Genomic DNA, 226,486 nt, shown 5'->3' on the forward strand with positions numbered 1-226,486 from the left:
GAAGAAATCGGCCGTCTGCGTCAAAGCCGTCTGCTGGCCGATTATCTGGCGGAACGGGAAAAAGAGGTGGCCGATTTCAACCGCCGTCATCAGATTACGTCCGACAGCCGTCTGAACGGCCGCCATTTGACCAATCTCGGCACGTTCCGTGCCTATCTGCAACATTATTTGCAGCAGAATCCGTTTATCCGTCAGGATATGACGCTGATGGTGCGCCAGCTCGAAGCCGACGGGCGCGGTATTCCGCTGGAAGTTTACTGTTTTACCAATACGGTGGCATGGGGGGAATACGAAGCGATTCAGGCCGATATTTTCGACCATATTTTTGCCGTAGCGGGTGAATTTGCCTTGCAGATTTATCAGGCACCCAGCGGCAACGATGTGCGCAGTCTGGCAGATTCGGCGGTGTGGAAACAACCGCGCTCTGCCAATCCTGATGCTTGAAGCACGGGAACGCTGCAAGAAGATTCAGGCCGTCTGAAATGCCGTTGGGTATGGTTTTTCAGACGGCCTGAAATTTTTCCGGTATGCGGTATGTTTTCGGGCTTGCAGGCTGGAACCGTGTATCGGTCGGAGTCCCGGTAGGGGGAGCGATCTGATGGATGGGCTGTGTGTCGGATACGGAATATCCGACCTACGTTTATTTTCAGACGGCTTTGGTGGGTTAAGCGTTCACATAAGGTAGGTCGGATTCTTGAATCCGACATGAGCAGAAAGTCGGGGAATGCCAAATTGTCGGATACGGAGTATCCGACCTACGGTTATTTCTTGATGGGTTGAATGCACATAAAGTAGGTCGGATTCTTGAATCCGACATGAGCAGAAAGTCGGGGAATGCCAAATTGTCGGATACGGAGTATCCGGCCTACGGTTATTTCTTGATGGGTTGAATGCACATAAAGTAGGTCGGATTCTCGAATCCGACATGAGCAGAAAGCCGAGCGAAAGATTGTGTCGGATGCAGCGTATCCGAACCATATTCAGGCCGTCTGAAATGCGGATTCGCGCTATTTCAGACGGCCTGAATGTATGGACGGCAGCGGGTCAGGCACGGCGTTGGAAGACGGCGGCGAAAAAGCCGTCGGTATGGTGTTCGGCCGTATCCAATTGGAGAAACGGGCCGGTGTCGAGGCCGGTTTTGGCGGTTTCCGGCAGGGCGGCGCAGTCGAGCAGGAAGAAATCGGGGTTTTCCTGTAAAAAGCGTTCGGCCTGCTGCCCGTTTTCTTCGGGCAGAATGCTGCATGTGGCGTAAATCAGACGGCCTTGCGGTTTGACCAGTGCGGCGGCGGCGGCCAAGATGCTGTGCTGCTGTCCGACCAGTTTGGCTATGCTGTCGGCCGACTGGCGGTATTTCAAATCGGGATTGCGGCGCAGAGTGCCCAAACCGGAGCAGGGGGCATCGACCAATACGCGGTCGGCTTTGCCGCTCAGGCGGGCAAGGCGGGGGTCGTGTTCGCTGTCGATGCGTTCGGGGTGGATATTGGTCAGACCGGCGCGCACCATGCGCGGTTTGAGGTTGGCCAGACGTTTTTCGGCGACATCAAAGGCATAAAGACGGCCTTTGTTGGCCATTTGCGCGCCCAATGCCAGTGTTTTTCCGCCCGCGCCCGCGCAAAAATCGACCACGATTTCACCGCGTTTGGCGCCTGTCAGCAGGGCGAGCAGCTGGCTGCCTTCGTCCTGCACTTCGAGTGTGCCGTCGAGAAACAGCGGGTGGCGGTTGAGGGCGGGTTTTTCGTGCAGGCGGATACCCCACGGCGAATAGGGGGTGGCTTCGGCGGGCAGGCCTTGGGCGTGCAGCGCAGCCAGCACTTTGTCGCGCCTGGCTTTCAGGGTGTTGACGCGCAAGTCCAGCGGTGCGCCGTGGCTGACGCTGCGGCCGAAACGGCGTACCGCTGCTTCGTCCCAATGGCGCAATAAGCGGTCGGCCAGCCATTGCGGCAGTTCGGCGGCGGTGGCGAGGCCGTCTGAAAATTCGGTTTTGCGCGCTTTGAGCCGGGCAAGGAAGTTTTGTTCTTCTTCGTCGATGAAACCGCCCAGTTGGCTGATATTGACGCTGCGTCCCAAAACCAAGGCAGCCAGTGCGGCCTTGCGTGCCTGTGCGTGCGGACGGCGCAGGGCGGCGGCGATTTTCTGGTAGTGGCGCACGGCGGCGAAAACGGTTTCGGCGATTTCGTGGCGGTCTTGGCGGCCGAGCTTGTTCCGCTGGCGGAAATAGGCGGAAACCGCCGCATCGGCGGGTTGGCGGAAGGTTAAGACTTCGGCGAGCAGTTGAGTGCAGTGTTCGAGTTGGCTGGGTGTCATGATGGGTATGGAACGGTTGGCGGTTTAGCGGGCAATATCCTGCGCGGCGGCGGTGATGCCTTCGGAGAGCGATTGCAGCATGGCGGCGTAGCCGTCGCCCTGCTGGGCGGTTTGGCGGGCAAAATTGCGGCCGCTGCCGTCCGCCCAGCGGCTGTAACCCTGAACCAGCGTGTAGCCTTGGTAGCTGCCGTTGAAGGCTTCGATATAGATGTCCAGCGTTTGCGCGGCCGGTGCGTGGCGGGCGGGCAGGTAGCGGTAGCGCGTGCCGAGGCGGTTCAATTCGTTGGCAAAACGGGCGGACAGGGCGGTGTCCAGCGGTTCGGCCCATAAGTGGCGGCGGGCGAAATTCAGACGGCCTTCATCGATTTGATAGACCAAACCGGGCTGTTTGAGCGTTTCGGCCAAATGCACCCGCACCGCCACTTCGCTTTTGCCCGCACCGGCTGGCAGGCGGAAACGGCTGTCGGGCAGTTGGAAGTATTGGGTTTCGGGCGCGGCGGCGCAGGCGGCCAGCAGGCAGGCTGCGGCGGCGGTCAGTATCGGTTTCATCGGCTGCCTTTCGGAACGGGATCTTGCGCATTTTGATTGAAAATCAGCGCATTGGGTTTTTCTTTCAGCGTATTGAGCAGCGGTTGTGCATCACGCAGGGTTTTATCCAGATTGTCCAAGGTTTGACGGACATCTTGATAAACCGGCGACTGCGGCGAGATGCCCGCCAGTGCGGCACGCAGTTCGGCCAGCGTACGGTTCAGTTCGCCCGGTACGGCTTGGGTGCTGTCGCGGCCGAGCAGCTTGTCGGCCGATTGCAGGGTGCGGCGCAGTTGCGACAGGCTGCTGTTGAGTTCGCCGACGGTTTGCTCCAAGGGCAGTTTGTTGAGTTTGTCGAGCAGCGTGCCGATTTGGTTTTGGATTTGGTCCAAACCGCCGCTGCTGCTGGCAATGACCGTGTTGCCGCCGTATTCGGCAAACGGTTTGAGCTTGGCGGCGGCGGGGGCATCGGTCAGCTCGATCATTTTGCTGCCCAGCAGCAGGTTGTTGGCGGTCAGCGAAGCGTGCAGGCCGCGGTTTAAGGCCGTCTGAAAAGCGTTTTGCCAATCGGTTTTGCTCTGTCTGTCGCCGTTTTGCTCAATCCGGTCCGGCTCGATGCGGATACGCACCGGAATCCAGCCGTTTTGGAACAGTTTCAGGCTGTCGCCCGTACCGAAATACGGCACATCGGCCACGCTGCCCACCGGAACGCCTTTGTATTCGACGGGGGAACCGGCCGCGAGGCCGCGTACCGATTGTTTGAAAAACGCCACATAGTACAGTGCGCGTTCGCCGGGCAGATTGTCTATGCTCTGGCGGTCGTTATACAGCTCGAATCGGGTGTTGTTGGCAGCCGGCGTCATCGGCCGGTCTTTGGGCGTGCTGAATGCAATCGCGCCGGAGAGCAGGGCCGGTAGCGGCGGGCCGTCGATTTTGACCCCCGTACCGGTGGTGTTCAGATGGATGCCGCTGTCGAGCCAGAACTGGCTGTACGGGGTAATCAGCGAATCGTTGGGCCGGTTGATGAAAATGGTGTAGTTCACGCGGCGGCTTTTCGGATCGAAGCGCGCGCTTTCGATATGGCCGACCGGAAAGTTTTCAAAAATCACCGGACTGCCCGCTTCCAGCAGGCGGGTGTTGCTGCCGGAGAGGCGCAGGCGGATGCCGCTTTGGCCGATGGCGGTAATCGGCGGCAGGTCGGATACGGTAAAAACGGTTTGCATTTCGTCGGATGTGCCGGGGGTAAACGCGATATAGGCACCCGATACCAGCGTGTTCAGGCCGGAAATGCCGCTTTGGTCGATGCGCGGCTTGACGACCCAGAACTGGGTGTCGCTGCGCATCATATCGGCGGCATCGGCCGTCAGCTTGGCCGTCAGTGCCACGCCGGGTTTGTCTTCGCGCAGGCGGATTTGGGTAATGCGGCCGACATTGACGCTCAATACGCGGATAACGGTGTTATTGACCTCAATCCCTTCGGCACTGTCCATATACAGTGTGATTTCGGGGCCGCTGCTGCGGATATGTTGTACCAGCAGCCATGCGCCGATCAGCAGGGCAGTCAGCGGCACCAGCCAGACGGTGGAAATCAGGGTACGGGTTTGCCGAATTCGGGCAGATACCGGTTCGGAGGGCGGATTAGGGTTGCTCATGAGATGTAACCGTTTCGGATGATTTGTTCCACAACAGGCGCGGGTCGAAAAAATGGGCGGAAAGCATGGTCAGCAGGACGACGGCGCAGAAATACAGCGCGGCCGGCCCGGCCGTTACGCGCACCACCGGTGTGGCGAACGCACTCATCAAAATAATGATGACAAAAATATCGATCATCGACCAGCGGCCGACCGATTCGGTAAAACGGTACAGCCGCGACATCACATGAGCCTGTGCGGGCAGGCCGGCACGGGCGGAAAAAATCAATACCGTCATCATCAGGATTTTCAGCGTAGGTACGACAATGCTGGCACTGAAAATAACCGCCGCCACGAAAGGGTCGCTCTGCCACATCAGAATGATGCCGCTGATGATGGTGCTGGCATCATAGGCCAGCGGCGTGGAAGTAATCATAATCGGCAGCAGGTTGGCCGGAATATACAGTATCGCGGCGGCCAGCAGGAAGGCGGCCGACAGGTGCAGGCTGCCGGGGCGGCGGGCAAACAGGCGCGAACCGCATACCCGGCACAGGGTTTCCTGTCGCGGGCGGAAATACAGGCAGCGGCTGCAACAGACTGCGTCCTGCCCGTCGGCGGGCGGCGTGCTGCGGCGGTTCAGACGGCCAATCTGTTCGTAAACCCAATGTTCCGGTACGGCCAGTACGGTGCGGGCCAGCAGCAGCGCCATCAGCGGCATCAGCCAGAATGCGGGGCCGAAAGCGATATCGGCCAGTGCGCTCAGCTTGATGTAGGCCACCAGTGTGGAGACAAAAAACACGTCTACCATCATCCATTCGCGCATCCGCAGCATCGTGCGCGCGGCAGTCCGCAGGCCGGGCAGCGGGCGGCGGCGTATCAGGGCGCAGAAAACGTACAGGCACAGCAGCAGGAAAACCAGCGGTGCGCCGAATGTGAAGAGGAACATTACATCGGCCAGCAGGCCGAATTCCTGCGCCACCAAAGCTTTGATCATGCTGGGCAGAGAGAGGTCGGCGTACACGCCCGGCATGGACACGCTGATAAAGCGTGTGCTGTACAGATAAACCAACAGCAGCAGCGCGGCAGCGGCCAGGGCGGCGGGCAGGGTAAACGGATTGTGTTCGATGCGCAGCAACCCGTGGCCGCAGCGCGGGCAGTCGCAAGCCTGCCCCTGACCGAGTGCGGGAATACCGCACAACAGCCCGCACTCGGGGCAGTTCAGCCGGTGTGCGGGCAGGGCGGCACGTCCGTCGGTTGGACGGCCGGGCAGACGCATGTGGAACAGGGAGAAGGGAATCGGCCGCATCACTCGGTTTTTTCGGCGGGAAATCGGCAGATTATAAAGCAGCATGCCGTCTCAGGCCGTCTGAAAGCGGTATTTTTTCGGTTTTTAACCTGCATGGCGCGGGGCGGTCAGACACCGGTCAAAACGGCAGGGGCAAAACGGGCAACGGTATCGCGCAGGGCAATCAGTTTGCCGTGGAAAAAATGTGAGGCCTGCGGCAGAACCAACACCGGAATACCCTGCGGTTCGGCCCAGTCCAGAATGCTTTTGAGCGTAACCACCTCGTCGCATTCGCCGTGAATCACCAGCGTTTTGGCCGCTTCGGGCAGGGCGGGGGTGCGCCGTTCGCGGTAGTGGTTGGCCGCCGCGCCGATTAAGAGCAGCAAATCGGGCTGATGCTGTTCGGCTGCCAGCAGCGAGACATAACCGCCGAAAGAAAAACCGGCGATGACGGTTTTGGCCGCTTCGGGGTGGCGGCTGCGGGCATGGTTTAAGACGGCCAGACAGTCTTCGGCTTCGCCCTCGCCGTAGTCGTGCGTGCCATCACTGCCGCCGACACCGCGCAGATTGGGCAGGTAGCAGTGAAAACCCATTTGGGCCAGCACTTTGGCGGCCGTCTGAATGACTTTGTTGGTGTTCGTGCCGCCTTGCAGCGGGTTGGGGTGGTTGATGACCGCCACGCCCTGTACACGGCCTTGGGCGGGCAGGCAGAGCGTTTCCAGACGGCCTGAGGGGCCGTCGATATAGATGGGTTCGGGGGTATTCAGCATGGTTCAATCCAACAGCAGGCGTTCGACTGCCTGACGGTTTTGCAGCTCGTGCAGCAGAATATCGTTTAAATCGTTTTCATTTTGATAGCGGTACCAGCGCGCTTCGGGATAAATGACCATCAGCGGCCCGCTTTTACAGCGGCCGAGGCAGCCGGCTTTGCTGATGCGCAGTTTGCCGGGGCCGGCGAGACCGAGTTGGTTGCAGCGGCTTTTCAAAAAAGCCAGCGCGGCATCGGCTTCGCCGTTGTCGTTGCAGCTTTGGGCGCAGGCATCGTGGCGGGCGTTGGTGCAGATAAAGAGGTGTCGCTCGAAAAAACTCATGGTTGGTTTCCTCAAAGATTTTTTCCGTCGGGCGGGACGGCAAAGTGCAGGCTGCGGCCGTTGTGCGGGTTGGCCGATTTGAGCGCGCCAAGCAGGGTGTGGAAGTCGAGACCGTACTGTCCGCCCAGTTTGTCCGCGCGTTTTTTCAGATGGGCGAAACGGCATTCGGCCGGCGGGCGGCAGAATGCCATGACGGCGCTGTTGCCGTGGGTTTCGGCGGGCACTTCCCATACCCGCCCGTCGAAGACGGTGCGCAGGGCGGAGACAAAGTGCGGATAGCGCTTGTCGCCGGTCCACCAGTTGGTGACGAACATGCCGTCTTCCGACAATGCGCGGCGGCAGTCGGCAAAAAACTCGGGGCTGACCAAGTCGTCGATAATCTGTTCGCCGTCAAAACCGTCCACCAGCAGAATGTCCGTGCCGCCCAGCAGGGTTTTGACGTATTGCGCGCCGTCGGCGGCCACGATTTCGAAACGGCCGTCGTCTTCGGGCGGCAGCTCGAACAGGCTGCGCGCCACGGCAATCACCTGAGGGTTGATTTCGACGGCGGTTTGGCGGGTGTCGGGCAGGCGGGCATCGATCCAGCGGGCGAACGAGCCGCCGCCCAAACCGATTTGGGTGATGTGGCGGGGCGGCTCGGGAACGAACAGCAGCCAGGCCATCATGGCGCGGCTGTAAGAAAGTACCAGCTCTTCCGGATTGTCGAGGTTCATCGAGCTCTGAATGGTGCTGCTGCCCAAATGCAGCGAACGGATGCCGTTTTCTTCCGAAATGCCGACTTCGGGCATGGCACTGTGCCGGACACGGTTGCGGCGGTAGGGGTGGGTCATGGGACGGTCAGGGAAAAAAGGGCGGATATTGTAGCCGAAAAAAGCCCTGTGGGGACGGTGCAAAACGGAAAAAGCGTGCAAAAGCGGTAGGCGGTTCGGAAAAATGGCAGGCCGTCTGAAAGCGGGTGCAGCGGGTTTCTTTTTGGCTTCGCAGGAATCCGCTGCGCTCCCATGTAGGTCGGATACTGGTATCCGACAAAAGCAGTTTCATGCGTTTTAGCTTCGCAGAAACGGTGCGGTGCACCGTTTTCAGACGGCCGAAGAAAATGGCAGGCTGGAAACCTGCCATTGTCAAACACTTGTTGCGCCGGAAAACCGGCGGGTACAGGGTTTACGCGGCCTGAATATTGGCGGCCTGTTTGCCTTTGGGGCCGGTGGTAACGTCGAAAGACACTTTCTGACCCTCTTTCAGGGTTTTGAAGCCTTCCATATTGATGGCAGAGAAGTGTGCGAACAGATCTTCGCCGCCCTCGTCGGGTGTGATGAAACCAAAGCCTTTGGCGTCGTTAAACCATTTGACAGTACCGGTTGCCATGTGATGCTACTTCCTATAAAAAATTAATCAATCAAGCAAAACGGGCAGCACGATAACACGGAAATTCAGACGAATAATGTTAGAGTAGTTGCCAAACTCTGCTTAAGGCTGCTTTTTACCTTTGTTAAGTATTGTCGTCAAGCTTGCGGCGGAAAAAAACCTGTTTTTACCGTAAAACAGCTAAAATACAACAAAAATAAGATGGATTTGCACTAAAAGAGATTTGCGGGCATGCGGAAGGCAGGCCGTCTGAAACCGTATCCGTTCGGGTGCTGCGGAAAAAACTGCCTGCCCGTTTTAGCTCTGCAGAAACCCGCTTCGCCCGTTTCAGACGGCCTACTTGAAAAGCGGCGGTGGCGGCCCGAATTGTGTGGCCGCCCGATGGGGACGGTTTTAAAATTTTTGGTGTTTGATGATGGCGATACAGCAGCAGACCGGCGGTTCGGCAGTGGCCGACCGTCTCGCGCCGCCGAAACGGTACGGCGTTTTTTTGTTGAACGACGATTACACGACGATGGATTTTGTTGTGCAGATTCTGATGCAGGTGTTCGGCCTGCCGAGCGGGCGGGCGGCGGCGGTAATGCTGCTGGTGCACCACGAGGGGCGCGGCCTGTGCGGGGTGTACAGCCGCGATGTGGCTCTGACGAAAAAGCATCAGGTGGCTTCGCGGGCGGCCGATGCCGGGTTCCCGTTGAAATGTGCGGTGGAGGAAATGTCGTGATTTCGGCCGAGTTGGAAAAAATATTGCAGCGTGCCTATGTGGACGCGCGCCGCCGTGCGTTCGAGCTGATTACGCTCGAACATCTTCTGCTGACGCTGATGACGGAGTCGGCGGAGGTGGCCGAGGTGCTGGCCGCGTTGTCGGTGGATACCGGTGTGCTGCAAAAGCAGTTGGAAGACAGTATGCGCCAGAATACGCCTGTGCTGCCCGAAGACGTGCTGGCGCAGACGGAAACCCAGCCGACTTTGGGTTTCCAGCGGGTTTTGCAGCGGGCGATGGTGCATGTGCAGTCGGCCGGTCAGGGACAAGTGAAGCCGCTGGACGTGCTGGTGGCACTGATGAGCGAAAAAGACAGTCCGGCCGTGTATTTTCTCCAATTGCAGTCGGTGGGGCGTAGCGATGTGCTGCGTTATCTGGCGCACGGCGACAGCGCAGAACCTGCCGAAGGGGAAGCGGGCGGCAGAGGCCGTCTGAAAACGGCGGCCGATGTTTTGGCGAAATATACGCTGAATCTGAACGAAGAAGTCAAAGCAGGGCGCATCGACCCCTTAATCGGCCGTGCGCCCGAGATGGCGCGGCTGATGCAGGTGCTGTGCCGACGGCGCAAAAACAATCCGATTCTGGTGGGCGAGGCGGGTGTCGGCAAAACCGCGCTGGCCGAAGGTCTGGCGTATCAGATTGTGCAGGGCAAAGTGCCGGCGGTGCTGGCCGGGCAGACGGTTTACGCGCTGGATATGGGCGCGCTGGTGGCCGGTACGAAATACCGGGGCGATTTTGAAGAACGCATGAAGGCGGTGGTGCAGGCGCTGGAAAAGCAGGGTGATGCGGTGTTGTTTGTCGATGAAATCCATACGCTTATCGGGGCGGGCAGCACATCGTCGGGCAATATGGACGCGGCCAATTTGCTCAAACCCGCTTTGGCCAAAGGTACGCTGCGCTGCATCGGTGCAACGACTTACGATGAGTTCCGTACCATTTTTGCCAAAGATGCCGCACTCAGCCGCCGTTTCCAGAAAATCGACATCCATGAGCCGAGCGTGGAGGAGACAACGGCGATTCTGCGCGGGCTGAAAGCATCTTTTGAACATTTTCACGAAGTGCGCTACACCGACGAAGCCTTGCGTGCGGCGGCCGAGCTGTCGGCACGCCACATCAGCGACCGTTTCCTGCCCGATAAGGCGGTAGACGTGGTGGACGAAGCGGGTGCGGCGCAGCGGATGCTGCCCAAATCGCGCCGCAGCAAAACCATCGGCAAGGCGCAGATTGAAGCGGTGGTGGCGAAAATGGCGCGCATTCCCGAAAAAAGCGTGTCGCACGACGACAAGCAGCTGCTGCAATATCTGGCGCGCGATGTGAAAAATATGGTATTCGGACAGGACGCGGCGGTGGAGGCACTGGTGTCGGCAGTGAAAATGGCGCGGGCGGGGCTGGCTGCGGCAGATAAACCGGTGGGCAGTTTTCTGTTTTCCGGCCCCACGGGCGTGGGCAAAACCGAAGTGGCGCGCCAGCTGGCCTTTTCGCTCGGTATTCCGCTGCAACGCTTCGATATGTCGGAATATATGGATCGTCATGCCGTAGCGCGTTTAATCGGTGCGCCGCCGGGCTATGTCGGCTTCGAGCAGGGCGGGCTGCTGACCGAGGCAGTGAACAAACAGCCGCATTGTGTGCTGCTGCTGGACGAAATCGAAAAAGCGCATCCCGATATTTTCAATATCCTGCTGCAAGTGATGGACGCGGGGCGGCTGACCGACAACAACGGCAAAAGTGCCGATTTCCGCCATGTCATTCTGATTATGACCACCAACGCGGGCGCCGAAAGCCTGAGCCGGCCGAATGTGGGCTTTACCGGCAGCCGCGCGCGCGGCGACGAAACGGAAGCCATCCGCAAAACCTTTACCCCCGAGTTCCGCAACCGTTTGGATGCGGTGATTCCGTTTGCGCCGCTGGATGCGGCGGTAGTGGCCAAAGTGGTGGATAAGTTCCTGCTCCAATTGGAACAGCAATTGGCGCAAAAACAGGTGGAAGCCGAATTCGGTACGGCGCTGCGCGCCTATCTGGCCGAAAAAGGGTTTGATCCGCAAATGGGTGCGCGCCCGCTGCACCGCCTGATTCAGGACAAATTGCGCCGTGCGCTGGCCGACGAATTGCTGTTCGGCCGTTTGAGCGGCGGCGGTTATGTTTTTTTGGATTGGGATACGCAGGCGGAAGAAGTCGTGTTGCAGTTCGATAAAGCCGCGGAGGCCGTCTGAAAAACGGAAAACCGCAGATTCAGACGGCCTTGCAGCCGTTCGCGCTTGAAAGGAAAATCTCATGACGCACACCGCAATGAACTGGACGAAATTATTGTCCACCCGCCGTTTCCGCCCCAAAGACGGGCAGATTCAGCCCACCAGCACGCCGTCCAGCCAAGAGGGCATCGATGCGCTGCGCACCGATTTCCACATCGATTACGACCGTGTGGTTTTCTCAGGCGCGTTCCGCCGCTTGGGGCGCAAAACGCAGGTACACCCGTTTGCCGAGCACGACCACACCCACAACCGGCTGACCCACAGCGTCGAAGTGGCGAGTGTGGGGCGCAGCTTAGGCAACCGCGTGGGCGTGATGCTGCACAAAGGCGGCTTCCTGCCGCCGGGCAATACGGCGGGCGACATCGGCGCAGTGGTGCAGGTGGCCTGTCTGGCGCACGATTTGGGTAACCCGCCGTTCGGCCACACCGGCGAAGACGCGTTGCGCGACTGGTTTCGCAATCCCGCCCACGCCGTTTATCTCGAAAAACTGAGCGAGGCCGAGCGCAACGATGTGCAGACTTATGAAGGCAACGCCCACAGTCTGCGCATTTTGGCCGGATTGGAAATGTACCGCGGCAAAGGCGGTATGCGCCTGACGGCCGCCACCATCGGCACGCTGCTCAAATATCCGTGGACTACGCTCGACCCGCGCGGGCGCAAAAAATTCAATATCTATCAAACCGAATTACCGTTTATCCGCCGTGTGGCCGAAGAACTGGGGCTGCCCGAATATGCGCCCGATGCGTGGGCGCGCCACCCGCTGTCGTACCTGATGGAAGCGGCCGACGATATTTGTTATGCCCTGTTAGACTTGGAAGACGGCGTGGAATTGGGGCTGTTGGGCGATACCGAAGTGGAAAGCATACTCTCGCCGCTGACGTTCCGCGAAACGGCGGGTGCGTGGCAGCAGGCGCAAAGCAGCCTGCAACACTGCGCCATGCTGCGCGGTATGGCCATCGGCCGCGCCATCGACGATGTGGCGCAAACCTTTATGCTGCACCAGGCCGATTTGCTCGACGGTTCGTTCAAGGGCAAAGACCTGCTGGCATTGAGCAGCGCCGAAGTACAGGATACTTTGGAAAAAGCGAAAGATTTGGCGCGCACGCGCATCTTCCGCCATCAAAGCAAACTGATGACCGAAATTGCCGCCTTCCCGTGTCTGGCTTCGGTGCTGGATTTGCTGGTACCGGCAGCCTATGCCCTGATAACGGCAGGTCAGGTCAGCGCACGTCAGTCGCTGGCCTTGGACCTGCTGAAAAACGGCGACCCGATCCGTGGGGAGGACAGTCTGTATGAGGCGTATATGAAAATCCTCGATTTTGTCGGCGGCATGACCGACAATGCGGCGGCCAGAATGGCCAGAGAGTTGTCCGGTGTGGGCATGATTTAGTGCGGGAAAATTTGTTGTCTGAAATTTCAAAACCTTAAATTTCCAGACGGCCTGAAATGCGTCCGACGGCTGGACAGGAGGGAGAGTTTTCTGTATAGTCCGGTTTTCTTGATTCACGGCACTAACGAAGCGCAGTGACACACGCACCCGTAGCTCAGTTGGATAGAGTATCTGGCTACGAACCAGAGGGTCGGGCGTTCGAATCGCTCCGGGTGCGCCATCAAGACACCGCGCCCATCGTCTAGCGGTTAGGACATCGCCCTTTCACGGCGGTAACCGGGGTTCGATTCCCCGTGGGCGTGCCAGATTATGCAAACCCCTTAAACTAGAGTTTAAGGGGTTTGTTGCATTTGTATTTTGCTTTATGATGGGCTGCAACGTTTTGATTGTGCGCAAGCGGCGACGGTGCGTTGGTGGCTTGTGTGCCTGTTTGTGTTGCGGATTGTTCCGATACGGGTCTGTCCGATTCCGGTCTGTTCAGGTTTTGCAGGGCAAAGGCCGTCTGAACGGATGATTCTGCGGAGGCAAACCCGGTTCTGTACCGTTTTCAGACGGCCTTATGCCGATTTGTCCGCTTCGCCGTTAAACGGTTTGTTATCGATTGCTTTATCTGGGAGAAACATTATGCCTAAACCGTTTGCCCCGCCCAAGCTGCGTTCCGGCGGCCATATCCGCATACTCAGCCCGTCATCGTCTGTGGTGCATATCGGCGGTTTCGAGGCCAATCTGGCGGCCAAGCGGCGGCTGGAGAGTTTGGGTTTTCAGGTGTCGTTTTCTGAACACTATCTGGAAAACGATTTATTCGGCTCGGCCGGTATTGCATCGCGGGTGGCCGATATTCATCAGGCATTTGCCGATGCCTCTGTGGATGCGGTACTGGCGACCATCGGCGGTTTTAACAGCAACGAGTTGCTGCCGCATCTGGATTTTGATCTGATTCGGCGCAATCCGAAAATTTTTTGCGGTTACTCGGATACCACGGCGGTATTGAGCGCGATATTCGCCAAAACGGGGCTGATGACGTATTACGGTGCGAGTTATTCTGCTTTTAAGATGGAAGAGTTGCAGGCGTATCAAACGCAAAGCTGGCTGTCGGCCGTTACCCGCAGCCGTTATGTGCTGGAGCCCGGTGCGCAATGGTCGTCCGACAAATGGTTTCTGCCCGATGTCCGCCGCTGCCTGTTTGATACCGAATGGAAAGTGTACCGGCCCCAAGCGGGCAATAGTGCAGAGGGGCGAGCCATCGGCGGCAATCTGGCCACTTTCGCGTTATTGAACGGCACGCCTTATGCGGTGGATACGGCGGATTTGGGCGATTATGTGCTGTTTTTGGAAAGTTCGGAAAGTCATGATTATTTGGCGGTTTCCCGCCAGCTGGCTGCTGTTTTGCAGGTTTATCCGGAGCCGCAGGCTGTGGTGTTCGGCCGTTTTCCGACGGAATGCGGTATGACGGCCGAACGGTGGCGGTATATTTTGGCCAAACACGAAGTGTTGCAGCGCGTGCCTGTACTGTACGATTTGGATTTCGGCCACACCCAGCCGCTGTTTACTTTTGCTTTGGGCGCGCGGGTGCGGGTGGACGCGGAGCATCTGCGGATTGAGGTGGACGAAGTGGCGGATTGATTGCCGCCCGCAGGGAAAGCCGCATGCTGTCAGGCCGTCTGAAAACGCTGTTTGCTGTTTTCAGACGGCCTTGGTATTGGGGTGGAGTGGCGGTGGTATGCCAACCATGGAAAAACATTGAAAGCACTTGGTGCAGGTCGGATTCTCGAATCCGACACCGCTTGATGTAACGGAAGCGGCGGGACAGATAATCGTGTCCGCGATTTTTGGCAGACAAAATAAATTCAGACGGCCTGGGGCGGTTTGGGCGGTGGGGATAAAATCGGGTGAATAATCGGGACGGCATCGCCGATTTTTTCCGGCCGCATCGGGAGCGTATCCGCTGTGTGCCGATTGCAGTACAATTGCGTTTTGTGCAAATAAAAAAGGAAGCACCGTGTTTTTTGTCGACCGTTGTGCCGTAGTGCTCAAACCCACGCAGAAATTTCTCGACTGGCTCAAAGCGGATAATGATGATCTGCCCGAACTGGGCTTGGAGCAGTTGCGCAGCAACTGTACGGTTTATCTGGTACCCGAGGCGGAAACGCCCGAAGCGGTGGTGGCGTATTTCGACGAGCATTATCCGCGCGTTTTCGCGGCCGAGCTCTCGGCATGGGAGGAAGATGAAAGCCGCTGGCCGCAAGACAGGGGACTGGCCGCGTTTTGGCAGTTTTTCGATGTGGAAATCCACGATATGGTGCTGGATATGGAAGCGGGCGACATGCAGGTCAGCCCGGTTCTGGACAATATGATGTAAGGTTATGCAGCCGTTTCGCACCGAATTTCGTCCGAGCCGCCGCGCGGCGTGGCTGGTGGTATTTCTGCACACGCTGGCGGCGGGTATGTTGCCGTTTCTGCACGGTTATCAGCTGGGGACGGCGGCGGTACTGCTGCCGCTTTCGGCCGCGTATGCCTGGCGCGTGCGGTGTCTGCGGCACCGAAACGCCGTGGCGGCCTTGGTGGTGGATACGGCGGGGCGGGCGCAGCTGTATGGGCGCGACGGCCGCAAAACGGCGGCATGGCTGCGGCCGGGCAGTTTGGTGCACCGCCAATGTTGCCTGCTGCATTGGCAAACGGAAAACGGCCGTATCCGCCAGCAGGTTTGGCCGGATATGACCGATGCGGACAGCTACCGCCGTCTTTTGGTGTGGGCGCGTTTCGTACCGCCCGATCCGTCATCGGTGCGGCAGAAGCCATCTTTCATAACGGGCGTTTTCAGACGGCCTCGGGAATAGCATAACGATGAAACATTTAAACGACTGGCTGGCGCATTTGGAAACCGCGCACAGCAACGGCCTGATTGATATGGGTTTGGGGCGCGTCGGCGAAGTGAAAGCGCGCATGGGGCTGGAACCTGCCTGCCCCGTGATTGTGGTGGCGGGTACCAACGGCAAAGGTTCGGTCTGCGCGTTTCTGACACATATCTACCGGCAGGCAGGGTTTAAAGTCGGCACGCTGACCAGTCCGCATTTATTGAAATTCAACGAGCGGATTGTCGTGAACGGCGAAGCGGCAGACGATGAAACCATCGTCGCCGCTTTCGAGCGCATCGAAGCGGCGCGCGGTGAGATTTCGCTGACATATTTTGAATTTAATACTTTGGCGGCGGTGGATATCTTTATCCGCGAACATGTCGATGTGATGGTGTTGGAAGTGGGTTTGGGCGGCCGTTTGGATGCGGTCAATGTTTTCGATGCCGATGTGGCGGTGGTAACCGGTGTGGATTTGGACCATCAGGCGTTTCTCGGCGATACGGTCGAGGCGGCGGCACGGGAAAAAGCAGGTATATTCCGCAGCGGCAAGCCGGCCGTGTGCGGGCAGAATCCGCCGCCCGAATCGCTGCGCGGCCATGCGCAAACCATCGGTGCGCCGCTGCTGCTGGCCGGTGCCGACTTTTCTTTCGACAAATTGGACAACCAGCAATGGTCGTTCCATTTTATGCCGCGTCATACAGCAGGCGGCCTGTTTTCAGACGGCCTCATCCGCCGCCGTCACGCGCTGCCGATACCTGCGCTGCGCGGGGCGTACCAGCTGGGCAATGCGGCCTGCGCACTGGCGGCGGTCGAATGTTTGAATGCACGGCTGCCGGTGGACATCGGCGCGATTAAGCGCGGCCTGCTGCTGGCGGAAAACCCCGGCCGCTTCCAAGTGCTGCCCGGCCGCCCGCTGACGGTGCTCGATGTCGGCCACAATCCCCATGCCGCCCGCGCTTTGCGTCAGGGCTTGATGGCGCTGCCGTTTGCCGCCAAACGCACGGCGGTGTTCAGTATGTTGGCGGACAAAGATATGGCGGCGGTGTTGGAGGTTGTGAAAGACCAGTTCGACGAATGGTTTGTCGCTCCGCTGCATCTGCCGCGCGGCCGCGATGCCGCCGATTTGCAGGCGGGGTTGAATGCGGCCGGTATTGAAGCGGTACGCTGTTTCGGCAGCGTGGCCGATGCCTACCGCGCGGCTTTGGCGCAGGCGGCGGAAAATGATAGAATCGTCGTTTTCGGATCTTTCCACACGGTGGCTGAAGTGGCGGCCGGAGCGAACGGATAACAGATGGCAAACAAACGATTCTCCCACCCTGCTGAAACCATAGAGCAGCTGAAAAAGAAAAACCGGCGCAGGCTGGTTGCCGTATCGGTTTTGGTGGTGCTTGCGGGCATATTGTTGATTTACAACCTCAACAATCGTTCTGATGACGGCAGCGAGGCCGGGCGCATCAGTATTCAGACGGCCTCGGGCATGGAAGAAGGCGGCGAAGTTGCTGCGGCTTCGGAAAACGCCGATTCGGATACGGTTTCCGGCGTGGTTTTGGAGCCGGAGCCGGGGCGGATCAGCCAAACCGATCTGGCCAATCCGTTTGACCAAACGGCGAGTACGGCTGATGAAAGCGGACAGGCCGCTCCTGCTGAGGATCGTGTGGCTGATGGTGCAGAGGCAGGCAGTACGGCCGCCTCTGCCGCCGTTTCGGCACCGGCCGCACGGCAAACGGTGGATACGCCCGAACCGGTAGTAACCATCAGCGGGGCGGGGCGGTCTGCCGAGCAGGCCGCACAGGAGGCGCGCGAAAAAGCCGCTGCCGCCACCCGGAAACTGGCCGAAGAAAAACGCCGTGCCGCAGCCGAAGCAGCGGCGGCGCAGGCCGAAAAAGATAAAGCGGCCGCACAGGCACAGCGTGCCGCCGATGCCGAGAAAGCACGTCTGCGCCAAGCAGCGCAGGCCAAGCGCGAAGCGGAGGAACAGCGCAGCCGGCAGGAGGCCGAAGCGAAAAAAGCGGCAGAAGCCGAAAAACGGGCGCAGGAGAAGCGGGCGGCCGAGTTGAAGAAGCAGCAGGAAGCGGCACGCGCGGCGGAAGCGAAAAAGCGCGAGCAGGCTGCCAAAGCCGGTGCCGACAGACGCACCGAAGAAAAACGGGCGGCCGACAGAGCGCGCGCGGCACTGAACAATCAGGCGGCCAAAACCGCCAAAGCCGATCCGCAGGCTATTTTGAACGGTAAAGCAGGCGGCGGGGCAGTGATTCAGGCGGGTGCATTTACCGCCTTGGCACAGGCGGAACAGGTGCAGCAGAAACTGGCCGGGGCCGGTATCAGTGCCTATATCCGCGAAGCAGATACCAGCAAGGGCAAGGTTTACCGTGTGCGGACGGGGGCTTATCCCAGCCGTGCGGCAGCCGAAGCGGCCTTGGCCAAGGTGCGTGCGCAGGGTCTGGACGGTATGGTTATCGGGCGGTAGTGATGACGCTGTTCGATCTGCTGGCTTTGGGCGTGATTGTGTTGTCGGCTTGTGTTTCGGCCATACGCGGCGCGGTTTCCGAAGTCATCGCGCTTTCGGCTTGGCTGGCGGCGTTCTGGGTGGCCAAGATGGGGGCACAGCCGTTTGCCCAGATGGCTTTGACCTCGGTAGAGCCGCCGGCACTGGCTTGGTTGGCCGGATTTGTGCTGGTGTTTGTCGCCGTCCGTCTGGCATTGGGTATGCTGCGGCCGCTGCTGACGGCGGGATTGTCAGCGGTCGGCATGGGAGCGGTAAACCGTTTGTTCGGGTTGTTGATCGGCGCGGGCAAGGGGATTTTGCTGGTTACGCTGGCAGTGCTGGTATGTGCGTTTACCGATCTGCCGCGTACGCAGGATTGGCAAAATGCCGTCAGTGCGCCGTATTTTCAAAGCCTGGCCGGCTTGGCCGCGCCGTATTTGCCGGATTATCTGGCGGAGCAGATCCGCTATCCGGCGTTTTGATTTTTTGGAGAATGTAGCGATGTGTGGTGTGTTTGGCTTGGTGGCGCACGAACCGGTAAACCAGATGCTGTATGACGGCCTGCAAATGTTGCAGCACCGCGGGCAGGACGCGGCAGGGATTGCCACGCTGGAAGGTTCGACTTTCCATATGCACAAAGGCAAAGGCATGGTGCGCGAAGTATTCCGCACCCGCAATATGCGCGATTTGTCGGGACAGGCCGGTATCGGCCATGTGCGCTATCCGACGGCGGGCAATGCCGGCAGCAGCGCGGAAGCACAGCCGTTTTATGTCAGCTCGCCGTTCGGCATCGTGCTGGCGCACAACGGCAACCTGACCAACACCGACGAGCTGTATCAGAGTGTGTGCGACAAACACTTGCGCCATGTGAATACCGGATCCGATTCGGAAGTGCTGCTCAATGTGTTCGCCCACGAACTGCGCCGCGAAGTGGCTGCGGCGGGCAACCAGCTGGGCATCGACCATGTTTTCAACGCCGTAGCCAAGCTGCACAAGCAGGTGCGCGGGGCATACGGTGTCGTCGCACTGATTGCGGGCTACGGCCTGCTGGCATTCCGCGACCCGTTCGGTATCCGTCCGCTGGTGCTGGGCAAATACGGACATTCAGACGGCCGCACCGATTGGGGGGTGGCTTCCGAGTCGGTGGTATTCAACAGTTTGGCGTATGAAACGGTGCGCGATATTGCGCCGGGCGAGGCGGTATTTATTACGCTGGACGGCAAACTGTACAGCCGCCAATGCGCCGACAGTCCCAAACTGTCCCCCTGCCTGTTCGAGTATGTCTATTTTGCCCGCCCCGATTCGGTGATGGACGGCGTGTCGATTTACGAAGCGCGGGTGAAAATGGGTGTGACGCTGGCAGAGAAAGTGAAACAGGAATTGGACATTGATGAAATCGATGTTGTGATGCCGATTCCCGATACCAGCCGTCCCAGTGCCATGGAGCTGGCACACCATCTGGGCAAGCCCTACCGCGAAGGCTTTATCAAAAACCGCTATATCGGCCGCACGTTTATTATGCCCGGCCAGGCTACGCGCAAAAAATCGGTCCGCCAAAAGCTCAATCCGATGGATTCGGAATTTAAGGGTAAAAACATTCTGCTGGTGGATGACTCCATCGTACGCGGCACGACCAGCCGCGAAATTGTCGAAATGGCCAAAGCGGCCGGTGCGGCAAAAGTCTTCTTTGCCTCGGCCGCGCCCGAAGTGCGTTATCCGAACGTGTACGGCATCGATATGCCCACGCGCGAAGAGCTGATTGCCAACGGCCGCACGGCTGCCGAAGTGGCGGCGGAAATCAGTGCCGACGGCTGCGTGTTTCAGGATTTGGCCGCGCTGGAAAACGTGGTGCGCCAAATGAATCCCGCCATCGAGTCGTTCGACAGTTCCTGTTTCAACGGCTGCTACCAAACCGGCGGTATCGATGAAGCCTATTTGCAGCGGCTCTCGCAAAGCAAATCTTCCGGTGCGGCGGCATTTGTGCGTCCGAGCTTGATTGATCACAGCATACGGGTGGACGACGGCGCGGAAGACTGAGCGGCCAAGGCCGTCTGAAAAACGGTATGGCGCGGTTTCGGCTTGGTAAAACATGGTTTCGCGGAAACAATTTTTAGCTCTGCAAATCCCGACTTTGGCTGTTTTTGTTCCGCAAACCCAGCCTTTGGCGGTTTTTGCTTCTCAAACCCTGCTTTTGGCAGTTTTTGCTCCGCAGAAACGGTGCGGCGCACCGTTTTCAGACGGCCTGATATTTTGGTAGGTAACTGAATCATGAAAACAACGATAAACGACACACTCCACCCCGAAACCCTCGCCATACGCGGCGCACAGGAGCGCACCGGCTACAACGAACACAATCAGGCACTGTTTATCACCAGCAGCTTTATGTTCGACAGTGCCGAAGAGGGCGCGGCACTGTTTGCCGGGCAAAAGCAGGGCTACACGTACAGCCGCACCGCCAATCCCACCGTTACCGCTTTTGCCAAACGAGCCGCGCTGCTGGAAGGTGCCGAACAGGCCGTTGCAACGGCTACCGGCATGGCGGCGGTTCAGGCGGCCTTGCTGACTTTTTTAAGCGCGGGCGACCATTTGGTTTGCAGCCGCAGCCTGTTCGGCACAACCATGGGTTTTCTGACGAATCATGTGCAGCGTTTCGGTATCGACATCAGCTTTGTCTCGCAAACCGATGTGGCCGAATGGCGCGCGGCGGTGCGGCCGGACACCAAAATGTTTTTTCTGGAAACGCCGTCCAATCCGCTCAACGAAGTGGCCGATTTGCAGGCCTTGGCCGATTTGGCGCACGAATCCGGCGCGCTGCTGGCGGTGGACAACAGTTTTCTGACCCCCGCCTTGCAGCAGCCTTTGCGCTGGGGTGCGGATTTGTCGATACAGTCGGCCACCAAGGCGGTTGACGGGCAGGGGCGCGTACACGGCGGCGTGGTGGCGGGCAGTGCCGAATTGATGAAGCAGGTGCAGATGTATATGAACGCGGCGGGCATTCCGCTGTCGCCGTTTCATGCCTGGGTGCTGCTCAGCGGCATTGAAACCTTGGCCTTGCGTATGGAAAAACAATGTGCATCGGCCGATAAACTGGCCGACTGGCTGCGCCGCCGGCCGCAGGTCAAACAAGTGTTCCATGCCGGTTTTGCCGACCACCCGCAGGCGGATTTGGTGGAAAAACAGCAAAAAAGCGGCGGCATCGTGGTGGCGTTTGAAGTGGACGGCGGGCAGGAAGCGGCATGGCGGTTGATTGACCGCGTGCGCCTGTTTTCCAGAACCGCCAACCTGGGCGATGTGCGCTCCACCATCACCCACCCGTGGACCACCACCCACGGCCGCATGAGTGCGCAGGCCAAACAGGAGGCGGGTATACCCGAAGGCTTGGTGCGCATTTCGGTCGGCATGGAGCATACCGATGATCTGATTGCCGATTTGCAGCAGGCACTGGCACAGTAAAGGACAGGTATGACGGAAGCGGAATTTGCCTCATGGTCGCTCAAAGGCGGTCTGACGGTTTTGATTGTGTTTTTGGGTTTTATCGTTTACGACTTGGGCAAAAAGTCCGAAGCGGGAAAATTCGGTATGTTTATCCTGTTTCTGGTTTTGGGTTTGGGCGTATTCGGATTTATCTTCAAAGAAATCCTGATCGGGTTTCTGATCAGTAAATAGCCAGAAACGGTATAGTTCAAGGCCGTCTGAAAACGGGCTGCGGTGCAAACCATTTTGCGCCAAACCGCAGCAGAAGGCACCGAAAATCCCGCCCGAATGCTTTTCAGACGGCCTTTCCCATCGGAAAACATCATGCTGCGCTATATATTCCGACGCTTATTGCTGCTGGTGCCCACGCTGTTGGGGATTTTGGCACTGACGTTTGCCGTCATTCAATTTGTCCCCGGCGGGCCGGTCGAACAGCTGGCCGCCCAATTGTCGGGCGGCACGGTCGGCATGGAAGCGGCGGGTCCTTCGGGCAGCGGTTTGGCGCGGGGCGGGCAGCGGCTGAGCGCCGAAGATATGGCCGCGCTCAATGCGCTTTACGGTTTCGACAAACCGCCGCTGACCCGCTTTATCGAGATGGTCGGCCGTTTTTTGCGCTTCGATTTGGGTGAGAGCTTTTTTTATCATGAAACCGTATGGAATCTGGTCAAACAGAAACTGCCGGTTTCCATGAGCTTGGGTTTGTGGACGTTTTTCCTCACTTATCTGATCTGTATCCCGCTGGGCATCGCCAAGGCGGTGCGCGACGGCAGCCGTTTCGATACCGTCAGCGGTATGCTGATTGTTACGGCTTATACGGTTCCGCCGTTTGTGCTGGGTCTGGTGCTGCTGGTGCTGTTCGGCGGCGGCAGTTTTTGGGCTTGGTTTCCGCAGGGCGGTTTGGTGGGCGATAATTGGGACACATTGGACACGGGGGCAAAAATCCGGGATTACCTCTGGCATATGGCACTGCCGGTTACGGCCTCGGTGGCGGGCAATCTGGCCGTGATGACGGTGCTGACCAAAAACGTGTTTCTTGAAGAAATCCGCCGCCAGTATGTCTATACCGCCCGCGCCAAAGGCCTGCCGGAGCGGCGGATTTTGTGGCAGCACGTTTTCCGTAACGCTATGATTCCATTGATTACCGGTTTTCCGGCGGCGTTTATCGGCGCGTTTTTTACCGGCAGTCTGCTGATTGAAACCCTGTTCTCGCTCGACGGTTTGGGGTTGCTGTCTTATGAATCCGTGATGAAACGGGATTATCCGGTGGTAATGGGTACGCTGTATGTTTTTACCCTGATGGGTTTGGCGGCCAGACTGCTGTCGGATTTGTCTTATGCCTGGGTGGATCCGCGCATTCATTTCGACAAACCGCTTTGAAAGCAGGTTTGGCGGGAAAGGTCGTTAAAAAGCCCGAACTGTTGCGAAACGGTTCGGGCTGCGTCATTTCGGCCGGCTGCCGGTATGACCGGAAAACTGGCACGCCGTATTATCGATACTACGAACCAAATCTCTTGAGATTTCTCTGCCGCCTGCGTTCTGTAAGGCGGCATAGTTTTATTAAAAATCGCACTGTTTTGTTTTTGTTTTTGGCCGTTTAATCAGGCCATGTCTCGTAAATCCCGTAATTACGCTCAAGCCTTGGATGCTGTGGTGTTCCGCTGTCATGATTGTCGGCGGAACTTTGAGCGCGTGCCTGATCGGGTGGTGGACGAGCCAGAGCGGCCGCACCATCCGTATCGTTATTTCGCAGCCTGTCCGGACTGCGGGGAAGAGGTGGAGCAGGCGCAGTATCAGGTGAATCTGATTAAGGCTTGGTGCAATGCCAGCGGGCCGAAGACGGCCGAGGGGAAGGCGGCGGCGGCGAAGAATCTGGACGGACATCCGACGGCGGAAGAGGCGCGGCGGACGCGGTTTAATGCCATGAAGCATGGGCTGAATGCGCGGGTGGCGACTTATTTTCCGGCGAAGCCGGACGGTTATGCGGCTTGCCAGACCTGTGATATTGACCGCTTTTTCTGCGCATCCCAGCCCGCCTGCCAAAAGCAGACGCAGCTGTTTATGCAGCACCATGCGGCATTTGAGCAGCGTGATCCGAAGCATTTGATCCCGATTTATGCGGATATGCAGGCGGCGATCACGGCCATTATGCAGCAGATTTTGCAGACGATTTTGCGCGACGGGGTCAGCCTGCGCACGCCGGCGTGGGCGGTGGATAAAGATGGCGGGGTGGTGATCGCCGAATATGACGATTTGGCGACGGGGCAGCGGCGGACGATTTACGAAGTCAAGGCGCACCCGCTGTTGCGCTCTTTGCAGGACTTTTTATCGAAAAACGGGATGTCTTTGGCCGATATGGGCATGACGCCGCGCGTGATCGAGCAGGAAGAGGCGGCCTTGGGCAAATTGGCGCAGGACGGCGAAGCGCAGCAGTCGCTGATGGAATATTCGCAGCGGCAGGCGGCGGCTTTGGAGAATTTGGCGGATTTGGCCAGACGGGCGAATGCGAAAAAGCAGCAGGATCCGGTTTTACTGGAATACAAGCGACAGAATGGAGACGGTGATGAGCACGAATAATGTGGAGCATATACGGCGTTGGTTGGCGGAGGCGGGCGAACGCAAAGAGCGGGCGCGGCAAGACGGCGATTATGCCGCGTTTCAAACGGCGGAAACGGACGAGAAAAATTATCGTGAGATGTTGGAAAAGTGGGAGGAACAATCATGAAAGAATGTTTACTGCCCATGCTGTTTCTCAGCTCAAAGATTGCGTTTGCCATATTGGCCTATTTCGCCGTGGCAAACAATATACGCTATCAAGGCTGGTTTGTGTTTTTGGCCGTGTTCTACGCTTTGTTTGCTACTTTAAAGATTCGGGGTTAAACCGTGATGCCGTCTGAATATTGTTCAGGCTGCGGCGTGGCGCTGACTGTGGAAGAGCAACTGTATTTTTTGGATGTGTGCCGTCTGTGCGAATGCACGATGTGGCTTGGTGACTCTTGGAAAGAGTGGTTGGACGATGTCGACAGCGGCACAGCGGATCAAAATTAAGCACCGCGCCGAAGCGGAAATCATGCGCTATGCCAAGGCCGACCCGGAAACGGGAGTAAAGCCGCACGCGCTGTGGCACAAACACGTCCACAACGTCGACCTTGATCCGATGCAGTGCCTGAAAATGCAGGAAATGGACGACCATACGAATACGGTGGACTTTTCCTGCCGCCGTACCGGCAAAACGGCAGTGAAAGAGATGTACTGCCTGGAATATCTGGCCACCCATCCGTACCAGGAAGAGGGTATTGTCGCGCCGCGTTTGCAGCAGAGCCAAACCAATCTGATGTACCACTTGGACGCCATCCGCCGCTCGCCGATTCTGACGGGTTACATTGCCCATAAAAACGGCCGCCGCCAGATGGCCGATCTGCGCTACCAGTTTGACAACGGCAGTAAGGCCGTCTGCTACGGGATTATGAGCCAGATTGACGGCGACGGCTTGAGCATCGGCTCGCTGGAAGAAATCGACGATATGCCGGCCGACCGCCTGTTTTCGCGTTTTTTGCCGATGCTGGGTTCGGCGCGGCGGCTGGGGGTGGATGCGGGTGTAAAGTTTGATCCGCAAATCCGCATTACCGGCGTTTACAAGGGCGCGGATGTGCTGTCCGAACTGATCAACACCGGTGGCTACCATATTCTGCCGCCTGTTGATGTCTATCTCGGTGTGGAGCTGGGCATCCTAAACCAAGCCTTTATTGATGAAATGAAGGCGCAGCTGCCTGAAGCCGAATATTTACGCCAGTTTTTGTGCATGAACGTGGCGGCACAGAACTGGATTTGGGAAAAATATATCCGCCGCGCGATGGCAGTCGGTTTGCAGTCCGGGCTTCAGGCAGCCTGCCCGATGCCGGGCATGCGCTATAAAAAGCGCGGGTTGTTGAGTTTCGGTTATGACCATTCGGGCCACGGCGAATCGGCGCACGCCTCGAAATCGGCGCTGGTGGTGTGCGAACAGATCGGCAATTTTGCCACTTTTCCGTTTGTCAAAACTTGGCCGGCGGGAACGGATGATGCGGTGGTGCAGCGCGATTTGTTAGGCTTTTGGGATTATTTCCGCCCCGATTACGCCATGGGCGATGCCTACGGCTTGGGCATGCTGACCGGCCTGAACGACCAGCTTTATGCGCGCGGCTTAACCGATATTGACCGCCGCGCCATCGGTGACGGCCAGTCGACGGCATCGACTTGGCAGCAGTGGCCGTTTGCGCCGATCCGCTTCGAGGGCATGGTCAAACACAATATGGCCAGCCTGCTGCGGCAGGCGTTTCACAACAATCAGGCAGCGATCCCGTTTATTGATGACGGCTCGGATGCGCTCAAAACCAAAAACGATGCCAACACGAGCTGGGGGCCGAGCGTGCTGGATGTGGTGCAGGCCGAAAGCTCCGACTTCGCGGCCTTTATCCGCCAATTGGGCAATATCAAAGCCACACCGGCGCAAGGGGCATCGTATAACAGTTACAAAATGGCCAATCCGAAGCTGGGCGACGATATGTTTGATGCGGCCTGTGCCGCCGTGATGGCCTTGCTGACGGCCGGTGCGAATACCTTTGTGCCGAGCGTGATTCAGACCCGCGCGGTGCGGCAGGAAGATTTATTGGGGATACGCTGATGGAAGAGTTAAGCGAAGCGGAACAAGCCCGTGCGGCGGAAATGAAACGGCAATGGATTGAAGCCTTCGGCGATGACGAATTTATCCGAAAATGTTACCACGCCGGCTTGATTCGCGGCTGGCGTGATGTGAAGAGTGTCCGTCCGGCCGATGCCGAAACCTTAAAGATTGTGGCCGATACCGAAGCGCATATTGCCTACGGCCTGCCACGGAAAGGATCAACATGAAACTGTTTAGCCGCCTGTTCCGCCGCCAAACCGCTGCATTGCCCCGGCCGGAAAACGGCTCGGAAATCGGTATGCGCACCACGCCGGAGCGCGCGTCGCGGCTGGAATACGCCGTCGGCACGGTGGATTACGACTACCGCGCAGTGGTAGCCGATATCCGCCGCATGGACAAGGAAGACGGCCGGGTGAAACGCATCCACAACCGCATTGCCCGCGACGTAACCCGTGGCGGGCTGGTGCTGTTGCAGGCGGCGGAAAACCCCCGTATCCGCAGCGAGTGGGCCGCATTTGCCGCCCGCGTGCAATTGGACAATGCGCAAAAACTGAAATCCGATGCGCGCGGCCTGATTATGGAGGGCAATCTGCCGCTGCAATGGGTGTTGGACGAAGCGGGGCAGGTGGCCGGCGGCATACGCATGCCGTCTGAAACCATCCGCCCGAATGTACTGCCCAACGGCCGCTTTGCCGATGTTCAGACGGCCTATGCCCAGCACGATTTGCGCACGGGGCAGGATATTGCCGTGTTTTCGCTTTGGCAGCTGACCTTGGCGCGGATGGATGCCGATAATTACGACGATTTATCCAGTCTCGGCCGCCCGTTTCTCGACGCCAGCCGCGAGATTTGGCGCAAACTGCGCATGACCGATACCGACTTGGTGATCCGCCGCCACCACCGCAGCCCGATGCGGCTGGCGCATGTGCTGGAAAACGCCACTGCCGAAGACATGGCGCAATACCGCGAAAACGTCGAAGCCAATAAAGACCTGATCACCACCGATTTTTACCTCAACAAAAAAGGCGGTGTTGCCGCCATTCAGGGCGATGCCACCATGGGCGAAATCGGCGATGTGGTCTATCTGCTGGACAGCTTTTTCGCCGGCAGCCCGCTGCCCAAAGGCCTGATGGGCTACACCGACGGCATGGCGCGCGATATTTTGGAAGATTTGAAACGCGATTATTACGACGAAGTCGACCAATTGCAGGACGTGCTCGCTTGGGTCTACACCCAAGGTTTCAGGCTGCATTTGCTGCTTCAAGGCATCAATCCCACAGGCTTTCAGGTAGCTTTTGCCGAACGGCGCACCGAAACCTTAAGCCAAACCACCGACCGCGCCCTGAAACTGCAAGCCTTGGGTATGCCGCAGTCGATGATTTGGGAAGAAATGGGCTACAACGCCGCCGATGTCGAGCAGCGCCGCGAAGACGACGCCAAGCTCTACGACCCTTATCCGCAGCAGGCAGACGGCCATAAAATCAGCATCACCCCCGGCAATGCGCCCAAAGGCGAGAGCATGACGAGTGTGGGCAGCCGATGAATAAGGCCGACAAAATCCGCCGCGCCACCTTGGCGGCCATTGCCCAGCGCAATGTCTATGTGAACCGCAGCGCAGAAGAAGCGGCCGAACTGTACCGCCGCGCCGCCGAGCAGATCGCCGGCCAAATCCGCGGCGATGACGGCCGTCATGTCGAGTTGTCCGAGCTGCATCATCTGCTGGCCGTGATGCACGCCAATTTGCAGCGGCTGGCCAAGCAGCGCGACCACGAGCTCAATCAGGATTTGCATACGCTGGCGCTGCTGGCCGGGATGCCGTTTGGCGGTGTGCTGGATGCGGCGGTGCGGCAGCAGACGGCGCAGGCAGCGGCAGATTTTGTCCGAAATTTTGTCCACGCCGACGGCCTGCAGCTGTCCGACCGCTTATGGCGGCTTGACCGCCACGCCGCCGAAACCTTGGGCAACCACCTGAAAGCCGCGATTGTGCAGGGCAACGATGCCTATCATGCGGTGTTGGCCGGTATGGGCAGCGGCGACGGCGTGCCGCCGCATATCGCCAAAGCCTACGATGCCGCCCGTGCCGGTGCATTGCGCCAAAGCATCCGCGACATATTGACCGGCTCGCCCGATCCCGCCACCAAAGGCGGCGTGCTGTATCAGGCCGAGCGGCTGTTCCGCACCGAACTGATCCGCGCCCACGGCGAAGCCTATATGGGCATGGCATTTCAGACGGCCGGTGTGGTCGGCGTGCGCTTTATGCTTTCGCCGCGCCACCCGAAACCCGACATCTGCGACACCCACGCCAGCGCCGACCTGTACGGCTTGGGTGCAGGCGTTTATCCCGACCGCGCCAGCTGTCCGTGGCCGGCGCACCCGAACACGTTTAGCTATGTGGTGGCGGTGTTTGATGATGAGCGCCGCAGCCCCAATCCTAGCATCCCGCAGAAGCCCGCCGATATGCCGGATACGGTGTGGGCGATCCGAAACAAGGTATGGAGCACAGAATTTAAGCGGAAAGCCGAGGATTTGTATTACAATTTCAGCCAAAGCGGCATTGAGCTGTCGGATCATGCGGTAGGCAGGTTGCTGGATCCGAAACGGACACAACGCTACAATCGAATTGATGTGGAGCAGGTCAAACAGATTATTCTGCACACCCCACCCAATTTCACCCAGCCGGACGGCAGGGCGGTTATTTTTGATGCCGGTTTGCAGCTTGCCATCGTCATCTCGGAAAACGACAGCAGCATCGTTACGGTGGTTAGAAGAAAATACGCAGGAAAAACATGGAAAAGAAACAGCTGACCCACTTTTTGGACACAGTCCGCCGCCTGATTGACGGCGAAGATCCTAAGCAACTGATTGCAGCCATGCCGTCCGATATTTCGGCGGCAAATCACGATCAGGGCTTTTATGGGGACGATGATTGGTGTTTGGCTGTCCTGCTGTTGGATGACTGGCGTTTTGAATATTACGAACGTTTTGCCGAAGAATCTCCCAAATTGGCCGATATGGTGCATGATTGGGCCGAGCTGCTGGACGAAGCAGAAGACCATATGCCCCCGCATGAAAAAGCGCGTTTTTTAGATAAACTCAAAGCTGCTTGGGAAGATGCCGACCGGTTGCGTGCGGCTTCGGCTGTTTAGGTGCTGAAAAACAATAGGCCGTCTGAAATTCATTCAGGCGGCTTTTCTGTTTATAATAACTTCGCCTTTCCGACCACAGGGAGACTGCTACCATGTTGAAATATATCCGTATTCTGCCGCTGCTGTTCGCCATTACCGCCTGTTCAGACGAACCGTCTCCAGCGGAACCTGTTCCCCCGTCCAAGCCGCCGGTACAGACCCACCGTACTTTCACGGAATACCGTTTTGTCATTAATAAAATCGATCCTGTCGTGGCGTTGGCCGGATTGAATATCGGCAAACCCGGTCATGACAAAAGCAACGACGGCCTGCCGCGAACACGTTGGGAAGTAAAAGGTACTCCGGCAAAAGAATTGGAAGCCATCGGCAAGCATCCGAAGGATGTTGATGTGTTAAGCGGGCAATGTATCGAATATAACGCAGACGGCAACAGTATCGGCTGGCCGGAAAACGGCGGATGTGCCAACGTGTTTAAAGGATTATTGACCAACATTGTCGACAAGCCGGATGAGGCTTTCGCCGATATGGTCAAACACGCCCGCCTGCAACCGCATGTCAAAGTCGAAGTGGCACAGGCGGTTATCGAAGACCCGAATCTGTCCCTTACGCTTGATCATGACGGTTTTTTCTTTTTAAGAAAGAAAAAACGCTGATTTAAACAAATAATTGTTAAAAAGCAGCCTGAAACTTCACTGTTTCAGGCTGCTTTTTTTCTCAAAAATCCCCCTGTTTTGCACGCTCCGCCTGCCTTAATCTGCTGTCATTACCCATTGCGGATTGAGATATGTCCCGTTTATTCCGATTGTCTTCCGATCACACCGAAGCCCTGCGCGTTTGCTCGGCGGCCGCTACTTTGCCGGCCGACGGCAAAAAAACGTCGTGGGTGACGCTGACCCGCACCGGCTCGTTTACCGATCCGCGCTACGGCCGTTTTGAGATCACCGCGCCTATGCTGTCGAGCATGGTGAAAAATTTTGATGCCGGCGTGGTGGGGCAAGATGTGTTTTTGGATGTCAACCATAAGCCGGGCGACGGCTCGGCGGCGAAAATCCTGAAGTTGAGTGTGGAGGGCAACCGCCTGCGCGCGCTGGTGGAATGGACGGATTTTGGGCTGAAAGCCGTGAAAGAGCGCGGCTTTAGCTATTTGAGCGCCGAATATCACGAAAACTGGCAGGACAACGAAGTCGGCCGTTTTCACGGTGCCACCCTGTTGGGCGCGGGTTTGACGGTGCGTCCCGTCATCAAGCGGCTCGACCCCGTTACGCTGTCGTGCGAAGCCGACGGTCAAACCTATGTGTTGTCGGAATTGGCCGACGATTTGATTACGAAAGCGAAGCAGAAAATGAACAAATTGCAAGAATTGCTGAAAAAGCTCGCCGATGCGGGCTACTCGAAAACCGTGTGCGCCAGCATTAAAGAGCTGGGCGAAGCGGCCATCAACGAAAACACCGACGACGCGGCAGCCGAAGCGGTGATGACCAAGCTGGAAACCACCGCGAAAATGCTGGCGGCATGGGAAGAAGACGCGCCAAAGCCGGCGCAGACCAATCAGGCTGCTGCATCCGCCGGCAATCAGGCCGATGCAGGCAAGAAATCGCTGGCGGAGCCTGATCCGGGAAAGAAATTATCGATTGACGATGTGAACGATGCGGTGGCCAAAGCCTTGGCGGCACGGGAAGAAGACGCGAAAAAGCTGGCGCAAACCCGCGCCGACAACGAAAAGCTGCTCGCTGAAACCATCGGTCAGGCCGAAGGCTTGAGCGACGAGCTGAAAAAAGAATTGGCCGAAAGCGCGAAAGTGCTGCTGCCCGATCATGCCACCGAAGAGCAGGTTAAGGCGCTGGCGGCGCACCAAATCGACATGGGCAACCGCATGACGGCGGCCAATCAGCTGGCGGCAATGGGCTACAACGTGGCCGGCACGCCGCGCATTGTCGTGCCGGACGAAGGCGTGAAGCAGCTGTCGGGCATTTACGGCGAGCAGTTGAAGAAAACCGGTATTCCGCTGGCTTTGGCGGTGGAAACCTCGCCGTTTGTGGCCAAAGTGCTGTCGGAGTTTGACCGCCATTTCGCCCGCGAGTTGCACGCCGAAGCCAAGATGCTGTCGGGCACACAAACCGATATGCGCAATACCACGCTACCTTATGGCGTGCAGCGCGAAGTAATTAAAGAAGCGCTGCATGATTTGAATATCCTGAATCTGGTGCATACGCTGACCGATTTCACGGCACAGGCCACGACCCAAATCCCTTATGAAACCCGCGAATTGGGCGCGGTAATGAACGACGGCATGGTGTTTGAAGGCCAGCCGATTCCGTTTGCCGGTGTCAGCCAACACATGGACACCGCCTTTGTGAACCAAATGAAACTGGCCTTGGTGGTCAGCAACGAAGTGGTGCACTTTACCCGCACTTCGGCGATCAATTGGGACGCATTGGCCCGCAATATTCAAAGTAATTCACGCATTCTGCGCGAGCTGGTCGCCCGCCGCCTGATGAACGAAATCCAGCGCAGCAGCGATGCCTTCGGCGCGGTGGCGGTGGCCGACGAATCCGTCAGCGGCCAGTCTGCCGACGGCCAGTTCAAAACCGAGCATTTTCCGGTTGTCCGCCCCTATCAGGCAGTCAATCTGCAAGGCGACGCAGTCGGCCTGCCCGAGCATCCGATTGTGGTGAAAGTGGGTGGTCAGGAAGTGCCTGCGTTTGACGGCAGCGGCCAGCAAAGCAGCGGCACTTATTGGCGCGCCGCCAGCTACAACCAAGGTGTGTTCCAGTTGGTGGACGAAACCGGCCGCGCCAAACCCGGCCAAAGCGGCATCACCATCTCTTACAGCCGCGCTACCAATGTCGCGCTGTTTAATCTGGACGCTGCATCCGGCGTGGCACAGGAAGAGCACTTGAACGGCCTGTTGCGACTGGTCGGCAGCCGCAAGGCGATGATGGACGGCCAGCGCTACTACCGTCCCGACTATCTCTTGATGTCGCCGGTGCTCAACGACCAAATCACCAACGCCACCGACTTTGTCGCCGAGCGCAAACGCAACGGCACCGACACCGACGGCAACGGCGACTTGGGCGTGATCAAAGGCGTATCGGTTTACGGCAGCAACGCGCCGCTCACCGATTTGGGCGACGACCGTATCCTGTTCGGACAGCGCGGCCTGACCAGCTACACGGTGGTCAAACCTTTTGCCACCGGCGATCTGTTCGAGCTGACCGACGGCCACGGCCGCCCGTTGGGCAAAAAAGCCGCCTACGGCGAAGAGTACAACGCGATTTACACGCCCAAACCGCTGCGCCAAGCCTGCACCTCGATTGTGGTGTACAGCAAAAAAGGCCGCGATGCGGTTGGCGCTTAAGGCTTAAAGGCCGTCTGAAACAGGTTTTCAGACGGCCTGAAAGGACAAAACCATGCAGAAAATCCCTTATCACAATACACAAAACCACGCCGTCTTTATCGGCGGCGTGATGGTGCCGCCGGGCGAAACCCGTCTGGTGGACGGCTCCCTGCTGCCGCTCGTGCCGCATCAGCATCCCGAAACCGTTGCCGCCGATCCGCTGGCGGAGCTGCTCAAAGGCAAGGTGGACGAGATTACCGCCCAACTGGAGCACTTAAGCTTGGATGAGCTGGAGCGTTTGGGCGATATGGAGCAGACCGGCCAGCAGCGCAAAGGCGTGCTGGGCGCGGTGGCCGAGCGTTTGCTGGCCCTGTCGGCCGAGCAGCAGGAGCAGGGTTAAATGCCTGCCCGCGCCGCGTTCCTTGCCCGCTATAAAGCATCGCTGCTGGACAGCGTTCGGGCATTTGCCGATGCCGATTTGGAGCGGCACGCCGAAACGGCGCTGGCGGCTTTGAGCCAAATCAAGCCCAAGCTGTGCGTCACTTGGGTGCAGTTGGCGGCGGGGCGCAATCTCTATCCCTGTCCGGCCAACTGCCGCGCCGTTCAGGCGGCCTATTGGGGGCGCAGCCATAAAGCGCACAGCCAGCCGTGGCAGGATGATGCGGTCGGCCGGCTGCCCGAATGGTCGCTGACCTACAACGAAGCGGGCGAGCGCTTTTTGCGCGCCAATCCTGCGCCGTCTGTGCGCCAATTGGATATTTTGGGCAGCATCGCCGAAATCGAATACCGCGCCGATTGGAGGTGGGACGAAGTGCGGGGCATGGAAAACCTGCTGCTGTTGCGCGCACAGGCCGAAGCCATGCGCGAGCTGGCGGCGAAAAACGCCACCACCGCCTACAACATCCGCGAAGGCATCAGTGCCACCCCGAAAAACGGTACGCCCGCTTATCTGTATGAACAGCTGCTGGCGGAATTTGAACGCTTGGCGGCAAGATGAAGATTGAATACACAGTCGAAGCCGATCGGGTGCGGGAAGCTTTCCGCCGTGCGCCCGATGTGATGAGCCGCGAGTTGGACAAGGGCTTGGATCAGGCGGCCTTAAAAATGGTACGCACCGCGCAGGACACCTTGCGCGACAACGACAGCTTGGCCACTTCGCAGCTGGTGCAGTCGGTCAATTTCGAGCGCAGCGGCCTGTTGGAGCGCACCGTGTCGCCGAATACCGCCTATGCGCGGTATTTGGAAGAGGGCACCAAGCCCGGCTATTTTCCGAACAGTTATGCGCTGGCGGCTTGGCTGAAGATTCGCGGGGCGGTCAATCCGAAACGGCAGGCTTTCGCACTGGCCAAACACATTTACCGCCACGGCACCAAGGCGCATCCGTTTTGGCAGCCGTCTTTTGAGCGTGCCGAGCCGGAAATGCGGCGGATTATCGACCGCTTTGTACAGCGCGGGGTGGAGCGCGTATTCACATGAATATTTATGCCTACGAAATCGAAAAGCTCAAGCGCGGCATTGCCGCCGCGCTGCCGCAGCGCATGGTTTCAGGCAGCCTGATTGACCACGCCGAAATCCGCCGCGACGAATTGCTCAAAGGTGTGGTTACCGTGATGCTGGAGCGGATAAAAGGCGACGGCGACTGGTCGGCCACGCTGCAAATCCTGATTACCGGACAGGTGGAAATCGAGTTGCCGGCAAACAAAGACACCATGGGCGCATTGGTCGAAGCGGCGGAGCTGGCGCTGTATTCCGAGCTGCGCGCTTATCTGCGCAACACCGGCGGTCTGCCGAATATCGAAGTGCAGGATGTGGAGTTTTCGGCGCACAGCAAAGCGCCGTTCGGCTGGTTTTTACTGCGGGCGCAGTACGGGCCGATCAACGAAGCCTGCACCGATTGGGATTTCGGCAATCTGCCCGCGCCGCCGAATATGTATCCGCCGCATGTGCTGATTACACCGTTTGACGGGGCGGACATCAAAATCGATGCCGAGCCGCACGAAACGGATGCGGTACACCAAAAATGGCTGCGCGACGCGCAAACCGCCGAACAGCCGGACGCAAGCCTTACATTGGAGCTAAAACCATGAATCAAATCACAGTCAAGCCGCGCGACGGCATCAAGGTGCGCCTGGAAGACGGCACGGGCTACGTTGCCGAACACGGCCAAACCGTGTTTCAGACGGCCTATTATCTGCGGCGCATTGCCGACGGCGATCTGCTGCCAATCAACGACAGTAAAACCAAAGGGGCAAAATAATGGCCGACAACATTACCTACAACACCATCGCAGCCGACACACCGCTGGGCGGCGTGTTTTTGGAAATCGACCCGTCGCAGGCTTTGGGCAATCTGGTCAATGCCGAGCGCAAAGCTCTGGTGATCGGCCAGCGCCTGCCAACGGGCAACACGCCTGCCTTAACGCCGGTGCGCGTACTCAACGCCGCCGATGCGGAAGCCAAATTCGGCCGCGGCTCGATGCTGCACCAAATGTTTAGTACGGTGGAAACCGTTACCGACGAAATCGGGCTGGTGGACGTGTACGCCGTTGCCTTGGACGACAATCCGTCCGGCACGGCCGCCACCGCCACCGTTACTTTGGGCGGACAGGTTACCGTGCCGCGCACGCTCACGCTGTATATTGGCGGCCAAGCCGTTCAGGCGGCCGCATCATTGGGCGATACCGCCGAAATCTTGGCCGCGCGGCTGGCCACGGCAATCAATGCCGATACAACCCTGCCGGTTACCGCAGCGGCGTCTGCCGGCACGTTAACACTCACCGCCCGCCATAAAGGTGAGGCGCACAACGGACTGGAAATCGCCGCCACCTACTATGACAGCGACACCCTGCCGGCCGGCATCAGCTGCACCGTATCGGGCGGCGAAAACGGCATCGGCAAACTGGCCGGCGGCAGCGGCAGCCCGAGCGTGGCGGCGGCTTTGGCGGCGGTATCCGAAGACTGGTTTTATGTCGTGGCCAGCCCCTACAACGACGAAGCCAATATCAAGGCGCTGGAAAACGATTTTGACGGCCGCTGGGGCGGCATGGACATGCGCACCGCCCATGCCTTTTTGGCCATCGACGGCAGCCATGCCGAACTGACCACCGCCGGCAACAAACGCAACAGTGCCCACAGCAGCATCTGGGGCTTAAAAGGCTGCCCGACTTGGACGGCGCAGCGCGCCGCCGCACTGGCCGTTACCTGCCTGTTTTACGGCAACAACGATCCCGCCCTGCCGCTCAAAGCCGTTAAAGTACCGGCCGTACTCGCGCCGCGCCTGAAAGACCGCTTTTCGTATAACGAGCGCACGCTGCTGGTGCGCGACGGCATCTCCACGACAACCGTATCGCGCGACGGCAATATCTATCTGGAGCGCATCGTGACCACTTACCAAGAAAACGCCGCCGGCATTGCCGACAGCTCACTGGCATCGCTGGAAACCAAATGGACGGTGGATTACTACCGCTATGTCATCCGCACCCAAATCGCGCTCAAATTCCCGCGCCACAAACTGGTGGACGACGGCACTAATATCGGCCCCGGCCAAAAGTTTGTTTCGCCGCAAATCATCAGTGACCTGATTACCGCCGTCGAAGCCGATTTGGAAACCGCCGGCATCATCGAGCAGACCGAGCAGAGCCGCAAACGCCGTAAGGTGGTGCGCTCGCTCACCGACCCCAACCGCATCAACGCCGTGCTGCCGCCGAATCTGGTCAACCAGTTCCGCACCTTCGCCGCATCGGTTGAATACCGCCTGTAAGGAGACCCATCATGGCAAAAGTAACCGGAAAATGCTTTATCAGCCTGGCCGGCACCAAACTGCACACCGACAACGACGCCGAGCTGGACATCGGCGGCGAAGCCAAAAAGGCGCAAATGTCAGTACACGGCTTGGTCGGCCACGCCGTTGAGGAAATCAAACCCGCCAAAATTACCGGCTCGATTATCCACACCGCCGACATCGATTTGGTCGCCCTGCAGGCGTGGGAAGGCGCGGCGGTGTTCGAGACCGACAGCGGCCTGCGCTATATGGTGCGCGACGCCGCCGTCGAAGACACTTTGAGCTTAAGCAAAAGCAAGGTCAAAATTACCCTGGTCGGCCGCCCCGCCCAATTAATCTAACTGGTTTCCCGTTCCTCTTGTTACCGCTCTTCGGAGCGGTATTTTTTTGCAAAAAAAAGCAACAAAATTGTTGCAAATACAACAAAATTGTTGCACAATACAGCCGTCGAAACAGCAGGGCAAACCAATGAAGTACAGTGAATTTAAGAAATGGCTGCTGGCGCAAGGCGTTGAATTTACCCATCAGAAACGCGGCAGCCACCAACTGATCAGGCTGAACGGCAAAACCTCGGTGTTCCCCAACCACGGCAGCAAAGAAATCGGTACCGGGCTGGTCAACAAAATCAAGAAAGACTTAGGACTCAAATAAAGGGCAAGCCCGCAAGGGCTTGCCGATACAGGAAACAAAAGGACATCATAATGCTCGCTTACCCCTACACCCTCACCCCCGACGACAACGGCACCCTGCTGGTGACCTTCCCCGACATTCCCGAAGCGGCAGCCGTGGCCGAAGATGCCGACAGTGCCCCTTTGGAAGCCTTGGACGGCCTGATCTGCGCCTTGGAAGGCTATTTTGCCGACCGCCGCGCCGTGCCGCTGCCTTCCGCCGCCGCTGCCGACGGCACCGTGCTGCTGCCCGCACTCGAAACCGCCAAAGTGTTGCTGCTGAACGAAATGATCGCACAGGGCATCAAAAAAGCCGAGATGGCGCGGCGGCTGGATGTGCATATGCCGCAAATCGACCGCCTGCTGGATTTGCGCCACAATACCAAACTGGACTTTATCGAACAAGCCGCCGCCCGCTTGGGTAAACGGGTGAATATCAGCTTTTCGTAAACTTGTCGGCAAAGGCCGTCTGAGAACGGTTTCAGGCAGCCTGTTTTGTGCTAACTTCGCTTTTCCTGCCAACGTAAAGGAGATGTCTCAATGAAAAAATTATTGTGTACGCTTGCTGCCGCTGCCGTATTACTGGCACCGTTGAGTGCCCAAGCAAAAGGGCGGGAGCCGTGTTCGGGCAAGAAAGGGGGAATTTCCCACTGCTCTGGCAGCAAATTTGTCTGCAAAGACGGCTCAATCAGCAAATCTAAAAAAGTGTGCAGCGGTAAATCCAAGCTGTATAAATAATACGTCTGTCTAAATATAGGCCGTCTGAAACCGCGATGTTTCAGACGGCCTTTTTGTTTATAATGACTTCGCTTTTCCGAACAAGGGGATTGAAATGGCGAAGAAAACGGGGGACGGGGTTTTGCTGATTCTCGGCCTGTTGGTCGTGGTCATCACGTTTTTATGGGAAGCGTTCGGCTGGTGGCTGCTGCTGCCGGTAGCGGTGTTCGGATTGCTGATTGTATTGGGGGTATGGGGAGCGGAAAAGCCCGATACCGGCCGGCAAAGCCAACAGACGGAAGAAGAATACCGCGCCGATCTGCACCAATGGCTGAATGAAAAAATCCGCGAAGGATACGAAGAGGAAATCAACGCACACCAATTGCGCAAACCTTTAACAAAAAAGGAAGAGTTTTTGATGTGCTTGGCTTTTGAGTCAAAAATCAGGCTGCCGCTTAACCTGTTTTTCCAACAGAAAATCGATCAGGCCGACCAAGTTTTTCTAACCATGGTGCGGGAAGGTTATTTTCAGGCAGCCGAGCCTTATGCGGTCGTGGACAACAGTCTGACGGTTGAACAGATTAAGCAGATTTTCAGGGAGCATGATCTGCCGTTAAGCGGCCGCAAGGCCGAGTTACTGGACAGGCTGTTTGCACAGCTGCCCGAAATTGCCGCCGAGATTGTCAATGAAAACGGTTTCTATACGCCTACGGAGAAAGCGCGAACCTTGGGCATTTATTTGGACGAAAAAGAGCGGTCGCATTCGATGGAGTTTATTAAGCTGCTCAATCAGAGAAATTATTATGTGATGCAGCACGCCGTGAACTGTAATCCCGATGCTTACGGTCTGGAATTCAGGCCGGTGTCCACATTTTGCCGGCACAGCCAACAATTAGCCGGTATCTGCCCGAGAGACAATCTGCCCGATACTTGGCCGCCGGAAGAATGCGAACATCCTTACCATGCCTGCAATTGTCTGTTTGATATTGTTTACTCGAATGACGAACGGCTTAAGCAGCCGTCTTAAAGCAGCCTGAAACCTTTCAGGCTGCTTTTTTGTCTCAAAAATCCCCCTGTTTTATGCCCGCAAACAGCCCGAAAATCGGGCTGTTTTTTTATGGAGAACACCCAATGCGTACCCAAGTGATTACCTTAAAACACGGATTTTCTGTCGGCGGCAAGGCCTATCAAGACGTGGTGCTGCGCGCACCCAATCTGGGCGACCTGATGGCCGCCGAAGACGACGCGCCCGCCTACAACCCGATATCGTTCAAAGTTGCGCTGTGTTGCCGCTGCATTGAAAAGCTCGAAGGTGCGGACGTGCCGGTAACCATGGGCATGATGCGCGCATTGCAGCCGGCAGACTGGCAGATCCTGTCCAAAGCCATGGATGATTGGGATCAGGAGGGAAAAGGCGTTTAGAGCGGCGCGGCTTTTGGCAAAAAGTGCTGCTGCTCGCCATTAAAACCGGTTGGACGGAAGACGAAATCCTGCGCCTGCCGCCCGAACGTTTTGAACTGTATATCGAATGGCTGACCCCTGATGAGTGAACAGAATCTGTTGGTGCGTATTGTCGCCAATGCCCGCGGTTATGTGGCAGGCATGAATCAGGCCGGAACGGCTACACAGCGTTTCGGTGCGGCTGCCCGTGCCGAATTGGGGCGTCTGAAAGAGTTTGCCGGCAGCATACAGGGCCAGCTGGCAGGCTTGGGCTTGGCCGTCGGTTTGGGGCAGATCACCAAAGATGCCGCCGTGTTTGAGCGCGATATGCGCCAGATGCAGGTGGCTTTGGGTGCAGGCCGCGACGAGATGGAGGCATGGCGGCGCGAAGCCTACGATAACCAGAAACGCTACGGCGCGCTGGTGTCCGACCAAAAGGCATTGGCCGACAGTCTGGCCGCTTCGGGTTTGGATTTAAACGCCATCCGTGCCGCCGCCACGCCGGTGTCCAAAACGCTGGCGGTGGCCAAAACCAATGCCGACCAATTGGGCAAGGCTTTGGGTGTGGCGCGCGAGCAGTTCGGCATCGACATCAGCGACAGCCGCACGGCCGCGTTGCTGCTGGACAAAATGGTGGTGGCCGGCCGCATGGGCAATGCCGAATTGGAAAACCTACCCGATATTTTTGCCCGCGTCGGCGGGCGGGCAAAAGAAGCCAATTTTACGCTGGAGCAGACGCTGGCCTTAACCGAGGCGCTGTCCAAATCCGAGCCGCAGGCCGACCGGCTGGCTACCTTGGTGGATTCGACGCTGCGGGTATTTACCAATGCCAAATATATGCAAGATGCCACCGACGCAACGGGGGTGGAATTTTTTGATACCCAAGGGGCACGGCGCAACCCTTTGGATGTGTTGCGCGACATCAAGGTAGCGTATGACCGACTGCGCACCGATGCCGAGCGCAATAACTTTATTGATGCGGCGTTTGGTAAAACCGATATGGATACCCAGCGCGGTCTGAAAAAAGCCTTGGAAGACGGCACCTTGGAATCGGTCAATCGGATGCACAGTGCCATCCAAAATGCCGGCGGCACCATTGACCGCGATTTGCAAGAAGCCATGGACAACGCCGTCACTCAAGCTAACCGCCTAAAAGGCGCGCTGAAAGAAGCGGTCGAAGACGGCTTAATCCGACCTTTGTCCGAACAGTTTAGCAACGTTACCCGCTTTGTGATGGATGACAAGTCCGAAGGCGGCTTGGGCATGGATGGTAAAGACATGATGGCTGCCGGAGCAGGTATTGCGGCCACCGCCTATTTGGGCGGTGTATTGGCCAGACGCAGCAAAGGCAAAGGAGCTGGTGTCGGCGGCAGTCTCGCCGGTGATGCTTTGGGTTTAGGCAAAGGTGTGGCCGTCGGCAAAGCCTTGGAGCATGCCGGTATCCAGTCGGTTTATGTGGTCAATATGCCGGACAGTTTCGGCGGCGGCACACTGCCCGACGGTATCGGGCGGAGCGGGTCGCCCAAGCCGGGCAGCACACCCAAAAGCGGCGGTCGATTGGGCAGTCTGCGCACATTCGGCTCAAGGTTGGCGCAATGGGGCGCGGCCGGTTGGCAGAGCGCGGCGGCAGCCACCCCGAAAGTGCTGCCGTGGGCCAGAGCAGCCGGCTATGCCGGCGCGCCGTTGGGCGCGATGTACGGCGTAACCAAATGGGCGGAAAAACCGGACCACAGCACCGAAATCAAAACCATCAGCGCTTGGTCTGACAAACTTGACCGGGGCTTGCGCAAAATGTTCGGTTGGGCGGGCTACGAAACCCGTCAGGAAAAACACCTGCGCAGCCGCAGCGAGCAGTTGGCGGAAACCAGCCCGAAAGATGCACAGGCTTACCGTGCCCAATACGAGCGCATCAAAGCCCTGCTGGACGGCACGGCGCAGCAGAGCGAAACCGCAATCAAAGGTGCAGGCGAAGCGGCGGCCAAGGCCAATGAGGCGGTGGGTCAGGCCTTGGCCGCCAGCATCAGCCAAAGCCGCATCGAGGGCAATATCCACATCACCGTTTCCGCTCCGCCGGCTGTGCAGGTGCAGACGGCCGCCGTCGGCAACGGCAATACCACGCTCAATGTCGGCAAAACCAATACGGGAGCCAAATAATGCGTTTGCGCGAAGCCTCTTTCAAAGGCACTAAATTCCATGTTGAGGAAACGGGCGGCCAGTTCGGCCGCCGCACCGTGCTGCATGAATATCCGTTCCGCGATCTGCCCTACGGCGAGGATTTGGGACGCGCCGCCCGCCGTTTTGACGTAACGGCGTTTTTTTTGGACAAGGCCGCCTGCGATGCCTTTATTGCGCTCTGCGAAGAGCCGGGCGCAGGCACGCTGATCCATCCGTTTTACGGCAAAGCCTATGTGCAGCTGGAATCGCCGTCTGAAGTGCGCTGGCCGCGCCAACAGGGCGGCCGCTATGTTGTCTCGCTGCGCTTTGTCGAGGCGGGCGACAACGTGGAGCCGGATGCGCAGGACGATGCCGGCGGGCTGCTCGACCGGCTGATTGACGATGCGCTGGAACGGCTGGGGCTGGATTTTGCCGCCGCTTGGCCGTCTGAAATTCAAGGCTGGCTGGATTTGGCCGACAGCCGGCTGGAGCAGGTGTACGGCTTTATCGAGCAGTTTTTGACACCGGCCGAAGCGGCCAAGCTGCAGCTGTCGCGGCTGATGGGCGGCTCGTTTTTAAATAAGCCCATCGAATTGTTTTACCGCATTTCCGGCCTGTGGCGTTCGGCGGCGTTGGCGGCGGCGCCGTTTACCCTGCATAAGGACTTGGGCTTTGCCACCGCGTCGCACCCGCTGTTTCAGACGGCCGCCATCGAAGAATACCGCGCCACAATCGGGGCATTTTCAGACGGCCGTGTCCGCGCCTCGGCGGATACTGCGCTGCTGGATTCGCTGTGCACCCAAGGCAGCCGCACCGCTTCAGGACGTTTGTCACTCTCGGCCATTGCGGACAGCAAACGCGCCCGTCCTGCATGGACGGCCCGATCGGCCGGCGCGGAAGTGCAGGCCTTGCCGCCGTCGCTGGCCGATGCCGTGCGCCGCGTGGCGGTGCTGGAGCAGGTGCGCCTGTTGGCGGTGGAGACCCAAACCGGCCGCGATTATCTGATTGCCGAGCGCGACCGCGCCTTGGATTTGCTCGATGCGGAAATCCACACCGTTTCAGACAGCCTGTATCTGGCGTTGGAAACGGTACGCCGCCAAGCCGTGGCGGTGGTGGCCGAACGGCTGCCATCGCTGCGCGAAGTGCAGGTGCTCCACACCCGCACCGCGCTGCCGGCGTTGGTGTTGGCCTACGAAGTCAACGGCTCGATTCGCGGCTACGAAGATCTGATTGCCCGCAACCGCGTGCGCCATCCGTGTTTTGTGCCGGCGGGAAAAGTGGAGGTGCTGCATGACGGCCAATAACTGCACATTATGGGTCAACGGCCAGATCTACGGCGGCTGGACGGCCATCCGCATCAACCGCGGCATCGAGCAGCTTTCAGGCAGCTTTACCTTAACCGTTACCGAAAAATGGCCGGGGCAGGCCGAAGCACGGCCGATTAAAAAAGGCGATTCGGCGGTGGTCAAAATCGACGGCGAAGCCGTCTGCACCGGCTACATCAACCGTACCCGCAGCGGTTTTGACAGCGGACGAACGTGGTTTGAGGTGGAAGGCCGCGACAAAACGGCAGATCTGGTGGACTGCTCGGCGGTGTGGAAAAGCGGCCAGTGGAAAAACAGCAGCGTGGAGCAGATTGCCGCCGATTTGTGCCAGCCGTTCGGCATTGCCGTTGTCATCGGCAAGCCCGCCGAAAAGGCGGCGGCGGAGAAAAACGCCAGTTTTGCGCTGGAAGACGGCGAAACGGTGCAGGACGCGCTGGAGCGGCTGTTGCGCATGAAGGCGCTGATGATGTGGACGGACGGCAACGGCAATCTGGTCATCAGTCTGCCCGATACGACACCGGCCGAAACCGCGCTGGTGCAGGGCGAAAACCTGCTGCAGGCCGAAGCGGCGGCCGACGAAACCGAGCAATACAGCAGCTATGCCGTCAAAGGGCAGCAGCGCGGCAAACACAATGCCAAAGGCACGGCCGCCGATGCCGGCGTTACCCGTTACCGGCCGCTGGTGATTTTGGCCGAAGACGGCCAAGACCCTGCCGCGCGGGCGAAACACGAGCAAACCATGCGCGAGGGCAAAGCCGATACCGCCACCGCCACCGTGCAGAGCTGGCGGCAGGGCGGCGATCTGGGCGGCCTGTGGCTGCCCGGACTGCGCGTCAAGCTGACGGCACCCTATATCCATAAAGACGGCGACGAGATGGTGATCGCCGCCTTGGAATACAGTAAAGACGACAACGGCACGCTGACCCGGCTGGATTTGGTCAACCCCAAGGCGTTTGACCGCTTGGCCGAACGGCCGGACAAAGCGGGCGGCAAAACAAAAGGGGGCAGCAAATGAATCCGCTGCAAAAAATGCGTCTGATGGTGGCGCGCGGCGTGGTGCGGCTGATCCAAGATGCCGGCTTGCAGCTGGTGCAGGCCGACTTATTGGACGAAGAAACCCGCGACGGCGTCGAGCGCATCCAAAACTACGGCCACCGCGGTCATCCGCCGCAGGGCAGCGCCGTGGCCGCCGTGGCGGTGGCCGGCAGCCGCGACCATCTGGTGGTGGTCGCCTGCGAGCATCCCGATTATGTGCCGCCCTTGGAATCGGGCGAAACCGCCATGTATGCCATGTTCGGCCAGCTGTTTAAGATGGACAAAGACGGCAATGTTACGCTGACCTGCAAAAACTTTACCGTCAACGCCGACGGCAACATCGTGCAGACCGCCACCGGCAACGCCCAAACCACCGCCGGCGGCAATTTAGGCATGAACGCCGGCGGCGGCATGAGCATGGAAGGCGCGGGCGGGGCCACCTTAAAGGGAGGACTGAAAGCCGACGAAATCATTGCCGATAAAGTGGTCGGCGGCGGCGTGGATCTGGAAACCCACAAACACCCCGAAACCAACGGCAGTCAAACGGAGATACCGGTCAAATGAGCACAAAACTGTTGCTGGATTTAAGCCGCGGCGTCCCTTTTAATGTGTACGAAGACGAGCTGGCGGGCGCGATTGTGTTAAGCCTGTTTTGTGATGCGCGCGGCAGGGAGCCGGACGGCAGCATCGGGCGCGGCTGGTGGGGTGACGGCTTGGCCGAGCGCAAAGACGAGTGGGGCAGCCGCCTGTGGGAATTGGCGCGTGCCAAGCACACCGCCGAAACGCTCGCCCGCGCCGAAGATGCCGCCCGCGATGCGCTGAATTGGCTCTTGGACGACGGCATTGCAGAAGCCTTAAGCATCACCGCCTACGCCCCCGCGCCGTCTGTGCTGGGGCTGCTGATCAAGCTGGACGGCCGCCGTTATGAGTTGGAGATAAACCATGCCCTATGAAACCGAATCGCTGGCCGATTTAAACCGCCGCCTGCAGACCGAACTGCCGCTGAACCACAGCGGCACGCTGCTGCGGCGCAATCTGTACACCCCGTTTGCGCGGGCGTTGGCCGGCGCGGTACACGGCATCCACGGCCATATTGATTGGCGGGTTAAGCAGATGTTCCCGCAGACCTGCGACGACGACGTGCTCGAGTATCTGCACGCGCCGCTGTGGCTGGATACAGGCCGTCTGAAAGCGGTGGCGGCAAGCGGCAGCGTATTGTTTAAGGGTAACGTCGGCACGGTGGTGCCGCAGGGAACCGTACTCAACCGTGCCGACGGCCGCCGCTTTTTGGTCAGCACCGGCATCACGCTGCCGCCAAACGGACAGATGCGCGCCGAAATTGTGGCCGAAATACCGGGTACAGCCGGCAATACCGTTGCCGGCACAGTATTGACTGTGAGCAATCCCATTTCGGGGCTGGAGAGCAGTGCCGTGGCCGACACCATCGGCGGCGGCAGCGACCGCGAAACCGTGACTGCTTTGCGCGAGCGGGTAATTGAGAGCCGCATCAACGGCAAAGACATCGGCCGCACCAGCGATTGGGCGCGCTGGGCGCGCGAAGTGCCTGGTGTGACCCGCGTATGGCCTGCCCCCAAACTGGCGGGCGCGGGAACGGTAACCGTCTACATCATGCGCGACGGCGATGTGTCGCCTTATCCCACCGCCGAACGCCTGGCCGAAGTTAAAAAACACTTGGAATACAGCGGGCTGCCGTTTGGTGAAATCCATGTGGTGGCACCCGTGGCGCGGCGGGTTGATTTTGTTTTGAAGATCACGCCCGACACCCCCGAAGTGCGCCAAACGGTACAAAACGCCTTGGCCGAACTGCTGGCCGCCGATGCCACCCCTATTGCCTACGATGACTACGGCGATCTGCAACTGCCCCCTGCCGGACACACCATCCCGCGCTCACATCTGACGCAGGCCATCTCCAATGCTGTCGGCGAATACGACCATCAATTGCTTACCCCTGCCGCCGATTTGCAGTTTGCCGTCGGCGAGCTGGCCGAAATGGGGAGCATTCAGTGGATTACCTAAATCTGCTCGGCCAACTGCTGCCACCCGGCATTGCGATGTCGCCCGAACAAGACGATACCGCCGACCTGCTGACCAAAACCGCCCGCGAACTAGAGGCTGTGGCCGGGCTGGACGAAAGCCTGTTTGCCGAAATCGACCCGCGCAATGCCGTGTTGCTGCTGGATGAAACCGAAGCCAGCCTGGGGCTGCCCGACCGCTGTACAGTCGGCAGCCAATCGGTCGGCGAGCGGCAGGCCGCCGCCTACAACAAACTGGTGGACGCAGGCGGCGCGCGGCGCACCCGCTATCTGGGCATTTTGCGCCGGCTGGGACAACCACAAGCGGATATCGAGCGCTTCGCGCTGCACACCTGCCAGCACACTTGCGAAGATGCCGTTTTTGACCACACCGAATGGCTGTTTACCTGGGCCATTACCCTGAAAGAAAACACCTTATCCACCCCCGCCACCTGTCAGAGCCACTGTGAAGAACCGCTGACGCTGTGGGGCAACACCCAAACCGAATGCGTGCTGCATAAAGAAAAACCGGCATACAGCAACCTCTTGATTAAATACGCAGGATCATCATGAAACGAGCAGACCTAGACAAACGCGCCCAGCGCGACAAATTCGGCAGCGGCAAGCACGGCTTCCAGAGCGGAAATCCGTCGGGCGGCGTGCTGCCGACTATTCCCGGCGCCGAGTGGTTTGACCATGTGCAGGAAGAAATCGCCGGCGTGATTGAGGCGGGCGGCATCACGGTTAATCCGCAGCAGTACAACCAGCTGCTGACAGCGATGAGGAAACTGTTTTCCGATGCCACCCGCACCCTAACCGCCGGTGCCGGCCTAACCGGCGGCGGCGACTTGTCTGCCAATCGCACCATCGGTTTGGCCACACCATCCACCCTGTCCGGCAGCACGACTAATTGGGTGGGCAATGGCGCAACGGGACACACGCACGAAATCGCCAAAGCCACGCCAACGCTGGCCGGTGTGGCGAAGCTCGTCAATGTGCTGAACAGCACCGCCACCGATGCGGCTTTGACTGCGGCGCAAGGCAAAGTGTTGGCCGATCAAATCGCCGCCGCCAATGCCAACAGCGTGATGCTCACCGGCGACCAGACCATTGCCGGCACCAAAACCTTTTCAGGCAGCCTGAATACAAACGCCGAAATCCGTGCCGGCGGAATGGTATCCGCCAGCTACCGCAATGATTGGGTGGGTTTTTGGGCCAATCAACCCACGGAGGGTAAACACGGCTTTTTTGACGTCGCCGTCAACGGTGTAACGCGTGGCGGGATGCAGATTGCGACACATGGCAACGGCCGCTATCACGTCGACTTGTTGGTTACCCCCGCCGGTGCCACCAACGCCGACCGACGTGTATCCGGTATGACCGTGTACGACGGCAGCATCTACACCCACGCCTACGGCTGGCTGCACGAGGGTTTTATCCGCAACGGCGTGGGCGCGGGGCAAATCGCCGGCCATCAAATATCACTGGGCTGGAGCAGCGGGCTGCGGCTTAAGGCGCAGGTGGACAACGTTGATTTAGGCAACATCGTCTTTGACAGCCAGCTCAATGCCGGCTTGTCCGGTAAAGCCAATCTGTCCGATTTTGCCGCCTACCACGGCCAAAGCGGTTATCAGCGGCTGCCCAATGGCTTAATCATCCAATGGATGCGCATCACCAAGGCCGTCGGCACATTTTCCGGCACCTACAATTTCCCCATTGCCTTCCCGCGCGCCTGTTTCGGCGTCAGCATCAGCAATTCGTGGTACATCAGCGGCGCGGGCAACGGCTACCAACTGCGCGCCGGTGTACTCAACAACAGCAGCTTCGGCGTCGGCGAGGACAATTTTAACAACTACGGCAGCGGCAACAGCGGCCAAGCCTTTGTGATCGCTATCGGCAATTAGGACAGACCATGATCTACTACAGCCAAGCACAACACACCTTTTTCGACGACCAAATCCACGATAGCGTGCCCGATGATGCGCAAGCCATCACCGCCGAGCAACACCGGCAACTGCTGGACGCGCTCAACTACGGCCATGCCATTGCCGAGGACTTAACCGTCCACCCGCGCCCGTCGCCCGCCCACCAATGGCAGCCCGAAAGCCAAAGCTGGAAACTTGACCCCGCCCGCGCCGCCGTGTTGGCTGCCGAACAATTGGCACAGGCCAAAACCGCCAAGCTGGCCGCGCTTAATGCCGCCGCCCAAGCCTACATTGACCGCGCCGCCGGTATCGACCAACTGCCCGACTTTGAAGTGCGTACATGGACATTACAGGCGTTGGAGGCCAAAGCCTGGGCAGCCGACAACAGCGCGGCCACGCCGACACTGGACACCATTGCCGCCGCCCGCAGCATCCCGCCCGACATCCTCAAACAAAAGGCGTTGGCAAAAGCACTGGCTTACGAGCAGCTCACCGCCACCGTCGTCGGCTTGCGCCAAGCCATCGAAACGCGCATTAAACAGGCCGCCGATATGGCGGAACTGGAAGCCATTGAGTTTGCCTTTGGCACGGGCGGCGATGCGGAGGCGGAAACATGACAACCGTCTATCTGGCCTTGTACAAAGGCCGCAAAAGCGGCGGCGGTATCAAAGTTCAATTGGCACGATTGGCCGATTGGGCGGTACGCCAAGCCACCGGCGGCATCTACAGCCATTGTGAAATCGCCGTTGCCCAAGCCGACGGCCGCTTTGCCTGCTATTCCGCCAGCCTGCGCGACGGCGGCGTGCGTGCCAAAACCATGCCGCTGTCGGAGGACAAATGGGACTTAATCGAGCTGCGTCAAGCCGACTTGCTGCCGCGCATCAATTATTGGTTTTTACAAACCCGAGGCGCGCCCTACGACACCATCGGCGCATTGGGCGTGGTGCTGCCGCTTTCAGGCAGCCTGAAAAAATGGTTTTGCAGCGAATGGTGCGCCCAAGTGCTGGGTTTGCCGCAGCCTGAAACCTATTCGCCCAATACACTTGCTAAACATTTTCAGGCTGCCTGAAAGGAGAAAGATGATGCAACGCAGATTAAAAATGCGCCGCCAAATCGCTTTATTGCTGATTGCCATGCGGATTGCCTATGGCGGCTCGCTGTTGGTGATTTTTTGGGTCAACAGCCACACCGCCGGATCACTGTTGAATTATCTGCACGAGCAGGGCAACGGTGCCGTGCATATCCTGTACACCGCACTGACGATGTCTGCCGCCGCGCTGATAGTGGACGGTTTGCTGGATACCTTATGGCCGTATCTCTCGGCCAAACACACCGAGCAGCGCTGGCGTCATTGCAGATGGTTGTCGGTGTCGTGGCTTTACCGCTTGCGCCGATTGCTCACCCGTGCCTGCGGCATGGCCAACCGCCACCGCCATTGGTTTTATCTGCCGCCGGCGTTTGCGGCGCTATTTGTCGTGCCATCTGCCGTCTATTTGGGCGCACAAAATATCACGGCAGTGCAATGGCTTTGGCTGTGGCTGTTTGCCTGCGGCATCGGGGCGGCGTTGGTGGAGGGGGCAATCAACAATGAAAGAGTCCGTTATGCGCAATAAACACACAATTACAGCCGTATTGCTGTATCTGCTGCTGGCGCCGCCGGCGTTGGCGGCAGTTAAAGACTCTTTTCACGGCGCGCTCAACAGCATGATCGCCTGGGATTTGATGTACAACATGATCGGCGGCGCGGGCGGCGGCATGGTGCAGGTGGCCCGCAACTGGCACAGCGAGCGCAAATACAGCAACAACATCGCCGTCGAACTGTTTTTAAGCCTGTTTGTCTCGGCTTTTGCCGGCCTGTTGACCTATCTGTTTTTTGCGGGCACGGAATTTATCACCATCAACAGCATCATGATGCTGTTTTTAAGCTGCTGCGCCGGTGTGCTGGGCTATGAGGCCGTGAAAATGTACACCGACGATTTTGCTAAAAAAGTCAAAAAAGGAAGCCCCGATGATGCTTAAAGCCGTATCGGCGGCGGCATTGCTATCGGCCGCCGCTGCCGGCCTGCTGTCGTGGTATCTGACCGATACCGCATGGCAGGCCAAGTGGGACGAAGCCGAACAAGGCCGTCTGAAAAAAGAAATCCAAACCGTTACCCAAACCGTCTACATCGAGCGCGAGGCGGCCGCCAAAACCGCCCAAGCCGATGCCAAAGGCCAAAAGGAGTTAGCCCATGCCCAAGCCGAAATCAAACGTCTGCGCGCTGATCTTGCTGCCGGCACTCGCCGCCTGCGCCGGCAAACCGCCTGCAGCACCGCCACAGAACATCAATCTGGCACCGATTCCCGCGTGGATTCAGAGCGGCCAGCCGAGCCGGCAGCAGGTGGAGGCGGAGTTGAGCAACATATTCTCAACGTCGCCGACCACGCCTTAACCGCCATCGCCCAGCGCGATGCCTGCGTGGACATCTTAAAATCAGACCGTGCCGTATTATCGGGAGACCCCCATGAACAAACATCTGACCGTTGATGATGCAGGCTTTGACCTGATCGCCCGCTGGGAAGGCAAGCGCAATCATGCCTATTTGGACAGCGTCGGCATCCCGACCATCGGCATCGGCTTTATCCGCTACACCTTGGGCGACAAGGCCGGACAGCGTGTGCAGGCAGGCGATTATTTAAGCGACGACGAAATCCGTGCCGAGTTTGCCAATCAGGTGAAAATTTATGAGGACGGGGTCAAAAACGCCGTTACCGCACCGCTGACCCAATCACAGCTTAATGCCTGCGTCAGCCTGTGCTACAACATCGGCGTGGCGGCGTTTGCCCGCTCAAGCGTCTGCCGCCTGCTCAACCAGCAGCGCTACCGTGCCGCCTGCAATGCCTTTGCCGCCTGGAACAAGGCGGGCGGGCGCACACTGCCCGGTTTGGCCAACCGCCGTGCCGCCGAGCAGCGGGAGTTTTTCCGCGACGGATAAACCGCCACTTGAAAAGCCACAGGCCGTCTGAAAGATTTTCAGACGGCCTGTTTTATTGCCTTAATCGGTTCAGCCAATCCAATCCCGCATAAATGTCAGCAGGATTTCGCGCTTGCTTTTCGGCAGCGCATCAAACAGACGCAAAAATTCAAGCTGCTCTTCGGAGTAGCTTTTGTATTGCGGCAACGGTTCGGCCAGCTTGATGGTAACGGGTTGGTAGACAACCCCCATTTCTCCCGTTCCCTTTGCCAGCCATTCAAAGCTGACATCCAGCACTTGGGCAATCCTTGACAGGTTCTCCGTGGTCGGGTCGGTTTTACCCGTTTCCCACTGGGTTACGCTCGTTTGATGGACGCCGATTTCATCGGCGAGCCATTGTTGAGACCTTTTTGCCGTTTTTCGCGCCAACTTAATTCTATTTCCAATCATAGCCTTATTTTAATAGATTAACTATTAGTCAAAAAAATAAGTATCGCTATTTGACTATTTTTAATAGTGATACTAATATTGCGGCATCGATAACCGCCGAGCAAAAGAATGAACAAACTTACGGATGCACGCAAGCGTAAGGGACTGACCCAGAAAGAATTAGCCGAGTTGGTTGGCTGCACCCAAACCAATATCAGCCATATCGAGCTGGGGAGACAGGTCCCGTCGCGCGAACTGGGGAAAAAATTAGCCGAAGTCTTGGAAATGGATGTATTGGACATCCTGTATCCCCCCAAGAATTAAATCTATCTGCATCCGGAGATGCTGTACCGACAGTATCTAGCGGATGCGGAGACGGCACAAATGACAAAACCATGAGGTATCACAAATGAGCCAATCCACCGATGTTTTCGAGCTTGCCCGCGCGGCGGCCTATGGCTACGGCATCCCAAAGCTGGCGGCCAAAATGGGCATCCAACCCGGCACGCTCTACAACAAACTTAATAACGATGAGGGCTGCGCACACCATAAGCTGACTCTGCAGGATTTAATCCAAATCATCAGTGTAACGGGCGACACCCGCCCGCTGGCCGGTTTGGCCGCGCTGTTTGATCACGCGCTCTATCCCTTATCGCCGCTAAACCGGATGTCGGACGATGCGTTGCTCGATCTGGTCAACCGCATTCAGATCAACGGCGGCGCAGCCGCGGCCACTTTGTCGGACGCGCTGGCCGACGGCAGGGTGGATGCGGGCGAATACGCGGCATTTGCCCAAGATTGCCGTCAATGGCTGTCGGCGATCATTACCTTAAAGCTGCGCTGCAAAGACATGGTGGTGGTGATCCATGAGCAACCGTCTGCCTGACTGCCTGCTCAAACAGGGGATTGTGCGCGTCAGCGACAATTTGGACGGCGGCTGTCTGAAACCGCAACCGCGCCTGCTGGCACAACTGTTTGGCGATGTTTTCGCGGATTACCTGCACAATAAGCCGCCCGCCAACACGGAAAGCGAGAAAACCGATGAAAACGACTGTATTTCTGGGCGCGCACATGGTGCTGAGCACCGATAAACAGCTGTATGCCATGCGCTTTACCTTCGACCGGTATGGCAATTTGAGCCTGATATTTGACAAACGCGGGATTCCGCTGACCGGTAAGACGGCGGTATTCGGCACAGATGATCTGCACATCAGGCTGACCATCCACCGAATCAGCAGACGGCGCACCCTGAACATCACTTTTTCGCTTCATACCGACACCCCGGCTGTTTTAACCGTTGAAAGAATAAGGGAAAAATCAAAATGAACCATTATCTGACACCCGCCGAACAGAAAAAACTGCTCGATACCGTCAAGCAGTTTGCCGACGAAAAAGCGCAACGGGATTATCACGCCGTATCGGCTTTAATCAATAGTGGCATGCGGATCGGCGAATTTTTACTGATTACGGTTGGAGATGCCTTGGCTGCGTTGGACAGCGGCTATCTCTACATACCCGCCGAAAACCGCAAGGGTGGCAAGCGGGATCACAGCATTTATCTAACCCAATCACTGCGCCGCGATTTATTCGGCCTGATTACGCTGCGCGGCAGCGATGATCCGCAGCACTATTTAATCGGCGGGCGTACCGACCAAGAGCCGATGACGGTGCGCAATATGCAGCTGCGCGTCAAATCGTGGGCGAAGCAGGCGGGCTTGGCCCATCTGAAAGTAACGCCGCATTTTTTCAGACATACCCACGCCATGAACATCATGCGCGGCAGCACCGCCAAAGAGCCGCTGCGCATCATCAAAGCGGCGCTGGGGCACCGCAATATCAATACTACGGCGATTTACACCGAAGCCAGCCGCGAAGAAGTGGCCGCCGCTTTAAACGAAATCGATAAAGGTCATGAAGGACGGATGACTTTGTCCAAATTGCGGTCTGAATACCGGCAAAGAAACACTCAAATACAAGGGAGATAAATGATGTATGCCGCCGACATGTTACAGCGCTACTCCCATGATGGTTTGGTTTATCGGGCATTTGATCATGCCGTGATCGCCGCTGCCGGCATGGTGGTGGCGGTGCCTTTGGTGCAGACGGCCGGCGTGCTCAAACATCTGGTCGACCAATCGCCCGTGCCTTGGCAGGAATTATGGGCGGTGCTCGATGCCGAGCCTGAAACGCAAGCCATGTTTGACCGCGATTTGTCCATCCCGCCCATTATCCACCGTTTAGGCTTGGCCGATACCGTTTTGGATGTGGCCAAACTGCCCGAATACCGCGCCACTGTGTTTATCCACCCCGAAACCGGGCTGCGCTTGGGCATCAGCAGCGACTACATCCATAAAACCAACAAGGCCAACAGATGAGCAACACCAATCCGGCAATCGCGCAATGGCTCAACCGCCTTAAAAGCGACATCGACATCCATCAGGTGGCCGAGCAGCTGGGCTTGCAGCGCGACGGCAGCCGCGGCAATTACCGCGCTCCCAACCGCGAAGACAAGCATCACAGCTTAAGCCTGCACAAGCAGGGGCAATACGGCCAAGGCTGGAAAGACCACGCCACCGGCGACGGCGGCAGCACCATCGATCTGGTGCTGTATGCCGGCGCGGCCGACAGCTTTATCGATGCCGCCAAACTGCTGGGCGATTGGTTCGGCCTGCCGATGCCGGTTACGCCGCAGAGTAAGCCGCGCCAACTGACCAAAATCGAGTTTATCGCGCAAAAATGCCGCCAGCAGCCCGATGCGGCCAATGATTATCTGATTTCACGCGGCATCAGCCTGGCCGTGATTGAAGCGGCCGTCAAACGCCGCACCATCGGCTACAACGACTGGACATCGCCCAAGCTGCCCGCCGGCCAGCCCGGCTACGGCGGCCCCGCCGCCGCCTTTATGGTCTACAACGGCAACGGCGAATGCGTGGCGGTCGATTTCCGCTATTTCGATGCGGATTTAAACGGCGGCGTGAAAACCCAATGCCAAGGCGAAAAAGACGGCTTTTATTGGACCAGCGACCCGCGCCGCTTGGCCGCCGCACGCAGCGTCTACATTGTCGAATCGCCGATAAACGCGCTCTCCATCGAAACCGCGCTGGCGCATTATCCGGGCTTTGCCTGTCTGGCCATACGCGGCGTGGCCAATACCCGCACCATCGACTGGGCGTTTTTACGCGGCAAAAAAGTCATTATCGCGCTGGATCACACCGATAAATATCAAGAAGCCAGCGGCAAACGCCCCGGTATGGCCGCCGCCTACGAACTCTACGACGCGCTGACCGCCGCCGACATCTCCGCCCGCATGGTCGATATGCTCGACTGGGAAGAGGGCGAGGACATCAACGATGTGCTGCAGGCATACGGCAAAGACGAGCTGCTATGCCGTCTGAAAAAGCTGGATCAGTGGCTGATCTGCGGCATGCCCAGCGTTAACGGCAACAATATGGACAAAGGCAAAGGCCGCCGCCGCGTATTTTTGCCCAGCCAAGACTGGAACATCTATTGGCGCTACCGCGTGATGGACGATTTCATGCAGTATGTCGACGAATTTAAAGACATCTACGACGACGACACTGGCGAAACCGACCGCCGCGAAACCTTGGGCGATTTATGCAGTTTCCGGCTGGCATCGTTAAGCCGCCTGAGCATTCAGAGCCATTTGTCCACCATCAACGGCACCAAAGACAGCCAGCCTGAAACGGTGTACGGCATTTCCGCCCAAACCCCGCGCGGCGGCGTGAAACTGCAGCGCGAAGTGATCAACGGCGACAAGATTTATAACCTCGACTGGTGGAAATCCAAATTCGGCATGATTTGGAAGCCTGCCCAATTCACACGGATGTTGACGATTATGGAACGCAGCGCGGATCTGGCCGCCAAAGACGTGGTCAATTTTGTCGGCTTGGCGTGGCGCGACGGCAAACTGGCCGCATTGGAAGGGCAGGATTGCTTTTTTGTTGAACCGCAAAAGCAGTGTCTCTACTACAACATGAGTTTCCCGCGCGGCAGCAACCAAGACGCGCAGCGCGTGGTGCAGGCTTATCAGGCCACCTTTAAGCAAAACGCCGCCGCCATCGCGCTGGTTTGGGCGCTCGGCTGCCATCTCAAAGCCGTGCTGGGCTTTTACCCGCATTTCCAAATGCAGGCGGAAAAAGGCTCGGGCAAATCCAAACTGCTGGAATCGCTGCAAGGCACGCTGGCGTTTCAGGTTTTGTCCGGCCAAATGCTCAAAACCGACCACCGCCGCCGCGCATCGGTGTCCTACACCTCGCACCCCGTCGGCTGGGACGAATACAGCAAACTGCCCAAAGGCGTGCTGACCGATATCGACGGCCTGCTGCAATCGACCTATCGCTTTGAGTTTACCCGCGTCGGCGCAGCCTTAACCCCTTATCTGATGTGCTCGCCGGTATTGCTCGCCGGCGAAGAAGTGGATGTGGCCAGCCTGCAATCCAAAATCTGCCGCAGCACGCTGTCGGTAAAAAAGCAGGGCGACATCATCGACCGCGATCTGCCGCAGTTCCCCGTGTGGCAATGGCTGCAATATTTGAGCCACGTCGAGCCTGCCCGTATCCGCGACCTGCACGGTCAATACCTGACATGGTGCCAGAGCAAAAGCCGCAGCGGCGACGGCGACGCCACCGCCAAGCGCATGATGGAAAACTATGCCGCCATCGCCACCGCATGGGCATTTCTGGCCGACTTCGCCGGCTTCCCCGTCGAGCAGGGCGGTTTCCTTGATGATCTGATGGTCGAGATGAACCAGCACTTAAGCGACACAGACGGCACCCGCCTGCCGTGGGTATGGATTATGGAGATTTTCCTTTCCGAACTCGAAGCCAAACGTTTCGACCACCCTTATTGTTGGGACAGAATCAACGGCAAATGGGCACTGCTCACGCGCCCCAACTACATCATGGACCACATCAGCAGCAGCAATCATTTGCGCGACAAATTCAACGCGCTGCCGATTAAAACCGGCCGTATTTTCAAGCAGCAATTGATGGCCAGCGGCGTCGTAATGACCGGCCACGAAGACGTCGAACGCATGATCGGCGGCCGCCGCACCGCCCACTTAACCGCCATCTCGCTGGATGCGCTGGAAAAACTCGGCCTGTATGCCACTCCGTGGGTGCCGAGTGTAAGAGAAGACGTTTATTGAACAGACGGATAGGCCGTCTGAAAACCAACCATAGGAGACTGAAAAATGATTACAAATTATGATGACCTTGAACTTTTAGCGTGGATGACGTTGGGGTTTAACGAAGAAGCAGCGATTGAACTGATGAATGCTGCGACTGATCCCGAAGAAGAGTTTAAATATGATATTGATGCAGAGTTGGAGAAAAGATACGGCTGCTCCTTCCATCAATTTACCGAATTGATTGAAGCATTATTGCCCATGACCCCGATCGCGGAAAGCATGATAACCGGTGACAGATACCACGCCTTTATCGGCAAGGACGGTTGCGCCATTGTCAAAATCGATGCTTAACCGAAAAGGAGCCATCATGGACCGCGCCCAACGCCGCGCCGCCAAATATCAAAAAGCGCAGCCGGCCAAAACCTACCGCCTGCATAAAGCTGTATTGATACCGCCTAAAACCGTGCTGATGCAGGTGGCCTTTACCCAGATTGAACATCCGCATGACCGCATCCGCGAGCTGGCACAAGACGTGGAAATCATGCACCGGCTGAATGAAAAACGCGAAGTAGTACCTGTTTGATTTTTCTGGAAGGCAAAAAGATGAAAAAATTTGATTTAACCGCCGCGCTCAACGGCAAGGCTGTCCGTCTGCAAAACGGCAATAAGGCCTTTGTAAAATTCAATATACCGAACTCTGATTTTTTAGTCGGCTACTACGAAAACGATGATAACTTTCTCGTCTGCACCTGGATTAAAGGCGGCCTGAACTCTGCCGGCAAAGAAGACTTAAATATCGTTGGTATGTATCCTGAAACCGTTTTAATCGGCGAAATCAAAGTGCCGATGCCCGAGCAGGAACCGTTGGAAAACGGCACAATTTATTTTTTGCCGAATCTGGAAAGTTTCCGCTTTCCGAAAGAAAAATTATGGGGAGAGTTCACACAAGACGATCATGATTATTTAAAAGCCAATCTGATTCACACAAGCCGCCACGCAGCGGTAGTTCATGCACAGGCATTAATCGAAATAACGGGAGGAAAAATGTTTTATGGCTGATAAAAAATAATCGGTTACGTAAAATGCAATCCAAAAAAACCAAACCGCAACGCACAGGCTCTGGTTTATGAAAGGAATTTAAATGAATAAATCTTAAGAAAGACGGCTGACCAGTTGGTGCGTCAACACCGCCTGGCCCAGCTTCCGCAGAGATGGCCTGCATCAGCCCAAGGCCGTCACCCGATCAGGCGGCCTGATTCTAACCCGATTTTGAGGAATCAGCCAAATGCAGAAACCCAAAAGCATGCTGGAATTACGCTGCCCAAGATGTGCTAAACTTTTAGGAAGAGCAGCAAAAAACGCACGCATCGAAATCAAATGCCCGCGTTGCAGCTATCTGGCATCGTTTAACTAACCCGAACGCCCGTGAGCGTCTTTTTCAAAGAAAGGACGTCTCAATGGGCGTTTTAACGTATAAACCCTTGCCGTTAATTCCTTGGATGGGCGGCAAGCGCCGTTTGGCCAAACATATTTTGCCGCTGTTTCCCGAGCACCAATGCTATGTCGAGTTGTTCGCCGGCGGTGCCGCACTGTTTTTTTTGCGTGAGCAGCCCGCCAAAGCCGAAGTGCTTAACGACATTAACGGCGATCTGGTCAATCTCTACCGCGTGGTGCAACACCACTTCGACGAGTTCATCCGCCAGTTCGATTTCACGCTGACCAGCCGCGAATATTTCAGACAACTGCAGCAAACCCCGCCTGCCACACTCACCGATATTCAGCGTGCCGCGCGTTTTTTCTACCTGCAACACACCGCATTCGGGGCAAAACCAATAGACCAGCATTTCGGCACGGCCACCACCGGCAAAGCCTTCAACCCTGCCACCGTGCGCCAAAAGCTCGCAGCGGCGCAGCAGCGGCTCGGCGGCGTGTATATTGAAAACGAGCCGTGGCAGGCCTGTCTGAAACGCTACGACCGCCCGCATACCTTTTTCTACGCCGACCCGCCATACTGGCAGACCGCAGGCTACACGCACGATTTCGCCTGGGAAGAATACGAGCGGCTGGCCGAAGAGATGGGGCGCATTCAGGGCAAGATGATGCTGTCGATTAACGACCACCCCGACATTCTTGCGTTATTCAAGCCGTTCAACATTGTCCGCTTGGAGCTGGCTTATTCCGTCGGCAGGGATAAAACCCAGCGGCCAAGCGGCGAGCTGGTGATCTGTAATTACTGACAAGCAAGACCGTCTGAAAATGTTCCGTTTCAGACGGCCTTTTTCCAATCCCAAACTTCGCTTTTCCTGCCGTTTTGCTTTGGCCGCCCGCCCGCATTCTGCCGCCGGTTAGGGCAAAAAAGCCGCGAAAACGCACTTTTTGCCGAAAGGTTCGCGCAGTTTTGAAAAAAATCCGTGGATTTTTCCGTGGATTTTATCCAACCTTTTGATTTTAAATAAAACAGCTTCCACAATTTCGCCTTTTTATCCACGGATTTTTTTTCAAATCCACAAAATGCCGCTTTTTTCCACATCGGCCTTTTTCGCCGGCTGCCGCCTTTTATTTATATTTATTTAATATTTTCAAAAAGATAAAGATAAATAAAGCGGAGAAAAAGGGAAAGCGGCCATCCACGGAAATTCAGACTGCCTAAAAAATCATCCACGGAATCGCAGCCGCCATCCACGGGATTTGGTGGAAATAAAATCCAGCATATTCAAAAACTTGATGTTAAAATTCCGCCATCCACAATTTCACGGCCTTTTTTGCCCCTGCTTCCCGAAAATGGACAAAATTTTTGAAGATTTCCTGCTGTTCAAAGCCGCCAACGACGGCTGCAAACCGCGCACCATTGCCGCCTACCGCGATACCTTAAACCGCTTTTCCCAATGGCTCGCCGGCAAAAACCCGCTGACGGTATCGGCCGACGAATTGGCTGTATTCACCGGCCCCTATCTGCACAAAAAAGGCCTGAAAGCCGTTTCCCGCAAGCCACATATTTCCTGCCTGCGCGAGTTTTACGCCTACACAGGCCGTCTGAAATTGAGCGATGACGCACTTTCAGGCAGCCTGAACTATCCCAAAACCGGCAGCCCGCTGCCGCGCGTGATGACCTTGGACAGCGCCGAAAAACTGATGTGGCAGCCCGATCTGTCCAGTTTCGACGGTCTGCGCGATGCCGCGATTTTGTCCATCCTCCTCGGCTGCGGCCTGCGGATCAGCGGTTTGGCCGCCTTAAACCGCAGCAATCTCATCACCGCCATCGACCAAGGCGAACCGCGCCTGCTGCTGCGCACCACCGAAAAAGGCGACAAAACCCGCCAGCTGCCCGTTCCGCGCGAAACCGAAATGCTGCTGCGGGTTTACCTTGAGCATCCCGAACTGCAAACCATCGACACCCTGCTGCCCGACGGCGATCACGTCCTGTTTGTCAGCACCCGCAACCGCAACTGCCCCGAATACCTGTATCACGGTGAACGCCGCCGCCTAAGCACCCGGGCCATCGCCAAAATGATCCGCAAACGCGGCTTGGCCGCCGGCATTCCCACCGACCAACTCCACCCCCACGCCATGCGCCACCTGTTCGGCACCGAGCTGGAGGAGAGCGACATCAGCCACCGTGTAACCCAAGACCTGCTCGGCCATGCCGACCCCAAGTCCACCAAGATATACGTTCATCTGGCCACCCGAAAACTGTTCCGCGATCTCGACCGCGCCAACCCCTTGGCCAAAATCAAAACGCCCGCCAGCGATTTGCTCGACAGCCTGATCCGCAAATAAAAAGCCGCTTTCAGGTTCCCTTTGGTTCTTACAAAGCATAGAGTGCGAACCTTGCCCTTTACGTTTTACAAGGGTTTCAGATGGTCTGCAAATTAGCCTTAAGAACGGGCTAAAACAAACAGGTTCTTACAACGGCAACACTTCGCACTGCATCAAAAAGCGAAGTGTAACAACGGAAACACAAGCAAGACAGGAGCATGAACGATATGGAAAAGCGAAGTCAGACAGCGGAAAATGCACACGCAAACAGGGTGGGGGCTCGGCAACCTTCCCCCGCCGCCCCCGCTCCGGGGGGTGGGTACCCGGAAATCTACACATTTTCAGAACCGGCCTTAAGGCCGTCTGAAAATCGCGCGGCGACCGCACCCGAAAAAGACCCCCGCCTACAACAGCTGCGCGAAATCGGACTGAACCACATCTGGCAGAAAGTGGCTGCCGAAATCGGCTACGACAATTTTATAAAAATGTGGCAGATACTAGGGAGCTACGACGAGATAAAGCGGCCAGATGGCGGCATACTAGTCACGCTCAGAGCCTACAGATCGCAAGAGCGGTATCAGCGCGACAGATTTGGGATTTTAGTGAAACAAAAATACGGCGGCAGGCAGGCTGCGAGAAGAATCGAGAGCCAGTTGTGTGAAAAAGTCGGTACATCTCACATATCACGGGTGGAAAATAGGATTAAAATCTCAAAATGAAGACAGCAATTGTATATGCCCGCGTCAGCACCACACGCCAAGCCGATGACGGCGTGTCGATTGATGCTCAAATCGAAATTTGCCACAAAAAGGCTGCAGAGCTTGGCGCTATTGTCGTCCGAGTTTATCGAGACGATGGCGTGACAGGTACGTCTGCATTAAAGAGACACGCCTTTCAACGAGCAATTAACCACTGCACCGTAAATGAAATCGACTACTTTATTGCATGGTCAACGTCCAGATTTGCACGAAATAAAATCGATGCGGCAAGCTACAAGCAAATCCTGAAAGAGTCTGGCACGCAGCTTGTCTACGCCAGTATGAATATCGATAGCACCACGGACGAAGGATGGTTCACTGAGTCAATCATGGAAATTATTGACGAACATGTGTCACGGCAGATCAGCAGGGATACGCGTCGGGCGATGATCAAAAACGCCGAAGGAGGTTTTTATAACGGCGGCCGTCCGCCTTTTGGCTTCAAAGTTGCCCAAGATGGCAAGCGTCGTCGCCTAATGCCGGATCACGACGAAGTGCCGTTGATACTGGAAATTTTCAGGCGATTTGCAGGCGGCGAGAGCGCGCTCTCTATTGCAAAGAGTCTGAATAAGTCTGGGTTCAGCATGCGCGGAACCGAGTTTCAGTCCGCCAGCTTGTCACATATGATGAAGAATCCCGTTTATATCGGTCAGACAATTTACAATAAAAGAACGAATCGACAGCTTAACCCAAAAGAAGATTGGATTATCCGGGAAACACATGAGGCGATTGTGTCAAAAGAGCTTTTTGATGCGGTACAGGAGCGATTCAGCCCTCGAACAAAAGTAGCCGGTAGCCCAAGCAGTAATTTTTTGTTTTCCGGTTTGCTGCGGTGCGGTAAATGCGGAAAGGCCATGGTTATCGAGAACGCCACGGGGCGGTCGAAAACCTACAACTATTACAATTGCAGCGGTTTTAGAAAAGGGGTCGCCTGTGAAAGCCGCCGCCTGCCTGCGGAAAAGTTAGATAAATATCTCCTAGGTCTTATAGTTGATAAGCTCTTAACCCAAGAATTAGCGATAGAATTTATCGAAGAAGCATACAAACTGCATAATGAAAAAAACAATGAGCGAAAAGAGCGGGTGCGGGCAGTAGAATCTGAACTTAAAGACATTCGGAGTAGAAAAGAATCATTATTTAGAGTGCTTGAAAGTAACCCGAATATTGATGGCGGGGTGCTACTAGAGCGCATCAATAATTATGTCGACCGAGAAAATGCTTTAAAGGCAGAGCTAGTGAAAATTGAGGATGAGCCGTTGGTGGCCAAGCCGACTCAAGAGGAAATCCTAGGGGCGGTTGGTTTGCTTAAGGAAATCATTTTAAACACGAAAGATGTAAAAAAGCTCCGCATAATGTTGCAGAGCTTTGTACAAAGCATTGATTTTAATGCTGACAGCTTGGTTATAAACTACATACCAGAAAAGGTAGCCCCTAAAACGGTTCATAGTTTGGAAAATTGGCACGCCCACGGGGATTCGAACCCCGGTTGCCGCCGTGAAAGGGCAGTGTCCTAGGCCTCTAGACGATGGGCGCGTGCGTTTCGGCATTATAAAGGCCGGGTTGGCCATAGGTCAAGGAGGCCGTCTGAAAGCAGCCGTTTTCAGACGGCCGTGCGGCAGACAAAGATGGAATGGCAGCTGCCCGTGATGCGCTGCCGCAAAGTGGGGCGGGTCGGTTATAATGGCGGCTTTCTGTTTGAATGGGAATGACCATGTGGTTTAAGCAAATCTGTTTTTACCCGCTTGCGGCGGACAAGATGCCGGATACGCAGACTTTGGCTGACAAGTTGGCAGCGGCGGCGTTTGTGCCGGTTCAGGGGCTGGACTGGTTCAGTGAGGGGTTTGCCGCACCGCAGGGTTTTTCGCCTGAGCCGGTGTTTTCGGCCGATTTGACTGATTCGTTTGCATTGAAAAAAGAGGAGCGCGTATTGCCTGCGGCAGTCATCCGCGAGATGTTGGACGAGCGTGTGGCGCAGATTCAGGACAGCGAAGGCCGTACCGTCGGCAAAAAAGAAAAGCAGGAATTGAAAGAGCAGATTACCGACGATTTGCTGCCGCGTGCGTTTACCCGCAGCAGCCGTACGTTGGCGGTACTCGACCGTAAAAACGGGTTTTTGCTGGTGAATCAGGCATCGGCTGCCAAGGCGGAGAATCTGCTGCTGAAACTGCGTGAGGCTTTGGGCGGTTTGGAGGCACGTCTGCCGAAAACCGCGCAATCGCCCTCTGCCCTGATGACGCAGTGGCTGCAAAACGGTGCGGCGCAGGGCGGTTTTGAGCTGGGCAGCGATTGTGAAATCAAGGGCGCGGGCGATGTGGTGCCGACCGTGAAAATCACCAATGCGGATTTGGCCTCCGACGAAGTAGTGCAGCATATCAAAAACGGTAAAACCGTTACCCAGCTGGGTTTGGTGTGGCGCGAGCAGATTGCCTTTGTCCTGACACAGGATTTCGCGCTCAAACGCATTCAGTATCTGGATACGGTACAGGAAGAAGCCGAACAATACGGCGATGACGCACCGGCTTTGGCATTTGCATCGCAGTTGTTGATGGCGGAAAGTCTGGGTGCCATACTGCACGAGCTGGCGGCACATCTGGGCGGCTGGCAGGAGTAAGGCGTACGTTTTTTTACAAAGGACACATGATGAGCATCAAGTCAGACAAATGGATACGCCGTATGAGCGAGGAATTCGGCATGATTGAGCCGTTCGAGCCGCGTCAGGTGAAAGAGGCGGACGGGCGCAGGATTATTTCCTACGGTACATCAAGCTACGGCTACGATATCCGCTGTGCCAATGAATTTAAGATTTTCACCAACATCAACAGCACGATTGTCGATCCGAAAAATTTTGATCCGAACAATTTTGTAACGGTGGAGGACGACTGCTGCATTATCCCGCCCAATTCGTTTGCCTTGGCGCGCACGGTGGAATATTTCCGCATTCCGCGCAATGTTTTGACCGTGTGTCTGGGTAAATCGACTTATGCGCGCTGCGGTATCATTGTCAATGTTACGCCGTTCGAGCCGGAGTGGGAGGGCTATGTAACGTTGGAGTTTTCCAATACCACGCCGCTGCCGGCCAAAATTTATGCGGGCGAAGGGGTGGCGCAGGTCTTGTTTTTTGAGAGCGACGAAGTATGCGAAACCTCTTATAAGGATAGAAACGGCAAATATATGGGGCAGACCGGTGTTACGCTGCCGAAGGCCTGATTGAACGGTTTTGCAGGCAGTTGATATGTTGGAGGCCGTCTGAAATACGGGAAAACGGTATTTCAGACGGCCTTTATCATCTTGTGACGCCGGGTCGGCCGAATGGTTTAATCGACAAAAGCCTGCGGGTGTCGGCGGATAAAGCGCACCAAAAGCGTATCCAGCGTTTCGCCTTTTTCCAGCAGGTAAAATTCGTCGTCGTAATGACTGAGCGGATTGTTCCGATACGAAGCGCAAAAGCCTTCCAGCGAACCGTCTTGACGCTCGGCAATGCGGTGTTGTGTGTAGCAGGCATTGGCACGGCGCAGCAAGTCGGCATATTTCGGCGCGCCGATCAGCTCGCAGGCTTCGGGCAGATAGGCCGCCGCTTCTGCCTCGGTATTGTAATAATATTGGTTGAAACCGCCGTTATCCACTTCGCCCGCCAGAATAAACAGCGCGTAAACCGCACGCCGCTCGGGGCTGAGTGCAGCCAGATAGTCCGCTTCGCTGATGTCTTTCGGTGCCTGATGTGCCAGTGTATCGAAAACGGTGAGAACCAGACTTTTGTCTTCTGTTTTTGCCAGAATCTCTGTGCTTAACCGTTCATGAATGGTGCGGTGGCGGAAGTTCTCAAACATATTTTCCATTTCGCGCATCAGTGCGGCGGCTTCTTGTGTGAACTGCTGCTGTTCGGCTTCGTTCAACTGGGCAAACAATTGTTTGAATTCGGCATCGTTGCCGAACAAGGCATCAAAATCAGGTTGGCTCATAGCGGCGCTCCGGCTGTTTGTGCAAAACAGTTTGAAAGGAAAGCGGATATGCGGGCGGTGGTGCGGAATTTAAAGCGGTTTGGCAGGTTTTTTCACAGAATGGGGCAGGCAATTGTGTGGTTCGTGCTGTATTGGGACAACTCTTAGGGTATGAACAACCCAATTGATCGTATCGTTAGGCTATGTACCACCCAAAACTTTGTTTGGCAGATTTCATGTCTTTGACGAATCAAAATCCAAATTTTCTGAGAATCGCTTGAAACCATATTAGAAAAGTTTTTAAGATATTGGTCATTAAATTCTCATGATGGTTATCATCTACGGTAAGGATGATGCTACCTGGTTTCTGTATTTCCATAACCGTCAATTATTCTTTCTAAATCAGGCTGCCGATTGATTGCTACAAGGCTGCGTTTGATCCGAAATCCGGGCGGCCGGCAGCTTTTCTGATGCCGAATACGGCCGGTTTTCATGAGCAGAACGACAAATCGGAAGCGGTAGTCATGTCGTGCCAAGGGTAGGAAACAGCCAAAATGGCATTTTTTCTTTATCGGTATCGGGCAAGCCAAATGCCATATGGATCTGCTTTGCGGGCATGAATAGGACGAAGTCCGGCAACAGCCGCATGACACATATTTTATGTCATGCGGCTGTTGTCATGTGCCGATAGAAAAAATGTCGGCGCATCGTTATCCTGAGAACATCTTTCCTTCTATCGCTGACTGTTCCCTTACGGCAGAAAGCAGCGTTCTCCGGCGGAAAACCGTTTTATCGGGAGCGGTACAGGTTGGTGTTCAGAGGTATTTGCGCATCAGTTCGCAATCTACGCTGACTTCGCGGTTGAGCGGCAATTCGGCTGCCCCCAGCGATTCGTAGCCGTTGAGTTTGTAGAAACCGATGGAATTGGTGGAAGCGTAGAGTTTGATAAAGCTCAAATCGGCCTTGGCGGCCAATTCTTCGGCACGCCGGAGCAGGGCAGTGCCCAAGCCGTGATTGTGGACAAAGGGGTGGACGTAGAGTGCGTCGAGCTGGGCTTCTTTCAAATCCAGTTGGAAAAAGCCCTGAATATGGCCTTTGTATTCCACCACCCATAGTTCGCGGTGCGGATCGGCGATGGTGTCCAGGTAGCTTTCGGGTGAGAGCAGTGCGCGCCAGGCGGCCAGCACTGTTTCGTCATAGCTGCGGCGGCAGGTGTATTGTACGGCATACTCGTGCGCGTTGTAGATGTGTTCGCAATCGTCGGCAGTGGCGCGGCGCAGAATGGTCAGCAGGCTCATGGCGGTTCCTTTGCAATCGGCAAAAGCCGTTTCTGTATCGGATATTTCAGACGGCCTGTTGCGTGCAGGCCGTCTGAAAAACGCTTGCTGCCATTATAGGGGAAAAATCAGCAAATGCTGAACGGTTTGCGGTTGGGGCGGTACGGGCTTGGCAGCGGGTTATTTTGCCAAAGTGCCGTGCAGGACGCAGGCATGTTCAAAGGCCGTGCCGGCATCGTTGGCCAGAACGGTAAAATGCCCCATTTTCCGGCCTTTGCGGGCGGCCTGTTTGCCGTATTGGTGCAGATGGGCGGCCGGGTCGCGTTGCAGGGGCAGCCAATCGGGTTCCCCGCCGTCCGCGCCCCATACATCGCCGAGAATATTGGCCATGCAGCAGGGCGACAGCAGGCGCGTATCGGCGGGCGGCAGGCTGCACATGATGCGCACCTGCTGTTGGAATTGGTCGGCAGCACAGGCATCGATGGTGTGGTGGCCGCTGTTGTGCGGGCGCGGGGCGATTTCGTTTACCACCAATTCGTGTGTATCGCCCACGGCGAACAGTTCCACTGCCAACACGCCCACATAGTCCAATTCGTCGGCCAAACGGCGCGCCATCTGCCGTGCCTGCTGCTGAATGTCTTGCGGCAGACGGGCGGGGACGACGGAATAGGCGAGAATGCCGTTTTCGTGAATGTTTTCGGCGGGGTCGAACGTCTGTACATTTTCGCTGTCCAGACGGCAGACAATCACCGAAATCTCGCCGCGCAAATCCACCATTTTTTCCAACACGCAGTCCACACCGCCCAATTCGGCAAACGCGGCTTGGAGTTCGGCCAAGGTTTTCACGCGTATTTGGCCTTTGCCGTCGTAACCCAGTGTGGCGGTTTTCAAAATGCCGGGCAGAAACTCCGCACTTGCTTCGCTGATGTCTTCAACTTTGCAGACGGCCTGATACGGCGCGGTTTGCAGGCCGGCTTTTTGAATCCGCGCTTTTTCCTGAATGCGGTTTTGTGCCACCGCCACGCAATCGCCGCTCGGCGAGACGCGTGTATGTGTGGCCAAAAAGCGCATGGAATCGGCATTGACGTTTTCAAACTCGGTGGTCACGGCGGCGCATTGCGCCAATTCGTTCAGTGCGGCCGCATCGTCAAAAGGCGCGCACAAATGGCGGTCGGCAAATTCGGCGGCGGGGGCATCGGGGTCGGGGTCGAGTACGGTAATGCGGTAGCCCATGGTTTTGGCGGCTATGGCGAACATGCGGCCGAGCTGGCCGCCGCCGAGAATGCCGAGCATGGCAGGGGGAAGAATGGGTGTATTGAGTGTCATGGCTTGTGGTAAGTCAAAATTAAATCGCTAAATCTAAGGGTAAATCAGAAATATCTTTCAGGCGTTTTCCATCTACCATGGTATGAAATAAATCCAATGAATCTCCATAGCCTAGGTTTTGTAGTGCTTTTTCTAGTTCGTAGAGAGCAAAATGGTAAACGCAGTCAATTTCTCCGGTTCCCAGTGCAATGGAAGCAATTCGATTCGGCGTAGGCTCGCCAGTAACGACCACAACGTGCGGTAAACGACCTTTTCGATTACGAACAAGATTGAGTCCCTCAGAACGGGCATTCTGTGCACGGTCGCTTCGGATTGTCCATTTGCAGGAAATGCTTGCATGAAGCAATGGTAAATGATTTGATTTTCTTAAACTTGAAAGAGTCGAAATGAATTCATTTACAAGAAATTCGTTTTGATTGATTTTAGAATCCTCAATTAAATCTCTAGTTACGATAATGTCTGGTGTAATGGTGTAATCGCTGCCTAAAGCCGCTGCTAATTCGGGGTCATTTTCAGCGGCTCTAGCCAAGGCGACTAAATGAGCGTATTGCTGATAGTTGGCAATTTCTAAACGGTTACGGGAACCGATCTGTTTAACATTCCAGTCACCCGGGCGGATATGTTGAAGTTTGGAAAAAGCAATTTTGATAAATTGGCTGCAAATGGATTCAAAAGCATTGCCGGAAGTTTGTCCGGCCGCACGGTCTGTAATAATTTGTGCTTCTAGTTGTTCAGCAATTTTTTTGGCTATATTGCAGCTTCGTGCGTTGTTACCGTCTGCATTGCTGACTATTCCTTTGGAATTGGTTGTAAGAATACTATTGAGTAAATTTTGATGAAAAATTTTTCTTTCCAGCATAAAAATAGGATTCATTCATTGTTTTCCTTATTTAGTGCTTTAATAATTTGGCGACCAACAGCTTCTGCGACAGGAGGGGGGAAAGCATTACCGATTTGCCTATAAGCAGGTGTTTTTTTTCCAACAAAAATCCATTCATCAGGAAAACCTTGAATGCGTGCAGTCATTCTTGCTGTCAGGCGTGGCATACCGATAAAATCTTCTGGCGGAGCCTCGTCCCATAAGCCTGAACCATCAACACACAATTCTTTCCATGCGCGTTTAGAGCGTGTTGGTCCTAGGTCGGCACCGCCATGTTTTTTGGAACCACCTACTAATGTGGGTGCAACCTGATTGGCTTTTAAATGCCATTCATTGGCATTTTTCCAGCCTCTTTCTTGCATTAAATCAAGTAATAGTTCACCAACTGTTATGGGTGCAACAAGATTTGTTTCAGGCCAAGTGAAATAATTGGCATACTCAGGTAATAGAGCAACAAAAATGACACGAGGCCGAAGCTGAGATACGCCAAAATCAGCTGCATAAAGCAGTTTCCATTGCCCAATGTAACCCAATTGTGCGAATTGTTGAGTAATGTGGTTACGGTATTCCTCAAATTTTGGATCAAGTAAACCGCGTACATTTTCAAGCATAATTGCTTTAGGGTGGGTTTCTTTTGTTAGACGGATGGCCTCTGGAAATAAGTCGCGCTCATCATTTGCACCTAATTGTTTGCCTGCTTTCGAAAATGGAGGACATGGCACACCGCCAGCCAGTAAATCAATATCTCGGTATGGACTGCCATCGAATTGGCGGACATCGGCCTGAATAACATTCCAGTGTGGTCGGTTTGCCTTTAACGTGGCGCAAGCAGGAGATTCAATTTCTACTAAAGCTTTGTGTTCAAAGCCAGCTTTTTCCAGGCCTAAGGCTTGTCCGCCAGCTCCTGCGCAAATTTCTAATGATGTAAATTTCATAGAACAAATTTTACTTTTATTATTTAGATATTTCAGACGGCCTTTTTCAAAAAGGCCGTCTGAAAATCCTATTTATCCAACCCGTCCTGCACCATTTGCGCCGCGCGCAGGACGGCGCGGGCTTTGTTTTGTGTTTCCTGCCATTCGGCTTCGGGGTCGGAGTCGGCTACCACACCTGCGCCGCTTTGGACATACAGTGTGCCGTCTTTGATGACGGCGGTGCGGATGGCGATGGCCAAGTCCATATCGTTGTTGAATCCCCAAACGCCGACCGCGCCGCCGTAGATGCCGCGTTTGCAGGGTTCGACTTCTTCGATGATTTCCATGGCACGCACTTTGGGTGCGCCGGAGAGGGTGCCGGCGGGGAAAGTGGCGGCTAGAATATCCATGTTGGATATGCCGTTTTTCAGACGGCCTTCGACATGGGAAACGATGTGCATGACATGGGAATATTTTTCGATGACCATTTTGTCGGTGACTTTGACTTGGCCGGTTTGGCTGATGCGGCCGATGTCGTTCCGCCCCAAGTCGATGAGCATCACGTGTTCGGCGATTTCTTTGGCATCGGCGAGCAGGTCTTGTTCGTTGGCGGTATCTTCGGCCGGTGTTTTACCGCGCAGGCGGGTGCCGGCGATGGGGCGGACGATGACGTTGTCCTGTTCGCGGCGCACCAGAATTTCGGGAGAGGATCCGACGATGTGGAAGTCGCCGAAGTCGTAATAAAACAGATACGGCGAAGGGTTGAGCGTGCGCAGGGCGCGGTAGAGTGCGAGCGGGCTGTCGCGGTAGGGCAGGCTCATGCGCTGGCTCGCCACGACCTGCATACAGTCGCCGGCGAAGATGTAGTCTTTGATTTTTGCCACGCAGGATCGGAAGGCCTGTTCGCCGAATCCGCTGACGGCTTCGGTGCGGCTGCTGCCCAATGACAGCGGAATGGCGCAGTTTTGGCGCAGGCGGGTGCGTAAGTCTTCCAAACGCGCCCGTGCCGTTTCGTAGCTGTCGGGGTTTTCGGTGTCGGCATAGACAATCAGGTAAATTTTGCCGGACAGATTATCGACAACGGCCAATTCCTGCGAGAACATCAGCAGAATATCGGGGGTGTCCGGGCTGTTGTCTTTGGGCGGGTTTTTCAGGCGGTGGGCGAAATGCTCGAAGTGGCAGATGGTTTCGTAGCCGAAATAGCCGACCAGGCCGCCGGTAAAGCGCGGCAGGCCGGGAATGTCGGGGGTTTTGAAACGTTGGTGGAATGCTTCGATAAAAGGCAGCGGGTTGCCGTCGAACTGTTCGGCGATTTCGCCGTTCCGGTACACATCAACGTGGCGGCCGCATACTTTGAGATAGGTGGAGCAGGGCAGGCCGATAAAGGAGTAGCGTCCGAAACGCTCGCCGCCGACCACCGATTCGAGCAGGTAGCTGAACGGCCGGTTGGCCAGTTTGAGATAGAGCGAGAGCGGGGTATCCAAATCGGCCAGCAGTTCCTGTACCAGCGGAATGCGGTTGTAGCCGGCGGCGGCTTGGGACAAATATTCTTGTTTGCTGATCATGTCTCGGACGGTGTTCGATAGGGAAAAATGCCGATCAGTATAGCATTTTTCTGCCCGAAAGGCCGTCTGGAAAACCGGCAGGGCGGATTTCAGACGGCCTTTGGGACGGGGCTTATTCTTCGGGTGCTTCGCCGTCGGTATCGTCGATGATACCTTCGGTAATCTGCATGTTGGTACCGGCTGCCGCGCGGATTTTGGCATCGATTTCGGCGGCAACCTCGGGATTTTCTTTCAGCCAGATACGTACGTTGTCTTTGCCCTGTCCGATTTTGGCACCGTTGTAGCTGTACCATGCGCCGGATTTTTCGACGATGCCGTATTTCACGCCCCAGTCCACCAGTTCGCCTTCCCAGCTGATGCCTTCGCCGTAGAGAATGTCGAAATCGGCTTGACGGAAAGGGGGGGCGACTTTGTTTTTGATGACTTTGACTTTGGTTTCATTGCCGAGAATGTCGTCGCCTTTTTTGATTTGGCCGCCACGGCGGATATCGAGGCGCACGGAAGCATAGAATTTGAGTGCGTTGCCGCCGGTGGTGGTTTCGGGGTTGCCGAACATCACGCCGATTTTCATGCGGATTTGGTTGATAAACACCACCAGAGTGTTGGTTTTTTTGATGTGGCCGGTAAGTTTGCGCAGGGCCTGGCTCATCAGGCGGGCATGCAGGCCGACATGGCTGTCGCCCATTTCGCCTTCGATTTCGGCTTTGGGCACCAGCGCCGCCACAGAATCGACCACCACCATATCCAAGCCGCCGCTGCGCACCAGCGTGTCGCAGATTTCCAGAGCCTGCTCGCCGGTGTCCGGCTGTGAAAGGTAGAGTTCTTCGACTTTCACGCCGAGTTTGCGCGCATAAACGGGATCAAATGCGTGTTCGGCATCGATAAAGGCGCAGACGCCGCCGCTTTTCTGGCATTGGGCGATGGATTCCAGGCACAGGGTGGTTTTACCCGAAGATTCGGGGCCGAAGATTTCGACGATGCGGCCGCGCGGCAGACCGCCTACACCGAGTGCCAGATCCAGGCCGATGGAGCCGGTGGAGAATACTTCCAGATTTTCTTCCTGCTGGCTGCCGTCCATTTTCATGATGGAGCCTTTGCCGAAGTTTTTTTCAATCGCGGCCAAGGCCGCGGCCAAGGCTTTGTTTTTTTCTTCGGCCGTGCCGGGGAGGGTGAAGGTGTTTTTGTTTTTTTTGTCGTCAGCCATGATGCGTCTCGCCTGCTGTGTGAATGAATGGGTGGATTATCGCACAAGCTAAGAAAAAGTAAAGTTTAAAATAAGATTTTTCTAAGTTTAGTGCGCTTTTTTACGATTTTGTTGCAAGGAGGCCGTCTGAAAAGCGGTGTCATGCGTTTTCAGACGGCATTTTTTATGCGCGCAGGGTTTCTGCCCCGCCCAAGTAGGGACGCAGGGCGGCAGGAATGCGGATGCTGCCGTCTGCCTGCTGGTGGTTTTCCAATACGGCTACCAAAGTGCGGCCGACGGCCAGACCGGAGCCGTTGAGCGTGTGCAGCAGGCGGTTTCTGCCTTCGGCATCTTTGTAGCGCGCTTTCATGCGGCGGGCTTGGAAGTCTTCGCAGTTGGAGCAGCTGGAAATTTCGCGGTAGGCGTTTTGTGCGGGTATCCACACTTCCAAATCATAGGTTTTGGCCGCGCTGAATGACATGTCGCCGCTGCACAGCGCCATTACGCGGTAGGGCAGTTCGAGCAGTTGCAGGATTTTTTCGGCATGGCCGACCATTTCTTCCAGTGCGGCGTAGGAGGTTTCGGGGCGGACAATCTGCACCATTTCCACTTTGTCGAACTGGTGCTGGCGGATCAGGCCGCGTGTGTCCCTGCCGTGCGAGCCGGCTTCGGAGCGGAAGCAGGGCGAATGGGCGGTGAGTTTGACGGGCAGGGCATCTTCGGGCGTGATACTGTCGGCCACGGTGTTGGTGAGGGTGATTTCGGCGGTGGAAATCAGGTATTGGGTGGTTTTTTCTTCATCGCCGCCGCGGGTAACGTGGAACATATCGTCGGCGAATTTCGGCAGCTGGCCGGTGCCGGTGAGGGCGGTGCTGTTCACGATGTAGGGCGTGTAGCATTCGGTGTAGCCGTGCTGTTGGGTGTGGGTGTCGAGCATGAACTGTGCCAGTGCGCGGTGCAGGCGGGCGACGGGGCCGCGCATCAGGGAAAAGCGCGCGCCGGAGAGTTTGGCGGCGGTTTCAAAGTCCAAGCCCAGCGGTGCACCCAAATCGACATGGTCTTTGACGGGGAAGTCGAATGTGCGCGGCTCGCCGTGGCGGCGGATTTCGACATTGCTGTTTTCGTCGGCACCGGCCGGTACGCTTTCGTGCGGCAGATTGGGGATACCGGCCAGCCAGCCGTCCAGTTCGGCCTGAACGGCTTCCAAAGCGGCTGCCTGTTCTTCCAGAGCGGTTTTGATGCGGGCGACTTCGTCCATTGCGGCTTGGGCTTCGTCATGTCTGCCTTGGCTTTTGAGCGCGCCGATTTGTTTGGACAGCGTATTGCGGGCGGCCTGCATGTCTTCGGTCTGCATTTGGGCGGTTTTGCGGGCTTCTTCGAGGCGGGCGAAGCGTCCGCTGTCGAAAGTATAGCCGCGCGCGGCGAGTTTTTGCGCGACGGCGGCAGGGTCGTTGCGGAGCTGTTGGATGTCGAGCATAGCGGTTTCCCAAGTCAATCGATAGATGGCGGTATTCTAAACCATTTCGTCTTTATCCGAAACGGAAAAGGCCGTCTGAAAACGGCATTCTGCCTGTTTTCAGACGGCCTGGCGGGTGGGGTTTACATCAGGAAAACATAGGCCCAGAGGGCAACCAGAAGAATACTCAAAATATTGAGCAGCATACCCACGCGCATCATGTCGCGCTGTTTGACCAGCCCTGTACCGAACACAATGGCGTTGGGCGGGGTGGCAACCGGCAGCATAAAGGCACACGAAGCACCGATGCCGATAATCATCACCAGTACTTCTTTGGGCAGCCCCATTTGTGCGGCCACGCTGGCGAATACCGGTACCAGCAGCGCGGCGGAGGCGGTATTGCTGGTAAATTCGGTCAGGAAAATGATAAAGGCGGCCACGGCAAGCACGATCAGCAGCGGCGGCGTGGCAGCGAGTACCGCAGCCATTTCCTGACCCAGTGCGGCGGCGGCACCCGATTTGAGCAGAAGGTTGCTTAAAGCGATACCGCCGCCGAAGAGCATCAGTACGCCCCAGTCAGTATTGCGTGCCACTTCGCGCCAGCGCACTACGCCGAACACTACCACGGCTACGGCGGCGCACAGGGCGACAAAGGCATCGGGGCTGCCGATATTGAATTTTTCTTTCAATGTACTGCCCATAATCCACGCGGCGGCGGTGATGATGAAAATGATTAGGGTCAGTACGCGGTGCAGTGTCCAAGGAATATTTTCCGCCTGGATGGAAACACGCTGCGAGAAATTGGGACGCAGCAGCACATACAGCGAAAACACCATGAGCGGCAGCAGCAGGAGCATCATCGGCAGGCCGTATTTCATCCAGCCGGCAAAGTCCAGCTCCAAGGCTTTGGCGGCAATCGCATTGGGCGGCGAACCGACGATGGTGCCGAGACCGCCGATGCTGGCGCAGTAGGCGATGCCCAGCAGGACGAAGACGAAGGTGTTGCGGTCTTTTTCTTTATCCAAATGGCTCATCATACCCATGGCCAGCGGCAGCATCATGGCGGCGGTGGCGGTATTGCTGATCCACATCGATAAAAATGCGGTGGCGACAAACAGGAGCAGAACGGCCACCAGCGTATTGCCGCCGGAGAGCGAAATCAGCCAGACGGCGATTTTGCGGTCGAGGCTTTGGATATGCAGCGCGGTGGCCAGCGCGAAGCCGCCGAAGAATACATAAATAATCGGGTCGGCGAAGCTGGCCAGTGCCTGTTTGGTACCCATTTCCGGCACTTGGAACGCCACGGCCAGAATCGGTACCATCAGGGCGGTAATGGTAATGTGTACCGCTTCGGTAAACCACATAATCGCGACAAAGCCCAAAATGGCCAGGCCGACATTGACATTGTGTTCGTAAGGCAGAATGTAATAGAGCGCAAAGCCGACCAGGGCGGCAATGACGGCGATCAGCAGGCCGCGGAAGTCCGTTACCGGCGGCTGAGCGCTGAGCAGCTCGACATTGCCGGGCTGTTGCGGGGGGGGGGGGGGGTAATATTCATGGAAACAGGTTCTCCCAATGTCAGGTTTCTGTTAATGACAAGCATAAGAAAGCGCGGTTGTGTACCGTTACCTAACCGCTCTTAACGAAACATAGGGGAAATTTAATTTTTAGGCAAGCAGTTTGTGTGTGAAAAGCAGGGGGGGAGGCACACGGTACGGCGTGTTTCTTGCTATCATATGCGCCTGTTTTCAGAAGGCGGACAAAATGGATATTTTATTTATTGCCGACCCGATGGCCGGTTTCAAAACCTACAAAGATACGACGTTTGCCATGATGCGCGAAGCGGCGCGGCGCGGCTGGCGGCTGTTCCATACGCTTTCGGGCCAATTGTCGGTGGCGGGCGGCACGGTGTACGCGCAGGCGGCGCCGTTTGCCTTTCTCGGCGGACAGGCCGACGGCGGCGCATGGTTTCGCGCCGAAGCACCCGTGCCGCGCGCGTTGAATGGATTCGATGCGGTGGTGATGCGCACCGACCCGCCGTTCGATATGCAGTATCTGTATGCCACCCAGCTGTTGACGCTGGCGGAAGGTCAGGGCGCGAAGGTGTTCAACAGCGGGCAGGCGATGCGCGATTTCAACGAAAAACTGGCGATTTTGCAGTTTGCCGATTTCATTGCGCCGACCACGGTAACCACCCGTGCCTCTGATGTGCGCGCCTTTTTGGCCGAACACGGCGACATTATCGTCAAACCGCTGGACGGTATGGGCGGCATGGGCATTTTCCGCCTGCGCCGCGACGACCCGAATACCGGCAGCATTCTGGAAACCCTGATGCAGCTGGATACGCGCACCATTATGGCGCAGCGGTATCTGCCCGAAATCGTGCACGGTGACAAACGCGTGCTGGTGATCGGCGGGCAGGTGGTGCCGTATGCGCTGGCGCGGATTCCGCAGCAGGGCGAAACGCGCGGCAATCTGGCGGCGGGCGGGCGCGGCGTGGCGCAGGAGTTGTCGCCGCGCGACCGCGAAATCGCCGAATCGCTGGCACCCGGGCTGATGCGGCGCGGGATTCTGTTGGCGGGTTTGGACATTATCGGCGACTGCCTGACCGAAGTGAACGTAACCAGCCCCACCGGTTTTCAGGAAATTGCCGGACAGAAAGGCTTCGATACGGCAGCCTGCTTTATCGATGCGTTGGAAAAACAGTTATAGGCCGTCTGAAAACGGGCTGCCGATTGGAATATTGAATGTATGAATAAAAGAAGTTACGCGCAGAGAATGAAAGGCAAAACCGGCCTGCGCCGCATCATTCGCGCACTGCATTATTCGTGGGACGGGTTTCAGACGGCCTGTAAAGAACAGGGCTTCCGCCAACTGTTGTGGATACACGGCACGCTGTTACTGCTGCTGGTGCTGCTGCCGTTCGGCATACCGACCAAGATGGTGCTGCTGGCGGTATCGTTTGTTTCGCTGATTATCGAGTTGCTGAATACGGCGGTGGAGGCAGCAGTCGATCATACGTCCACCGCGCGCCATCCGCTGGCCAAACAGGCCAAAGACCTCGGGTCGGCCGCACAGATTTTGAGCCTGGTGATGCTGGTGGTGCTGTGGCTGATGGCTTTGTGGCGCGAATACGGCTGATGCGGGTTTGGGTTGGATCAAATTCCGCAGGTAAAAACCTTTGCAGCCGGAGCACAAGTGCTAAAATGGCACGGACAAACGAATTTTTTGACAACCCGACAGGAGGGGGAAAATGAAAAAAACAGGGCTTGCGCTGCTTTTGGCGGCAGTCTGCCAAGGCGTATTTGCCGCCGGTATCGAGGCAGACGATGTCTGGGCGCGTGCCACCGTTCAGGGCATGAGTATGGGCGGTGTGTTTATGAAGTTGGAAAACGACAGCGGGCGCGACGATGTTCTGCTGGGCGGCAGCACACCGCTGGCCGAGCGGGTGGAGGTGCACAACCATGTCAATGACAACGGTGTGATGCGTATGCGCCGCGTGGAAGGCGGCCTGCCGCTGAAAAACGGTGCCGGGGCGGTATTGAAGCCGGGCAGTTACCACATCATGCTGATGGGATTGAAACAGCCGCTGGATGCGGGGCAGAAGTTTCCGCTGACGCTGGAATTTCAAACTGCACAGCCTAAAACCGTAACCGTAACCGTGAAAGCCAATCATGAGGGTATGCCCGCCGGCCATCAGGGCGGCCATCAGGCAGGCAAGCATTGACCGGCATGGGAAACAGAACAACCGCCTTTGGGCGGTTTTTTTGCATGGAGGCCGTCTGAAAAGATTGTAGGCCGGATATTTGTATCCGACAGCTTGCGGGCAGGGAAGTATGAAAAATAGTCGGATACGGGTATCCGACCTACTCTTCTACTTGTATCCGACAGCGTTGAGGAAGTATGAAAATTGTCGGATGACCGGTATCCGGCCGATGGTTCAGATGCGAAAAACCGCCGGTTTGGCCGGCGGTTCGGGCAGCAGCGGGATTACAGCGTACGTGCCACTTCGACAATGTCGAAGCATTCGAGCTGGTCGCCTTCCATGATTTCGTTGTAGCCCTTAATCATCAGGCCGCACTCAAAGCCCATGCGCACTTCTTTGACATCGTCTTTGAAGCGTTTGAGCGAAGCGAGTTCGCCGGTATGGATGACGACATTGTTGCGGATCAGGCGGATATGGCTGTCGCGCTTGACGACACCGTCCGTTACCATACAGCCGGCAATATTGCCCACTTTGGAGACGCTGATGACCTGGCGGATTTCCACCGTGCCGGTAATCTGCTCTTTTTCTTCCGGTGCCAGCATGCCGCTCATGGCCGCTTTCACATCGTCGATGGCATCGTAGATGATATTGTAGTAGCGGATTTCCACATCTTCGGTTTCGGCCAGTTTGCGCGCGGAAGCATCGGCGCGCACATTGAAGCCGATGATGAACGCGCCCGAAGCAATCGCCAGATTGACATCGCTCTCGGTGATGCCGCCCACACCGCTGTGCAGCACATTGACTTTGATTTCGTCGGTGGACAGTTTTTGCAGGCTGCCTGCCAAGGCTTCGTACGAACCCTGTACGTCGGCTTTGATGATGACGGCCAGATTCTGTGCCTGTCCTTCGCCCATATTGCTGAACATATTCTCCAGCTTGGCGGCCTGCTGTTTGGCCAGACGCACATCGCGGAATTTGCCTTGGCGGAACAGGGCGATTTCGCGTGCTTTTTTCTCGTCGGCCAGTACCATCGCATCTTCGCCGGCGTTGGGTACGTCGGACAAGCCCAGGATTTCCACGGGGATGGACGGACCGGCTTCGTTAATCGGTTTGCCGTTTTCGTCCATCATGGCGCGTACTTTGCCGAACGCGGTACCGGCCAGCAGCATATCGCCTTTTTTCAGCGTGCCGCTCTGTACCAGCAGCGTGGCGACCGCACCGCGGCCTTTGTCCAGACGCGCTTCCACAATGATGCCTTTGGCAGGCGCATCGACGGGTGCGGTCAGCTCCAACACTTCCGCTTCCAGTAAGACGGCTTCGAGCAGTTTGTCGATGTTGGTACCCTGTTTGGCCGAAACGTCGATAAACTGGGTTTCGCCGCCCCAGTCGTCGGGAATCACTTCATGCTGGGTCAATTCTTGGCGGATACGCTCGGGGTTGGCCGAATCTTTGTCGATTTTGTTCACGGCCACGACAATCGGCACACCTGCCGCTTTGGCATGGGCAATCGCCTCGATGGTTTGCGGCATCACGCCGTCGTCGGCGGCTACCACCAGAATCACGATGTCGGTGGCTTTCGCACCGCGCGCGCGCATGGCGGTAAAGGCTTCGTGGCCCGGCGTATCGAGGAAGGTAACCACGCCTTTGGGGGTTTCCACATGGTAGGCACCGATATGCTGGGTAATGCCGCCTGCTTCGCCCTGTACCACTTTGGCGCGGCGGATATAGTCGAGCAGCGAGGTTTTACCGTGATCGACGTGGCCCATCACTGTTACCACCGGCGGACGGCTGAACTGTTCGGCATGGCTGATTTCGGCACCGTCCTCCAAGAAGGCTTCGGGATCGTCGGCCGCCGCCGGTTTGCCGATGTGGCCGAGTTCTTCCACCACAATCAGGGCGGTGTCTTGGTCGATGGACTGGTTGATGGTTACCATCATGCCCATTTTCATCAGGGCTTTGACGACTTCCACGCCTTTGACGGCCATTTTGTGTGCCAAATCGGCCACGGTGATGGTTTCGGGTACCAAGACTTCGTGCACCACCGGTTCGGTCGGTGCCTGGAAGGCGTGCTGGTTCGGTTCCAGTTTGAGTTTTTTGCCTTTTTTGCCGCCGCGCACACGGTCGTCGTCGCGGCCGCTGCGGGCATCTTTGCCGCCTTTGCCGCGTCCGCGTCCGCCGCGTGTGTCGGCATCGTCGCGGTTGTTGCGGCGGTCGTCTTTTTTGCGGCTGCCGCTGCTGGGGTTGGCACCGGTATTGGCGGCGGGGCGGGCGGCCGCTGCGGAAGAAAGCGGGGCTTTTTCGCTGGGTTTGGCCGAACGCGGTTCGGCTGTTTTGGCAGCGGCAGCGGCGCGGGCTTCTTCCTGTGCCTGCTTTTTGGCCGCTTCGCGGCGTGCCTGACGTTCCAGACGCTCCTGTTTTTCGCGCTGCAACTGTTCCTGCATGGCGCGCAGTTTGGCCGCGCGCTGTGCTTCTTCGTCGCGGGCGGCCTGTTCGGCGGCACTGACGACTTCTACCGGCTGCGGGGCAGGTGATTTTTTGTCGCGTCCTTTTTTGGCCGGTTTGGTTCCGGTTTCGAGCGCAGAGGCCGTCTGAATTTTGGTCTGTACCGCGTTTTGTCCGGTTTCGGCCGTTTGTCGGCGGGCGGCGGCTTCGGCGGCGGCCTTCGCTTCGGCTTCGGCACGTGCGGCGGCTTCCTGTTCGGCTGCTTTGGCTGCTTCGGCGGCGGCCCGGCGCGCGGCTTCTTCCGCCGCTTTGGCGGCCAGCTGCTCTTCTACCGGAGGCACGACGACGCGGCGGCTGCGGCGGGTTTCGACCGATACGCCGGCGACGGTGGATTTTTCGGCTTTTTTACGGGTCAGACTGATGGTGCCGCTGCCGCTTGCCTTACGCAGGTGGGCCAGCAGCATTTCTTTGTCGGCGGCCGTGATTTCGTCGCCGCCGCTGTTTTTCCTGACACCGGCATTGGCCAGCTGTTCCAGCAGGCGTTCGACGGAGAGCTGCCGTTCGGCGGCGTATTGTTCGACTGTACTGTTACTCATGTGTCCCCCTTAGTTTTCTTCCGCAAACCAGTGTGCGCGGGCGGCCAGTATCACTTGTTCGGCCTGTTTGGCCTCTACGCCGGTCAGTTCGATTAATTCGTCGACGGACAGTTCGGCCAGGTCGTCGCGCGTGATGATGCCTGCCTGTGCCAGATCGCGCAGCATATCCTGATCCACACCTTCGAGCGTACGCAGGTCTTCGGCTACGTTTTCCAGTTTTTCTTCTGATGTGATGGCCAAAGTGAGAATGGCATCGCGGGCACGGTTGCGCAGCAGTTCGACGGTGTCGTCGTCAAAACCGATTTCGGCCAATTCTTCCGCCGGTACATAGGCGATTTCTTCCAGTGAGGCAAAGCCTTCCTGCACCAGTACGCCGGCGGTTTCGTCGTCTACGTTCAGGTGTTCGGTAAACAGGCCGCGCAGGGCGGTATCTTCGGCCTCGTGGCGCTCCTGCGCTTCGGCAACGGTCATGATGTTGAGCTGCCAGCCGGTCAGGTCGGCGGCCAGCCGTACGTTTTGGCCGCCTTTGCCGATGGCCAGTGCCAGTTGGTCTTCGGCAACGATGACATCGACGGCGTGGTTGTCTTCGTCAATCACGATGCGGCTGACTTCGGCGGGCGACAGGGCGTTGATGACAAATTGGGCGGTTTCGGGCGACCACAGCACGACATCGATGCGTTCGCCGCCGATTTCGTTGGTTACGGCATTGACGCGGCTGCCGCGCACGCCGATACAGGTTCCCTGCGGATCGATGCGCGGGTCGTTGGCTTTGACGGCGATTTTGGCACGGTGGCCGGGATCGCGCGCCACTTCTTTGATTTCCAAAAGGCCGTCTGAAATCTCGGGCACTTCCTGCTCGAACAGTTTGGCCAGAAATTCGCGCGAGGTGCGGCTCAGAATGACTTGTTTGCGGCCGGAGTTGCCGATTTCGTCCACGCGCAGGAAGAGGGCGCGGACGCGGTCGCCGTTGCGGAAGTTTTCGCGCGCAATGGACTGGTCGCGCGGAATCAGGGCATCGAGTTTGCCCAGTTCGACAATGATACCGTGGCGTTCGACGCGTTTGACCGTACCCATCACGATGTCTTCGCGCCGTTCGAGGAATTCGTTGAGGATTTTTTCGCGTTCGGCATCGCGGATGCGTTGGAGAATGATTTGTTTGGCCGTTTGTGCGGCTTGGCGGCCGAAGCCTTCGTTTTCCAGCTGTTCTTCGTAATATTCGCCGATCTGAATGGCCGTGCCGGGAATTTCTTCCTGAATTTCTTCGATGGTTTTTTCGACGTCGGGGTAGGTGTAGTCTTCGTCGGCAACAATCAGCCAGCGGCGGAAGGTGCGGTATTCGCCGGTGTGGCGGTCGATTTCGACGCGCACGTCCATATGTTCGCGGTCGGCTTTTTTCTTGGCCGCAGTAGACAGGGCGAATTCCAATGCGTCAAACACGACATCGGCATCTACGTTTTTTTCGCTGGCCAAGGCTTCGGCCAGCTGCAGCATTTCGCGACTCATGGTCTGTTCTCCTTCATGGAAAAGGTATCTGGATTTAGAATTTAAATTCGGGTTTCAGGCGTGCTTTGTCGATGTTGGACAATTCGATTTCGACGGTTTTGCCGTCGAACGACAGGCGCACGGTGTCGTTTTCGCAGCCTTCGATGCGGCCGATAAAGTTTTTCTGCCCGTCTACCGGCAGGCGGGTTTTGATTTTGGCCTCGCTGCCGCCGAAACGGACGAAATCCGCTGCTTTTTTCAGCGGACGGTCCAGGCCGGGGCTGGAAATTTCGAGGTTTTTATAGTCGATGTCTTCCACCATAAACAGGCGGCTCAAATGGTTGCTGACGTTGGCGCAGTCTTCGACGGTGATGCCGCCCTCTTTGTCGATAAAGACGCGCAGCGTACCTTGGGCGGTCAGTTCGTGATCGACCAGTTCGTAGCCCAAACCCGGCAGGGTTTTTTCTAAAAGGTTTTGGATATCCAAGAATGACTCCGTGAAAAACAAAAAAATGGCCCGGTGGCCATTTCTCATGAAACTGAAAAATTGGCCGCATTATAGCGCGGGTGAGAAAAAAAGAAAAGTGTTGTTTTTCCGCAGTTTTATCCGGTACGGAAAATCGGGGTGCGGGTGTTTTCAGACGGCCTTTCCGGCCGGGCCCGGGGCCGTCTGAAAGCGGCGGTTGCGGATATAGTGCCGCAGTGCAACGGTATGCGGGTTTTCCGTCTTGCCCGTGGTGCGGCATCGGGGATAGAATCGGCGGCACGATTGGCGGTTTGCCGCGTTAAATAAAGAAAGATGCCTGATGACAGCTCCGATTTACAATTTTTCCGCCGGGCCGGCCGTGCTGCCCGAGAGTGTGCTGCGCACCGCGCAAAGCGAGATGTTCGATTATAACGGTACGGGTTTTTCGGTGATGACGATGAGCCACCGTTCGGACGTGTTTGCCAGTATTCTGTATCATGCCGAGCAGGATCTGCGTCAGCTGATGGGGATTCCCGACAATTATAAGGTATTGTTTTTGCAGGGCGGGGCGTCGGCGCAGTTTAATCAGGTGGTGATGAATTTTGCCGGCGGGTTCAGGCGGGTGGATTCGGTGGTAACAGGCAATTGGTCGAAAATCGCCCACAGTCAGATGGGAAAATTGTCCGACTGCACCATTCATCTGGCGGCCGACGGCGGGCGCGATTACGCTTATACCGACCTGCCTCCGGTGGAATCTTGGGACATCGGCCGCGATTCGGCTTTTGTGCATTTTGTGATTAACGAAACGGTGCACGGCCTGCAATACGGCGAAGTACCGAAGCTGGGGGCGGATATGCCGCCGCTGGTGTGCGATATGTCGTCTGAAATTCTGTCGCGGCGCATCAATGTGGCCGATTTCGGCGTGATTTATGCGGGTGCGCAGAAAAATATCGGCCCTTCGGGCGCAACGATTGTGATTATCCGCGAGGATTTGCTCGACCGCTGTTCCGACCGTATTCCCGATGTGTGGAACTACCGTTCGCATGTTCAGAAGCAGGGTATGTACAATACGCCGGCCACTTATCCGATTTATATTGCGGGGCTGGTGTTCCGTTGGTTGCAGTCGCAGGGCGGGGTGCGCCAGATGGAAACCGTCAATACGCTGAAAGCGAAAACGCTTTATGAGGCCATCGATTCGAGCGGCGGGTTTTACCGCAATCCCGTCCATCCGGACGCGCGCTCAAAAATGAATGTGATTTTTTCCACCGGTAACGCGGATTTGGACGAGCGGTTTGCCCAGGAATCGACCACGCGCGGCTTGCAGCTTTTGCGTGGTTATAAATCGCTGGGCGGTATGCGCGCCAGTATTTACAACGCGATGCCGCTTCAAGGTGTGGAAGCACTGATTGATTTTATGGCCGAGTTCCAGCGGCGTTACGGCTGAGCGGCAGTGTGAAAAAATCCTTATCCGCCGCCATCGGATAAGGATTTTTTGTTTTCAGACGGCCTATTTCCTATTTTAGGAATGGGCGGCGGCTGTTGCGCGGTTGGTGTCGATAAATTTCTGTTGTGCGGCGCGGGCGCGGCCGCTGTCCAGCGCGTCGGCCGCCAGCTGCACGCCGTGTGCCAAATCGACGGCCACATTGCCCGCATAAAGGGCGGCGGCGGCGTTGAGCAGCACGATGTCGCGAGCCGCGCCGGTTTCGCCGGCCAGAACGCGGTTCATCATATCCAGCGATGCCCGGCCGTTTTCGACTTTAATCGCGTTTAAATCGGGATAAACCGGCAGGCCGAAATCGGCGGGGGAAATATCGTATTCGCGTATCGTGCCGTTTTTCAGTTCGGCGATGCGGCTGTTGCCGGTCACGGTGATTTCGTCCAAGCCGTCGCTGCCGTGCACCACCAGCGCGTGATGCGAACCCAGTTGTTGGAGGACGCGGCACAAGATGCCGCACAAATCGATGTGGAATACGCCGAGAAGCTGGTTGGGCGCACCGGCGGGGTTGGTCAGCGGGCCGAGAATATTGAAAATGCTGCGGAAACCGAGCGAACGGCGCACGGGGGCGACGTGGCGCATGGCGCTGTGATGGTTGGGGGCAAACATAAAGCCGATGCCGCAATCGTCAATGCTGCGGGCAATCTGTTCGGGCGTGCGGTTTAAATCCGCGCCCATCGCTTCAATCACATCGGCCGCGCCGCTGGACGAAGAAACCGAACGCCCGCCGTGTTTGGCGACTTTGGCTCCGGCGGCCGCCGCGACAAACATCACGGTGGTGGAAATATTGAAGGTGCGCGCCCCGTCGCCGCCCGTGCCGACAATGTCCACCAGATTGGCGGTGTCGGCTGCCGGCACCGGTGCGGCAAATTCGCGCATCACGGCGGCGGCGGCGGCGATTTCCGATACGGTTTCCACTTTGATGCGCAGGCCGGTGAGAATGGCGGCAATCTGCTCGGGCGGGACTTCGCCGCGCATGATTTGGCGCATCAGGTCGGTCATTTCGTCGTGGAACAGTTCGTTGTTGTCGATCAGGCGGGCGATGGCCTGTTGCGGCGTAATCATGGGTTTCCTTAATTAAAATTAATCGGTTTTCAGACGGCCTCGGCAACGGCTGTTTATGCCGTCTGAAAAGCGGCAAATTCCTGCAAAAAGTTGTCCAGCATATCGTGGCCGTGTTCGGTGAGCAGGGCTTCGGGGTGGAACTGTACACCTTCGACAGGCAGGGTTTTGTGGCGCACGCCCATGATTTCGCCGTCTTCCGTCCATGCAGTGATGTCGAGGCAGTCGGGCAGGGTGGCGCGTTCGATGACGAGGCTGTGGTAGCGCGTGCAGGTAACGGGGTCGGGCAGGTGGCGGAACATGCCTGTGCCGTGGTGGAAAACGGGCGAAACTTTGCCGTGCATCAGGGTTTGTGCGCGGACAATCCGGCCGCCGAAGGCTTCGCCTATGGTTTGATGGCCGAGGCATACGCCTAAAATCGGCAGTTTACCCGCGAAATGGCGCATGGCGGACACGGAAATCCCCGCCTCTTTCGGCGAGCAGGGGCCGGGGCCGATAACCAGATATTGCGGTTTGAGTGCGGCAATTTCGTCTAAGGTAATGTCGTCGTTGCGCCGCACCTGTACTTCCTGACCGAGTTCGGCGAAATATTGGACGATGTTGTAGGTGAAGCTGTCGTAGTTGTCGATAAAAAGCAGCATGGTGTGAACGTATTCGGGTTGGCAGGGGCGGCCGTGATGCCGCGAAGGCAGAAAGCATATACGCGGGTGCGGCCGGTTCGGCATCATGGCATAAATCCTTTTTTTCTGCCAGTCTGCCGCAGCGGCCGTTTTCAGACGGCCTGCGGTTCGGGCGGGTGGGGGATGCGGACGGGCGGCATGGCGGTCGGGCAGATGTTGCCGAATTTGAAAGTTGTGGGTGTCGGGCGTAATAAAACCGCCGCATGGGCGGCGGTCCGGCAGGCTGTTTTCAGACGGCCTTGCGGGTCAGTCTTTCTTAAAGTGGCGGCGGCGTTCCTGCTCGCTCAGGTGGCGTTTGCGCAGGCGGATAGACTGCGGTGTGATTTCCACCAGTTCGTCGTCGTCGATAAACTCCACCGCACTTTCCAGTGTCAGTTTAATCGGCGTGGTCAGGCGCACGGCTTCGTCGGTGCCGCTGGCGCGCACGTTGGTCAGTTTTTTGCCTTTCAGGGGGTTGACGACCAAATCGTTGTCGCGGCTGTGGATGCCGATAATCATGCCTTCGTAGATTTTCTCGCCGGGCGAGACAAACATACGGCCGCGGTCTTCCAGATTCCACAGTGCATAGGCCACCGCTTCGCCCTGTTCCTGAGAAATCAGTACGCCGTTGTGGCGGCCGGGCATATCGGGTTTTACGGGCGCGTAGTCGTCGAACACGTGGCTCATCAGGCCGGTGCCGCGCGTCATGGTCATAAATTCGCCCTGGAAACCGATCAGGCCGCGCGCGGGGATATGGTATTCGAGGCGGGTGCGGCCGTTGCCGTCGCTTTCCATATTGGTCAGCTCGCCGCGGCGGCGGCCGAGTTCTTCCATCACCGCGCCCTGGTTGTCGTCGGGTACGTCGACGGTCAGGTTTTCATACGGTTCGCATTTTTGGCCGCCGATGTCGCGGTATACCACACGCGGTTTGCCGACCGCCAGTTCGAAGCCTTCGCGGCGCATATTTTCCAGCAGAATCGTCAGATGCAGCTCGCCGCGGCCGGAAACGCGGAAAATATCCGCGTCGTCGGTGTCTTCCACGCGCAGGGCGACGTTGGTCAGCAGTTCTTTGTTCAGGCGGTCGCGGATCTGGCGCGAGGTAACGAATTTGCCTTCCGTGCCGGCCAGCGGGCTGGTGTTGACCATAAAGTCCATCGTCAGCGTGGGTTCGTCCACGCTCAGCATGGGCAGGCCGACGGGGTTTTCTTTGTCGGCGATGGTCACGCCGATGCCGATGTCTTCAATGCCGGAAATAATCACGATGTCGCCCGCTTCGGCTTCCTCCTGTGGTACGCGATCCAAGCCTTTGAAGCCCAAAAGCTGGTTGATGCGGCCTTGGGCAACCTGTTTGTCGTGGTTCATCACGGCAACGGTTTGGCCGGGTTTGATGCGGCCGTTAAGAATACGGCCGATGCCTAAGCGGCCGGTGTAGTTGTCGTAGTCCAATTGTGAAATTTGCAGTTGCAGGGGTGCATCGGCATTGCCGCTGGGGGCGGGCGTGTGTTTCAGAATGGTTTCAAACAGCACGCGCATATCGGTTTCTTCGCCGTCCTCTTCCAGGCGGGCAAAGCCGCTCAAACCCGAAGCGTATACAATCGGGAAATCCAGCTGCTCGTCGGTGGCGCCCAGCGCGTCGAACAGTTCGAAAGTTTGGTCGATGACCCAGCTCGGACGGGCGGAAGGTTTGTCGATTTTGTTAATCACTACAATGGGTTTCAAACCCAGTGCCAACGCTTTTTTGGTGACGAAGCGGGTTTGCGGCATCGGGCCTTCCTGTGCATCCACCAGCAGCACCACGCAATCGACCATGCCCAATACGCGTTCGACTTCGCCTCCGAAGTCGGCATGTCCGGGGGTGTCGACGATGTTGATGTGGAAGCCTTCGTATTCGATGGCGGTGTTTTTGGCCAGAATGGTAATGCCGCGCTCTTTTTCCAAATCGTTGCTGTCCATCACGCGCTCGTCAACCTGCTGGTTTTCGCGGAATGTACCGCTCTGGCGAAGGAGTTGGTCTACCAGAGTGGTTTTGCCGTGGTCGACGTGGGCGATGATGGCGATGTTGCGGATTGCTTTCATGAGAAAAATCTTGTGTTTGTAGTCAGTCAAAACGGGCAATTATAACATGGTGTGCGGAAAAATCCTGCGTCTTCGGCGGTAGGAAGACACGGGTTTGCAGAACAGTTTAAGTATTTGATCGGTTTTGCAAAAGATAATGGCTTGTATTTGGTTTCCGGTTGCGGCAGGCCGTCTGAAAACAGGCGGGTTAAAGGTTAAAGTGTGTAAATTAATTTTGCCGCTGCAAGCGTTTATCAGTTCTTTTTTGATTTGTTTTTGTTTTGCGACAAGGAGATAGCTTTCGGTTTGGATGGTCGGGCGGTGTTTTACTTGTGAGAACTATTTGTATTTTAAATAGAAAATTTGAAATAACCGTTTTTTTTTGAAAGAATGGCGCCGTTGCCGGTGAGCGGGTATGCCGAAGCCGGAGATTGTTCAGAAAGGAAATGAAATGCAAGGCGATAAAGCGGTGATTGATTATATGAATGAGTTGCTGGCGGGCGAACTGGCTGCACGCGACCAGTATTTTATCCATTCGCGTATGTATGCCGAATGGGGCTACAACAAGCTGTTTGCGCGTATCGGTCACGAAATGGAAGATGAAACCGGTCATGCCGAAGTGTTTATCCGCCGTATCCTGATGCTGGGCGGTACGCCGAATATGGTGCCGGCCAAAATGAATATCGGCACCGATGTGGTGTCCATGCTCAAAGCCGATTTGAATACGGAATTGGAAGTGCAGGCCGCGCTGAAAAAAGGTATCAGGCTGTGTGAAGAGAAACAGGATTACGTTACCCGCGATCTGATGGTGGCGCAGCTGAAAGATACCGAAGAGGATCACGCGCACTGGCTGGAACAGCAATTACGCCTGATTGATTTGGTGGGCATTCAAAATTATCTGCAAAGCCAGCTGTAAGCAGGCCGTCTGAAAAGGAGTATATGATGCAGGGCGACCGTTCGGTAATCCGCAGCCTGAATAAAAATCTGGGGCTGCTGCTGATTACCATCAACCAATATTTTCTTCATGCGCGCATTCTGAAAAACTGGGGTTTTGAAGAATTGGGCGAACATTTCTACAAGCAGTCGATTGTCGAGATGAAGTCGGCCGATGCGCTGATCGAGCGGATTCTGCTGCTGGAAGGTCTGCCGAATCTTCAAGAGCTGGGCAAGCTGCTCATCGGCGAGCGTGTGGAAGAGATTGTTCGGTGCGATTTGAGCAAAGAGCAGGAAAAACATGCCGCGCTGGTTGAAGCGATTCAGGTGTGCGAAGCGCAGCAGGATTATGTTTCGCGTCAATTGCTGGAAAAACAGAAAGATATTAACGAAGAGCATATCGACTGGCTGGAAACCCAGCAGGAGATGGTGGCCAATCTGGGTTTGATGAATTATCTGCAAACGGCGGCCCAGGAAGACTGATGCCGTCTGAAAGGCGGAACAACGGGCGGTCTGCATCGGCAGGCCGCTTTTTTGTGCTTGTGGGCGGAATATTTATTCAGCATAATTTGTCCGTAAATTTTTGGCGGAGTGGAGAAATGCGGCGGTATCTGGCGGCGTGGCCGGCGGGGGTGTTGTTGTCGTTCGGTTTGGCGGACATACCGCCGCTTTGGCTGTGGACGGCCGCCGCCGTGTTGCTGTTGCCTGCCGCTTTGCGCTTCCGCCGCCTGAGGCCGCTGCCCGTTTTGCTGGCCGGAGCGGCGTTTGCGGTGTGGCAGGTTCAGACGGCCTTGGACGGGCAATGGCCGACGGAGCGGCAAGGGCGGGAAGTGTTGCTGGTGCGGGTGGCGGACTTGCCGCAAACCGACGGGCGGCGGACGGTGTTTGCCGCCGACGCGTGGACGGAGGACAAGCGGTATTACCGTCTGCGCTTGTCGGATTATGAGGGGCGCGACTGGCCGGCGGGCAGCTATTGGCGGGTATCGGCGCGTTTGCGCCCGCCGGTGGGCGAAGTGAATTTGCGCGGTTTCAACCGCGAGGCATGGGCTTTGGCCAACGGTTTGGCCGGTATCGGCAGCGTGGGCGCGGCGCGGACGGCGGTTGATGCGGAAAAACGGCCGTTTTCAGACGGCCTGGCGGCCGTGCGGACGGCGGTCAGTCTGCGCTGGCAGCGTTGGTACGGGCAGGGCGCGGACAACGGGGTGGCGCTGATGCGGGCGTTGAGTGTGGGCGAGCAGGGGGCGTTGTCCGATGAAATGTGGCAGGTACTGCGCCCGCTGGGGCTGAATCATTTGGTGAGTATTTCGGGGCTGCATGTCTCGATGGTGGCTCTGCTGGCTGCCGTATTCGGGCGGGTGCTGCTGAAATATGCGCCGCATACGCCCAAACGGCCGCGTCTGTGGCTGCTGACCGTCGGTTTGGCGGCAGCATGGGCGTATGCGGCGTTGGCCGGTTTTGCCGTACCGACGGTACGTGCGGCGGCCATGCTGACGGTGGTGGCGCTGGCATGGGTGCGGGGCGGCACGGCATCGGTGTGGACGGCTTGGTGGACGGCGTTGGCGGGGGTGCTGACGCTGTGGCCGACGGCAGTTCTGGCGGCGGGGACATGGTTGTCTTTCGGTTTGGTGGGTGCTTTGCTGTGGGGCGGTAGTTGGCGCACGGGCGAGCAGGGCGGAAGGTTGTGGCGGGCACAATGGGCGGCGGGCGTGATGTCGGCAGTGATGCTGGGTTACGGATTTGCAGTGTTGCCGTTATGGAGTCCGGCGGTCAATCTGCCCGCGATACCGTGGTTTTCATGGGTGTTGGTGCCTTTGGCACTGGCCGCTTCGGCAATACCGTGGCCGCCGCTGCAACAGGCGGCGGTTTGGTTGGGCGAATACACTTGGCGCGCGCTGGCATGGTTGGCCGAGTATGCGCCCGAGTGGTCGGTAGCCGCCGCACCTTGGCCGCTGGCGGCTGCCGCATTTTGTGCCGTGGCGGTATGGCTGGTACCGGCGGGCTTGGGGTTGCGCCCGTGGGCGGCGGCGGTTTTGCTGCTGTTTGTGCTGTACCGGCCGGAGCGGCCGCCGTCAGGCCGTCTGAATGTAACGGTGCTGGACAGCGGGCAGGGTTTGGCAGTATGGCTGCAAACGGCCAATCGGGATTTGTTGTTTGATACGGGAACGGCCGCCGCTGCCGGCGGTCAGGTCATACTGGCATTGCGTGCGGCCGGTGTGCGGCGTTTGGACGCGCTGGTGTTCTCGCACCGGGATAACGATCACGACGGCGGCGGGCAGATGGTGCGGCAGGCATTTGTGCCCGATAGAGTGTGGGCGGGGCAGCCGGAGTTTTACAGCGGGGCACGGCACTGTTCGCCCGCATCGTGGCAGTGGGACGGTGTCCATTTCGAGTGGCTGACACCGGAGGAGCCGGCCGACAGCGATAACGGGAAGAGCTGTGTGCTGCGGGCGGTGGCCGGCGGGGAGGCGGTGCTGCTGACCGGTGATTTGGACAGTCGGGGCGAGCAGCGGCTGATAGCGCAATACGGTTCCGCGCTGTTCAGCCAGCTGCTGATTTTGGGACACCACGGCAGCAACACGTCGTCTTCGGGGCGTTTTTTGAACAGTGTGTCGCCCGAATATGCCGTTGCGTCCAGCGGTTATGCCAATGCCTACGGTCACCCGTCGCCTGCCGTGCAGAACCGTGTGCGCGCCCACGGCGGCCGTCTGCTGCGTACCGACTTGTCCGGTGCATGGCGGTTCGAACTGGGGGCGGGAAGGCGGTTGCCCGTCAAAGTGCGGCCGTGGCGGCCGTATTGGCAGAAAAAGCCGTTTGATTGGGTATGAAAACAACACTGTATGATTACAGCAGCAGGAAAAGCTGTAATAAATTGTATAAAGCTGAGACAGGAAAATACTTTGCCACTATACTTGTCCGCCTGCCTTTTTCCGGCAGGCGGCGGTACTTTTCCCGCGGCCGCTTGTGCCGTACCGGTTTTCATACGGCCTGTTTCCCATTTTTCGAATACTGTGATCTATGAACCCGCTCCAATCCAAAGCCAAAACGCTGCGCGTGCTGAGTGCCTCGGTGATGCTGATGCTGGCACCGTGGGCCGCGCAGGCTGCGCAGTTGCAGGATATTCTGCGCTATTCGCTGGTAAATGACCCGCGCCTGATGGAGGCCAAAGCCAACGAAGACATTGCCAAAAGCGCCACGGCCGCCAGCAAAGCAGGGCATTATCCTGTACTCAGCCTGGTCGGCAATCAGGTAATGTACCAACAGAACGACCGGTCGAGCGACGACATGACGGGCGGTTTGGGTTTGCGCGGTACGTTGAACCTGTACTCTTGGGGCGGCGTGGAGGCTGCCGTCAACCGCGACCGCCAAAACGAAATTTTTTACCGCCACAAAACGGCGGAAACCCGGGAAGAGCTGGGCAGCACCATCGGCAAACTGTATCTCGAAGCCCTGCGCGCACTCGATGCCGTCCGTCTGAACGAAAAAAGCCTGGCGCGGCACAACAAGCTGTTGCAGGACTTGTCCGTGATTGTGAAATACGATGCCGGCCGCCGTTCCGAGATGGTGGAGGCTCAGGCGCGCCGCCTGCAAGTTCAGACCACGATTGCCCAGCAGCAGCGTACGCTTGCTATGGCGTTGAGCCGTCTGGCTTCCTATACCCCCGCACCGGTGGCGGCAAACGATTTGACCGATCCCTTCCGTTCGGAAACCGCCGCCGGCCTGATCAGCCGCTACCGCATCGAAGATTACGGCCAAACGCCGTCTTATCTGGCACAAAAGGCCGAGCGCGAGCGTACGGTATATGAGCGGGACGCGGCCAAAGCCGCCCGCAAACCCGCCATCAATCTGGAAAGCTATTTGAGCAATAAGAAAAAACAGGTTTATCTGAACCTGTCTTGGAACTTCTTCGACATGGCGGCGGCCTACAATGTCGATAAAAGCGTCTATACGGTTGCTGCCGCAGAGGCGCGCATGGATCAGATTCTGCGCGATGTCAGCGAGCGGGCGCGCACGGCGCAGGTCGATATGATTGAAAGCGAGCGGCGTGCCGCGATTACGGCCGAGCATATCGCCGCCCAGCAGGAAGTCGTCAAGGCGTTTGAATTACAGTTTAAAATCGCGCGCCGCAGTCTGGTGGATGTTCTGGATGCGTACAGCCAGCTGGTCAATATCGAACAGGCTTATTCTTCGGCGCAAAACGATTTCCGCGATGCGGCATTGGCTTATCTGACCGCCCAGTCGAAAGTTTCCGAATGGGCGGGACTGACGTTGGGTACCGATAACGGCGCGGGCCGTACGCTGTCGGTCAAACGGACGGACGGCACACAGGCGACCGCCGGAGGCGGCACGTCCGAAGTGCCGTCGGCCGCACCGCTTCCCGACCGTTTTACCGAACGGGCGGGCTTGAAGATGCCGTCTGAAAACGACGGATTTGTCTATCCTTACGGCGGTATTCCCGTTGCGGACAGCTATGCCGAACGTTTGGCCGCAGAGGCGGGCGGGCAGGCCGGCAACAGCCGTGGGCAGCCGTCCGAAACCGAAGCCGTTCAGACGGCCTCTCCCGCGACGTTTGCCGAACGGGCGGGCTTGAAGATGCCGTCTGAAAACGGCGGATTTGTCTATCCTTACGGCGGCATTCCTGTTGCCGACAGTTACGCCGGGCGTTTGGCTGCCGAAGCGGCCGCCGCCATTGAAGAAGAATCCCTTACCCCACCCTGAACCATCATGAAATCCATTATCGACCATATTGCCCTGACCACCAGCCTGTTGGGCGCGCCCGTTTCTGCGGCGGCTCTGTCGGCCGATGTGGTGCGCGACGGCAAGTTAAACGCCAATTTCCAGTCGCTGAAAGAAGTGCTGCGCAGCCACGGCTTCGACAATACGCTTTCCAAGCGCGCACTGCGCGACATTCCTTCTCTGGCTCTGCCTGCGGTACTGATTCTGCACAACGAAGATGCCGCCGTACTCACTTCTGTCGACGGTGTGGGCGACGAGCGCATCTACCGCATCCGTCAGACAGACGGCCTCGAACGCAGCCTGAGCCAGGCCGAATTGTCGGCGGTGTATCTGGGTTTCTGCTGGTTTATCAAACAGAAACAGATTTCCGACAGACGCTCCGAGCTGCCCGAATACCACTTGCCGAAATCATGGTTCTGGCAGGTAATCTGGCGTTTCAAAGGCTATTATTACCAAGTCATTCTGGCGACGTTTCTGATTAACTTTCTCGCCTTGGTCAGCTCGCTGTATGTCATGAACGTTTACGACCGCGTGATTCCGAACCAGGCCTATGAAACGCTGTGGGTATTGAGCATCGGCGTGGTGTTGGCGGTAACGTTTGAATTTGTCGCCAAAATGATACGCGGCTATCTGACCGATGTGGCAGGCAAAAAAGCCGACCTGATTATCAGCTCGGCACTGTTCCGCCGCGTGATGGCGCTGCGGCTGGCAGAACGCCCGGCATCGGCAGGCTCGTATGCCAACAATCTGCGCGATTTTGAAGCGGTGCGCGAGTTTATGACCAGTGCTAGCCTCTTGGCTTTGGTGGACTTCCCTTTTCTGATTCTGTTTGTCGGTGTGATTGCGGTTGTGGGCGGGAAATTGGCACTGGTGCCGGTGCTGATTATTCCGACCGTGCTGCTGGTCAGCTTTATCGCGCAGCGGCCGCTGGCAAAATATATCAATGAATCGATGAAAGAAAGCTCGCAGCGGCAGGGGCTGCTGGTGGAGTCGCTGGAAGGCATCGAAACGCTGAAAACCAATAATGCGACCAATTGGGCACAGCAGCGTTGGGACGGTTATACCGCCAAGACCGCCGCATCGTCGATTAAAGTGAAAAACACCAGCAATTTTGTGGTGAATTTCGCTGTGGCGATGCAGCAGCTCAATACCGTTTTTCTGGTGCTGCTGGGAACCTACCTGATTCATGCCGAAAATCCGGCCGACCGCATTACCATGGGCGCATTGATTGCCGCCGTGATTCTGTCGGGGCGCGCGCTCTCGCCCCTGTCGCAAATGGCCGGGCTGGCCACGCGCTTCCAGCAGGCCAAACTGGCGTTGAGCGGTGTCAATCAGATTGTCGATCGGCCGGTAGAGCGCCACCCCGACCGCAATTACATCACGCTGACTCCGGCGCAGGGGCAGATACGTTTCGAGCAGGTGTCGTTTGCTTACGGTCAGGAAGGTGCAGAAGCACTGAGCCAGATAAATCTTCTGGTTCAGCCCGGCGAAAAAATCGGTATTCTGGGCAGCATCGGCAGCGGTAAGAGCACCATGCTCAAACTGGCGGGCGGGCTGTTCGAGCCGGGGTCGGGCAACGTGATGTTCGACGGCGTGGATATGCGCCAGATTGATCCGAATTTCCTGCGCAGCGAAGTGCTGCTGCTCAACCAGTCGCCGCGCCTGTTTTTGGGTACGCTGCGCGAAAATATGGATTTGGCGCGTACCGACGGCTATTCCAGCGATCAGGAACTGATTGACGCGCTGCGCCGTTTCGGTCTGGACCGCGTTATCCGCAGCCATCCGCGCGGTTTGGATATGCCTTTGGGCGAAGACGGTATGGGCTTGTCGGGCGGCCAGAAACAGATTGTCGCTTTGGCGCGCATGACCTTGCGCCAGCCGCGCGTGGTGCTGTTGGACGAGCCGACTACCGGCTTGGATCAGGCCACCGAAATCACCGCGTTGCAGGGTATTGCCCAGTGGGCGCAGGACAAAACGCTGCTGGTCGTTACCCACCGTCCGCAGGTACTGCAAATTGTCCGGCGCATTGTCGTGGTCGAAAACGGGCGGATTGTGATGGACGGCCCGCGCGATTTGGTGTTGAAAAAGCTGATGGAAAACGAGCAGGCACAGAAAGAAGCCCGCCGCAAAGCGCAAGCCGGACAGTTGGCCGCGCAGGCGGCAAAAGAGGCACAGGCGGCACAGCCGGACGGGCAGGATACCCGGCCGCAGCAGGCCTGACAGTTCAGCAGCAAGGCCGTCTGAAAACACGGGTTTTCGGCTTTTTCAGACGGCCTTTCAGACTTAACGGATAATCATCATGAGTCATCAAACAGAAAACAAAGAAACGCTGAAATCAGGCGATCTGGCGTTGGTCAACGATTTGAACGCCGCTTTGCAGAAGGAAAAACACACCGGCAAATTTTGGGTCATCGGTCTGCTGGCGGTGTTTTTGACCGTATTTGTCATTTGGGCATACAACAGCCCGCTGGAAGAAGTAACGCGCGGGCAGGGCAGTATTATCCCGAGCAGCCGTGAACAGGTGATTCAGAGCCTGGATCAGGGCGTGGTCAAAGACATGAAAGTGCGCGAGGGCGATGTGGTGGAACGCGGCCAGATTCTGCTGAATCTGGACGATACGCGCAGCTCGGCCGTATTGCGCGAGAGCGAAGCCAAAGTGGCGAATCTGGAAGCCATGGCCGCCCGGCTGCGTGCCGAAGCCTACGGCAGCCCGCTGACGTTTCCGAAAGGCCTGAGCAGGGAGCTGGTGCAGCGCGAACAGGCGGCCTATATCGCGCGCCGCCGTGCCGTTGTGGACGCAGTACAGGGTTTGGCGCAGAGCAAAGCCGCTCTGGATCAGGAAATCGGCATTACTGCGCCTATGGTGCGGCAGGGCGTGGTATCCGAAGTCGAACTGCTGCGTATGCAGCGCGAATCGAATGATCTGGCTTCGCAGATTGCGCAGCGGCAAAACGACTACATAGCCAAATCCAGCGAAGAATTGGTGCGCATCGAATCCGAATTGGCACAGGCACGCGAAAATATGGCGATGCGCGCCGATCCTGTGGAGCGTTCGCAAATCCGTGCGCCGATGAAGGGCATTGTGAAAGACATCCGCATCAATACCGTGGGCGGCGTAGTCAATGCGGGCGAAAACATCATGACGATTGTGCCGCTGGACGACAAACTTTTGGTCGAAGCCTATATCAGCCCGCGCGATGTGGCGTTTATCCACCCGGGATTGGATGCGGTGGTGAAAATCAGTGCGTACGATTATGCGATTTACGGCGGCCTGAACGGCAAGGTTACTCTCATCAGCCCCGACACCATCAGCAACAAAGAGCGTACCGAGCAGCTCAAACTCAATCCGAACGAAGTCTATTACCGCGTTCTGGTACAGACCGACGGCAACAGCCTGACCGACCGCGACGGCAAAGTACTGCCGATTATTCCCGGTATGGTGGCGAGTGTGGACATCAAAACCGGTGAAAAAACCGTATTCCAATACTTGACCAAACCGCTGACCCGCATGAAACAGGCATTGCGCGAGCGTTAAGCCGGACGGCGGCCGCAGGGGGGAACCCGGCGGCCGTTTTGATATGGCCGGCTGTGCAGTGCGTGCGGCTCCGCTTTTCAGACGGCCTGATTTGCCTGTTGCGGGCGAAAGGTTTAAAGTAGCGGTTTTTTGGGAGGCGAGATGAGCCATTCCGTGATTACCGTTATCGGCAAAGACCGCATCGGCATCGTGTACGATGTTTCAAAAATCATGGCGGAAAACAGGCTGAACATTCTCAACATCAGCCAGCAGCTGATGGGCGACTATTTCACCATGATTATCCTGGCCGATACGGCCGCCTGCCCGAAATCCCGCCGGGAAATGCTGGATCTGTTTGCCGCAGAGGGCGCGAGGCTGGCCTTGGATATCCGTATGCAGAACGAAGATCTGTTCAACGCGATGCACCGCATCTGAAAGGCCGTCTGAAACATGAATATCCAATCCGGCGAAATCCTCGAAACCGTGCGTATGGTGGCCGACCAGAACTTCGACGTGCGCACGCTCACCATCGGCATCGACCTGCACGACTGTATCCACCCCGACATCAACGTCCTCAACCGCAATATCTACGAAAAAATCACCCGGACCGGCCGGAATTTGGTAAAAACCGCCGAAGATTTGTCGGACAAATACGGTGTGCCGATTGTCAATCAGCGCATTTCGGTTACACCGGTTGCCCAAATCGCTGCGGCCACCGGAGCGGATTCGTATGTTTCGGTGGCGAAAACGCTCGACCGTGCCGCCAAGGCCATCGGCGTTTCCTTTATCGGCGGCTTTTCCACCCTGTCGCAAAAAGGTATGACGCCCTCCGGCCGTGTGCTGATCCGCTCCATACCCGAAGCCATGGCGGAAACCGACATCGTGTGCAGTTCGGTCAATATCGGCAGCACCCGCGCGGGCATCAATATGGACGCGGTCAAAATGATGGGAGAAACCATCAAGAAAACCGCCGAAATCACGCCGGAAGGTTTCGGCTGTGCCAAAATCGTGGTGTTCTGCAATGCGGTGAACGACAATCCGTTTATGGCCGGTGCGTTTCACGGTGCGGGCGAGGGCGGCGTGATGCTCAATGTCGGCGTGTCCGGCCCCGGCGTGGTACAGGCGGCATTGGCCGGTTGTGCGGACAAAGACTTGACCGAAATGGCCGAAGTCGTCAAAAAGACCGCGTTCAAAATTACCCGCGTGGGCGAATTAATCGGCCGGGAGGCGGCCAAACGGCTGGATATTCCGTTCGGCATACTCGATTTGTCGCTGGCACCGACACCGGCGGTGGGCGACTCGGTGGCGCGTATTCTCGAAGCGATGGGATTGAGCGTCTGCGGCACCCACGGCACCACCGCCGCGCTGGCACTGCTCAACGATGCGGTGAAGAAAGGCGGCATGATGGCTTCCGGTTCGGTGGGCGGTTTGAGCGGTGCGTTTATTCCCGTGTCGGAAGACGAGGGCATGATTGCCGCCGTCGAAGCGGGCGTGCTGACCTTGGACAAACTCGAAGCGATGACGGCCGTCTGTTCGGTCGGTCTGGATATGATTGCTGTGCCGGGCGATACGCCCGCGGCCACTCTCAGCGGCATTATTGCCGATGAAGCGGCCATCGGTATGATTAACGGCAAAACCACCGCCGTGCGCATTATTCCGGTAACGGGCAAAGGCGTGGGCGATACGGTGGAATTCGGCGGCCTGCTGGGCCGCGCGCCGGTGATGCCGGTCAAGGCCGGTTCCTGCGAAGTATTCGTCAATCGCGGCGGCCGCATTCCCGCCCCCGTGCAATCGCTGAAAAACTGAACCATCCCGTTTTCAGACGGCCTGAGTGTACGGAGGCCGTCTGAAAAACCGATTTGGACACTTTTATGAGCAGAATTGAAACCACTTTCGGCCGTCTGAACGGCCAAAAAGCCCTGATTACCTATATCACTGCGGGCGATCCCGATATAGGGACCACGCTGGAACTGATGCACAGCCTGGCGGCCGGCGGTGCCGACATCATCGAATTGGGCATACCGTTTTCCGATCCGATGGCCGACGGCCCTGTTATTCAACGGGCGGCCGAGCGCGCCTTGGCCAACGGTGTGTCGCTGCGCGGTGTGCTGGACGTGGTGGCACAGTTCCGCCGCCGCAACCATGATACGCCCGTGGTGCTGATGGGCTATCTCAATCCGGTACACAAAATGGGTTATGCCGAATTTGCCCGCGCGGCCGCAGCGGCGGGGGTGGACGGTGTGCTGACGGTGGACAATCCGGTGGAAACGGCCGAGCCGCTTTACCGCGAGCTGAAAGCCAACGGTTTGGATACTATTTTTCTGGTGGCGCCGACCACAGACGAAGCGCGTATGGCGGCCATCTCACAATTGGCCAGCGGCTTTGTGTATTACGTTTCGCTCAAAGGCGTAACCGGATCGGCGCAACTGGATACCGATGCCGTGGCGGAAAAACTGGCCGTGCTGCGCCGCCATATTTCCATTCCTATCGGTGTGGGTTTCGGCATTGCCGATGCAGCCGGAGCCGCCCGCGTGGCCGCCGTGGCCGATGCCGTGATTGTGGGCAGCCGTATCGTCAAAGAGATTGAGGCCAACCCGGGACGCGAAGCCGAAGCGGCCGGTGCTCTGGCGGCGCAGTTGAAAGCTGCGGTTTAGAATATTTACTTGATTATTCAAGGCGCGTTGTGCAAAAACATTGACTGTTTCCGGGCCGCTGGCTATATTGCCTGCAATTTGCGCCGCCTTTTGCGCGGCCGGCAGCGAGGCCGCCTGAAACCGTTAAGGAGCGAGAATCATGAGTTGGCTGGATAAAATCCTTCCCCCGAAAATCAAACGTGCGGACAAAAATGCTTCCGTTGTTCCCGAAGGTCTGTGGCACAAATGCCCGTCCTGTGCCGCAACGGTGTACAGCACCGAACTGCTGAAAAACGACAAAGTCTGCACCAAGTGCGGCCACCACAATGCCATGACCGCCCGCGAGCGGATTAACCTGCTGCTGGACGAGGGCGGCCGCGAAGAAATCGGTGCCGCCGTCAAACCCGTCGATATGCTGAAATTCAAAGACAGCAAAAAATATCCCGACCGTCTGAGTGCCGCACGGAAAACCACCGGTGAAGACGATGCGCTGGTGGTGATGAAGGGCACGATAAACGGCCTGCCTGCCGTTGTGGCGGCTTTTGAATTCCAATTTATCGGCGGATCGATGGGTTCGGTGGTGGGAGAGCGTTTCGTGCAGGGCGTGCGCCGTGCCGCCGCCGACGGCTGCTCGTTTATCTGCGTGGCCGCCTCGGGCGGCGCGCGGATGCAGGAGGGGCTGAACTCGCTGATGCAGATGACGAAAACCAGTGCTTCGCTGCATCTGCTGAGCGAAAAAGGGCTGCCGTTTATTTCTGTGCTGACCGATCCGACCATGGGCGGCGTATCGGCCAGCTTTGCGTTTTTGGGCGATATCGTGGTGGCCGAACCCAATGCGCTGATCGGGTTTGCCGGCCCGCGCGTGATTGAGCAGACCGTGCGCGAAACCCTGCCCGAAGGTTTCCAGCGTGCCGAGTTTCTGCTGAAAAAAGGTGCCGTTGATCAGATTATCGACCGCCGCGAAATGAAGCAGCGTCTGGCCGGGCTGATTACCCTGCTGCGCCGCGAACCGGCTTTGACACCGCTTTAAGGGACTGTTTGCCGGCAGAGGCCGTCTGAAAACGGGAGACCGTTGTTCAGACGGCCTTTTGTCTGCCGACCGTGCCGGCTTCATCGCAGCGGCATCGGAGGCCCCGTCGGTACAGAATCGGGGAAACCGGCCGATATTGGCGGCGTGTGCAGAGGTTTACGGAAGCCCGCTGTATCCGTTTTCAGACGGCCTTGGTCCGGCAGTACGGGAAAAGCGGGGCGGCTTGGTGTATCATAGCGGGTTTGATGATGAGACGGGAGCAGTACGATGGCGGCGCAGACGGCGTTGGGCGATAAGAAAATGGCGGTTTTGCTGGCAACGATTGTGGCGGTGATGCCGTTGTCGATTGATGCCTATCTGCCTGCGATTCCCGCTTTGGCTGTGGATTTGGCGGCCGATGTGCACCGGATTGAGAAAAGCCTGAGTACGTTTATGTTCGGCGTGGCGTTGGGACAGTTGTGCGGCGGTTCGATTTCCGATGTGAAAGGACGGAAAACCGTTGCTCTGGCCGGTTTGGCGGTTTATGTGGCCGCTTCGCTGGCTTTGGCGTTGTTGCAGACGGTGGAGCAGCTGCTGGTGCTGCGCCTGGTGCAGGCGGTGGGCGGCGGCATGGCGGCGGTGATGGCCGGTGCGGTGGTACGCGATTTCTATCGGGGAAGGCAGGCCGCGCAGATGTTTGCTTTAATCGGCATTATTATGATGGCCGCACCGCTGGCCGCGCCGATGCTCGGTTCGCTGTTGCAGACGCTGGGCGGCTGGCGGCTGATTTTTGCGTTTCTGGTGGCTTATGCGGCGGCGGTGTTCTGGCTGGTCTGGCGTTTTCTGCCTGCCAGCGGCGGGACGGGCGGCCGTTTGGACCGCCGCTTTATCGGCGGTGTGCTGGCGCGCTATTACCGTGTTGTGCGCACTAAGCCGGCATTGGGTTTTCTGTTTTTTCAGGCGTTCAGTTTCGGTTCGATGTTTGTGTTTCTGACCGAATCGCCGTTTGTCTATATGACGCTGTACGGCCTGTCGCCGCACGCTTATGCCTGGGTGTTCGGCTGCAATATTCTGACGATGGCGGCGTTTAACCGCATCACGGCGTGGCGGCTCAAACGCGGCAGCAATGCCGAGGATATTTTGAAATGGGGGATTGCCGTGCAGTTGGCGGCCAATTTGGCCATGGCGGCGGCTGTGGTGGCGGGAAACGGTATGCCGCCTTTGGTGCTGCTGGTGGTGTGCGCCATGGTTTCGGTGGGGACGCAGGGGCTGATTGTTGCCAATACCCAAGCCTGTTTTATGGGTTATTTCCGCGCCATAGGCGGCAGTGCCAATGCCCTGCTGACGGCGTTTACTTCGCTCACCGGCGCGCTGACCGGCTGGCTGGCCACGGTGCTGCACAACGGGACGGCGTATGTGATGCCGCTGATGATGCTGGCTTCCACCCTGACGGGCTTGCTGCTGCTGTGGGCATTTTCCCGCCGCGTGTGGATGAAGGCCGTCTGAAAACGGCGCCCGGCCGGTTCAGACGGCCTGATTGGGCTCGGTACCGACAGATATAGGTATAGGACGGAAAAAAGCGGCGCAATGGATGCCGGATATGGGAAACCGCAGTCTGCGACAGGCTGCGGTTCGGCGTTTCAGGGACGGCTGTTTCCGCGTTCGGCTTTACGGTACAGCCACGGTGCCTGCGGGCTGCGGTTCTGCCACAGGCCGCTGCGGTTTCGGCGGGCTTCGTTTTGGGCGGCCGAGTAGGCGGCGAAATCGCGGCGGCTTTGTCCGCGTTTGGCGATGGAGGCATAGTGCCAGGCGTTGCCTTCGCGTATGGCGGCCAGATTGATGTCTTTGCCGTCCAGTCGGACGCGGGCGATGTCGCGCCGGTATTGGTCTTGGCCGAAAGTTTCGATTTCGACTGCACGGCGCAGCAGACGGCCGCGCAGGGCATCGCGTGCGGCCGTACCGTGCGCCTGTTGCAGTTCGGGCGCGTCGATATAGGCCAGACGGATACGGCGGCTGCGGCCGTTTTCGTCGCGTACGCGCAACGTATCGCCGTCGTGTACCGATTCGACGGTGGCAGAGTAGACCCCGGGGCGGCTTTCGCCGCCGAGCAGCCGGCCGACGGTTTCGATCCAGACGGCCGTTTCGCGGCTTTGGGCAGGCAGGACGGCCAAAACGGCAGCCGCAGCCGTGCCCAGCAGAAAGATTTTGATGTTCATGGTCGCGGGTATCGGAGCAGGCCGCAGCAGCGGCGCGGATTCAGGATTCCAAACGGTCGAGGCGGGCATTCAGGCGGGCGATGTCGTCGCGCAGACGGTCCACTTCGGCCGCCCAGCGGTCAAATTCGGCACGGGTAATCACGGGAGATTCGGGTTCGCGGGCGAAATCGGCACCCTGTTCCAGCAGGCTGAGGCCGATTTTTTTCAGGGCTTGTGCGGCTTGTCCGGCATGTTGGCCGATATGTTCTGCGGCCGTGCCGCCGAAGAGGCGGTTCAAATCGTCTCGGGCATGGTAGCGCAGGCTGCCCATGTGTTGCAGCAGGGCAAAGCCCAGCGCGGTGTCGCCGCGTATGGAGAAGTCGCCTACGCCGGGCGTTTGGCCGGCAAGCATTTTCTGCCACATGCCGTTGTGGAAAGTCAGTTCGGTATCGGCTTCTCTGTCGGACGGTTGGAGGTAACCGTCTGCATCAAAGCGGCCGTGTATGCGGAAACCGGCGGCCAGAATACGCACGCCGATGCCGTTGTAACCGGCCAGCGCGGCGCGTGTTTCGGGGTTCTGTCGGATAATGTGGTTAATCAGGGTGAGGGCCAACATAGCGGTTTTCATATTAAGGCCGTCTGAAAACGAGCGAAGCGGGTTTCTGCGAAGCAAAAAAACCATAAAACGGGTTTTGCGGAGCAAAAACCGCAGGGCGGGTTTGCGGAGCTAAAACCGGTCAAGCGGGTTTCAGACGGAATCGGGTTAATCGGTGTGCAGCAAGGCGGCAAATTCACGGTATCGGGTGCCGATTCGCCTGCCGCGGCCGCCCGGATAAAATTCGGGTTCAGGCAGGCCGAGTTTGGCAGCTTCGGCACGGTAAAACGTGCGTTTGTCGCGCAGCGGTGTTTCGACCAGATTGCGTACGCGGCGGCCGCAAGGTTCGGACAGGGCGGCTGTAATGGCACGAACGGCGCGGTCTTGGTGCAGCATACAGGCCGCTTCGTCGCCGTTGATGGCGGTTTGGCGGCGCAAAAGGGCGGTCAGCGGGTGGCGGGCGGCGGAATAGAGGCCGCCCAGGCGCAAAATGTCGATGTGCGGCACGGCGGCGTTCAGCAGCGCGTTTTCGGCGGCAGCGGTTTGCTGTGCCGATTCACTTTCGGGCATCAGGGGGCTGTCTTCGTCGCAGTCGCGTGCCGCCGAACCGTAGACGCCGATGCTGCTGCCGTAAACCAGATGGTGTACGCCTGCGGCATCGGCCGCATCGGCCACGCGCCGCATCAAACCCGCATAGTCGGTAACCGACGAGGGCGGCAGCAGGCACACCCAGGTGGTGCAGTCGTGCCAGCCGGCCAGCACGGCATCAAGGGCGGCGGCATCGTTCAAATCGGCGGCCGTCAGGCAGACGGGCAGGTTGATGTCGTCCGAAGTCAGGCGGCGTTTGACGGCTTTGATGTTGCAGCCGCTTTCGTAGAGTTTTTCGCCGAGTGCCCGGCCGAGATAGCCAAATCCGAGTATGGCGGTGCGTTCGGGAAGGGACATGGGTTCTGTTCCTCGGTGGCGGCAGGCCGTCTGAATCAGAGAACGGCCTGCGGATAGGAGCCGATGACTTTGACAAAGACATTGCGTGCGGCAAATTGTGCCAGCACATCGCGAATGGCGGTTTCGTCCCGATGGCCTTCGATGTCGATAAAAAACACGTATTCCCACAGCCCTGTCCGGCTGGGGCGGCTCTCGAATTTGCTCATCTGGATACCGGCTTGGCCGAAGGGCATAATCAGATCGCCCGCCGCGCCGGCACGGTTGGGCGTGGAGAAAACCAGCGAGGTTTTGTCGCAGCCGGTGGGCGTGGTGCTTTGGTGGCCGAGTACCAGAAAACGGGTGGTATTGTTCGGTTCGTCTTCGATATTGCGGGCGACGGGGTTCAGGCCGTAGATTTCGGCGGCGGTAATGCCCGCCACGGCCAGCGCGCTGTTGTCGGCAGCAGCCAGCCGTGCCGCTTCGCCGTTGCTGGATACGGGGATGCGTTCGACCGAGTCGGGCAGGTGTTTGTTGAGCCAGTCGCGGCATTGTGCCAATGCCTGTGCGTGGGCATAAACGGTGCGCACACCGTCCAAGCCCGCACTTTGGCGCAGCAGTTGGTGGTGGATGCGCAGGACGACTTCGCCGCAGGCTTGCAGCGGCGAGGAAACCAGCAGATCCAGTGTGCGGCCGACCGAGCCTTCGGTGGAGTTTTCTACCGGCACCACGGCATAATCGGCCTGCCGTGATTCCACCAGTCTCAGACAGTCGTCCACCGTGGCGCAGGCAACCGTATCGGCGGCGTGGCCGAAGTGTTTGACGGCGGCCTGCTGGGTGAAGGTGCCGGCCGGGCCGAGATAGGCGATGGTCAGCGGGCGTTCGACGGCCAGACATTCGCTCATGATTTCGCGGAACAGGCGTGCGGCCTGTTCGTCGGACAGGGGGCCCCGGTTGAGCGATTTAATCCGGCGCAAAACCTGTGCTTCGCGTTCGGGACGGTACACCACGCCCGTACCTTTCAATTCGCCGATGGCGCGGGCATGGCCGGCACGGCGGTTGAACAGTTCGAGAATGCGCGCGTCGATTTCGTCGATGGCATTGCGGTGCGGCAGTAAGGGATCGTCGGCAGACATGGTGTTTCCTGTGTGGCGCGTTGCGCTTATCGGTAACAGGCCGTCTGAAAACGGGTGCGGGGCGTTTTCAGACGGCCTGTCGGGTTACAGTTTGCCTGCCACTTTTTTGTTGCGCAGCAGACACAGCATATCGGCAGCCACATGGGCGGCGGCGATGGCGGTGATTTCGGCGTTGTCGTAGGCGGGGGAAACTTCCACCACATCCATGCCGACGATGTTCAAATCGCCCAGCGCGCGGATAATGCCCAATGCGGTATGCGAGTTGAGGCCGCCGGGGACGGGGGTACCGGTGCCGGGGGCAAAGGCGGGGTCGAGGCAGTCGATGTCGAAGGTGATGTACACGGGGCGGTCGCCGATGATATCGTAAATGCGTTTGACGGTGGCTTCGACACCGTTTTCGTTCACCCACGGGGCAAACAGCATATTCATGCCCATAAAGTCGCTGTTCCAAGTGCGGATGCCGACTTGGGCGGAGGTTTTCGGGTCAATCAGGCCGTCTTTAATGGCCTTGTAGAACATGGTGCCGTGATTGAGCGATTCGGGCGCGTCGTCCGGCCAAGTATCGCAGTGGGCATCGAAATGCAGCAGGCTTAACGGCCGGCCGTATTTTTCGGCATGTGCCTGCAACAGCGGGTAGGTAATGAAGTGGTCGCCGCCGAATGTGAGCATTTTCGCAGCGGAGTTTTGGATAATGTCCAATGCGTGCTGCTTGACGGTTTCGCGTATCGTCCACGGCTGGTGTGCGTCAAACCAGCAGTCGCCGTAATCGATAACGGCCAAATCGTCGAACGGGTCGAAACCCCACGGGAACAGATTCAGCTCGGCCAACTGCACGCTGGCGGCGCGGATGGCGGCAGGACCCAAACGTGCGCCGGGGCGGAAAGTGGTAGCCAAATCGAGCGGCACGCCCGACACGGCCACATCCACACCGGCCAAATCGCGTGTGTAGCGGCGGCGCATAAAGGATAATGCACCCGCATAGGTGTTTTCGATGGTGGAGCCTTGGAGGGATTCGCGGCGGAATGCGCCGTCGCCGTAGATTTTTTCATTCATGTGGAGGGTTCCTGTCGGTTTTAGGCCGTCTGAAAAGGGCTGGCCGCCTGCCGTATCGGGCGGCTTTATGCGCTCAGCCCGCTGCTGTATCCCATTCGTAATGGAGCCAGTCGTTGTTCTGTTCCGCCCCCAATCGGGCATAAAATTTCTGTCCGTCCGTGTTCCACGGCGCAACCGTCCATTTGATTTGCATACAGTTGCGGCGGACGGCTTCCGCTTTCAGCGCGGCCATCAGTTTCTCACCGGTTTTCTGTCCCCGGCAGCGGCTGTCCACATACAGTTCTTTTAAAAATACGACCGGCCGGTTTTGCGCGGTAAAGGGCAGGAAATAGTACACGGCGATGCCGACAATTTCCGTTTGCCGCACGGCAACCAGACAGTAAAAATCGGGCGGGTTTTTATCGAAACCGCATTGTTCGACAATCTCGGGCGTTATGGCAAAGCTGTCGATATACCGCTCGAATACTGCCAATTCGCGCATCAGCTGCCAGATTCCCCGGCTGTCTTCCCGCTGTGCGGGGCGGATGTGTATTTCGTTGTGTTCCATCAAAACGTATTTTTCAGGATTTGTGTTTGCGTTTGGCGCGCAGTTCGGCGATTTTGGTGCGGAAAAATCTGACCCGCAGGCGTTTTTTCCACCACAGCCAGATCAAAACAGCCGCACCGATGCCGATGAGGGCAAAGAGGCCGTATTGGAATTGGTGTACCCGGTGCATCAGCCATTCGCGGTTTTCCGCACCGTAGTTGCCCAGATACACCCACACCGGTACCGAAATCAGAGCGGCCAGCCCGTCCATCAGCAGAAACTGTAAAAACGATACTTTGCGGCTGATGCCTGCCGTGATGTAGATCGGTGTGCGCAGGCCGGGCAGAAAGCGTGCGACGAACAGGACGCGGTTGCCGTATTTGTCGAATTTTTCCTGCACTTGGGCATAACGTTTCGGAGTCATCACGCGGGCAATCAGGCGCACATTCAAAATTTTGTGTCCGAAAATGCGGCCTGCGGTAAACATCAGGCCGTCGCCCACCAAAACGCCCAACATGCCGACCACCACCATCATATGCACATCGGCATAGCCCAAGCCCGAAATGATGCCGCCGGCCACCAGTGTAATGTCTTCGGGTATCGGTATGCCGAAACCGCAGGCCAGCAAAACGGAAAACACCGCAGCATATCCGTATTGGGTAAAGAAGGCTTCCAAAAAGGCTAACATAAGAGAGGTGTCCTATCAGCGGGCGGGAAAACGGGCACGGCGGCTATTCTAACAGCAAGCCGCCTACTGTGCATGGCGTATGGCTTGGGCAATGCGTTCGGCACCGCTTTGCGCCCAGTCGGCCTGACGGGCTTCCACCATCACGCGCACGACCGGCTCGGTACCCGATGCGCGCAGCACCACACGGCCTTTGCCTCCGGCGAGTTCCTGTTCGACTTCTGCCAGTGCGGCTGCCGAAGCACTCTGCCAGTCGCTGCCTTTTTGCAGGCGGACATTAATCATGGTTTGCGGGAAAGGCTGCCAATCGACGGCGGCAGACAAATCCTGTTGCAGGATATTGAGCGAGGCCAGCACTTGAAGCGCGGAAATAATGCCGTCGCCGGTGTTGTGTTTGTCCATGCACAAAATATGGCCGGAGGCTTCGCCGCCCACCTGCCAGCCGCGTGCGGCCAACTGTTCCAGCACATAGCGGTCGCCCACTTTGGCACGGGCAAAGGCAATACCTTTTTCTTCTAGGGCCAGCTCCATCGCCAGATTGGTCATCACGGTGCCGACCACGCCGCCGAAATCCAGCCCCTGTTTGGTGCGGGCTTTGGCAATGACATAAATCAGGCTGTCGCCGTCATAGGCTTTGCCGTGTTTGTCCACCATCATCAGGCGGTCGCCGTCGCCGTCCAGCGCAATACCGTAATCGGCTTCGTTCTGTAAAACGGCCGCTTGAAGGGTTTTGGTGTGGGTGGCACCGCATTTTTCGTTGATATTGAAGCCGTTGGGCGTGTTGCCGATGGAAACGACTTCCGCCCCCAGTTCGTGAAAGACTTTCGGTGCCACCGCATAGCCTGCACCGTTGGCGGTATCGACCACCAGCTTCAAGCCGCGCAGATTCATATGGCTGGGGAAAGTGGATTTGCAGAATTCGATGTAGCGGTCGTCCGCACCGCTGATGCGGCGGGCGCGCCCAAGATGCGGCGAGGGTTCGGTCTGCATGGCTTCGTCGAGTTTGGCTTCGATTTCCAGCTCGACCGCATCGGAAAGTTTGACTCCGCCTTCGGCAAAAAATTTGATACCGTTGTCGGAAAAGGCATTATGCGATGCGGAAATCATCACGCCGGCCGACAGGCGCAGCGCGCGGGTCAGATAAGCCACACCGGGCGTGGGCAGCGGGCCGGTTTGCACCACATGAACGCCCGCCGAGGTAAAACCGGCCACCAGCGCGGCTTCGAGCATATAGCCCGAAATGCGGGTGTCTTTGCCGATGAGGACGGTGGGGGTGTGGCCGCTGTCGTGCTGTACCAGTACGCGGCCGGCGGCATAGCCGAGTTTCAGGACGAAATCGGGGGTAATCGGAAATTGCCCCACTTCGCCGCGTATCCCGTCGGTGCCGAAATATTTTCTGCTCATTTATGCTGCTCCTGAATCATTGTCCTGTGCCAGCGTACCGCCCAAAGCCTGCCAAACGGCCAATGCGTCGGCCGTGGCTTTGACATCGTGTACCCTGATGATTTTTGCCCCGTGCGCCACGGCGGCCAAAGCGGCCGCCACGCTGCCGTGTACCCGTTGTGCGGCATCGGATTCGCCGATCAGTTCGCCGATCATGCGTTTGCGCGATACGCCGACCAGTAGGGGCAGGCCGCAACTGTGCTGCACGTCGTTCAGACGGCGCATCAGTTCGATATTGTGTGCCAGCGTTTTGCCGAAACCGAAGCCGGGGTCGAGAACGATACGGTTGCGTGCGATGCCTGCGGTCAGGCAGGCCTGCACCCGACGGTTCAGATAGGCGGCCACTTCGCCGACGGTGTTGCGGTAATGCGGCTCTGCCTGCATGGTCGGCGGCTGCCCCTGCATGTGCATCAGACAGATGCCGGTGTCGGGGTGGGCGGCCAGTGTTTCGGGTGCACCTTCATCTTCCAAAGCCTGTACATCGTTGATGATGTCCGCGTAACCCGCTTCAAGCGCGCGCTGCATGATGGTGCGGCGGCGGGTATCGAGGCTGACGGGCAGGTTCCATGAAACCAGTTCGCGCAAAACGGGCGCGACCCGCCGCCATTCTTCTTCGGGCGGGACGGCGGCCGCGCCCGGACGGGTGGATTCGCCGCCGATGTCCAATATATCGGCACTGGCTGCCGCCAGCGATTCGGCATGGTGTAAGGCCGTCTGAATATTGCCGCTGTAATGTCCGCCGTCGGAGAATGAGTCGGGCGTGAGGTTGACGATGCCCATGATTTTCGGCGCACTCAAATCAATTGAGAATCTGCCCGCCTGCCAGATCGGTTTCATGCGGAATATTCCGTGCGGATAAAGTAAAGCGGCATTATAGCAAAAAGCGCCGCAAGGGAAGGCTGCGGCGCGGTTGGGGCGGCGGTTTTTACTGCGGTTTGCACAGTGTGTGGCGAAAATGAGTACGCAAGGCAAAAGGGAGAGGCCGTCTGAAAACCGCCGCCGTTTCCGGCAACCCGTTTTCAGACGGCCCCGGTTGTGTGCCGTCAGAACGGAATGTCTTCGTCGATGTCTTCGACGGGTTTCACCGGTGCGGCAGGGGCTTGGCGGCGCGGTGCGGCCGGCGGTTCGCTGTTGTAGTTTTGCGGCGGTGCGGCCGGACGGCTGTTCTGCTGTGGGGCGTAAGCGGACTGGTCATCATCATAAGGGGCGCTGCTGCCGCTGTTCTGGCGGCCGCCCAGCATCTGCATTTCGTTGCCGATGATGTCGTAGGCGGTACGTTCGATGCCGTCTTTACCGGTGTATTTGCGGCTCTGGATACGGCCTTCGATATAGACTTGGCTGCCTTTTTTCAGATATTGTCCGGCGACTTCGGCCAGACGGCGGTAGAGCGTGATATTGTGCCATTCGGTGCGTTCCTGACGCTGGCCGGTCTGGCGGTCGTTCCAGCTTTCACTGGTGGCGATGGAAAAATTGCAGACCGGATCGCCGTTGGGCATATAGCGTACTTCGGGATCGCGGCCGAGATTGCCTATCAGCATGACTTTGTTCAATGACATATTTATTTAAGCTCCGGAGATGATGTTTTCTGCTGCCTGCCGGTCGAAACCCTGTTGCAGGGCCTGGATATAGACGGTGTCGCCGTTGCGGCTGAAACTGACTTGTTCGACACCGGGCAGGCGGGTCAGGGCAGAGTGTAATTCGTCTTGGCGGTGCTGCCAAGTTTTTCCCGTGCTGAATGCCAGATTGCGCACGGGACGGGGCGCGGCGGCGCGGGCGGCGGAAAGCAGCCAGATCAGGGTCAGCAGGGCGGCGGCGAGAAAGGCCGTCTGAAAGCCGTAGTGTTGCAGCAGGCGGCCGCCGATCAGGCCGCCGCAGAACAGGCCGGCCGATTGCAGGGTGTTGTACACGCCCATGGCCGTGCCTTTGAGGGTGGGCGGGGCGGTTTTGGAAACCATAGAGGGCAGGCTGGCTTCGAGAATGTTGAAACCGGTGAAATAAACGGCCAGCGCGGCGGCAATCAGCCACAGGCTGCCGCTGCCGAAAGCGAGTATCAGCATGGCGGCGAGTGTGAGTGCGATGCCCGTCAGGAAGACGGGTTTGAGCTTGTTGCGGGTTTCGCCGACGATGATGGCCGGTATCATCAATATCAGTCCGATCAGGGTGGCGGGCAGGTAAAACTGCCAGTGGCTGCTTTTGGCCATGCCCAGCTGTTCCAGCGCGAAAGGCAGCGTGGTAAACAGCAGCATCATGCCGCTGTGCAGGGCGAAAATGCCGAAATTCAGCTCCATCAGGCGGCGGTTGCGGAAGACTTCGCCCAAGCGTGCGGGCTGCGCCTGCGCATCTTCATGCTGTCTGGCCGGTGCGTTCGGGGTGTAAAACAGTACGACGAAAATACTGATCAGGGTCAGCAGGCCGGTAAGGGCGAACAGGCCGCCGACGCCGATTTTCGCGCTCAGAAGCGGCGAAAGTACCAGGCTGGCGGAAAACGTCAGGCCGATGCTCAGGCCGATCATGGACATGGCGCGGGTGCGCACTTCGCTGCGCGTCAGATCGGCGAGCAGGGCGGTAACGGCCGCGCTGACCGCCCCCGCTCCTTGGAGCGCGCGGGCGGCAACCAGCATTTCCAGCGAATCGGCGGCGGCGGCCAGAAAGCTGCCTGCGGCAAAAACGATGAGGCCGGCGACAATGGTTTTTTTGCGGCCGAAGCGGTCGGAAGCAAAGCCCAGCGGCAGTTGCAGCAGGGCTTGGGTCAAACCGTAAACCCCCATCGCCAGCCCCGCCAGCGCGTGATTGCTGCCGGTACCGGGCAGCGAAGCGGCATAGACCGCCAGAACGGGCAGCACCAGAAACATACCCAGCATACGCAGCGCGTACACACCGGACAGGGAGACGGCGGCGCGCCGTTCGGCAGGAAGGAGGGGGGAGGCTGTTTTGGCCATGAGAAATCCGCCTTGAATCAAACCCGCAGATTATACCGCTTTCGGCGGGCGGGTGCAGGATATGCACCAACGGTTTTCGCTTGTACCGCACCGTTGCGGTTTCGGCGGATTTTGGTACAATACCCCGCATGGATGCCGTGCAAGCCGCCGATTTTTTTCGGGCGGCTTGCCTTTTTCTTTATTTGTATTGGGCCGCAGGAAAACCGCCTGCGGCGGAGAAAGTAAATATGCAGAAAATTCCTTTGACTTTGCGCGGTGCCGAGTTGCTGAAAGAAGAGTTGCAGCATTTGAAAAGTGTGGCACGGCCGGCTGTGATTGAGGCGATTGCCGAAGCGCGTTCGCACGGCGATTTGTCGGAAAACGCGGAGTATGAGGCGGCCAAGGAGCGTCAGGGCTTTATCGAGGGGCGCATTGCGGAGGTGGAAAACAAGCTGTCGATGGCGCACATCATCGATCCGGCCGAAATCCATGCCGACGGCAAAGTGGTGTTCGGTGCGACGGTTACGCTGGAAGATTTGGAAAACGGCGAAACCGTACGCTATCAGATTGTGGGTGAAGACGAGGCAGATATTAAAGAAGGCAAAATTTCGGTCGGTTCGCCCATCGCGCGTGCCCTCATCGGCAAGGAAGAGGGCGATGTGGCCGAAGTGCAGGCACCGGGCGGTGTGCGCGAATACGATATTGTGTCGGTGGAGTATATTTAATCTGCCCGATTGATGCGGACGCATCTGGCCGTCTGAAAACCGGGCACAGCCGTTTTCAGGCGGCCTGTGGCGGTAGCGATGCGGCGGTGTTGCCGTTTGTGCTTTTCATGATACCATCGGCCTGTTTTGTCATAAAAAACAGCAGAATCGGGGAGCAGCAATGAATCGAGTGATAGCCGTTTTGTGCGGTGTGTGGCTGGGTATGCAGATTATGGCGGGCTATATTGCCGCTCCGCTGCTGTTTTCCCGTCTGCCGCGCTTGGAGGCAGGTGCTTTGGCCGGTACCATGTTCGGCATCAATCATTATCTGGGTTTGGCAGTATGGGGACTGGCGTATTGGGCGGCACGGCACGGTATGCGGCACGGATTTTCTACCGGCCGTTCGGCAGCACCGAAAATGATTCTGCTGCTGTTGGTACTGCTGGCGGCCAACCAGTTTCTGATGACACCGGTTATCGAAAGCCTCAAAGCGGGCGGCAGCCACTGGCTGTCGGATTGGGTCGGCGGGTCGTTTGGCAAGTGGCACGGCATATCCAGTGTGCTTTATTTGCTGTGCTGCCTGCTGGGTTTGGGGCTGCTGTTGCGCTATCTGCGTTTTGATGCCCGTTGAGGCCGTTTGCTTCTCTTCAATGAACAGCCGTCCGTTGGGGCGGCTGTTCGGATATTTGCCGGCATTGCGGGATAGTGTTGCCAATCCGCCGCAGTGCCGTTTCCCTGCCGTCTGTGCTGTTTTCAGACGGCCCCGTTGATGATTTTACAGGCCGGTTTTGATGAAATCCTTACTTGATTTTGTTCCGCTGATTGTTTTTTTCTATCTCTACAAGACCGTTGATCCGGCCGATACCGCCCACCCGCTGCTCAAACTGACGGGTGCGGCCGGTGCGGGCAACAATCATGTGCTGGCCGCCACGGCCGGGCTGGTTTTGGCTACGGTGGCGGTGTACGGCTATTTTTTAGTCAGCCAGAAATTCCGCCTGCAACGGCAGCAGTGGTTTGTCTTGGCGATGACGCTGGTGTTCGGCGGCATCACGCTGGCGTTGAGCGACGATTACTATATACGCCTGAAAGCCGTGCTGATTAATGCGGCGTTCGGCATCGGGATTTTGGCTTCGCCCCTGTTTTTAGGCCGCCAACCGGCGGTGCGGAAACTGTTTGAACCCGTTTTGGTGCTTTCGCCGCAGGGCTGGCGGCGGCTCAATTGGGCATTTGCCGCCATGTTTTTCCTGCTTGCCGCCTTACACGCGTTTTTCGCCTTTGTCTTTGCGGGCGGCCGCTATTGGGGCGAATTTACCGCTTTCGGCGATATGGCGGTCATGTTGGCGTGTCTGGCCGTCATGTTTTTTGTTCTGCGGCGGCATTTTCGCGCAGGGTGAGCTGAGTAGGTCGGATACTTCGTATCCGACATGATGCTGGTTGGCAGATTCTGACGGCGGCGCGGTTTTAATGGAAATTTCCTGTCGGTGTCGGATTCGAAAATCCGACCTACAACCTGAGGCCGGGTATTCTGTATCTACATGACACCGGCAGCGGAACCATCAATGTTTATGCCGTCTGAAAACCGATTCAGACGGCATTTTTTACAGCGGTTTTACGAACGGTAATCGGCGTTGATCGACACATAATCGTGTGTCAGGTCGCAGGTATAGATTTCGGCCGTTTCACTGCCGCGCGCCAGATGGATGCGTACGGTGATTTCCGCTTCGCGCATCACGCTTTGGCCGTCGGCTTCGCGGTAGTCTGCGGCGCGGCCGCCGTGTTCGGCCACTAAAACGTCTCCCAGCCACAGGCGTACATGGTCGACGTTCAGATCGGCGATGCCAGCATAGCCGACGGCGGCGAGAATGCGTCCCAGATTGGGGTCGGAAGCGGAAAAGGCGGTTTTGACCAGCGGCGAGTGGGCGACGGCGTAGGCCACTTGGCGCGCTTCGTCGCGGCTTTGCGCGCCTTCGACGCGTACGGTGATGAATTTGCCCGCCCCTTCGCCGTCGCGCACGATGGCCTGCGCCAGCTCCAAAGCCAGCGGGGCGAGCAGGTTTTTGAGTTCGGCGTAGCGCGGGTCGGCAATATTGTCGATTTCGCTCTGGCCGCTCTGGCCGGTGGCGATGATGGCAAAACTGTCGTTGGTGCTGGTGTCGCCGTCCACCGTGATGCAGTTGAACGACAGATCGGCGATTTCCTGCGTCAGCAGTTGCAGTACGGGCTGGGCGATTTTGGCATCGGTGGCGATGAAACCGAGCATGGTGGCCATATTTGGGCAGATCATGCCCGCCCCTTTGGCGATGCCGGCGGCACGGACGGTATGGTGCTCGCCGATGCCTGCTTCGCCGCCGGCGGCTTTGGGGACGGTGTCGGTGGTCATAATCGCGCGGGCGGCATCGGTCCAATGGACGGGGCGGACATGGGGCAGCGCATCGATGATTTTTTGATGCGGCAGCGGTTCGAGAATCACGCCGGTGGAAAACGGCAGTACCTGGCCGGTTTCGCAGCCGATTTGGGCAGCGGCTGCTTCGCAGACGGCCAGCGCGCGTTCGCGGCCTTCGCTGCCCGTGCCGGCGTTGGCGTTGCCGGTGTTGATGACCAGTGCGCGTATTTCGCTGCCGCTGTACAGATGCTGTTTGCACAGGTGGACGGGCGCGGCACAGAAGCGGTTTTGCGTGAAGACCGCGCCGACGGTGCAGCCGGGTGCCAGCACCATCAGTGTCAGGTCGTCGCGGCCGCTGTTTTTGATGCCGGCTTGGCCGGTAAAGATTTGAATGCCGTTGATGCTGGGGATTTCGTCGGCGGTTTTGATACGGTAATTGACCGGCATGGTTTGTCCTTTCTGGTGTGGGTCGGCTTTTCGGCTGCGGCGGATTCGGCTGCCCGAACCGGGCCGCAAAAAAGGTTAAGGTCTGTTTTCAGACGGCATCGGTGCCGCATCGGCAGGTTGTGCGGCTTGTTTGGCTGCTTTTTCTTCGGCGGCGGTTTCGGCTTCTATCCGCTGTTTGAAGCGTTGGCCGACGGCGTGGTAGAAGGGTTTGGGCGAGAACCGCCGCGATACCTGCGCGGCAATCAGCGATCCGATCAGCAGCCAGAACAACAGGCTCTGACTGCCGGTCATTTCCATCACCACCACGCTGGACGTCAGCGGCGACTGGGTGGCCGCAGAGAGAAAAGCCGTCATGCACAGCAATACCACCACATTCGCCCCCACACCCAAACCGCTCAAATCGGCAATATGCTGGCCGATCATGGCACCGATGGTGAGGCTGGGAGTAAATACGCCGCCCGGAATGCCCGCCCAATACGACAGTACGGTTGCCGCCCATTTGGCGGCCGCGATGGCGGGCGGTGCGTCATAAGTGCCGCGCAGGGCGGCAGAGGCTTCGTAATAGCCGGTACCCAGCGTTTGATTGCCGGTCAAAGTGGCCAGTGCGGCCAGCAGCAGACCGATGACGCCGGCAAGCAAAACCGGGTGGCGGCGCAGCAGGCCGCGGTGTTTTTCGGGCAGCAGCCATGCGGGCCCTTTGAGCAGCAGCCGCGCGAACAGGCCGCCCGCTATGCCGCACACCACAGCACCGCCTGCCACCCAAGGCAGCATATTTTTCAGCTCCACGCCGTAAAAACTGCGGAAATGCGGGTTGTTGCCCTCAATGGCGACCTGCACAAAACCGGCGGCCAGAATACCGATAAAAATCTGCCGCTCCCAGCGCAGCAGTACCGCGCGCCCCAATTCCTCGATGGCGAATACCACGCCGGCCAGCGGGGCGTTGAATGCGGCAGCCAAGCCGCCTGCCGCACCGGCTGCCAGCAAATCGTTCTCGCGCAGGCTTTGAAAAGCCAGCCCGCGTTTGCGGCACCAGCGTCCCCATGCCGACATGACGGCCGCGCCCACCTGAACGGACGGCCCTTCGCGGCCGATGGAGGCACCCGCCAGCATACCGAGGAAAGTCAGCGGGATTTTCAGCAGGGTTTCGCGGAAAGCCACCAGCCGTTTTTTCTGATGGCTGTGCGGCAGGGCGATGGAGGCGATGACTTGGGGAATGCCGCTGCCGACGGCATGGGGGGCGAACTTCTGTGTCAGCCAGACAATCAGCATCAGCCCCGGAGGCAGTGCCGTCCAGACAAACCACGGGTATTTCTGTGCCAGCATCAGATTGGTGGTCAGCGCGTAGTCGGCGAGTTTGGCGAAAAAGAGCGCAGTCAGTGCTACCAGCGCGGCACCGGCCAAAAGATAGGCCAGCGAAACGGTTTGGCGCGATAATCGCCGGGTTTTCAGCAGTCGGCGGGCAAAACGGCTGCTCCAAGTTTGCGGTTTCATGGCGGTTGGCGGGCAAAGGACACAATGGCGCGATTATGAATGCTTTTGCGGACAGGGAAAAGGGCGGCGGCGGAAAAAAGCGGCACGCGGACGCAGGGTGCCGGGTTCGGGCGGCGCGGTTACGGACACAGGCGATACTACATATGCCGTTCAGCGGTCGCTGCGGATACGCAGATAAGTGGCGAAACGCGGCAGGCCTTTGGCGGTGAAACCCCTGTACCGGTAGGTAATCGTGCTGCCGACGGGGGGCGGGTTGCTGCGGTCGGCATCTTTGAAACCGCTGCCGATTTTAAATTCGCCCGTTTCGTTGCGGCAGGTCAGCGAGCCGAGTTTGCCCTGATATTTGCCTTTGCCTTCATGATGGCGTACGACCACGCATTCGGCATCCTGTTGCGGTTTGAGTTTGAGGTAGTGGCTGCTGCGGCCGCTGCCGTAGGGCGCGTCGGGGTGGCGCAGAATGACGCCTTCGCCGCCTTTGGCGACAATTTGGCGCATCCATGTTTCGGCGTGCTGCTTGTCGCGCACGGTGTACTGTTCGATAATCCGAAGATTCGGTGCGGGGTGTGTTTTCAGACGGCCTGCCAATACGGCCAGACGCTGTTTGAGGCCGCCCGATGCCTGGGGTACATCGAACACATACATTTTCACGCCCGGCCAGTCGCCTTTGGCCGCGCGCACGGCGGCGGAAGTTGCTTCAAAACGGCCGCGTCCGCCGTATAGTTCGCCGTCCAGCGGATAGGGCGGGAAATTGTGGGTGAAACCTGCGGGCGGGGTGAACGCATAGCCCTGACGGCTGATGAGGCGGCTGCCGTCCCAATAGGCGCGCACGCCGTCCAGCTTTTCGCTCATCAGCCAGCCGCCGATATCCTGCCCGTTATACTCCTGCGCCAGCATCATCGGCGAAGCCGCCGCCACGGCAGACAGCAGATACCCGCACCACAACCAATCATATTTCATGCGCCGCTCCTTTATGATTTTGTCATAAATCATGCCGCGTATCGGAAAGGAATGCAAATGGCTTTACAAATCGAAATCATGCCGGTCACGCCGTTCCGGCAAAACTGTACCCTGATTTGGGACGATGAAAGCGGCGAAGCGGTTTTCACCGATGTCGGCGGCGATGCCGCATTTCTGGCCGATGAGGCGAAAAAGCGCGGTTTGACGGTCAAGGCCGCCTGGCTGACCCACGGTCATCTCGACCATGTGGGCGGCGTGGTGGATATGCGCGGGCTGCTGCCGGACATGGAAGTGGCCGGACCGCACCGCGACGACGAATTTTTGCTCGAATACCTGCCGACGGCCACCGCGCAATACGGTTTCCCCGTCTCACCGGCCTTTCTGCCCGACCGCTGGCTGGAAGAGGGCGAAACGCTGACTGTGGGCGCATACCGTTTCGGGGTGCTGCATATCCCCGGCCACACGCCCGGCCATGTGGTGTTTTACTGCGCACAGGCAGAACTTTTGGTCGCGGGCGATGTGCTGTTTTACGAAAGCATCGGCCGGACCGATTTCCCGCGCGGCAACCATGCGGATCTGCTGGCCAATATCCGCAGCAAGCTGTGGCCGCTGCCGGACACAACGCAGGTCATACCCGGACACGGCCGTCTGACGAGCATCGGCCACGAGAAAAAACACAACCCGTTTTTGTAAGTCAGTGCTAAATTGTGTCAAAAATACTGCTGACGGCTTGCCAGATGTGCGGCAGTAGCAAATACTTCCTGCTCGGCCGTTTTCAGACGGCCTTTTTCTTACGAATAAAAATGTGAATCCAACCTTCAGGAGCAAAAAATTATGTCTATCGATTTGGGCAATCTGCTGCAAAGCCAATTGGGCAATGTATTGGGCAACTTCTTGACCAAACAGGGCGAATCTGCCGAAAACGGCGCGGTGGCCGCCAATCTGGTGCTGCCTTCCGTGGTGGGCAGTCTGCTGAAAAACCTCAACAGCCGGCCTGAAAACGCGCGCAATCTGTTTGATCTGATCAACGGTCAGGCGGGGCAGAGCCTGAGCGGCGCCGTGGCACAAGCTTCCGAAGGTACCAACTGGCAGAGCCTGATCAGTCTGGGCAAAACCCTGCTGCCGAATCTGTTCGGCGGCAATGCGGCAGACGTGGCGGACGAAATCGCCAACCAAAGCGGCATCTCCAAAGCGGCTTCCGGCTCGCTGCTGGCTTTGGCTCTGCCTTTGGTATTGTCTGTGTTGCGCGGCGAGAACCTGAACATGGGCCAGTTGCTGCGTGTGTTGGGCGGCCAGCAGGAATGGTTGGGCGGCGCGCTGAATACCGGCCTGCTGTCTGCCTTGGGCATCGGCAGCGTGAGCGGCCTGAGCAGCAATGTAGCCGCTTTGGCCGCGAATCTGGGCGGTACGGCTGCTGCCGGTTCCGCTGCCGCAGCCGGTGCGGCAGCCAAAAAATCCGGTCTGGGCAAATGGCTGGCACTGGGTCTGGCCGCTCTGCTGGCACTGTTCGCCTTCAAGAGCTGCTCGGGCGATAAAGCGGCTGCGCCGCAACAGCCTGCTGCCGCTTCTGCTCCGGCCGAGGCTTCTGCCGTTGATGCACCGGCTGCCGCGTCGGAAGTTCAGGCTTCGAATGAACCCGTACCGGAGCCTTCCGCCGCGTCTGAAAGCAGCCAAGCGGTTGCCGGTGCTGCCGATACTGCCCGTGTCGTGTATGAAAACGGCGTGGTAACGTTCTACTTTGCTACGGCAAAAGCCGATGTGGCTGCCGATGCCGATGTCGTGGCCGCCGAGGTGGTTCAGGCCGGTAAAGACGGTAAAAAACTGGTCGTCAGCGGCTTTGCCGACAGCACCGGCAATGCTGCCGCCAACGAAGAATTGTCGAAAAACCGCGCCATGGCCGTTAAAGCTTTCTTGGAAGCACAAGGCGTGAATGCCGACAACATCGAACTGCGCAAACCGGAAAATACCACCGGTGCCGTGGGTAACGATGTGGAAGGCCGCCGCGTGGAAGTGCGTGTGGAATAAGCCTGACGAACCGGCTTGAAATAAAAGGCCGTCTGAAAACGGGAAAATGCCGTTTTCAGACGGCCTTTTGTTTTTACCGCTCTGTTACAATAGCGCGTTTGCCGCCTGTGCGGTGTGATGACGGAAATGAAGTAATGAGCTTGGAACGAAATACGGCTGCGGCAGGCGGACGGCGCGGCGGGGTATTCGGTGCGTATCGGGATCCGCGTGCCGTGGTGATGTTTTTTCTCGGATTCTCGGCCGGGCTGCCGATTCTGCTGATTTTTTCCAGTCTGTCGCTGTGGCTGCGAGAAGCGGGTGTGGAGCGCAGTACGGTAACGATGTTCAGCTGGGCGGCGTTGGCGTATTCGTTTAAATTTGTCTGGTCGCCGCTGATTGATGCGCTGCCGCTGCCGCTGCTGACCCGCCTGCTGGGCAAGCGGCGCGGCTGGCTGCTGCTGGCGCAGGTGTCGGTGTCTGCGGCCGTCTGCCTGATGGCCATCGTGGATCCGGCTGCAAACGGTGCGCTGGTCTATATGGCGGCGGCAGCGGTTCTGCTGGGCTTTTCTTCGGCCACTCAGGATGTGGTGATTGATGCCTACCGCATCGAAACCGCTGCGGGTAATGATGCGATGCAGTCGGTTACGGCGGCAACGTACAATGCGGGTTATCGTGTGGGCATGGTGGCGGCAGGGGCAGGCGCGCTCTTTCTGGCGGCAGGATTCGGTTCGCGTGAAGGCATGTATCTTTATAGTGCATGGCGGCAGACGTATTTTGTGATGGCGGCGTGTATGGGGGTCGGTATTTTGACGACGCTGCTGATGCGCGAGCCGCAGGTTTCGCTGATTCATACGCAGAAGCGGCCGTTGGCGGACAATCTGCGTCTCATTTTGCTGTTTGCTGTTGCGGTGTCAGCGTTTGTGGCGGTATTTTCTTTTGCCGGCAGCCGCCTGACCGGGGCGGATTCGCCACTGGCGGCTTTCGGCTTGGAAGCGCTGCGGTTGGGCATGGCGGCGATGGCGGCGGCGGCGGCCGGCTGGGCGGCAGTCAAAAGCGGTTGGGTTCCCGGCCGGCTGGCGTTGGAAACGTGGGTAAATCCGGTTACCGAGTTTTTTGCGCGCTACGGCAAGTCGTCGCTGCTGCTGTTGGCTTTAATCGGCCTCTACCGTATTTCGGATATTGTGGCCGGCGTGATTTCCAATGTGTTTTATCAGGATTTGGGTTTCAGCAAAGAAGAGATTGCGGCCGCCGTGAAAACTTTCGGTGTCGTGATGGCGGTTTTCGGCGGCTTTTTGGGCGGCTTGCTGTCGCAGAAATTCGCGCTGATGAAAATGATGCTGCTGGGCGCGCTGCTGGCGGCGGCGACCAATCTGTTGTTTATCCTGCTGGCTTACCGCGGGCATGATGTGCTGTTTATGTATTTGGCGGTGGGGTTCGACAATTTGGCGGCAGGCTTGGCCGGTGCGGTGTTTGTGGCGTTTCTTTCGGCATTGACCAGCGTCCGTTTTACGGCGGTACAGTATGCCCTGTTCAGCTCGCTGATGACGCTGCTGCCCAAAGTTTTGGGCGGTTATTCGGGCGGAATGGTCGATACGGTAGGTTATCCGGGCTTTTTTATGTTTACCGCGCTGATCGGTTTGCCGGTGTTGTTGCTGGTGTATTGGGTGGATAAGAAGATTTACCGTGCCGGACAATAAGCAGCCGATGGCTGAAAACAGCCGCCCGAGCTCATGCTTGGGCGGTTTTTGTCTGGATACGGTAACCGATGATTGATTGGCGGGTTAAAAAATGGCATGAATGATTTGCCGGTTTGCTGCCGTTGCTCGGAATGGCGGCGGACATCATGCCGATCAGAAAGAATCCAATCGGCAGACTGGGAATAGGCTGCTTTTTGATGAAGTCCATCATATCCCTATTGATTCTGCTGTCGATGATGGCAAACGGTATATCAAGGGGATATTCAAATTCAAGTTTGAATCAAGTCTGGCGGTTCACGCAAAAGACACATAGATACCGAGATGTCGGACAGTGGAAGTTGTGCACGGACAGTGCGGTCGGCAGCAGAAATTGGCTGAAAGGGTGTGAACTGAAACGGTGTGCACGGCGTATGGCTTTTCCTGTAAAAATCCCCTTGCCGCAGCAAGGGGAACATAATCGAAATCGATTATTTACGCAGACCCAAACGGCCGATCAGCTCGCGGTAGGTATCGGGCTTGGTGCGGCGCAGGTAAGTGAGCAGGCGGCGGCGTGCGCTGACCATTTTCAGCAGGCCGCGGCGGCTGTGGTGGTCTTTGGGGTTGGCTTTGAAGTGGGGGGTCAGGTCGTTGATGCGGAAAGTCAGCAGGGCAACCTGTACTTCGGAAGAGCCGGTATCGCCTTCTTTGCGTTGGAAATCTTTAACGATTTGTGCTTTTTGTTCTACGGTCAGAGCCATGAGAAACGTCCTTCAATGAAAAATGCCTTGCGGCTGACAAGTTTGCCGAGTCGGAAACCAACCTGTGCAAACTCCCGATTGTCTGTCAACAGACAAGCTCGGCATTATAACCGAATCTGTGCCGGTTGGGCAGTTTTTTGTCAGGCGGCCGTGTTCATCAGGCGCAGGCTTTTCAGACGGCCTATTCCGGCCTGATATTGAACCAGGCCGATAAAGCGGCCGTCTTCTCCGTAAATGCGCAGCGGGGTATTGTCCGGCGTATTGTGGTCGCGGTGCTGCGGACGCTGGCCGTGTTGCAGCATGGCAACGGCGGCGGGGTTGAGGGTGAGGGCGGGCAGGTGCTGAACCAGAGCGTCGCAGGGCAGCAGCAGGCCGTCGCGTGCGGTTTCGCTGAGATTTGCCAAGGTTTCGAGGGTGTGGCTTTGTGCGATGGTAAAACCTGCGGTGGCGGTACGGCGCAGGGCGGTCAGGTGGGCGAAAGTGCCGGTGTGTTTGGCGATGTCTTCGCTGAGGGTGCGGATATAGGTACCTTTGCTGCAACGCACGTCAATCACGGCTTGCGGTGGTGAAAAGAATGGAATCCCAATCGAATAGATTTCGATGTCGCGCGCTTTGCGTTCGATGGTGATGCCTTTGCGTGCGTATTCGTATAAGGGTTTGCCCTCGTGTTTCAGGGCGGAAAACATGGGCGGGATTTGGCGGATTTTTCCGGTCAGGGCGCGGCAGGCCGTCTGAAAAGCGTGCAGACTGATGTTGCCGCCGGCTTCGGCAATGATGTCGCCTTCGGCATCGCCTGTGGTGGTGGCTTGGCCGAGTTGGAGGGTGGCGGTGTAGGCTTTGTCGGCATCAAGCAGGTATTGGGCGAATTTGGCCGCTTCGCCGAAGCATACCGGCAGCAGGCCGGTGGCCAGCGGGTCGAGTACACCGGTGTGTCCCGCTTTTTCGGCACGGTAGAGGCGGCGGGCTTTTTGCAGGGCGGTATTGCTGGATATTCCTTGCGGTTTGTCGAGCAGCAGGACGCCGTTGACGGCGCGTTTGGAAGTCGGATTCATATTCAGACGGCCGTTTTCAGTCTTCTACCGGTTTTTCGGCCGCCGCTTGCTCAATCAGGCTGGAAAGGCTCAGGCCGCGTTCGAGCGATTCGTCGTATTTGAAGTGCAGTTCGGGGATTTTGAACAGCTTGATGCGTTTGGCCAGTCCGCTGCGCAGGTGGCCGCGGGCGTGGGCAAGGGCTTCTTCGGTGATGGCGCGTTTGTCTCCGTCCAGTACGGTGTAATAGACGGTGGCGTGGCTGTAATCGCGGGTAACTTCCACTTCGTTGATGGTGATGAAGCCCGCGCGCGGGTCTTTCAGGCCGGTACGCACCAAATCGGCCAGTTCGCGCATAATCTGTTCTTTGACACGGTCTTGGCGGGCGTAGCCGCGTTGGGGTTTTCTCATGGTGATTTTTCCGTTTCGGTTGCGGGTCGGGTTTTTTCTGGCGGCATTATACGGCAATTCCGCTTTTCGCCTATAATGCGCGGGTTATGAGACGGGGGGTGTGATGAAATTTGTATTTTTTGTGCTGTACCTGGTGCAGTTGCTGCCGTTTGCCTGGATTCAGAAATTGGGCAATGCCATAGGCCTGCTGGCTTATTACGCAGTGGCACCGCGCCGGCGGGTGGGGCGGATTAATCTGGCCAAATGTTTCCCGGAAAAAAGCGCGGCCGAACGCGAGGCGCTGCTCAAAAGCCACTTTATGCACATGGGAAAATTGTTGGCCGAATACGGGCTGTATTGGTACGGTTCGGCGGCGCGGCTCAAATCGCTGGTGGATTACCGCGACAAGCATTATTTGGACGATGCGCTGGCGGCGGGCGGAAAAGTGATTCTGCTGTATCCGCATTTCACGGCGTTCGAACTGGCGGTTTATGCGCTCAACCAAGATGTGCCGCTGATCAGTATGTACACGCACCAGCAGAATCCGGTTATCGACCGCCGGGTGCTGCAAGGGCGGCACCGCTACAATAATGTTTTTCTGATCGGCCGTACCGAAGGGCTGCGCGCCATTATCAAGGAAATGAAAAAGAGTCCGGCACCGTTTCTGTATCTGCCGGATCAGGACTTTGGCGCGAAAGATTCCCTGTTTGTGGATTTTTTCGGTATTCCCACTGCCACCATTGCCGGTTTGAGCCGCATCGCTGCGCTGACCGGTGCCAAAGTGATACCCGCGATTCCCACCCGTATGGCGGACGGCAGGGTCGAGCTGCGCTTTTATCCCGCATGGACGGATTTCCCCACCGGAAATGCCGCCGCCGATACGCAGCGGATGAACGATTTTATCGAGGCGCGCGTGCGCGAAATGCCGGCACAGTATTATTGGCTGCACAAGCGTTTCAAAACGCGGCCGCAGGGGGAGGCGGATTTTTACCGTAAACCCTGAACCGCAGAGGCATTTGTGATTGACGGTATCAAAGGCGGTAAGATAATCAGGCCGTCTGAAAACAGGCCGGGCAGGTAGGCTGCGCGGCGGTGTTTTCAGACGGCCTGACTGTCTGTGTTTAAGCGGGGCAGCCGACGGTTTCGCGGCGGACGGTCAGCAGCAGGTCGCGGAAAACGTTCGGGTCTTTGATAAACGTCATTTCGCCCGCCTGCGGGAAATGGAAGTCGAGCAGACGCGATACCCAGAAGCGGATGCAGCCGGCGCGGCGGGCGGTGGGCAGGTAGGCGCGCTCGGCCGCTTCCAGGGGACGCACGCTTTCGTAGCCGCGTATCAGGGCGGCGGCCAGTTGCGGGTTGATGGTGTTTTCGGCGGTGCGCGCCCAGTCGTTGAGGGCGATGGCCAAGTCGTAAATGAAGCTGCCGTTGCAGGCGTAGTAAAAATCGATAAAGCCCGCGACGTTTTCACCATCGAGCAGGACATTGTCTTTGAAGAGATCGGCATGAATGATGCCGCGCGGCAGCGCGCTGTCGGGGCGGGCGGCCAGATAGGCGGTTTCATCGCGCAGCAGGGCGGCATCGTCCGCCTCCAATACGGGATACAGCCGTTCGGCCGACTGCTGCCACCAATCGCTGTGGCGCGGATTGTCCATGCTCATCGGGAAGGATTGTCCGGCCAGATGCATGGTGGCCAGCATCGCGCCGGTGTGGAAACATTGGGTTTCAGTCGGCCAGCCGGTGTCCGCACCTTTCAGGCAGCTGACCAGACAGGCGGGTTTTCCTGCCAAAACCGAATCGAAACGGCCGTCCCGGCGTGCCACGGGGGCGGGGCAGGCCACGCCGTTTTGGCTCAGATGCTGTTTGAGTGTGAGGAAAAACGGCAGCTCTTCCTGACGCAGTACTTCAAACACAGTCAGGACAAAGCGGCCCTGTCCGGTGGTGAGAAAATAATTGCTGTTGGTTACGCCTTGGGCGATGCCGGTAAGCGAGACGAATGCGCCCAAATCGTAATCGGTCAGAAATTCGCGTATTTCGGCATCGGAAACGGCAGTGTAAACAGACATGGGAAACCTGTCAGGAAAGGGAAAATCAAACCCGACATTATAGCGGCAGGCAGGGAAAAGTTCAGCGCAATTTTCGGTGCGGCAGGCGCGGCCGGAAAAAACGGGTAAAGCGGCGGGCATCAGAAAGGCCGTCTGAAAAGGCCTGGGGGCGGTTTTCAGACGGCCTTGCCGGTATCGGGGAATTATTTGGCCAATTCCGCGCGCAGTTTTTTGGTTACGTCCATCATCACTTCCAACTGCTCGATAGTCTCTTTCCAGCCGCGGGTTTTCAGGCCGCAATCGGGGTTGACCCACAAACGCTCTACCGGTACGACTTCCATCGCTTTGCGCAGCAGGTGTTCGATTTCGGCGGCGGTCGGCACGCGCGGGCTGTGGATGTCGTATACGCCCGGGCCGATGTCGTTCGGGTATTTGAAATCGCCGAATGCGGTCAAGAGTTCCATATCCGAACGCGAAGTTTCGATGGTAATCACGTCGGCATCCATAGACGCGATGGCGGGCAGGATGTCGTTAAACTCCGAGTAGCACATATGGGTGTGGATTTGGGTGCTGTCTTCGGCGCCGGTGGACGACAGGCGGAAGGCTTCGCACGCCCAGGCCAGGTATTCGTCCCACTGCGCTTTTTTCAGCGGCATGGCTTCGCGGATCGCCGGTTCGTCGATTTGAATGACTTTGATGCCGGCTTTTTCCAAATCGAGAACTTCGTCGTTCAGAGCCAGTGCGATTTGTTTGGCCACCACGCTCAGCGGTACATCGTCGCGCACGAAAGACCATTTGAACATGGTTACCGGGCCGGTGAGCATACCTTTCATCGGGCGTTTGGTCAGCGTTTGCGCATAAGCGGACCAGTAAACCGTCATCGGGTTCGGGCGGGAAACGTCGCCGAAAATCACGGGCGGTTTCACGCAGCGGCTGCCGTAGCTCTGTACCCAGCCGAATTGGGTGAAGCAGTAGCCGGCCAGTTGTTCGCCGAAGTATTCCACCATGTCGTTGCGCTCGGCTTCGCCGTGTACCGGTACGTCGAGTTCCAGTTTTTCCTGTACTTCCACGCAGTAGGCGATTTCCTTTTTCATCGCGGCATCGTAATCGGCTTCGCTCAATTCACCTTTTTTGAAGGCGGCGCGCGCTTGGCGGATTTCGGCGGTTTGCGGGAAAGAACCGATGGTGGTGGTGGGCAGGGCAGGCAGGTTCATCCAGGCCTGTTGGGCTTTGATGCGCTCGGCAAACGGCGATTTGCGCTGATCGGCGCCTTGGGGCAGTTCGGCCACGCGTTTTTGTACGGCTTCGTTGTGGATTTTTTTGTTGGTGGCGCGGTCGGCAGCGGCGGCGTCAGATGCGGCCAGCGCGTCTTTCACGCTGTATTTTCCGTGCGCCAGCGCCTGTTTCACCACGCCCAGTTCCACCAGTTTTTGGGCGGCAAACGCCATCCACGATTTGATTTCGCTGTCGAGTTTTTCTTCGACGGCCAAGTCTTGCGGGCTGTGCAGCAGCGAGCAGGAAGGCGCAACCCACAGGTTGTTGCCCAGTTTGTCGGCCACGGGTTTCAGGGTATCGATGACTTTGTTCAAATTGGCGCGCCAGACGTTGCGGCCGTCGATGATGCCGACCGACAGGACTTTGTTTTCCGGCCAGGCATCGGCAAACACGGCCAATTGTTCGGGCGCACGCACGGCATCGATGTGTACACCGTGAACCGGCAGGTTTTTCAGCAGGGTCAGGTGTTCGGCAACTGAGGCGAAATAGGTGCCGATGATGATGCGTACGCCGGTATTGGCCAGCTCTTTATATGCATTCGGGAACGCATCGAGATAGGCTTGCGGTGCATCGACGGCCAACACCGGCTCGTCCAACTGAATCCAGTCCACGCCCTCGGCGGCCAGCTCGCGCAGCAGTTGGGCATAGGCGGGCAGCAGTTTGGGCAGCAGGGTTGCGACGCGGCAGCCGAAGTTTTCTTTCTTTTTGCCCAGCCACAGCAGGGTCAGCGGGCCGACCAGTGTCGGTTTGATGTCGTGGCCTTGTGCTTTGGCTTCTTTGATTTGGGCAATCAGACGGCCTGCGTTGACCGAAAATTCGGTGTCGGCGTGCCATTCGGGCACGATGTAGTGGTAGTTGGTGTCGAACCACTTGGTCATTTCCATCGCAAACTGGGTGGCGTTGCCGCGCGCCAGTTGGAAGTATTCGGGCAGTGTCAGCTTGGCAGCATCAAAACCGAAACGCTTCGGAATCGCGCCCAATGTGCACAGCAGATCCAGAACGTGGTCGTAAAAAGAAAAATCGCCCACGGGTACCAAATCGGCACCTGCGGCTTTTTGGGCTGCCCAGTTCAGACGGCGGATTTCGGCGGCTGTGTTTTGCAGCTCGTCTTCTGTTTTATCGCCTTTCCAAAAGGCTTCAACGGCAAATTTCAGTTCGCGCTTCGCGCCGATGCGCGGGTAGCCTGAAAGGTGAAAAGTGTTCATGGTGTTCTCCTGTGGAAAAACAATCGGGGAAAAGGTTTATTTTGGCATCTTGCCTGTGTTTTGGGTTGTAGGCAAACGAGTAATTTGCATGGCGGTATGAATGAAATTAATGCTGCTGCGGTGCAGGCCGTTACCAATCCGCGCTGATGCGGCGGGCTTCTGCCAGCCGCTCTGCCGTGCCCACATCCAGCCACAGGGCGGGCAGTTCGGCACCGCAGACGCGGTTTGCCGTCATGGCCCGGCGCAGCAGGGGGGCGAGTTTGGCCGGTGTGCCGGCGGGAATGTCTGCGAACAGGGCGGGGCGGTAGATGCCGATGCCGCTGAACGTAAGTGCGCGGCCGCCGTCGGCCGTATCGGAGCGTATGAGGCCGTCTGAATGCAGGGAAAAATCGCCGTTCGGATTGTGCGGCGGATTGGCGGTCAGCCATAGAAATGCGTCTTGATCGGGGCGGAGCCGGCCGGCGGCGGTGATGGCAGCGGAAAAGTCAAAGTCGGTCAGGACATCGCCGTTGACGACCAGAAACGGTGCGTCGCCCAGCAGGGGCAGGGCGGTGGCGATGCCGCCGGCGGTTTCCAGGCCGGTTTCGCCTTCGGGTGAGTAGCGGATGGTCAGGCCGTAGGCCGCACCGTTGCCCAAGGTTTGTTCGATCTGTGTGCCGAGCCAGGCGTGGTTGATGACGACTTCGCGGATACCGGCGGCATGCAGGCGGCGCAGGTGCCAGCCGATTAAGGGTTCGCGGCCGACCGGCAGCAGGGGTTTGGGGCAGGTGTCGGTGAGCGGGCGCATCCGTTCGCCGCGTCCTGCGGCCAAAATCATGGCTTTCATTATAGGGTACTCCTAGGGTGGGGCGGCGGAATCCGGGGGGTATGGTGCGCCGGCCGGTTGTGACGGTGCCGGTTTGCAGGACGGATTGTAGCGGAAAAAGGTGGTTGGCGGTTAGGCTGAGGCCGTCTGAAAAGCGGGTGTGCGGTACGGCGTTTTCAGACGGCCTGTTTTCGGGCATAATCGGTCTTAACATTTCTTAATTTATTTTGATTGTGCGGGAGAAAATGATGTCTGCCAAACCGTCTTTAACCGGCGGCGCGCTGTTGATTGCCGGAACCGTTATCGGTGCGGGTATGTTTGCGAATCCTACGGCCACATCGGGTGTGTGGTTTGCCGGTTCGATGCTGGTGCTGCTTTATACCTGGTTTTCCATGCTTTCGTCGGGGCTGATGATTTTGGAGGTGAATACCCATTACCCGCACGGCGCGAGTTTCGATACGATGGTGAAGGATCTGCTCGGTGCGGGTTGGAATCTGATTAACGGCGCGGCGGTGGCATTCGTGCTGTATCTGTTGGTGTACGCCTATATTTTTGTCGGCGGCAATCTGACCGCGCAGGCGGGCGGCAGCATGTTCGGCGGTCAGTGGCCGCTGTATGCGGGGCAGTTGCTGTTTACGGCGGTGTTTGCCGGCTGTGTGTGGCTGTCGGCCAAGTGGGTGGACCGTGTCACGGCCGTCTTAATCGGCGGCATGGTGCTGACGTTTTTGTGGGCGACGGGCGGGCTGCTCGGTTCGGTCAAGCTGCCGGTGCTGTTCGATAGCGGTGCGGCGGCGGGAACGCAGTATTGGATTTATGCCGCTGCCGCACTGCCGGTCTGTTTGGCATCGTTCGGTTTCCACGGCAATGTATCGAGTTTGTTGAAGTATTTTCAGGGCGATGCGCCCAAAGTGGCGAAGGCTTTGTGGATCGGGACGCTGATCGCGCTGGCGATTTATGTGCTGTGGCAGCTGGCGGTACACGGCAACCTGCCGCGCAATGCGTTTGCACCCGTCATCGCGGCCGACGGCGATGTGGGTGTGCTGATTGACAATCTGGCGCAGTATGCCGAAGTGGGCAGCATGGGTAAAATCCTGAGCTTTTTTGCCTATATGGCGATTGCTTCTTCTTTTCTCGGCGTTTCGCTCGGTTTGTTCGATTTTCTGGCCGACAAATTCAAATTCGGCGACGATGCCGCAGGCCGCCGCCGTGCCGCAGCCCTCACGTTTCTGCCGCCTTTGGTGCTTTGTCTGATTTTTCCTACCGGTTTCGTTACCGCCATCGGCTATGTCGGTCTGGCCGCCGCCGTGTGGACGGCATTGGTGCCCGCCCTGATGCTGCACCGCGCCCGTGCGCGTTTCGGTGCAGGCAGCCGCTACCGCGTTTACGGCGGTACTTGGCTGGCAGTGTGGGTATTTGCGTTCGGTGTCATCAATATTGCCGCGCAATTATTGAGCCGCTGGGATATGGTTCCTGTGTTTAAAGGTTAATCGGGTATGGCGCGCGCAAGGTTTATTACGCTGGACGGCATGGACGGTGCCGGGAAATCCACCAATCTGGCGGTCATAAAAGATTGGTTTGAAGCCAACCGTCTGCCTGTTCTGTTTACCCGTGAACCGGGCGGTACGGCTTTGGGCGAGGCCTTGCGCGGGCTGCTGCTTGATCCAGCCACCCACTGCGGCCTGCGCAGCGAAACCCTGCTGATGTTCGCCGCCCGCCAGGAGCATTTGGTGCAAGTGATTCTGCCGGCGCTGCAAAAAGGCATTCATGTAGTGTCCGACCGCTTTACCGATGCCACATTTGCCTATCAGGGCGGCGGACGCGGCGTGCCGGCAGCGGACATCGAAATTTTGGAAAACTGGGTGCAGGGCGGTTTGCGCCCCGATCTGACCCTGCTGCTTGATGTACCGACTGAAATTTCCATACAGCGTGTCGCGGCAGTCCGTGAAAAAGACCGTTTCGAGCAGGAGGAAGCCGCATTTTTCGGCCGGGTGCGCCAAGCCTATCTCGACCGCGCCGCCACCGCGCCCGATCGGTATGCCGTAATCCGCAGCGACCTGCCGCCGGAAGATGTCGGCCGACAGGTGGAGCAGGCTTTGGTACAGGCTTTTTCAGGCTGGCAGGCCGTGAAGGACAGTCTGTGAAAACAGTCGGAAGGCCGTCTGAAAACCGTGCCGCGATATGGGCAGAGGCGAACCGTAAACGGTTTTCTCTGCCTTTTGCTTTTCAGGGTTTTGACAGGCTTTTCAGCTATCACCACCACCGCCGTTACCAAAGGCTTAAACCCTGATACAGCAATGAAAGATAGCGGCGTAGAATGGTTGGGGCAAGTGCCAGTGCATTGGGAAATAAGCCGTCTGAAATATGAAGCTACCGTTAATGACGAATAAACAATGCCGAAGAAAATTTGATTGTTTCCACAGGATTTGCCGTATTAAGACCAAAATCAGCATTGTCTCCAAAATTTTTAGGTTACTGGATACAGTCTGAAAAAATGATTGATGCGATTGTGGCTCATTCGGTTGGCGTGAGCTATCCAGCAATCAATGCGGCTGATTTGGTTAGATTGCAGATTGTCAAAATCCCCCTTACCGAACAAACCGCCATCGCCGACTATTTGGACAAACAAACCGCCCAAATAGACCGTTTATGCTACACGGTAAACCAAACCATCAGCCGTCTGAAAGAATACCGCAATGCCCTGATTACCCAAGCGGTTACAGGAAAAATTAAAGTAAACTAGGCTTTCAGGCTGCCTGAAACCAACAGGAGAAAAAATGAACGATTTAATTATTTACCACACCGATGACGGCAAAAGCAAAGTATCGCTGCTGGTGCAGGACAATGAAGCGTGGCTGACCCAAAACCAGCTCGCCGAACTTTTTGCCACCTCTGTGCCAAATATCAATATACATATCAAAAATATATTACAGGATAATGAGTTAGATGAAAATTCAGTTATTAAGGATTATTTAATAACTGCCGAAGACGGTAAGCAATACGAGGTCAAACATTACGCCTTACCGATGATTTTGGCGGTGGGGTTTCGTGTGCGTAGTCCGCGTGGCGTGCAGTTTCGCAAGTGGGCAAATTCCACCTTGCAAAGTTATTTGGAAAAAGGTTTTTTAATTGACAGCGAACGATTAAAGAATCCACAAGGACGGCTAGATTATTTTGATGAATTACTCGCCCAAATCCGTGAAATTCGTGCCAGTGAAATGCGGTTTTATCAAAAAGTGCGAGAATTATTCAGCTTATCCAGCGATTACGACACAAGCGACAAAGCCACGCAGATGTTTTTTGCCGAAACACAAAATAAACTACTTTACGCGGTAACAAACCAAACGGCAGCAGAATTGATTATCAGCCGTGCCGATGCAGATAAACCGAATATGGGCTTAACCAGTTGGAAAGGCAGTGTGGTGCGTAAAGGCGATGTGATTATCGCCAAAAATTATCTGCACAGCGATGAGCTGGATTCGTTAAACCGTTTGGTAACGATTTTTCTTGAAAGTGCCGAGTTAAGGGTAAAAAACAATCAAGATTTAACTCTTGCTTTTTGGCAGAAAAATGTAGATGCCTTATTGGAATTTAATAACTTTCCGGTGTTGGGTAATCGTGGCGGACGCACGCATAAACAAGCAGAGCAAATTGTCCATCAACAATATGAACAATTCCATACTAAACGGCAAAAACTGAAACAGCAACAAGCCGATGCCGAAGATTTACGCGAATTGGAAGCATTGGAAAAAAGCCTGACCAAACGGAGAACGCCATAAATGCACACCGAACAAAACTTTGAAAACGAAATTGAACACAGCTTATTAACCGAAGGTGGTTACAGCAAAGGCGACCCTAAAAGTTACGATAAACAAACCGCACTTTTTCCTGATGATGTGGCGACATTTATTCAGACCACGCAACCGAAAATTTGGGATAGATTGCAAATGCTGTTTAAAGATCAAGCCCCAAATGAGTTAATCAAAGCGTTAAATCAAGAATTGCTGATAATAAAAGTAGCGATAGTCGGATATTGATATCCGACATGGTAAAACGGTTTAATCATGCAAAAAGCACTATGGAGGTGTTAATTTAAAATCCGACATCCGTGCCAAACCTGTACCATTCAGACGGCATCCACCTCCACCCTCGCACCAATGTCTTTTAATTCAGAGAATTTCTCAACCAATCTGGGCATATCGTCAAGGCTCATCGCAAAGCCCCACAAATAGGTGATGACGGCATAAATATGCCCCGCCTGCACGCTTTTGTTGGTCAAAATCACCAAAGACGCACCAAACAGCACCGCCAATGCCACACCGATGATCAGATAGCTTACCGCCTCGCGGTTGGAGATGGCAATGCGGATTTTGGCAAGCAGATTGTAGTGCTTGACCAGCTCATTGCGTGTCGCCGTGTGTCGCTCAATGACGGCAATTTCATGCTCCAAACGGTTGTTTAATTTAAAATACAGCCTGTCGTTTTGGCGGGTATAACTGGGCATGACCGCCAAAAAGATGAGTAAAATCGCCAACGCAATCACCCCCGACCAAAACTCGATGGCAAGCAACATCACCACCGACCCCACCACCGAAAAGACAGCGGTAATCAATGTCGGCAGCTGCTCTTCAAAAAAGTCCACAAACTGCCGTGCCAGTGCCGCATGGGCAGCTGCCGACGAGGTGTTGCCTTGTTGTTTTTTGTTGGCGACCGCTTTGACCGCCAAATCGGCATAAATCCGCACAAACGCCCGTGTATCCACCGCCCGCCGTGCCGAGCCGACCAGCCAAATGACAAGCACCATCGCCGCATAGGCAAGTGCCTGCCACAGCCTGCCTGCCATCACTGCATTGACCGCAAAACTGCCCACGAGCGGATAAAGCAAAAACAGCAGATTCTCTGCCGCCACCAAAGAAAAGGTCGCCTCAAGTTTTGACTTATGGGTGATGGCGATGTGCGTTAAAGTTTGTACTGCATTTGCCATGGTTTATTTTCCATCGGTTGGGTTTTGATTTGGATTTTGGGTATCAGGCTGTGTGCCGTGCTGTGCCAAAGTGTCTGCCAAAATACGGCTTAGGGCATCAAATTCACTCAACAAAACAGCAATCCTATCCCTGCCGAATGTGTCAATGCTTCGCTCTTCCAATGCCAAAAGCGGCACAACAATCCGCTCGGCAAATGCCGCCCCCTTGTCGGTAAACGACATGATTTTTTCACGCTTATCGCTGCCTGTGCTGGCAAGCAAAATGCCGTCTGCCTCAAACCGCTTGCACAGCGTATGCACCGTCTGCTTGGCAAGCTGGCATTTGTCGCTGATGTGCTTTTGTGTGCAGTCGCCGTCCACCCACAGCGTATACAAAATCGCCAGCTCATTGCCACCAATGCCGCAGCGTTTGGCAAATTCATCATAACTTGCCAGCATTTGCGTGCAAATATCACCAATCTTATCAAGCGGATTTTGGCGTAAGTTTGTCATAAAAATAGTCCTAAAATTGACGAATTACGGTATTTTAGTCAATTTTAGGACGAATTGCAAGTAAATGTTTTAACATCATGGCTGGGTTTTTATTAAGCAGCCTGAAAATTATCTGCAAGGTTTTTCAGGCTGCCTTTGGTTTATTTTGTTTCAAAATACGCCAATCTATCACGGTAAAATGAGCCTAAATAATAGATTTTTCCCACTGGCAGTACGGTAGAAACACCACTAAATACTTGATTGTATTTGCCTTGATACAGCGGTTTGACTGCCAAATTATCAGGGTTGATTTCGGTGATGTGAAAATCTTTTAGACAGTCAGCAGTCATTGTTTTGCCGCAATTTTTTGTCTGTGATCCTGCGGTGATTAACACATTACCGTTCCAATGCAAATTATCAAACACACCATAATCCAGTGTCGTGGTGGCGACAATTTGGGTGGGGTTGCTGTTGGTTAATTTACTGAGATTTTTCATATGGGCGACATAGATAAATTGCCCGTCTTTGGATAATTCAATGCCGTTATTGCCATTAAATTCAGAGCCTTGCAATTTTTCAAATTGGCGAGTTTTGGGTGTCCAACGGTAAACCGCCCCTGTGATTTTGCCTGCAAACATCTCATCAAGGCTGTTTTGCGGGTGCATCATCACGGTAACAAAAATTGAGCCGTCCGCCCCTGATACCACCGCATTACCTGCAACATCATTCGGCATACGCACATTGCCCAGCCAAGTTAAAGTTGGCGTGGCGGTATTGGCATTAACCTCAAAAATCTCAATGGTTTCACGCGTAATTTTGCCATCTTTACCGTTGTGATTGACCACATAAAGTAACGATTTACCGCCGCCGATTTCACGAATACTGATACCGTGTGCCTGCATTTCATCAGGCAATGGCTGTGGTTGGCTGTCAGGATATTGGCTTGATGGGGAAGCTGCTTTGGGGGCAAACCAACGCTGGGCGATTTTGCTTTGGCTGTCAATCAAATGTAAACCACTTTTTTCTGCCATACCACTGGCGATAAGCCATTTGCTGTTTGGGATTTGCACCAAGTCCTCGCCTGCTTGCACCCCTGTGATGTATCGCAGATTTTCTACCGATTTGGCACTGTCAATCGTAGCCGATTGCATCGTGTGCGTTAAATCAAGCTGACTGACAGGCGTACAAGCCACGCCAATCAAGCCAAGCATTGCTACGAGCAAACTGCGTTTGAATAATGTGTTCATAAAATTTCCTTAATGGGTAAAAGTTGGGAAAATTTTACCCTTGCGAAAACTGAAACTGAATGGCGAAAAGTGGAAAGATATTTTCAATTTTTGAAAGCATACGGTCAGATTAGCAAAAATTTGGCGAAATCTGATTGCTTGTCAAGCAAAAAATACCTAAGTTTTTGTTTTTATGATAAATGATTTAACAAGTTGATTAACTCATAGCCCATTGCTTTTGCTAAATTCACAGGTACAGCATTACCAATTTGCTTGTATTGTTGCGTTATTGATCCACAGAATTCCCAATGGTCAGGGAAAGTTTGGATACGAGCATATTCACGCACGGTTAAGGGGCGGGTTTCATCTGGGTGGCATCGTTCGGTCTGAGTTTGTGCAGGTGAGCAGGTTAAAGTTAAACATGGTTCATTCCACGATAATCGCCTTGCCATGCCTGTTTTACCCCCGCCCAAAAAATAACTGCCTTTCATGTATGCCCTTGCCACATCGTCAGGTAAATCACGCCAACACCCCCCTTGCGGCACAAGGTCTAACACTGCTTTTTTATGCTCGGGATAGGATTGTCCTACCGAATCTGGTACATCACAGTCGTACAATTCGCCCGCTTTTAAGGCATCGGACATCAACATCGGACGATGATAAGGTGTGGGCCAATGCCATTTTGCCTTGTCTACCAAATCATGGCGAATGCCCACAATAAAAATGCGTTCTCGTTTTTGTGGCACACGAAAATTCATTGCGTTTAAAATTTTGGGCTCAATCAGCATATAATCAAGTTCTTTTAAAGTCTCTTTGATTTTTGTTAAAGTGCGTCCCTTGTCATGATTGACCAGTCCACGCACATTTTCGCCCAAAATTACTTTGGGGCGAACTTCATCAATTGCACGAGCAAATTGAAAAAACATTGTACCTCGAATATCATCAAACCCCTTTCCAAGTCCTGCATAGGAAAATGCCTGACACGGAAAACCGCCTGACAAAAAATCTACCTGTCCACGATAAGGGGTAAAATCCACTTCTGAAACATCACCTCCCAAGACATTCCAATTGGGGCGATTGGCTCTTAAAGTAGCACAGGCATATTTATCCCATTCGTTTAATAAAACAGCATCAAATCCTGCCAGTTCTAACCCTAACGCTAAACCGCCTGCTCCTGCAAAAAGCTCAATACTTTTATAAGCTGAATTGGCTTGCAGTGATCTAGAATTATTTTCTAAATCATCAAAATCAAATACTAAATTTTTCATTGAGCCGCCAACTTAAAATTACCAAAGCCTTGATAAGTCTTAAACGACATTACATAAAGTGCAGTTAAAATATGTTCTATTTTTTCTTTTTTAATATCATCAATAACTGTGTTTTGAATGATTTTTTCTTGTTCATTTCCCAAAACATCGCAAATAACTTTGGGTAAAACTTTGCATAATTGAGCAAAGGCATTTTTATTACCTGTTACTATTTCATAAAATTTATCAATAGATACTCGACGGATTTGATTATGGCTTAATTTTTGTTTATCGACAGTGCAACTCCAAACAATATTTGGACTTTTTCTAGCAATCACTTCTACCAATAAACAAGTAGCATTAGACTCATTTAATAGTTTGTTTTGCATTTTCAAATAAGTTTTTGCTGATGATGAGCTATTCATTGTGTTGTGCTTGTTTTTCATTTCCACATAGATTTTTTGTTCATCGTTTTCAATATCAAAGCCTGTTTTTGGTACAATCCAACCATTATTTTTGCCAATAAAGTTAAAAATATTTTGATGAAAATAACCAATGTGATTGGTATTGGACTTGTCCATTTGCCGTCTAACTTCATCTTCTATAATTTGTTCTAGCGTAACATTATCATAATTGCCGTGATACACCGCACTGTCAAAAGTTAGTTTGACAGGATCAAGCAAATTGGCATTTAATGTTTTAAAATCAATGTTAAAACGATATTTTAAAATAGTATTTTTGGTATGTTGATACAAATCATCATCACCAATAAAATCAAGATTATAACTCATAGAATATCTCCTAAAATTTACCCACATTATCGCATTTTCTGAACCAAAAATCCATTTTGACCAATCCATGTTCATACAACAGAAAATAAACAATTTGCTTATTCTGTATTTTCAATTTATTGTACAAAAATCAACTGTTAGAAAATTAAAAACAAGCGGTCAGATTAGTAAAAGTTTTGCGAAATCTGACCGCTTGTTAAGCCAAAAGGTAGCCTGAAAATCATTTTAACAAAGCCAAAAAACACCGCCTGCATTTAAAATCCAAGCGGTGTTTTATTTGATTTTATCAATTACAAATCAAACGCTTCTATCACTTTAACATGCAGACGCACCTCAATATTGCCACGCACGGCATTGGAATATGGGCAGACTTCGTGTGCCTTGGCAATGAGTTTTTTCGCCTCTTCTACACTCAATCCTTCCACCGTAATGGTAATATCCAAATCCAAGCCAAATGCACCGTTTGGCTTTTGTCCAATACCGACCGCAACGGTCGTGCTGGATTTCTTGGGTACAATGCCCAAAGTTGGAGCAACATGGTTCATCGCACTGTCAAAACAGGCAGCATAACCCATGGCGAAGAGTTGCTCTGGGTTTGTGCCGACTTTGCCGTCCGTATTTTGAAAACCGACCAAATCAAAACCGATTGAACCATCATCTACTTGGGTGCGGCCGTCTCGTCCACCTGTGGCAGTGGCTGAAGTGTGGTAGAAAATTTTCATAGCATTTTCCTTATTTTGGATAAAATTTAGGTTAAAAATCAAAACTTACATTCTTTTGGACAAATAAAGTGGCTCGCCCAGCTTTTCAAGCAAATTCAGCTCTTGTTCCAGCCAAGACAAATGCTCTTCTTCATCTGCCAAAATCTCTTCAATCAAAATGCGTGTGGTTGCATCATTTTCATCGCTGGCAATTTTTGCCCACGCATTCAGCCCCACTCTGGCATTTTTTTGCAGTTCATAGTCGTTTTGCAGGGCTTCACGCAAATTTTTACCGATGTTGGGCTGCTTGACCGTAAAACTGATTTGACCGCCCAAATCCAAAAGACGGTTTTGCAACTTGACAATCGTCTCTGGCTCATCGGCAATCTTACTTTCCATTTCGCTGGCAAGAAGACTTGCTCCGTCGGCTTCAATCACGGCGACATGACTGCGGTGCTGAATGCTTGCCGACCAATAAATCGCCAACATTTCGTTTAATAACTCGTGGATTTTGTACATGGAATTGCTCCTGTTTGTGGGTGAATGCGACTATTATAGTGTAAAATTAGATTGTGTGCAATATATTTTTGAAAAATATTTTTGGCAAAAAATCACCACTTATTTTAATAAGCGTCGGTTGTGTTATCACACAGCCAATCTGCTGGCAATTTTTTGCAGCAGCTCCACTTCATCAGCCGTTAAATTCAGGCAGTCTGAAACTTGATTGGGAACATCAACCGCTTGATGCTCCAACGCCCGCCCCTGATTGGTCAGAGAAATTTTGACACTGCGTTCATCATCTTTGCTTCGCACCCGCTCAATCAAGCCTTTGCTTTGCAAGCGTTTTAATAGCGGTGTCAGCGTGCCGCTGTCCAAGTGCAGTTTTTCGCCAATCTCACCCACGCTCATCTCGCCAAATTCCCACAACACCAGCATGACCAAATATTGCGGATAAGTCAAATCAAGCTTATCCAAAAAAGGCGTATAACGGCGGGTGATTTGTTTGGAAATGGCATACAGCGGAAAACACAGTTGATTGCACAGTTTGAGTTGTTCGTACATGGGTTTGGTTTCTTAAAATGAAAAATATAATGATATTTTATCATAAAATTAAATTGTGCAAAATAAGAATAAGCCGTCTGAAAATCATTTTAACAAAGCCAATAAAAAACACCGCTTGCCTTTTGACTGACAAACGGTGTTTGGTTTTTCTTAATTTTTCAGCCCATACTGGTAGCTAACGCCCAAATGCTCTCTTAAAGTCTCGCCCTCGTAATCAGTGTGAAAAATCCCCCGCTGTTGCAGGATTGGCACAACTTTTTCTACAAAATCTTTGACACCCTGCTGGCTGTCGGGGGCGAGTGAAAAGCCGTCCACTGCCCCTGCTTTAAACCAGCGTTCCATAAAATCCGCCACATCTTCTGCCGTGCCGACCACCACAGGGTGATAGTTAATTACGCCGTTGGCAACCACATCTTTGGGGCTTAATCCTTGTTTGATAAGCTCCACCGCACGCGGCGAACGAGGGTCGTGTGGGTGCGGCGTGGCTTGTGCTTGCAGTGGTTTTGGCAGTGGCTTATCAATATCCACATTCAGCAAATTAACCCCAATCATCGCCGATAAATAGTGGATTTGTCCGTAAAATTCCTCATCGCTCATAAAACCAAGCAACTCGTGGCGACGAGCAAGGGCTTGTTCGTAACTGTCGCCAATAGTGAACATAAAGCCACCAAACATATTGATTTCATTGGGATTTCTGCCGTGCTGTATCGCACTTTGTTTTAAGCGGTGGCGGTAGGCTCGGGCTTCTGCAATCGTAAACGGATTGGCATAAACACCACTGGCAAATCTGCCCGCCAATTCAATCCCTTCAGGGCTTGGACCTGCCTGAAAAATCGGTGGTTGCCCTTGTGGCGTAGCAGGAATTGGCAACGCCCCTTTCACTTGATAATACTTGCCGACAAAATTCGCTGGCTGAATTTGGCTCATATCGGCAAACACGCCTGTGGTTTTGTCAGTGATATAAGCATTTTCACCAAAACTGCCCCACAGCGTTTGTACTGCTTCCACCATTTCGTGAGCCATTTCGTAGCGTGTCGTGGTATCAGGCAACGGCTGGTTGCCAAAATTATAGGCAGTTTGTGGCGTGCCTGTGGTTACCGCATTCCAACCGACACGCCCACCGCTTAATATGTCCAGCGTTTTTAATTGGCGAGCCAAATTGTAAGGCAGGTTGTAAGTGGTGGAGAAAGTTGCCACCAAGCCGATTTTTTGAGTATGCGTGGCAACCGCAGAAAAGATGGTCATCGGTTCCATCACGAACATCGGTGATTTTCTGGAAAAATCGCCCTGAACCCCAGCCCCGCTCATTGAGGGCGTATCGGCAATAAATAGCGTGTGGATTTTGCCTTTTTCAGCAATTTGGGCAAGACGGATATACTGGTCAATATCGGTATACGCCCGTTCATTGCTATCAGCAAGCCGCCAAGCGTAGGATTCGTTACCATAACCCGTTACAAACATCATCGCCAATTTCATCTGCTTGTTTGTGTTGTCTAAATAATCGTTCATTTGCGTTGTCCTTCATTTGGAAATTTAATGCCAATATAACAACGCAATAATGAAATTTAAATAGCGATTTTTGGAATGTTATTTTTCAAATTAGGAAAATAAATCAGTCGAATTTTCAGCATTGCAAAAGCCGCCCGAAAACACTTTTCAGACGGCATTTTTGGATAACTTCACCACAATCCTCCCCATCTGCTGATTATTTGTCCTATTTTTCCAAATCTAACCATCTCATCAAAGAAAAAACTACCAATTTCAGGCTGCAACCAACCGATTACCAAACCATCAAACACAAATTAAAACAAATTTATTCCGAAATATAGATTAAAATAGCAAAAGCAGTAACTTATCTTTCATATTTGGAAAAAATTATGGACTTAAACAACCTCCGCCTATTTGTCGCGATTGTGCAAACAGGCAGTTTGTCGGCAACCAGCGAAAAATTAGGCGTGCCGATTGCGACCATCAGCCGCCGTTTGAGCGAATTGGAACAGGCGTTGCATACGCAACTGCTTGACCGTTCCAAAAAAGGGGCGAAGCCAACAATGGCAGATCGAGTAGGTCGGATTTTTAAATCCGACAAACAATATCCAATCATGTAAAAGCAGTATGGGTCTTCATTTGCAGTCTGAATTGGTAAAACATTTACATGGAAAAAGTCGGATACGAGTATCCGACCTACTGTTTGGTAAGCGGTATGGATAAAAAAGGAGAGCCGTGCGGAAAGGTCGGATGGGGCAGATTGTTTTATCAGCTATCAAGGGAAGCAGGATTCACTTTCCAACCGATATTCGCTGTGAAATCCATATGAAAGCCGCCATTTTCAGACGGCATGGCTGCGGCGTAGCAGGGGGGGGCGGGAGGTTGGTCGTCAAGCTGCGTTGCGGCAGTTAAATTCAGACGGCATCGGTGCATCAATGGTTTATAATGCGGCCTGATTGATTTTTCGGGCAAACTGTCCGATAAGGGCAAAACATGAAATTTATCGACGAAGCAAAAATCGAAGTGGCAGCAGGCAAGGGCGGCAACGGTGCCGTGAGTTTCCGCCGCGAGAAATTCGTACCGCGCGGCGGGCCGGACGGCGGCGACGGCGGGCGCGGCGGCAGTGTGTTCGCGTTGGCCGACGAAAACGTCAATACGCTGGTGGAATACCGTTTTGTCAAACGGTATCAGGCGAAAAACGGTGAGAAAGGGCACGGTTCCGACCGTTACGGCGCAGGGGCGGAAGATGTGGTGCTGCATATGCCGGTGGGAACGGTGATCCGCGATGTGGATACCGATGAGACCGTTGCCGATTTGACCCATCACGGCCAGCGGGTTTGTCTGGCTAAGGGCGGCAAAGGCGGGCTGGGCAATATCCATTTCAAATCTTCGGTCAACCGCGCACCCAAACAGGCGACACCGGGCGAGGCGGGCGAGGTGCGCACGTTGCAGCTGGAATTGAAAGTGCTGGCCGACGTGGGGCTGCTCGGTATGCCCAATGCGGGCAAATCGACCTTAATCCGTGCGGTATCCGCCGCGCGGCCGAAAGTGGCCGATTATCCGTTTACCACGCTGCATCCGAATTTGGGCGTGGTGCGCATGGATGAAAATACCAGTTTTGTCATGGCCGATATTCCCGGCCTGATTGAAGGTGCGGCCGAAGGTGCGGGTTTGGGGCACCGTTTCCTGAAACATCTGTCGCGCACGGGCCTGCTTTTGCACGTGGTCGATTTGGCACCGTTTGACGAAACGGCCAATCCGGCCACCGAGGCCTTGGCGATTATCGATGAGCTGCGCAAATATGATGAAGAACTGTATGACAAGCCGCGCTGGCTGGTGCTGAACAAGATCGATATGCTGGACGAAGCCGTGGCCGAAGCGCGTACGGCGGACTTTCTGGCGCAAATCGGTTGGGATTATCCCGCGCCGGACGACCGTTTCGGTTTCGATATGCACACCCCGCGCCTGTTTACCGTCAGCGCACTGACACATCAGGGCACGCAGGAGCTGGTGCGCCAGATCAGCCTGTATCTGGGCGAGAAAAAACGTTTGGAGGCCGAACGGGCGGCAGATGCTGCGGGAGCGGAGGCCGGTTTTGAGTCGGTGCAGCCGAAAACCGATACGGCGGTTTTCAAAGCAGAATAGGATTCGGCTGAATCCGCCGAAGGCTGTCTGAAACTGAAAGCGCAGCGGATGATTCCGGCCATGGGCGGTGCAAACAGGGCAGAGTGCCGGCAAACCGTGCCGCCGGTTCAGAGGCCGTCTGAAATAGTGGCTTTCAGACGGCCTCTGTTGCGGGGTGAAAAAACGGAACGGGTTGCCCGTTCCGTTTCATTTGCTGATGTCCGGCAGATTACAGTTTGTCGGCCGATTCAGACAAATAAGCAGCCACGCCTTGCGCGTCGGCTTTCATGCCTTTGTCGCCTTTGTTCCAGCCGGCCGGGCACACTTCGCCGTGCTCTTCGGTAAATTGCAGCGCGTCCACCATGCGCAGCATTTCGTCCACATTGCGGCCCAGTGGCAGGTTGTTTACCACTTGGTGCTGTACGATGCCGTTTTTGTCGATCAGGAACGAGCCGCGGAACGCCACGCCGCCTTCGCTTTCCACATCGTAGGCTTTGGCCAGCTCGTGTGCCACGTCGGCCACCATGGTGAATTTCACCGGGCCGATACCGCCTTCGTTGACCGGCGTGTTGCGCCATGCGGCGTGGGTGAACTGGCTGTCGATGGAAACGGAGAATACTTCGACATTGCGTTTTTTAAACTCTTCCACGCGTTTGTCGTGGGCAATGATTTCAGACGGGCACACAAAAGTGAAGTCCAGCGGATAGAAGAAAACCACGGCATATTTGCCTTTGGCCGCTTCGGCGAAGCTGAAATTATCGACAACTTCGCCGCTGCCCAGAACGGCAGAGAATTTTTTGTCGGCATCATGGAAAAACGGGGCGGGTTTGCTGACTAAAACAGCCATCGGAAAACTCCTTATTGATGAATGTGGGAAAGGCTCCGGCACGGCCGGAAACCGCTCTATTGTATGCCGAATCGGCGGCAAAGGTAAACCGTTTGCCGCACCGTATGCTACAATCCCCCAACCAAATCCGAAACCGGCAGGAACCCGGCAATGAATGTTACCGTATGCCCGCTCTCGTCCGAATATGAAGCAGAATGGCTGCCTTTATGGCAGGCTTATCTCGATTTTTACCATGCCGCATTGAGCAGGGAAACCGCCGCCGCCACATGGCGGCGCATCATGCAGTCGGCCGATATAAAGGGTTTTGGCGCCTTCGATGCCTATAACCGGCTGGTGGGGTTTGCGCATATCGTTATCCACCCGAATACTTGGAACATCGGCAAATGCTGCTATCTTGAAGACTTATTCGTTGCCGAGGACTGTCGCAGGCAAGGCGTGGCACGCAGCCTGATCGAAGCCGTTTACCGCTTTGCCGAAACAGAAAAGCTCAACCGCGTATATTGGGTAGCCGATAAAAACAACACGGCCGCGCAGGCACTCTATAACCAAATGGCAAACCAAACCGCTATGGTGCAGTATCGGAAAGACTTTCCTTAACGGATAAGGTTAAACCTCAGGCCGTCTGAAACTTTTCAGACGGCCTGCGTAAAAAGTATTTCCAAACCCAAGAAAGCCGAACATGAAAAAAATCATGCCCGCCCTGCTTGCCGCCGCACTGGCAGCCTGCACGTCTTTACTGTTTGAAACCGAGCCTGTAACCGGCGGCGGCCGCGATGCGCACGGCTGTATTCCTTCTGCCGGTTACCGCTGGTCGGTGCTGAAACAGCAGTGTATACAGCCGTTCGACCGGCCCGACATTGAGGCAGCCGACCCCGATAACGACACGCTGGCAGTATATGCCGTTTTGTCGGACGACAAATCCCGCGCCGAAATTTTCGCGGCGGGCATCGCGGAAAATACGGTTTTGGAAAGCGTGAAAGGCGGCTACGTTTCACGCGACGGTACAATCCGACTATTGCGCGGGCAGGGCGGCTGGCGGTTGGTCAAATAAGGTGTGCCTTTAACTGTATTCTGCCCCGATCAGGCCGTCTGAACATGGCCGTGATGCCGGTTCCCGATTGATATTCCAGAAAAAACGATTTAAAGAAAAACCATGCTGACTGTTTACAATACGCTTACCCGTCAAAAAGAAAAATTTGTTCCGATCGATGCCGAAAACGTGCGTATGTATGTTTGCGGTATGACGGTATATGACTACTGCCATCTCGGCCATGCCCGCGTGATGGTGGTGTTCGATATGGTTGCCCGCTGGCTGCGGGCGCAGGGCTATCCGCTCACGTATGTGCGCAATATCACGGATATTGACGACAAAATCATCGCCCGCGCCGCTGAAAACGGCGAAACCATCGGCGAATTGACCGCGCGCTTTATCCGCGCGATGCACGAAGATGCCGATGCGCTGGGTGTGTTGCGTCCCGATGCCGAGCCGAAAGCCACCGAACACGTCAGTCAGATGATTGCCATGATTGAGCAGCTGATTGCCAACGGCAAAGCCTATCCGGCGGACAACGGCGATGTTTATTACGCGGTGCGCGAGTTTGCCGCCTACGGCCAGTTGTCCGGCAAATCCTTGGACGATCTGCGTGCGGGCGAGCGGGTGGAAGTAGACAGCTTTAAACGCGACCCGCTGGATTTTGTGCTGTGGAAGGCGGCCAAACCCAATGAAGCCGATTTTTGGGACAGTCCGTGGGGCAAGGGCCGGCCGGGTTGGCATATTGAGTGTTCCGCCATGGGGGAAGAGTTGTTCGGCAAGGTGTTCGATATTCACGGCGGCGGGGCGGATTTGCAGTTTCCGCACCATGAAAACGAAATCGCGCAGAGCGTGGGCGCGCACGGCGGTGTCTGCGGTCACAGTCATGCGGGGAAAACCGTAGCCAGCCATGTCCAATATTGGCTGCATAACGGCTTTATCCGTGTGGACGGCGAAAAAATGTCCAAATCGCTCGGCAACTTCTTTACCATCCGCGATGTGCTGCAACAATACGATCCCGAAGTGGTGCGTTTCTTTATCCTGCGCGCGCATTACCGCAGCCCGCTGAACTATTCCGATGCCCATCTTGATGATGCCAAAGGTGCGCTGACCCGTCTGTACACCGCATTGAACAATACGCCGCCTGCCGAAATTGCGGTTTGCGGGGAGACGAATGACTATACCCGCCGTTTTTACGCCGCAATGAACGATGATTTCGGTACGGTGGAAGCGGTGGCGGTGCTGTTTGATTTGGCGGGTGAAGTGAATAAAACCCGCGATGCGCAGTTGGCCGGCTGTTTGAAGGCTTTGGGTGGCATGATGGGGCTGCTGCAACGCGAACCGTCGGTATTTTTGCAGGGCGGCGGTATTTCAGACGGCCTCTCCGGCGAAGCGGTCGAAGCCTTAATCGAACAGCGCAGGCAGGCACGTGCGGAGAAAAATTGGGCAGAGTCCGACCGTATCCGCGATTTGCTCGCCGAATCCGGTATCATGGTGGAGGATAAAAACGGCACGACGACTTGGCGGCGTGTCTGAGGGCGGGGTTTTTATGGTCAGCCGGATTTTTCAATCCGGCTGATTTTTTACCTGATTCCTATTTGTTTGCCCGTTTTGCTTTCCGGCCGTTTTCAGACGGCCGGGGGTACAGGGTATGGCGGGGCGGATTTCTGCCCGATGTCTGCTTATCCGTTTCCGAGTCCCGGCGGTTTGGGCGGAATCTGTCATACAGGCCGTCTGAAAACCGCAGGTAGGGGCAGGGCAGAGACATGAATCCGATACTCGAAGCGAGGTATGCCCTGTTTTCGATCCAATAAAAAAGACCGCATCAGGCGGTCTTTTTTGTCGTCGGCAATCAGCGTTTGAACATATTGCCGTATTTTTGATTAAACTTGTCCACGCGGCCGGCGGTATCGACAATTTTTTGTTTGCCGGTGTAGAAAGGATGGCACTCGGAGCATACCTCGATATTGAAGTCGGTTTTGCTCATGGCGGATTTGGTGGCAAATTTGTTACCGCAGGAGCAGGTAACGTTTACTTCGTGGTAGTCGGGGTGAATACCTTGTTTCATAACGGTTTCCTTTTCAATTGGCGGGCATAGGGGTTGTGCCTATGCTTCATGGATCCTGTCGGGCAGGCTAAGTTTTGAATTATCGCAAACTATCGCTGTTCTGGCAAGTGGAAGGTGTGCCGACGCCGGGAGGAGGCTGGCCGGTCGGGGTGGGTACGTAATGTTTGATTGTGTAAAGACTCAGGGTAGGCCGTCTGAATCCACTTTATAGATTGTTAATTTGTTATTTTAAGCTCGTTAATTTATTTTTTAATATAAATCAAAGTTATGATGGTTTGATTTTTGATGAATGGAGGGTGTTTATTTAATAAATTATCAAAAAAACTGTGCGGAAAACGGCGGTTTTGTGCTTGCAAAGGTGTTAATTTATGTTATGCTGATTTCGCGAACGGTGTATGCCGTTCAAGTAGAAAATAGTCTGCTGCTTCCTGCGGGCGGCCGCTGTGAAGTTTGTTTTCAGAATGAATTGAAGGAGACGGAAATGACGACGGAGAAGCATGTTCAGGAGGCATATTGGCGCGCCAATATCCGCCTGATTGTCATCTGTTTGGTTCTTTGGGCATTGTGCTCGCACGGCTTTGCCATCTGGCTGCGCCCGCTGCTTTCGGGTATTACGTTCAGCGGTGTCGATTTGGGCTTTTGGTTCGGCCAGCAGGGTTCGATTTTGTCGTTTATCGCACTGATTTTCTTTTATGCGTGGCGCATGAATAAAATCGAAGAGCAGTTCGGCGTTGCAGAGGAGTGATTGCCATGAGCCAATTTTGGATTAACGTTTTATTTGTCGGTGCTTCGTTTGCACTGTATTTCGGTATCGCGATTTGGGCGCGCGCCGGTTCGACCAAAGAATTTTATGTTGCCGGCGGCGGTGTGCATCCGGTGTTGAACGGTATGGCCACTGCGGCCGACTGGATGAGCGCGGCATCGTTTATTTCGATGGCCGGTATGCTGGCGATGAGCGGGTACAGTGCATCGGTGTATCTGATGGGCTGGACGGGCGGTTTTGTACTGCTGGCGCTTTTGGTGGCTCCGTATTTGCGTAAATTCGGCAAATTCACGGTGCCTGACTTTATCGGTGACCGTTTTTACAGCAAACACGCGCGGCTGGTGGCGGTGGTGTGTCTGATTATGGCTTCCACTACTTATGTTATCGGACAGATGACGGGTGCGGGTGTGGCATTCTCCCGTTTCTTGGAAGTGAGTAACGACACCGGTTTGATTATTGCTGCGGTAGTGGTATTGTTCTATGCCGTGTTGGGCGGTATGAAAGGTATTACCTACACACAAGTTGCGCAATTCATCGTGATGATCATCGCTTATACCATTCCGGCGGTATTCATTTCGCTGCAGATGACGGGCAATCCGCTGCCGCAATTGGGTATGTTCGGTACGGATGCGGTTTCCGGCCAGCCGTTGTTGGAACGTTTGGACGGTCTGATTACCGATTTGGGCTTTAATGCCTATACGGCCGATGTGTCCAATAAGCTCAATATGTTCCTGTTTACTCTGTCGCTGATGATCGGTACGGCCGGCCTGCCGCACGTGATTATCCGCTTCTTTACTGTACCGAAAGTATCTGATGCCCGCGTATCTGCCGGTTGGACGCTGCTGTTTATCGCCATTCTCTATACCACCGCGCCTGCGGTCGGCTCGATGGCGCGTACCAATCTGGTCAATACACTGTATCCGAACGGCACGAAAGAAGCACCGCTGGCGTATGAGGCGCGTCCTGAATGGATGAAGAGCTGGGAAACCACCGGCCTGCTGAAATTCGAGGATAAAAACGGTGACGGCCTGATTCAATACTACAACGATAAGGGCAGCAAATTTGAAGCTACGGCAGCCGAGCGCGGCTGGCAGGGCAATGAGCTGACCGTAAACAACGACATTTTGGTGTTGGCCAACCCCGAAATCGCTAATTTGCCCAACTGGGTCATCGGCCTGATTGCCGCAGGCGGTCTGGCAGCGGCACTTTCAACCGCAGCCGGTTTGCTGCTGGCCATTTCCTCAGCCGTATCGCATGATTTGATTAAGAAAATCCTGAAACCCGATATCAGCGACAAAGGCGAATTGACTGCGGCACGTGTCTCTATGGCAACTGCGATTGTGATCGCGACTTGGTTGGGCATGAATCCGCCTGGTTTTGCAGCACAGGTTGTGGCATTGGCATTCGGTATCGCGGCTTCTTCGATTTTCCCTGCGCTGATGCTGGGTACGTTCTCAAAACGCATCAACAGTGCCGGTGCGACCGCAGGTATGCTGGCGGGTCTGCTTTCAACCGTTATCTACATTTTCCTGTATCTGGGCTGGTTCTTTATTCCCGGCACCAATACTTTTGAAAATGTGGAAGCCAACTGGTTCTTGGGTATTTCTCCGCCCGCATTCGGTGCTGTGGGTGCGCTGATTAACTTTGTTGTGGCCTTTGCCGTATCGATGATGGGCAAAGAGCCGCCGCAGGAAATTCAGGAGCTGGTGGAAAGCGTACGTTATCCGAAAGGTGCCGGTAAAGCTTTGGATCACTGATACTGTTAAGATTTCTTGACAATCAGCCGCCTGTAAACTAGGATTTGCAGGCGGTTTTTTGTGTCTGCCACATTTGCCAACGGTAGCGGCTATTATCATTATTCTTATTCTGTGGTACGCGGCTGCGACTGTTTGTGCCTGTTGATGTGTATGTGCGGGCTGTCCGCCTACTGCCGAAGCCTTGCTGTATGGCTTGATTCCGTTGCAGGGCAAAATTAAGCGGACTTATACGATTGCGCGGAATTGATGCCGCATGAAAGCGAGCCGGTCGGATTGTGTCTGCCAAGCCAAATTTTCATGAGCCTGAAAACATGAATACGTCAAATTATCGTATGGAACATCAAAATTTTATTTTGTGTTCGCCGCTTTTATTAAATCAATATTTGGAGGATAGTGAATTTTGGCGGGCATTTATCGCTCATTTAATGCAGATTGTGCCAAATATGAGAGAAGCACCGTCAATAAAAGCATATCAGCATAGCCAACATATTGATTGGGCTTGGAATAGTGATTACGAAATAATACAGGAAAATGAAGAATTAGGTAGAATCCGCAAACAGCTTCCTTTATCGTGGCAAGCAGAAGAATTGGAGAAAATAGCGGATGTTTACCGACAAGACAAAAATGCCCATTTGGATTTTTTGGGAGCGGTGTTTCCTCATTTTTCAAAATGTATCGCGCAAAAGGCAACACCTGAATGTGTGTTTTTGTTGAGTGAAGATTTTCCGAAATTCAGCAGCCTGCTGATTAGTTTGCGGCAGGATTATTTTGCTAGTTTAGGCGAAGTTTTTGTTTTGGATATATTAAATCAGTTATCGCAACAGCTTGATGTATCGTTGCGTCTGCGTAAGCAGCGGCAATATGGTCATTTGATTTATAAAAAATGCGGATATGGTCATTTTGCCGATGTAGAGCCGGCAACCTCATGGCAAGACAGTATTCAACAGTTTGGTGCTTATATGGTAGCTGATTGTCTCAATAATGAATGGCATATAGATAAACGTTTTGCCGATTGGACAGTGTTTTAAACAGAAAGAGCCGGCCAAGTTTGCGGTCAAGGTCGTTTTACCGGCACTGCCTTTGGCGGAAGTCAAGGAGGGGATTATGGGCGTAGACATCGTTGGATTCCTTTGATTTTAACGGATAGTCAATAAAGGAGCTCGAACCGGGCTGACGCAAGCGATGATGACCGTGGCTCAAAAGATACCGTGAGGTTTTGTTAGGTTTCTTTGAGCCTGTAATAAAGCCGTCTGAAAATTTTTGAATGAAGTAAAGATACGGCCGGTGTCGGCGGCTTGGCAGCAGGAGGCCGGCAGGGTCGGTTTCATCCGTCGGCGTTAAGCGGCATGAGGATTGAGGACCGGACAGGAGAAGCAATGTTTTGGGAATTGGTGGCGACAGTATCGGCTGCACTGGGGTTTGCCGGTGTGGCTTTGAGCGTGAAATGGTTTTGGAAACGCGCGCCGCGCTGGTTGGTACCGGTGTCTGCGGCGCTGGGGGTAATGGTCTTTCAGGTTTATCAGGAATATACTTGGTACAGCCATACCGCATCGCGCCTGCCGGCGGGAGCGGAGGTAGTGGCCGAGTCGAAGGAAACCCGTTTTTACCGCCCATGGTCGTATATCAAACCGCAAGTCAGCCGTTTTATTGCGGCAGATACGGGTAATATCGTGCCCAATCATACTTATCCGCATTGGAAAAAAGTCACGCTGTATTTTTTTGAGCGCGGCCAACCCGCACACAGCCTGCCCGTATTGGTGGATTGTGCGGACGGCGTGCAGGCCGATGCGGCCGGAAGTGCGCCGGTATGGGGGAAAACGGCTTATACCGGCAAGTTGGTTGGGGTGGTGTGCACGGCAGGATAAGATTCGGTTGAAAACAGATGCAGTATTTATGGCCGTCTGAAACCACGGTTTCAGACGGCCTTTTTACCGCATAGGCGGGTGCTTCGGCTGCAAAGCGGGTGCCGCCACAGATGGAAATGTCTATTCGGTATTGTCCGATACGCTTCGGAATGTCGGAATCACTGCCTGTTCTGCCGGATCGGGGCAGCCGGGAAGTTTGAGTTTTGCCGGCCTCCGTCAAGAGGTTTCCGCTTTTCAGCAACCCGCCCGCTTTCGTTTCCCGGTTTGATACAGATGGCGTTTGGCTCCGAAAAACTATTTTATCTGTTTTGATTCTGCTGAAACCTTCTGCACCGGTTTCCGGGTAATCCGATGTGCATTTTCGGTATGAAATGGTTAAAAAATTAATAAAACAGATAAAGTGCGACTTATTATGCCAATATTGTATGATATTTGCGTATTAAATTGCTTTGGTGTGAAAATGTGGAGAATGGAGTAAAAAACCAATTTTCTGTCTATATTTCTCATAAATTTTAAATTTAATTTTAAAAAAACAAAAAATATTAAAATAATATTATGATTTAAGCATAAAAAATAATATTTTTTTCGGTAGAAGATGCTAAGAAAACGGTTTTTCAGGCAAGCGGGCGCGTGATTTTTGCCGGCAACTGCCCTATGATTAAACCGCTTTCGGTTGCGGCTGTCATATCGGCGGTACGTAACCTGTGTTTAACGAGAATAACGATATTCTGCAAGGAGTCTGTTATGAAACTGCATACCGCCCCTTCATTTGCCCTGGCCTCTATGGCCGTTGCCCTGCTGGCCGCCTGTTCGCCGTCTGAAAAAGCGGCTGCGCCTGCTGCGGCCGATACTGCCGCTTCAACGGCTGCATCTGCTCCGGCTCTGGAAGCGAAAAAAATCGCCATTACCGCTATTGTGGAACATCCTGCTTTGGACGCTGCCCGCCAAGGGGTGTTGGACGAATTGAAAGAGCAGGGTTATGAGGAAGGCAAGAATCTGACAGTGGATTTCCAAAGTGCGCAGGGCAGCACGGCCAATGCGGCACAGATTGCCAAAAAATTTGTCGGCGACAATCCTGATCTGATTGTGGCCATTTCCACGCCCAGCGCGCAATCTGCGCTGGCCAGCACCAAAACCATTCCAATCGTTTTCGCTGCCGTAACCGACCCGGTGGCCGCTAAACTCGTGCCGTCGTGGGAGCAGGCAGGTGCCAATATCAGCGGCGTTTCCGACCTGCTGCCGCTGACACCGCAAATCGATTTGATGAAGAAAATCGTGCCGAATGTGAAAAACATCGGCTATGTGTACAGCCCGGGTGAGGTCAATTCGACCGTGGTGCTGGACGAGCTGAAAGAAAAACTGACGGCCGACGGCATCAATGTGGTGGCGGCCCCTGCCCAGCGTTCGTCCGATGTGCTGACGGCCGCGCGCAGCCTGAACGGCAAAGTCGATGTGGTTTACACTTCTCTGGACAACAACGTCGTATCGCAATACGAATCCATGTATAAAGCCGCAGTGGAAATGAAACGTCCGCTGGTGGCGGCCGATACCGGTTCGGTGGAGCGCGGTGCGGTGGCCGCATTGGGTGTCAATTATTACGATATGGGCAGAAAAGCCGGCCAGATGGCGGCAGGGGTGTTGAAAGACGGTAAAAGCATCGCCGATCTGCCGCCTGCCCGCATGGATACGCTGGATCTGTTCCTGAGTAAGAAGAATGCCGCCGCAGTCGGTGTAACGCTGCCGGAAGAACTGCTGAAAGAAGCGAAAGAAGTACAGGAATAACCCGCTGTACGCATCAACCGATGCCGTCTGAATCATGTTCGCCAGACCATGTACAGACGGCATCTGAATTATAAAAGTATGGAACACAAGAGAGGCTGATATGAGTTTGATTGCCTTTTTCGGCGGTATCGAAGCCGGTCTGATTTATGCGCTGGTGGCCTTGGGTGTGCTGATTTCGTTCCGCATTTTGGATTTTCCCGATCTGACGGCCGACGGCAGCTTTCCTTTGGGTGCGGTGGTGTTTGCCGTGTGTCTGGGCGCGGGGCTGAATCCGTGGCTGGCCTGTCTGGCCGGTGCGGCGGCCGGTGCGCTGGCCGGTATGGTAACGGCGTGGCTCAATGTGTCGCTGAAAATTCTGCCGCTGCTGGCGAGCATTTTGGTCATGGTGGCACTGTATTCGGTCAATCTGCGGATTACCGGCGGTACGCCCAATATTCCCTTAATCGGCACAGAGAGTGTGTTCAGCCCGTTTGTGGCAGCGGATTACAGTAATCAGTTTTGGGTACAGCCCTTGGTGATTTTCTTCTTTGTGTTGGGTGCCAAACTGCTGCTGGACTGGTTTTTCAATACACAGACCGGGCTGGCCATCCGCGCCACCGGAGCAAACGCCCGCATGGCCAAATCTCAGGGTGTGGCCACGTCGAAAATGATTGTATTGGGTATGGCGGTTTCCAATGCACTGATTGCGTTGGGCGGCGCGCTGTTCGCCCAAACCACCGGCAATGCCGATTTGGCCAGCGGTATCGGCACTATTGTCATCGGTTTGGCTGCGGTCATCATCGGCGAGAACCTGTTAATCAGCAAACGCATTATTGTAGTAACGCTGGCCGTGATTCTGGGTGCGGTGGTATACCGCCTGCTGATTGCGTTTGCACTGGGTAACGATTTTCTGCGCAGCTTGGGCGTACAGCCGACAGATTTAAACCTGATTACCGCTGTTTTGGTGGTGCTGGCATTGCGCCTGAATGTGATTAAACGTTCTTTGAAAAGGAAACAGACATCATGATGCGCGCAGACAATTTGAAAGTAACCTTCAACCGCGGCACGCCGATTGAAAATCCCGCCATGCGCGGTATGAGCCTGCATATCGCCAAAGGCGAATTTGTTACAGTCATCGGCAGCAACGGCGCGGGCAAATCGACTTTCCTCAATGCTGTCAGCGGCGATTTAATGGTGGACAGCGGCAGTATCCATATCGACGGTCAGGACGTTACCCGCCTGCCTGCGCACAAGCGCGCGCATCTGGTGGCACGGGTGTTTCAGGATCCGCTGGCCGGTACCTGCGAGGCTTTGAGCATCGAAGAAAATATGGCTCTGGCCTATTCGCGCGGCCGCAGGCGCGGCTTGGGTTTTGCGCTCAACAAGGAAAACCGCGAACTGTTCCGCGAAAAACTGGCCGTTTTGAAGCTGGGTTTGGAAAACCGCCTGAGCGACCGCATCGGCCTGCTTTCCGGCGGCCAGCGTCAGGCCGTGAGCCTGCTGATGGCCAGCCTGCAACCGAGCAAAATCCTGCTGCTGGACGAGCATACCGCCGCGCTCGACCCGAAAACGGCGGCATTTGTGATGGAGCTGACCGATCAGATTGTGGCCGAAAACGGGCTGACCGCCATGATGGTAACCCATTCGATGCGTCAGGCCCTGGATCACGGCAGCCGTACCGTGATGCTGCATCAGGGCAAAGTGGTGCTGGACGTATCGGGCGAAAAACGCGCCGGTATGGACGTACCCGATCTGCTGGATCTGTTCGAGCAGACGCGCGGCGAAAAAGTAGCCGACGACGCTTTGCTGCTAGGGTGAGTTTTTTCCCGGGCCGTCTGAAAACGAGCGTAGCGAGTTTCTGCGAAGCTAAAACGAGCGTAGCGAGTTTCTGCGAAGCTAAAACGAGCGTAGTGAGTTTCTGCGAAGCTAAAACGAGCGTAGTGAGTTTCTGCGAAGCTAAAACGGGCGCAGCGGGTTTCTGCGAAGCAAAAACGGGCGCAGCGGGTTTCTGCGAAGCTGAAACTTTCTGCGGAACAGAAACGGATAAGCGGGTTTCAGACGGCCTGGGGACATCAAAACCCGAAACCGAAAGCAGCATCATGCCGAAGTTGCCATGTCCTTTTCTATGGTTTGAAAAAAACGGCGGTCTCCGCCGATACGGCTTCAGGTACCGGAATTCAAGAAAAAAAGCATCTTCAACAGCAAGATGCTTTTTTGTTTTCATCTGATTTTGCAATCAGCACGCTTATCGGCATCCGGCATTTTAACGACAGGAAAAGTGCGGTTTCAGCCAAGCAACCGCTCAAAAACCGCACTTAATGGTGTTTTAGCTGCGTAGAAACCGTTTAGCTTCGCAGAAACTCGCTGCGCCCGTTTTCAGACGGCATGGTTGCAATCTGGTATGATGCGCGCCATGCAGACGACAACCCAATCTCCCGTCCGGCTGGTGTTGGCACCCATGCAGGGGCTGACCGATGCGCCGATGCGCGACCTGCTGACCCGAATCGGCGGTTTCGACGAGTGTGTGAGTGAATTTGTGCGCATCACCCATACCGTCCATTCGCGTGCCACTTGGCTGCGTTATGCACCCGAAATCGCCAACGGCAACCGCACGCAGGCCGGAGTGCTGTGCACCGTGCAGCTTTTGGGCAGCGATGCCGACAATATGGCACGCAATGCGCTGGAAGCGGTGCGTTTCGGCGTGGACAAAATCGATTTGAATTTCGGCTGCCCCGCGCCGACAGTCAATAAGCATCAGGGCGGGGCGGTGCTGCTCAAAGAGCCGGAACGGGTGTTCCATATTGTCAGAACCTTGCGCCAAGCCCTGCCGGCGCATATCCCGCTGACAGGTAAAATGCGTTTGGGCTTTGAAGACAAATCGTTGGCCTTGGAAAATGCGGCGGCGATTGCGGAAGGTGGCGCATGCGGCCTGACAGTACATGCGCGCACCAAAGTGGAAGGATACGATCCGCCCGCACATTGGGCGTGGGTGCGTAAAATCGCTGGGGCGGTTTCCATTCCGGTAACGGCCAACGGCGATGTTTTCTGTTTGGCAGATTATCTCGCTATCCGCCGCGAGAGCGGCTGCAACAGCGTGATGATCGGACGCGGGGCGGTGATGCGTCCCGATTTGGCGCGCCAAATCAAGCGTTATGAAGCGGGGCAGACGGCCGAAGCCGCCCCGTTTGCCGAAGTGGCGCAATGGATTGTGCACTTTTTCGATTTGTGCGTGGCGAAAGAGGCGGGAAACCAATATCCGCAGGCGAGGCTCAAACAGTGGCTCGGAATGCTGCGCAAAGCCTATCCCGAGGCCGACGCACTGTTTGCACGCGTGCGTACGCTGAAAACGGCAGACGACATCCGCCGCGCATTGGCCGTGTAGGTCGGATTCCCGAATCCGACAAATGAAGAAACGGTGATACAGTACAGCCTTGAACGGGGCAGTCTTAAGGAACTGAATTTATGATATTTCTTGAAGATTTAATTCATAAAGCATCAGAATTTTATTATTTAAGACAGCAAATAGATATGTTACTTGTATCTTGTACCACCAGAATCCGAGAATTGTTTGCCTTAATAAGGCACTCAAATATCGAAAATGCAGATAAGATTTTCATAGAATTATTTGAAATCCAACGTACTTTGTCTACCATCAAATTCAAATATTTATTTGAATTTGATGATTTTTTAAATGATTTTATATATTTTTTTGATAGACAAGATGATTGCAATAGATTGTTTCTGTATGAACATTTTTCCCAACATGATGATTTACCAAAATAAATTTTCAAGTTGAAAGAACATCATCATTCGCTGTATTGATTGTTGTATCAATTTCGGTTTGTCGGATTCGAGAATCCGACAAACTACGGCGATATAACGGCAGGCCGTCTGAAAACAGAGCTGAATATGTTTTCAGACGGCCTGTTTGATGGGATACAGATTAGCGGCGTGCCAAAACGGCGGTGGCCAAATATTTCTGTGTGCCGTCGGCAATGGCCTGCGCGCATTCGCGGCGGAAGGCCGTACCCGCCAGTTTCTGCTCTTCGACCGGATTGGAGATAAAGGCGGTTTCGACCAGAATCGACGGAATGTCCGGCGCGCGCAAGACGGCGAAATTGGCTTCGTCGATACGGCCTTTGTGCAGGCGGTTGTATTTGCCCAGTTCCGTCAGGACGTGCTGTCCCAGCGCTTTGCTGTCGTGGTTGGTAACGGTTTGAGTCATATCGAGAATGGCGCTGTCCACGCTGCGGTTGCCCATGCTTTTGACACCGCCGATCCGGTCGGCCGCGTTTTGTGTTTGTTCCAGAAAACGGGCCGCCGCACTGGTGGCACCGCGCGTATTGAGTACGTAAACGCCCGAACCGCGCGCATCGGGATTGGTAAACGCATCGGCGTGAATGGAAATGAACAGGTCGCCGCGCAACTGGCGGGCTTTGGCCACGCGCACACCCAGCGGGATAAAAACGTCTTCGTTGCGCGTCATATGCACCGTATAGCCGCGTGCTTCCATCAGCTTTTTGGTCTCGCGGGCGATGGACAGAACCACATCTTTTTCGCGCAAACCGTTTTTGCTCATGGCACCCGGATCTTCACCGCCGTGTCCGGGATCGAGAATAACGACAGGCCGTCTGCGTGCGCCGCTGCGGGCGGGCGGGGCTTCGGGCAGCGGCGTTTGGACGGGCGGGGTGGCCGCGCCGGTGCCGTCGGTGTTGATGCGGCCTTTGGAATAGTCTGCCAGCAGTGCCATCAGCGGGTCGTCCGTTTCCGCCGCATGGGCGGGATACAGGTCGATGACCAGGCGGTGGCGGAAGTTGGCGATCGGATTGAGCGCGAAAAGCTGCGGATTGACGGCGGTTTTCAAATCGACGACCACGCGCACAGTGTCGGGGGTGTTCTGGCCGACACGGATATTGCCGATGTATGGATCGCTGCTTTGGACTTTGCTGCCGATGCTTTGCAGGACGGTGTCCAACCGGGCGTTTTTCATGTCGATGACCAGCCGGCGCGGGTTGTCCAGCGAGAAATAATTGTATTGCAGTGCTTCGCTGGCTTCGAGCGTGATGCGGGTGTAGGCACTGGCCGGCCAGATGCGGACGGCGACAAAGCGCGGTGCGGCGCGGGCCGTGGCGGGGGCAAGGGTAAACAGCAATCCGGCTGCGGCACCGCAGCTTAGAAACCGGCGGCGGGTAAGTTTTGAATCCATGCGTGCAAACTTTGTTGTCCCGCCGCGCTGTGGGCGCAAACGGCGGCACGGCGGCCGTCGCGGTCGCGGGAAAGGGTGAGTGTCAGGTCGGCGGGCGCGGCGAAGCCGCGCCCTTTGTCGGGCCATTCGATGAGATTGAGCGATGCGGCGGCGGTGTCGTCCAGTCCGGCATCTTCCCATTCTTCGGGGGACGAAAAACGGTACAGGTCGAAATGGTTGAGGCACAGGCCGTCTGAATCATAGGTTTCGACAATGGCGTAGGTGGGGCTTTTTACCGTGCCGCGGTAACCCAGTCCGCGCAGCAGGCCGCGCACGAATGTGGTTTTCCCCGCGCCCAGGTCGCCTTGCAGGTAAATTGTCAGCGGGGCAGTCAGAACGCGGGCCCACGACGCGCCCAGTGCCAGCGTGGCGGCTTCGTCGGGCAGAAAAACGGGCGTGCAGTCACTCATGGCCGAATGTATCGGATAAATCGGCAATTATGCTTGAATCGGCTGCTTTTGCAAACCATGGAACTGCGTAAATTCGTTTAAATTCCAAGCCGTCTGCTGCTGCCTTGCGGCAGGGAAAACGTGTAGAATGGGGCTTTTTCAGGCGCAGAATGCCGCAGGGGACAGATGATGGATGCAGTAAAGCAGCGGCCGATCGGCGTGTTTGATTCGGGGGTGGGCGGCCTGACCAACGTGCGCGCGCTGATGGAGCGGCTGCCGATGGAAAATATTGTTTATTTCGGCGATACCGCCCGTGTGCCGTACGGGGTGAAATCGCGCGCCACGATCGAAGCGTTTACTGCGCAGATTGTCGATTTCCTGCTGCAAAACGAAGTGAAGGCACTGGTGGTGGCCTGCAATACGATTGCGGCGGTGGCCGGGCAGCGGGTGCGTCAGATGGCGGGCAATATGCCGGTGCTGGACGTGATTTCGGCCGGCAGCCGCGCCGCGCTGGCGGCCACCCGCAACAACAGCATCGGTGTGATTGCCACCAATACCACGGTAAACAGCAATGCCTATGCGCGGGCGATTCATGAGGCCAATCCGCAGGCGCGCGTTTATTCGCAGGCCTGCCCGCTGTTTGTGCCGCTGGTGGAAGAAGGCTGGCTGGACCACGAGGTTACGCGCCTGACCGCGCGCGAGTATTTGAAGCCGGTGTTGGCCGAAGGGGTCGATACGCTGGTGTTGGGCTGCACCCACTATCCGCTGCTCAAACCGCTGATTCAGCGCGAAGCACCGCATCTGCATCTGGTCGATTCCGCGCTGACCACCGCCGAAGCCGTGGCGCAGGCATTGCAGGCACAGGATTTGCTCAATGATACGCCCGGCGTATGCGGGGCGGATTACCGTTTTTACGTCAGCGATATTCCGCTGCGTTTCCAAACCATAGGCGAGCGTTTTTTGGGGCGGACGCTGAACCAGATTGAAATGGTATCTTTGGGCTGACCGGCGGCAGGCCGTCTGAACAGCGGTTTTCGGACGGCATTTTCAGACGGCCTGCAATCAATCGATAAAGGAGAATCATGAACCGCCGCGCGCGTTTCAAACGCCATCACACGCCGTTTTGGCAGGCCGACAAGCCGTATCTGCACGACAGCCCGATTTCAGACGGCCGTTTCCGCGCCTTGGGCTATGTGATGGCCTTGCTGGCCGGTGCGATTAACGCGGGCGGTTTTTTTGCTTTGGCACGCTATGTGTCGCACGTTACCGGCGAAATTTCCTATGCCGCCGATATGGCGTATGTGGGCGAATGGTATGCAGTGGCCGTATCCCTGTTGGGCGTGGTGTTTTTCGTGCTGGGTGCGGCACACGCCAACTGGACGGTTCTGTGGGCCAAACGGCAGCGTTTCCGCAGCGGCTACGGCCTTTCGCTGTGGCTGGAAGCCGTTTATCTCTTGCTGTTCGGCCTGTTGGGCATGGCACTGATTGATCACAGTCTGCTGCTGCCGCCCGCGCTTCTGCTGCTCAGTTTTATCATGGGGATGCACAACACCGTGATGACGGTATTGTCCGGCGGTGCCATCCGCTCCACCCACATGACGGGTACGGCCACCGACTTGGGCATCGAATTGTCCAAAGTGCTGTATTACCGGCGCAGCAGCAATCCCAAACTGCCCGATGTGGCGGTAAACCGCCCGAAAATGAAACTGTTTACCGGCCTGATTGCCGCCTTCTTTTTGGGCGGGCTGCTCGGCGCATGGGGGTATCACCGTGTCGGCTACCATTTTACCCTGCCGGTGGCGGCCGTCCTGTTCTGGTTCGGTTTCGGTTCCATCGGCTACGACATCAAAATCCGCCTGCGTATCTATTTGGCTGACAGAAAGCGTAAGCAGAAGTAATTTCGGGTTAAGGATTTTGCGCCTTCGGGCAAAATGGCCGAATATGCACCATGGCAGCCGCGATTCCGATACGGGCTGACACAATAGACAGTGTTTCGACACGGGCGGCCTGATGCCGTTTACACATACCGATAAGAAAGGATTCAACCATGAAATTTCTGAAACCGATGACCCTGAGCGCCGCAGCCTGCGCCATGCTGCTGACCGGCTGCGTGACCAACGCCGACGGCAGCAAGTCTGCCAGCAAAACCGCCATGTACGGCTTGGGCAGCGCGGCTGCCTGCGGTGTGGTGGGTGCGCTGACCAACGGCAGCAAAGGCGCGCGCAATGCGGCTTTGGCATGCGGTGCCGTCGGTGCGGGCGTGGGCGGCTACATGGATTATCAGGAAGCCAAACTGCGCGACAGCCTGAAAGGCACGCCGGTGGAAGTGAGCCGCGAAGGTAACCAAATCAAACTGACCATGCCCAGCGGCGTAACATTCGCCACCAACAGTGCCACGCTCAACAATACGGCCGTTACCTCGCTGAACTCGGCTGCCGAAACGCTGGTACAGTATCCTGAAACCACCATCACCATCGCCGGCCACACCGACAATACCGGCAGCCTGTCCATCAACCAGCCGCTGTCCGAGCGTCGCGCCCAAGCCGTTGCCGCCTATCTGACTCAGCGTGGTGTTGCCGCTTCGCGCCTGAGCACTGTGGGCTATGCCGACAGCCGTCCGGTTGCCGCCAACGATACCGAAGCCGGCCGTGCGCAAAACCGCCGCGTCGAAATCCTGATCAATCCGACGGCCGATGCGGGCAAATAACACCGTCGGAACACACCAAACCAACGGGCAGCTTTCGGGCTGCCCGTTTTGATTGCCGCCGCACGCTGGGCAATCTGGCCCGCCGTTTCCGCTGTGCAGGCCGCAGGCGGGCTTGCGGCCATGCCGGTTGGCCGCTTTCCCTGTGGTGCAGTGTTACGCGCGCTATTATCGGATTTCGTCAGCAAAGTCAAGTTTTTGTTTCCTGATGCGGGGTTTGCAGCGGGAACAGGCTGTCACATTGTTAAATATAGAAATAATAATTGTAAATAAATGTAAGGCCGGGGGGGGGGGTTACAACCTTGGCCGGCCGGCGGCGTGTTTTAAGAAACCTGATAAATAATAAGTAGATTCCGATAAATTAGAGTAATAAAACTAAAATAAATCATGGGTTTGTGTGGCATTTTGTCTACTTAATGCCGTCTGAAATACGGGTTTATAATCCCGCACTGAGAAGTATTCTTTATTCCATATGCATATATTGTGCTGAATTTTCAGGCAGTTTTGTGCAGTTTCCGGCACACGGTCCACTATCCGAGGAAATATCGATGAATCATATTTATAAAGTTGTTTTTAATAAAACAACCAACACGTTCACAGCAGTTGCAGAATTTGCGAAATCGCAGGGCAAAGACAACACTGTGAGTCAGGGTGCGGGCGGCGCGGCGGTCGAAACCGTGAAATCGGCCAGAATCACGCCAATCTCCTATGCGGTATTTGCGGCATTGGGCTTCGGCCTGGCTGCGCAGGCGCACGCTACTGCCGCAAACTCTTTTTATGACACGGCGGATTATTCTTCCATCGCCATCGGTGAAACCTCAGTATCGATGCAGGGCGCGTCGGCTTACAGCGAGCAAGTGAATGCCGACAAACCCAATATGGCGGCAGGCTCGCACCACTCTATCGCCATCGGCGGCCTCGCCTCCACCCGCTACACCTGGTACGGCACGGCATTGGGCTTTAATGCTTCGGTTGCCAGCCCGGCCAGAACCCAAGCGCTCGGCTCAGACGGTGCGGCAATGAACAGCGGCAGCAGCAAAGGCAATGTGGCATTGGGCGCTTACTCGATTGCCGGCGAGACCAACACAGGGCAGGAAGCCCAATCATTCACTGTGGGCGGTAAAACCTATACCTTCGCCGGTGCCCCGACGGCAAACACCAGCGTACTGGCAGTGGGTTCGGGCAGAACCGTGCAGGAAGCCACCGGTCAGCGCACATTAGTGCCCGGCGGCGGCAACTTGGGCAATGCCCAACGCTGGACAGATGTTACCAAAGCCTCCGACGACTACAAATACCGCCAAATTCAATACGTCGCCGCAGGCCGTGTGGCGGCAGATTCCACCGATGCGATTAACGGCTCCCAGCTCTATCAAGTGCTCGAAGTGGCCAAAAACAGCAGCGGCGCAGCCGTGCCGAATAATTATTTCCACGTCAACGAATGGCGGACCGACCAGCCTGCGGGCGACCCCGCTACCAACTACGGCCCGATTGATGCCAAAGGCGGTGCCACCGGCCAATATGCGCTGGCGGCAGGTAAGGACAACAAAGCCTCAGGTATGCATTCGGTGGCCGTCGGTTACAAAAATACGGCAGGCGGCTTAAACTCGGTGTTAGTCGGTGTGGAAAACGAAACACCGGTTCTGGGGCAGCTCGATACCAGCCAAAGCACCACGGTTGTCGGCTCTCAAAATAAGGCGATGACGAAAGACGGCACGGCCACCATTATCGGTTATCAAAATAAAATCGAAGCCGCCGACGCGAAAACCAGCATTAAAGACTCTATTGCCATCGGTTCCCGAAATACCATATCCGGCGAGAGTTCCGTGGCATTGGGCGAAACCAATAAGGTAAATACCAATTATGCCGCCGCGCTCGGCCGCTACAATGAAATTGATGCCAAGTCCGAATCCGCGCTGGCAGTCGGCCGCCGCAATATCATTACCAACGGCGAACACGCTTATGCGCTGGGTAACAACAATACGGTTTCCGCACCTACTGCTTTGGCGGTCGGCCGGGGAAATCAGGTATCGGCCAGCCAGTCGGCCGCGCTCGGTTTCCGCAATAACGTCCGCACCGACAATACCTTTGTCTTGGGCAGCGATACCGCCCCGACCCAAGCCAACAGCGTTGTGCTGGGTGCCGGCTCAACCGACCGTGCCGCCACCACCGAATCCCAAGCCACGCTCAACGGCTTAACCTACGGAACGTTTGCCGGACAGGGCAGCGCGGCCAAAGGTGTGGTTTCCGTGGGCAAAGCAGGCGGCGAACGCCAACTCATCAATGTGGCCGCAGGTAAAATCTCCGCCACTTCCACCGATGCCATCAACGGCAGCCAGCTCTACGCCACCAATCAGGTACTGGGCAATGCGGCCAACGCCGTAGTACAAAACTTCGGCGGCAATGCAAGGCTGAATCCCAACAAACAGGGCGATATTACCTTTACCAATATCGGCGGTACGGGCAAAAATACCGTTCATGAAGCCGTTGCAGCAGCCAGAACCGAAGTCCAATCCGGCAAAAACACGAATGTTGCCGCCCCGGCAAGCGGTGCAAACGGCCAAAAAATCTACAAAGTCGACGCATGGGATACGACCGTTCGGGCGGGCGACGGTATTTCGGTTTCTCCGGACAATAATCAGACGGCCTATACCCGTGATTACACTATTGCCCTGTCGCAGCAGGTCAAAGACGACATCAACAAGGGTAAGGCGGCCAAAGACGCTGTCGATACGAAGGGCATTACTTTCAACGGCGACAGTGGCACTGATGTCACGCGCAAGCTGGGTGAGGCTTTGGCGGTGAAGGGCAATGCCAAAAACGCCCGGGATCTGACGGACGGCAATATCGGTGTGGTGTCTTCGGCTGCGGATAATGCGCTTTATGTCAAATTGAATAAAAACCTCAACCTGACCAATCAAGGCTCGGTTACTCTTGGCGGTACCAAGCTCAATTCAGACGGCCTCAATATTACCGGCGGCCCGTCCGTAACCAAAAACGGTATCAACGCAGGCAATAAAACCATCTCCGGCGTGGCAGACGGCGTGAACAATGACGATGCGGTCAATGTGAAACAGCTTAAAGCGGCGAAAACTGAAGTTGTGGCTGGTGAAAATGTAACCGTTGAACCAAGCCAAGGTAGCGACGGCAATCCGAAATACACCGTCTCAGCCAAAGACACCTCGGCAAAAGTTACCGTGGCGGACAACAGCAAGCTGACCGTTGCCAACAAAGGCACGGCAAAAGAAGGCACGGCTGATGTCACCAACTTTGAGCTGGATTTAAGCCAATCTGCCAAAGACAGCCTCGCCAAAGCCGATACGGCGGTGCAATCATTCACCACTTCGGTCAATGGTCAAACGGCTCAAACCGTGCGTGATAACGGCAATGTCAATTTTGTCAACGGCAATGCCACCACCGCCCGTAATGTAAACGGCGGCGATATTGCCTTTGATGTCAAAACAGACAACACCACCATCAAAGTAGACGGGGGTGTGGTCAAAGCCAATACTGTCGCATTAAACGTTGCAGGCGGCAAAGTTACTGCACCGACCACCACAGGGGCGTTGGTAACCGCCGACGATGTGGCCAATGCGATTAACAAATCTGGTTGGAACTTAAAAGCCGGCTTTGAAGCCACTGGCGAGCAGATTAACCCAAGTGATAGCGTTACCTTTAAAGCAGGCAAAAACCTAAAAGTTGAACGCGATGGTTCACAAATCACTTACGCCACCAAGGATGATGTGAGCTTTGACAGCGTAACCCTTGGTCATGACAGTAATGTGAAACTCACCGATGATGGCGAAGGCAACCTGATGGTGGGTGGCGATAAGGGCCCTCCTATCAAAATCACCAACCTGGCAGCTGGTGAAAACGATGAAGATGCGGTGAATGTTTCACAGCTGAAAACCGCCAAAACTGTGGTGCAAGAAGGCAAAAACACCAAAGTTACCAAAACCCAAGGTGCGGACAAACAAGATGTCTACACCGTAGACGCTTGGGATACCAAAGTAGCAGCAGCGGACGGTGCAGCGGTAACGGTTGCGTCCAAAGATGACGACAACGCCAAAACCCGCAACTACACCATTGATTTGAGCCAAGCAATCAAAGAGCAAATCGCCAAAGAAGAGAGCGTAGTTGGTGAGGGCAATATCACGGTTGCTGAAAACGGCACGAACCAAACAGGCGGTAAAGAGTACAAAGTTACCTTAAACAAAAATGTGAATCTGGGCGACGACGGCTCATTGATTGTTGGTCCTGTGACCATCAATAAAGACGGCATCAATGCGGGTAATAAGTCGATTACCAATGTTGAAGCGGGCAAAAACCCGACCGATGCGGTGAATGTGGATCAATTAACCAAAGCCGCCGCCGCCGCCAAAACCGAGGTGAAAGCAGGCACCAATGTAACCGTGGATACCGACACTACCACAGGTGCCAACGGTCAAACGATTTACACCGTCAATGCGTGGGACACCACCGCCACAGGCTCTGAGGCCATCACTGTTACCCCGACCGACGAGGCAAGCGATACTTCGGCGAGAACCCGTGCCTATGCGATTGATTTGTCCGGTAAAACCAAAGAAGACATTCAGAAAGGCGTAGATGCGAAAAACGCCGTCGATACCCAAGGTATTACTTTTGCCGGCGATACCGGCAACAGTGTAACCCGCAAATTGGGCGAAACCGTCAATGTCAAAGGCAACGCAGCTGGTGCCGACAATCTGACCGACGGCAATATCGGCGTAGTCGCTGACGGTACGGATACGTTGACGGTTAAGCTCAATAAAGATGTGAACCTGACCCAAGACGGCTCGCTCACCATTGGCGGCACCCGGCTGAACGGCAAGAACTTGACCGTGGGCGGTGCCAACCCTGTGGTGATTAACGGAGATAACGGCACGGTAAACGGTTTGACCAACAAAACCTTTAACCCGAATGCCATTGTCTCAGGTCAGGCAGCCACCGAAGACCAGCTGAAAAATGTTTACGATCACGCCGACAAAGGCTGGAATATTCAAGCCAACAACGATACGGCAAGCCGTGTTGCCCCGGGCGGCACAGTGCAGTTTATCAACGGTAAAAATATCGCCATTACCCGTAACGGCAATGATATTACCGTGGCAACCGCAGACGATGTTGCGTTCAACCAAGTGACTGCCAATGAAGTCAAAATCGGGCCGGTTACCATCCATTCAGACGGCATCAACGCAGGCAGCAAACAGATTAAAAATGTTGCCGACGGTACTGATCCGAACGATGCCGTCAATGTATCGCAGCTGACCAAGGCGGCAGCGGCTGCGACAACCGAGCTTGAAGACGGCAAAAACACCAAAGTCGGCAGCCGTCGGGGCGATAACGGTCAAACCATCTACAAAGTGGATGCGTGGGATACCACTGCCAGTGCAGGCTCTGAGGCGGTAACCGTTACCCCGACCGGACAGGCGAGCAATGCCGATGAGAAAACCCGTGCCTATGCGATTGATTTATCTGATAAATCAAAACAAAGCCTGGCCAAAGCGGATACAGCCGTTCAACGCTTTACCACATCGGTAAACGGCGAAACAGTACAGACTATCGACCAAACCAACAACGAAGTGAAGTTTGTCGATGGCAATGCCACCACCGCCCAAAACCAAAACGGTGCTATCGCCTTTGATGTGGAAACCGACGGTACCACCGTAAAAGTGGACGGCGGCAAACTGGCCGTGAATACGGGCAATATCACTACCGAGGGCAACAAAGCCAAGTCCGACAGCCCTGAAACCAGCATTGCCACCGTCGGCGATGTGGTGAATGCTGTCAATAATGCAGGCTTTACCCTGAAAACTTCTGCCAACGGCGGCAGCAAAGAATCCGGTGCAGACGAAGTCATCAAGGCCGGCGGTATCGTAGATATGGCGGCAGGCAAAAATCTGACTGTGAAACAGGAAGAAAACGGCAAAGTAACCTACGGCCTGAACCGCGATCTCGACCTGACCGAGAACGGCAGCGTGAAACTGGGCAACACCGCACTGACGGCGGACGGCCTGATCATCAACAACGGCCCGATGCTGACACACGACGGCGAGGGCAACTTCAAAGTAGGCAAAGTGGAAGGCGGCCAGGCGTCGCCGGTGAAGATCACGAACCTTGCCGAAGGTACGGAGGACAGCGATGCGGTGAACCTGTCGCAGCTGAAAGCCGCCCAAGCGGCCGCCACCACCAAAGTGGCCGAAGGCGACGGCATTATGGTTGAAGAAACCAAGAACAATGACGGCTCGACCACTTACACCGTTACGGCCGTAACAGACGAAGTGACCACCACCATCAATAAAAACGGTGAGATTGCAGCCATTACCGGCGGCATTACCGTCACCGGCGGCAAAGGCGAAGCGGACAACCCGGACAGCCTGATTACCGCAGGCGATGTGGCCAAAGCGATCAACAACAGCGGTTGGAACTTGGCAGCCGAAGGTACAGACGGCGAAGAGCTGGTCAAACCGGGCGACACCGTCACCTTCAAGGCCAAAGACAACCTCAATGTTACCCGTGAGAACGGCAGCATTACCTACGGTCTGAACAAAGACGTTGATCTGACAGGAGACGGTTCGGTGCTGATCGGATCAACCGCGCTGACCAAAGACGGCCTGATCATCAACAACGGCCCGATGATCACGCACAACGGCAGCCACCTGAAACTGGGCAGCGTAGACGGCAACAACACCGTATCGCCGATCCAGATTCAGGGCGTGGAGAGCGGCCTGAAGCAAGCCGACGGCAGCCCGGTTACCCTTGCAGAAGCCCAAGGCGAAGTACTGAACAACGCAGTGAACGTGGGCGATTTGAAGAACGCTTCACAAACCCTGGTAGACAAAGGCTTCAACATCACGGCCGACCACAGCGCGCTGTCGGGTAATGCCAAAGAAGACACCGTCAAGCTGGGCGAAAAAGTGAACTTCACCAGCACCGACAAAAACATCGTCACCACCGTAGCGGACAACGAAATCCGCTATGCGCTGAACACCGACCTGACCCTTGGCGGCAAAGACGGAGTTAACGGCAAAGACGGCGTCGACGGCAAGATCGGCATCAACGGCAAAGACGGCTCAGCGGTTGTGATCAACGGCAAAGACGGCTCGATCGGCCTGAACGGCAAAGACGGCGCGAACGGTCTGACCCTGAAAGGAGCGGACGGAGCACAGGGCGTAGACGGTAAAGGCGGTGCAGACGGCCTGCCGGGCAAAGACGGCGAAACCCGTCTGGTTTACGAGATCAAAGACCCGACTACAGGCGAACCCGTTACCAAACAGGTAGCGAACCTGGACGACGGCTTGATCTTCACCGGCAACAACGGCACCCTGAACCGTCACAAACTGAACACACTGGTAACCGTTGAAGGCGAAGGCGTAAGCAAAGAAGATGCCGAGCGCTTCCGGTCGGCTGCAGGCAACATCAGCGTAGAAGCGGACGGCGGCAGCAAACTGACCGTCAAACTGAACCGCGATCTCGACCTGACAGAGAAAGGCAGCGTGAAGCTGGGCAACACCGCACTGACATCGGACGGCCTGATCATCAACAACGGCCCGATGCTGACGCACGACGGCAACGGCAACTTCAAAGTAGGCAAAGTGGAAGGAGGCCAAGCGTCGCCGGTGAAGATCACGAACCTTGCCGAAGGTACGGAGGACAGCGATGCGGTGAACCTGTCGCAGCTGAAAGCCGCCCAAGCGGCCGCCACCACCAAAGTGGCCGAAGGCGACGGCATTATGGTTGAAGAAACCAAGAACAATGACGGCTCGACCACTTACACCGTTACGGCCGTAACAGACGAAGTGACCACCACCATCAATAAAAACGGTGAGATTGCAGCCATTACCGGCGGCATTACCGTCACCGGCGGCAAAGGCGAAGCGGACAACCCGGACAGCCTGATTACCGCAGGCGATGTGGCCAAAGCGATCAACAACAGCGGTTGGAACTTGGCAGCCGAAGGTACAGACGGCGAAGAGCTGGTCAAACCGGGCGACACCGTCACCTTCAAGGCCAAAGACAACCTCAATGTTACCCGTGAGAACGGCAGCATTACCTACGGTCTGAACAAAGACGTTGATCTGACAGGAGACGGTTCGGTGCTGATCGGATCAACCGCGCTGACCAAAGACGGCCTGATCATCAACAACGGCCCGATGATCACGCACAACGGCAGCCACCTGAAACTGGGCAGCGTAGACGGCAACAACACCGTATCGCCGATCCAGATTCAGGGCGTGGAGAGCGGCCTGAAGCAAGCCGACGGCAGCCCGGTTACCCTTGCAGAAGCCCAAGGCGAAGTACTGAACAACGCAGTGAACGTGGGCGATTTGAAGAACGCTTCACAAACCCTGGTAGACAAAGGCTTCAACATCACGGCCGACCACAGCGCGCTGTCGGGTAATGCCAAAGAAGACACCGTCAAGCTGGGCGAAAAAGTGAACTTCACCAGCACCGACAAAAACATCGTCACCACCGTAGCGGACAACGAAATCCGCTATGCGCTGAACACCGACCTGACCCTTGGCGGCAAAGACGGAGTTAACGGCAAAGACGGCGTCGACGGCAAGATCGGCATCAACGGCAAAGACGGCTCAGCGGTTGTGATCAACGGCAAAGACGGCTCGATCGGCCTGAACGGCAAAGACGGCGCGAACGGTCTGACCCTGAAAGGAGCGGACGGAGCACAGGGCGTAGACGGTAAAGGCGGTGCAGACGGCCTGCCGGGCAAAGACGGCGAAACCCGTCTGGTTTACGAGATCAAAGACCCGACTACAGGCGAACCCGTTACCAAACAGGTAGCGAACCTGGACGACGGCTTGATCTTCACCGGCAACAACGGCACCCTGAACCGTCACAAACTGAACACACTGGTAACCGTTGAAGGCGAAGGCGTAAGCAAAGAAGATGCCGAGCGCTTCCGGTCGGCTGCAGGCAACATCAGCGTAGAAGCGGACGGCGGCAGCAAACTGACCGTCAAACTGAACCGCGATCTCGACCTGACAGAGAAAGGCAGCGTGAAGCTGGGCAACACCGCACTGACATCGGACGGCCTGATCATCAACAACGGCCCGATGCTGACGCACGACGGCAACGGCAACTTCAAAGTAGGCAAAGTGGAAGGAGGCCAAGCGTCGCCGGTGAAGATCACGAACCTTGCCGAAGGTACGGAGGACAGCGATGCGGTGAACCTGTCGCAGCTGAAAGCCGCCCAAGCGGCCGCCACCACCAAAGTGGCCGAAGGCGACGGCATTATGGTTGAAGAAACCAAGAACAATGACGGCTCGACCACTTACACCGTTACGGCCGTAACAGACGAAGTGACCACCACCATCAATAAAAACGGTGAGATTGCAGCCATTACCGGCGGCATTACCGTCACCGGCGGCAAAGGCGAAGCGGACAACCCGGACAGCCTGATTACCGCAGGCGATGTGGCCAAAGCGATCAACAACAGCGGTTGGAACTTGGCAGCCGAAGGTACAGACGGCGAAGAGCTGGTCAAACCGGGCGACACCGTCACCTTCAAGGCCAAAGACAACCTCAATGTTACCCGTGAGAACGGCAGCATTACCTACGGTCTGAACAAAGACGTTGATCTGACAGGAGACGGTTCGGTGCTGATCGGATCAACCGCGCTGACCAAAGACGGCCTGATCATCAACAACGGCCCGATGATCACGCACAACGGCAGCCACCTGAAACTGGGCAGCGTAGACGGCAACAACACCGTATCGCCGATCCAGATTCAGGGCGTGGAGAGCGGCCTGAAGCAAGCCGACGGCAGCCCGGTTACCCTTGCAGAAGCCCAAGGCGAAGTACTGAACAACGCAGTGAACGTGGGCGATTTGAAGAACGCTTCACAAACCCTGGTAGACAAAGGCTTCAACATCACGGCCGACCACAGCGCGCTGTCGGGTAATGCCAAAGAAGACACCGTCAAGCTGGGCGAAAAAGTGAACTTCACCAGCACCGACAAAAACATCGTCACCACCGTAGCGGACAACGAAATCCGCTATGCGCTGAACACCGACCTGACCCTTGGCGGCAAAGACGGAGTTAACGGCAAAGACGGCGTCGACGGCAAGATCGGCATCAACGGCAAAGACGGCTCAGCGGTTGTGATCAACGGCAAAGACGGCTCGATCGGCCTGAACGGCAAAGACGGCGCGAACGGTCTGACCCTGAAAGGAGCGGACGGAGCACAGGGCGTAGACGGTAAAGGCGGTGCAGACGGCCTGCCGGGCAAAGACGGCGAAACCCGTCTGGTTTACGAGATCAAAGACCCGACTACAGGCGAACCCGTTACCAAACAGGTAGCGAACCTGGACGACGGCTTGATCTTCACCGGCAACAACGGCACCCTGAACCGTCACAAACTGAACACACTGGTAACCGTTGAAGGCGAAGGCGTAAGCAAAGAAGATGCCGAGCGCTTCCGGTCGGCTGCAGGCAACATCAGCGTAGAAGCGGACGGCGGCAGCAAACTGACCGTCAAACTGAACCGCGATCTCGACCTGACAGAGAAAGGCAGCGTGAAGCTGGGCAACACCGCACTGACATCGGACGGCCTGATCATCAACAACGGCCCGATGCTGACGCACGACGGCAACGGCAACTTCAAAGTAGGCAAAGTGGAAGGAGGCCAAGCGTCGCCGGTGAAGATCACGAACCTTGCCGAAGGTACGGAGGACAGCGATGCGGTGAACCTGTCGCAGCTGAAAGCCGCCCAAGCGGCCGCCACCACCAAAGTGGCCGAAGGCGACGGCATTATGGTTGAAGAAACCAAGAACAATGACGGCTCGACCACTTACACCGTTACGGCCGTAACAGACGAAGTGACCACCACCATCAATAAAAACGGTGAGATTGCAGCCATTACCGGCGGCATTACCGTCACCGGCGGCAAAGGCGAAGCGGACAACCCGGACAGCCTGATTACCGCAGGCGATGTGGCGAAAGCCATCAACAACTCAGGTTGGAACTTGGCAGTGGACGGCACAGACGGTAAAGAGCTGATTAACCCGGCCGATACCGTCACCTTCAAAGCCAAGAACAACATTACTGTTGAGCGTGACGGTGCCAACATCACTTACGGCCTGAACAAAGATGTTGATCTGACCAAAGACGGCAGCCTGACCATCGGCGACACCAAACTGGACGGCAACAGCCTGAAAGTGGGTGGCAACAACCCGGTTACCATTGACGGCGATAAAGGCACCATCGGCGGTTTGACCAACAAAACTTGGGATCCGAATAAGATCACATCAGGTCAGGCGGCAACCGAAGATCAGCTGAAACAGGCTGTCTCCGATGCGGTCGACAGTATCGGCTTCACCCTGAAAACCTCTGCGGCCGACGGCGGCAAGAAAACATTGGGTGACGACGAGGTCATTAAATCGGGTCAGGCGGTCGAACTGGTGGCCGGTAACAACATGATTGTGAAACAGGAAGCCGGCGGCAAAGTTACCTTTGCCACCACTGCCGACCTGAAAGCCGATACCGTTACCGTCGGCGAAAAAGGCGAGCCGGGTAAAGACGGCAAAGACGGTACCATCGGTGTCAACGGTAAAGACGGCTCTGCGGTTGTGATCAACGGCAAAGACGGCTCGATCGGCCTGAACGGTAAAGACGGTGCAAACGGTCTGACCCTGAAAGGTGCTGACGGTGCGCAGGGTGTTAACGGTCAAGACGGCGCAGACGGCCTGCCGGGTCAAAATGGCGAAACCCGTCTGGTTTATGAAACCAAAGACAAAGACGGCAACACCAAAACCAACCAGGTTGCCAACTTGGACGACGGCTTAATCTTCACCGGCAACAACGGCGAACTGAACCGTCACAAGCTGAACACACTGGTTACCGTTAAAGGCGAAGGCGTTGATAAAGACCAATCGGCCGCCTTCCAATCAGCCGCAGGCAACATCAATGTCAAAGCTGACGGTAACGGTACCTTGGAAGTTCAGCTTGCCAAAGATGTGAAAGTGGGCAGCGTAACGGCGAATACCGTTACTGCGAATACCGTTACTGCGGGTAACACCACCGTCAATACAGACGGCATCACCATCGGCGGCAGCAACGGTGCAGCCCCTGTGAGCCTGACGGGCAGCGGTCTGAACAACGGCGGCAACCGCATCACCAATGTGGCGCCGGGTGTGGCGGATACCGATGCGGTGAATGTCGGTCAGTTGAAGCGGTTGGGCGGCGATATGGCGGCCATCGGTAAGAAAGCCTATGCCGGTGTGGCCGGTGCGATTGCCCAAAGCTCGATTCCGCAGGTTACCCGTCCGGGTGTAACCGGTTTCGGTATCGGTGGCGGCCACTACGGCGGCCAATCGGCTGTTGCCATCGGTATGTCGTCCATGAGTGACGGCGGCAACTGGATTATCAAAGGCAATGTGTCCACCAACACCAACGGTACGGTGGGTATCGGAGCCGGTGCACTGTATCAGTGGTAATCCGGACGGCATGAAGCAAAACAGGGCATATTTGCCCTGTTTTTTTTTATCGGTATGGCCGGTTGATTGACCGGTTGGCGGTGTATGGCCGGTTATGCTGTTCTTTCGGAGAGGGGGTGTTCAGGCCGAGATAGGGCGGGTATGCAGACAGATTGGGTATGACACAGTCCCGAAAGCGGTTTTTCAGACGGCCTGAGTACGGTGCGGATAATGGGGAGTGGCGGAGAAGGCGGCGGTTTCAGTTGGCGGATTTGTCCGGCCGTGGTCCGGGCGGAAGGGTAATGTTCGGCAGGTTCCAGCCCCGGTATACCGCCAGCATACGCACGGTAAAAATCAGCAGCAGGGTGGCGACGTCGCGCAGCCATAGCGAGATGCCCGCATGGCGCATGAGCAGGTAGGCAATGCCGCCGCTTAATGCCGCTGTAATGTAGATTTCCTTGTGCAGCAGCAGCGGCAGCTGGCGGCAGAAGACATCGCGCATCATGCCGCCGGCAACGGCGGTGATGATGCCCATCAGCAGCACAACGGGCAGGGGCATATTCTGTGCCAGTGCCGCTTCGATGCCGATAACGGTAAACGCCGCCAGCCCGAGCGCGTCAAACCAGCGCATCGCGCGGTCGAGCTTTTCAAACCAATGGTAGAAAATCTGAACCGTAATCGATGTGGCGCAAATCAGATACAGATAATTCAAATCGTGCAGCCAGAAAATCGGGTGGCGGTCGAGCAGCAGATCGCGCAGGGTGCCGCCGCCGACGGCGCCGACGCACGAAACCAGAAGTGCGCCGAAAATATCCAGATTCAGGCGTTTGGCCAATACGGTGGCGGCGGCCGAGCAGGCAAAAATCCCCACCATGTCGAGCGTGTAAATAATCAGGTTTTCCGGGGGCAGGGCAATGGTCTGCATGAGGCGGCGGACGGGTAAAAAAAACGGTGATTATAATGGAAAAAACGGCCCGCAGAACGGGCATGCCGGTGCGCAGAGGCCGTCTGAAACAGCCGGTATGCCGTTTTTCAGACGGCCTTTTGCCAAAGCGGGCAAACCGCCGTATCATGCGCCCTTTGGCCGAGGAACGGATTTGTCATGAAAATTGCCACTTGGAACGTCAATTCGCTGAATGTGCGCCTGCCGCAGGTACTCGACTGGCTGCACACGCACCAACCCGATGTGCTGGCTTTGCAGGAATTGAAACTCGATCAGGACAAATTCCCCGCCGCCGCCGTCGAAATGGCGGGTTACCGCGCGGTGTGGAGCGGGCAGAAAACGTATAACGGCGTGGCTTTGTTGGCCAAACAGGAAATCGCCGATGTGCATACAGGCCTGCCCGCGCTGCCCGACGATGAACAGCGGCGTGTATTGGCCGCCACGATTGATGGCGTACGCGTGATTAATGTTTACTGCGTGAACGGCGAAGCCTTGGACAGCCCGAAATTCCAATACAAACAGCAATGGTTTGCCGCCCTGAACGAATTTGTGCGCGGACAGTTGGCGCAGTATCCCGAGTTGGTGCTGCTGGGCGATTTCAATATCGCGCCGGCCGATGCGGACTGTTACGACCCGCAAAAATGGCATGAAAAAATCCATTGTTCTTCGACAGAGCGCGCGTGGTTTGCCGCGCTGCTGGATTTGGGCTTGACCGACAGCCTGCGCCGGATTTATCCCGAAGGCGCGTTTTACACCTGGTGGGACTATCGCGGCGCAATGTTCCGGCGCAAACAGGGGCTGCGCATCGACCACATCTTAATCAGCCAAGCCCTGTGCGGTCGTCTGAATGATGTACAGGTGGATACCGTGGCGCGCGCCCAGGAGCGTCCCAGCGATCATGCGCCCGTGTGGGCGGCATTCGGCTGAGGACAAAGCCGCTTGCCGCAGGGGGGAATAAACGCTAAAATGCGCGGCTAATCCGTTTTCGGGTCTGTAGCTCAGGGGTTAGAGCAGGGGACTCATAATCCCTTGGTCGTGGGTTCGAAACCCACCGGACCCACCATATAAAAAACCGCTTGAAACGCTGATTTCAGGCGGTTTTTATTTTTGCCCATCTGCAATTGCCCGTTTTTTTGTTCTACATTGGTTCGTTTTTTCGTTTGGATTTTGTGCAAAAAATTCCTTCGTCGGCTGCACCAGTTTTCCTTTTCTGTGTCTCACTAATGCGTTGTCATGTTGCTGTTTTTGTGGCCAAGTAAATTTTTTGCCGCACTCAATCCGGCTTCCTCATCTTTATCCGTTCCGCCTTGGCCCGTATATCCCTGAATGGAAATCCGCTTTTATCTACATTTGCTCTTTTTCCTGCCCGGTTAATTCTGTATCTCAATTGGTTGTAGTTGATAGGTTGCCCATTTTTACGAACGAACAAAAATCATGATTCGCCCCGTTCCGCTCCTCAATCATTTTTCTGATCACATCAGCAAAAATTCCGACAACGGCAATTCCCAATTTCTGCCCACTTTTCCCCTTGGCCGTGGGTTCGAAACCCACCGGACCCACCAGATGAAAGCCGCTTGGACTGTGTGCCAGGCGGCTTTTTTGCGGCGGTGCCATTCCTTATGCGGCGGGGACGGCTTGAAGGGTCAATACGGTATGACTCTGTTCGACGTGCAGCAGCAGGTCGATATTCGGGTGTTTGCCGGGATTGGCCCGTGCGTCGGCCAGATGCTCGGCAAACCAGATCAGGCCTTGTTCGGCCGCACGGCGGTCGAGGGTGCCGCCAAACTGTTGCAGCAGGGCATAGTAGAGTTTGAGCGAACCCAGTTTGCCCGGTGCGGCGGGGATATGGTGGTGCAGGCTGCCGTCGGCGTTGAGAATATTCAGGCCGGACAGGTGGCCGATGTCGGGCATTTGGGCGAGATAATCTTGAAAGTTCATGGTTTTTCCTGTGTTTTTAGGCCGTCTGAAAATAAGTATGGCGACGGACGGCGGTCAGCGGGTGTGGAAGGTGCGGATTTGTGCCAGCAGTTGTGCCAGGGCGCGGCCGCGGTGGCTGAGGCGGTTTTTCTGCTCGGGTGCCAGCTCGGCGGCAGTGCAGCCTTGGTCGGGCAGGAAAAAGTGCGGGTCGTAACCGAAGCCGCCCGTACCGGCCGCTTCGGCCTGCCAGCGGCCGTGCCAGATGCCTTCGGCAATCAGCGGCTGCGGGTCGTGTTCGTGGCGCACCAGAACCAGTACGCAGACGTAATAGGCGGATAAATCGGTTTTTCCGGCCAGTTCGCTGGCGGCTTTGGCGTTGTTGGCGGCATCGGATTTCGGTTCGCCGCCAAAGCGGGCGGACAATACGCCCGGTGCGCCGTTTAAGGCGGGAAAGCAGATGCCGGAATCGTCGGCCAGTGCGGGCAGCCCGCTGATTTTGGCCGCGTGGCGCGCTTTGGCTAAGGCGTTTTCGACAAAGGTCGGATGCGGTTCGGGGCATTCGCCGACATCGAAATCGGACTGCGGGCTGATGCGGATATTCTGCTGCCCTAGCAGACGGGAAAATTCTTGAAGTTTGCCGGCATTGTTGCTGGCTAAAACGATATGGTCAAACATGGTTTATGTTTCCTGAGCGTTTCGGTTTCGGGTGTCGGTCAGAAATGCCTGCAAAATTCCGGGCAGTTCGGCTTGGTTTTTTGCATGGCGGCGGAAAATAATATTGAGGACATCTATCGCGTGTCCGTCGGCATCAAAAACGCTGACCCGGTATGCAAAGTCAAACGGGTCATCGGACTGATAGCTGATTTTTACGGCTTTTTTCCTGCCGCTGTCGATAAAGCTGACGGTGTCGTCTGTTTCCAGTTGTGTGCCGTCGTGTCCGATGCTGTTCAGCCATACCTGCCAATCGGGGCGGCCGCGCTCACGGTATGCCGCAGTGCCAGTGACTGCATCGGTTTCCCTGTTGTGTGACGTTTGCGGGTGTTTATTCGTGATCGAAGACGCTTTTTCGCTGTGCCAAGGCTTTGTGGCGCAGGTGTTCGCGCAAAAACAGTGCCAGCGAGGCGATTTGGCCGAAAACGGCGGCGAACGCGAATAAAAAGGCGGCAATGCCGAACTGGCGGCTGTGAACCGACAGCAGGTAGCTGCCCAGCGCAATCAGGGTGATAAACAGCAGGGTGAACAGAATGGTGAGCAGCAGGAAGGTGCGGCGTTTGGTCATGGCGCGGTTGTCCGTTGGTCAGGGGCGCAGTAAGTCGAAGTATTTCTGCATGGTTAAGATTTGTGTGATCCATTCCCAGCGGGGTTGGAAAAACGGCTGCATCCAAGCGTTGGCCTGGTCGGCGATTTTTTCTGCCGCTGCGGGACGGGCACGGTAGAAAGCCAGTTTTTCGGTCAGATCGGCGTAATCGTCCTGAACGTGGATGTAGTGGACATCGGGTTTCAGACGGCCTTCCATCAGCCAGGTTTCAAAACGCGGTTCGGTCATCACGGCAACGGAGCGGGAGGCCATAATCCATTTGAGATTGGTGGCGACATCGTTGCCTTCGATGCTGAGAATGTAGCGGTATTGCAGTTGTTCGGAAATGGTCAGGTAGTTTTTGTGATAGGGGCGGTGGCGGGAGTTTTCGTGTACGCAGCCGACATCGAACGACGGGGTGGCGTGGTGCTGTTCCAGAAAGCGTAAGCGGTGCGGTTGGTGTGCGCTGCCGCGCCAAACCAGCAGGTCTTTTTTGCTGTGGAAGGTGCGGCGGTCTTTGACGGTGTAAAAATGGCGCACGCTGTCGAGTTTCAGTAAGACGGCATTGACGGCGCGGCCGGAAATCGGACGGCTTTTGACGAATAAGGGGTGGTTGGGGATATGGGTAATGTCACCGAACAGGTAGCCGAAGCGTTGGTCGGGCGGAAAGCTTTTCAGCAGTTTTTTTAAGTCGTAGTAATAGGCGGAGCTTTTGCCTTTGCGGCAGAAGGAAGCGGCGGTGTCGCTGTGCTGCGGGGGGGGGGTAAAGGATGTGGTGAGGCGGTTGTAATAGTGAATCCGCTCTCGGATGTGGTTTTGCAGACCGGCGGGCAGTTTGGCCAGCTCTGATGCGGCATCGGCCGCCGGGCGGGTCAGGAAACGGTGCGGCAGCCATGCGGCGGGAATGCTGGCGGCATAAAAATGCAGTTTGTGCAGCCGCTGGTGCAGAATGTCGGTATAGCTCGGCATATTTATGATTTTTATGACGTTTCAGGCTGGCGCGATGCGGAAAGCAGGTCAGGCAGGAGGCCGTCTGAAAACGGGCACAGCGGGTTTCTGTGAAACAGAAACGCAGGGACAGGTTTTCAGACGGCCTCCTGCTGTCTTGGTCAGCGCAATTCGTTGTGCAGGCGCGAGATCCAGCCGGACAGTTCGCGGCCTCGGTAGGCACTGCCGTCCTTGTTCAGAATACTGATTCGTGCGCCGCTGCCGTTGTTCAGCGGCTCAACGTAGGCAATCAGCTCGGGCCGTTTTTCCGGTGCGGCGGTGGTTTTTCCGCTGCCGAACACGCGGGCAATCAGGCCGGGTTTGGCAGTGCGTACGGCTTCACTTTCGTCGGGGGCAGGCTGCACCAAAAAGGCGTTGCGTTCGGCATTTTGGCCGACAACGGTCAGACCGATACGGTCGAGTGCCAGTGCGGTACGCCGCCAGTTGCGCTGATAGTCGCCGCTGAGAATCAGTGTGCTGCCGTCAATGCGTGCCAGATCGGATGGCGTGCTGCGCTGTTCTTTGGCCTGAACCTGATCGGCAACGGCTTTTTCATCCATGCCCAGATACTGCATAAAGCGGCTCAGGAATGCGGCTTCCAGATTGGGATCGTTGGGGCGGGGCTGCCACATGGTCGTGTCTTCGCTTTTGCCGGTATAGACTTCCTGCATACCTTTGTGGGCAAAGAAGATGTCGGTGCTGCCGCTGCGGCCGCGTTCTACGCGGATCAGGAATTTGTCGCGTTCGCTGGTGGAGTACACGCCGCCCAGCCCGACTTTCTCAAACAGGCTGCGCAGGCCGTCTGCAGGCAACTTGGCACGGTTTTCCGCCCATTCGGTTTCCATTTGGCCGATGGCGGGTTCTTCGTTTTGGATGATAAAACCGTTTTCCTGCCAGAAGGCTTTGAGCAGCGGCCAGATTTCGGCGGGCGTTTTGCCGGAAACGGTCAGCCAGCGCTGGCTGCCTTCGCGTTCCAGCCGCACGCCGTCGATTTTTTGCAGGACGGTTTGCGTTTCGGCGCGGCGCACGGTGCCGGTACGGTTGATGTCGCTGGCGCGGACGGCACCGCTGCCTGCGGGCAGTTGGTAGAGATTGCCTTGTGCGGGATTGGTCAAGTCGGGCGGAATCGAGAGATCGACCACTTGGCGGTTGTGGGTTTGATAATCGAGTTTGGGCTGTTCGGATTTGGCGGCACAGGCGGACAGTGCGAGTGCGGCGGCGGCCCAGACGGCCGGGTGGATACGGTTCATAACAATGTTTCCCTGTGGATTAAATCAATCGGGCCGCCTGCATGGCGGCACGGACTTTGTCTCGGCCGGCTTCGCTCAGCTCCATCATCGGCAGGCGTACATGCGGCGTGCAGCGGTTGAGCAGGCTGCACGCCCATTTCGGGGCGGCGGGGCTGGGTTCGCAGAACATGGTGCCGTAAACCGGAACCAGTTGTCTGTTCAGTTCGCGCGCCAGCATGATGTCGCCGGAAAGGGCGGCACGGCACATATCGGCAAACAGTTTGGGGGCGACGTTGCCCGCTACGGTAATGACGCCGTGGCCGCCGCAGAGCATAAAGGCCAGACCGGTGGGATCGTCGCCGGAATAGACGGCAAAGCCCTCGGGGGCTTGGTTGATGAGGTCGATTTCGCGCGCGATGTCGCCGCTGGCTTCTTTGACGCCGACGATGTTCGGCATTTCGGCCAGACGCAGAACGGTTTCGTTGTCCATATCGACCACAGTGCGGCCGGGTACGTTGTAAAGAATCATCGGAATGGCGGCGGATTCGGCGACGGCTTTGAAATGGCGGTAGATGCCTTCCTGCGAGGGCTTGTTGTAATAGGGGACGACAGACAGGGTGTAGTCGGCTCCCAGTTTTTCGGCGGCTTTGGAAAATTCGACGGCTTCGTGCGTGCTGTTGGCACCGGTACCGGCGATGACGGGAATGCGGCCGTTTACATGTTCGACCGTTTCGCGGATGACGCTGATGTGTTCTTCCGGCGAGAGGGTGGCCGATTCGCCGGTGGTGCCGACGGCGACAATGCCGTCGGTGCCGTTGTCGATATGCCAGTCGAGCAGTTGGCGCAGGCCGGTATAATCGACGCTGCCGTCTTCGTGCATGGGGGTAATCAGGGCGACCAAGCTGCCTTTTAACATGATGAAACCTTTGTGCTGACAAGATAAACAGGAAGAAAAAGATTGGGAATTGTAGCCTAAGTTTCAGGTGCCGGGAAATAGGCCGTCTGAAAAATTGGCTTTACATTTTTTCGGCGGCGGGGCTTATTCCAGCAGTGCTTCGGGAATGGTGCAGACGGGAATCGGGCGGATTTTGTGCTGCATGGCGCGGTTGAGGCGGGTGTAGATTTCCAGTACTTCGCGCCGGCGGCCGGTGAATGCTTCGGGCGGCTGTCTGCCGTACACGCCCATCGCCCATTCCAGCTCGGGGTAAGTGGCGCCCATCTGCTGTTCGTCGCTGCGTTCGGTGTCCCACAGGCCGTCGGTCGGCACGGCCTGCCTGATCGCTTCCGATACGTTCAAAGCCTCGGCCAGCCGGTAAACCTGGCTTTTGAGCAGGTCGCCGATGGGGCTGATGTCCACGCCGCCGTCGCCGTATTTGGTGAAGAAGCCGACGCCGAAATCTTCGACTTTGTTGCCGGTTCCGGCCACCAAAAGATTGTTCAGTTGGCCGTAGTAATAGAGTGTGAGCATACGCAGGCGCGAACGGCTGTTGGCCAGAGCCAGATTTTTGGCCGGATAATCGGTTTCGCTGACTTCGGCCGTCTGCTCGAACTGTTCGAATGTGGGTGTCAGATCCACGCGCAGGGTGCGGACGTTGGCAAAATCGGCGGAAAGTGCCGCCATATGTTCCTGCGCACGGTTTACCTGATCGCTTTTCTGGCGGATCGGCATTTCCAGCAGCAGGGTATCCATGCCGGTGCGCGCAGCCAGTGCGGAGACGACGGCGGAATCGACACCGCCGGATACGCCGACAACAAATCCCTTCATGCCGGCGCTGAGTGCATAGTCTTTCAGCCAGTTTACAATATGCCCGATAACGGCTTGGTGCTGCATGGAGGTGTCCTTTTGATTTGAGGTGGGAAACGGGAAAGCGCAGTATAACCCGAAAAACATACTGCTGCGCGCCATCCGGTATCATTGCCCGCAGTATCGGGGCGGACTAAAATTGAAGTGCAGAATTGTTCGGAGAGCCGCCATGTTGGCCATTTTTCAGATTACCGCACCGGTCTTTGCCATTCTGCTGCTGGGTTTTGCGGCAGTGCGCGCGGGCTGGTTTGCCTTTGACGAATTGCGCGGCGCGGCCAAGCTGGTGATGAGGGTGGGGCTGCCTGCCCTGATTTTTCAGGCCGTTGCCACCAAGCCGTTGGCCGAAGCGTTCGATACTGCTTATCTGGCGGGTTACGGCGGCGGCACGGCGGCCGCCTTTGTTTTCGGCTGGGCTGCGGGGCGTTTTGCACGCCGTCAGGACGGTGCGGCAGCCGCATTGAGCGGTTTCGGTATGTCGATGTCCAATACGGGCTTTATCGGTTACCCTTTGCTGGCGACAGCCATCGGCACCCCGGCCGGTCAGTATATGGCGATGAATGCCCTGCTGGAAAATCTGATTGCACTGCCGCTGTTTTATATTGTGGCCGACGCATCCGGCGGCAGCGGCAAAAGCCGTTGGCAGACTTTGCGTGATGTGGCGGGCAATCTGCTGCGCAATCCGATGATTGCCGCGATTCCGGTCAGTTTGGTTTTTGCCGCAGGCTGGCTGCCGGTGCCGGCAGTGGCCGACAAGGTTACCGCCATGCTGGCATCGGCCTCCGCGCCGGTGGCTTTGTTCGTGATCGGCGGCAGTCTGGCCGGTTTGAAACTGCGCGGCAGTCTGCCCGATATTGCGCTGATCAGCATCGGCAAACTGGTTGTGTTCCCGCTGACGGTATCCGCCGGTTTGTGGCTGGCCGGTGCGGCGCGCGATGTCATCTGGATCGGTGCGCTGCTGGCCGGTGTGCCGATGGCGAGCATTTTTCCGCTGGTGTGCGCGCAGTACGGTTATGAAAAACGCGGTTCGGCCGCCATGCTGCTGACGGTCGTGCTGTCGTTTTTCAGCATTTCCCTGCTGATGTGGTGGGGCGGTTTTGCCCGTTAAGACGGCCTCAATTAAATTCGGCTAAATTTCAGCCGTTTATTTTCGGCAGCGGCAAAAAAACGGAATGCGGTTTGACAGTGGCGGCGGGTTTGCGTATAGTCCGCATTCTTGAACGGAGTAGTGGCTGAGAGGCTGAAGGCACACCCCTGCTAAGGGTGCATCTGGGCTAAAACCTGGATCGAGGGTTCGAATCCCTCCTACTCCGCCAGACAGACGAAGCAGCGCAGCCGGTGAGGTTGCGCTGCTTTGTTTCGGCCGGATGTCCCGTTTGTCTGGCGGGCAAGAAGCGGGGCAGGCGGTTTTCTGGTTGCCGTATGCCGGTAAAAAAAGCCTGTAATCATGATTAAGGCCGTCTGAATACGCATGTTGCGGTATTCAGACGGCCTTTTATCCGTAGGCGGCCGATTTAGTTGGCCGGTACGATTTTGGCTTTTTGGTACAGATCTTCGACCGAGGCGGCGATTTTTTGCAGTTGCAGCGTTTGGGCGATGTTGTTTTTGGCTTCGTCAAACGAGGGGATTTTGACCGCGCGTTTGTCGTTGACGTAAAACAGGGCGTAAACATTGCCGTTGGAGAGCGGTGTGCGGGTAAACTGGCCTTTGTTCAGGTTGCGCACGGCCTGATAGACTTCGGGGTTGGCCTGTTCCAAGTCTTTCAGCGGGATATAGTCCGCACCGATGCCGCCGTTTTCTTTGGCTGCCGGGTCGGCAGAGTATTGGCGTGCTACGGCGGCAAAGGATTTTTTGGCGTTCAGGTCGCGCAGGGCTTTGTCGGTATCGGCTTTATTTTCGGTAACGATTTCGCCCAACTGGATTTCGCTGGTGCCCTGATAGAAGTTTTTCAAGTCGTTGTAGCTTTTCTGTACATCGGCTTCGCGCAGCGGGTTTTGGCGCAAAACGTGGATTTCGTAGGCCTGGCCGAGCAGGCCGGTTTCAAAGTCGGCCCATTGTGCTTTGAAATCGGCCTGTTTGTCTGCGCCTTCCGCTTTGGCCGCACTGCGTGCCTGTTCGCTGGCTTTTTTGTACTCGGCGGATTGGTCGAGTTTCAGACGGCGTGCTTCTTGGGCGACGATGGTGCGGGTAACGGTGCGCTGCAGCAGTTCGTTGCGCAGGGCAGGGCTGTCGGCGGCCTGGCGGGTCTGTTGCAGGACGCGCACCTGACGGTCGATTTCGCTGCTGTCGATTTTGGTACCGTTTACCGTTACCAGCGTTTGAGCCATCAGGCTGCCGGAGAGGGCGGTCATCATCAGTGCGGCAAGATAGGTTTTTTTCATGTTTCTTTCCTCAGGTTGAAAAATTTGGGAAGGGTTCAGCGGGCAGCATATTCCCCGGGCGTCAGCGCGCGGATGCTTAATGCGTGAATGACACCTTGGGCGAAAAAGTCTTGCAGCGGCTCCTGTATCATGCGCTGGCGGGCGAGGCGGCTGTGGCCGTTAAAGGCTTCGCTCACCACTAAAATGCGGTAATGGCCGCCGCCGGTGTTGCCCGCGTGTCCGGCGTGCAGATGGCTGTCGTCGCTGAATTCGTAGTGTTGCAGATTCAGGGCGGACAGGCGTTCGGCAATGTGCTGCTGCATATCGGTCCGGATCATGGGAAAACGGCGCGGTAGGGTTTGATCAGGATTTCTTCGTACACGCCTGCTTGGACATACGGATCCTGTTCGGCCCAGGCTTGGGCTTCGTCCAGCGAGGCGAAGGCGGCGATAATCAGGCTGCCGGAAACTTTGTCGGCATCTTCCGGCAGTGGTGTGGGGCCGGCAGTCAGCAGGCGGTTTTCCGCTTTGAGGGCTTCGAGCCGCGCCAGATGTGCCGCCCGTGCCTGTGCGCGGGCTTCGGCGGTGTCGTCGCCGTCGGTGGCAAGCAGCATATAGTATTGCATGGTCATGATGTTTCCCGGTTGTGCGGCTCTTGCCGCAGAAAGGTGCAATCATACCGCTACCGCCGTGCTTTTGCACGTCTGCTGCCGTGTCAGGCCGTCTGAAAAGCGGCCGGTTTACACGCTTTTTCACATGTAAGCCGTTTTCAGTGTGCTTTTGGCGGAACGGGCAAACCGCTATAATGCCCGTTTTGCCGACAGGATATTGCCGATGGATTCGGATAAACCGCTGCGGACGCGCTGGGCTTTGATGCTGGCGTATGACGGCAGCCGCTTTTTCGGCTGGCAGAAACAGGCGGCGGGCGTGGTTACGGTTCAGACGGCCTTGGAGGCGGCTTTGAGCCGGATTGCGGGCGGGCGGATCGACACCGTTGCCGCCGGACGCACCGATACCGGCGTACACGCCACGGCGCAGACCGTGCATTTCGACACCGTCGCCGAGCGCAGCCCGCAGGCGTGGATACGCGGAGTGAACAGTTTGCTGCCCGAAGGCGTGGCGGTCTGGCACGCGCAAACCGTTGCGCCGCATTTTCATGCCCGTTTCGACGCATTCGGCCGCCGCTACCGCTATATCCTGCAATCGTCGCCCGTGCGCGCGCCGCATCTGGTGCACCGTGCGGGCTGGACGCACACGCCGCTGGATTTCGATGCCATGCGGCAGGCTGCCGCGCTGCTGGTGGGCACGCATGACTTTTCCAGTTTCCGCGCCGCCCAATGTCAGGCCAAATCGCCGGTCAAAACCTTATACAGCGTCCGTTTGAGCGGCACGCCGCAACTGATGGCGCTGGATTTGCACGGCAACGCGTTTCTGCACCATATGGTACGCAATATCGTCGGCGCGCTGGTGTATGTGGGCAACGGCCGTTTGAGCGTGGACGGATTTGCCGCGCTGCTGGCCGAAAAAAGCCGCCTCAAAGCCCCGCCGACCTTTATGCCCGACGGCCTGTACCTGACCGGTGCCGACTATCCCGAAGTATTCGGCCTGCCCGCGCCCGGGCTGCCCGACTGGCTGAAAGGATTGGCGGGCACGGCGGATTGAGGCCGTCTGAAAAACCGATAACGGTTGTGGTGCAGTGCTGAGAGACGATGTGCCGATAATGTAGGAAATGTCGGATTTAAAAATCCGATCTATGCGCCGGGTGTTTTTCTGCAAAGGGTAGGTCGGATACTTGTATCCGACATCATGCTGAAAGTCGATAACGGCTGCGATGCAGTGCTGCGATATGGTGTGCCGGTGATGCGGGAAGTGTCGGATTTAAAAATCCGACCTACACGCCGGATGTTTTTCCGTAAACGGTAGGTCGGATACTCGTATCCGACATCATGCTGAAATCGATAATGTAACGGCTGCGATGCAGTGCTGCGATATGGTGTGCCGGTGATGCGGGAAGTGTCGGATTTAAAAATCCGACCTACACGCCGGGTGTTTTTCTGTAAACGGCAGGTCGGATACCGGTATCCGATATGATGCGCACGGTGCAATGTGGGGCTTACCGGATTGTAAAACCCACCCCAATATCGCGCCACCGTCATCTCCGCCGGTTGGTTTCTTTCATTCTTTTATTACGGAATCCCATGATACCCCGTATCAAAATCTGCGGGTTTACCCGCCCCGAAGATGCCGCCGCCGCCGCCCGTTTGGGCATCGATGCGGTCGGGCTGGTGTTTTATGCTCAAAGCAAACGCTGCGTCACGCCCGAGCAGGCGGCACAAATCGTTCGCGTGCTGCCGCCGTTTGTCAGCGTGGTGGCACTGTTTGTCAATGAAACTGCCGAACGCATCGAAGAGGTTCTGGCGCAGGTGCCGGTGGACCTGATTCAGTTTCACGGCGACGAGCCGCCCGAATTCTGCCGCCGTTTCGGGCGGCCGTATATCAAAGCCGTGCGTGTGAAACAGGCGGCCGATATTCCTGCCGCGTTGGACTGTTATGCCGATGCGCGTGCCGTTTTATTTGATGCCCATATCGAAGGTGAGTACGGCGGGACGGGACACTGTTTCGATTGGCAGATGCTGCCGCCGGATTTAAACGGCCATTGGATACTTTCAGGCGGCCTCACACCCGAAAATGCCGCAGAAGCCGTCAGAATCAGCGGTGCTGCCGCGCTGGACGTTTCCAGCGGGGTGGAAAGCGCGCCGGGCATCAAATGTCCGCAGAAAATGGCGGCTTTCGCTGCTGCTGCCCGACAGGCGGATATTTGACGCTTGAAACCCGAGGCCGGTCAGTTGAAATGTAGGTCGGATGATCCGAATCCGACATGATGATGAGCCGTATCGGTCAAATTTGCCGCATGATAGCGGTTTGATGCAGGCAGGCCGTCTGAATCAACGTATGGCAACGCTTGATGTTACAATCCGTTTTGACATTGAAATGGCTCCGCTGCGTTCAGACGGCCGTCTGCTATTGGAAAGGATGAAAAATATGCACAATTATCAAGCCCCGGACGAGAAGGGCTTTTTCGGCGAGCACGGCGGCGTGTATGTGGCCGAAACCCTGATTCCCGCCCTGCAAGAATTGGCGGCCGCTTATCGGGAAGCCAAAAACGATCCTGAGTTTTGGGCAGCGTTCCGCCGCGATTTGAAGCATTATGTCGGCCGCCCCAGCCCCGTTTACCATGCCGCGCGTTTATCGGCGCAGTTGGGCGGTGCGCAAATCTGGCTCAAACGCGAAGATTTGAACCACACGGGCGCACACAAGGTAAACAATACCATCGGTCAGGCACTGTTGGCCAAACGCATGGGCAAAAAGCGTGTGATTGCGGAAACGGGCGCAGGGCAGCACGGCGTGGCTTCGGCCACCGTGGCGGCACGTTTCGGCATGGAATGCCATGTTTACATGGGTGCGGACGATATTCAGCGTCAAGCCCCCAACGTGTTCCGCATGAAACTGTTGGGTGCGAAGGTGGTCAGCGTGGACAGCGGCAGCCGCACGCTCAAAGATGCCATGAACGAGGCCATGCGCGAATGGGTGGCGCGGGTGGACGACACCTTCTACATCATCGGCACAGCGGCCGGCCCCGCGCCGTATCCCGAAATGGTGCGCGATTTCCAATGCGTGATCGGCAACGAAGCGAAAGAACAGATGCTTGAAGCCGTCGGCAGACAGCCTGATGTGGCGGTGGCCTGTGTCGGCGGAGGTTCCAACGCTATCGGCCTGTTCTATCCCTATATCGGCGAAGAAAACGTGCGGCTGGTGGGCGTGGAAGCAGGCGGTAAGGGGGTGGATACGCCCGAACATGCCGCCCCGATTACCTCAAACGCGCCCATCGGCGTGCTGCACGGCTTCCGCAGCTACCTGATGCAGGATGAAAACGGCCAAGTGCTCGGCACACATTCCGTATCGGCCGGTTTGGACTATCCCGGCATCGGCCCCGAACACAGTCATCTGGCCGACACCGGCCGTGTCGAATACCATGCCGCCAACGATGATGCCGCATTGCAGGCTTTTGATTTATTGTGCCGGTACGAAGGCATCATTCCCGCGCTGGAAAGCTCGCATGCGCTGGCATGGGCGGTAGAAAATGCGCCGAAAATGGACAAAGACCAAGTGATTTTGGTCAATCTGTCCGGCAGGGGGGACAAAGACATCAATACCGTGGCCAAGCTCAAAGGTATCGAGCTTTGAGCGCTTGGCAGAAATAAAGCACAGCATTTTGCTGTGCTTTTTGTTTGTCTTTTAACCGGGAAGGCCGTCTGTACGCGGCCGCAGCAGCCAGGGCAGGTAGCGTATGGCGAACAGCAGCAGGGCGGCGGCAAAGAGCAGGCCGGAGGCGGCCAGGGCGGGACGGTAGAGTGCCGGTGCGGCGGTAAGGGTAATGGCGGCCGTGAGGCGCAGCAGGGCGGCGGCGGCCATCAGGATAAAGGCGGCCGGCATGGGGCGGGGCGCGGGGTAGAGGCTGCGGCCGGTATGTCCCAGTGCGGTGCGCGTCATCATGCTGAGGGTGAGCAGGCCGATGCCGCCGACAGCAATCAGGTGGATACCGGCACTTTTCCATACGGGGAGCCAGTAAGCGGCACCCAATACGGCCAAACCGAGTGCGGTCAGGGCATAGCCCAAATGCAGTGTCCATAACAGCGGTTCGCGCCAAATGCGTGCGTGATGCCAGCGGACGGTCTGAACCAGGCCGATGATGCCGCAGGCCGTCAGGCAGACAGCGGCGGTCAGCGGCAGGGATTGCGCGGCCAGCAAAGCGGCAGCCGTCATGGGCAGCCACAACGGTGCACCCATCAGCCAGGCGGGCGATGCGGTCTGCGGCGTATTCAGACGGCGTGCGGTAAAAAACGGAATCACGCGGCTGCCGATGAGGCCGATAAAGCCTGCCGCCAGTATCAAACCGGCCAGCAGATAATCGCCCAACCGTGCGCCATCTGCCTGCAGATAAGCCGCATTAAAAAGCGCGTGTCCCAGTCCGAAGCAGAAGAGGGCGGCTACGGCGATATAGTTGCGCCGGTTTCGGCTCTGCCAGACCGAGTATCCCATCAGGGCGGCGGCGAGCCAGTAAAACGCCGTACCGGCGAGCGCGCCGGGGAGGGTCAGCGGCATCAGGCGCGCGCCCAGCCACAATGCCAGCAAAACCATGAGCGGCCTGCCGTGCCAGCGCGGCTGTCCCGTCCAGGTCGCGACAGCCGTCAGCAGAAAGGCGACAATCACCGCGCCGGTATAACCCCAAATCATTTCGTGCGCGTGCCACAGCGGATTGGCCGGTTGCGGCAGCCATTGATGGTAAACCGCAATCCACAGTAAAACCGAAAACGCGCCGAAAACGGCGGCAGCCGGATACAGCGGGCGGAACGCCATGCCCCAAAGCGGGTGTTGTGCGGATACGGGCGGATATGTTCGGGCGGATTCGGCCGCTGCGGGCGGTTTAATCTGAATCAGTGCCATATTCAGACGGCCTCCATAAAAGGTTCGGCGGCGGGAAAGAGTTCGCGCTCTTCAAATCGGACATGTCCGCGCAATAAGGCGGCAAAACGGGTCTGCCATGCGGCATCAGCATGATCGGGCGGGATCCGCATACTGCGCAGAGCTGCATGGTCGGCTTCGAAACGCTGCTGCAAGCCGGTGTGGCGCAAATGCGGCCAAACCGCCGAAAGCTGCCGTTCTTCTTCGGCAAAATGCGGCAGCAGGGTAGCGAAATGGCCGGCAATGGCCGCGCGGTGGTCGGTTTCCGGTGCACGCAGTATGCGCAGGCACAGTGCCAGCGAATGATGGTGTTCCTGTGAAAGCGGAACCAGCAGAGGATGGCGTTTCATGATTCTTGTCCGAACGGCGGAAATAAAATAATATTCAGATATTATGAAACTTTAATCAGGCGGTGGCAAGTTGTACATTACCCAGCATACCGATTTTGCGTTGCGCGTTTTGATTTACACGGCGGCACACGAAGGAAAACTCGTCAATATTGCCGAAATTGCCGATGCGTACCGGATTTCAAAAAGCCATTTGATGAAAGTGGTAACGGCACTGGTCAAAGGCGGTTTTCTTCACAGCATACGCGGCAAGGGCGGCGGCCTGCAACTGGCCGCACCGGCCGAGCAGATACGCATCGGTGCCGTTATCCGCCATCTGGAGCCGGTGCAGCTGGTCGAGTGTATGGGGGCGGGCAGTCAATGCGTGATCAGCGGCAGTTGCCGGCTGGCCGTGGTGTTGGACGGTGCGGCCAAAGCATTTTTCAACCATCTGGACAGCTTTACGCTGGCCGATATGCTGAACCGGCAGACGGTCGGCATACTGATCACACCGTACCGTCAGAATCAGGCCGTCTGAATATTCTGATTAAAGGGGGGGCGGCTTGAAAACCGGTAGCTGCGTGATAAGCCGGATGACGGAATCCGGTTTTTTGATTGGGATTGACCGGGACGGCATGGGACTGCTCTGCCGACGGTTGCGCTATCACTGTCCGTTAGACGGCAGACCGGTAATGCGCCAGCAGCTGCCCGATGACGGCGGTTTCGTCAAATTCGGCCAGTGCGCTTGCGCGCAGGGTGTGGGGCGGGTAGGCGGAACGGTTGCGGCACAGGGCGATCATGGCACGGGCCAGGGCGGCGGGGTCGTCATTGGGGACGAGCAGGCCGCGTTCGGGTGTGATAACGGAGCAGGGGCCGTCGTTGGCGGTGGCCGCCAGCGGCAGGCCCTGCGAGAGGGCTTCGATAAGCACGATGCCGAAGGTTTCGGCGCGGCTGGCCAGAACGAAGGCATCGCAGCGGCGCATCAAATCCTGTACGCCCTGACGGCTCAGTGCGCTGTGAAAGGTAACGGCGTTTTCGATATTCAGACGGCCTGCCTGTGCGGCCAAGGCCGCCGCTTCGCTGCCGCCGCCGCCGATGTGCAGCGTGATGCCGGGCATTTGGGCGGCGGCCAGAGCAAAAGCGTCCAGCACAATATCGAAGCCTTTGTGGCGGTGCAGATGGCCGACGGCGCAGAAGGCGAACGGTCGATCGGGCGTTTTGTCGGGCAGCGGAGCAGCGGCAAAAAGATTGTCCAGCATATTGGGCAGATACTGCCAATCGGTACCGGGGAAGTAATTTTCCAGTAAGCGGCAGAACGGGCGGCTGACTGCCAGCCGTACCGCTGCGGCTTCGGCGGCCTGCCGCATGGCTTTTTGCTGCCATGGACGGATCAGGCCGCGCGCATAGGTGCTGCTGTGTTCGGTGACGACAAAGGGAATGTGGTGGCGGCGGGCGATGCGTCCGGCTAGAATGCCGCCGTAGTTCAGGCAGTGGGCGTGCAGCACATTGGGGCGGCCGTGTTCGGCGGCGTAGGCCTCGAACAGGGCTTCGCCTGCGGCCAGCCAGCGGCAGCGGTCGAGATAGGGCAGGCGCGGGAAAAACAGCATGGAATGGTGGATATGGGTGGCCACGCCGTGTTCGCGGCAGGTTTGGCGGCCGTAAGGCCCGCGCCACAATGAGGAGAATTCGCCGCGTAAAGAGCGGAACACCGGCGCGGCTACGCCCACCTGCACACCGGCACGTGCGAGTGCCTGTGCCTGCTGGCGGAAGAATGTGCCGTTGAGGTCGTCGGCGGAAACGGGATACCACGAGGGCAGAAGCAAAACGTGCATGGTGTTCTAAAAAAGATACTGTATTTTTTGTAAAGCGCAATTTGGTTGATTTTTGTCAGATACAAATAACCCCTGCATACTGACAAGCAGTAGCGTTGATAGAGTATATATTTAACCAACTCAGTTAACTAACTTAGGCGGCAGGTGTAAATCTGCCGCCTGTTATTTTATGTTTGTGCCGTTCGGGGTCGGACGGTGTATTGCTCTTGATGCAGACGCAGGCAAATTTCAAAATCTTGCACATCATCAGGACATAAATCTGTTTCGGATGTTTTCCTTCTTTGATTTTCTGCTCAAACCGAGGTCGCCATAGGTCGGTGTGGAGGCAGGCAATTCGGGCGGGCATGTACAGGGCTTTGCGTATAAACCTGTCGCCCGTCTGAATGATGCCCGACTGTATCGGTGGGCGGCAGGACGGGGCGTATCAATGGCGGGCGGTTTATCGGTTTGTGCGTCCGCAGGCGGCGGTTACGGTTTTCCGTCGGGCGGTTCTGTTGCGGTTTTCAGACGGCCTGCCGTCAGGGCGGCGGCCAAATCGCGGCGGAAAGATACCGCCAATGCAACGGACAATACCGTCCACAATAGAGCAAAGGCCGCAGGGTATGCCGCGCCGTATGCCGCATAGGCCGAACCCAGCAGCAGGGCGGCGGCCACGGCGGCATAAGCGGCGGCGCGCGGCAGCGGCAGCCAGATGCGGCGGGCGTATTCGGTTTTCAGCACGAAAAACAGCGCGAATGCCAGTGACACCGCCAAGGCGGCACCGGCCGCACCGAAAGCGGGTATCAGCAGCCGCCCCAAGGCCAGATGGGCGCAGAGCGATGCTAAGGTTATCCACAAGGCGGCGCGGCTTTTTTTCCGTACCTGAATGCCGATGCCGCCGACTTCGGTCAGCGTATAGATCAGGGGCGGCAGCATCACCAGCGGCAGCAGAAACGGCACGGCGGCGTAGTCGGTCGGCAGGAACAGGCGGGTTAACGGGGCGGCCAGCGCGCTCAGACACCACACGGCGGCAGCCGCACCGGTCAGCAGGCGGAAAATACGGGCGACCGGTGCTAAGTCGCGCTGTTCGTGCACCCAGCGGAACAATGTCGGTGCCCATATGGTAGAAAAAATACTCTGCACCAAAACCGCAGCGGCGGCAAATCCCGCCGCCAGAGCGTACACGCCCAAAATATCGGGTGCGGCATACTGTTTCAGCAGCCATTTGTCGGCCGAGCCCAAGCCCCAGTAGGCGAGCGCGGCCAAGGCCAGCGGCAGGCCGTAGTGCAGCAGGCTGCCGAGCAGGGTGCGGCTGAACGGTGCGCGCAGGGCGGCGGCCAGTTGGATGCGGGTCTGCCATGCCAGCAGCAGCACGGCGGCACTTTGCGAGAGGGCAAAAGCGGCGGCCAATGTGCCGGTGTCGGCGGGCGCGCCTGCGGCAACGGCGGCGGGTGCCGACAGCAGCAGGCAGAGCTTCGGCCAGACCTGGGCGGCAGAAAAAGCCAGTGCGCGTTCGTGCAGGCGCAGAATCAGCGACAGGTAGCGGGTAAACAGCCAGGCGGCGGCATACAGGGCAATCCAGAGTTCCCATGCGGGGTTGCGGCTGCCGAAGAGCAGTTGTGCGGCGGAAAACGGCAGAGCGGCCCACAGCAGCAGGATAAAGGTCAAAGCGGCCAAGGGCGGCAGCAATACGTTTTTCAGCAGCAGGTTTCGGTCGGGTGCAGCGTGAAATTCGCGGATATAGGCCTGATCCGCGCCCATGCCCGCCACAATCAGTAGCAGCGAAACCGCAGTTTGCAGCAGCGCGGTGCGGCCGATGTCCTGCGCGGGAAAATACCATGACAGCAGCGGCAGGGTCAGCAGGCCGAGCGCGGCACTGCCGACGGGGCCTAAGGCATAGGCGGCAACTGTGCGGCGGTTCATAGGCGGACTCGGTGCCGTTCGGCAACAGGAGGTGTGCGGTGCGGGCGGTACATCATCGGGCATCGTTTTCAGACGGCCAAACCGTTTCACCGCCCGCACGGACGGCAGCGTGCAGAGCTTCGGCCACCCGGTTTATTTGCACTTCGGTCAGATACGGGTGCATGGGCAGGCTCAACACTTCCGCTGCGGCACGGTCGCCGACGGGCAGCGTGCGGTGGTCGCCGACGGCAGGTTGTCTGTTCAAAGGAATCGGATAATGCACGGCAGTGGGAATGCCCGCCGCTTTCAAGGCCGTCTGAACGGCATCGCGGCGGGGCACGCGCACGGTGTATTGTGCGTAGGCACTGCGGTTGTGCGCTGCGATAAAGGGCGGGGCAATGCCGGTATCCGCGAGCGCGGCGGCATACAGCGCGGCCACGTTTTGCCGCCGCTGCATTTCGTCTTCCAAAATCGCCAGCTTGGGCAGCAGAACGGCCGCCTGAAGCGTATCCAGACGGCTGTTTACACCCACGCGGATATGGTGGTAGCGGCGGTCTTGACCGTGGCGGGCGATTTGGCGCACGGCTTCTGCCAGCGCATCGTTATCGGTAAACACCGCGCCGCCGTCGCCGTAGCCGCCCAGCGGTTTGCTGGGGAAGAAACTGGTGCAGGCCAGCGTGGTCAGACTGCATGACGGGCGGTTTTTGTAGCGTGCGCCGAAACTCTGGGCCGCATCTTCAATCACGGGCAGGCCGTGGCGGGACGCGATGCGGTTGATGGTGTCGAAATCGGCGCATTGGCCGTAGAGCGATACGGGAATCAGGGCTTTGGTGCGCGGTGTGATGGCGGCTTCGAGGGCGGCGGGGTCTATGGTGTAGGTGGCGGCGTCAATATCGACAAAAACGGGTTTGGCACCGAGCAGGGCAACCGTTTCGGCGGTGGCGATATAGGTGAAACCGGGCGTGATGACTTCATCGCCCGCGCCCACACCCAAAGCCATCAGCGCGATTTGCAGCGCGTCGGTGCCGTTGGCTACACCGATACAGTGTCTGACACCGCAGAACGCGGCCAGTTTTTCCTCTAACTCTGCCACTTCGGGGCCGAGAATATACTGGCCGTGTGCCAGCACTTTTTGGATATTGGCGTCGATTTCGGTTTTGATACGCGCTTGTTGGGCGGCGAGGTCGATAAATTGCATCGGGAGCTTTCAAAAAGTCGGTTCGGTCGGAAGGAGGAATCCGACAAAGTACTTGAATAGGCAGTATCGGTATTTCGCCCGGTGTCGGATACAAGTATCCGACCTACATCAGTATTCATCATTTCGGCCGAACATTTGCCATGCGGTTTAACGCAGATCGGATTTTTCAATCCGACGCTTTGGTTAATCGGCCGCCAGGGTATCTCATATCCTGTTTGGTGTCGGCCGGACGCGGATCCGGACGGCAGTCATTTTGGCCGATTCAGACGGCCTTGTGCAGCAGGCCGTCTGAAAGGATATAGGTATCGCCGCTGTGCGGGCAGCGGGTTTCTCCCGAGCCGGTCAGCGGCAGATCCAGCCGTTCGCCGTATTCGCTGATCCAGCCGGTTTGGCGGGCGGGTACGCCCGTCATCAGGGCGTAGTCGGGCACGTCTTTGGTGATGACTGCGCCCGCGCCGATAAAGGCGAAACGGCCGATGGTGGTGCCGCAGACGATGGTGCAGTTTGCGCCCAGGGTTGCGCCGTGTTTGACCAGTGTGTCGCGGTATTCGCTTTTGCGCTCAATCAGCGCGCGCGGGTTGTGGACATTGGTAAACACCATGCTGGGGCCGCAGAACACGCCGTCTTCCAAGATTACATTGTCGTACACGGACACATTGTTTTGGATTTTGCAGCGGTTGCCGATGATGACGCGGTTGCCGACAAAAACGTTCTGGCCGAGAGAACAGTTTTCGCCGATGCGCGCGCCCGCGCAGATATGGACGAAATGCCAGATGCGGCTGCCGGCACCGATTTGCGCGCCTTCGTCCACAATGGCGCTGGGGTGTACACTGTATGTCATGGTTTATCCTTGAATGGTGTCGGCGGGCTTCCTGATGCAGGTCGGATTCTGGAATCCGACTATTGGCTGGCCGGTGTCGGATACGGGTATCCGACCTACGTGCTTTCAGACGGCCTTTACGGGGCGTTTTTCTTGTAGGTCGGATTCTTGAATCCGACGAGGTGGTTTACCAAAAGTGATGCTCAATGCCGGACATTCCGATGTTACCGATTCCGCCTGTTACGGGTGGCCGGTGTCGGATACCAGTATCCGACCTACGGTGTTTTCAGACGGCCTTTGCGGGGCGTTTTTCTCGTGTAGGTCGGATTCTGGAATCCGGCGAGACAGTTTGTCAAAAGCGTAAAGCAGCTTATGCGGGCAGGTGTTTGGGGCTGAAACTGTTTTCGTCGGCCATGTCCCAAATCTGGCCGTAGAACGAGCCGCTTTCGCTGCCGTCGAGCAGCGCGCCTTTTTTCAGCAGGTGGTGCTGCTGCGAGAACAGGCGGATGCTGCCGTCGGCCTGGCGGCGCACCAGATGGTAGGCTTTCAGTTCGTCGGGATGTTCCAGTCCCACCGCGCCGACAATATCGGCCACCGCTTTGAGCGTGTTGGCGTGGAAGTTTTTCACCCGCAGGTATTTGTCGGCCACGACCAGCGCGGTTTGGCGTTCGGGGTCTTGTGTCGCCACGCCGGTGGGGCAGCGGTTGGTGTGGCAGGAGCGCGACTGGATGCAGCCGACGGCAAACATAAAGCCGCGTGCGCTGTTGCACCAGTCGGCACCGATGGCAAGCATACGTGCCACATCGAAGCCGCTGATGATTTTGCCGCTGGCACCCACTTTGATTTTTTCGCGTATGCCCGCGCCCACCAGGGTGTTGTGCACCAGAAGCAGGCCGTCTGTCAGCGGCATGCCCAGATGGTCCATAAATTCGGGCGGTGCCGCGCCCGTGCCGCCTTCGGCACCGTCCACGACAATAAAGTCGGGGTAATTGCCGGTGGCGAGCATGGCTTTGACAATCGCCATAAATTCCCACGGCTGGCCGATACACAGTTTGAAGCCGACCGGTTTGCCGCCGGACAGTTCGCGCAGCTGCTGCCAGAACGCCACCAGTTCCAGCGGGGTGGAGAAGGCGGAATGGCCGGCGGGCGAGATGCAGTCCACGTTTTGCGGAATATCGCGTGTGGCGGCGATTTCGGGCGTGATTTTGGCGGCGGGCAGCATACCGCCCTTGCCGGGTTTCGCCCCCTGCGAGATTTTGATTTCAATCATTTTCACGCTGTCGAGTGCGGCGCGTTTGGCGAAGGTTTCCGGATTGAAGCGGCCGTCGTCGGTGCGGCAGCCGAAATAGCCGGTGCCGATTTCCCAGATGAGGTCGCCGCCGTGTTTCAGATGGTAGGGGCTGATGCTGCCCTCGCCGGTATCGTGGGCAAAACCGCCCGCTGCCGCGCCCCGGTTGAGGGCTTCAACGGCGTTGGCCGACAGGCTGCCGAAACTCATAGCGGAAATGTTGAATACCGACAGCGAATAGGGCCGGCTGCAATGTTCGTTGCCGACGGTAATGCGGAAGTGGCTGTCGGACACCTTGCGGCTGTATTGCGATTGGATAAACCATTCGTGGCCTTCGCGGTAGAAGTCGGACAGGGTGCCGAAAGCATCGGTACTGTCTACGTTTTTTGCCCGCTGGTATACCAAAGCGCGCTGCTGGCGCGAGAACGGTACTTTTTCCTGATCGGTTTCCAGAAAATACTGGCGGATTTCGGGGCGGAAGGTTTCAAACAGAAAACGGATATGGCCGGCGATGGGGTAATTGCGCAAAATGGCGTGGCGGGTCTGCATTTTGTCGCGGATACCCAGGGCCACCAGCAGGATGCTGGGGACAAACAGCCACCAGATGCCCGCCATCAGGGCAAAAACGCTTAACACGGCAAAGACAATCAGCAGGCCGTGGCGCGGCATCATCAGAAAACTGTAATTGGCCGAGCTTTCTTTGCTCGGTTTGTCGGTAATCGGTGTGCTCATAAAAACTCCGCTGAAACCGGCTTTGCCGGTTTAATCGTTGGTATTCGGGCCGTCTGAAAACACTGTGGGGACGTTTGGCAGAAGCTGCCGCAGTATATTTTCAGACGGCCTTGCCGGGTGGGATCAATATACCAGAGGCAGTGAGACGGTTTTATTATCCCGTGCGGACAAATAGGCGGCAATCAGCAGTTCGAGCGATTTCAGGCCTTCGCGCCCGTCGGTTACCGGCCCGGCGCGCCCGCGCATCACGTCGATAACATTCTGATAATAGGGTGTGTGGCCGAAACCGTAAACCGATGTGGTGGCGTAATTGGCGGTTTGGATCTGTTCGTCGTAGTCGCGCGTGTCGGCAAACTGCCATTGCTGAATTTCATTGACGGCCACGCCGCCGATGCGCACGCTGCCGGTTTCGCCCAGAATGGTAATCGAACCTTCGAGATTTTTCGGGTAGGTACACATGGTAACCGCCATCGAGCCCAGCGCACCGTTGCGCCAGCGGATATTCATCACGGCGGTGTCTTCGGTTTCGATGTCGCGGTGGGTGGCCGTCATGGCCTGCACGTCCTGTACGGGGCCGATTAACCATTCGGCCAGATCGACGTAATGGCTGGCCTGATTCATCAGCGCGCCGCCGTCAAATTCCCATGTGCCGCGCCAGCCGGCTTGGTCGTAATAGGCCTGAGGGCGTGTCCAGAACACATTCAGGTGCACCATGGAAATTCTGCCGAAGCGTTTTTCGTCTATGGCGCGTTTGAGCAGCTGTAAGGTGGCGTTGAGACGGTTTTGCTTGACGACAAACAGCCGCCTGCCTGCACGGTCGGCGGCTTTGACCATACGTTCGCCATCGTGCAGGCGGGTGGCCATCGGTTTTTCGCTGACCACATGGAAACCGGCTTCCAGCGCGGCCACCGCCTGATCGGGGTGCAGGCCGGAGGGGGTGGTTAAAACGATGATATCGGCATCGGTTTCGTCCAGCATTCGGGCATAGGAGGCATAGCCTTTGGCACCGGTACGCGCTACGGCCTGTTGCAGCGCGGCGGGGTCGGGGTCGCACACGGCCGTCAGTTCGCAGTCGGCCGCCAGAGCTTCGAGCGCGCCGAAATGGTTGGCGGCAATGCGGCCGCAGCCGGCCAGTGCGAATTTGATTTTGCGGTTTTGAACGGTTTCAAACATTTTTTCTCGTTTTCTCAATATCGGAATCAGGCCGTCTGAAAATCACGGCGGCAGTCGGCGGCCGAAACAGAACAGTTACTTGTTGCGGCAGACCGCATGCATTCGGGAAGGTGTTTCGGTTTGCGCTGCTATAAATCCTTCCAAGATAAACCGAGTTCAGCCAAGCGGGTAATTTTTGCTTTGATACGCGCCGTTTCTTCAGGTAGCTTGTCCAGCATGATAGCCCGCGCCTGCTCTTCGGTCAGCTCCCCGCGTATGCGTTCCATTGATATGATTTTGTAGAAATCTTGTGGCTCTGCATCTTCGAGAGAGAAGCTGGCTACAATTTGACGGTAAGAATCACGGCCGATAGCGATTTCTTCGGGGGTGCGGTCAACCACTTTCGGGCGGTCGAATTCTTCAATCATTCGGTTTTTCGTCATGTTTATTTTGATATTCGGGTGGGCGGAGGTCTTTCGCCGCCGTTTTCAGACGGCCTTCCGGTCAGGCTTTGACAATATGGGCGGACGGTTCGCGGAAACGGCCGCGCGTGTCGATTATCAGGCGGGCGTGGCGGTGCAGCAGGTCATAGTCGAAAGTGTCGTGGTCGGTGGCCAGAATCACGCAGTCGAACGAAGCGAGGTTTTCGGCGGTAAACGGTTCGCTTTGCAGGTGGAACGTATGTTCGCGCATTTTCGGGAAAACGGGAACATGCGGGTCGCTGTATGCTACTTTTGCCCCCAAGCCGCGCAGCCGTTCCATAATGTCCACCGACGGGCTTTCGCGCATATCGTCCACGTTTTTTTTGTAGGCAATGCCCAGCACCAAAATACGGGCATCTTTGACCGCCCGCCCCAAATGATTGAGGGCCAGCACGGTTTTGTCCACCACATAGGCGGGCATGGCGGAATTGACTTCGCCCGCCAGCTCGATAAAGCGCGTGTTCACGCCGTATTCGCGGGCTTTCCACGTTAAATAGAACGGATCGATGGGGATACAGTGGCCGCCCAAGCCCGGGCCGGGGTAATAGGGGACGAAGCCGAAAGGCTTGGTGGCGGCTGCGTTGATGACTTCGTGAATGTCGATGCCCATTTTGTCGGCCACGATTTTCATTTCGTTGACCAGACCGATATTGACGGCGCGGTGGATATTTTCCAGCAGTTTCGTCAGTTCGGCCGCGCGGGTGGAGCTGACGGGGACGACTTGGTCGATGGCCGCGCGGTACAGTGCGATACCGGCTTCGAGACAGGCGGGGGTGTGGCCGCCGACCACTTTCGGAATGGTGCGCGTTTCAAAATCGGGGTTGCCCGGGTCTTCGCGTTCGGGCGAGTAAACCAGAAAAATATCCTGCCCCACCCTCAGGCCGCCCGCTTCGATGCGCGGCAGCAGCTCTTCTTCGGTGGTGCCGGGATAGGTAGTCGATTCCAGCGACAGGACTTGTCCCGCACGCAGATACGGTTTGACCGCTTCGGCGGTGTGAATGACGAAACTCATATCCGGTTCGCGGTGTTTGTTCAAGGGCGTGGGAACGCACAAAATCACCGCATCCGCTTCGCCGATGCGCGAAAAATCCGTTGTCGCTTCAAAGCCTGCCGCACGCGCCGCCGCGATTTGTGCCGCGCCGATATGGCCGATATAGCTTTCGCCCCGGTTGAGCTTGGCCGTTTTTTCGCCATCGATGTCGAAGCCCAGTACGCGCAGGCCGACCGCCTGATAGCGCAGCATCAGCGGCAGGCCGACATAGCCCAAGCCGACGATGCCGATAAGGGCTTGGCGGGATTTGATTTTTTCAATAAAGGCAGACAGGGCGGCAGACATAGTAACAACCGTTGGTCAAAACGTCGGATTTTACTCCCGAAACGGCCAAACCGATAGCCCGGGCGATATTTTCGGACGGTGCAGGACAGGCAAAGGCCGTCTGAAAACGGCCAAAGTGCATTTCAGACGGCCTGACGGGCGTTATCGGATTATTTTTTGCAGGAAACGTTCAGAATTTTCGGATTCGCATCCTGAGAGAGCTTGACTTGGCATACGGCGCTGTCCGAACCGGAAATGCGCACGCCGTCGGCGGATTTTTGAATCACCAGCGGCTCTTTCGCGCCCAGAGCCATCGCGGCGCGCGCAATGTTTTCCACTTGGGCGGCAGGCAGACCGGAAGTGTTTTCGGCAATATTCACATCTTTTGCCATCGCCAAAGGACTGGCGGCTGCGGCCGAAATCAGCAAAGCGGCAAAGGTTTTCTTCATTTCACAATCCTTCATCGTGGTGGAGAAACCCGTATGGCGGTACAGCTGCACATTCGGGAGAGGCAGGGTAAAACAAAGTTCCGCTGCTGACAAGTTCGTCCACGCGCTTTTACCCGTTTTGTGGTTTGGTTTACACGTTGCGGACAGAGGCCGTCTGAAAACCGCCATGTCTGTTTTCAGACGGCATCAGGCAGGATACGGCAGAAAGTGGGGATTTTAATTTAAGTTTTATCAAATACTTGTTGTTTTTTCTGCTGAGGCTGCCGCCGAAAGGCTTTACAGCATTGGGCCGGGCGCTATAATACGCACTTTCCTCACCTGCCCAGGTGGCGAAATTGGTAGACGCAGGGGACTCAAAATCCCCCGCCGCAAGGTGTGTCGGTTCGAGTCCGACCCTGGGCACCACATTAAAAAACCGCTTTAATCCGACAGGTTAAAGCGGTTTTGCTTTGGCTGTACCCCATACTTTCGCGGCCGGTTTTGTTCTACATTTTACCGTCTGTTCTACATTTCCCGTTTTTTCCCGCCTCTCCCGGGCAGAAAAACAGCCCTGTTCAGGGCTGTTTTATGGGCGTGACCCAGCGTCCTTTCCGGTTGCGGATATAGTGGAGGTTCATGAACCGGTTGGCATAGCCCAATCATTCCCCGGCTGCCTCGACACCCTGTAACCCGTCTTTATCCGTAGCGGCTTTGGCGCGCAGGTTGCGGAACCGGAAGGCCTGCTTGTCACCTCGGCTTTGTCCCGTACCCGATCCATACCGCCGCGCGGTATGGCGGTATAGACCGCCGATGGTGTATGTCGGAACGGGTTGTACGGTTTTCTGCTGTTTCGGGACAGGAGATGTACCGAATTTTGATGTTTATCGGATTCCGTCATGGCGGTTGCCGGTATGGTTGGCTTGCAGCCCGACCGTCTCGTTGGGCGGTATGGCCGCAGATAAGCGGCTTTTTTCGGCCGCACCATTTAACCTGCGGGCTAATTCGGTTATATTGGCGGGGTTTGCCGCTTGGCGGCGTGCTGTTGACTGAAAACTGAAAGGACAAATAAATATGGCGAATATTTTGCTGGTTCCGGTGTGTGCCCATGTGCGTGTTGCCGAGGCGGCGGCCGAATTGGCGGCCGTACTGCCCGATGCGGCGGTATTTGATGCTTTGGCCGATGAGGCCGAAGCTTTGGCACTGCTCGCGGCGGGTAAAAACGATGATTGGTTTGACGCTTTGGTCGGCCGCGCGTCGGCAGCGGGCGCGGCAAATCTGGTGATTGCGGGCATCACGCCAGATGCGGAAAAAGCCCTGCTGGCGGTGCAGAATACCGGTTTGGCCACTTCGTTTAACGCGCGCGTGGTTTTGCTGGCCGATGCGGCACACAGCGATGCACAACGGTTGCGTTTGGCCAAACAGGCATTTGCCGGTGCCAATGTCGAAGTGGCCGGTGTCATCGGTGCGGATCAGGCGGCAGCCGAAGCGGCGGGCTTGAAATCGTTCGGCCGTACCGGTGCTTTGGAAAATACGGCGGATTTGGCGGCGGCGCAGGAAACCCGCCTGTCGCCCGCGCAGTTCCGTTTCAATATGATTGAAGCGGCGCGCCGTGCGGACAAGCGCATTGTGCTGCCCGAAGGTGCGGAACCGCGCACGGTACAGGCGGCGGCCATCTGCCATGAAAAAGGTTTGGCACGCTGTGTGCTGCTGGCACCGCGCGAAGAAGTGCTGGCGGTGGCGGAGCAAGTGGGCGTTACGCTGCCTGATTCGGTGGAAATCATCGATCCGGCCACGTTGGTCGAACAGTATGTCGCGCCGATGTGCGAACTGCGCAAGAGCAAGGGGCTGACACCGGAGCAGGCGCGCGAACAGTTGCAGGATACGGTGGTACTCGGCACCATGATGATGGCGCAAAACGATGTGGACGGCTTGGTTTCCGGTGCGGTACATACCACGGCCAATACCATCCGTCCCGCCTTGCAGCTGATTAAAACCGCCCCGGGTGCGAGCATGGTATCCAGCGTATTCTTTATGCTGCTTCCGGGGCAGGTGCTGGTGTACGGCGACTGTGCGGTCAATCCCAATCCCACGCCCGAACAGCTGGCCGAAATCGCTATTCAGTCGGCCGATTCGGCCAAAGCCTTCGGCATCGAGCCGCGCGTGGCACTGATTTCGTATTCCACCGGCACATCGGGCGCAGGCCCCGATGTCGACGCGGTGGCCGAAGCGGTGGCACTGGCAAAAGCCAAACGTCCCGATTTGGCGGTAGACGGCCCGCTGCAATACGATGCGGCTACCGTGCCCAGCGTGGCGAAATCGAAAGCGCCGAACAGCCCCGTAGCGGGACAGGCCACCGTCTGCATCTTCCCCGACCTGAATACCGGCAACTGTACCTACAAGGCCGTTCAGCGCAATGCGAATGTATTGAGTGTCGGCCCCATGTTGCAGGGTTTGCGCAAACCGGTAAACGATTTGTCGCGCGGCGCGCTGGTGGAAGATATTGTCTATACCGTCGCCCTGACGGCGATTCAGGCCGCGCAGATGGCTTAATGCCGGCCAATTAAGCAACAAAGGCCGTCTGAAAACGCAAAAACAGCGTTTCAGACGGCCTTTTTGATTTGTCGCTTAAGTAGGTCGGATTCTCGAATCCGACAAAGTGTTGATACCTAACATGCCGGTATGGGGAAAGAGTTAGTCGGATTCGAGAATCCGACCTACGGCTGTTTGATGTTTTGGTACAGCAGATGCTTTGCAGAAACGGCGAAAACGGACGACATCAATTCATCGGACGAAATCAACCCATCTGCGGTCAAAGTAGGTCGGATTCTCGAATCCGACAAAGTGTTTGACACCTAACATGCCGGTATGGGGAAAGAGTTAGCCGGATTCCTGAATCCGGCAAGGTATTGGATTTTTAGCCACAGCAAGGGATAAAAAAACCGCCGTTCGGCAACGGCGGCGGGGCAGGGTGTTTATACCACGGCTTCTTCTTTTTTCTTCTCCGGCTTGGCCAGATTGTCGCGGTTCAGGCCGAACAGCAGCAGCAGCGGGCTGGCTACCAGAACGGAAGAATAAATGCCGAAGACGATGCCGATGGTCAAGGCCAGTGAGAAGCCGTGCAGGGCGGCACCGCCGAAAATCAGCATCGAAAGCACCATGGCTTCGGTTGAACCGTGGGTGATGATGGTGCGGCTCATGGTGGCGGTAATCGCATTGTCGATAACCTGCGGTACGCTGTAATTGCGCATGGCGGGGCGGCGGAAATTTTCGCGGATACGGTCGAACACCACTACCGATTCGTTCACGGAATAACCCAGTACCGCCAGAATGCCGGCCAGAACGGTCAGCGAAAACTCCCACTGGAAGAAAGAGAAAAAGCCCAGAATAATCACCACATCGTGCATATTGGCAATAATCGCCGAGACGGCAAAACGCCATTCAAAGCGCATGGAAAGATAAATAATGATGCCGACAATCACCATACCCAAGGCCATCAGGCCGTTGCTTACCAGTTCTTCGCCTACCTGAGGGCCGATAAATTCGACTTGGCGCAGTTGGACATCGGCCTGATCCTGTTTGAGGATTTCCATCACCTGATTGGACAGTTGGGCGGAAGTTGCACCTTCTTTGTTCGGCAGGCGGATCATGATGTGGCGGTTGGTGCCCAGTGCCTGTACCTGCACATCGCCCAATTGCAGCGTGTTGAGGTTTTCGCGCACTTTATTGACATCGGCCGCCTGCGTGTACTGCACTTCCATTACCGTACCACCGGTAAATTCCACCGAGAAATTCAGGCCTTTGGTGAAGAGGAAAAACACCGACAGAATAAACGTCAGCAGCGAGATGAATGTTGTCAGCCTGCCGTATTTCATAAACGGAATATCGCGCTTGAAGCGGAACAGTTCCATGATTTACTCCCTTTCTTGCGCTGCGGCGGCAGCCGTTTTGATACCGCCGATAGAAATGCCTGTCAGTTTGCGGCGGCGGCCGTACCACAGATTGACAAATGCGCGCGATACCACAACAGACGAGAACATCGAGGTCAGAATGCCCAGACAATGCACTACCGCGAAACCGCGCACAGGGCCGGAGCCGAACACCAACAGGGCAATGCCCGCAATCAGCGAAGTGATATTGGAATCGACAATCGTGTTCCACGCATGGCGGTAGCCCTCGCTGATGGCGACATGGGGCTTGGCACCGGCACGCAGTTCTTCGCGGATGCGCTCGTTAATCAGAACGTTGGAATCGATGGCCATGCCCAGCGTCAGAGCCATGGCGGCGATGCCCGGCAGGGTCAGCGTGGCTTGCAGTGCCGATAAAATGGCGACCAGAAACAGCAGGTTGGCACTGAGCGCAATCACTGAAAACACCCCCATCACGCGGTAGTACAGCACCATAAAGACGGCCACGGCGGCGAAACCCCACAGGGTAGAATCCACACCTTTTTTAATGTTTTCAGCCCCCAGAGACGGACCGATGGTGCGCTCTTCGACAATTTCCATCGGCGCGGCCAGCGAACCGGCACGCAGCAGCAGAGAAGTATCGTTAGCTTCGGCGGCATTCATGCTGCCGGAAATCTGTACGCGCCCGCCGGTAATTTCGCTGCGGATAACCGGGGCGGTCACCACTTCGGCTTTACCCTGATCAATCAGCACCATCGCCATGCGTTTGCCCACATTGTTGCGGGTCAGTTCGGCGAAAATGCTGCCGCCCGCGCTGTCCAGATTGATGCTGACGGCGGGTGCGCCGTTTTCATCGAAGCTCGGCTGCGCATCGTTGATATTGTCGCCTGTCAGTTCCACCTGACGGCTTACCAGATTGGGTTGCGGCCGCTCGCCCGCCGTGTAGAGCAGTTCGTAGCCGGTCGGTGTGTTGCCGCCCAGCGCCTGCTGCATCAGCACGGGATCATCGTTCACCATGCGCACTTCCAGTGTGGCGGTACGGCCGATAATGTCTTTGGCCTTGGCCGTGTCCTGTACCCCGGGCAGCTGTACCACAATGCGGTCGGCACCGGCCTGCTGAATCACAGGCTCGGCCACGCCCAATTCGTTTACGCGGTTGTGCAGAGTTTGGATATTCTGCTCGACCGACTGTTTGCGGATGGCGTTTACCGCCTCCGGCGACAGCGTCAGAATCAGACGGCTGCCGTCTGGAGTCAGCGTGGTTTCGGGCAGCAGGCGCTGCAGCTCGGGCAGGGCGCGGTTGAGGTCTTCCGCGCTTTGGAAAGGAACGGCCACGCTGTCGGCATTCTGCACCACCGCGCCGCTGCGGATATTCAGACGGCGTAATTCGCGGCGGATATCGCCCGCATAGCGTTCAAAACTTTTCTGCAAGGCCGCCTGCATATCGACCTGCATTGTGAAATGCACACCGCCGCGCAAGTCCAAACCCAAAAACATCGGGTTGGCACGGATTTTGCTCATCCATTCGGGGCTGTCGGCAATCAGGTTCAGCGCGGTGATGTAGCCTTCGCCCAGCGTGTTTTCAATCACATCGCGGGCGCGGAGCTGGGTTTCGGCATCGCGCAGGCGTACTTTGAGCGAGCCGTCGGCAACAAACATACCGTTGTCGGCAATGCCTGCCTGTTGCAGGGCGGCGGCGACACGGTTTTCGGTCTGGCTGTCGATCACGATGGACTGGCGGTTGGTGGACACCTGCACGGCAGGCGTTTCGCCGAACAGGTTGGGCAGCGCATAGAGCAGTCCCAAGGCCAGCGTGGCGGCGATCAGCAGGTATTTCCAAAGCGGATAGCGGTTCATATTTAAACCTTTGACAAATAACAACAGCCGCATATTCCATGCGGCTATCGTGAAGGGGCGGATTACTCTTCGTGCTTGGCGGCAACGGCGTTGCGTTCGACTTGGACATCAACGCCGCGCGCGATTTCGACATTGAAAAAACGCTCGCCCACGCGGGTAATGCGGCCGGTAAAGCCCGAGGACAGAATCACACGGTCGCCGACTTTCAATTCTGCCAGCATGGCTTGGTGCGCTTTGAACTTTTTCTGCTGCGGGCGCATAATCAGGAAATAGAAAACCAGCAGAATCAGCACCAGCGGTGCAAACTGCATCAATACGTTCGGTTCAGACATGTCTTGCTTCCGTTCTTGTTGGTTGAAAATGGCCGCCGATTCTGCGGCGGAAACGGTTTATTTTAAAGTGCCGTGCGTATTTTTCCAAGAAATTTCCGCAAATTTTCACTGTACGGCCGTGCGGGCGGCAGGCCTGTCTGAAAGACAGATGTGTGAAGTTTGGTTAAATCCCTTTGAGCCTGCAATATATCAGGCCGTCTGAAAATGGCATGACGGGTGGTCGGATTTTAAAATCCGATTTTTGTTTGATGTCTCATGCCTGTTACCCGACTCATAAGTCCTAAATCTGTCACAAACATGTCATTTACTCGTACTAGACTCAGCCCGATGGATTGAGCCTAGTTTTAAGGAGTAATATTTTGCTGAATATAAAACTTTTTCTATTAAGAACGTATTATTTTTATTTTATATTTGCACTAGTTTGTACATTACAACTAATACCGTTAGTACTTTTAGATTTATCGGTATCCTTTAAAAATATAAAAACACTTGGACTTAGTGAGGGTTTTTACGGTGTACTCATGATTGCTGCAGTTCCACTGAATTTGCTGGCAATATTCGTTTCCTTTGGTCTTTATAATTTTCGGGTTCGCCGCAGTAATCAGTTGATTTATCAACGCGGTGTGCTTGGTAAAGGAAAAATTACCAAAATCCTCACAGGACTTGGTAGTAATGATACCCCATCATATCAATTTCACTATGTGATTTTGCAGGCAGACGGCAAACCGTATCATGCTTCTTTTCGGGTGGTTGACGGGTATATGCTTGATACCCCAAGAGGTAATTTAACGTATCCAACCCAGCAGTTTGTCCGCTATCCGATGGTGGATGAAGAGTTTGAGGTGAAATATATTCCAGGTAATCCTAAGTATTTTGTGATTTTAAATACAGGAGACAGTGAATTTGCCCGTCATATCCGAGTGGAATATCAAAGAGAATTTATTCAGCAACTGGAATTTCGCATCAGTCGTACCAAATATCTCTTAGATGCCGACCCCCACAATCCGGAACGACAAAAGCTTTATCAACAAGCACAACATGATTTACACAATTATCAGCAATTTGGTACAGATCCTGTGCTCACAGAATCCCCGGCAGGCGATATTGTCTTTAAAACGAACCCATAGCCACAAACCTGTCACAGTCATGTCATTTACTCGCGCTAGACTGCATAAATATGAATTGTCATATTAGATGAGGGAATATTAAAGGATGAAAATATTATCGATATTTTTTGCCCGCTTGGTTTTATATGTTATTCCAGCTGTTTTGCTTATTGATGGCTTGATTGCCTATTTTGTTTGGCTATATGCAAAAGAAGATATAACTTTCGTCCAGTTATTTCTTGTGTTGCTGATACCTAGCTTTATTCTGGTTGTAGCCCTTCATCAGCGGTTGACCACTAAAACCATTGCCCGTTATGGCGAGCGTGCGAATGCCATCATGGAAATGGTTTCTGTGGATGTTGATCCAGATCGTGCGGAGAACAGGGAAACTATTCGATATGTGTTCTCATTTGTCGATGCGTCTGGGCGAAAACATATAAGGAACTTCTCTGAAACGCGCTATAGCCCAATGCCGGTTCAGGGGGATATCGTTCCCACTTATCCTAAAAACTTGTTTGTTCGCAATCCAAAACTCGGTGAAAAATTTGAGGTCATGTACTTAAAGGGTGTGGAAAGATTCCCAATCATCTTAAATACGGGAGATAGTGAATTTGTTCGTCATATCCAAGAGGAGCATCGGCAAAAATTTATCCGGCAATTAAGTGAGCGTGTGAGTAAGCTGCAAATCCTTGTAGATGCGGATCCCCTCAATCCCGAGCGGCAAAAGCTTTATCAACAAGCACAGCAGGATTTACACAATTATCAGCAATTTGGTACAGATCCTGTGCTCATAGAATCATTTGAAAGAGGGTTGGTGTTTAAATCGGATAAAAATAAATAACGGAGAGCAATATATTATGTGGATAATTATCTTATCTGTCGGCGGTATTTTTGTGATTTCTGTGATACTGATACTTTGGGTGTGTGAATCCATGGACACGCCTAAATATGCGCTGATTACCAAACAGGGCATTGTCGGGGTCGGCAAAGTCGTGCGGGAAATCCATATGGGCAATTTATCAGACGGTGGTGGAGAGCTGTTGAACTGTGTCTTTTTGTTTAAAAATCACCTGGGGAAGATTCGTCAACAATCTTTTATGCGAGATCAGCTGCCTACGGAAAGTGCGCAAAAGCAATATTCAGCGGGTCATCGACAGAAATCCAGAACCTATCCTCCGGAGAAATTTATTCGCTATCCAAGGGTAGGTGAAGAGTTTGAGTTCTTGTATCTTGCTGACAACGACAGTGAATTTTTAATCCTCAATGAGGGAAAGAGTGAATTTGCCCGTCATCTTGAAGAAGAACGAGCTGTCGAAAATCGCCGAAGGAAAGAAGAACAGCAGTTTGTTGAAAAAGTGCGTGCTGAATTGGCGAGCAAGGACAATCATTAAGGAGATGTTATTTGCTCAATATACGACTGTTTCTATTAAGTAGGTTGTGTATTATGACTAGCGTTATTTCTTCCAGAGTCTTTTTTCTTAAAGGCAGGGCACGGGGCGGTTTGGGTGTTTTGACGGATTTTTGCCGGATAGCGGGTATCCGGCCTACGGTTTGGGCCGTCTGAAAAACAGTATTGGGAAAACGTAGGCCGGGTTTTTCAATCCGGCTTTTTTCCAATCCGCTGCCTGCACGCCGGCGGTTAAATGGCAAAATCAATCAGTTCGCTTTGGCTGAACACATATACCTGTTTAGGCGACAGGGGCAGGGTTTGGCCGGTTTGCAGGCCGAGGCGGTCGGCTTCGGTGGTGGCGAAGCTGGCGTGCAGGGTCTGACCCGCGCCGGAGAGACTCAGGCGGGTGAGTGCGCCGGAAACGTGAATGGCGGTAATGCGCGCGTCGAGCATTTTGCCGGCTTCGTCTATCTGCCACTCGTGCGGGCGGATGTAGCCGACGGCGCGCTGTTCCTGCCAGCGGTATTGGCTGTTCAAAGGGTGGCGGTAGTTGCCGAAATGCCACGAGCCTTTTTCAATGTGGCCGTCAAAGGCGTTGGTTTCGCCGAGAAATTCGGCGACAAAGGCGTTTTTCGGGCTGCGGTAGAGCGTGTCCGCGCTGCCGGTCTGCTCGATGCGGCCGTGGTTCATCACGACGATTTCGTCGGAAACTTCCAAAGCTTCTTCCTGATCGTGGGTAACAAGCAGGCTGGTGATGTTCAATTCGTGGTGGATATTGCGCAGCCAGGTGCGCAGCTCTTTGCGCACTTTCGCGTCCAGCGCGCCGAAGGGTTCGTCCAGCAGGAGCAGTTTGGGTTCGACGGCCAGGGCGCGCGCCAAGGCGATGCGCTGGCGTTGGCCGCCTGAAAGCTGGTGCGGATAGGCTTTGGCCAGATGCGGCAGTTGCACCAGTTCGAGCAGTTTTTCCACTTTGGCGCGTATGGCGGTTTTGGCGGGGCGTTCTCTGCGCGGCAGGACGGTCAGGCCAAAGGCGATATTGTCGAAAACGTTCATGTGGCGGAACAGGGCGTAGTGCTGGAAAACGAAGCCGACTTTGCGGTCGCGGACGTGTTCGGCGGTAACGTCCCGTCCGTCAAACAGAATGCGGCCGCTTTGGGCGTTTTCCAAACCGGCGATGATGCGCAGCAGGGTGGTTTTGCCGCAGCCGGAGGGGCCGAGCAGGGAGGTGAGTTTGCCGGTGGGTACGTTCAGGTTGATGTTGTGCAGTGCCTGAAAGCTGCCGAAGGATTTGTTGAGGTTTTCGATGGTGATGCTCATGCCGGTTTCCTTTGTGCGGCCGCCAGTTTGCGGTTTTGGATATGGTTTACGGTGCTTTGCAGAATCAGGGTGGCAATCGCCAGCAGGGCGAGAATGCTGGACAGGGCGAATGCGCCGGTAAAGTTGTATTCGTTGTAGAAAATTTCCACCAACAGCGGAATGGTGTTGGTTTCGCCGCGGATATGGCCGGACACCACGCTTACCGCGCCGAATTCGCCCATGGCGCGCGCATTGGTGAGGATAATGCCGTAAACCAGTGCCCATTTGATATTGGGCAGGGTAACGCGCCGGAACATCTGCCAGCCGTTTGCGCCCAAAATCAGTGCGGCCTGCTCTTCGCTGTCGCCCTGAGCCTGCATCAGCGGAATCAGTTCGCGTGCGACGAAGGGGAAGGTAACGAACAGGGTGGCCAGAATAATGCCCGGTACGGCGAAGATAATCTGTATACCCATGCTTTCCAGCCAACCGCCGATGACGGTATGCGCGCCGAACAGCAGCACAAACATCAAACCGGCAACGACGGGGGAAACGGAAAACGGCAGATCCAGCAGGGTGGTGAGCAGCTGTTTGCCGCGAAAATCGAAGCGCGTCAGCAGCCAGGCCATGGCAATCCCCAATACGGCATTGACCGGTACGACGACGGCCGTTGTAAGCAGGGTTAGGCGTATGGCGGACAAGGCTTCGGGTTCGGTCAGTGAGGCCAGATAGAGCCGCCAGCCGCCTTTGAGGGCTTCGTAAAAGACGGCGGCCAGCGGTATGACCAGCATCAGCAGCAAAAAGGCCAGCGCGACGCCGATGAGCAGCCATTGCAGTGCGCGCGGTTCGCTGATATTGGGGTTTATCTGCTTCATGCTCATGCTTTGGCTCCCGCGCGTTTGCTCAATGCCCATTGGGCGAGGTTCAGGGTAAACAGAATCAGAAACGAAATCAGCAGCATAAACAGGGCGACGGCGGATGCGCCCTGCACATCATACTGTTCCAGTTTGCCGATAATAATCAGCGGCAGAATTTCCGAGACCAGCGGGATATTGCCCGCGATAAAAATTACCGAGCCGAATTCGCCGGTGGCGCGGGCAAACATCATACCCGCGCCGGTGAGCAGGGCGGGCAGCATTTCCGGCAGCAGCACGCGGCGGAACACGGTCAAACGGTGTGCGCCCAAAGTGGCGGCGGCCTCTTCGTATTCGTCCGACAATTCTTCCAGCACCGGCTGGACCGCGCGCACGATAAACGGCAGCGACACAAATACCAGCGCAATCCAAATGCCGGTAGGAGTAAAAGCGATTTTGCCGTCAAACCACCGTCCCAGCCAGCCGTTGGGCGCATACAGCGTAGCCAGTGCGATGCCGGTTACCGCCGTAGGCAGGGCAAAGGGCAGATCGACCAAGGCGTTAATCAGGTTTTTGCCGGGAAAACGGTAGCGCACCAACACCCAGGCAACCAATGTTCCAAACACGATATTGGTAAGCATGGCGAAAAACGACATTTTCAGGCTCAGCCACACGGCAGCCAGTACGCGCGGTTCGGTAATCGTCTGCCAGAACGCCTGCGGCCCCATTTGCGTGGCCGACAAACCCATCATCGCAAAGGGCAGCACCACCAAGAGCGACAGGCACAAGACGGTGATGCCCAAGCTGACCGGGAAACCCGGCAGCACGCTGGGGGTTTTGAGTAAACGCATGATGATTCTTCCGCCAAAAACAGTTCAGCTTAATGTAAACAAAAGCGGCTCGGCTGTGAAAGAATGCTTGGTTGTATGCAAAGGCAGTTTGGTTATATTGAGATAGGCCGTCTGAAAACGGGGGGTGTGATGATGTCGGTCGGATTCTCGAATCCGACAGTGTGCGATGACGAATGGGCAGCGGATTGTGAACAGAAGTTGATGAATGGTTTCGATACGGGGCAGGTTGGGTATGGTGCGTTTTGTTTTTTTATAAGATGAACGATAAGGGTGGATTGTCGGATACGAGTATCCGACCTACATATGGCAGCTGGCCGATGGCAGGCCGTCTGAATGGGGCAAACAGGCGGTAAAAAAGACGGCGGATGCCGTCTTTTGTCGGTTTTAACGTTGCCCCTGCACGTTGTAGCGTTTTTCCAGCCAAGAGAAAAACCAGCTCAGGCAGATGGTCATCACCAGATAAATCAGCGCGATGGTGTAGAGCGGTTCTTCGTAAATCGAGAAGCGGCCGGAGATGGTGCGCTGCACGTAAGCCAGTTCGGCCACGGCAATCGCCGAGAGCAGGGAGCTGTCTTTGAGCAGAGTAATGAATTCGTTGGCCAAGGGCGGCAGCATACGGCGTATGGCCTGGGGCAGAATGACATGGCGCATGGCCTGCGGATAGCTCAGCCCCAAAGAGCGGGCGGCTTCCATCTGGCCTTTGTCGATGGACTGGATACCGGCACGGAAGATTTCGGTGATGTAGGCACCGGCATTGACGGTCAGCGCGAGCGTACCGGCAATAATCGCGCCGTAGTTGCGGCGCAGTTCCACCGCCAAATCGCCGCTGACGAGCCAGCCGTCGGTCGGATTGATCAGAGCCACCGCCCAGATAAAGTACCAGATGAAAATCTGTACAAACAGCGGTGTGCCGCGGAACAGGGTAACGTACAGCAGTGAGAGGCTGCGCAGGAACCATGCTACGGGTTTGAGCAGTCTGCCGCCTTTTTCAAACCGGATAATGCGTGCCAATGCGCCGAACAGTCCCAGCACCGTGCCGCCGAGCGTGGCAACCAACGTCAGGCCGAGCGTGGTCAGCGCGCCGGTCAGAAACATCTCCCGATATTCGTAAATGATGTCGAAACGAAAGTTCATGGCAGTGGTTGGCTCCGGGAACGGTAAGCGGCAGGTGCCGAAAAAAAAGAAGCGGGGATTTTACAGGAAAATATCGTTTTTTGCCGATGTTTTTACAAAAATGACGACTGCGGCCGCAGCAGAAAGGAAACGGCCGGAACAGAGAGCGTGGCCGTCAGGCAGCAGGTAGCGGCCTGATTTGATGGCCGGTGAAGCAGAGGGGGCGAACCGGTATGGCCGCTTTCCGCCATACCGGTCCGGGGCTTTTTCAGACGGCCTTTAAGGGTAGGCGATATAGGCATAGGCCGAGTGGTTGTGAATCGATTCGAAATTTTCGCTCTCGACCATAAACCGCTCGACACGCGGGTCGGTACGCAGGGCGACGGCAATATCGCGCACCATGTCTTCGACAAATTTCGGATTCTCATAGGCGCGTTCGGTAACGTATTTTTCGTCGGGACGTTTGAGCAGGCCGTAGAGCTGGCAGGAAGCCTGATTTTCCACCAAATCAATGATTTCTTCCGGCTGCACGGCTTCGCGGGCGGTCAGGGTGAGAGTAACGTGCGAACGCTGGTTGTGCGCGCCGTATTTGGAGATTTCTTTCGAGCAGGGACACAGGCTGGTAACGGGTACCAACACCTTGATTTCGTGGCGGTAGCGGCCGTCGGCCACTTCGCCGCCGAGGGTAATGTCGTAATCCATCAGCGACTGAATGCCCGATACCGGCGCGGTTTTTTGGCGGAAAAACGGAAAACTGATGCTGATTTTGCCCGCATCGGCTTCCAGCAGTGCCAGCATATCGCGGGTCAGGCTGTGCAGTTCGTCGAAATCGATCGGCGTTTGGCGCGCTTCCATCAGGGCGATAAAGCGCGACATATGCGTGCCTTTCTGCTCGGCGCCCAGGCGTACGGTCATGGTCAGCCGGGCAACGGTGGCCTGTTCGCCTTCGGCGGTTTTCAGGCGGATGGGGAAACGCAGGTCTTTGATGCCGACTTGGTTGATCGGCATATTGCGCAAGTCTTTGCTGCTCTGCACGTCTGCGATGGCGTTCATGCGGGGATTTCCTTATTTTGATGTGTGCGGCGTAAGGTACGGAGTATATAGCCGCAGCGGATTGAGGGCAAACCGGCGGCGACGGCGCAAATAAGGGCGGGAGCGGTTGTCATCAAGATGGGGAAGGCCTAAAATTCGGCGCATATTTGATTCAGGAGAAGATGATGGAACACCGTTTTGCTACCGAGGCCATTCATGCGGGCTACAATCCCGACGAGCACAACCGTGCGATTATGCCGCCGATTTATCAGAATTCGATGTTCCGCATGAAGCATATCGGCGAGCAGACGCCGTACCGCTACGCGCGCCTGAGCAATCCCACCCGCCGCGCGCTGGAAAATGCGGTGGCCGCGCTGGAAAAAGCCGCCGATGCGTTTGCGTTTGCCAGCGGTATGGCGGGCATAGACTGTGTGTTCCGCACGTTTCTGCGCCCGGGCGATACGGTGGTGGCGGTCAGCGATATTTACGGCGGCAGCTATGATTTATTGACCGAGGTTTACGCACCGTGGGGTGTGAATGTGGTGTTTGCCGATTTGACCGATCCGGCACGTTTGGACGCAGTGTTGGCCGAGCATGGCAATGTGCGGCTGTTGTGGTTGGAAACGCCGTCTAATCCCTTATTGCGGCTGGTTGATATTCCGTTGCTGGCGCAAAAAGCCAAGGCGGCGGGCGCGCTGGTGGGCATCGACAATACTTTTGCCACGCCGTATCTGCAAAACCCGCTGGAAATGGGCTGCGATGTGGTGTTCCATTCGGCCACCAAATATCTGTGCGGCCATTCCGATGTGCTGATGGGCGTGGTGGCGGTGAAAACCGAAGATTTGGCGCGCCAAATGCACAAAATGATGGTCAACACGGGCGGTGTGGCCGGACCGATGGACAGCGCGCTGGTGTTGCGCGGCATCAAAACGCTGGCTTTGCGTATGCAGCGGCATTGCGAAAATGCGCTGGAAATCGCCCGCCGCCTCGAAGCACATCCTGCGGTGGCGAAAGTGTTTTATCCCGGCCTGCCTTCACACGAACATTATGAACTGGCACAACGCCAAATGCCCAAAGGTGCGGGCGGGGTGGTGAGCATCTGGCTGAAAAACGACAGTCGGGAAGCGGCCGACAGCGTGATTAAAAACCTGAAAATGATTTATCTGGCATCAAGTCTGGGCGGGGTGGAAAGTCTGGTGAACCACTGCTATTCCCAGTCGCACAGCGGGGTGCCGCATGATGTAAAAACCGCACAGGGGATTAAGGTCGGCCTGCTGCGTTTTTCGGTGGGCGCGGAAGATGCAGACGATATTTACCGCGACATTGATCAGGCTTTGAATGCCGTGCTGCCCGCCGCCTGACCGGTGTACTTTGTATAGTAAAGATAGGCAGGCCGTCTGAAAACCGGGATAACCTGTTTTCAGACGGCCTGCGCATTGCCCGGCAGTGCGGTTCGTCGGAGAATGTCGGATTTAAAATCCGACCTACGCCGTATGAAACCGGCTTGATTCTTAGTGCGGACAGGGCGGAGGACGTTTCGTTCAAGGCGTTTGGCTCGGCAACCCGTAAATCAAGCAGTACGGCCGACAGTAAATAACCGTAGGTCGGATTGTTAAATCCGACTATTTCCTATTTTTATTTTTGGGAAAGCCGAGTGGGGTGGATAAAGTTTGCAGCGGGTCGGATTTCTAAACCCGTCCACCTGTTCATTCATGTCGTACTGCCGACAACAAACCGAAAATTGTAGAAAAACGTTTTGGGAAAAAACGAAGTGATGGATAAAACAGCAAGTCTGCGCGTGCAGCGTTGGGCGTTGGCCGCCTTGGCCGCATTGATAGCGTTGAGTTTGGCGTGGGAATGGTTTTTGGCACCGCTGCGGCCTGGCGGGTCTTGGCTGGCTTTGAAGGCCTTGCCGCTGTGTCTGGCTTTGGGCGGGGTAATGCAGGGCAAAATCTATACGTTTCAATGGTCGTGTATGCTGGTGTTGGCCTATTTTGCCGAGGCGGTGGTGCGGCTGTTCGATGCGGATACGGCCAGCCGCTGGTGTGCGGCGGCGGCCTTGGTGCTGAGTGCGGCATATTTTGCCGCCTGCCTGATGTTTGTGCGCGCCAAAAAGCGGGAGGCGGCCGGTGTTTGAACGGGAAAACGGCCGTTTGTGGCCGCTGGTGCTGCCTTTGCTGCTGATGGCCGTGGTGCCGTTTATGAGCAATCTGCGGGTGGGGCCGCTGAACAGTTTTTATCTGGAAAGCGGTGCGCTGGTGTTTGCGCTGCTGCTGACGGTATGCGCGGCGTGTACCGGCCGTCTGAAAAGCCGTCTGCCGCGTGCATCTTATTATTTTCTGGCTTTGGCGGGGTTTTGGTGGTTGCAGGCACGGCTGATGGATTTGGTGTATCCGGGGCAGAGCGATCAGGCGGTTTGGGCGTTTGTGATTCTGGCTTTGACGCTGTGGGCCTTGGCGGGCTGGGCGGCTGATGTCGGTCAGCAGAAAGTGGCTGATGTGCTGGCGGGTGTGCTGTTGGCAGGCGTGCTGCTGCAAACGTTGGTGGCGTGGGCACAGTTCGGCGGCTGGGCGGCGGATTTTGCCGGCATTTTGTCGTATCGCGGCAAAGAGATTGTCGGCCAGCTCGGCCAGCGCAATCATCTGGGGCATTATTTGATGTGGGGCGTGTTGGTCGCGGCTTATCTGTGGGCACGTCGTCTGCTGCCATGGTGGGCGGGTGCGGCAGCGGTGGTGTGGATTGCCGCTACGCTGGGTTTGGTCAATTCGCGTACCATTTTGCTGTATGTGGCGGCGGTGGGCGTGTTGGCGGTCTTGTGGCGGCTGATGGTGGGGCGCGACGGCAACCGTATGTTTGTGCTGACGCTGTTTTCGCTGGCTATGGTGGTGGCGGTGCAGCTCGGTTTGAATACGGTATTGGGCTGGCTGGGCGGCGCACCTGTGGAAACCGCATTGGCGCGGGTGGAAAACAGTTCGTTTGCCCTGTCGGCACGCGATTTGGAATGGCGCAAGGCTTGGCAGGTATTTTTGGCACGCCCGTTGTGGGGACACGGCTGGGGCAGTTTTTCTTTGCAGGGTTTTCTGGCGGGCGGCTATCCGGGCGGATTCAGTCCCTACGGTAACAGTGTTCTGTTTACCCACGCGCACAATATCGTGCTGCAATTGCTGGCCGAAATGGGTTTGGCGGGAACGCTGCTGGTCATGGGCGGTGCGTTGTGGGCGGTGCGGCCGTTTTTCAGACGGCCTTTTGCTTCGTCCGCCCTGCTGCCGCTGATGCTGATGACCGTCAGCCTGTGCCACAGTCTGCTGGAATATCCGTTGTGGTATCTCTATTTTTTGGTACCGTTTGCCGTGATGATGGGCAGCGTGCCGCAACAGGAGGGGCAAACCGCTGCGCCGCGTCTGCTGCAATGGGCAGTAGCGGCGGCGGCTGTGGTACTGATGGCGGGGATTTTCCGTTTGGGTACGGTGTACCGCGATTTAACGGCGTTCGACAGTCGGGTGAAAAATGAAAGCAGTGCCGAAGTGTCCCGCAAAATCGAAGGCCTGCGCCGGATTGCCGCAACCGAGCCGCTGCTGGCCTATTATGCCGATCTGGCATTGACCCGCCGTGCATCGCCCGCCGATCCGGTTCTGTCGCCGTGGGCGATAGAAGCCGCAGACAGGGCATTGCGTTACCGCCCTTATGCCACCGCCTACCAATGGGGTTTGTACCGATACCGTCTGGGCGGGAGGGAAACGGCGCAACAGTGGCTGGTACAGATATACCGCTACTATCCCAATATGCTGTCGTATTATGCCGGACAAATTCGGACATCTCCTTATTTTTCAGATCTTTATCCTGAACTGTTCCAAGCCTGCGAAGCCTACCGTGCCCGCAATGCCAAAGCCAAAAAATGCCCCGCTCCGCCGCTCTGAGTGTGCGAATGTTAAGCCGTTTACATTCATGCAAAAAAGCGCAAAAGCGGAAGGAGATATGTTGTAGAAAACAAAGTACCGTGTGTAAAGTACCGTATGTTAAGACAGCCGCCGAGTATCCGTGCGGCGGCAACCGTATTTCAGCAAAGGAAAAAACATGAGCCGCGTATTATTGGTAGATGACGATACCGATTTGACCGAACTGCTTACCGAATACCTGACTGCCGAAGGCTTGGAGGTCAGCAGCGTACCCGACGGCGAGGCCGGTGTGAACGAAATCCTCGGCGGCCAATACGATGTTGTGGTACTCGATTCCATGATGCCGAAAATGAACGGTCTGGAAGTACTCAAAAGTGTACGCGCACAAAGCAGCATTCCGGTGATTATGCTGACTGCCAAAGGCGACGATATCGACCGCATTATCGGCTTGGAAATGGGTGCCGACGACTATGTGCCCAAACCCTGCACCCCGCGCGAACTGCTGGCGCGCATCAATGCCATTCTGCGCCGTGCGCAAAATGCGGGCGAGCAGAACAGCGCGCCCAACAGCATTTCGGTCAGCAATGTTACCCTGTATCCGGCCAAGCGCCAGGCCACCATCGGTGAAGCACCGTTGGAGCTGACCAGCACCGAATTCAATCTGCTTGAAGTGCTGATGCGCCATGCGGGTCAGGTGGTCAGCAAAGAAACCCTGTCGATTGAGGCACTCGACCGCAAACTGGCAAAATTCGACCGCAGCATCGATGTGCATATTTCCAGTATCCGCCACAAATTGGGCGACGCTTCCCTGATTCAAACCGTACGCGGTTTGGGCTATCTGTTTGTGAAAAACTGATTCTCAGCCCGTTATGAAATTGTTCCAACGCATCTTCGCCACGTTTTGCGCCGTCATTATCTGCGCCATATTCGTGGCGAGTTTTTCTTTCCGGCTGGTACAGGACAAAATTGCGGAAAACCGCTTCGAGCAGCAGCGTGCATTGGAAACCACGCTGTTGCGTAATGCTGTGGCCGCTTTCAACAGCCGGGGAGAGCTGGGGGTGCGCGAACTCTTACAGCAGTGGCAGGAACGTCCCGAATCGAACAACGTTCTGGTGATTGCCGGGGACGACAGGCAGGATATTTTCGAGCGCCCCGTCGATCCTGCCCGAATCGAACTGGCGTACGCATTGGCAGTTAAAGAACCCAGTTCGCAATACGCCCATCTGGAATTCGACCGTTTCGGTCAGGAGTATCTGTTTTTTATCCGTAATTGGGACAAAAAAGATCTGGTACCTCAGAGCAGCCCGCTGTTCATTCCCGGCCTGCCGGTGCCGCGTGTATGGCAGGAAATTCTCATTTTGGGCTTTATTGTGGTTGTCGGGCTGCTGCTGGCCTATATTCTGGCCAACAACATTGCCAAACCGATCCGTATCCTCGGCCGGGGCATGAACCGGCTGGCAGCCGGTGAACTGGATACCCGCATCGCGCAGCATATGGACGACCGCGACGACGAATTGTCCCAACTGGCCGGACAGTTCGACAAAATGGCGCAGCAGCTGCAAAACCTGGTGGCCAAAGAGCGGCATCTGTTGCACCACGTTTCCCATGAAATGCGTTCGCCTTTGGCACGGATGCAGGCCATACTCGGCCTGATTCAGGCGCAGCCGCAGAAACAGGAGCAATACCTGCAGCGTCTGGAAAACGAGCTGGTGCGCATGGATACGCTGGTAGGCGAGCTGCTGACGCTTTCGCGGCTGGAAACTGCCAATGTACAGCTGGAAAAAGAAAACCTCAAACTGGTGCCTTTCTTGCAGAATCTGGTAGAGGACTGCCAGACTGTGGCGCAGCGCAACGGGCAGACTTTATCCTTGACGCTGGACAAAGTACCGGAAGATATGACGGTTCAAGCCAATGAAAGCTACCTGTACCGTGCTTTCGACAATGTTATCCGCAATGCGATGAATTACAGCCCGCAAGGAAGTGAAATCGGCGTTGTTCTGCGTCAGACGGCCAAAAACTGGCAGATCGACATCACGGATAACGGCCCCGGTGTGGACGAGCAGCAGCTGCCTCATATTTTTACCGCTTTCTACCGTGCCGACAGCAGTGCCAACAAACCCGGCACCGGGTTGGGATTGGCGCTGGCCAAACACATCATCGACCAGCACCAGGGAAAAATCATTGCCGAAAACGTCAGCCCCAACGGCCTGAAAATGACGTTCTGCCTGCCGAAAAAAGCAGTCAAACCCGCTGCCTGAGGCCGTCTGAAAACGGCAGTGCGGTGCACTGGTCAAATCAGACAAGCGTCATCAATAAAAAACCATGCAGCCCATATAAAATCGCCGATGATACAGCCCACAGCATATCAGCAAGCGATGGTGAGAGTGTAAACAGCACGCCAGCTGATAAGTTAATCGGTACAATCACTATGCCAAATAAGCCAATGGCAAATAAATTCACCTTATTGATTTACGGAAATCAGTCTCCGGGTGTATGTTTCCGCCCCGATATTGCTGTTTCTCTCCGATATTGAAGCGGTTTACCGGGCGGCTTCCGCAGTAACTTTGCCCACAGAAGTAGAAAGATCCGCTTGCCGGCCATCATAGCAAGGCCGTCTGAAAACGTTTTTGATGCGGTTTTCAGACGGCCTTTTTTCTCAATGTTTCCTCAACGTTTGAGGATATAGCGGCGCACAGCGGCGTTGTGTTCGTCAAGCGTGCGGCTGAACTGGCTTTTGCCGGTACTGTCCATTCTGGAAACGAAATACAGATAGTCGGCATTGGCCGGGTGGGCGGCGGCTTCCAGCGCGGCGCGGCCGGGCAGGGCGATGGGGGTGGGCGGCAGGCCGGCGCGGGTGTAGGTGTTGTACGGGGTGTCGCGGCGCAGGTCGGCTTTGCGGATCCGTCCCTGATAGCTGCTGCCCATGCCGTAAATCACGGTCGGGTCGGTTTGCAGGCGCATACCGATTTTGAGGCGGTTGGCGAAAACGGCCGAGACCAGACGGCGGTCGTCGGGGTGGGCGGTTTCTTTTTCAATGATGCTGGCCATAATCAGCAGCTCGTAGGGCGTTTGATAGGGCAGGCCGCTTTGGCGGTCGTCCCAGGCTTCTTTGAGGTTGCGTTGCAGTTTGCGGTAGGCCAGACGGTATACCTGCAAATCGCTCGCGCCGGTGTCGATTTCGTAGCTGTCGGGGGCAAACAGGCCTTCGGGGTGCTGGCTGCCGGTTTGCGGATCGACGGCGGCCAGCAGTTTTTCATCGGACCAGCCGAGCGTATCGTGGCGCAGGTCGGCGGTTTCGTCGATGATGCGGCGCATTTGGGCAAAACGCATACCCTCGATAATGCGCACGGTAACGGTATCGGGGCGGCCGGATTTCAGACGGCGGAGAATATCCCAGCTCGAAACTTCTGGCGGCAGACGGTAATTGCCGCTGCGCAGGCGGTTTTGAATACCCGTCAGGTATGCGCCCGCTACCAGCACATAGCGGCTGTAAACCGCATCCTGCTCTGCCAGCTGGCGGCTCACACCCGATATGCCTTGCCCTTTTTCCACTTTCAGGCGCACGGCCTGACCGTTATTTTTGGGCAGGAACAGCAGCAGCGCGAATAGCGCGGCGGCAGTCAGTATCAGGATCAGAAACAGGGAAAACAGTTTTTTCATGCGGCAGGGTTCGCGGCTATAATCGAGGCCGCAGTATAAAAGCAGCCCCGAGCTTTTGCCAGTCTTTTACACGGCCGTTTCAGGCCGTCTGAAAACGGGTGGGCGGCAGCGGGGCAGTATGAAAGGCAACAGATGGATCAATGGCAAAACGGCCGCTGGTCGGGCGCGCGGCAGGCGGTATCGCCCAACTGCGAACCGCGTCCAGCAGGGGAAACGGTGGATTTGGTAGTGCTGCACAATATTTCGCTGCCGCCGTTCGAATACGGTACGGGTGCGGTGGAGCAGCTGTTTACCAATTGTCTCGATGCGGCGGCGCACCCGTTTTTCGGCGCGGTGGCCGATTTGCGCGTTTCCAGCCATTTTTTGATTGCGCGCACGGGGGAAACCGTCCAGTTCGTTTCCTGCGACGATATAGCGTATCACGCGGGCGTGTCGCAGTTTGAGGGGCGGGAAAAATGCAACCGCTTTTCAGTCGGCATCGAACTGGAAGGCTGCGATTTCGAACCGTTTGAAGCAGCACAGTATGCCGCATTGACGCGTCTGCTCGATGCCCTGATGTGCCGGTATCCGATCCGCGCGCTGACCGGCCATCAGGACATTGCCCCCGGCCGCAAAAGCGACCCCGGTCATTTTTTCGACTGGCACCGGCTGTCTGCCTATCCGGTCAAGCGTTAAAGCGGGCGGCAGGCTGCCAGTGCGGCCAAATTTGGTTATAATCGCCCTGAAACAATAATTACCGACAACGACACACGGACTTTCTATGGATAATAACGTACTGCTGATTGTGGTTCTGTGCCTGGCAGTGATTTTGGCTGTGATGGCTTTCAATATGTATCAAGAGCACCAATACCGCAAAAAAATGCGCGAGCAGTTCGGCCATTCCGACCAAGACGCGCTTTTGGGCAGTAAAACCGAGTCGGTGCGCGACGGCAAAAAACACGGCAAACAGAATGAACCGCTGAAAGTGCGCCGCGAACATGATCTGTCGCAAAGCGAACCGGTTGCTGCCGTCCCGCTGCGCCAAGAGCCGCCGGTGCCGTCTGAAACCGCAGCTGCGGCGCAGGTGTCTCAGGAGCAGGTGCCCGCTGCGGCCGGTCTGTTCGATATGCCAAGCACGGCCGGTGATGCCGCCCCTGCCGAAGCGGTGCTGCAAACGGCAAGCGAAGCGGCCGAAGCGGCATTTACTTTTGAAACCGTACCCGCGCCCGTGCATTCGCAAACCGTCAAACGCGGCAAGCAGAAACTGCTGCTGGATTTGGACGATATGGCCAAGCAGGAGCTGCCGTGGTTCGACCCGCGTTTCGACTATCTGGCCTACGTTTCTTTAAGCGAACCGCAGGAATTGCACGCACTGCCGCGCCTTTCCGGCCGCCACCGTTTCCAAATCGCAGGCTGCACCATGGACAACCGCTGGCAGATTGCCGAACCGATTCCCAGCGTGTACTACCAAGGTTTCATTATCGGTTTGCAGGCCGTATCGCGCAGCGGTTTGGCCGCGACACAAGATTTGGAAAACTTCGGCGCGCAGGCCAATGCCTTTGCCGAAAAACTCGATGCGGGGCTGAGTCTGACCGATGTGGCGGCGTTTCTCGACATCGCGCGCCCGCTGGACGAAGTCTGCGCCCGCGTCGACCAGACCATCGCCATTCATCTGGTGTCGCGCACCGATGTCAGCGGAACCGAATTGCGCGCTTCTTTGGAACGTCTCGGCTTCGAGCTGGGGCATGACGGCGCGTTCCACCTGCCCAATGAGCAGGGCGAGCCGCTGTTCAGCGTGGTTTCCATCGACAACAGTGCGTTTACCGCCGGTCTGCTGGCCAGTCAGGCGTACCGCGGTTTCAGTATGCTCTTCGATATTCCGCATGTGCCGGCCGGCGAGAAAACCTTCAACCGCTTTATGGACTTGGCCGTGCGCCTGTCGAGCGAACTGGGCTTGGATCTGGTCAACGATAAATTGGAAGAATTGTCTACCGAGTGGCTGAAAGACGTGCGCCGCTATGTTCTGGCGCGTCAGGATGAAATGCAGAAAATCGGCGTTTCCCCGGGCGGGGAGCTGGCCAAACGCCTGTTCTCCTGACACAACGCCGCACATCACGGGCGCAGGCGGACGGCCGCGCCCGTTTTTTATGCTGTTTTTCCGTCTGCCCCGTTGGGTTCGGCGGCCGAATTTTACGGCCGATACCGAACCGCTGCCCGAACCGGCCGGTGCAGACGGCTGCCCGAATTTGACTATCCTGTTTTCAGACGGCCTGTTCAGTCCGGAAGGCCGTCTGAAAACGCCACCCATTGATTATCCGCCATGAACCCGAACGAACGAATCCGCGAATTGACCGAACGGCTCAACCGTTACGCCTACGAATACCACACGCTCGACGCGCCCACGATTTCCGATGCCGAATACGACCGGCTTTACCGCGAACTGGAAGCGCTCGAAGCCGCACACCCGCAACTGAAACTGCCCGACAGTCCCACCCTGCGCGTAGGCGGCGCGCCGTTAGACGGTTTCGAGAGCGTGCGCCACGAAGTGCCGATGCTGTCGCTGTCCAATGCCTTTTCGCCGCAGGATGCAGACGGCGTGTTCAACCATGCCGAGATGCTGGCATTTGACGAGCGCGTGCGCGGCGGTTTGGACGGCAGGCAGCCCGAATATGTGATTGAACCGAAATTCGACGGGCTGGCCGTCAGCCTGCTGTATGGAAACGGCGTTTTGCTGCGCGCGGCCACGCGCGGCGACGGTGCAGTGGGCGAAGATGTCACGCTGAACGTGAAAACCATTGCGGGCGTGCCGCTGCGGCTGTACGGTGCGGAGATACCCGATATGATCGAAGTGCGCGGCGAAGTGCTGATGCTCAAAGCCGATTTCGCGGCATTGAACCAACGTCAGGAGGCGGCCGGGCAAAAGCTGTTTGCCAATCCGCGCAACGCTGCCGCAGGCAGCCTGCGCCAATTGGATTCGCGCATCACGGCGCAACGCAAACTGCACTTTTTCGCCTACGGCATCGCGCGCCAAGAGGGCGGCTTGGCCGCGCAAGAGCATATTCAAGAATTGGCTTATTTGCGTGAGTTGGGATTCAGCCTGCCGTACGGCCATTTCGGCTGTTTTAAAAATATCGGCGAAGTTTTGGATTTTTATGAACAAATGCTGCAAAAACGCCCCGAACTGCCGTATGAAATCGACGGTATGGTGGTGAAAGTGAACCGTCTGGCCGAGCAGCGCGAGTTGGGCTTTATTTCGCGCGCGCCGCGTTGGGCGGTGGCGCACAAATTCCCTGCCGAAGAAGCCTTAACCGTGGTGGAAGCGATTGACGTGCAGGTGGGGCGTACCGGCGCGGTAACGCCTGTTGCCCGCCTGCAACCCGTGTTTGTCGGCGGCGTAACCGTAACCAATGCCACGCTGCACAACGAGGGCGAGGCGCAGCGCAAAGATGTGCGCGTGGGCGATACGGTGGTGGTACGCCGTGCGGGCGACGTGATTCCCGAAGTGGTGCGCGTGGTGTTGGAACGCCGCCCGATGCGTGAGACCGCCGCAAATGTTTCAGACGGCATTCAGGGCGATATGTTTGCCGCTTTGGCCGAAAGGCCGTCTGAATCGGAACAGGCTGCCGAACCCGTTTACCCGCGCTACCGCCTGCCCGAACACTGCCCGATTTGCGGCAGCCGCATCGAGCGCGAAGAGGGCGAAGCAGTGGCGCGCTGCAGCGGCGGTATGCTGTGCCGCGCCCAGCGCGCGCAGGGACTGATTCATTTTGCCTCACGCAAAGCGATGGACATCGAAGGCTTGGGGCAGCGGCAGATTGAACTCTTGGTGGCGCAGGATTTGGTAACCCGCTTTGCCGATTTGTACCGTCTCGATATTCCGACCCTGCAACAGATGAAAGAGCAGGCCGATCAGGCGGGAAAAACGGACGAAACGGCAGACGGCGCGTTTTCAGACGGCCTCAAAGCGGCAAAAAAACAGCCGCCCGTGAAATGGGCGCAAAATATTCTGGCAGGGATTGAAGCGAGCAAACAGCCCGAATTGGCGCGTTTTCTGTTTGCGCTGGGCATACGCCATGTCGGCGAGCGCACCGCCAAATCG

225 protein-coding genes, 6 tRNA genes and 2 pseudogenes (2 of these 233 only partly in view) are annotated in these 226,486 nt (G+C 56.4%); 140 read left to right on the top strand and 93 right to left on the bottom strand.

The genetic code is table 11. From position 1 onward, the window contains the following. Positions 1–444, top strand: partial view of a mechanosensitive ion channel family protein gene (locus ORY85_RS00275; protein WP_274570711.1) — the final stretch only. Its footprint begins 834 nt before the window's first position; the window shows 444 of its 1,278 coding nt (coding positions 835–1,278); the start codon falls outside the window, past its left edge; its stop codon occupies positions 442–444. 600 nt (positions 445–1,044) lie between these two features. Here the strand turns inward: ORY85_RS00275 and ORY85_RS00280 are convergent. From ORY85_RS00280 to ORY85_RS00315, 8 genes are all read right to left on the bottom strand, one after another. Continuing rightward, a complete protein-coding gene (locus tag ORY85_RS00280; RefSeq protein WP_274570710.1) occupies positions 1,045–2,304 on the bottom strand; it encodes an RsmB/NOP family class I SAM-dependent RNA methyltransferase in 1,260 nt (419 codons plus the stop codon). A gap of 24 nt (positions 2,305–2,328) precedes the next feature. Then, positions 2,329–2,853, bottom strand: coding sequence for a membrane integrity-associated transporter subunit PqiC (locus ORY85_RS00285; protein WP_274570709.1), 525 nt, complete (start codon positions 2,851–2,853; stop codon positions 2,329–2,331). Continuing rightward, on the bottom strand, positions 2,850–4,484 hold the full coding sequence (gene pqiB, locus ORY85_RS00290; protein WP_274570708.1) for an intermembrane transport protein PqiB: 1,635 nt from the start codon (positions 4,482–4,484) through the stop codon (positions 2,850–2,852). Before pqiB ends, ORY85_RS00285 begins: the two co-directional genes overlap by 4 nt. Beyond that, positions 4,471–5,769: a paraquat-inducible protein A gene (locus ORY85_RS00295; RefSeq protein ID WP_274570707.1), complete on the bottom strand. Its 1,299-nt coding sequence runs from the start codon at positions 5,767–5,769 to the stop codon at positions 4,471–4,473. Before ORY85_RS00295 ends, pqiB begins: the two co-directional genes overlap by 14 nt. A 107-nt stretch (positions 5,770–5,876) precedes the next feature. Further along, positions 5,877–6,515, bottom strand: coding sequence for an alpha/beta hydrolase (locus ORY85_RS00300; protein WP_274570990.1), 639 nt, complete (start codon positions 6,513–6,515; stop codon positions 5,877–5,879). 6 nt (positions 6,516–6,521) lie between these two features. Then, complete coding sequence (locus ORY85_RS00305) at positions 6,522–6,839, bottom strand: ferredoxin (RefSeq protein WP_274570706.1); 318 nt, start codon at positions 6,837–6,839, stop codon at positions 6,522–6,524. An 11-nt stretch (positions 6,840–6,850) separates the two neighbouring features. Beyond that, positions 6,851–7,669: a polyamine aminopropyltransferase gene (locus tag ORY85_RS00310; protein WP_274570705.1), complete on the bottom strand. Its 819-nt coding sequence runs from the start codon at positions 7,667–7,669 to the stop codon at positions 6,851–6,853. Between the two features lie 331 nt (positions 7,670–8,000). Further along, on the bottom strand, positions 8,001–8,204 hold the full coding sequence (locus ORY85_RS00315) for a cold-shock protein (protein ID WP_032137258.1): 204 nt from the start codon (positions 8,202–8,204) through the stop codon (positions 8,001–8,003). Positions 8,205–8,619: 415 nt separating this feature from the next. Between ORY85_RS00315 and ORY85_RS00320 the strand changes: the two genes are divergently transcribed. From ORY85_RS00320 to purF, 12 genes are all read left to right on the top strand, one after another. Further along, complete coding sequence (locus ORY85_RS00320) at positions 8,620–8,925, top strand: ATP-dependent Clp protease adaptor ClpS (RefSeq protein WP_274570989.1); 306 nt, start codon at positions 8,620–8,622, stop codon at positions 8,923–8,925. Continuing rightward, positions 8,922–11,174: an ATP-dependent Clp protease ATP-binding subunit ClpA gene (clpA, locus tag ORY85_RS00325; RefSeq protein ID WP_274570704.1), complete on the top strand. Its 2,253-nt coding sequence runs from the start codon at positions 8,922–8,924 to the stop codon at positions 11,172–11,174. Before ORY85_RS00320 ends, clpA begins: the two co-directional genes overlap by 4 nt. A gap of 76 nt (positions 11,175–11,250) precedes the next feature. Continuing rightward, positions 11,251–12,603 carry a deoxyguanosinetriphosphate triphosphohydrolase gene (locus tag ORY85_RS00330; RefSeq protein WP_274570988.1) on the top strand — a complete coding sequence of 451 codons (1,353 nt, stop codon included), beginning with the start codon at positions 11,251–11,253 and terminating at the stop codon, positions 12,601–12,603. A gap of 143 nt (positions 12,604–12,746) precedes the next feature. After that, positions 12,747–12,823, top strand: a tRNA-Arg gene (locus ORY85_RS00335). Positions 12,824–12,833: 10 nt separating this feature from the next. Then, positions 12,834–12,908, top strand: a tRNA-Glu gene (locus ORY85_RS00340). Between the two features lie 319 nt (positions 12,909–13,227). Then, positions 13,228–14,226 (top strand): S66 peptidase family protein, encoded by a 999-nt coding sequence (locus tag ORY85_RS00345; protein ID WP_274570703.1) that lies wholly within the window; start codon positions 13,228–13,230, stop codon positions 14,224–14,226. Between the two features lie 376 nt (positions 14,227–14,602). Further along, positions 14,603–14,962 carry a hypothetical protein gene (locus ORY85_RS00350; RefSeq protein ID WP_274570702.1) on the top strand — a complete coding sequence of 120 codons (360 nt, stop codon included), beginning with the start codon at positions 14,603–14,605 and terminating at the stop codon, positions 14,960–14,962. 4 nt (positions 14,963–14,966) lie between these two features. Continuing rightward, positions 14,967–15,440, top strand: a complete 474-nt coding sequence (locus tag ORY85_RS00355; RefSeq protein ID WP_274570701.1) for a protein YgfX — start codon at positions 14,967–14,969, stop codon at positions 15,438–15,440. A gap of 7 nt (positions 15,441–15,447) precedes the next feature. After that, entirely contained in the window at positions 15,448–16,746 is a 1,299-nt protein-coding gene (gene folC, locus ORY85_RS00360) for a bifunctional tetrahydrofolate synthase/dihydrofolate synthase (protein ID WP_274570700.1), read from the top strand. Between the two features lie 3 nt (positions 16,747–16,749). Then, positions 16,750–17,925 (top strand): SPOR domain-containing protein, encoded by a 1,176-nt coding sequence (locus tag ORY85_RS00365; RefSeq protein WP_274570699.1) that lies wholly within the window; start codon positions 16,750–16,752, stop codon positions 17,923–17,925. Between the two features lie 2 nt (positions 17,926–17,927). Next, the gene (locus ORY85_RS00370) at positions 17,928–18,425 is read left to right on the top strand and encodes a CvpA family protein (RefSeq protein ID WP_274570698.1); all 498 of its coding nucleotides are present in this window, start codon (positions 17,928–17,930) and stop codon (positions 18,423–18,425) included. Positions 18,426–18,444: 19 nt separating this feature from the next. Next, on the top strand, positions 18,445–19,980 hold the full coding sequence (gene purF, locus ORY85_RS00375) for an amidophosphoribosyltransferase (RefSeq protein ID WP_274570697.1): 1,536 nt from the start codon (positions 18,445–18,447) through the stop codon (positions 19,978–19,980). Here the strand turns inward: purF and ORY85_RS00380 are convergent. Beyond that, positions 19,944–20,234 (bottom strand): hypothetical protein, encoded by a 291-nt coding sequence (locus ORY85_RS00380; protein ID WP_274570696.1) that lies wholly within the window; start codon positions 20,232–20,234, stop codon positions 19,944–19,946. The genes purF and ORY85_RS00380 overlap by 37 nt on opposite strands. Here ORY85_RS00380 and metZ point away from each other — a divergent pair. The 40 genes from metZ to ORY85_RS00580 all read left to right on the top strand — a co-directional run bounded on the left by metZ (position 20,212) and on the right by ORY85_RS00580 (position 50,612). Next, on the top strand, positions 20,212–21,396 hold the full coding sequence (metZ, locus tag ORY85_RS00385) for an O-succinylhomoserine sulfhydrylase (RefSeq protein ID WP_274570695.1): 1,185 nt from the start codon (positions 20,212–20,214) through the stop codon (positions 21,394–21,396). The two genes, ORY85_RS00380 and metZ, sit on opposite strands and share 23 nt — an antisense overlap. A gap of 9 nt (positions 21,397–21,405) precedes the next feature. After that, on the top strand, positions 21,406–21,609 hold the full coding sequence (locus ORY85_RS00390) for a DUF2788 domain-containing protein (protein ID WP_274570694.1): 204 nt from the start codon (positions 21,406–21,408) through the stop codon (positions 21,607–21,609). A 132-nt stretch (positions 21,610–21,741) separates the two neighbouring features. Beyond that, positions 21,742–22,794 (top strand): ABC transporter permease subunit, encoded by a 1,053-nt coding sequence (locus ORY85_RS00395; protein WP_274570693.1) that lies wholly within the window; start codon positions 21,742–21,744, stop codon positions 22,792–22,794. A gap of 228 nt (positions 22,795–23,022) precedes the next feature. Then, complete coding sequence (locus ORY85_RS00400; RefSeq protein WP_274570692.1) at positions 23,023–23,991, top strand: hypothetical protein; 969 nt, start codon at positions 23,023–23,025, stop codon at positions 23,989–23,991. Continuing rightward, entirely contained in the window at positions 23,978–24,139 is a 162-nt protein-coding gene (locus ORY85_RS00405) for a hypothetical protein (protein ID WP_274570691.1), read from the top strand. Before ORY85_RS00400 ends, ORY85_RS00405 begins: the two co-directional genes overlap by 14 nt. Then, a complete protein-coding gene (locus tag ORY85_RS00410; RefSeq protein ID WP_274570690.1) occupies positions 24,136–24,294 on the top strand; it encodes a hypothetical protein in 159 nt (52 codons plus the stop codon). Before ORY85_RS00405 ends, ORY85_RS00410 begins: the two co-directional genes overlap by 4 nt. A gap of 3 nt (positions 24,295–24,297) precedes the next feature. Next, positions 24,298–24,462, top strand: coding sequence for a hypothetical protein (locus ORY85_RS00415; RefSeq protein ID WP_274570689.1), 165 nt, complete (start codon positions 24,298–24,300; stop codon positions 24,460–24,462). Continuing rightward, positions 24,431–26,077, top strand: coding sequence for a hypothetical protein (locus tag ORY85_RS00420; RefSeq protein ID WP_274570688.1), 1,647 nt, complete (start codon positions 24,431–24,433; stop codon positions 26,075–26,077). Before ORY85_RS00415 ends, ORY85_RS00420 begins: the two co-directional genes overlap by 32 nt. After that, complete coding sequence (locus ORY85_RS00425) at positions 26,077–26,304, top strand: hypothetical protein (protein ID WP_274570687.1); 228 nt, start codon at positions 26,077–26,079, stop codon at positions 26,302–26,304. The genes ORY85_RS00420 and ORY85_RS00425 overlap by 1 nt, the downstream gene beginning before the upstream one ends. Beyond that, positions 26,301–27,620 (top strand): hypothetical protein, encoded by a 1,320-nt coding sequence (locus ORY85_RS00430; protein ID WP_274570686.1) that lies wholly within the window; start codon positions 26,301–26,303, stop codon positions 27,618–27,620. The genes ORY85_RS00425 and ORY85_RS00430 overlap by 4 nt, the downstream gene beginning before the upstream one ends. Continuing rightward, positions 27,617–28,882: a hypothetical protein gene (locus ORY85_RS00435; protein WP_274570685.1), complete on the top strand. Its 1,266-nt coding sequence runs from the start codon at positions 27,617–27,619 to the stop codon at positions 28,880–28,882. The genes ORY85_RS00430 and ORY85_RS00435 overlap by 4 nt, the downstream gene beginning before the upstream one ends. Then, the gene (locus ORY85_RS00440; protein WP_274570684.1) at positions 28,864–29,223 is read left to right on the top strand and encodes a hypothetical protein; all 360 of its coding nucleotides are present in this window, start codon (positions 28,864–28,866) and stop codon (positions 29,221–29,223) included. Before ORY85_RS00435 ends, ORY85_RS00440 begins: the two co-directional genes overlap by 19 nt. A 92-nt stretch (positions 29,224–29,315) precedes the next feature. Beyond that, positions 29,316–29,876 carry a hypothetical protein gene (locus ORY85_RS00445; RefSeq protein WP_274570683.1) on the top strand — a complete coding sequence of 187 codons (561 nt, stop codon included), beginning with the start codon at positions 29,316–29,318 and terminating at the stop codon, positions 29,874–29,876. A gap of 131 nt (positions 29,877–30,007) precedes the next feature. Continuing rightward, entirely contained in the window at positions 30,008–32,581 is a 2,574-nt protein-coding gene (locus tag ORY85_RS00450) for a phage protease (RefSeq protein ID WP_274570682.1), read from the top strand. Between the two features lie 52 nt (positions 32,582–32,633). Further along, positions 32,634–32,960 carry a hypothetical protein gene (locus tag ORY85_RS00455; RefSeq protein WP_274570681.1) on the top strand — a complete coding sequence of 109 codons (327 nt, stop codon included), beginning with the start codon at positions 32,634–32,636 and terminating at the stop codon, positions 32,958–32,960. Next, on the top strand, positions 32,961–33,557 hold the full coding sequence (locus ORY85_RS00460; protein WP_274570680.1) for a hypothetical protein: 597 nt from the start codon (positions 32,961–32,963) through the stop codon (positions 33,555–33,557). Beyond that, positions 33,554–34,036: an HK97 gp10 family phage protein gene (locus tag ORY85_RS00465; protein WP_274570679.1), complete on the top strand. Its 483-nt coding sequence runs from the start codon at positions 33,554–33,556 to the stop codon at positions 34,034–34,036. The genes ORY85_RS00460 and ORY85_RS00465 overlap by 4 nt, the downstream gene beginning before the upstream one ends. Beyond that, positions 34,033–34,647, top strand: coding sequence for a hypothetical protein (locus ORY85_RS00470; RefSeq protein WP_274570678.1), 615 nt, complete (start codon positions 34,033–34,035; stop codon positions 34,645–34,647). Before ORY85_RS00465 ends, ORY85_RS00470 begins: the two co-directional genes overlap by 4 nt. Continuing rightward, positions 34,644–34,817: a DUF2635 domain-containing protein gene (locus ORY85_RS00475; RefSeq protein WP_274570677.1), complete on the top strand. Its 174-nt coding sequence runs from the start codon at positions 34,644–34,646 to the stop codon at positions 34,815–34,817. Before ORY85_RS00470 ends, ORY85_RS00475 begins: the two co-directional genes overlap by 4 nt. Continuing rightward, a complete protein-coding gene (locus tag ORY85_RS00480) occupies positions 34,817–36,319 on the top strand; it encodes a phage tail sheath subtilisin-like domain-containing protein (RefSeq protein ID WP_274570676.1) in 1,503 nt (500 codons plus the stop codon). Before ORY85_RS00475 ends, ORY85_RS00480 begins: the two co-directional genes overlap by 1 nt. Positions 36,320–36,330: 11 nt before the next feature. Beyond that, positions 36,331–36,681, top strand: a complete 351-nt coding sequence (locus tag ORY85_RS00485) for a phage tail tube protein (protein WP_274570675.1) — start codon at positions 36,331–36,333, stop codon at positions 36,679–36,681. A 127-nt stretch (positions 36,682–36,808) separates the two neighbouring features. Next, positions 36,809–36,991 carry a type II toxin-antitoxin system HicA family toxin gene (locus ORY85_RS00490; protein WP_274570674.1) on the top strand — a complete coding sequence of 61 codons (183 nt, stop codon included), beginning with the start codon at positions 36,809–36,811 and terminating at the stop codon, positions 36,989–36,991. 50 nt (positions 36,992–37,041) lie between these two features. Further along, positions 37,042–37,458 (top strand): type II toxin-antitoxin system HicB family antitoxin, encoded by a 417-nt coding sequence (locus ORY85_RS00495; protein WP_274570673.1) that lies wholly within the window; start codon positions 37,042–37,044, stop codon positions 37,456–37,458. A gap of 90 nt (positions 37,459–37,548) precedes the next feature. Beyond that, positions 37,549–37,746, top strand: a complete 198-nt coding sequence (locus ORY85_RS00500; protein WP_274570672.1) for a hypothetical protein — start codon at positions 37,549–37,551, stop codon at positions 37,744–37,746. Between the two features lie 94 nt (positions 37,747–37,840). After that, positions 37,841–38,752, top strand: a complete 912-nt coding sequence (locus tag ORY85_RS00505) for an SAP domain-containing protein (protein WP_274570671.1) — start codon at positions 37,841–37,843, stop codon at positions 38,750–38,752. Positions 38,753–38,856: 104 nt separating this feature from the next. Continuing rightward, positions 38,857–39,147, top strand: a complete 291-nt coding sequence (locus ORY85_RS00510; RefSeq protein WP_274570670.1) for a phage tail assembly protein — start codon at positions 38,857–38,859, stop codon at positions 39,145–39,147. A 120-nt stretch (positions 39,148–39,267) separates the two neighbouring features. After that, on the top strand, positions 39,268–41,319 hold the full coding sequence (locus tag ORY85_RS00515; RefSeq protein ID WP_274570669.1) for a phage tail tape measure protein: 2,052 nt from the start codon (positions 39,268–39,270) through the stop codon (positions 41,317–41,319). Then, entirely contained in the window at positions 41,319–42,623 is a 1,305-nt protein-coding gene (locus ORY85_RS00520) for a DNA circularization protein (protein WP_274570668.1), read from the top strand. The genes ORY85_RS00515 and ORY85_RS00520 overlap by 1 nt, the downstream gene beginning before the upstream one ends. After that, complete coding sequence (locus ORY85_RS00525; protein ID WP_274570667.1) at positions 42,610–43,659, top strand: phage baseplate assembly protein; 1,050 nt, start codon at positions 42,610–42,612, stop codon at positions 43,657–43,659. The genes ORY85_RS00520 and ORY85_RS00525 overlap by 14 nt, the downstream gene beginning before the upstream one ends. Continuing rightward, the gene (locus ORY85_RS00530; RefSeq protein ID WP_274570666.1) at positions 43,656–44,243 is read left to right on the top strand and encodes a phage baseplate assembly protein V; all 588 of its coding nucleotides are present in this window, start codon (positions 43,656–43,658) and stop codon (positions 44,241–44,243) included. The genes ORY85_RS00525 and ORY85_RS00530 overlap by 4 nt, the downstream gene beginning before the upstream one ends. Continuing rightward, positions 44,240–44,632: a phage GP46 family protein gene (locus ORY85_RS00535; protein WP_274570665.1), complete on the top strand. Its 393-nt coding sequence runs from the start codon at positions 44,240–44,242 to the stop codon at positions 44,630–44,632. Before ORY85_RS00530 ends, ORY85_RS00535 begins: the two co-directional genes overlap by 4 nt. Continuing rightward, positions 44,622–45,716 carry a baseplate J/gp47 family protein gene (locus tag ORY85_RS00540; protein ID WP_274570664.1) on the top strand — a complete coding sequence of 365 codons (1,095 nt, stop codon included), beginning with the start codon at positions 44,622–44,624 and terminating at the stop codon, positions 45,714–45,716. Before ORY85_RS00535 ends, ORY85_RS00540 begins: the two co-directional genes overlap by 11 nt. Beyond that, the gene (locus tag ORY85_RS00545; protein ID WP_274570663.1) at positions 45,704–46,285 is read left to right on the top strand and encodes a putative phage tail protein; all 582 of its coding nucleotides are present in this window, start codon (positions 45,704–45,706) and stop codon (positions 46,283–46,285) included. Before ORY85_RS00540 ends, ORY85_RS00545 begins: the two co-directional genes overlap by 13 nt. Next, entirely contained in the window at positions 46,282–47,616 is a 1,335-nt protein-coding gene (locus ORY85_RS00550; protein ID WP_274570662.1) for a hypothetical protein, read from the top strand. Before ORY85_RS00545 ends, ORY85_RS00550 begins: the two co-directional genes overlap by 4 nt. 8 nt (positions 47,617–47,624) lie before the next feature. Next, the gene (locus ORY85_RS00555) at positions 47,625–48,254 is read left to right on the top strand and encodes a phage tail protein (protein ID WP_274570661.1); all 630 of its coding nucleotides are present in this window, start codon (positions 47,625–47,627) and stop codon (positions 48,252–48,254) included. Further along, entirely contained in the window at positions 48,251–48,706 is a 456-nt protein-coding gene (locus ORY85_RS00560; protein WP_274570660.1) for a hypothetical protein, read from the top strand. Before ORY85_RS00555 ends, ORY85_RS00560 begins: the two co-directional genes overlap by 4 nt. A gap of 10 nt (positions 48,707–48,716) precedes the next feature. Continuing rightward, positions 48,717–49,250, top strand: coding sequence for a hypothetical protein (locus ORY85_RS00565; protein ID WP_274570659.1), 534 nt, complete (start codon positions 48,717–48,719; stop codon positions 49,248–49,250). Beyond that, positions 49,240–49,656: a hypothetical protein gene (locus ORY85_RS00570; RefSeq protein WP_274570658.1), complete on the top strand. Its 417-nt coding sequence runs from the start codon at positions 49,240–49,242 to the stop codon at positions 49,654–49,656. The genes ORY85_RS00565 and ORY85_RS00570 overlap by 11 nt, the downstream gene beginning before the upstream one ends. Continuing rightward, positions 49,646–50,164 (top strand): lysis system i-spanin subunit Rz, encoded by a 519-nt coding sequence (locus ORY85_RS00575; protein WP_274570656.1) that lies wholly within the window; start codon positions 49,646–49,648, stop codon positions 50,162–50,164. The genes ORY85_RS00570 and ORY85_RS00575 overlap by 11 nt, the downstream gene beginning before the upstream one ends. Beyond that, a complete protein-coding gene (locus tag ORY85_RS00580) occupies positions 50,142–50,612 on the top strand; it encodes a lysozyme (RefSeq protein ID WP_274570654.1) in 471 nt (156 codons plus the stop codon). The genes ORY85_RS00575 and ORY85_RS00580 overlap by 23 nt, the downstream gene beginning before the upstream one ends. A gap of 69 nt (positions 50,613–50,681) precedes the next feature. Here the strand turns inward: ORY85_RS00580 and ORY85_RS00585 are convergent, their stop codons facing one another. Next, entirely contained in the window at positions 50,682–51,041 is a 360-nt protein-coding gene (locus tag ORY85_RS00585) for a helix-turn-helix domain-containing protein (RefSeq protein ID WP_274570652.1), read from the bottom strand. A 108-nt stretch (positions 51,042–51,149) separates the two neighbouring features. On the opposite strand from ORY85_RS00585, the gene ORY85_RS00590 reads away from it, so the two are divergent. The 12 genes from ORY85_RS00590 to ORY85_RS00640 all read left to right on the top strand — a co-directional run bounded on the left by ORY85_RS00590 (position 51,150) and on the right by ORY85_RS00640 (position 58,406). After that, entirely contained in the window at positions 51,150–51,344 is a 195-nt protein-coding gene (locus ORY85_RS00590) for a helix-turn-helix transcriptional regulator (protein WP_274570650.1), read from the top strand. A gap of 85 nt (positions 51,345–51,429) precedes the next feature. Further along, entirely contained in the window at positions 51,430–51,906 is a 477-nt protein-coding gene (locus ORY85_RS00595; RefSeq protein WP_274570649.1) for a phage regulatory CII family protein, read from the top strand. Further along, complete coding sequence (locus ORY85_RS00600; protein WP_274570647.1) at positions 51,887–52,111, top strand: hypothetical protein; 225 nt, start codon at positions 51,887–51,889, stop codon at positions 52,109–52,111. The genes ORY85_RS00595 and ORY85_RS00600 overlap by 20 nt, the downstream gene beginning before the upstream one ends. Further along, complete coding sequence (locus ORY85_RS00605) at positions 52,062–52,346, top strand: hypothetical protein (protein ID WP_274570645.1); 285 nt, start codon at positions 52,062–52,064, stop codon at positions 52,344–52,346. The genes ORY85_RS00600 and ORY85_RS00605 overlap by 50 nt, the downstream gene beginning before the upstream one ends. Beyond that, complete coding sequence (locus ORY85_RS00610) at positions 52,343–53,005, top strand: tyrosine-type recombinase/integrase (protein WP_274570643.1); 663 nt, start codon at positions 52,343–52,345, stop codon at positions 53,003–53,005. The genes ORY85_RS00605 and ORY85_RS00610 overlap by 4 nt, the downstream gene beginning before the upstream one ends. Beyond that, the gene (locus ORY85_RS00615) at positions 53,006–53,395 is read left to right on the top strand and encodes a hypothetical protein (protein WP_274570642.1); all 390 of its coding nucleotides are present in this window, start codon (positions 53,006–53,008) and stop codon (positions 53,393–53,395) included. After that, a complete protein-coding gene (locus ORY85_RS00620) occupies positions 53,392–56,187 on the top strand; it encodes a toprim domain-containing protein (protein ID WP_274570641.1) in 2,796 nt (931 codons plus the stop codon). Before ORY85_RS00615 ends, ORY85_RS00620 begins: the two co-directional genes overlap by 4 nt. Before the next feature lie 45 nt (positions 56,188–56,232). Continuing rightward, the gene (locus ORY85_RS00625) at positions 56,233–56,520 is read left to right on the top strand and encodes a hypothetical protein (RefSeq protein ID WP_274570639.1); all 288 of its coding nucleotides are present in this window, start codon (positions 56,233–56,235) and stop codon (positions 56,518–56,520) included. A 16-nt stretch (positions 56,521–56,536) separates the two neighbouring features. Continuing rightward, positions 56,537–56,752, top strand: a complete 216-nt coding sequence (locus ORY85_RS00630; protein ID WP_274570637.1) for a hypothetical protein — start codon at positions 56,537–56,539, stop codon at positions 56,750–56,752. 20 nt (positions 56,753–56,772) lie between these two features. Further along, the gene (locus ORY85_RS00635) at positions 56,773–57,228 is read left to right on the top strand and encodes a hypothetical protein (RefSeq protein ID WP_274570635.1); all 456 of its coding nucleotides are present in this window, start codon (positions 56,773–56,775) and stop codon (positions 57,226–57,228) included. 244 nt (positions 57,229–57,472) lie between these two features. Next, positions 57,473–57,583 (top strand): Com family DNA-binding transcriptional regulator, encoded by a 111-nt coding sequence (locus ORY85_RS10575; protein ID WP_367575890.1) that lies wholly within the window; start codon positions 57,473–57,475, stop codon positions 57,581–57,583. Positions 57,584–57,626: 43 nt separating this feature from the next. After that, on the top strand, positions 57,627–58,406 hold the full coding sequence (locus tag ORY85_RS00640; protein WP_274570628.1) for a DNA adenine methylase: 780 nt from the start codon (positions 57,627–57,629) through the stop codon (positions 58,404–58,406). Between the two features lie 29 nt (positions 58,407–58,435). On the opposite strand, the gene ORY85_RS00645 is transcribed toward ORY85_RS00640, so the two are convergent. Beyond that, positions 58,436–58,699 carry a hypothetical protein gene (locus ORY85_RS00645; RefSeq protein WP_274570626.1) on the bottom strand — a complete coding sequence of 88 codons (264 nt, stop codon included), beginning with the start codon at positions 58,697–58,699 and terminating at the stop codon, positions 58,436–58,438. A gap of 251 nt (positions 58,700–58,950) precedes the next feature. Here ORY85_RS00645 and ORY85_RS00650 point away from each other — a divergent pair, with 251 nt between their 5' ends. The 3 genes and pseudogenes from ORY85_RS00650 to ORY85_RS10580 all read left to right on the top strand — a co-directional run. Further along, positions 58,951–59,946, top strand: coding sequence for a tyrosine-type recombinase/integrase (locus ORY85_RS00650; protein WP_274570624.1), 996 nt, complete (start codon positions 58,951–58,953; stop codon positions 59,944–59,946). Positions 59,947–60,143: 197 nt separating this feature from the next. Then, positions 60,144–60,644, top strand: coding sequence for a hypothetical protein (locus ORY85_RS00655; RefSeq protein ID WP_274570622.1), 501 nt, complete (start codon positions 60,144–60,146; stop codon positions 60,642–60,644). Next, positions 60,641–61,654, top strand: a pseudogene (locus ORY85_RS10580) (recombinase family protein); the annotation flags it as partial. The gene ORY85_RS00655 and the pseudogene ORY85_RS10580, both read left to right, overlap by 4 nt. Positions 61,655–62,140: 486 nt before the next feature. Here the strand turns inward: ORY85_RS10580 and ORY85_RS00660 are convergent. Continuing rightward, positions 62,141–62,216 (bottom strand) — tRNA-Glu (locus ORY85_RS00660). A gap of 178 nt (positions 62,217–62,394) precedes the next feature. Between ORY85_RS00660 and ORY85_RS00665 the strand changes: the two genes are divergently transcribed. After that, the gene (locus ORY85_RS00665; RefSeq protein WP_274570620.1) at positions 62,395–63,294 is read left to right on the top strand and encodes a recombination-associated protein RdgC; all 900 of its coding nucleotides are present in this window, start codon (positions 62,395–62,397) and stop codon (positions 63,292–63,294) included. 29 nt (positions 63,295–63,323) lie between these two features. Next, positions 63,324–63,890 carry a dCTP deaminase gene (gene dcd / locus ORY85_RS00670; protein ID WP_274570619.1) on the top strand — a complete coding sequence of 189 codons (567 nt, stop codon included), beginning with the start codon at positions 63,324–63,326 and terminating at the stop codon, positions 63,888–63,890. A gap of 107 nt (positions 63,891–63,997) precedes the next feature. Here the strand turns inward: dcd and ORY85_RS00675 are convergent, their stop codons facing one another. The 9 genes from ORY85_RS00675 to ORY85_RS00715 form a co-directional block, all read right to left on the bottom strand. Continuing rightward, positions 63,998–64,642: a DUF4375 domain-containing protein gene (locus ORY85_RS00675; RefSeq protein WP_274570618.1), complete on the bottom strand. Its 645-nt coding sequence runs from the start codon at positions 64,640–64,642 to the stop codon at positions 63,998–64,000. Positions 64,643–65,436: 794 nt separating this feature from the next. After that, complete coding sequence (locus tag ORY85_RS00680; protein ID WP_274570617.1) at positions 65,437–65,919, bottom strand: GNAT family N-acetyltransferase; 483 nt, start codon at positions 65,917–65,919, stop codon at positions 65,437–65,439. 159 nt (positions 65,920–66,078) lie between these two features. Beyond that, positions 66,079–67,224, bottom strand: coding sequence for a 5-(carboxyamino)imidazole ribonucleotide synthase (locus ORY85_RS00685; RefSeq protein WP_274570616.1), 1,146 nt, complete (start codon positions 67,222–67,224; stop codon positions 66,079–66,081). Positions 67,225–67,243: 19 nt separating this feature from the next. After that, positions 67,244–68,098, bottom strand: a complete 855-nt coding sequence (locus ORY85_RS00690) for an NgoMIV family type II restriction endonuclease (RefSeq protein ID WP_274570615.1) — start codon at positions 68,096–68,098, stop codon at positions 67,244–67,246. Continuing rightward, a complete protein-coding gene (locus tag ORY85_RS00695) occupies positions 68,095–69,039 on the bottom strand; it encodes a DNA cytosine methyltransferase (RefSeq protein ID WP_274570614.1) in 945 nt (314 codons plus the stop codon). Before ORY85_RS00695 ends, ORY85_RS00690 begins: the two co-directional genes overlap by 4 nt. A 68-nt stretch (positions 69,040–69,107) precedes the next feature. Further along, a complete protein-coding gene (gene trpE / locus ORY85_RS00700) occupies positions 69,108–70,583 on the bottom strand; it encodes an anthranilate synthase component I (protein ID WP_274570613.1) in 1,476 nt (491 codons plus the stop codon). 112 nt (positions 70,584–70,695) lie between these two features. Then, the gene (recA, locus tag ORY85_RS00705; protein ID WP_274570612.1) at positions 70,696–71,787 is read right to left on the bottom strand and encodes a recombinase RecA; all 1,092 of its coding nucleotides are present in this window, start codon (positions 71,785–71,787) and stop codon (positions 70,696–70,698) included. 163 nt (positions 71,788–71,950) lie between these two features. After that, a complete protein-coding gene (gene serS, locus ORY85_RS00710; protein WP_274570611.1) occupies positions 71,951–73,243 on the bottom strand; it encodes a serine--tRNA ligase in 1,293 nt (430 codons plus the stop codon). Between the two features lie 122 nt (positions 73,244–73,365). Then, a complete protein-coding gene (locus tag ORY85_RS00715; protein WP_338578496.1) occupies positions 73,366–74,799 on the bottom strand; it encodes a DASS family sodium-coupled anion symporter in 1,434 nt (477 codons plus the stop codon). A 187-nt stretch (positions 74,800–74,986) separates the two neighbouring features. Between ORY85_RS00715 and gshB the strand changes: the two genes are divergently transcribed. The 3 genes from gshB (at position 74,987) to ORY85_RS00730 (ending at position 76,949) form a co-directional block, all read left to right on the top strand. Further along, positions 74,987–75,934 carry a glutathione synthase gene (gshB, locus tag ORY85_RS00720; protein WP_274570609.1) on the top strand — a complete coding sequence of 316 codons (948 nt, stop codon included), beginning with the start codon at positions 74,987–74,989 and terminating at the stop codon, positions 75,932–75,934. 39 nt (positions 75,935–75,973) lie between these two features. Next, positions 75,974–76,363: a diacylglycerol kinase gene (locus ORY85_RS00725; RefSeq protein ID WP_274570608.1), complete on the top strand. Its 390-nt coding sequence runs from the start codon at positions 75,974–75,976 to the stop codon at positions 76,361–76,363. 112 nt (positions 76,364–76,475) lie between these two features. Further along, the gene (locus ORY85_RS00730) at positions 76,476–76,949 is read left to right on the top strand and encodes a copper chaperone PCu(A)C (protein ID WP_274570607.1); all 474 of its coding nucleotides are present in this window, start codon (positions 76,476–76,478) and stop codon (positions 76,947–76,949) included. Between the two features lie 263 nt (positions 76,950–77,212). Here ORY85_RS00730 and infB read toward each other — a convergent pair whose 3' ends face one another. The 3 genes from infB to rimP are packed head-to-tail and all read right to left on the bottom strand — an operon-like array spanning position 77,213 to position 81,935. Then, complete coding sequence (infB, locus tag ORY85_RS00735) at positions 77,213–79,966, bottom strand: translation initiation factor IF-2 (protein ID WP_274570606.1); 2,754 nt, start codon at positions 79,964–79,966, stop codon at positions 77,213–77,215. A gap of 9 nt (positions 79,967–79,975) precedes the next feature. Next, positions 79,976–81,469 (bottom strand): transcription termination factor NusA, encoded by a 1,494-nt coding sequence (gene nusA / locus ORY85_RS00740; protein WP_274570605.1) that lies wholly within the window; start codon positions 81,467–81,469, stop codon positions 79,976–79,978. A 34-nt stretch (positions 81,470–81,503) separates the two neighbouring features. Next, positions 81,504–81,935, bottom strand: a complete 432-nt coding sequence (rimP, locus tag ORY85_RS00745) for a ribosome maturation factor RimP (RefSeq protein WP_274570604.1) — start codon at positions 81,933–81,935, stop codon at positions 81,504–81,506. Positions 81,936–82,254: 319 nt separating this feature from the next. Between rimP and serC the strand changes: the two genes are divergently transcribed. Then, complete coding sequence (gene serC, locus ORY85_RS00750) at positions 82,255–83,358, top strand: 3-phosphoserine/phosphohydroxythreonine transaminase (RefSeq protein WP_405030332.1); 1,104 nt, start codon at positions 82,255–82,257, stop codon at positions 83,356–83,358. Between the two features lie 75 nt (positions 83,359–83,433). On the opposite strand, the gene trpD is transcribed toward serC, so the two are convergent. From trpD to typA, 3 genes are all read right to left on the bottom strand, one after another. Beyond that, positions 83,434–84,474, bottom strand: a complete 1,041-nt coding sequence (gene trpD / locus ORY85_RS00755) for an anthranilate phosphoribosyltransferase (protein WP_274570603.1) — start codon at positions 84,472–84,474, stop codon at positions 83,434–83,436. A 53-nt stretch (positions 84,475–84,527) separates the two neighbouring features. Beyond that, on the bottom strand, positions 84,528–85,112 hold the full coding sequence (locus ORY85_RS00760; RefSeq protein ID WP_274570986.1) for an aminodeoxychorismate/anthranilate synthase component II: 585 nt from the start codon (positions 85,110–85,112) through the stop codon (positions 84,528–84,530). 285 nt (positions 85,113–85,397) lie between these two features. After that, positions 85,398–87,206 carry a translational GTPase TypA gene (gene typA / locus ORY85_RS00765; protein ID WP_274572143.1) on the bottom strand — a complete coding sequence of 603 codons (1,809 nt, stop codon included), beginning with the start codon at positions 87,204–87,206 and terminating at the stop codon, positions 85,398–85,400. A 430-nt stretch (positions 87,207–87,636) separates the two neighbouring features. Here typA and bfr (ORY85_RS00770) point away from each other — a divergent pair, with 430 nt between their 5' ends. The 11 genes from bfr (ORY85_RS00770) to ORY85_RS00820 all read left to right on the top strand — a co-directional run bounded on the left by bfr (ORY85_RS00770) (position 87,637) and on the right by ORY85_RS00820 (position 101,514). Then, positions 87,637–88,101, top strand: a complete 465-nt coding sequence (bfr, locus tag ORY85_RS00770) for a bacterioferritin (RefSeq protein ID WP_274572144.1) — start codon at positions 87,637–87,639, stop codon at positions 88,099–88,101. Between the two features lie 26 nt (positions 88,102–88,127). After that, a complete protein-coding gene (gene bfr / locus ORY85_RS00775; RefSeq protein WP_274572233.1) occupies positions 88,128–88,601 on the top strand; it encodes a bacterioferritin in 474 nt (157 codons plus the stop codon). A gap of 116 nt (positions 88,602–88,717) precedes the next feature. Further along, on the top strand, positions 88,718–90,943 hold the full coding sequence (locus ORY85_RS00780; RefSeq protein WP_274572146.1) for a DNA internalization-related competence protein ComEC/Rec2: 2,226 nt from the start codon (positions 88,718–88,720) through the stop codon (positions 90,941–90,943). A 190-nt stretch (positions 90,944–91,133) separates the two neighbouring features. Further along, entirely contained in the window at positions 91,134–92,834 is a 1,701-nt protein-coding gene (locus tag ORY85_RS00785) for a TolC family protein (RefSeq protein ID WP_274572148.1), read from the top strand. Between the two features lie 6 nt (positions 92,835–92,840). Beyond that, positions 92,841–95,072, top strand: a complete 2,232-nt coding sequence (locus tag ORY85_RS00790; protein WP_274572149.1) for a type I secretion system permease/ATPase — start codon at positions 92,841–92,843, stop codon at positions 95,070–95,072. Positions 95,073–95,151: 79 nt separating this feature from the next. Beyond that, positions 95,152–96,387, top strand: coding sequence for an HlyD family type I secretion periplasmic adaptor subunit (locus ORY85_RS00795; protein WP_274572150.1), 1,236 nt, complete (start codon positions 95,152–95,154; stop codon positions 96,385–96,387). 141 nt (positions 96,388–96,528) lie between these two features. Continuing rightward, a complete protein-coding gene (locus tag ORY85_RS00800; protein WP_274572151.1) occupies positions 96,529–96,801 on the top strand; it encodes an ACT domain-containing protein in 273 nt (90 codons plus the stop codon). Between the two features lie 15 nt (positions 96,802–96,816). Beyond that, on the top strand, positions 96,817–98,172 hold the full coding sequence (locus ORY85_RS00805; protein WP_274572152.1) for a PFL family protein: 1,356 nt from the start codon (positions 96,817–96,819) through the stop codon (positions 98,170–98,172). A 65-nt stretch (positions 98,173–98,237) separates the two neighbouring features. Next, positions 98,238–99,020, top strand: a complete 783-nt coding sequence (trpA, locus tag ORY85_RS00810) for a tryptophan synthase subunit alpha (RefSeq protein ID WP_274572153.1) — start codon at positions 98,238–98,240, stop codon at positions 99,018–99,020. A 139-nt stretch (positions 99,021–99,159) separates the two neighbouring features. Then, the gene (gene accD / locus ORY85_RS00815; protein ID WP_274572154.1) at positions 99,160–100,029 is read left to right on the top strand and encodes an acetyl-CoA carboxylase, carboxyltransferase subunit beta; all 870 of its coding nucleotides are present in this window, start codon (positions 99,160–99,162) and stop codon (positions 100,027–100,029) included. Between the two features lie 267 nt (positions 100,030–100,296). Next, entirely contained in the window at positions 100,297–101,514 is a 1,218-nt protein-coding gene (locus tag ORY85_RS00820; RefSeq protein WP_274572155.1) for a multidrug effflux MFS transporter, read from the top strand. A 134-nt stretch (positions 101,515–101,648) separates the two neighbouring features. On the opposite strand, the gene ORY85_RS00825 is transcribed toward ORY85_RS00820, so the two are convergent. The 11 genes from ORY85_RS00825 to ORY85_RS00875 form a co-directional block, all read right to left on the bottom strand. Further along, entirely contained in the window at positions 101,649–102,224 is a 576-nt protein-coding gene (locus tag ORY85_RS00825) for a thermonuclease family protein (protein ID WP_274572156.1), read from the bottom strand. Between the two features lie 40 nt (positions 102,225–102,264). Next, positions 102,265–102,831 (bottom strand): SCP2 domain-containing protein, encoded by a 567-nt coding sequence (locus tag ORY85_RS00830; protein WP_274572157.1) that lies wholly within the window; start codon positions 102,829–102,831, stop codon positions 102,265–102,267. 135 nt (positions 102,832–102,966) lie between these two features. Further along, positions 102,967–103,743 (bottom strand): NAD(P)H-binding protein, encoded by a 777-nt coding sequence (locus tag ORY85_RS00835; protein WP_274572158.1) that lies wholly within the window; start codon positions 103,741–103,743, stop codon positions 102,967–102,969. Between the two features lie 35 nt (positions 103,744–103,778). Next, positions 103,779–104,855 carry a prephenate dehydratase gene (gene pheA / locus ORY85_RS00840; protein WP_274572159.1) on the bottom strand — a complete coding sequence of 359 codons (1,077 nt, stop codon included), beginning with the start codon at positions 104,853–104,855 and terminating at the stop codon, positions 103,779–103,781. Positions 104,856–104,939: 84 nt separating this feature from the next. Further along, positions 104,940–105,908 carry an agmatinase gene (gene speB, locus ORY85_RS00845; protein ID WP_274572160.1) on the bottom strand — a complete coding sequence of 323 codons (969 nt, stop codon included), beginning with the start codon at positions 105,906–105,908 and terminating at the stop codon, positions 104,940–104,942. A gap of 73 nt (positions 105,909–105,981) precedes the next feature. Continuing rightward, positions 105,982–106,455, bottom strand: coding sequence for a GNAT family N-acetyltransferase (locus ORY85_RS00850; protein ID WP_274572161.1), 474 nt, complete (start codon positions 106,453–106,455; stop codon positions 105,982–105,984). 13 nt (positions 106,456–106,468) lie between these two features. Further along, complete coding sequence (locus ORY85_RS00855; protein WP_274572162.1) at positions 106,469–107,122, bottom strand: DedA family protein; 654 nt, start codon at positions 107,120–107,122, stop codon at positions 106,469–106,471. Between the two features lie 63 nt (positions 107,123–107,185). Continuing rightward, a complete protein-coding gene (glmM, locus tag ORY85_RS00860; protein WP_274572163.1) occupies positions 107,186–108,523 on the bottom strand; it encodes a phosphoglucosamine mutase in 1,338 nt (445 codons plus the stop codon). Beyond that, positions 108,524–109,399, bottom strand: coding sequence for a dihydropteroate synthase (gene folP / locus ORY85_RS00865; RefSeq protein WP_274572164.1), 876 nt, complete (start codon positions 109,397–109,399; stop codon positions 108,524–108,526). A gap of 206 nt (positions 109,400–109,605) precedes the next feature. Continuing rightward, entirely contained in the window at positions 109,606–110,118 is a 513-nt protein-coding gene (locus ORY85_RS00870; protein WP_274572165.1) for a single-stranded DNA-binding protein, read from the bottom strand. Positions 110,119–110,124: 6 nt separating this feature from the next. Further along, positions 110,125–111,501: an MFS transporter gene (locus tag ORY85_RS00875; RefSeq protein ID WP_274572166.1), complete on the bottom strand. Its 1,377-nt coding sequence runs from the start codon at positions 111,499–111,501 to the stop codon at positions 110,125–110,127. Between the two features lie 227 nt (positions 111,502–111,728). On the opposite strand from ORY85_RS00875, the gene greA reads away from it, so the two are divergent. The 3 genes from greA (at position 111,729) to ORY85_RS00890 (ending at position 113,578) form a co-directional block, all read left to right on the top strand. Further along, positions 111,729–112,205 (top strand): transcription elongation factor GreA, encoded by a 477-nt coding sequence (gene greA / locus ORY85_RS00880; RefSeq protein WP_274572167.1) that lies wholly within the window; start codon positions 111,729–111,731, stop codon positions 112,203–112,205. Between the two features lie 160 nt (positions 112,206–112,365). After that, positions 112,366–112,815, top strand: a complete 450-nt coding sequence (locus tag ORY85_RS00885; protein WP_274572168.1) for a DUF4149 domain-containing protein — start codon at positions 112,366–112,368, stop codon at positions 112,813–112,815. Positions 112,816–112,975: 160 nt separating this feature from the next. Further along, entirely contained in the window at positions 112,976–113,578 is a 603-nt protein-coding gene (locus tag ORY85_RS00890; RefSeq protein ID WP_274572170.1) for an inner membrane-spanning protein YciB, read from the top strand. Between the two features lie 215 nt (positions 113,579–113,793). Here ORY85_RS00890 and argJ read toward each other — a convergent pair whose 3' ends face one another. The 3 genes from argJ to ORY85_RS00905 form a co-directional block, all read right to left on the bottom strand. Beyond that, positions 113,794–115,014, bottom strand: coding sequence for a bifunctional glutamate N-acetyltransferase/amino-acid acetyltransferase ArgJ (argJ, locus tag ORY85_RS00895; RefSeq protein ID WP_274572171.1), 1,221 nt, complete (start codon positions 115,012–115,014; stop codon positions 113,794–113,796). Between the two features lie 75 nt (positions 115,015–115,089). Continuing rightward, on the bottom strand, positions 115,090–116,505 hold the full coding sequence (locus tag ORY85_RS00900) for a chloride channel protein (protein WP_274572173.1): 1,416 nt from the start codon (positions 116,503–116,505) through the stop codon (positions 115,090–115,092). Positions 116,506–116,655: 150 nt separating this feature from the next. Continuing rightward, positions 116,656–117,462 carry a DNA ligase gene (locus tag ORY85_RS00905; RefSeq protein ID WP_274572175.1) on the bottom strand — a complete coding sequence of 269 codons (807 nt, stop codon included), beginning with the start codon at positions 117,460–117,462 and terminating at the stop codon, positions 116,656–116,658. Positions 117,463–117,519: 57 nt separating this feature from the next. Here ORY85_RS00905 and ORY85_RS00910 point away from each other — a divergent pair, with 57 nt between their 5' ends. The 3 genes from ORY85_RS00910 (at position 117,520) to ORY85_RS00920 (ending at position 121,163) form a co-directional block, all read left to right on the top strand. Further along, positions 117,520–118,155: an MBL fold metallo-hydrolase gene (locus tag ORY85_RS00910; protein WP_274572176.1), complete on the top strand. Its 636-nt coding sequence runs from the start codon at positions 117,520–117,522 to the stop codon at positions 118,153–118,155. A gap of 141 nt (positions 118,156–118,296) precedes the next feature. Then, entirely contained in the window at positions 118,297–119,487 is a 1,191-nt protein-coding gene (locus ORY85_RS00915; RefSeq protein WP_274572178.1) for a DUF937 domain-containing protein, read from the top strand. Between the two features lie 134 nt (positions 119,488–119,621). Further along, positions 119,622–121,163 (top strand): AmpG family muropeptide MFS transporter, encoded by a 1,542-nt coding sequence (locus tag ORY85_RS00920; RefSeq protein WP_274572179.1) that lies wholly within the window; start codon positions 119,622–119,624, stop codon positions 121,161–121,163. A 31-nt stretch (positions 121,164–121,194) separates the two neighbouring features. On the opposite strand, the gene ORY85_RS00925 is transcribed toward ORY85_RS00920, so the two are convergent. The 4 genes from ORY85_RS00925 to rbfA all read right to left on the bottom strand — a co-directional run bounded on the left by ORY85_RS00925 (position 121,195) and on the right by rbfA (position 123,340). Further along, positions 121,195–121,374 (bottom strand): hypothetical protein, encoded by a 180-nt coding sequence (locus tag ORY85_RS00925; RefSeq protein WP_338578161.1) that lies wholly within the window; start codon positions 121,372–121,374, stop codon positions 121,195–121,197. Positions 121,375–121,630: 256 nt separating this feature from the next. After that, a complete protein-coding gene (gene rpsO / locus ORY85_RS00930; RefSeq protein ID WP_274572181.1) occupies positions 121,631–121,900 on the bottom strand; it encodes a 30S ribosomal protein S15 in 270 nt (89 codons plus the stop codon). A gap of 140 nt (positions 121,901–122,040) precedes the next feature. Then, positions 122,041–122,952, bottom strand: coding sequence for a tRNA pseudouridine(55) synthase TruB (gene truB / locus ORY85_RS00935; protein WP_274572182.1), 912 nt, complete (start codon positions 122,950–122,952; stop codon positions 122,041–122,043). Between the two features lie 16 nt (positions 122,953–122,968). Beyond that, complete coding sequence (gene rbfA, locus ORY85_RS00940) at positions 122,969–123,340, bottom strand: 30S ribosome-binding factor RbfA (RefSeq protein ID WP_274572184.1); 372 nt, start codon at positions 123,338–123,340, stop codon at positions 122,969–122,971. A 103-nt stretch (positions 123,341–123,443) separates the two neighbouring features. On the opposite strand from rbfA, the gene ORY85_RS00945 reads away from it, so the two are divergent. After that, positions 123,444–124,322, top strand: a complete 879-nt coding sequence (locus ORY85_RS00945) for a lipid A biosynthesis lauroyl acyltransferase (protein WP_274572186.1) — start codon at positions 123,444–123,446, stop codon at positions 124,320–124,322. Between the two features lie 118 nt (positions 124,323–124,440). Here the strand turns inward: ORY85_RS00945 and thrB are convergent, their stop codons facing one another. The 3 genes from thrB to murU all read right to left on the bottom strand — a co-directional run bounded on the left by thrB (position 124,441) and on the right by murU (position 128,667). Continuing rightward, positions 124,441–125,382 (bottom strand): homoserine kinase, encoded by a 942-nt coding sequence (gene thrB, locus ORY85_RS00950; RefSeq protein ID WP_274572187.1) that lies wholly within the window; start codon positions 125,380–125,382, stop codon positions 124,441–124,443. A gap of 182 nt (positions 125,383–125,564) precedes the next feature. Continuing rightward, positions 125,565–127,841 (bottom strand): 5-methyltetrahydropteroyltriglutamate--homocysteine S-methyltransferase, encoded by a 2,277-nt coding sequence (metE, locus tag ORY85_RS00955; protein WP_274572188.1) that lies wholly within the window; start codon positions 127,839–127,841, stop codon positions 125,565–125,567. Positions 127,842–127,971: 130 nt separating this feature from the next. Continuing rightward, the gene (gene murU, locus ORY85_RS00960) at positions 127,972–128,667 is read right to left on the bottom strand and encodes an N-acetylmuramate alpha-1-phosphate uridylyltransferase MurU (RefSeq protein WP_274572189.1); all 696 of its coding nucleotides are present in this window, start codon (positions 128,665–128,667) and stop codon (positions 127,972–127,974) included. Positions 128,668–128,891: 224 nt separating this feature from the next. Here murU and ORY85_RS00965 point away from each other — a divergent pair, with 224 nt between their 5' ends. From ORY85_RS00965 to ORY85_RS00985, 5 genes are all read left to right on the top strand, one after another. After that, complete coding sequence (locus tag ORY85_RS00965; protein ID WP_274572190.1) at positions 128,892–130,133, top strand: aromatic amino acid transporter; 1,242 nt, start codon at positions 128,892–128,894, stop codon at positions 130,131–130,133. A gap of 6 nt (positions 130,134–130,139) precedes the next feature. Beyond that, a complete protein-coding gene (gene tmk, locus ORY85_RS00970; protein ID WP_274572191.1) occupies positions 130,140–130,787 on the top strand; it encodes a dTMP kinase in 648 nt (215 codons plus the stop codon). A 263-nt stretch (positions 130,788–131,050) separates the two neighbouring features. Beyond that, entirely contained in the window at positions 131,051–131,386 is a 336-nt protein-coding gene (locus tag ORY85_RS00975) for a restriction endonuclease subunit S (protein ID WP_274572192.1), read from the top strand. Between the two features lie 34 nt (positions 131,387–131,420). After that, the gene (locus tag ORY85_RS00980) at positions 131,421–132,422 is read left to right on the top strand and encodes a virulence RhuM family protein (RefSeq protein ID WP_274572193.1); all 1,002 of its coding nucleotides are present in this window, start codon (positions 131,421–131,423) and stop codon (positions 132,420–132,422) included. Next, positions 132,423–132,680 (top strand): hypothetical protein, encoded by a 258-nt coding sequence (locus tag ORY85_RS00985; protein WP_274572195.1) that lies wholly within the window; start codon positions 132,423–132,425, stop codon positions 132,678–132,680. A gap of 89 nt (positions 132,681–132,769) precedes the next feature. Here the strand turns inward: ORY85_RS00985 and ORY85_RS00990 are convergent, their stop codons facing one another. From ORY85_RS00990 to ORY85_RS01030, 9 genes are all read right to left on the bottom strand, one after another. Further along, complete coding sequence (locus ORY85_RS00990) at positions 132,770–133,627, bottom strand: ABC transporter six-transmembrane domain-containing protein (RefSeq protein WP_274572196.1); 858 nt, start codon at positions 133,625–133,627, stop codon at positions 132,770–132,772. A 3-nt stretch (positions 133,628–133,630) separates the two neighbouring features. Next, positions 133,631–134,065, bottom strand: a complete 435-nt coding sequence (locus tag ORY85_RS00995) for a MarR family winged helix-turn-helix transcriptional regulator (protein ID WP_338578166.1) — start codon at positions 134,063–134,065, stop codon at positions 133,631–133,633. A 194-nt stretch (positions 134,066–134,259) separates the two neighbouring features. Further along, complete coding sequence (locus ORY85_RS01000; RefSeq protein WP_274572198.1) at positions 134,260–135,345, bottom strand: hypothetical protein; 1,086 nt, start codon at positions 135,343–135,345, stop codon at positions 134,260–134,262. A gap of 170 nt (positions 135,346–135,515) precedes the next feature. After that, positions 135,516–136,592 carry a DNA cytosine methyltransferase gene (locus ORY85_RS01005; protein WP_274572200.1) on the bottom strand — a complete coding sequence of 359 codons (1,077 nt, stop codon included), beginning with the start codon at positions 136,590–136,592 and terminating at the stop codon, positions 135,516–135,518. After that, positions 136,589–137,362 (bottom strand): Eco47II family restriction endonuclease, encoded by a 774-nt coding sequence (locus tag ORY85_RS01010; RefSeq protein WP_274572202.1) that lies wholly within the window; start codon positions 137,360–137,362, stop codon positions 136,589–136,591. Before ORY85_RS01010 ends, ORY85_RS01005 begins: the two co-directional genes overlap by 4 nt. Before the next feature lie 290 nt (positions 137,363–137,652). Beyond that, a complete protein-coding gene (locus tag ORY85_RS01015) occupies positions 137,653–138,084 on the bottom strand; it encodes an organic hydroperoxide resistance protein (protein WP_274572203.1) in 432 nt (143 codons plus the stop codon). A gap of 45 nt (positions 138,085–138,129) precedes the next feature. Then, positions 138,130–138,582, bottom strand: coding sequence for a bacterioferritin (locus ORY85_RS01020; protein WP_274572204.1), 453 nt, complete (start codon positions 138,580–138,582; stop codon positions 138,130–138,132). Between the two features lie 126 nt (positions 138,583–138,708). After that, the gene (locus ORY85_RS01025; RefSeq protein WP_274572205.1) at positions 138,709–139,125 is read right to left on the bottom strand and encodes a MarR family winged helix-turn-helix transcriptional regulator; all 417 of its coding nucleotides are present in this window, start codon (positions 139,123–139,125) and stop codon (positions 138,709–138,711) included. A gap of 150 nt (positions 139,126–139,275) precedes the next feature. Next, positions 139,276–140,634 (bottom strand): NtaA/DmoA family FMN-dependent monooxygenase, encoded by a 1,359-nt coding sequence (locus tag ORY85_RS01030; protein WP_274572206.1) that lies wholly within the window; start codon positions 140,632–140,634, stop codon positions 139,276–139,278. 368 nt (positions 140,635–141,002) lie between these two features. On the opposite strand from ORY85_RS01030, the gene ORY85_RS01035 reads away from it, so the two are divergent. Both ORY85_RS01035 and obgE read left to right on the top strand, forming a co-directional pair. Beyond that, the gene (locus ORY85_RS01035; protein ID WP_274572207.1) at positions 141,003–141,233 is read left to right on the top strand and encodes a LysR family transcriptional regulator; all 231 of its coding nucleotides are present in this window, start codon (positions 141,003–141,005) and stop codon (positions 141,231–141,233) included. 373 nt (positions 141,234–141,606) lie between these two features. After that, entirely contained in the window at positions 141,607–142,758 is a 1,152-nt protein-coding gene (obgE, locus tag ORY85_RS01040; protein WP_274572208.1) for a GTPase ObgE, read from the top strand. A 208-nt stretch (positions 142,759–142,966) separates the two neighbouring features. Here obgE and ORY85_RS01045 read toward each other — a convergent pair whose 3' ends face one another. After that, entirely contained in the window at positions 142,967–143,584 is a 618-nt protein-coding gene (locus tag ORY85_RS01045) for a peroxiredoxin (RefSeq protein ID WP_274572209.1), read from the bottom strand. A gap of 150 nt (positions 143,585–143,734) precedes the next feature. On the opposite strand from ORY85_RS01045, the gene ORY85_RS01050 reads away from it, so the two are divergent. The 3 genes from ORY85_RS01050 to cysS all read left to right on the top strand — a co-directional run bounded on the left by ORY85_RS01050 (position 143,735) and on the right by cysS (position 146,150). Further along, positions 143,735–144,181, top strand: a complete 447-nt coding sequence (locus ORY85_RS01050; protein ID WP_274572210.1) for a GNAT family N-acetyltransferase — start codon at positions 143,735–143,737, stop codon at positions 144,179–144,181. 82 nt (positions 144,182–144,263) lie between these two features. Next, positions 144,264–144,635, top strand: a complete 372-nt coding sequence (locus tag ORY85_RS01055) for a hypothetical protein (protein ID WP_274572211.1) — start codon at positions 144,264–144,266, stop codon at positions 144,633–144,635. Between the two features lie 102 nt (positions 144,636–144,737). After that, complete coding sequence (gene cysS, locus ORY85_RS01060; RefSeq protein WP_274572212.1) at positions 144,738–146,150, top strand: cysteine--tRNA ligase; 1,413 nt, start codon at positions 144,738–144,740, stop codon at positions 146,148–146,150. A 316-nt stretch (positions 146,151–146,466) separates the two neighbouring features. Here cysS and rpmE read toward each other — a convergent pair whose 3' ends face one another. After that, the gene (gene rpmE / locus ORY85_RS01065) at positions 146,467–146,682 is read right to left on the bottom strand and encodes a 50S ribosomal protein L31 (RefSeq protein WP_274572214.1); all 216 of its coding nucleotides are present in this window, start codon (positions 146,680–146,682) and stop codon (positions 146,467–146,469) included. 481 nt (positions 146,683–147,163) lie between these two features. Here rpmE and ORY85_RS01070 point away from each other — a divergent pair, with 481 nt between their 5' ends. The 10 genes and pseudogenes from ORY85_RS01070 to ORY85_RS01115 all read left to right on the top strand — a co-directional run bounded on the left by ORY85_RS01070 (position 147,164) and on the right by ORY85_RS01115 (position 156,611). Then, positions 147,164–147,427, top strand: a complete 264-nt coding sequence (locus tag ORY85_RS01070; protein WP_274572215.1) for a DUF4212 domain-containing protein — start codon at positions 147,164–147,166, stop codon at positions 147,425–147,427. 5 nt (positions 147,428–147,432) lie between these two features. Next, positions 147,433–149,202, top strand: coding sequence for a sodium:solute symporter family protein (locus tag ORY85_RS01075; protein ID WP_274572217.1), 1,770 nt, complete (start codon positions 147,433–147,435; stop codon positions 149,200–149,202). 75 nt (positions 149,203–149,277) lie between these two features. After that, positions 149,278–149,449 (top strand): annotated as a pseudogene (locus tag ORY85_RS01080) (NADH-quinone oxidoreductase subunit B); the annotation flags it as partial. Positions 149,450–149,477: 28 nt separating this feature from the next. Next, the gene (locus ORY85_RS01085) at positions 149,478–150,230 is read left to right on the top strand and encodes a hypothetical protein (protein WP_274572219.1); all 753 of its coding nucleotides are present in this window, start codon (positions 149,478–149,480) and stop codon (positions 150,228–150,230) included. A gap of 348 nt (positions 150,231–150,578) precedes the next feature. After that, positions 150,579–151,067, top strand: a complete 489-nt coding sequence (locus tag ORY85_RS01090; RefSeq protein ID WP_274572220.1) for a hypothetical protein — start codon at positions 150,579–150,581, stop codon at positions 151,065–151,067. A 744-nt stretch (positions 151,068–151,811) separates the two neighbouring features. Continuing rightward, positions 151,812–152,849: an ABC transporter substrate-binding protein gene (locus ORY85_RS01095; RefSeq protein WP_274572222.1), complete on the top strand. Its 1,038-nt coding sequence runs from the start codon at positions 151,812–151,814 to the stop codon at positions 152,847–152,849. Positions 152,850–152,949: 100 nt separating this feature from the next. After that, positions 152,950–153,855 (top strand): ABC transporter permease, encoded by a 906-nt coding sequence (locus ORY85_RS01100; RefSeq protein WP_274572224.1) that lies wholly within the window; start codon positions 152,950–152,952, stop codon positions 153,853–153,855. Continuing rightward, positions 153,852–154,646 carry an ABC transporter ATP-binding protein gene (locus ORY85_RS01105; RefSeq protein ID WP_274572225.1) on the top strand — a complete coding sequence of 265 codons (795 nt, stop codon included), beginning with the start codon at positions 153,852–153,854 and terminating at the stop codon, positions 154,644–154,646. The genes ORY85_RS01100 and ORY85_RS01105 overlap by 4 nt, the downstream gene beginning before the upstream one ends. Before the next feature lie 583 nt (positions 154,647–155,229). Continuing rightward, positions 155,230–156,210 (top strand): tRNA-dihydrouridine synthase, encoded by a 981-nt coding sequence (locus ORY85_RS01110; protein ID WP_274572226.1) that lies wholly within the window; start codon positions 155,230–155,232, stop codon positions 156,208–156,210. An 80-nt stretch (positions 156,211–156,290) separates the two neighbouring features. Next, positions 156,291–156,611, top strand: coding sequence for a hypothetical protein (locus ORY85_RS01115; protein ID WP_274572227.1), 321 nt, complete (start codon positions 156,291–156,293; stop codon positions 156,609–156,611). A gap of 160 nt (positions 156,612–156,771) precedes the next feature. Here the strand turns inward: ORY85_RS01115 and ORY85_RS01120 are convergent, their stop codons facing one another. Then, entirely contained in the window at positions 156,772–158,034 is a 1,263-nt protein-coding gene (locus tag ORY85_RS01120; RefSeq protein WP_338578175.1) for an N-acetylmuramoyl-L-alanine amidase, read from the bottom strand. Continuing rightward, the gene (gene tsaE, locus ORY85_RS01125; protein WP_274572228.1) at positions 158,001–158,483 is read right to left on the bottom strand and encodes a tRNA (adenosine(37)-N6)-threonylcarbamoyltransferase complex ATPase subunit type 1 TsaE; all 483 of its coding nucleotides are present in this window, start codon (positions 158,481–158,483) and stop codon (positions 158,001–158,003) included. The genes ORY85_RS01120 and tsaE overlap by 34 nt, the downstream gene beginning before the upstream one ends. A gap of 168 nt (positions 158,484–158,651) precedes the next feature. Here tsaE and murI point away from each other — a divergent pair, with 168 nt between their 5' ends. The 4 genes from murI to ORY85_RS01145 all read left to right on the top strand — a co-directional run bounded on the left by murI (position 158,652) and on the right by ORY85_RS01145 (position 173,630). Further along, positions 158,652–159,467, top strand: coding sequence for a glutamate racemase (gene murI / locus ORY85_RS01130; protein WP_274572234.1), 816 nt, complete (start codon positions 158,652–158,654; stop codon positions 159,465–159,467). Positions 159,468–159,544: 77 nt separating this feature from the next. Further along, entirely contained in the window at positions 159,545–160,360 is an 816-nt protein-coding gene (locus ORY85_RS01135; RefSeq protein WP_274572229.1) for a YoaK family protein, read from the top strand. Positions 160,361–160,509: 149 nt separating this feature from the next. Continuing rightward, complete coding sequence (locus ORY85_RS01140; protein WP_274572230.1) at positions 160,510–161,169, top strand: OmpA family protein; 660 nt, start codon at positions 160,510–160,512, stop codon at positions 161,167–161,169. Between the two features lie 545 nt (positions 161,170–161,714). Next, positions 161,715–173,630, top strand: coding sequence for a YadA-like family protein (locus tag ORY85_RS01145; RefSeq protein WP_338578177.1), 11,916 nt, complete (start codon positions 161,715–161,717; stop codon positions 173,628–173,630). A 238-nt stretch (positions 173,631–173,868) separates the two neighbouring features. Here ORY85_RS01145 and ORY85_RS01150 read toward each other — a convergent pair whose 3' ends face one another. After that, entirely contained in the window at positions 173,869–174,534 is a 666-nt protein-coding gene (locus tag ORY85_RS01150) for a trimeric intracellular cation channel family protein (protein WP_274572593.1), read from the bottom strand. A 177-nt stretch (positions 174,535–174,711) separates the two neighbouring features. Here ORY85_RS01150 and xth point away from each other — a divergent pair, with 177 nt between their 5' ends. Further along, positions 174,712–175,479: an exodeoxyribonuclease III gene (gene xth, locus ORY85_RS01155; protein ID WP_274572594.1), complete on the top strand. Its 768-nt coding sequence runs from the start codon at positions 174,712–174,714 to the stop codon at positions 175,477–175,479. Positions 175,480–175,539: 60 nt separating this feature from the next. Then, positions 175,540–175,615: transfer RNA gene (locus ORY85_RS01160), tRNA-Ile, on the top strand. A gap of 320 nt (positions 175,616–175,935) precedes the next feature. On the opposite strand, the gene ORY85_RS01165 is transcribed toward ORY85_RS01160, so the two are convergent. The 3 genes from ORY85_RS01165 to rdgB are packed head-to-tail and all read right to left on the bottom strand — an operon-like array spanning position 175,936 to position 177,144. Continuing rightward, positions 175,936–176,166, bottom strand: coding sequence for a hypothetical protein (locus ORY85_RS01165; RefSeq protein ID WP_274572595.1), 231 nt, complete (start codon positions 176,164–176,166; stop codon positions 175,936–175,938). A gap of 3 nt (positions 176,167–176,169) precedes the next feature. Beyond that, on the bottom strand, positions 176,170–176,490 hold the full coding sequence (locus ORY85_RS01170) for a DUF2322 family protein (protein WP_274572596.1): 321 nt from the start codon (positions 176,488–176,490) through the stop codon (positions 176,170–176,172). 54 nt (positions 176,491–176,544) lie between these two features. Further along, on the bottom strand, positions 176,545–177,144 hold the full coding sequence (rdgB, locus tag ORY85_RS01175) for an RdgB/HAM1 family non-canonical purine NTP pyrophosphatase (RefSeq protein ID WP_274572597.1): 600 nt from the start codon (positions 177,142–177,144) through the stop codon (positions 176,545–176,547). On the opposite strand from rdgB, the gene ORY85_RS01180 reads away from it, so the two are divergent. Beyond that, positions 177,133–177,498: a hypothetical protein gene (locus ORY85_RS01180; protein ID WP_274572598.1), complete on the top strand. Its 366-nt coding sequence runs from the start codon at positions 177,133–177,135 to the stop codon at positions 177,496–177,498. The two genes, rdgB and ORY85_RS01180, sit on opposite strands and share 12 nt — an antisense overlap. A gap of 13 nt (positions 177,499–177,511) precedes the next feature. Here ORY85_RS01180 and ORY85_RS01185 read toward each other — a convergent pair whose 3' ends face one another. The 5 genes from ORY85_RS01185 to nadE all read right to left on the bottom strand — a co-directional run bounded on the left by ORY85_RS01185 (position 177,512) and on the right by nadE (position 181,813). Continuing rightward, the gene (locus tag ORY85_RS01185; protein WP_274572599.1) at positions 177,512–177,748 is read right to left on the bottom strand and encodes an NGO_0222 family membrane protein; all 237 of its coding nucleotides are present in this window, start codon (positions 177,746–177,748) and stop codon (positions 177,512–177,514) included. Between the two features lie 18 nt (positions 177,749–177,766). After that, complete coding sequence (locus ORY85_RS01190; protein WP_274572600.1) at positions 177,767–178,735, bottom strand: glycosyl transferase family 90; 969 nt, start codon at positions 178,733–178,735, stop codon at positions 177,767–177,769. Positions 178,736–178,875: 140 nt separating this feature from the next. Continuing rightward, entirely contained in the window at positions 178,876–180,003 is a 1,128-nt protein-coding gene (gene bamC / locus ORY85_RS01195) for an outer membrane protein assembly factor BamC (protein WP_274572601.1), read from the bottom strand. A 19-nt stretch (positions 180,004–180,022) separates the two neighbouring features. Continuing rightward, positions 180,023–180,898: a 4-hydroxy-tetrahydrodipicolinate synthase gene (gene dapA / locus ORY85_RS01200; RefSeq protein WP_274572602.1), complete on the bottom strand. Its 876-nt coding sequence runs from the start codon at positions 180,896–180,898 to the stop codon at positions 180,023–180,025. 123 nt (positions 180,899–181,021) lie between these two features. Then, entirely contained in the window at positions 181,022–181,813 is a 792-nt protein-coding gene (gene nadE / locus ORY85_RS01205; protein WP_274572603.1) for an NAD(+) synthase, read from the bottom strand. Positions 181,814–181,955: 142 nt separating this feature from the next. Here nadE and ORY85_RS01210 point away from each other — a divergent pair, with 142 nt between their 5' ends. Both ORY85_RS01210 and ORY85_RS01215 read left to right on the top strand, forming a co-directional pair. Next, positions 181,956–182,891: an AEC family transporter gene (locus ORY85_RS01210; RefSeq protein ID WP_274572604.1), complete on the top strand. Its 936-nt coding sequence runs from the start codon at positions 181,956–181,958 to the stop codon at positions 182,889–182,891. A gap of 114 nt (positions 182,892–183,005) precedes the next feature. Beyond that, a tRNA-Ser gene (locus ORY85_RS01215) sits at positions 183,006–183,099 on the top strand. Positions 183,100–183,297: 198 nt separating this feature from the next. On the opposite strand, the gene ORY85_RS01220 is transcribed toward ORY85_RS01215, so the two are convergent. From ORY85_RS01220 to ORY85_RS01230, 3 genes are read right to left on the bottom strand one after another with little or no spacing between them, the layout of a single operon-like run. After that, complete coding sequence (locus ORY85_RS01220; RefSeq protein WP_274572605.1) at positions 183,298–184,164, bottom strand: peptidyl-prolyl cis-trans isomerase; 867 nt, start codon at positions 184,162–184,164, stop codon at positions 183,298–183,300. Positions 184,165–184,199: 35 nt separating this feature from the next. Further along, on the bottom strand, positions 184,200–184,466 hold the full coding sequence (locus ORY85_RS01225; RefSeq protein WP_274572606.1) for a BolA family transcriptional regulator: 267 nt from the start codon (positions 184,464–184,466) through the stop codon (positions 184,200–184,202). A gap of 11 nt (positions 184,467–184,477) precedes the next feature. Continuing rightward, positions 184,478–184,768, bottom strand: coding sequence for a YciI family protein (locus ORY85_RS01230; RefSeq protein WP_274572644.1), 291 nt, complete (start codon positions 184,766–184,768; stop codon positions 184,478–184,480). Between the two features lie 208 nt (positions 184,769–184,976). Between ORY85_RS01230 and truA the strand changes: the two genes are divergently transcribed. From truA to trpB, 3 genes are all read left to right on the top strand, one after another. Then, complete coding sequence (gene truA / locus ORY85_RS01235; RefSeq protein ID WP_274572607.1) at positions 184,977–185,804, top strand: tRNA pseudouridine(38-40) synthase TruA; 828 nt, start codon at positions 184,977–184,979, stop codon at positions 185,802–185,804. Between the two features lie 536 nt (positions 185,805–186,340). Continuing rightward, positions 186,341–186,964 (top strand): phosphoribosylanthranilate isomerase, encoded by a 624-nt coding sequence (locus ORY85_RS01240; protein ID WP_274572609.1) that lies wholly within the window; start codon positions 186,341–186,343, stop codon positions 186,962–186,964. Between the two features lie 220 nt (positions 186,965–187,184). After that, positions 187,185–188,387, top strand: a complete 1,203-nt coding sequence (trpB, locus tag ORY85_RS01245) for a tryptophan synthase subunit beta (protein WP_274572610.1) — start codon at positions 187,185–187,187, stop codon at positions 188,385–188,387. 51 nt (positions 188,388–188,438) lie between these two features. Here the strand turns inward: trpB and ORY85_RS01250 are convergent, their stop codons facing one another. Next, complete coding sequence (locus ORY85_RS01250; RefSeq protein WP_274572611.1) at positions 188,439–189,647, bottom strand: NnrS family protein; 1,209 nt, start codon at positions 189,645–189,647, stop codon at positions 188,439–188,441. Between the two features lie 2 nt (positions 189,648–189,649). After that, complete coding sequence (locus ORY85_RS01255) at positions 189,650–190,015, bottom strand: hemerythrin domain-containing protein (RefSeq protein WP_274572612.1); 366 nt, start codon at positions 190,013–190,015, stop codon at positions 189,650–189,652. A gap of 70 nt (positions 190,016–190,085) precedes the next feature. Here ORY85_RS01255 and ORY85_RS01260 point away from each other — a divergent pair, with 70 nt between their 5' ends. After that, positions 190,086–190,529 (top strand): Rrf2 family transcriptional regulator, encoded by a 444-nt coding sequence (locus tag ORY85_RS01260; protein ID WP_274572613.1) that lies wholly within the window; start codon positions 190,086–190,088, stop codon positions 190,527–190,529. A 136-nt stretch (positions 190,530–190,665) separates the two neighbouring features. On the opposite strand, the gene ORY85_RS01265 is transcribed toward ORY85_RS01260, so the two are convergent. The 9 genes from ORY85_RS01265 to ORY85_RS01305 all read right to left on the bottom strand — a co-directional run bounded on the left by ORY85_RS01265 (position 190,666) and on the right by ORY85_RS01305 (position 201,140). After that, positions 190,666–191,823: a glycosyltransferase gene (locus tag ORY85_RS01265; RefSeq protein WP_274572614.1), complete on the bottom strand. Its 1,158-nt coding sequence runs from the start codon at positions 191,821–191,823 to the stop codon at positions 190,666–190,668. A gap of 468 nt (positions 191,824–192,291) precedes the next feature. Next, the gene (locus tag ORY85_RS01270) at positions 192,292–193,725 is read right to left on the bottom strand and encodes a lipopolysaccharide biosynthesis protein (RefSeq protein ID WP_274572615.1); all 1,434 of its coding nucleotides are present in this window, start codon (positions 193,723–193,725) and stop codon (positions 192,292–192,294) included. 52 nt (positions 193,726–193,777) lie between these two features. Further along, on the bottom strand, positions 193,778–194,902 hold the full coding sequence (locus ORY85_RS01275; protein ID WP_274572616.1) for a DegT/DnrJ/EryC1/StrS aminotransferase family protein: 1,125 nt from the start codon (positions 194,900–194,902) through the stop codon (positions 193,778–193,780). 262 nt (positions 194,903–195,164) lie between these two features. Beyond that, complete coding sequence (locus ORY85_RS01280) at positions 195,165–195,743, bottom strand: acyltransferase (protein ID WP_274572617.1); 579 nt, start codon at positions 195,741–195,743, stop codon at positions 195,165–195,167. A 349-nt stretch (positions 195,744–196,092) separates the two neighbouring features. Next, complete coding sequence (locus ORY85_RS01285; RefSeq protein ID WP_274572618.1) at positions 196,093–197,742, bottom strand: FMN-binding glutamate synthase family protein; 1,650 nt, start codon at positions 197,740–197,742, stop codon at positions 196,093–196,095. A 123-nt stretch (positions 197,743–197,865) separates the two neighbouring features. Then, positions 197,866–198,915, bottom strand: a complete 1,050-nt coding sequence (locus tag ORY85_RS01290) for a Gfo/Idh/MocA family protein (RefSeq protein WP_274572619.1) — start codon at positions 198,913–198,915, stop codon at positions 197,866–197,868. 128 nt (positions 198,916–199,043) lie between these two features. After that, positions 199,044–199,322, bottom strand: a complete 279-nt coding sequence (locus ORY85_RS01295) for a hypothetical protein (protein ID WP_274572620.1) — start codon at positions 199,320–199,322, stop codon at positions 199,044–199,046. Positions 199,323–199,398: 76 nt separating this feature from the next. Then, the gene (locus ORY85_RS01300; RefSeq protein WP_274572621.1) at positions 199,399–200,712 is read right to left on the bottom strand and encodes a nucleotide sugar dehydrogenase; all 1,314 of its coding nucleotides are present in this window, start codon (positions 200,710–200,712) and stop codon (positions 199,399–199,401) included. Between the two features lie 149 nt (positions 200,713–200,861). Next, positions 200,862–201,140: a hypothetical protein gene (locus ORY85_RS01305; protein WP_274572622.1), complete on the bottom strand. Its 279-nt coding sequence runs from the start codon at positions 201,138–201,140 to the stop codon at positions 200,862–200,864. Positions 201,141–201,460: 320 nt separating this feature from the next. Between ORY85_RS01305 and ORY85_RS01310 the strand changes: the two genes are divergently transcribed. The 3 genes from ORY85_RS01310 to ORY85_RS01320 all read left to right on the top strand — a co-directional run bounded on the left by ORY85_RS01310 (position 201,461) and on the right by ORY85_RS01320 (position 203,975). Continuing rightward, positions 201,461–201,545 (top strand) — tRNA-Leu (locus ORY85_RS01310). A 645-nt stretch (positions 201,546–202,190) separates the two neighbouring features. Then, on the top strand, positions 202,191–203,669 hold the full coding sequence (pta, locus tag ORY85_RS01315) for a phosphate acetyltransferase (protein ID WP_274572623.1): 1,479 nt from the start codon (positions 202,191–202,193) through the stop codon (positions 203,667–203,669). A gap of 129 nt (positions 203,670–203,798) precedes the next feature. Further along, positions 203,799–203,975: a hypothetical protein gene (locus tag ORY85_RS01320; RefSeq protein ID WP_274572624.1), complete on the top strand. Its 177-nt coding sequence runs from the start codon at positions 203,799–203,801 to the stop codon at positions 203,973–203,975. A 116-nt stretch (positions 203,976–204,091) separates the two neighbouring features. Here the strand turns inward: ORY85_RS01320 and secF are convergent, their stop codons facing one another. The 3 genes from secF to yajC form a co-directional block, all read right to left on the bottom strand. Then, positions 204,092–205,027 carry a protein translocase subunit SecF gene (secF, locus tag ORY85_RS01325; RefSeq protein WP_274572625.1) on the bottom strand — a complete coding sequence of 312 codons (936 nt, stop codon included), beginning with the start codon at positions 205,025–205,027 and terminating at the stop codon, positions 204,092–204,094. Positions 205,028–205,030: 3 nt separating this feature from the next. After that, positions 205,031–206,881: a protein translocase subunit SecD gene (gene secD, locus ORY85_RS01330; RefSeq protein WP_274572626.1), complete on the bottom strand. Its 1,851-nt coding sequence runs from the start codon at positions 206,879–206,881 to the stop codon at positions 205,031–205,033. A gap of 62 nt (positions 206,882–206,943) precedes the next feature. After that, positions 206,944–207,213 (bottom strand): preprotein translocase subunit YajC, encoded by a 270-nt coding sequence (yajC, locus tag ORY85_RS01335; protein WP_274572627.1) that lies wholly within the window; start codon positions 207,211–207,213, stop codon positions 206,944–206,946. Positions 207,214–207,572: 359 nt separating this feature from the next. Here yajC and ORY85_RS01340 point away from each other — a divergent pair, with 359 nt between their 5' ends. From ORY85_RS01340 to ORY85_RS01350, 3 genes are all read left to right on the top strand, one after another. Then, entirely contained in the window at positions 207,573–208,340 is a 768-nt protein-coding gene (locus ORY85_RS01340; RefSeq protein WP_274572628.1) for a hypothetical protein, read from the top strand. Between the two features lie 85 nt (positions 208,341–208,425). Continuing rightward, positions 208,426–209,160 carry a hypothetical protein gene (locus tag ORY85_RS01345; protein ID WP_274572629.1) on the top strand — a complete coding sequence of 245 codons (735 nt, stop codon included), beginning with the start codon at positions 208,426–208,428 and terminating at the stop codon, positions 209,158–209,160. 16 nt (positions 209,161–209,176) lie between these two features. Continuing rightward, on the top strand, positions 209,177–209,710 hold the full coding sequence (locus tag ORY85_RS01350) for a hypothetical protein (RefSeq protein ID WP_274572630.1): 534 nt from the start codon (positions 209,177–209,179) through the stop codon (positions 209,708–209,710). A 248-nt stretch (positions 209,711–209,958) separates the two neighbouring features. On the opposite strand, the gene ORY85_RS01355 is transcribed toward ORY85_RS01350, so the two are convergent. The 5 genes from ORY85_RS01355 to folE2 all read right to left on the bottom strand — a co-directional run bounded on the left by ORY85_RS01355 (position 209,959) and on the right by folE2 (position 214,873). Further along, positions 209,959–211,026: a sulfate/molybdate ABC transporter ATP-binding protein gene (locus tag ORY85_RS01355; protein WP_274572631.1), complete on the bottom strand. Its 1,068-nt coding sequence runs from the start codon at positions 211,024–211,026 to the stop codon at positions 209,959–209,961. After that, positions 211,023–211,883 carry a sulfate ABC transporter permease subunit CysW gene (gene cysW, locus ORY85_RS01360; protein ID WP_405030333.1) on the bottom strand — a complete coding sequence of 287 codons (861 nt, stop codon included), beginning with the start codon at positions 211,881–211,883 and terminating at the stop codon, positions 211,023–211,025. Before cysW ends, ORY85_RS01355 begins: the two co-directional genes overlap by 4 nt. After that, positions 211,880–212,707, bottom strand: coding sequence for a sulfate ABC transporter permease subunit CysT (gene cysT, locus ORY85_RS01365; RefSeq protein WP_274572632.1), 828 nt, complete (start codon positions 212,705–212,707; stop codon positions 211,880–211,882). Before cysT ends, cysW begins: the two co-directional genes overlap by 4 nt. Before the next feature lie 384 nt (positions 212,708–213,091). After that, positions 213,092–213,841 carry an amino acid ABC transporter permease gene (locus ORY85_RS01370; protein WP_274572633.1) on the bottom strand — a complete coding sequence of 250 codons (750 nt, stop codon included), beginning with the start codon at positions 213,839–213,841 and terminating at the stop codon, positions 213,092–213,094. A gap of 258 nt (positions 213,842–214,099) precedes the next feature. Further along, positions 214,100–214,873: a GTP cyclohydrolase FolE2 gene (folE2, locus tag ORY85_RS01375; protein WP_274572634.1), complete on the bottom strand. Its 774-nt coding sequence runs from the start codon at positions 214,871–214,873 to the stop codon at positions 214,100–214,102. A gap of 164 nt (positions 214,874–215,037) precedes the next feature. Between folE2 and ORY85_RS01380 the strand changes: the two genes are divergently transcribed. The 5 genes from ORY85_RS01380 (at position 215,038) to ORY85_RS01400 (ending at position 221,006) form a co-directional block, all read left to right on the top strand. After that, on the top strand, positions 215,038–216,213 hold the full coding sequence (locus ORY85_RS01380; RefSeq protein WP_274572646.1) for a PLP-dependent aspartate aminotransferase family protein: 1,176 nt from the start codon (positions 215,038–215,040) through the stop codon (positions 216,211–216,213). Between the two features lie 413 nt (positions 216,214–216,626). Then, complete coding sequence (locus ORY85_RS01385; protein WP_274572635.1) at positions 216,627–216,989, top strand: DUF2069 domain-containing protein; 363 nt, start codon at positions 216,627–216,629, stop codon at positions 216,987–216,989. Next, positions 216,982–218,769: a PglL family O-oligosaccharyltransferase gene (locus tag ORY85_RS01390; protein WP_274572636.1), complete on the top strand. Its 1,788-nt coding sequence runs from the start codon at positions 216,982–216,984 to the stop codon at positions 218,767–218,769. Before ORY85_RS01385 ends, ORY85_RS01390 begins: the two co-directional genes overlap by 8 nt. 157 nt (positions 218,770–218,926) lie before the next feature. After that, a complete protein-coding gene (locus ORY85_RS01395) occupies positions 218,927–219,604 on the top strand; it encodes a response regulator transcription factor (protein WP_274572637.1) in 678 nt (225 codons plus the stop codon). Positions 219,605–219,617: 13 nt separating this feature from the next. Beyond that, the gene (locus ORY85_RS01400) at positions 219,618–221,006 is read left to right on the top strand and encodes a HAMP domain-containing sensor histidine kinase (RefSeq protein ID WP_274572638.1); all 1,389 of its coding nucleotides are present in this window, start codon (positions 219,618–219,620) and stop codon (positions 221,004–221,006) included. A 409-nt stretch (positions 221,007–221,415) separates the two neighbouring features. Here ORY85_RS01400 and mltG read toward each other — a convergent pair whose 3' ends face one another. After that, positions 221,416–222,408, bottom strand: coding sequence for an endolytic transglycosylase MltG (mltG, locus tag ORY85_RS01405; RefSeq protein WP_274572639.1), 993 nt, complete (start codon positions 222,406–222,408; stop codon positions 221,416–221,418). A 132-nt stretch (positions 222,409–222,540) separates the two neighbouring features. Between mltG and ampD the strand changes: the two genes are divergently transcribed. The 4 genes from ampD to ligA form a co-directional block, all read left to right on the top strand. Further along, entirely contained in the window at positions 222,541–223,083 is a 543-nt protein-coding gene (gene ampD / locus ORY85_RS01410; RefSeq protein WP_274572640.1) for a 1,6-anhydro-N-acetylmuramyl-L-alanine amidase AmpD, read from the top strand. 85 nt (positions 223,084–223,168) lie between these two features. Further along, positions 223,169–224,485 carry a cell division protein ZipA C-terminal FtsZ-binding domain-containing protein gene (locus tag ORY85_RS01415; protein ID WP_274572641.1) on the top strand — a complete coding sequence of 439 codons (1,317 nt, stop codon included), beginning with the start codon at positions 223,169–223,171 and terminating at the stop codon, positions 224,483–224,485. A gap of 49 nt (positions 224,486–224,534) precedes the next feature. Beyond that, positions 224,535–224,711 (top strand): hypothetical protein, encoded by a 177-nt coding sequence (locus ORY85_RS01420; protein ID WP_274572642.1) that lies wholly within the window; start codon positions 224,535–224,537, stop codon positions 224,709–224,711. Further along, a protein-coding gene (ligA, locus tag ORY85_RS01425; RefSeq protein ID WP_274572643.1) for an NAD-dependent DNA ligase LigA crosses the window boundary here: on the top strand, positions 224,708–226,486 show its 5' portion. The gene runs 681 nt beyond the window's last position; only the first 1,779 of its 2,460 coding nucleotides appear in the window; it begins with the start codon at positions 224,708–224,710; its stop codon lies beyond the right edge, outside the window. The genes ORY85_RS01420 and ligA overlap by 4 nt, the downstream gene beginning before the upstream one ends.

Source organism: Neisseria leonii (assembly GCF_028776105.2).
Classification (GTDB): domain Bacteria; phylum Pseudomonadota; class Gammaproteobacteria; order Burkholderiales; family Neisseriaceae; genus Neisseria; species Neisseria leonii.

Bases quoted from the DNA above. Each gene is read 5' to 3' on its own strand.
- ORY85_RS00280 (WP_274570710.1), bottom strand. From the start codon at position 2,304: ATGACACCCAGCCAACTCGAACACTGCACTCAACTGCTCGCCGAAGTC.
- ORY85_RS00285 (WP_274570709.1), bottom strand. From the start codon at position 2,853: ATGAAACCGATACTGACCGCCGCCGCAGCCTGCCTGCTGGCCGCCTGC.
- pqiB (WP_274570708.1), bottom strand. From the start codon at position 4,484: ATGAGCAACCCTAATCCGCCCTCCGAACCGGTATCTGCCCGAATTCGG.
- ORY85_RS00295 (WP_274570707.1), bottom strand. From the start codon at position 5,769: ATGCGGCCGATTCCCTTCTCCCTGTTCCACATGCGTCTGCCCGGCCGT.
- ORY85_RS00305 (WP_274570706.1), bottom strand. From the start codon at position 6,839: ATGAGTTTTTTCGAGCGACACCTCTTTATCTGCACCAACGCCCGCCAC.
- ORY85_RS00310 (WP_274570705.1), bottom strand. From the start codon at position 7,669: ATGACCCACCCCTACCGCCGCAACCGTGTCCGGCACAGTGCCATGCCC.
- ORY85_RS00315 (WP_032137258.1), bottom strand. From the start codon at position 8,204: ATGGCAACCGGTACTGTCAAATGGTTTAACGACGCCAAAGGCTTTGGT.
- ORY85_RS00320 (WP_274570989.1), top strand. From the start codon at position 8,620: ATGGCGATACAGCAGCAGACCGGCGGTTCGGCAGTGGCCGACCGTCTC.
- ORY85_RS00330 (WP_274570988.1), top strand. From the start codon at position 11,251: ATGAACTGGACGAAATTATTGTCCACCCGCCGTTTCCGCCCCAAAGAC.
- ORY85_RS00345 (WP_274570703.1), top strand. From the start codon at position 13,228: ATGCCTAAACCGTTTGCCCCGCCCAAGCTGCGTTCCGGCGGCCATATC.
- ORY85_RS00355 (WP_274570701.1), top strand. From the start codon at position 14,967: ATGCAGCCGTTTCGCACCGAATTTCGTCCGAGCCGCCGCGCGGCGTGG.
- folC (WP_274570700.1), top strand. From the start codon at position 15,448: ATGAAACATTTAAACGACTGGCTGGCGCATTTGGAAACCGCGCACAGC.
- ORY85_RS00365 (WP_274570699.1), top strand. From the start codon at position 16,750: ATGGCAAACAAACGATTCTCCCACCCTGCTGAAACCATAGAGCAGCTG.
- ORY85_RS00370 (WP_274570698.1), top strand. From the start codon at position 17,928: ATGACGCTGTTCGATCTGCTGGCTTTGGGCGTGATTGTGTTGTCGGCT.
- purF (WP_274570697.1), top strand. From the start codon at position 18,445: ATGTGTGGTGTGTTTGGCTTGGTGGCGCACGAACCGGTAAACCAGATG.
- metZ (WP_274570695.1), top strand. From the start codon at position 20,212: ATGAAAACAACGATAAACGACACACTCCACCCCGAAACCCTCGCCATA.
- ORY85_RS00390 (WP_274570694.1), top strand. From the start codon at position 21,406: ATGACGGAAGCGGAATTTGCCTCATGGTCGCTCAAAGGCGGTCTGACG.
- ORY85_RS00395 (WP_274570693.1), top strand. From the start codon at position 21,742: ATGCTGCGCTATATATTCCGACGCTTATTGCTGCTGGTGCCCACGCTG.
- ORY85_RS00400 (WP_274570692.1), top strand. From the start codon at position 23,023: ATGTCTCGTAAATCCCGTAATTACGCTCAAGCCTTGGATGCTGTGGTG.
- ORY85_RS00405 (WP_274570691.1), top strand. From the start codon at position 23,978: ATGAGCACGAATAATGTGGAGCATATACGGCGTTGGTTGGCGGAGGCG.
- ORY85_RS00410 (WP_274570690.1), top strand. From the start codon at position 24,136: ATGAAAGAATGTTTACTGCCCATGCTGTTTCTCAGCTCAAAGATTGCG.
- ORY85_RS00420 (WP_274570688.1), top strand. From the start codon at position 24,431: ATGTCGACAGCGGCACAGCGGATCAAAATTAAGCACCGCGCCGAAGCG.
- ORY85_RS00425 (WP_274570687.1), top strand. From the start codon at position 26,077: ATGGAAGAGTTAAGCGAAGCGGAACAAGCCCGTGCGGCGGAAATGAAA.
- ORY85_RS00430 (WP_274570686.1), top strand. From the start codon at position 26,301: ATGAAACTGTTTAGCCGCCTGTTCCGCCGCCAAACCGCTGCATTGCCC.
- ORY85_RS00435 (WP_274570685.1), top strand. From the start codon at position 27,617: ATGAATAAGGCCGACAAAATCCGCCGCGCCACCTTGGCGGCCATTGCC.
- ORY85_RS00440 (WP_274570684.1), top strand. From the start codon at position 28,864: ATGGAAAAGAAACAGCTGACCCACTTTTTGGACACAGTCCGCCGCCTG.
- ORY85_RS00445 (WP_274570683.1), top strand. From the start codon at position 29,316: ATGTTGAAATATATCCGTATTCTGCCGCTGCTGTTCGCCATTACCGCC.
- ORY85_RS00450 (WP_274570682.1), top strand. From the start codon at position 30,008: ATGTCCCGTTTATTCCGATTGTCTTCCGATCACACCGAAGCCCTGCGC.
- ORY85_RS00455 (WP_274570681.1), top strand. From the start codon at position 32,634: ATGCAGAAAATCCCTTATCACAATACACAAAACCACGCCGTCTTTATC.
- ORY85_RS00460 (WP_274570680.1), top strand. From the start codon at position 32,961: ATGCCTGCCCGCGCCGCGTTCCTTGCCCGCTATAAAGCATCGCTGCTG.
- ORY85_RS00465 (WP_274570679.1), top strand. From the start codon at position 33,554: ATGAAGATTGAATACACAGTCGAAGCCGATCGGGTGCGGGAAGCTTTC.
- ORY85_RS00470 (WP_274570678.1), top strand. From the start codon at position 34,033: ATGAATATTTATGCCTACGAAATCGAAAAGCTCAAGCGCGGCATTGCC.
- ORY85_RS00475 (WP_274570677.1), top strand. From the start codon at position 34,644: ATGAATCAAATCACAGTCAAGCCGCGCGACGGCATCAAGGTGCGCCTG.
- ORY85_RS00480 (WP_274570676.1), top strand. From the start codon at position 34,817: ATGGCCGACAACATTACCTACAACACCATCGCAGCCGACACACCGCTG.
- ORY85_RS00485 (WP_274570675.1), top strand. From the start codon at position 36,331: ATGGCAAAAGTAACCGGAAAATGCTTTATCAGCCTGGCCGGCACCAAA.
- ORY85_RS00490 (WP_274570674.1), top strand. From the start codon at position 36,809: ATGAAGTACAGTGAATTTAAGAAATGGCTGCTGGCGCAAGGCGTTGAA.
- ORY85_RS00495 (WP_274570673.1), top strand. From the start codon at position 37,042: ATGCTCGCTTACCCCTACACCCTCACCCCCGACGACAACGGCACCCTG.
- ORY85_RS00500 (WP_274570672.1), top strand. From the start codon at position 37,549: ATGAAAAAATTATTGTGTACGCTTGCTGCCGCTGCCGTATTACTGGCA.
- ORY85_RS00505 (WP_274570671.1), top strand. From the start codon at position 37,841: ATGGCGAAGAAAACGGGGGACGGGGTTTTGCTGATTCTCGGCCTGTTG.
- ORY85_RS00510 (WP_274570670.1), top strand. From the start codon at position 38,857: ATGCGTACCCAAGTGATTACCTTAAAACACGGATTTTCTGTCGGCGGC.
- ORY85_RS00515 (WP_274570669.1), top strand. From the start codon at position 39,268: ATGAGTGAACAGAATCTGTTGGTGCGTATTGTCGCCAATGCCCGCGGT.
- ORY85_RS00520 (WP_274570668.1), top strand. From the start codon at position 41,319: ATGCGTTTGCGCGAAGCCTCTTTCAAAGGCACTAAATTCCATGTTGAG.
- ORY85_RS00525 (WP_274570667.1), top strand. From the start codon at position 42,610: ATGACGGCCAATAACTGCACATTATGGGTCAACGGCCAGATCTACGGC.
- ORY85_RS00530 (WP_274570666.1), top strand. From the start codon at position 43,656: ATGAATCCGCTGCAAAAAATGCGTCTGATGGTGGCGCGCGGCGTGGTG.
- ORY85_RS00535 (WP_274570665.1), top strand. From the start codon at position 44,240: ATGAGCACAAAACTGTTGCTGGATTTAAGCCGCGGCGTCCCTTTTAAT.
- ORY85_RS00540 (WP_274570664.1), top strand. From the start codon at position 44,622: ATGCCCTATGAAACCGAATCGCTGGCCGATTTAAACCGCCGCCTGCAG.
- ORY85_RS00550 (WP_274570662.1), top strand. From the start codon at position 46,282: ATGAAACGAGCAGACCTAGACAAACGCGCCCAGCGCGACAAATTCGGC.
- ORY85_RS00555 (WP_274570661.1), top strand. From the start codon at position 47,625: ATGATCTACTACAGCCAAGCACAACACACCTTTTTCGACGACCAAATC.
- ORY85_RS00560 (WP_274570660.1), top strand. From the start codon at position 48,251: ATGACAACCGTCTATCTGGCCTTGTACAAAGGCCGCAAAAGCGGCGGC.
- ORY85_RS00565 (WP_274570659.1), top strand. From the start codon at position 48,717: ATGATGCAACGCAGATTAAAAATGCGCCGCCAAATCGCTTTATTGCTG.
- ORY85_RS00570 (WP_274570658.1), top strand. From the start codon at position 49,240: ATGCGCAATAAACACACAATTACAGCCGTATTGCTGTATCTGCTGCTG.
- ORY85_RS00575 (WP_274570656.1), top strand. From the start codon at position 49,646: ATGATGCTTAAAGCCGTATCGGCGGCGGCATTGCTATCGGCCGCCGCT.
- ORY85_RS00580 (WP_274570654.1), top strand. From the start codon at position 50,142: ATGAACAAACATCTGACCGTTGATGATGCAGGCTTTGACCTGATCGCC.
- ORY85_RS00585 (WP_274570652.1), bottom strand. From the start codon at position 51,041: ATGATTGGAAATAGAATTAAGTTGGCGCGAAAAACGGCAAAAAGGTCT.
- ORY85_RS00590 (WP_274570650.1), top strand. From the start codon at position 51,150: ATGAACAAACTTACGGATGCACGCAAGCGTAAGGGACTGACCCAGAAA.
- ORY85_RS00595 (WP_274570649.1), top strand. From the start codon at position 51,430: ATGAGCCAATCCACCGATGTTTTCGAGCTTGCCCGCGCGGCGGCCTAT.
- ORY85_RS00600 (WP_274570647.1), top strand. From the start codon at position 51,887: ATGAGCAACCGTCTGCCTGACTGCCTGCTCAAACAGGGGATTGTGCGC.
- ORY85_RS00605 (WP_274570645.1), top strand. From the start codon at position 52,062: ATGAAAACGACTGTATTTCTGGGCGCGCACATGGTGCTGAGCACCGAT.
- ORY85_RS00610 (WP_274570643.1), top strand. From the start codon at position 52,343: ATGAACCATTATCTGACACCCGCCGAACAGAAAAAACTGCTCGATACC.
- ORY85_RS00615 (WP_274570642.1), top strand. From the start codon at position 53,006: ATGATGTATGCCGCCGACATGTTACAGCGCTACTCCCATGATGGTTTG.
- ORY85_RS00620 (WP_274570641.1), top strand. From the start codon at position 53,392: ATGAGCAACACCAATCCGGCAATCGCGCAATGGCTCAACCGCCTTAAA.
- ORY85_RS00625 (WP_274570639.1), top strand. From the start codon at position 56,233: ATGATTACAAATTATGATGACCTTGAACTTTTAGCGTGGATGACGTTG.
- ORY85_RS00630 (WP_274570637.1), top strand. From the start codon at position 56,537: ATGGACCGCGCCCAACGCCGCGCCGCCAAATATCAAAAAGCGCAGCCG.
- ORY85_RS00635 (WP_274570635.1), top strand. From the start codon at position 56,773: ATGAAAAAATTTGATTTAACCGCCGCGCTCAACGGCAAGGCTGTCCGT.
- ORY85_RS10575 (WP_367575890.1), top strand. From the start codon at position 57,473: ATGCTGGAATTACGCTGCCCAAGATGTGCTAAACTTTTAGGAAGAGCA.
- ORY85_RS00640 (WP_274570628.1), top strand. From the start codon at position 57,627: ATGGGCGTTTTAACGTATAAACCCTTGCCGTTAATTCCTTGGATGGGC.
- ORY85_RS00645 (WP_274570626.1), bottom strand. From the start codon at position 58,699: ATGTGGAAAAAAGCGGCATTTTGTGGATTTGAAAAAAAATCCGTGGAT.
- ORY85_RS00650 (WP_274570624.1), top strand. From the start codon at position 58,951: ATGGACAAAATTTTTGAAGATTTCCTGCTGTTCAAAGCCGCCAACGAC.
- ORY85_RS00655 (WP_274570622.1), top strand. From the start codon at position 60,144: ATGAACGATATGGAAAAGCGAAGTCAGACAGCGGAAAATGCACACGCA.
- ORY85_RS00665 (WP_274570620.1), top strand. From the start codon at position 62,395: ATGTGGTTTAAGCAAATCTGTTTTTACCCGCTTGCGGCGGACAAGATG.
- dcd (WP_274570619.1), top strand. From the start codon at position 63,324: ATGAGCATCAAGTCAGACAAATGGATACGCCGTATGAGCGAGGAATTC.
- ORY85_RS00675 (WP_274570618.1), bottom strand. From the start codon at position 64,642: ATGAGCCAACCTGATTTTGATGCCTTGTTCGGCAACGATGCCGAATTC.
- ORY85_RS00680 (WP_274570617.1), bottom strand. From the start codon at position 65,919: ATGAGCCTGCTGACCATTCTGCGCCGCGCCACTGCCGACGATTGCGAA.
- ORY85_RS00685 (WP_274570616.1), bottom strand. From the start codon at position 67,224: ATGACACTCAATACACCCATTCTTCCCCCTGCCATGCTCGGCATTCTC.
- ORY85_RS00690 (WP_274570615.1), bottom strand. From the start codon at position 68,098: ATGAATCCTATTTTTATGCTGGAAAGAAAAATTTTTCATCAAAATTTA.
- ORY85_RS00695 (WP_274570614.1), bottom strand. From the start codon at position 69,039: ATGAAATTTACATCATTAGAAATTTGCGCAGGAGCTGGCGGACAAGCC.
- trpE (WP_274570613.1), bottom strand. From the start codon at position 70,583: ATGATCAGCAAACAAGAATATTTGTCCCAAGCCGCCGCCGGCTACAAC.
- recA (WP_274570612.1), bottom strand. From the start codon at position 71,787: ATGGCTGACGACAAAAAAAACAAAAACACCTTCACCCTCCCCGGCACG.
- serS (WP_274570611.1), bottom strand. From the start codon at position 73,243: ATGCTCGACATCCAACAGCTCCGCAACGACCCTGCCGCCGTCGCGCAA.
- gshB (WP_274570609.1), top strand. From the start codon at position 74,987: ATGGATATTTTATTTATTGCCGACCCGATGGCCGGTTTCAAAACCTAC.
- ORY85_RS00725 (WP_274570608.1), top strand. From the start codon at position 75,974: ATGAATAAAAGAAGTTACGCGCAGAGAATGAAAGGCAAAACCGGCCTG.
- ORY85_RS00730 (WP_274570607.1), top strand. From the start codon at position 76,476: ATGAAAAAAACAGGGCTTGCGCTGCTTTTGGCGGCAGTCTGCCAAGGC.
- infB (WP_274570606.1), bottom strand. From the start codon at position 79,966: ATGAGTAACAGTACAGTCGAACAATACGCCGCCGAACGGCAGCTCTCC.
- nusA (WP_274570605.1), bottom strand. From the start codon at position 81,469: ATGAGTCGCGAAATGCTGCAGCTGGCCGAAGCCTTGGCCAGCGAAAAA.
- serC (WP_405030332.1), top strand. From the start codon at position 82,255: ATGACAGCTCCGATTTACAATTTTTCCGCCGGGCCGGCCGTGCTGCCC.
- trpD (WP_274570603.1), bottom strand. From the start codon at position 84,474: ATGATTACGCCGCAACAGGCCATCGCCCGCCTGATCGACAACAACGAA.
- ORY85_RS00760 (WP_274570986.1), bottom strand. From the start codon at position 85,112: ATGCTGCTTTTTATCGACAACTACGACAGCTTCACCTACAACATCGTC.
- typA (WP_274572143.1), bottom strand. From the start codon at position 87,206: ATGAAAGCAATCCGCAACATCGCCATCATCGCCCACGTCGACCACGGC.
- bfr (WP_274572144.1), top strand. From the start codon at position 87,637: ATGCAAGGCGATAAAGCGGTGATTGATTATATGAATGAGTTGCTGGCG.
- bfr (WP_274572233.1), top strand. From the start codon at position 88,128: ATGCAGGGCGACCGTTCGGTAATCCGCAGCCTGAATAAAAATCTGGGG.
- ORY85_RS00780 (WP_274572146.1), top strand. From the start codon at position 88,718: ATGCGGCGGTATCTGGCGGCGTGGCCGGCGGGGGTGTTGTTGTCGTTC.
- ORY85_RS00785 (WP_274572148.1), top strand. From the start codon at position 91,134: ATGAACCCGCTCCAATCCAAAGCCAAAACGCTGCGCGTGCTGAGTGCC.
- ORY85_RS00790 (WP_274572149.1), top strand. From the start codon at position 92,841: ATGAAATCCATTATCGACCATATTGCCCTGACCACCAGCCTGTTGGGC.
- ORY85_RS00795 (WP_274572150.1), top strand. From the start codon at position 95,152: ATGAGTCATCAAACAGAAAACAAAGAAACGCTGAAATCAGGCGATCTG.
- ORY85_RS00800 (WP_274572151.1), top strand. From the start codon at position 96,529: ATGAGCCATTCCGTGATTACCGTTATCGGCAAAGACCGCATCGGCATC.
- ORY85_RS00805 (WP_274572152.1), top strand. From the start codon at position 96,817: ATGAATATCCAATCCGGCGAAATCCTCGAAACCGTGCGTATGGTGGCC.
- trpA (WP_274572153.1), top strand. From the start codon at position 98,238: ATGAGCAGAATTGAAACCACTTTCGGCCGTCTGAACGGCCAAAAAGCC.
- accD (WP_274572154.1), top strand. From the start codon at position 99,160: ATGAGTTGGCTGGATAAAATCCTTCCCCCGAAAATCAAACGTGCGGAC.
- ORY85_RS00820 (WP_274572155.1), top strand. From the start codon at position 100,297: ATGGCGGCGCAGACGGCGTTGGGCGATAAGAAAATGGCGGTTTTGCTG.
- ORY85_RS00825 (WP_274572156.1), bottom strand. From the start codon at position 102,224: ATGAACATCAAAATCTTTCTGCTGGGCACGGCTGCGGCTGCCGTTTTG.
- ORY85_RS00830 (WP_274572157.1), bottom strand. From the start codon at position 102,831: ATGAAAACCGCTATGTTGGCCCTCACCCTGATTAACCACATTATCCGA.
- ORY85_RS00835 (WP_274572158.1), bottom strand. From the start codon at position 103,743: ATGTCCCTTCCCGAACGCACCGCCATACTCGGATTTGGCTATCTCGGC.
- pheA (WP_274572159.1), bottom strand. From the start codon at position 104,855: ATGTCTGCCGACGATCCCTTACTGCCGCACCGCAATGCCATCGACGAA.
- speB (WP_274572160.1), bottom strand. From the start codon at position 105,908: ATGAATGAAAAAATCTACGGCGACGGCGCATTCCGCCGCGAATCCCTC.
- ORY85_RS00850 (WP_274572161.1), bottom strand. From the start codon at position 106,455: ATGGAACACAACGAAATACACATCCGCCCCGCACAGCGGGAAGACAGC.
- ORY85_RS00855 (WP_274572162.1), bottom strand. From the start codon at position 107,122: ATGTTAGCCTTTTTGGAAGCCTTCTTTACCCAATACGGATATGCTGCG.
- glmM (WP_274572163.1), bottom strand. From the start codon at position 108,523: ATGAGCAGAAAATATTTCGGCACCGACGGGATACGCGGCGAAGTGGGG.
- folP (WP_274572164.1), bottom strand. From the start codon at position 109,399: ATGAAACCGATCTGGCAGGCGGGCAGATTCTCAATTGATTTGAGTGCG.
- ORY85_RS00870 (WP_274572165.1), bottom strand. From the start codon at position 110,118: ATGTCATTGAACAAAGTCATGCTGATAGGCAATCTCGGCCGCGATCCC.
- ORY85_RS00875 (WP_274572166.1), bottom strand. From the start codon at position 111,501: ATGGCCAAAACAGCCTCCCCCCTCCTTCCTGCCGAACGGCGCGCCGCC.
- greA (WP_274572167.1), top strand. From the start codon at position 111,729: ATGCAGAAAATTCCTTTGACTTTGCGCGGTGCCGAGTTGCTGAAAGAA.
- ORY85_RS00885 (WP_274572168.1), top strand. From the start codon at position 112,366: ATGAATCGAGTGATAGCCGTTTTGTGCGGTGTGTGGCTGGGTATGCAG.
- ORY85_RS00890 (WP_274572170.1), top strand. From the start codon at position 112,976: ATGAAATCCTTACTTGATTTTGTTCCGCTGATTGTTTTTTTCTATCTC.
- argJ (WP_274572171.1), bottom strand. From the start codon at position 115,014: ATGCCGGTCAATTACCGTATCAAAACCGCCGACGAAATCCCCAGCATC.
- ORY85_RS00900 (WP_274572173.1), bottom strand. From the start codon at position 116,505: ATGAAACCGCAAACTTGGAGCAGCCGTTTTGCCCGCCGACTGCTGAAA.
- ORY85_RS00905 (WP_274572175.1), bottom strand. From the start codon at position 117,462: ATGAAATATGATTGGTTGTGGTGCGGGTATCTGCTGTCTGCCGTGGCG.
- ORY85_RS00910 (WP_274572176.1), top strand. From the start codon at position 117,520: ATGGCTTTACAAATCGAAATCATGCCGGTCACGCCGTTCCGGCAAAAC.
- ORY85_RS00915 (WP_274572178.1), top strand. From the start codon at position 118,297: ATGTCTATCGATTTGGGCAATCTGCTGCAAAGCCAATTGGGCAATGTA.
- ORY85_RS00920 (WP_274572179.1), top strand. From the start codon at position 119,622: ATGAGCTTGGAACGAAATACGGCTGCGGCAGGCGGACGGCGCGGCGGG.
- ORY85_RS00925 (WP_338578161.1), bottom strand. From the start codon at position 121,374: ATGATGGACTTCATCAAAAAGCAGCCTATTCCCAGTCTGCCGATTGGA.
- rpsO (WP_274572181.1), bottom strand. From the start codon at position 121,900: ATGGCTCTGACCGTAGAACAAAAAGCACAAATCGTTAAAGATTTCCAA.
- truB (WP_274572182.1), bottom strand. From the start codon at position 122,952: ATGAATCCGACTTCCAAACGCGCCGTCAACGGCGTCCTGCTGCTCGAC.
- rbfA (WP_274572184.1), bottom strand. From the start codon at position 123,340: ATGAGAAAACCCCAACGCGGCTACGCCCGCCAAGACCGTGTCAAAGAA.
- ORY85_RS00945 (WP_274572186.1), top strand. From the start codon at position 123,444: ATGAAATTTGTATTTTTTGTGCTGTACCTGGTGCAGTTGCTGCCGTTT.
- thrB (WP_274572187.1), bottom strand. From the start codon at position 125,382: ATGTCTGTTTACACTGCCGTTTCCGATGCCGAAATACGCGAATTTCTG.
- metE (WP_274572188.1), bottom strand. From the start codon at position 127,841: ATGAACACTTTTCACCTTTCAGGCTACCCGCGCATCGGCGCGAAGCGC.
- murU (WP_274572189.1), bottom strand. From the start codon at position 128,667: ATGAAAGCCATGATTTTGGCCGCAGGACGCGGCGAACGGATGCGCCCG.
- ORY85_RS00965 (WP_274572190.1), top strand. From the start codon at position 128,892: ATGATGTCTGCCAAACCGTCTTTAACCGGCGGCGCGCTGTTGATTGCC.
- tmk (WP_274572191.1), top strand. From the start codon at position 130,140: ATGGCGCGCGCAAGGTTTATTACGCTGGACGGCATGGACGGTGCCGGG.
- ORY85_RS00980 (WP_274572193.1), top strand. From the start codon at position 131,421: ATGAACGATTTAATTATTTACCACACCGATGACGGCAAAAGCAAAGTA.
- ORY85_RS00985 (WP_274572195.1), top strand. From the start codon at position 132,423: ATGCACACCGAACAAAACTTTGAAAACGAAATTGAACACAGCTTATTA.
- ORY85_RS00990 (WP_274572196.1), bottom strand. From the start codon at position 133,627: ATGGCAAATGCAGTACAAACTTTAACGCACATCGCCATCACCCATAAG.
- ORY85_RS00995 (WP_338578166.1), bottom strand. From the start codon at position 134,065: ATGCTGGCAAGTTATGATGAATTTGCCAAACGCTGCGGCATTGGTGGC.
- ORY85_RS01000 (WP_274572198.1), bottom strand. From the start codon at position 135,345: ATGAACACATTATTCAAACGCAGTTTGCTCGTAGCAATGCTTGGCTTG.
- ORY85_RS01005 (WP_274572200.1), bottom strand. From the start codon at position 136,592: ATGAAAAATTTAGTATTTGATTTTGATGATTTAGAAAATAATTCTAGA.
- ORY85_RS01010 (WP_274572202.1), bottom strand. From the start codon at position 137,362: ATGAGTTATAATCTTGATTTTATTGGTGATGATGATTTGTATCAACAT.
- ORY85_RS01015 (WP_274572203.1), bottom strand. From the start codon at position 138,084: ATGAAAATTTTCTACCACACTTCAGCCACTGCCACAGGTGGACGAGAC.
- ORY85_RS01020 (WP_274572204.1), bottom strand. From the start codon at position 138,582: ATGTACAAAATCCACGAGTTATTAAACGAAATGTTGGCGATTTATTGG.
- ORY85_RS01025 (WP_274572205.1), bottom strand. From the start codon at position 139,125: ATGTACGAACAACTCAAACTGTGCAATCAACTGTGTTTTCCGCTGTAT.
- ORY85_RS01030 (WP_274572206.1), bottom strand. From the start codon at position 140,634: ATGAACGATTATTTAGACAACACAAACAAGCAGATGAAATTGGCGATG.
- ORY85_RS01035 (WP_274572207.1), top strand. From the start codon at position 141,003: ATGGACTTAAACAACCTCCGCCTATTTGTCGCGATTGTGCAAACAGGC.
- obgE (WP_274572208.1), top strand. From the start codon at position 141,607: ATGAAATTTATCGACGAAGCAAAAATCGAAGTGGCAGCAGGCAAGGGC.
- ORY85_RS01045 (WP_274572209.1), bottom strand. From the start codon at position 143,584: ATGGCTGTTTTAGTCAGCAAACCCGCCCCGTTTTTCCATGATGCCGAC.
- ORY85_RS01050 (WP_274572210.1), top strand. From the start codon at position 143,735: ATGAATGTTACCGTATGCCCGCTCTCGTCCGAATATGAAGCAGAATGG.
- ORY85_RS01055 (WP_274572211.1), top strand. From the start codon at position 144,264: ATGAAAAAAATCATGCCCGCCCTGCTTGCCGCCGCACTGGCAGCCTGC.
- cysS (WP_274572212.1), top strand. From the start codon at position 144,738: ATGCTGACTGTTTACAATACGCTTACCCGTCAAAAAGAAAAATTTGTT.
- rpmE (WP_274572214.1), bottom strand. From the start codon at position 146,682: ATGAAACAAGGTATTCACCCCGACTACCACGAAGTAAACGTTACCTGC.
- ORY85_RS01070 (WP_274572215.1), top strand. From the start codon at position 147,164: ATGACGACGGAGAAGCATGTTCAGGAGGCATATTGGCGCGCCAATATC.
- ORY85_RS01075 (WP_274572217.1), top strand. From the start codon at position 147,433: ATGAGCCAATTTTGGATTAACGTTTTATTTGTCGGTGCTTCGTTTGCA.
- ORY85_RS01090 (WP_274572220.1), top strand. From the start codon at position 150,579: ATGTTTTGGGAATTGGTGGCGACAGTATCGGCTGCACTGGGGTTTGCC.
- ORY85_RS01095 (WP_274572222.1), top strand. From the start codon at position 151,812: ATGAAACTGCATACCGCCCCTTCATTTGCCCTGGCCTCTATGGCCGTT.
- ORY85_RS01100 (WP_274572224.1), top strand. From the start codon at position 152,950: ATGAGTTTGATTGCCTTTTTCGGCGGTATCGAAGCCGGTCTGATTTAT.
- ORY85_RS01105 (WP_274572225.1), top strand. From the start codon at position 153,852: ATGATGCGCGCAGACAATTTGAAAGTAACCTTCAACCGCGGCACGCCG.
- ORY85_RS01110 (WP_274572226.1), top strand. From the start codon at position 155,230: ATGATGCGCGCCATGCAGACGACAACCCAATCTCCCGTCCGGCTGGTG.
- ORY85_RS01115 (WP_274572227.1), top strand. From the start codon at position 156,291: ATGATATTTCTTGAAGATTTAATTCATAAAGCATCAGAATTTTATTAT.
- ORY85_RS01120 (WP_338578175.1), bottom strand. From the start codon at position 158,034: ATGGATTCAAAACTTACCCGCCGCCGGTTTCTAAGCTGCGGTGCCGCA.
- tsaE (WP_274572228.1), bottom strand. From the start codon at position 158,483: ATGAGTGACTGCACGCCCGTTTTTCTGCCCGACGAAGCCGCCACGCTG.
- murI (WP_274572234.1), top strand. From the start codon at position 158,652: ATGGATGCAGTAAAGCAGCGGCCGATCGGCGTGTTTGATTCGGGGGTG.
- ORY85_RS01135 (WP_274572229.1), top strand. From the start codon at position 159,545: ATGAACCGCCGCGCGCGTTTCAAACGCCATCACACGCCGTTTTGGCAG.
- ORY85_RS01140 (WP_274572230.1), top strand. From the start codon at position 160,510: ATGAAATTTCTGAAACCGATGACCCTGAGCGCCGCAGCCTGCGCCATG.
- ORY85_RS01145 (WP_338578177.1), top strand. From the start codon at position 161,715: ATGAATCATATTTATAAAGTTGTTTTTAATAAAACAACCAACACGTTC.
- ORY85_RS01150 (WP_274572593.1), bottom strand. From the start codon at position 174,534: ATGCAGACCATTGCCCTGCCCCCGGAAAACCTGATTATTTACACGCTC.
- xth (WP_274572594.1), top strand. From the start codon at position 174,712: ATGAAAATTGCCACTTGGAACGTCAATTCGCTGAATGTGCGCCTGCCG.
- ORY85_RS01165 (WP_274572595.1), bottom strand. From the start codon at position 176,166: ATGGCACCGCCGCAAAAAAGCCGCCTGGCACACAGTCCAAGCGGCTTT.
- ORY85_RS01170 (WP_274572596.1), bottom strand. From the start codon at position 176,490: ATGAACTTTCAAGATTATCTCGCCCAAATGCCCGACATCGGCCACCTG.
- ORY85_RS01180 (WP_274572598.1), top strand. From the start codon at position 177,133: ATGGTCAAACATGGTTTATGTTTCCTGAGCGTTTCGGTTTCGGGTGTC.
- rdgB (WP_274572597.1), bottom strand. From the start codon at position 177,144: ATGTTTGACCATATCGTTTTAGCCAGCAACAATGCCGGCAAACTTCAA.
- ORY85_RS01185 (WP_274572599.1), bottom strand. From the start codon at position 177,748: ATGACCAAACGCCGCACCTTCCTGCTGCTCACCATTCTGTTCACCCTG.
- ORY85_RS01190 (WP_274572600.1), bottom strand. From the start codon at position 178,735: ATGCCGAGCTATACCGACATTCTGCACCAGCGGCTGCACAAACTGCAT.
- bamC (WP_274572601.1), bottom strand. From the start codon at position 180,003: ATGAACCGTATCCACCCGGCCGTCTGGGCCGCCGCCGCACTCGCACTG.
- dapA (WP_274572602.1), bottom strand. From the start codon at position 180,898: ATGTTAAAAGGCAGCTTGGTCGCCCTGATTACCCCCATGCACGAAGAC.
- nadE (WP_274572603.1), bottom strand. From the start codon at position 181,813: ATGCAGCACCAAGCCGTTATCGGGCATATTGTAAACTGGCTGAAAGAC.
- ORY85_RS01210 (WP_274572604.1), top strand. From the start codon at position 181,956: ATGTTGGCCATTTTTCAGATTACCGCACCGGTCTTTGCCATTCTGCTG.
- ORY85_RS01220 (WP_274572605.1), bottom strand. From the start codon at position 184,164: ATGAAAAAAACCTATCTTGCCGCACTGATGATGACCGCCCTCTCCGGC.
- ORY85_RS01225 (WP_274572606.1), bottom strand. From the start codon at position 184,466: ATGCAGCAGCACATTGCCGAACGCCTGTCCGCCCTGAATCTGCAACAC.
- ORY85_RS01230 (WP_274572644.1), bottom strand. From the start codon at position 184,768: ATGCAATACTATATGCTGCTTGCCACCGACGGCGACGACACCGCCGAA.
- truA (WP_274572607.1), top strand. From the start codon at position 184,977: ATGGATTCGGATAAACCGCTGCGGACGCGCTGGGCTTTGATGCTGGCG.
- ORY85_RS01240 (WP_274572609.1), top strand. From the start codon at position 186,341: ATGATACCCCGTATCAAAATCTGCGGGTTTACCCGCCCCGAAGATGCC.
- trpB (WP_274572610.1), top strand. From the start codon at position 187,185: ATGCACAATTATCAAGCCCCGGACGAGAAGGGCTTTTTCGGCGAGCAC.
- ORY85_RS01250 (WP_274572611.1), bottom strand. From the start codon at position 189,647: ATGGCACTGATTCAGATTAAACCGCCCGCAGCGGCCGAATCCGCCCGA.
- ORY85_RS01255 (WP_274572612.1), bottom strand. From the start codon at position 190,015: ATGAAACGCCATCCTCTGCTGGTTCCGCTTTCACAGGAACACCATCAT.
- ORY85_RS01265 (WP_274572614.1), bottom strand. From the start codon at position 191,823: ATGCACGTTTTGCTTCTGCCCTCGTGGTATCCCGTTTCCGCCGACGAC.
- ORY85_RS01270 (WP_274572615.1), bottom strand. From the start codon at position 193,725: ATGAACCGCCGCACAGTTGCCGCCTATGCCTTAGGCCCCGTCGGCAGT.
- ORY85_RS01275 (WP_274572616.1), bottom strand. From the start codon at position 194,902: ATGCAATTTATCGACCTCGCCGCCCAACAAGCGCGTATCAAAACCGAA.
- ORY85_RS01280 (WP_274572617.1), bottom strand. From the start codon at position 195,743: ATGACATACAGTGTACACCCCAGCGCCATTGTGGACGAAGGCGCGCAA.
- ORY85_RS01285 (WP_274572618.1), bottom strand. From the start codon at position 197,742: ATGAGCACACCGATTACCGACAAACCGAGCAAAGAAAGCTCGGCCAAT.
- ORY85_RS01290 (WP_274572619.1), bottom strand. From the start codon at position 198,915: ATGTTTGAAACCGTTCAAAACCGCAAAATCAAATTCGCACTGGCCGGC.
- ORY85_RS01295 (WP_274572620.1), bottom strand. From the start codon at position 199,322: ATGATTGAAGAATTCGACCGCCCGAAAGTGGTTGACCGCACCCCCGAA.
- ORY85_RS01300 (WP_274572621.1), bottom strand. From the start codon at position 200,712: ATGTCTGCCGCCCTGTCTGCCTTTATTGAAAAAATCAAATCCCGCCAA.
- ORY85_RS01305 (WP_274572622.1), bottom strand. From the start codon at position 201,140: ATGAAGAAAACCTTTGCCGCTTTGCTGATTTCGGCCGCAGCCGCCAGT.
- pta (WP_274572623.1), top strand. From the start codon at position 202,191: ATGGCGAATATTTTGCTGGTTCCGGTGTGTGCCCATGTGCGTGTTGCC.
- ORY85_RS01320 (WP_274572624.1), top strand. From the start codon at position 203,799: ATGGGGAAAGAGTTAGTCGGATTCGAGAATCCGACCTACGGCTGTTTG.
- secF (WP_274572625.1), bottom strand. From the start codon at position 205,027: ATGGAACTGTTCCGCTTCAAGCGCGATATTCCGTTTATGAAATACGGC.
- secD (WP_274572626.1), bottom strand. From the start codon at position 206,881: ATGAACCGCTATCCGCTTTGGAAATACCTGCTGATCGCCGCCACGCTG.
- yajC (WP_274572627.1), bottom strand. From the start codon at position 207,213: ATGTCTGAACCGAACGTATTGATGCAGTTTGCACCGCTGGTGCTGATT.
- ORY85_RS01345 (WP_274572629.1), top strand. From the start codon at position 208,426: ATGAAAATATTATCGATATTTTTTGCCCGCTTGGTTTTATATGTTATT.
- ORY85_RS01350 (WP_274572630.1), top strand. From the start codon at position 209,177: ATGTGGATAATTATCTTATCTGTCGGCGGTATTTTTGTGATTTCTGTG.
- ORY85_RS01355 (WP_274572631.1), bottom strand. From the start codon at position 211,026: ATGAGCATCACCATCGAAAACCTCAACAAATCCTTCGGCAGCTTTCAG.
- cysW (WP_405030333.1), bottom strand. From the start codon at position 211,883: ATGAGCATGAAGCAGATAAACCCCAATATCAGCGAACCGCGCGCACTG.
- cysT (WP_274572632.1), bottom strand. From the start codon at position 212,707: ATGCGTTTACTCAAAACCCCCAGCGTGCTGCCGGGTTTCCCGGTCAGC.
- ORY85_RS01370 (WP_274572633.1), bottom strand. From the start codon at position 213,841: ATGAACTTTCGTTTCGACATCATTTACGAATATCGGGAGATGTTTCTG.
- folE2 (WP_274572634.1), bottom strand. From the start codon at position 214,873: ATGAACGCCATCGCAGACGTGCAGAGCAGCAAAGACTTGCGCAATATG.
- ORY85_RS01380 (WP_274572646.1), top strand. From the start codon at position 215,038: ATGGAACACCGTTTTGCTACCGAGGCCATTCATGCGGGCTACAATCCC.
- ORY85_RS01385 (WP_274572635.1), top strand. From the start codon at position 216,627: ATGGATAAAACAGCAAGTCTGCGCGTGCAGCGTTGGGCGTTGGCCGCC.
- ORY85_RS01395 (WP_274572637.1), top strand. From the start codon at position 218,927: ATGAGCCGCGTATTATTGGTAGATGACGATACCGATTTGACCGAACTG.
- ORY85_RS01400 (WP_274572638.1), top strand. From the start codon at position 219,618: ATGAAATTGTTCCAACGCATCTTCGCCACGTTTTGCGCCGTCATTATC.
- mltG (WP_274572639.1), bottom strand. From the start codon at position 222,408: ATGAAAAAACTGTTTTCCCTGTTTCTGATCCTGATACTGACTGCCGCC.
- ampD (WP_274572640.1), top strand. From the start codon at position 222,541: ATGGATCAATGGCAAAACGGCCGCTGGTCGGGCGCGCGGCAGGCGGTA.
- ORY85_RS01415 (WP_274572641.1), top strand. From the start codon at position 223,169: ATGGATAATAACGTACTGCTGATTGTGGTTCTGTGCCTGGCAGTGATT.
- ORY85_RS01420 (WP_274572642.1), top strand. From the start codon at position 224,535: ATGCTGTTTTTCCGTCTGCCCCGTTGGGTTCGGCGGCCGAATTTTACG.